200 protein-coding genes (2 of these 200 cut by a window edge) are annotated in these 229,411 nt (G+C 71.8%); 54 read left to right on the top strand and 146 right to left on the bottom strand.

Going from position 1 to position 229,411, the window contains the following annotated elements; translation table 11 throughout:
- Positions 1 to 158: the 3' portion of an LLM class F420-dependent oxidoreductase gene (locus ACFS27_RS20660; RefSeq protein ID WP_377186779.1), read on the top strand. The gene continues 622 nt to the left of window position 1, outside the view; 158 of the gene's 780 nt are visible here — the last part of the coding sequence; its start codon lies beyond the left edge, outside the window; the stop codon is at positions 156 to 158.
- Positions 159 to 161: 3 nt separating this feature from the next.
- Here ACFS27_RS20660 and ACFS27_RS20665 read toward each other — a convergent pair whose 3' ends face one another.
- From ACFS27_RS20665 to ACFS27_RS20675, 3 genes are all read right to left on the bottom strand, one after another.
- A complete protein-coding gene (locus ACFS27_RS20665) occupies positions 162 to 1,208 on the bottom strand; it encodes a glucose 1-dehydrogenase (RefSeq protein ID WP_377186782.1) in 1,047 nt (348 codons plus the stop codon).
- On the bottom strand, positions 1,208 to 3,091 hold the full coding sequence (locus tag ACFS27_RS20670) for a glycoside hydrolase family 15 protein (protein ID WP_377186785.1): 1,884 nt from the start codon (positions 3,089 to 3,091) through the stop codon (positions 1,208 to 1,210). The genes ACFS27_RS20665 and ACFS27_RS20670 overlap by 1 nt, the downstream gene beginning before the upstream one ends.
- Before the next feature lie 62 nt (positions 3,092 to 3,153).
- Positions 3,154 to 4,401, bottom strand: coding sequence for a hypothetical protein (locus ACFS27_RS20675; protein ID WP_377186788.1), 1,248 nt, complete (start codon positions 4,399 to 4,401; stop codon positions 3,154 to 3,156).
- Between the two features lie 196 nt (positions 4,402 to 4,597).
- Between ACFS27_RS20675 and ACFS27_RS20680 the strand changes: the two genes are divergently transcribed.
- Positions 4,598 to 5,839 carry a GDSL-type esterase/lipase family protein gene (locus tag ACFS27_RS20680; RefSeq protein ID WP_377186791.1) on the top strand — a complete coding sequence of 414 codons (1,242 nt, stop codon included), beginning with the start codon at positions 4,598 to 4,600 and terminating at the stop codon, positions 5,837 to 5,839.
- Between the two features lie 107 nt (positions 5,840 to 5,946).
- On the opposite strand, the gene ACFS27_RS20685 is transcribed toward ACFS27_RS20680, so the two are convergent.
- The 4 genes from ACFS27_RS20685 to thpR form a co-directional block, all read right to left on the bottom strand.
- Positions 5,947 to 6,837 carry an SDR family NAD(P)-dependent oxidoreductase gene (locus tag ACFS27_RS20685; RefSeq protein WP_377186794.1) on the bottom strand — a complete coding sequence of 297 codons (891 nt, stop codon included), beginning with the start codon at positions 6,835 to 6,837 and terminating at the stop codon, positions 5,947 to 5,949.
- Positions 6,830 to 9,400, bottom strand: a complete 2,571-nt coding sequence (pheT, locus tag ACFS27_RS20690) for a phenylalanine--tRNA ligase subunit beta (protein WP_377186797.1) — start codon at positions 9,398 to 9,400, stop codon at positions 6,830 to 6,832. Before pheT ends, ACFS27_RS20685 begins: the two co-directional genes overlap by 8 nt.
- Before the next feature lies 1 nt (position 9,401).
- The gene (gene pheS / locus ACFS27_RS20695) at positions 9,402 to 10,469 is read right to left on the bottom strand and encodes a phenylalanine--tRNA ligase subunit alpha (protein ID WP_377186800.1); all 1,068 of its coding nucleotides are present in this window, start codon (positions 10,467 to 10,469) and stop codon (positions 9,402 to 9,404) included.
- 357 nt (positions 10,470 to 10,826) lie between these two features.
- Positions 10,827 to 11,423 (bottom strand): RNA 2',3'-cyclic phosphodiesterase, encoded by a 597-nt coding sequence (thpR, locus tag ACFS27_RS20700; RefSeq protein ID WP_377186803.1) that lies wholly within the window; start codon positions 11,421 to 11,423, stop codon positions 10,827 to 10,829.
- A 170-nt stretch (positions 11,424 to 11,593) separates the two neighbouring features.
- On the opposite strand from thpR, the gene ACFS27_RS20705 reads away from it, so the two are divergent.
- Positions 11,594 to 12,343 (top strand): MarR family winged helix-turn-helix transcriptional regulator, encoded by a 750-nt coding sequence (locus ACFS27_RS20705; RefSeq protein ID WP_377186806.1) that lies wholly within the window; start codon positions 11,594 to 11,596, stop codon positions 12,341 to 12,343.
- Between the two features lie 36 nt (positions 12,344 to 12,379).
- On the opposite strand, the gene ACFS27_RS20710 is transcribed toward ACFS27_RS20705, so the two are convergent.
- The 4 genes from ACFS27_RS20710 to infC all read right to left on the bottom strand — a co-directional run bounded on the left by ACFS27_RS20710 (position 12,380) and on the right by infC (position 15,141).
- Entirely contained in the window at positions 12,380 to 13,225 is an 846-nt protein-coding gene (locus tag ACFS27_RS20710; protein WP_377186809.1) for a TrmH family RNA methyltransferase, read from the bottom strand.
- 53 nt (positions 13,226 to 13,278) lie between these two features.
- Positions 13,279 to 13,662 (bottom strand): 50S ribosomal protein L20, encoded by a 384-nt coding sequence (gene rplT / locus ACFS27_RS20715; protein WP_108490904.1) that lies wholly within the window; start codon positions 13,660 to 13,662, stop codon positions 13,279 to 13,281.
- 67 nt (positions 13,663 to 13,729) lie between these two features.
- Complete coding sequence (gene rpmI / locus ACFS27_RS20720) at positions 13,730 to 13,924, bottom strand: 50S ribosomal protein L35 (protein ID WP_377186812.1); 195 nt, start codon at positions 13,922 to 13,924, stop codon at positions 13,730 to 13,732.
- A gap of 104 nt (positions 13,925 to 14,028) precedes the next feature.
- Positions 14,029 to 15,141 (bottom strand): translation initiation factor IF-3, encoded by a 1,113-nt coding sequence (infC, locus tag ACFS27_RS20725; RefSeq protein WP_377186815.1) that lies wholly within the window; start codon positions 15,139 to 15,141, stop codon positions 14,029 to 14,031.
- A 287-nt stretch (positions 15,142 to 15,428) separates the two neighbouring features.
- Here infC and ACFS27_RS20730 point away from each other — a divergent pair, with 287 nt between their 5' ends.
- From ACFS27_RS20730 to ACFS27_RS20740, 3 genes are all read left to right on the top strand, one after another.
- Positions 15,429 to 15,860 (top strand): Fur family transcriptional regulator, encoded by a 432-nt coding sequence (locus ACFS27_RS20730; protein ID WP_377186818.1) that lies wholly within the window; start codon positions 15,429 to 15,431, stop codon positions 15,858 to 15,860.
- Between the two features lie 92 nt (positions 15,861 to 15,952).
- A complete protein-coding gene (locus tag ACFS27_RS20735; RefSeq protein WP_377186821.1) occupies positions 15,953 to 17,410 on the top strand; it encodes a catalase in 1,458 nt (485 codons plus the stop codon).
- A 210-nt stretch (positions 17,411 to 17,620) separates the two neighbouring features.
- On the top strand, positions 17,621 to 18,568 hold the full coding sequence (locus ACFS27_RS20740; protein ID WP_377186824.1) for a glycosyl hydrolase family 18 protein: 948 nt from the start codon (positions 17,621 to 17,623) through the stop codon (positions 18,566 to 18,568).
- Between the two features lie 2 nt (positions 18,569 to 18,570).
- On the opposite strand, the gene ACFS27_RS20745 is transcribed toward ACFS27_RS20740, so the two are convergent.
- From ACFS27_RS20745 to ACFS27_RS20765, 5 genes are all read right to left on the bottom strand, one after another.
- On the bottom strand, positions 18,571 to 19,077 hold the full coding sequence (locus ACFS27_RS20745; protein WP_377186826.1) for an RDD family protein: 507 nt from the start codon (positions 19,075 to 19,077) through the stop codon (positions 18,571 to 18,573).
- A gap of 56 nt (positions 19,078 to 19,133) precedes the next feature.
- A complete protein-coding gene (locus ACFS27_RS20750; protein WP_377186829.1) occupies positions 19,134 to 22,334 on the bottom strand; it encodes a GH92 family glycosyl hydrolase in 3,201 nt (1,066 codons plus the stop codon).
- Positions 22,331 to 23,404 (bottom strand): LacI family DNA-binding transcriptional regulator, encoded by a 1,074-nt coding sequence (locus ACFS27_RS20755; protein WP_377186832.1) that lies wholly within the window; start codon positions 23,402 to 23,404, stop codon positions 22,331 to 22,333. The genes ACFS27_RS20750 and ACFS27_RS20755 overlap by 4 nt, the downstream gene beginning before the upstream one ends.
- Entirely contained in the window at positions 23,377 to 24,663 is a 1,287-nt protein-coding gene (locus tag ACFS27_RS20760; protein ID WP_377186835.1) for an ABC transporter substrate-binding protein, read from the bottom strand. The genes ACFS27_RS20755 and ACFS27_RS20760 overlap by 28 nt, the downstream gene beginning before the upstream one ends.
- A gap of 196 nt (positions 24,664 to 24,859) precedes the next feature.
- A complete protein-coding gene (locus ACFS27_RS20765; protein ID WP_377186838.1) occupies positions 24,860 to 27,916 on the bottom strand; it encodes an alpha-mannosidase in 3,057 nt (1,018 codons plus the stop codon).
- Positions 27,917 to 28,011: 95 nt separating this feature from the next.
- Between ACFS27_RS20765 and ACFS27_RS20770 the strand changes: the two genes are divergently transcribed.
- The 3 genes from ACFS27_RS20770 to ACFS27_RS20780 are packed head-to-tail and all read left to right on the top strand — an operon-like array spanning position 28,012 to position 29,689.
- Complete coding sequence (locus ACFS27_RS20770) at positions 28,012 to 28,389, top strand: DUF1844 domain-containing protein (protein WP_377186841.1); 378 nt, start codon at positions 28,012 to 28,014, stop codon at positions 28,387 to 28,389.
- Positions 28,389 to 28,943, top strand: coding sequence for a hypothetical protein (locus tag ACFS27_RS20775; protein ID WP_377186844.1), 555 nt, complete (start codon positions 28,389 to 28,391; stop codon positions 28,941 to 28,943). The genes ACFS27_RS20770 and ACFS27_RS20775 overlap by 1 nt, the downstream gene beginning before the upstream one ends.
- Positions 28,940 to 29,689, top strand: coding sequence for a S1C family serine protease (locus tag ACFS27_RS20780; RefSeq protein ID WP_377186847.1), 750 nt, complete (start codon positions 28,940 to 28,942; stop codon positions 29,687 to 29,689). The genes ACFS27_RS20775 and ACFS27_RS20780 overlap by 4 nt, the downstream gene beginning before the upstream one ends.
- Positions 29,690 to 29,701: 12 nt before the next feature.
- Here ACFS27_RS20780 and ACFS27_RS20785 read toward each other — a convergent pair whose 3' ends face one another.
- The 7 genes from ACFS27_RS20785 to ACFS27_RS20815 all read right to left on the bottom strand — a co-directional run bounded on the left by ACFS27_RS20785 (position 29,702) and on the right by ACFS27_RS20815 (position 36,929).
- The gene (locus ACFS27_RS20785; protein WP_377186850.1) at positions 29,702 to 30,430 is read right to left on the bottom strand and encodes an SseB family protein; all 729 of its coding nucleotides are present in this window, start codon (positions 30,428 to 30,430) and stop codon (positions 29,702 to 29,704) included.
- Positions 30,427 to 31,194, bottom strand: coding sequence for a bifunctional 1-(5-phosphoribosyl)-5-((5-phosphoribosylamino)methylideneamino)imidazole-4-carboxamide isomerase/phosphoribosylanthranilate isomerase PriA (gene priA, locus ACFS27_RS20790; protein ID WP_377186853.1), 768 nt, complete (start codon positions 31,192 to 31,194; stop codon positions 30,427 to 30,429). The genes ACFS27_RS20785 and priA overlap by 4 nt, the downstream gene beginning before the upstream one ends.
- Before the next feature lie 107 nt (positions 31,195 to 31,301).
- Entirely contained in the window at positions 31,302 to 31,946 is a 645-nt protein-coding gene (gene hisH, locus ACFS27_RS20795; protein ID WP_377186856.1) for an imidazole glycerol phosphate synthase subunit HisH, read from the bottom strand.
- A gap of 1 nt (position 31,947) precedes the next feature.
- Positions 31,948 to 32,550, bottom strand: coding sequence for a hypothetical protein (locus ACFS27_RS20800; protein WP_377186859.1), 603 nt, complete (start codon positions 32,548 to 32,550; stop codon positions 31,948 to 31,950).
- Between the two features lie 5 nt (positions 32,551 to 32,555).
- Positions 32,556 to 33,155, bottom strand: a complete 600-nt coding sequence (gene hisB / locus ACFS27_RS20805) for an imidazoleglycerol-phosphate dehydratase HisB (RefSeq protein WP_377186862.1) — start codon at positions 33,153 to 33,155, stop codon at positions 32,556 to 32,558.
- Complete coding sequence (locus ACFS27_RS20810) at positions 33,152 to 34,345, bottom strand: histidinol-phosphate transaminase (protein WP_377191108.1); 1,194 nt, start codon at positions 34,343 to 34,345, stop codon at positions 33,152 to 33,154. Before ACFS27_RS20810 ends, hisB begins: the two co-directional genes overlap by 4 nt.
- Positions 34,346 to 34,415: 70 nt before the next feature.
- Positions 34,416 to 36,929 carry a RecQ family ATP-dependent DNA helicase gene (locus ACFS27_RS20815; protein ID WP_377186865.1) on the bottom strand — a complete coding sequence of 838 codons (2,514 nt, stop codon included), beginning with the start codon at positions 36,927 to 36,929 and terminating at the stop codon, positions 34,416 to 34,418.
- Positions 36,930 to 37,011: 82 nt separating this feature from the next.
- Between ACFS27_RS20815 and ACFS27_RS20820 the strand changes: the two genes are divergently transcribed.
- A complete protein-coding gene (locus tag ACFS27_RS20820) occupies positions 37,012 to 37,686 on the top strand; it encodes a class I SAM-dependent methyltransferase (protein ID WP_377186868.1) in 675 nt (224 codons plus the stop codon).
- 37 nt (positions 37,687 to 37,723) lie between these two features.
- On the opposite strand, the gene ACFS27_RS20825 is transcribed toward ACFS27_RS20820, so the two are convergent.
- The 3 genes from ACFS27_RS20825 to ACFS27_RS20835 all read right to left on the bottom strand — a co-directional run bounded on the left by ACFS27_RS20825 (position 37,724) and on the right by ACFS27_RS20835 (position 41,071).
- Positions 37,724 to 38,989, bottom strand: a complete 1,266-nt coding sequence (locus ACFS27_RS20825) for a glycosyltransferase (protein ID WP_377186871.1) — start codon at positions 38,987 to 38,989, stop codon at positions 37,724 to 37,726.
- A gap of 28 nt (positions 38,990 to 39,017) precedes the next feature.
- The gene (locus ACFS27_RS20830) at positions 39,018 to 39,644 is read right to left on the bottom strand and encodes a TetR/AcrR family transcriptional regulator (RefSeq protein WP_377186874.1); all 627 of its coding nucleotides are present in this window, start codon (positions 39,642 to 39,644) and stop codon (positions 39,018 to 39,020) included.
- A gap of 107 nt (positions 39,645 to 39,751) precedes the next feature.
- Positions 39,752 to 41,071: a carbohydrate-binding protein gene (locus ACFS27_RS20835; protein ID WP_377186877.1), complete on the bottom strand. Its 1,320-nt coding sequence runs from the start codon at positions 41,069 to 41,071 to the stop codon at positions 39,752 to 39,754.
- A gap of 144 nt (positions 41,072 to 41,215) precedes the next feature.
- On the opposite strand from ACFS27_RS20835, the gene ACFS27_RS20840 reads away from it, so the two are divergent.
- Complete coding sequence (locus ACFS27_RS20840; protein ID WP_377186880.1) at positions 41,216 to 41,620, top strand: pyridoxamine 5'-phosphate oxidase family protein; 405 nt, start codon at positions 41,216 to 41,218, stop codon at positions 41,618 to 41,620.
- Between the two features lie 41 nt (positions 41,621 to 41,661).
- Here ACFS27_RS20840 and ACFS27_RS20845 read toward each other — a convergent pair whose 3' ends face one another.
- Positions 41,662 to 41,910, bottom strand: a complete 249-nt coding sequence (locus ACFS27_RS20845; protein WP_377186883.1) for an RNA-binding S4 domain-containing protein — start codon at positions 41,908 to 41,910, stop codon at positions 41,662 to 41,664.
- Positions 41,911 to 41,949: 39 nt separating this feature from the next.
- Here ACFS27_RS20845 and hisD point away from each other — a divergent pair, with 39 nt between their 5' ends.
- A complete protein-coding gene (gene hisD, locus ACFS27_RS20850; protein WP_377186886.1) occupies positions 41,950 to 43,275 on the top strand; it encodes a histidinol dehydrogenase in 1,326 nt (441 codons plus the stop codon).
- Between the two features lie 4 nt (positions 43,276 to 43,279).
- On the opposite strand, the gene ACFS27_RS20855 is transcribed toward hisD, so the two are convergent.
- Positions 43,280 to 43,735, bottom strand: a complete 456-nt coding sequence (locus ACFS27_RS20855; RefSeq protein WP_377186889.1) for a cupin domain-containing protein — start codon at positions 43,733 to 43,735, stop codon at positions 43,280 to 43,282.
- Positions 43,736 to 43,943: 208 nt separating this feature from the next.
- Here ACFS27_RS20855 and ACFS27_RS20860 point away from each other — a divergent pair, with 208 nt between their 5' ends.
- A complete protein-coding gene (locus ACFS27_RS20860) occupies positions 43,944 to 48,335 on the top strand; it encodes a S8 family serine peptidase (protein WP_377186892.1) in 4,392 nt (1,463 codons plus the stop codon).
- A gap of 126 nt (positions 48,336 to 48,461) precedes the next feature.
- Here the strand turns inward: ACFS27_RS20860 and ACFS27_RS20865 are convergent, their stop codons facing one another.
- The 25 genes from ACFS27_RS20865 to ACFS27_RS20985 all read right to left on the bottom strand — a co-directional run bounded on the left by ACFS27_RS20865 (position 48,462) and on the right by ACFS27_RS20985 (position 79,859).
- Positions 48,462 to 49,007, bottom strand: coding sequence for an NUDIX hydrolase (locus tag ACFS27_RS20865; protein WP_377186895.1), 546 nt, complete (start codon positions 49,005 to 49,007; stop codon positions 48,462 to 48,464).
- Positions 49,004 to 52,555, bottom strand: a complete 3,552-nt coding sequence (gene dnaE, locus ACFS27_RS20870; protein ID WP_377186898.1) for a DNA polymerase III subunit alpha — start codon at positions 52,553 to 52,555, stop codon at positions 49,004 to 49,006. The genes ACFS27_RS20865 and dnaE overlap by 4 nt, the downstream gene beginning before the upstream one ends.
- 61 nt (positions 52,556 to 52,616) lie before the next feature.
- Positions 52,617 to 53,546, bottom strand: a complete 930-nt coding sequence (locus ACFS27_RS20875) for an RluA family pseudouridine synthase (RefSeq protein WP_377186901.1) — start codon at positions 53,544 to 53,546, stop codon at positions 52,617 to 52,619.
- Entirely contained in the window at positions 53,546 to 54,166 is a 621-nt protein-coding gene (locus ACFS27_RS20880; protein WP_377186903.1) for a signal peptidase II, read from the bottom strand. Before ACFS27_RS20880 ends, ACFS27_RS20875 begins: the two co-directional genes overlap by 1 nt.
- Positions 54,167 to 54,396: 230 nt before the next feature.
- Positions 54,397 to 54,930 (bottom strand): hypothetical protein, encoded by a 534-nt coding sequence (locus ACFS27_RS20885; RefSeq protein WP_377186906.1) that lies wholly within the window; start codon positions 54,928 to 54,930, stop codon positions 54,397 to 54,399.
- Between the two features lie 294 nt (positions 54,931 to 55,224).
- Positions 55,225 to 55,692 carry a TraR/DksA family transcriptional regulator gene (locus ACFS27_RS20890; protein WP_377186909.1) on the bottom strand — a complete coding sequence of 156 codons (468 nt, stop codon included), beginning with the start codon at positions 55,690 to 55,692 and terminating at the stop codon, positions 55,225 to 55,227.
- A gap of 181 nt (positions 55,693 to 55,873) precedes the next feature.
- Positions 55,874 to 56,518 (bottom strand): DivIVA domain-containing protein, encoded by a 645-nt coding sequence (locus tag ACFS27_RS20895; protein WP_377186912.1) that lies wholly within the window; start codon positions 56,516 to 56,518, stop codon positions 55,874 to 55,876.
- Positions 56,519 to 56,783: 265 nt separating this feature from the next.
- A complete protein-coding gene (locus tag ACFS27_RS20900) occupies positions 56,784 to 57,062 on the bottom strand; it encodes a YggT family protein (RefSeq protein WP_377186914.1) in 279 nt (92 codons plus the stop codon).
- Between the two features lie 161 nt (positions 57,063 to 57,223).
- Entirely contained in the window at positions 57,224 to 57,694 is a 471-nt protein-coding gene (locus ACFS27_RS20905; RefSeq protein WP_357463421.1) for a cell division protein SepF, read from the bottom strand.
- 269 nt (positions 57,695 to 57,963) lie between these two features.
- Positions 57,964 to 58,755, bottom strand: a complete 792-nt coding sequence (locus ACFS27_RS20910) for a polyphenol oxidase family protein (protein ID WP_377186916.1) — start codon at positions 58,753 to 58,755, stop codon at positions 57,964 to 57,966.
- Positions 58,756 to 58,777: 22 nt separating this feature from the next.
- Positions 58,778 to 60,130, bottom strand: a complete 1,353-nt coding sequence (ftsZ, locus tag ACFS27_RS20915; protein WP_377186919.1) for a cell division protein FtsZ — start codon at positions 60,128 to 60,130, stop codon at positions 58,778 to 58,780.
- Positions 60,131 to 60,351: 221 nt separating this feature from the next.
- Positions 60,352 to 61,227: a cell division protein FtsQ/DivIB gene (locus ACFS27_RS20920; protein WP_377186922.1), complete on the bottom strand. Its 876-nt coding sequence runs from the start codon at positions 61,225 to 61,227 to the stop codon at positions 60,352 to 60,354.
- 173 nt (positions 61,228 to 61,400) lie between these two features.
- Positions 61,401 to 62,930, bottom strand: a complete 1,530-nt coding sequence (murC, locus tag ACFS27_RS20925; RefSeq protein ID WP_377186925.1) for a UDP-N-acetylmuramate--L-alanine ligase — start codon at positions 62,928 to 62,930, stop codon at positions 61,401 to 61,403.
- A complete protein-coding gene (gene murG, locus ACFS27_RS20930; protein WP_377186928.1) occupies positions 62,927 to 64,090 on the bottom strand; it encodes an undecaprenyldiphospho-muramoylpentapeptide beta-N-acetylglucosaminyltransferase in 1,164 nt (387 codons plus the stop codon). The genes murC and murG overlap by 4 nt, the downstream gene beginning before the upstream one ends.
- A 115-nt stretch (positions 64,091 to 64,205) precedes the next feature.
- Positions 64,206 to 65,438 (bottom strand): putative lipid II flippase FtsW, encoded by a 1,233-nt coding sequence (gene ftsW, locus ACFS27_RS20935; RefSeq protein ID WP_377186930.1) that lies wholly within the window; start codon positions 65,436 to 65,438, stop codon positions 64,206 to 64,208.
- A 19-nt stretch (positions 65,439 to 65,457) separates the two neighbouring features.
- A complete protein-coding gene (gene murD / locus ACFS27_RS20940; RefSeq protein ID WP_377186933.1) occupies positions 65,458 to 66,960 on the bottom strand; it encodes a UDP-N-acetylmuramoyl-L-alanine--D-glutamate ligase in 1,503 nt (500 codons plus the stop codon).
- Positions 66,957 to 68,039: a phospho-N-acetylmuramoyl-pentapeptide-transferase gene (gene mraY / locus ACFS27_RS20945; RefSeq protein ID WP_377186935.1), complete on the bottom strand. Its 1,083-nt coding sequence runs from the start codon at positions 68,037 to 68,039 to the stop codon at positions 66,957 to 66,959. Before mraY ends, murD begins: the two co-directional genes overlap by 4 nt.
- On the bottom strand, positions 68,036 to 69,511 hold the full coding sequence (locus ACFS27_RS20950; RefSeq protein ID WP_377186938.1) for a UDP-N-acetylmuramoyl-tripeptide--D-alanyl-D-alanine ligase: 1,476 nt from the start codon (positions 69,509 to 69,511) through the stop codon (positions 68,036 to 68,038). The genes mraY and ACFS27_RS20950 overlap by 4 nt, the downstream gene beginning before the upstream one ends.
- A gap of 59 nt (positions 69,512 to 69,570) precedes the next feature.
- Complete coding sequence (locus tag ACFS27_RS20955) at positions 69,571 to 71,166, bottom strand: UDP-N-acetylmuramoyl-L-alanyl-D-glutamate--2,6-diaminopimelate ligase (protein WP_377186941.1); 1,596 nt, start codon at positions 71,164 to 71,166, stop codon at positions 69,571 to 69,573.
- Positions 71,167 to 71,455: 289 nt separating this feature from the next.
- Entirely contained in the window at positions 71,456 to 72,538 is a 1,083-nt protein-coding gene (locus ACFS27_RS20960; RefSeq protein WP_377186944.1) for an ABC transporter ATP-binding protein, read from the bottom strand.
- The gene (locus ACFS27_RS20965) at positions 72,535 to 73,452 is read right to left on the bottom strand and encodes an ABC transporter permease (RefSeq protein ID WP_377186947.1); all 918 of its coding nucleotides are present in this window, start codon (positions 73,450 to 73,452) and stop codon (positions 72,535 to 72,537) included. The genes ACFS27_RS20960 and ACFS27_RS20965 overlap by 4 nt, the downstream gene beginning before the upstream one ends.
- Positions 73,449 to 74,432 carry an ABC transporter permease gene (locus ACFS27_RS20970; protein ID WP_377186950.1) on the bottom strand — a complete coding sequence of 328 codons (984 nt, stop codon included), beginning with the start codon at positions 74,430 to 74,432 and terminating at the stop codon, positions 73,449 to 73,451. Before ACFS27_RS20970 ends, ACFS27_RS20965 begins: the two co-directional genes overlap by 4 nt.
- The gene (locus tag ACFS27_RS20975; RefSeq protein ID WP_377186953.1) at positions 74,429 to 75,532 is read right to left on the bottom strand and encodes an ABC transporter ATP-binding protein; all 1,104 of its coding nucleotides are present in this window, start codon (positions 75,530 to 75,532) and stop codon (positions 74,429 to 74,431) included. Before ACFS27_RS20975 ends, ACFS27_RS20970 begins: the two co-directional genes overlap by 4 nt.
- The gene (locus ACFS27_RS20980; RefSeq protein ID WP_377186956.1) at positions 75,532 to 77,202 is read right to left on the bottom strand and encodes an ABC transporter substrate-binding protein; all 1,671 of its coding nucleotides are present in this window, start codon (positions 77,200 to 77,202) and stop codon (positions 75,532 to 75,534) included. Before ACFS27_RS20980 ends, ACFS27_RS20975 begins: the two co-directional genes overlap by 1 nt.
- 50 nt (positions 77,203 to 77,252) lie before the next feature.
- A complete protein-coding gene (locus ACFS27_RS20985) occupies positions 77,253 to 79,859 on the bottom strand; it encodes a beta-d-glucosidase (protein WP_377186959.1) in 2,607 nt (868 codons plus the stop codon).
- A gap of 91 nt (positions 79,860 to 79,950) precedes the next feature.
- Between ACFS27_RS20985 and ACFS27_RS20990 the strand changes: the two genes are divergently transcribed.
- Positions 79,951 to 80,598, top strand: a complete 648-nt coding sequence (locus ACFS27_RS20990) for a TetR/AcrR family transcriptional regulator (protein WP_377186961.1) — start codon at positions 79,951 to 79,953, stop codon at positions 80,596 to 80,598.
- A gap of 12 nt (positions 80,599 to 80,610) precedes the next feature.
- On the opposite strand, the gene ACFS27_RS20995 is transcribed toward ACFS27_RS20990, so the two are convergent.
- The 4 genes from ACFS27_RS20995 to mraZ all read right to left on the bottom strand — a co-directional run bounded on the left by ACFS27_RS20995 (position 80,611) and on the right by mraZ (position 84,883).
- On the bottom strand, positions 80,611 to 82,758 hold the full coding sequence (locus ACFS27_RS20995) for a peptidoglycan D,D-transpeptidase FtsI family protein (RefSeq protein ID WP_377186964.1): 2,148 nt from the start codon (positions 82,756 to 82,758) through the stop codon (positions 80,611 to 80,613).
- Positions 82,755 to 83,183, bottom strand: coding sequence for a hypothetical protein (locus ACFS27_RS21000; RefSeq protein WP_377186967.1), 429 nt, complete (start codon positions 83,181 to 83,183; stop codon positions 82,755 to 82,757). Before ACFS27_RS21000 ends, ACFS27_RS20995 begins: the two co-directional genes overlap by 4 nt.
- Positions 83,180 to 84,223 carry a 16S rRNA (cytosine(1402)-N(4))-methyltransferase RsmH gene (gene rsmH, locus ACFS27_RS21005; protein ID WP_377186970.1) on the bottom strand — a complete coding sequence of 348 codons (1,044 nt, stop codon included), beginning with the start codon at positions 84,221 to 84,223 and terminating at the stop codon, positions 83,180 to 83,182. The genes ACFS27_RS21000 and rsmH overlap by 4 nt, the downstream gene beginning before the upstream one ends.
- A gap of 189 nt (positions 84,224 to 84,412) precedes the next feature.
- Complete coding sequence (mraZ, locus tag ACFS27_RS21010) at positions 84,413 to 84,883, bottom strand: division/cell wall cluster transcriptional repressor MraZ (RefSeq protein ID WP_357463347.1); 471 nt, start codon at positions 84,881 to 84,883, stop codon at positions 84,413 to 84,415.
- Between the two features lie 402 nt (positions 84,884 to 85,285).
- Between mraZ and ACFS27_RS21015 the strand changes: the two genes are divergently transcribed.
- The 3 genes from ACFS27_RS21015 to ACFS27_RS21025 are packed head-to-tail and all read left to right on the top strand — an operon-like array spanning position 85,286 to position 89,960.
- A complete protein-coding gene (locus ACFS27_RS21015; RefSeq protein ID WP_377186973.1) occupies positions 85,286 to 86,335 on the top strand; it encodes an AAA family ATPase in 1,050 nt (349 codons plus the stop codon).
- A 20-nt stretch (positions 86,336 to 86,355) separates the two neighbouring features.
- Positions 86,356 to 87,669 (top strand): DUF58 domain-containing protein, encoded by a 1,314-nt coding sequence (locus tag ACFS27_RS21020; RefSeq protein ID WP_377186976.1) that lies wholly within the window; start codon positions 86,356 to 86,358, stop codon positions 87,667 to 87,669.
- Entirely contained in the window at positions 87,666 to 89,960 is a 2,295-nt protein-coding gene (locus tag ACFS27_RS21025; protein WP_377186979.1) for a transglutaminase domain-containing protein, read from the top strand. Before ACFS27_RS21020 ends, ACFS27_RS21025 begins: the two co-directional genes overlap by 4 nt.
- A 153-nt stretch (positions 89,961 to 90,113) precedes the next feature.
- Here the strand turns inward: ACFS27_RS21025 and ACFS27_RS21030 are convergent, their stop codons facing one another.
- The 3 genes from ACFS27_RS21030 to ACFS27_RS21040 all read right to left on the bottom strand — a co-directional run bounded on the left by ACFS27_RS21030 (position 90,114) and on the right by ACFS27_RS21040 (position 92,433).
- On the bottom strand, positions 90,114 to 90,539 hold the full coding sequence (locus ACFS27_RS21030; protein WP_377186982.1) for a DUF3040 domain-containing protein: 426 nt from the start codon (positions 90,537 to 90,539) through the stop codon (positions 90,114 to 90,116).
- A 106-nt stretch (positions 90,540 to 90,645) separates the two neighbouring features.
- Entirely contained in the window at positions 90,646 to 91,887 is a 1,242-nt protein-coding gene (gene dinB / locus ACFS27_RS21035; RefSeq protein ID WP_377186985.1) for a DNA polymerase IV, read from the bottom strand.
- 78 nt (positions 91,888 to 91,965) lie between these two features.
- Positions 91,966 to 92,433 carry an SAV_6107 family HEPN domain-containing protein gene (locus tag ACFS27_RS21040; protein WP_377186988.1) on the bottom strand — a complete coding sequence of 156 codons (468 nt, stop codon included), beginning with the start codon at positions 92,431 to 92,433 and terminating at the stop codon, positions 91,966 to 91,968.
- 100 nt (positions 92,434 to 92,533) lie between these two features.
- Here ACFS27_RS21040 and ACFS27_RS21045 point away from each other — a divergent pair, with 100 nt between their 5' ends.
- Complete coding sequence (locus ACFS27_RS21045; protein ID WP_377186991.1) at positions 92,534 to 93,511, top strand: spermidine synthase; 978 nt, start codon at positions 92,534 to 92,536, stop codon at positions 93,509 to 93,511.
- A gap of 55 nt (positions 93,512 to 93,566) precedes the next feature.
- Here the strand turns inward: ACFS27_RS21045 and ACFS27_RS21050 are convergent, their stop codons facing one another.
- The 5 genes from ACFS27_RS21050 to ACFS27_RS21070 form a co-directional block, all read right to left on the bottom strand.
- A complete protein-coding gene (locus ACFS27_RS21050) occupies positions 93,567 to 93,770 on the bottom strand; it encodes a cold-shock protein (RefSeq protein WP_020016705.1) in 204 nt (67 codons plus the stop codon).
- Positions 93,771 to 94,060: 290 nt separating this feature from the next.
- Entirely contained in the window at positions 94,061 to 94,990 is a 930-nt protein-coding gene (locus ACFS27_RS21055) for a proteasome assembly chaperone family protein (RefSeq protein WP_377186993.1), read from the bottom strand.
- 151 nt (positions 94,991 to 95,141) lie between these two features.
- Positions 95,142 to 95,561 (bottom strand): response regulator, encoded by a 420-nt coding sequence (locus ACFS27_RS21060; protein WP_377191110.1) that lies wholly within the window; start codon positions 95,559 to 95,561, stop codon positions 95,142 to 95,144.
- 94 nt (positions 95,562 to 95,655) lie between these two features.
- Positions 95,656 to 97,305 carry a sensor histidine kinase gene (locus tag ACFS27_RS21065; protein WP_377186996.1) on the bottom strand — a complete coding sequence of 550 codons (1,650 nt, stop codon included), beginning with the start codon at positions 97,303 to 97,305 and terminating at the stop codon, positions 95,656 to 95,658.
- Positions 97,302 to 98,684, bottom strand: a complete 1,383-nt coding sequence (locus tag ACFS27_RS21070; protein WP_377186998.1) for a PP2C family protein-serine/threonine phosphatase — start codon at positions 98,682 to 98,684, stop codon at positions 97,302 to 97,304. Before ACFS27_RS21070 ends, ACFS27_RS21065 begins: the two co-directional genes overlap by 4 nt.
- A gap of 121 nt (positions 98,685 to 98,805) precedes the next feature.
- Between ACFS27_RS21070 and ACFS27_RS21075 the strand changes: the two genes are divergently transcribed.
- Positions 98,806 to 101,076, top strand: coding sequence for a HelD family protein (locus tag ACFS27_RS21075; RefSeq protein WP_377187001.1), 2,271 nt, complete (start codon positions 98,806 to 98,808; stop codon positions 101,074 to 101,076).
- A 139-nt stretch (positions 101,077 to 101,215) separates the two neighbouring features.
- A complete protein-coding gene (gene serA, locus ACFS27_RS21080) occupies positions 101,216 to 102,454 on the top strand; it encodes a phosphoglycerate dehydrogenase (RefSeq protein WP_377187004.1) in 1,239 nt (412 codons plus the stop codon).
- Between the two features lie 67 nt (positions 102,455 to 102,521).
- Here the strand turns inward: serA and ACFS27_RS21085 are convergent, their stop codons facing one another.
- Positions 102,522 to 103,736: a sulfotransferase family protein gene (locus ACFS27_RS21085; protein ID WP_377187007.1), complete on the bottom strand. Its 1,215-nt coding sequence runs from the start codon at positions 103,734 to 103,736 to the stop codon at positions 102,522 to 102,524.
- A gap of 135 nt (positions 103,737 to 103,871) precedes the next feature.
- Here ACFS27_RS21085 and ACFS27_RS21090 point away from each other — a divergent pair, with 135 nt between their 5' ends.
- Positions 103,872 to 105,203, top strand: coding sequence for a cytochrome P450 (locus ACFS27_RS21090; RefSeq protein WP_377187009.1), 1,332 nt, complete (start codon positions 103,872 to 103,874; stop codon positions 105,201 to 105,203).
- A gap of 21 nt (positions 105,204 to 105,224) precedes the next feature.
- Here the strand turns inward: ACFS27_RS21090 and ACFS27_RS21095 are convergent, their stop codons facing one another.
- The 7 genes from ACFS27_RS21095 to ACFS27_RS21125 all read right to left on the bottom strand — a co-directional run bounded on the left by ACFS27_RS21095 (position 105,225) and on the right by ACFS27_RS21125 (position 118,130).
- Positions 105,225 to 105,731 (bottom strand): gluconokinase, encoded by a 507-nt coding sequence (locus ACFS27_RS21095; RefSeq protein ID WP_377187012.1) that lies wholly within the window; start codon positions 105,729 to 105,731, stop codon positions 105,225 to 105,227.
- Positions 105,728 to 107,158 carry a GntP family permease gene (locus ACFS27_RS21100; RefSeq protein WP_377187015.1) on the bottom strand — a complete coding sequence of 477 codons (1,431 nt, stop codon included), beginning with the start codon at positions 107,156 to 107,158 and terminating at the stop codon, positions 105,728 to 105,730. The genes ACFS27_RS21095 and ACFS27_RS21100 overlap by 4 nt, the downstream gene beginning before the upstream one ends.
- Positions 107,159 to 107,316: 158 nt before the next feature.
- Positions 107,317 to 108,366 carry a hypothetical protein gene (locus tag ACFS27_RS21105; protein ID WP_377187017.1) on the bottom strand — a complete coding sequence of 350 codons (1,050 nt, stop codon included), beginning with the start codon at positions 108,364 to 108,366 and terminating at the stop codon, positions 107,317 to 107,319.
- 158 nt (positions 108,367 to 108,524) lie between these two features.
- Complete coding sequence (locus tag ACFS27_RS21110; protein WP_377187020.1) at positions 108,525 to 109,151, bottom strand: hypothetical protein; 627 nt, start codon at positions 109,149 to 109,151, stop codon at positions 108,525 to 108,527.
- Positions 109,152 to 109,201: 50 nt separating this feature from the next.
- Positions 109,202 to 111,142 (bottom strand): Ig-like domain-containing protein, encoded by a 1,941-nt coding sequence (locus ACFS27_RS21115; protein WP_377187023.1) that lies wholly within the window; start codon positions 111,140 to 111,142, stop codon positions 109,202 to 109,204.
- Positions 111,139 to 113,388, bottom strand: a complete 2,250-nt coding sequence (locus ACFS27_RS21120; RefSeq protein WP_377187026.1) for a glycoside hydrolase family 127 protein — start codon at positions 113,386 to 113,388, stop codon at positions 111,139 to 111,141. Before ACFS27_RS21120 ends, ACFS27_RS21115 begins: the two co-directional genes overlap by 4 nt.
- A 14-nt stretch (positions 113,389 to 113,402) precedes the next feature.
- A complete protein-coding gene (locus ACFS27_RS21125; protein WP_377187029.1) occupies positions 113,403 to 118,130 on the bottom strand; it encodes a galactose-binding domain-containing protein in 4,728 nt (1,575 codons plus the stop codon).
- 338 nt (positions 118,131 to 118,468) lie between these two features.
- Here ACFS27_RS21125 and ACFS27_RS21130 point away from each other — a divergent pair, with 338 nt between their 5' ends.
- Positions 118,469 to 121,582 (top strand): family 43 glycosylhydrolase, encoded by a 3,114-nt coding sequence (locus tag ACFS27_RS21130; protein ID WP_377187032.1) that lies wholly within the window; start codon positions 118,469 to 118,471, stop codon positions 121,580 to 121,582.
- Positions 121,583 to 121,667: 85 nt separating this feature from the next.
- Here ACFS27_RS21130 and ACFS27_RS21135 read toward each other — a convergent pair whose 3' ends face one another.
- From ACFS27_RS21135 to ACFS27_RS21150, 4 genes are all read right to left on the bottom strand, one after another.
- A complete protein-coding gene (locus ACFS27_RS21135; protein WP_377187034.1) occupies positions 121,668 to 123,602 on the bottom strand; it encodes a glycoside hydrolase family 127 protein in 1,935 nt (644 codons plus the stop codon).
- 47 nt (positions 123,603 to 123,649) lie between these two features.
- The gene (locus ACFS27_RS21140; protein ID WP_377191112.1) at positions 123,650 to 124,537 is read right to left on the bottom strand and encodes a carbohydrate ABC transporter permease; all 888 of its coding nucleotides are present in this window, start codon (positions 124,535 to 124,537) and stop codon (positions 123,650 to 123,652) included.
- 7 nt (positions 124,538 to 124,544) lie between these two features.
- Positions 124,545 to 125,453, bottom strand: a complete 909-nt coding sequence (locus ACFS27_RS21145) for a carbohydrate ABC transporter permease (RefSeq protein WP_377187037.1) — start codon at positions 125,451 to 125,453, stop codon at positions 124,545 to 124,547.
- 122 nt (positions 125,454 to 125,575) lie between these two features.
- Complete coding sequence (locus ACFS27_RS21150; protein WP_377187040.1) at positions 125,576 to 126,880, bottom strand: ABC transporter substrate-binding protein; 1,305 nt, start codon at positions 126,878 to 126,880, stop codon at positions 125,576 to 125,578.
- A 187-nt stretch (positions 126,881 to 127,067) separates the two neighbouring features.
- Here ACFS27_RS21150 and ACFS27_RS21155 point away from each other — a divergent pair, with 187 nt between their 5' ends.
- Positions 127,068 to 128,090 (top strand): LacI family DNA-binding transcriptional regulator, encoded by a 1,023-nt coding sequence (locus tag ACFS27_RS21155; RefSeq protein ID WP_377187043.1) that lies wholly within the window; start codon positions 127,068 to 127,070, stop codon positions 128,088 to 128,090.
- 22 nt (positions 128,091 to 128,112) lie between these two features.
- On the opposite strand, the gene ACFS27_RS21160 is transcribed toward ACFS27_RS21155, so the two are convergent.
- Positions 128,113 to 128,691 carry a TetR/AcrR family transcriptional regulator gene (locus tag ACFS27_RS21160; RefSeq protein WP_377187046.1) on the bottom strand — a complete coding sequence of 193 codons (579 nt, stop codon included), beginning with the start codon at positions 128,689 to 128,691 and terminating at the stop codon, positions 128,113 to 128,115.
- A 72-nt stretch (positions 128,692 to 128,763) separates the two neighbouring features.
- Between ACFS27_RS21160 and ACFS27_RS21165 the strand changes: the two genes are divergently transcribed.
- On the top strand, positions 128,764 to 129,171 hold the full coding sequence (locus ACFS27_RS21165) for a VOC family protein (RefSeq protein WP_377187049.1): 408 nt from the start codon (positions 128,764 to 128,766) through the stop codon (positions 129,169 to 129,171).
- Between the two features lie 81 nt (positions 129,172 to 129,252).
- Here ACFS27_RS21165 and ACFS27_RS21170 read toward each other — a convergent pair whose 3' ends face one another.
- The 7 genes from ACFS27_RS21170 to ACFS27_RS21200 are packed head-to-tail and all read right to left on the bottom strand — an operon-like array spanning position 129,253 to position 134,718.
- The gene (locus tag ACFS27_RS21170) at positions 129,253 to 130,266 is read right to left on the bottom strand and encodes an MsnO8 family LLM class oxidoreductase (protein WP_377187052.1); all 1,014 of its coding nucleotides are present in this window, start codon (positions 130,264 to 130,266) and stop codon (positions 129,253 to 129,255) included.
- Between the two features lie 39 nt (positions 130,267 to 130,305).
- Positions 130,306 to 130,620, bottom strand: coding sequence for a CHY zinc finger protein (locus tag ACFS27_RS21175; protein WP_377187055.1), 315 nt, complete (start codon positions 130,618 to 130,620; stop codon positions 130,306 to 130,308).
- The gene (locus ACFS27_RS21180; protein ID WP_377187058.1) at positions 130,617 to 131,213 is read right to left on the bottom strand and encodes an energy-coupling factor transporter transmembrane component T family protein; all 597 of its coding nucleotides are present in this window, start codon (positions 131,211 to 131,213) and stop codon (positions 130,617 to 130,619) included. The genes ACFS27_RS21175 and ACFS27_RS21180 overlap by 4 nt, the downstream gene beginning before the upstream one ends.
- The gene (locus ACFS27_RS21185) at positions 131,207 to 131,893 is read right to left on the bottom strand and encodes an energy-coupling factor ABC transporter ATP-binding protein (RefSeq protein WP_377187061.1); all 687 of its coding nucleotides are present in this window, start codon (positions 131,891 to 131,893) and stop codon (positions 131,207 to 131,209) included. Before ACFS27_RS21185 ends, ACFS27_RS21180 begins: the two co-directional genes overlap by 7 nt.
- A complete protein-coding gene (locus tag ACFS27_RS21190; protein ID WP_377187064.1) occupies positions 131,890 to 133,017 on the bottom strand; it encodes a thiolase family protein in 1,128 nt (375 codons plus the stop codon). Before ACFS27_RS21190 ends, ACFS27_RS21185 begins: the two co-directional genes overlap by 4 nt.
- On the bottom strand, positions 133,010 to 134,143 hold the full coding sequence (locus ACFS27_RS21195) for a class I adenylate-forming enzyme family protein (protein ID WP_377187067.1): 1,134 nt from the start codon (positions 134,141 to 134,143) through the stop codon (positions 133,010 to 133,012). Before ACFS27_RS21195 ends, ACFS27_RS21190 begins: the two co-directional genes overlap by 8 nt.
- Entirely contained in the window at positions 134,140 to 134,718 is a 579-nt protein-coding gene (locus ACFS27_RS21200; RefSeq protein ID WP_377191114.1) for a biotin transporter BioY, read from the bottom strand. Before ACFS27_RS21200 ends, ACFS27_RS21195 begins: the two co-directional genes overlap by 4 nt.
- 110 nt (positions 134,719 to 134,828) lie before the next feature.
- Between ACFS27_RS21200 and ACFS27_RS21205 the strand changes: the two genes are divergently transcribed.
- Positions 134,829 to 135,458, top strand: coding sequence for a TetR family transcriptional regulator (locus ACFS27_RS21205; protein WP_377187070.1), 630 nt, complete (start codon positions 134,829 to 134,831; stop codon positions 135,456 to 135,458).
- On the opposite strand, the gene ACFS27_RS21210 is transcribed toward ACFS27_RS21205, so the two are convergent.
- Positions 135,455 to 136,204, bottom strand: a complete 750-nt coding sequence (locus ACFS27_RS21210) for a TetR/AcrR family transcriptional regulator (RefSeq protein ID WP_377187073.1) — start codon at positions 136,202 to 136,204, stop codon at positions 135,455 to 135,457. The genes ACFS27_RS21205 and ACFS27_RS21210 overlap by 4 nt on opposite strands.
- 85 nt (positions 136,205 to 136,289) lie before the next feature.
- Between ACFS27_RS21210 and ACFS27_RS21215 the strand changes: the two genes are divergently transcribed.
- Positions 136,290 to 136,853: a DUF4386 domain-containing protein gene (locus ACFS27_RS21215; protein ID WP_377187076.1), complete on the top strand. Its 564-nt coding sequence runs from the start codon at positions 136,290 to 136,292 to the stop codon at positions 136,851 to 136,853.
- Between the two features lie 123 nt (positions 136,854 to 136,976).
- Here ACFS27_RS21215 and ACFS27_RS21220 read toward each other — a convergent pair whose 3' ends face one another.
- The 3 genes from ACFS27_RS21220 to ACFS27_RS21230 all read right to left on the bottom strand — a co-directional run bounded on the left by ACFS27_RS21220 (position 136,977) and on the right by ACFS27_RS21230 (position 138,397).
- Entirely contained in the window at positions 136,977 to 137,210 is a 234-nt protein-coding gene (locus tag ACFS27_RS21220; protein ID WP_377187079.1) for a DUF5302 domain-containing protein, read from the bottom strand.
- A gap of 150 nt (positions 137,211 to 137,360) precedes the next feature.
- The gene (gene nrdR / locus ACFS27_RS21225; RefSeq protein WP_357463254.1) at positions 137,361 to 137,831 is read right to left on the bottom strand and encodes a transcriptional regulator NrdR; all 471 of its coding nucleotides are present in this window, start codon (positions 137,829 to 137,831) and stop codon (positions 137,361 to 137,363) included.
- A gap of 119 nt (positions 137,832 to 137,950) precedes the next feature.
- The gene (locus ACFS27_RS21230; RefSeq protein ID WP_377187083.1) at positions 137,951 to 138,397 is read right to left on the bottom strand and encodes a LysM peptidoglycan-binding domain-containing protein; all 447 of its coding nucleotides are present in this window, start codon (positions 138,395 to 138,397) and stop codon (positions 137,951 to 137,953) included.
- Between the two features lie 191 nt (positions 138,398 to 138,588).
- Here ACFS27_RS21230 and lexA point away from each other — a divergent pair, with 191 nt between their 5' ends.
- Complete coding sequence (gene lexA / locus ACFS27_RS21235; RefSeq protein ID WP_377187086.1) at positions 138,589 to 139,404, top strand: transcriptional repressor LexA; 816 nt, start codon at positions 138,589 to 138,591, stop codon at positions 139,402 to 139,404.
- A 90-nt stretch (positions 139,405 to 139,494) separates the two neighbouring features.
- Here lexA and ACFS27_RS21240 read toward each other — a convergent pair whose 3' ends face one another.
- The 8 genes from ACFS27_RS21240 to hflX all read right to left on the bottom strand — a co-directional run bounded on the left by ACFS27_RS21240 (position 139,495) and on the right by hflX (position 150,367).
- Positions 139,495 to 140,484, bottom strand: coding sequence for an L-lactate dehydrogenase (locus ACFS27_RS21240; protein WP_377187089.1), 990 nt, complete (start codon positions 140,482 to 140,484; stop codon positions 139,495 to 139,497).
- A gap of 9 nt (positions 140,485 to 140,493) precedes the next feature.
- Complete coding sequence (locus ACFS27_RS21245; RefSeq protein ID WP_377187095.1) at positions 140,494 to 142,599, bottom strand: ATP-dependent DNA helicase; 2,106 nt, start codon at positions 142,597 to 142,599, stop codon at positions 140,494 to 140,496.
- A gap of 42 nt (positions 142,600 to 142,641) precedes the next feature.
- The gene (locus ACFS27_RS21250) at positions 142,642 to 143,571 is read right to left on the bottom strand and encodes a carbohydrate ABC transporter permease (protein WP_377187097.1); all 930 of its coding nucleotides are present in this window, start codon (positions 143,569 to 143,571) and stop codon (positions 142,642 to 142,644) included.
- Between the two features lies 1 nt (position 143,572).
- Positions 143,573 to 144,544, bottom strand: coding sequence for a carbohydrate ABC transporter permease (locus ACFS27_RS21255; RefSeq protein WP_377187100.1), 972 nt, complete (start codon positions 144,542 to 144,544; stop codon positions 143,573 to 143,575).
- A gap of 2 nt (positions 144,545 to 144,546) precedes the next feature.
- Positions 144,547 to 145,920 carry an ABC transporter substrate-binding protein gene (locus tag ACFS27_RS21260; protein ID WP_377187103.1) on the bottom strand — a complete coding sequence of 458 codons (1,374 nt, stop codon included), beginning with the start codon at positions 145,918 to 145,920 and terminating at the stop codon, positions 144,547 to 144,549.
- Between the two features lie 89 nt (positions 145,921 to 146,009).
- Complete coding sequence (locus ACFS27_RS21265) at positions 146,010 to 147,671, bottom strand: glycoside hydrolase family 13 protein (protein ID WP_377187106.1); 1,662 nt, start codon at positions 147,669 to 147,671, stop codon at positions 146,010 to 146,012.
- Between the two features lie 53 nt (positions 147,672 to 147,724).
- Complete coding sequence (locus ACFS27_RS21270) at positions 147,725 to 148,744, bottom strand: LacI family DNA-binding transcriptional regulator (protein ID WP_377187109.1); 1,020 nt, start codon at positions 148,742 to 148,744, stop codon at positions 147,725 to 147,727.
- A gap of 81 nt (positions 148,745 to 148,825) precedes the next feature.
- Positions 148,826 to 150,367 (bottom strand): GTPase HflX, encoded by a 1,542-nt coding sequence (gene hflX / locus ACFS27_RS21275; RefSeq protein ID WP_377187112.1) that lies wholly within the window; start codon positions 150,365 to 150,367, stop codon positions 148,826 to 148,828.
- 177 nt (positions 150,368 to 150,544) lie between these two features.
- On the opposite strand from hflX, the gene ACFS27_RS21280 reads away from it, so the two are divergent.
- Genes ACFS27_RS21280 through ACFS27_RS21295 form a run of 4 tightly spaced genes read left to right on the top strand, consistent with a single transcriptional unit; the run spans position 150,545 to position 153,173 of the window.
- The gene (locus ACFS27_RS21280) at positions 150,545 to 150,910 is read left to right on the top strand and encodes a GntR family transcriptional regulator (RefSeq protein WP_377187115.1); all 366 of its coding nucleotides are present in this window, start codon (positions 150,545 to 150,547) and stop codon (positions 150,908 to 150,910) included.
- Positions 150,907 to 151,806 (top strand): ABC transporter ATP-binding protein, encoded by a 900-nt coding sequence (locus ACFS27_RS21285; protein WP_377187118.1) that lies wholly within the window; start codon positions 150,907 to 150,909, stop codon positions 151,804 to 151,806. The genes ACFS27_RS21280 and ACFS27_RS21285 overlap by 4 nt, the downstream gene beginning before the upstream one ends.
- Positions 151,803 to 152,513, top strand: a complete 711-nt coding sequence (locus ACFS27_RS21290; RefSeq protein WP_377187121.1) for a hypothetical protein — start codon at positions 151,803 to 151,805, stop codon at positions 152,511 to 152,513. The genes ACFS27_RS21285 and ACFS27_RS21290 overlap by 4 nt, the downstream gene beginning before the upstream one ends.
- 60 nt (positions 152,514 to 152,573) lie before the next feature.
- Positions 152,574 to 153,173 carry a class I SAM-dependent methyltransferase gene (locus ACFS27_RS21295; RefSeq protein WP_377187124.1) on the top strand — a complete coding sequence of 200 codons (600 nt, stop codon included), beginning with the start codon at positions 152,574 to 152,576 and terminating at the stop codon, positions 153,171 to 153,173.
- Between the two features lie 17 nt (positions 153,174 to 153,190).
- Here ACFS27_RS21295 and dapF read toward each other — a convergent pair whose 3' ends face one another.
- The 3 genes from dapF to ACFS27_RS21310 are packed head-to-tail and all read right to left on the bottom strand — an operon-like array spanning position 153,191 to position 155,774.
- Positions 153,191 to 154,156: a diaminopimelate epimerase gene (gene dapF / locus ACFS27_RS21300; RefSeq protein ID WP_377187127.1), complete on the bottom strand. Its 966-nt coding sequence runs from the start codon at positions 154,154 to 154,156 to the stop codon at positions 153,191 to 153,193.
- Positions 154,153 to 155,127 carry a tRNA (adenosine(37)-N6)-dimethylallyltransferase MiaA gene (gene miaA / locus ACFS27_RS21305; protein ID WP_377187130.1) on the bottom strand — a complete coding sequence of 325 codons (975 nt, stop codon included), beginning with the start codon at positions 155,125 to 155,127 and terminating at the stop codon, positions 154,153 to 154,155. Before miaA ends, dapF begins: the two co-directional genes overlap by 4 nt.
- Entirely contained in the window at positions 155,121 to 155,774 is a 654-nt protein-coding gene (locus tag ACFS27_RS21310; RefSeq protein ID WP_377187133.1) for a hypothetical protein, read from the bottom strand. Before ACFS27_RS21310 ends, miaA begins: the two co-directional genes overlap by 7 nt.
- Positions 155,775 to 155,894: 120 nt before the next feature.
- On the opposite strand from ACFS27_RS21310, the gene ACFS27_RS21315 reads away from it, so the two are divergent.
- Positions 155,895 to 156,494 (top strand): type III secretion system chaperone family protein, encoded by a 600-nt coding sequence (locus ACFS27_RS21315; protein ID WP_357463199.1) that lies wholly within the window; start codon positions 155,895 to 155,897, stop codon positions 156,492 to 156,494.
- Positions 156,491 to 157,054: a type III secretion system chaperone family protein gene (locus tag ACFS27_RS21320; RefSeq protein WP_377187136.1), complete on the top strand. Its 564-nt coding sequence runs from the start codon at positions 156,491 to 156,493 to the stop codon at positions 157,052 to 157,054. The genes ACFS27_RS21315 and ACFS27_RS21320 overlap by 4 nt, the downstream gene beginning before the upstream one ends.
- A gap of 29 nt (positions 157,055 to 157,083) precedes the next feature.
- Here ACFS27_RS21320 and miaB read toward each other — a convergent pair whose 3' ends face one another.
- Complete coding sequence (miaB, locus tag ACFS27_RS21325) at positions 157,084 to 158,769, bottom strand: tRNA (N6-isopentenyl adenosine(37)-C2)-methylthiotransferase MiaB (protein WP_377187139.1); 1,686 nt, start codon at positions 158,767 to 158,769, stop codon at positions 157,084 to 157,086.
- A gap of 139 nt (positions 158,770 to 158,908) precedes the next feature.
- Between miaB and ACFS27_RS21330 the strand changes: the two genes are divergently transcribed.
- From ACFS27_RS21330 to ACFS27_RS21345, 4 genes are all read left to right on the top strand, one after another.
- Positions 158,909 to 159,724: an amino acid ABC transporter ATP-binding protein gene (locus tag ACFS27_RS21330; protein ID WP_377187142.1), complete on the top strand. Its 816-nt coding sequence runs from the start codon at positions 158,909 to 158,911 to the stop codon at positions 159,722 to 159,724.
- A 63-nt stretch (positions 159,725 to 159,787) separates the two neighbouring features.
- Entirely contained in the window at positions 159,788 to 160,642 is an 855-nt protein-coding gene (locus ACFS27_RS21335) for a glutamate ABC transporter substrate-binding protein (RefSeq protein WP_377187145.1), read from the top strand.
- A gap of 139 nt (positions 160,643 to 160,781) precedes the next feature.
- Entirely contained in the window at positions 160,782 to 161,471 is a 690-nt protein-coding gene (locus ACFS27_RS21340; protein WP_377187148.1) for an amino acid ABC transporter permease, read from the top strand.
- Complete coding sequence (locus ACFS27_RS21345; RefSeq protein WP_377187151.1) at positions 161,468 to 162,361, top strand: amino acid ABC transporter permease; 894 nt, start codon at positions 161,468 to 161,470, stop codon at positions 162,359 to 162,361. The genes ACFS27_RS21340 and ACFS27_RS21345 overlap by 4 nt, the downstream gene beginning before the upstream one ends.
- Positions 162,362 to 162,500: 139 nt before the next feature.
- Here the strand turns inward: ACFS27_RS21345 and ACFS27_RS21350 are convergent, their stop codons facing one another.
- From ACFS27_RS21350 to ACFS27_RS21360, 3 genes are all read right to left on the bottom strand, one after another.
- Positions 162,501 to 163,133 (bottom strand): regulatory protein RecX, encoded by a 633-nt coding sequence (locus tag ACFS27_RS21350; RefSeq protein WP_377187154.1) that lies wholly within the window; start codon positions 163,131 to 163,133, stop codon positions 162,501 to 162,503.
- A gap of 34 nt (positions 163,134 to 163,167) precedes the next feature.
- Positions 163,168 to 164,385 carry a recombinase RecA gene (gene recA / locus ACFS27_RS21355; protein WP_377187157.1) on the bottom strand — a complete coding sequence of 406 codons (1,218 nt, stop codon included), beginning with the start codon at positions 164,383 to 164,385 and terminating at the stop codon, positions 163,168 to 163,170.
- A gap of 214 nt (positions 164,386 to 164,599) precedes the next feature.
- Positions 164,600 to 164,836: a DUF3046 domain-containing protein gene (locus tag ACFS27_RS21360; protein ID WP_377187160.1), complete on the bottom strand. Its 237-nt coding sequence runs from the start codon at positions 164,834 to 164,836 to the stop codon at positions 164,600 to 164,602.
- A gap of 73 nt (positions 164,837 to 164,909) precedes the next feature.
- Between ACFS27_RS21360 and ACFS27_RS21365 the strand changes: the two genes are divergently transcribed.
- On the top strand, positions 164,910 to 170,045 hold the full coding sequence (locus ACFS27_RS21365; RefSeq protein WP_377187162.1) for a DEAD/DEAH box helicase: 5,136 nt from the start codon (positions 164,910 to 164,912) through the stop codon (positions 170,043 to 170,045).
- Here the strand turns inward: ACFS27_RS21365 and ACFS27_RS21370 are convergent.
- Positions 170,011 to 170,826: a DUF998 domain-containing protein gene (locus ACFS27_RS21370; protein ID WP_377187165.1), complete on the bottom strand. Its 816-nt coding sequence runs from the start codon at positions 170,824 to 170,826 to the stop codon at positions 170,011 to 170,013. The two genes, ACFS27_RS21365 and ACFS27_RS21370, sit on opposite strands and share 35 nt — an antisense overlap.
- Positions 170,827 to 170,992: 166 nt before the next feature.
- On the opposite strand from ACFS27_RS21370, the gene ACFS27_RS21375 reads away from it, so the two are divergent.
- Positions 170,993 to 171,790 carry a DNA-formamidopyrimidine glycosylase family protein gene (locus ACFS27_RS21375; protein ID WP_377187167.1) on the top strand — a complete coding sequence of 266 codons (798 nt, stop codon included), beginning with the start codon at positions 170,993 to 170,995 and terminating at the stop codon, positions 171,788 to 171,790.
- 99 nt (positions 171,791 to 171,889) lie between these two features.
- Here ACFS27_RS21375 and ACFS27_RS21380 read toward each other — a convergent pair whose 3' ends face one another.
- The 5 genes from ACFS27_RS21380 to ACFS27_RS21400 all read right to left on the bottom strand — a co-directional run bounded on the left by ACFS27_RS21380 (position 171,890) and on the right by ACFS27_RS21400 (position 177,001).
- Positions 171,890 to 172,243 (bottom strand): helix-turn-helix domain-containing protein, encoded by a 354-nt coding sequence (locus tag ACFS27_RS21380; protein WP_116674556.1) that lies wholly within the window; start codon positions 172,241 to 172,243, stop codon positions 171,890 to 171,892.
- 247 nt (positions 172,244 to 172,490) lie between these two features.
- The gene (locus ACFS27_RS21385) at positions 172,491 to 173,027 is read right to left on the bottom strand and encodes a CinA family protein (RefSeq protein WP_377187170.1); all 537 of its coding nucleotides are present in this window, start codon (positions 173,025 to 173,027) and stop codon (positions 172,491 to 172,493) included.
- Positions 173,024 to 173,614, bottom strand: coding sequence for a CDP-diacylglycerol--glycerol-3-phosphate 3-phosphatidyltransferase (pgsA, locus tag ACFS27_RS21390; RefSeq protein WP_377187173.1), 591 nt, complete (start codon positions 173,612 to 173,614; stop codon positions 173,024 to 173,026). The genes ACFS27_RS21385 and pgsA overlap by 4 nt, the downstream gene beginning before the upstream one ends.
- 30 nt (positions 173,615 to 173,644) lie before the next feature.
- Positions 173,645 to 176,446: an FtsK/SpoIIIE family DNA translocase gene (locus ACFS27_RS21395; protein ID WP_377187176.1), complete on the bottom strand. Its 2,802-nt coding sequence runs from the start codon at positions 176,444 to 176,446 to the stop codon at positions 173,645 to 173,647.
- A 144-nt stretch (positions 176,447 to 176,590) separates the two neighbouring features.
- Positions 176,591 to 177,001: a hypothetical protein gene (locus ACFS27_RS21400; protein ID WP_377187179.1), complete on the bottom strand. Its 411-nt coding sequence runs from the start codon at positions 176,999 to 177,001 to the stop codon at positions 176,591 to 176,593.
- 98 nt (positions 177,002 to 177,099) lie between these two features.
- Here ACFS27_RS21400 and ACFS27_RS21405 point away from each other — a divergent pair, with 98 nt between their 5' ends.
- Complete coding sequence (locus ACFS27_RS21405; protein WP_377187182.1) at positions 177,100 to 177,687, top strand: TetR/AcrR family transcriptional regulator; 588 nt, start codon at positions 177,100 to 177,102, stop codon at positions 177,685 to 177,687.
- 39 nt (positions 177,688 to 177,726) lie between these two features.
- Here the strand turns inward: ACFS27_RS21405 and add are convergent, their stop codons facing one another.
- Complete coding sequence (add, locus tag ACFS27_RS21410) at positions 177,727 to 178,740, bottom strand: adenosine deaminase (protein WP_377187185.1); 1,014 nt, start codon at positions 178,738 to 178,740, stop codon at positions 177,727 to 177,729.
- 31 nt (positions 178,741 to 178,771) lie between these two features.
- On the bottom strand, positions 178,772 to 179,608 hold the full coding sequence (locus ACFS27_RS21415) for a DUF4328 domain-containing protein (protein ID WP_377187188.1): 837 nt from the start codon (positions 179,606 to 179,608) through the stop codon (positions 178,772 to 178,774).
- A gap of 154 nt (positions 179,609 to 179,762) precedes the next feature.
- On the opposite strand from ACFS27_RS21415, the gene ACFS27_RS21420 reads away from it, so the two are divergent.
- Together ACFS27_RS21420 and ACFS27_RS21425 are read left to right on the top strand one after the other, a co-directional pair.
- On the top strand, positions 179,763 to 181,604 hold the full coding sequence (locus tag ACFS27_RS21420; protein WP_377187191.1) for an HSP90 family protein: 1,842 nt from the start codon (positions 179,763 to 179,765) through the stop codon (positions 181,602 to 181,604).
- Positions 181,601 to 183,889 (top strand): hypothetical protein, encoded by a 2,289-nt coding sequence (locus ACFS27_RS21425; protein ID WP_377187194.1) that lies wholly within the window; start codon positions 181,601 to 181,603, stop codon positions 183,887 to 183,889. Before ACFS27_RS21420 ends, ACFS27_RS21425 begins: the two co-directional genes overlap by 4 nt.
- 69 nt (positions 183,890 to 183,958) lie before the next feature.
- Here the strand turns inward: ACFS27_RS21425 and ACFS27_RS21430 are convergent, their stop codons facing one another.
- Both ACFS27_RS21430 and ACFS27_RS21435 read right to left on the bottom strand, forming a co-directional pair.
- Positions 183,959 to 184,615, bottom strand: a complete 657-nt coding sequence (locus ACFS27_RS21430; protein WP_377187197.1) for a DUF998 domain-containing protein — start codon at positions 184,613 to 184,615, stop codon at positions 183,959 to 183,961.
- Positions 184,616 to 184,659: 44 nt separating this feature from the next.
- Complete coding sequence (locus tag ACFS27_RS21435; protein WP_377187200.1) at positions 184,660 to 185,127, bottom strand: MarR family winged helix-turn-helix transcriptional regulator; 468 nt, start codon at positions 185,125 to 185,127, stop codon at positions 184,660 to 184,662.
- An 89-nt stretch (positions 185,128 to 185,216) separates the two neighbouring features.
- Between ACFS27_RS21435 and ACFS27_RS21440 the strand changes: the two genes are divergently transcribed.
- The gene (locus ACFS27_RS21440) at positions 185,217 to 186,035 is read left to right on the top strand and encodes an SDR family NAD(P)-dependent oxidoreductase (protein ID WP_377187203.1); all 819 of its coding nucleotides are present in this window, start codon (positions 185,217 to 185,219) and stop codon (positions 186,033 to 186,035) included.
- Here ACFS27_RS21440 and ACFS27_RS21445 read toward each other — a convergent pair.
- The 6 genes from ACFS27_RS21445 to rraA form a co-directional block, all read right to left on the bottom strand.
- Positions 186,030 to 186,782 (bottom strand): DUF4328 domain-containing protein, encoded by a 753-nt coding sequence (locus ACFS27_RS21445; RefSeq protein ID WP_377187206.1) that lies wholly within the window; start codon positions 186,780 to 186,782, stop codon positions 186,030 to 186,032. The two genes, ACFS27_RS21440 and ACFS27_RS21445, sit on opposite strands and share 6 nt — an antisense overlap.
- Positions 186,782 to 187,390 (bottom strand): DUF4328 domain-containing protein, encoded by a 609-nt coding sequence (locus ACFS27_RS21450; protein ID WP_377187208.1) that lies wholly within the window; start codon positions 187,388 to 187,390, stop codon positions 186,782 to 186,784. Before ACFS27_RS21450 ends, ACFS27_RS21445 begins: the two co-directional genes overlap by 1 nt.
- Before the next feature lie 285 nt (positions 187,391 to 187,675).
- Positions 187,676 to 189,361, bottom strand: coding sequence for a ribonuclease J (locus ACFS27_RS21455; protein ID WP_377187211.1), 1,686 nt, complete (start codon positions 189,359 to 189,361; stop codon positions 187,676 to 187,678).
- 38 nt (positions 189,362 to 189,399) lie between these two features.
- Positions 189,400 to 190,389 (bottom strand): 4-hydroxy-tetrahydrodipicolinate synthase, encoded by a 990-nt coding sequence (gene dapA, locus ACFS27_RS21460; RefSeq protein WP_377187214.1) that lies wholly within the window; start codon positions 190,387 to 190,389, stop codon positions 189,400 to 189,402.
- Between the two features lie 74 nt (positions 190,390 to 190,463).
- A complete protein-coding gene (locus ACFS27_RS21465) occupies positions 190,464 to 191,021 on the bottom strand; it encodes an AAA family ATPase (protein WP_377187217.1) in 558 nt (185 codons plus the stop codon).
- On the bottom strand, positions 191,018 to 191,482 hold the full coding sequence (rraA, locus tag ACFS27_RS21470; RefSeq protein WP_377187220.1) for a ribonuclease E activity regulator RraA: 465 nt from the start codon (positions 191,480 to 191,482) through the stop codon (positions 191,018 to 191,020). The genes ACFS27_RS21465 and rraA overlap by 4 nt, the downstream gene beginning before the upstream one ends.
- A gap of 89 nt (positions 191,483 to 191,571) precedes the next feature.
- Here rraA and ACFS27_RS21475 point away from each other — a divergent pair, with 89 nt between their 5' ends.
- The 6 genes from ACFS27_RS21475 (at position 191,572) to ACFS27_RS21500 (ending at position 196,583) form a co-directional block, all read left to right on the top strand.
- The gene (locus ACFS27_RS21475; protein ID WP_377187223.1) at positions 191,572 to 193,044 is read left to right on the top strand and encodes an NAD-dependent succinate-semialdehyde dehydrogenase; all 1,473 of its coding nucleotides are present in this window, start codon (positions 191,572 to 191,574) and stop codon (positions 193,042 to 193,044) included.
- A 56-nt stretch (positions 193,045 to 193,100) separates the two neighbouring features.
- Complete coding sequence (locus ACFS27_RS21480) at positions 193,101 to 193,823, top strand: AzlC family ABC transporter permease (protein WP_377187226.1); 723 nt, start codon at positions 193,101 to 193,103, stop codon at positions 193,821 to 193,823.
- On the top strand, positions 193,820 to 194,140 hold the full coding sequence (locus tag ACFS27_RS21485) for an AzlD domain-containing protein (protein ID WP_377187229.1): 321 nt from the start codon (positions 193,820 to 193,822) through the stop codon (positions 194,138 to 194,140). Before ACFS27_RS21480 ends, ACFS27_RS21485 begins: the two co-directional genes overlap by 4 nt.
- Positions 194,141 to 194,174: 34 nt before the next feature.
- Entirely contained in the window at positions 194,175 to 194,678 is a 504-nt protein-coding gene (locus ACFS27_RS21490; RefSeq protein ID WP_377187232.1) for a GNAT family N-acetyltransferase, read from the top strand.
- Between the two features lie 100 nt (positions 194,679 to 194,778).
- Positions 194,779 to 195,243: a hypothetical protein gene (locus tag ACFS27_RS21495; protein WP_377187235.1), complete on the top strand. Its 465-nt coding sequence runs from the start codon at positions 194,779 to 194,781 to the stop codon at positions 195,241 to 195,243.
- Between the two features lie 41 nt (positions 195,244 to 195,284).
- Positions 195,285 to 196,583 (top strand): MFS transporter, encoded by a 1,299-nt coding sequence (locus ACFS27_RS21500; RefSeq protein WP_377187238.1) that lies wholly within the window; start codon positions 195,285 to 195,287, stop codon positions 196,581 to 196,583.
- Here ACFS27_RS21500 and ACFS27_RS21505 read toward each other — a convergent pair.
- From ACFS27_RS21505 to ACFS27_RS21530, 6 genes are all read right to left on the bottom strand, one after another.
- A complete protein-coding gene (locus ACFS27_RS21505) occupies positions 196,483 to 198,045 on the bottom strand; it encodes an MFS transporter (protein ID WP_377187241.1) in 1,563 nt (520 codons plus the stop codon). The genes ACFS27_RS21500 and ACFS27_RS21505 overlap by 101 nt on opposite strands.
- 167 nt (positions 198,046 to 198,212) lie before the next feature.
- Positions 198,213 to 199,559, bottom strand: coding sequence for an APC family permease (locus ACFS27_RS21510; protein WP_377187244.1), 1,347 nt, complete (start codon positions 199,557 to 199,559; stop codon positions 198,213 to 198,215).
- A 78-nt stretch (positions 199,560 to 199,637) separates the two neighbouring features.
- On the bottom strand, positions 199,638 to 199,997 hold the full coding sequence (locus tag ACFS27_RS21515; RefSeq protein ID WP_377187247.1) for a PRC-barrel domain containing protein: 360 nt from the start codon (positions 199,995 to 199,997) through the stop codon (positions 199,638 to 199,640).
- 10 nt (positions 199,998 to 200,007) lie between these two features.
- Positions 200,008 to 200,448, bottom strand: a complete 441-nt coding sequence (locus tag ACFS27_RS21520) for a hypothetical protein (RefSeq protein ID WP_377187249.1) — start codon at positions 200,446 to 200,448, stop codon at positions 200,008 to 200,010.
- Positions 200,445 to 201,674, bottom strand: coding sequence for an Nramp family divalent metal transporter (locus ACFS27_RS21525; RefSeq protein ID WP_377187252.1), 1,230 nt, complete (start codon positions 201,672 to 201,674; stop codon positions 200,445 to 200,447). The genes ACFS27_RS21520 and ACFS27_RS21525 overlap by 4 nt, the downstream gene beginning before the upstream one ends.
- Positions 201,671 to 202,174, bottom strand: coding sequence for a hypothetical protein (locus tag ACFS27_RS21530; RefSeq protein WP_377187255.1), 504 nt, complete (start codon positions 202,172 to 202,174; stop codon positions 201,671 to 201,673). Before ACFS27_RS21530 ends, ACFS27_RS21525 begins: the two co-directional genes overlap by 4 nt.
- A 129-nt stretch (positions 202,175 to 202,303) precedes the next feature.
- On the opposite strand from ACFS27_RS21530, the gene ACFS27_RS21535 reads away from it, so the two are divergent.
- Positions 202,304 to 203,266: a TIGR03557 family F420-dependent LLM class oxidoreductase gene (locus ACFS27_RS21535; RefSeq protein WP_377187258.1), complete on the top strand. Its 963-nt coding sequence runs from the start codon at positions 202,304 to 202,306 to the stop codon at positions 203,264 to 203,266.
- 72 nt (positions 203,267 to 203,338) lie between these two features.
- Here ACFS27_RS21535 and ACFS27_RS21540 read toward each other — a convergent pair whose 3' ends face one another.
- Complete coding sequence (locus tag ACFS27_RS21540; protein ID WP_377191116.1) at positions 203,339 to 203,752, bottom strand: nitroreductase/quinone reductase family protein; 414 nt, start codon at positions 203,750 to 203,752, stop codon at positions 203,339 to 203,341.
- Positions 203,752 to 204,555 carry an SDR family NAD(P)-dependent oxidoreductase gene (locus ACFS27_RS21545; RefSeq protein ID WP_377187261.1) on the bottom strand — a complete coding sequence of 268 codons (804 nt, stop codon included), beginning with the start codon at positions 204,553 to 204,555 and terminating at the stop codon, positions 203,752 to 203,754. Before ACFS27_RS21545 ends, ACFS27_RS21540 begins: the two co-directional genes overlap by 1 nt.
- A gap of 111 nt (positions 204,556 to 204,666) precedes the next feature.
- Here ACFS27_RS21545 and ACFS27_RS21550 point away from each other — a divergent pair, with 111 nt between their 5' ends.
- Entirely contained in the window at positions 204,667 to 205,287 is a 621-nt protein-coding gene (locus ACFS27_RS21550; protein WP_377187264.1) for a TetR/AcrR family transcriptional regulator, read from the top strand.
- Here the strand turns inward: ACFS27_RS21550 and ACFS27_RS21555 are convergent.
- The 5 genes from ACFS27_RS21555 to rpsO form a co-directional block, all read right to left on the bottom strand.
- A complete protein-coding gene (locus ACFS27_RS21555; RefSeq protein WP_377191118.1) occupies positions 205,284 to 205,718 on the bottom strand; it encodes a hypothetical protein in 435 nt (144 codons plus the stop codon). The two genes, ACFS27_RS21550 and ACFS27_RS21555, sit on opposite strands and share 4 nt — an antisense overlap.
- Before the next feature lie 104 nt (positions 205,719 to 205,822).
- Positions 205,823 to 206,596: a 4-hydroxy-tetrahydrodipicolinate reductase gene (gene dapB / locus ACFS27_RS21560; RefSeq protein ID WP_377187267.1), complete on the bottom strand. Its 774-nt coding sequence runs from the start codon at positions 206,594 to 206,596 to the stop codon at positions 205,823 to 205,825.
- A gap of 58 nt (positions 206,597 to 206,654) precedes the next feature.
- Positions 206,655 to 207,983 carry a M16 family metallopeptidase gene (locus ACFS27_RS21565; protein ID WP_377187270.1) on the bottom strand — a complete coding sequence of 443 codons (1,329 nt, stop codon included), beginning with the start codon at positions 207,981 to 207,983 and terminating at the stop codon, positions 206,655 to 206,657.
- Position 207,984: 1 nt separating this feature from the next.
- Complete coding sequence (locus ACFS27_RS21570; protein ID WP_377187273.1) at positions 207,985 to 210,246, bottom strand: polyribonucleotide nucleotidyltransferase; 2,262 nt, start codon at positions 210,244 to 210,246, stop codon at positions 207,985 to 207,987.
- A gap of 216 nt (positions 210,247 to 210,462) precedes the next feature.
- Positions 210,463 to 210,732, bottom strand: a complete 270-nt coding sequence (gene rpsO, locus ACFS27_RS21575; RefSeq protein WP_020016810.1) for a 30S ribosomal protein S15 — start codon at positions 210,730 to 210,732, stop codon at positions 210,463 to 210,465.
- A gap of 252 nt (positions 210,733 to 210,984) precedes the next feature.
- On the opposite strand from rpsO, the gene ACFS27_RS21580 reads away from it, so the two are divergent.
- Positions 210,985 to 211,785, top strand: a complete 801-nt coding sequence (locus tag ACFS27_RS21580; protein ID WP_377187277.1) for a class I SAM-dependent methyltransferase — start codon at positions 210,985 to 210,987, stop codon at positions 211,783 to 211,785.
- Between the two features lie 13 nt (positions 211,786 to 211,798).
- Here the strand turns inward: ACFS27_RS21580 and ACFS27_RS21585 are convergent, their stop codons facing one another.
- From ACFS27_RS21585 to ACFS27_RS21635, 11 genes are all read right to left on the bottom strand, one after another.
- A complete protein-coding gene (locus ACFS27_RS21585; protein WP_377187280.1) occupies positions 211,799 to 213,685 on the bottom strand; it encodes a peroxidase family protein in 1,887 nt (628 codons plus the stop codon).
- Between the two features lie 143 nt (positions 213,686 to 213,828).
- The gene (locus ACFS27_RS21590; RefSeq protein WP_377187283.1) at positions 213,829 to 215,373 is read right to left on the bottom strand and encodes a DUF6297 family protein; all 1,545 of its coding nucleotides are present in this window, start codon (positions 215,371 to 215,373) and stop codon (positions 213,829 to 213,831) included.
- Positions 215,370 to 216,050 (bottom strand): ABC transporter ATP-binding protein, encoded by a 681-nt coding sequence (locus ACFS27_RS21595; RefSeq protein ID WP_377187286.1) that lies wholly within the window; start codon positions 216,048 to 216,050, stop codon positions 215,370 to 215,372. Before ACFS27_RS21595 ends, ACFS27_RS21590 begins: the two co-directional genes overlap by 4 nt.
- A 46-nt stretch (positions 216,051 to 216,096) precedes the next feature.
- Complete coding sequence (locus ACFS27_RS21600) at positions 216,097 to 217,119, bottom strand: bifunctional riboflavin kinase/FAD synthetase (RefSeq protein ID WP_377187289.1); 1,023 nt, start codon at positions 217,117 to 217,119, stop codon at positions 216,097 to 216,099.
- A 156-nt stretch (positions 217,120 to 217,275) separates the two neighbouring features.
- Positions 217,276 to 218,355 (bottom strand): tRNA pseudouridine(55) synthase TruB, encoded by a 1,080-nt coding sequence (gene truB / locus ACFS27_RS21605; protein ID WP_377187292.1) that lies wholly within the window; start codon positions 218,353 to 218,355, stop codon positions 217,276 to 217,278.
- A 20-nt stretch (positions 218,356 to 218,375) separates the two neighbouring features.
- Positions 218,376 to 218,909, bottom strand: coding sequence for an orotate phosphoribosyltransferase (gene pyrE / locus ACFS27_RS21610; protein WP_377187295.1), 534 nt, complete (start codon positions 218,907 to 218,909; stop codon positions 218,376 to 218,378).
- On the bottom strand, positions 218,906 to 219,343 hold the full coding sequence (gene rbfA, locus ACFS27_RS21615) for a 30S ribosome-binding factor RbfA (RefSeq protein WP_377187298.1): 438 nt from the start codon (positions 219,341 to 219,343) through the stop codon (positions 218,906 to 218,908). The genes pyrE and rbfA overlap by 4 nt, the downstream gene beginning before the upstream one ends.
- A gap of 88 nt (positions 219,344 to 219,431) precedes the next feature.
- Complete coding sequence (gene infB, locus ACFS27_RS21620; RefSeq protein ID WP_377187301.1) at positions 219,432 to 222,443, bottom strand: translation initiation factor IF-2; 3,012 nt, start codon at positions 222,441 to 222,443, stop codon at positions 219,432 to 219,434.
- A gap of 177 nt (positions 222,444 to 222,620) precedes the next feature.
- Entirely contained in the window at positions 222,621 to 222,968 is a 348-nt protein-coding gene (locus ACFS27_RS21625) for a YlxR family protein (protein WP_377187304.1), read from the bottom strand.
- Positions 222,969 to 222,974: 6 nt separating this feature from the next.
- On the bottom strand, positions 222,975 to 224,024 hold the full coding sequence (nusA, locus tag ACFS27_RS21630; RefSeq protein ID WP_377187307.1) for a transcription termination factor NusA: 1,050 nt from the start codon (positions 224,022 to 224,024) through the stop codon (positions 222,975 to 222,977).
- Position 224,025: 1 nt separating this feature from the next.
- Positions 224,026 to 224,619, bottom strand: a complete 594-nt coding sequence (locus ACFS27_RS21635) for a ribosome maturation factor RimP (RefSeq protein ID WP_377187310.1) — start codon at positions 224,617 to 224,619, stop codon at positions 224,026 to 224,028.
- A 291-nt stretch (positions 224,620 to 224,910) separates the two neighbouring features.
- Here ACFS27_RS21635 and ACFS27_RS21640 point away from each other — a divergent pair, with 291 nt between their 5' ends.
- Positions 224,911 to 225,867 carry a DUF4439 domain-containing protein gene (locus ACFS27_RS21640; RefSeq protein WP_377187313.1) on the top strand — a complete coding sequence of 319 codons (957 nt, stop codon included), beginning with the start codon at positions 224,911 to 224,913 and terminating at the stop codon, positions 225,865 to 225,867.
- Positions 225,868 to 225,948: 81 nt separating this feature from the next.
- Here the strand turns inward: ACFS27_RS21640 and ACFS27_RS21645 are convergent, their stop codons facing one another.
- Positions 225,949 to 227,775 (bottom strand): proline--tRNA ligase, encoded by a 1,827-nt coding sequence (locus ACFS27_RS21645; RefSeq protein WP_377187316.1) that lies wholly within the window; start codon positions 227,773 to 227,775, stop codon positions 225,949 to 225,951.
- Between the two features lie 170 nt (positions 227,776 to 227,945).
- Here ACFS27_RS21645 and ACFS27_RS21650 point away from each other — a divergent pair, with 170 nt between their 5' ends.
- Entirely contained in the window at positions 227,946 to 228,872 is a 927-nt protein-coding gene (locus ACFS27_RS21650; RefSeq protein ID WP_377187318.1) for a DNA-formamidopyrimidine glycosylase family protein, read from the top strand.
- Positions 228,873 to 228,916: 44 nt separating this feature from the next.
- On the opposite strand, the gene ACFS27_RS21655 is transcribed toward ACFS27_RS21650, so the two are convergent.
- Positions 228,917 to 229,411, bottom strand: the 3' portion of a protein-coding gene (locus tag ACFS27_RS21655) for a GNAT family N-acetyltransferase (protein WP_377187321.1). The gene runs 465 nt beyond the window's last position; the window shows 495 of its 960 coding nt (coding positions 466–960); its start codon lies off the right edge, out of view; it ends in the stop codon at positions 228,917 to 228,919.

A 229,411-nucleotide genomic window follows, 5' to 3' on the forward strand; every position in this document is an offset into this window, starting at 1 on the left:
TCGTGGAGCGGTCCGTCGAGGTCAGCGGTGCACCGGGCGTGGCAGGCGACGCGCTCGTGGCCGCCGGAGCGACACTCCTCACGATGAGCAGCGCCGGGCCGGACTACGACCTGAGCAAGGTCAAGGCCTGGGTCGACTGGCGCGACGAGCGCCGCTGAGCGCTAGAGCTCCAGCACCGTCTTGATCCCGCCGGGGTCGCTCGCGAACGCCTCGACGGCGTCCTCGAGCGGCACCCGGTGGGTCACGATGCGACCGAGCCAGCTGGCGTCGGCCCTGGTCAGGGCTTCCGCCCCGGCTCGGTAGTGCGTCAGGTTGGCGTTCACGGAGCCGATCACGGCGTCGTTCTCCAGCACGATCCGCCGGTTGAGCGCGCCGGCGTCGAACGCGATCGTGCGCCCCGCCGACGTGACGCCCGTGAGGCAGGTGACGCCGTAGCTGCCGCTCGCGGAGAGGACGTCGACGACGACCTGGGTCGCGCCGGTCGCCTCGATCACGATGTCGGGACGGATCGCGGTCGCGACGTCGCCAACGGGCTCGGTGTGATACTCGGCACCGAGCTGGGCGACCAGCTCGGGCTTCGGCCCGTCGGTGACGCGGTCGAGCACGTGCACCTCGAGGCCGCGCTGGACACCGAGCAGCGCTGCCAGCAGACCGATGGGGCCCGCGCCGGTCACGAGCGCCACCTTCGGCTCGAACCATGCGCGCTGCCCGACCAGCTCGATCTGCTCCCACGCCTTGGCGACGACGGTGGTCGGCTCGAGCAGCATGCCGACGTCGGCGAGCGACGGGTCGAGGCTGACCGCGTAGTCGGCCTCGACGGTCCACCGCTCGGAGGCGAACCCGTCGATCGCCTTGATCCCTCGTTCGGTGTACTTGCCGTTGCGGCACATGTCGAACTGCCCGCGAGCGCACGCGCCGCACGGTTCCGGGTCCGGACGGCGCACGACGCCGACCACGAGGTCGCCCGGCGCGAAGCCGGAGCCGTCGGGCGCCGTCAGCACCCGGCCGAGCGACTCGTGCCCGAGCACCAGCCGCTCGTGCCCCGGCGGAGCCCAGCCGTACTCTCCGGCGGCGATCTCCCGGTCCGTCGCGCACACGCCGACGGCCAGGCCGTCGACCAGGAGCTCGCCGGGGCCGGCGACCGGCTCGTCGACGTCGGTGACGGCCAGGGAGCCAGGGGTCTGCGGGACCACGGTCAGCGCGCGCATCAGGCGATCTCCTCCGGTGACGGGACCGCCGGAGGCGCGGACGCAGGGGCGGCGGCCGGAACGGCGACGCGTTCGGTCACGCCGGACTCCACGTCGCGAGCCGTGACTCCTCGACCGATCCGCAGCGCACTGTTGACCAGGCCGAGGTGGCTGAACGCCTGGGGCGTGTTGCCGAGGTGACGTCCGGTGCGCACGTCGTACTCCTCGCTGAGCAGCCCGAGATCGTTGCGCAGGGAGAGCAGGCGCTCGAACAGCGCGACGGCCTCGTCGATCCGGCCGATCCCGTGCAGGGCGTCGACCAGCCAGAAGCTGCACACCAAGAAGGTGGCCTCCTCGCCCGGCAGGCCGTCCACCCGGTCGTCGGCATGGGTGTGGTAACGCAGCAGCAGCCCGTCCTGGCTGAGCTCGCGCTGGACGGCGTCCACCGTGCCCACGACACGCGGGTCGTCCCAGGGCAGGAACCCGACCTGCCCGATCAGCAGCAGGGCGGCGTCCAGGCCCTCCGACCCGTAGAACTGCGTGAACGTGTTCCGCTCGGTGTCGAACCCGTGCATGCACACGTCGGCGTGGATACGGTCGCGCACGGCCCGCCACCGCTCGACCGGCCCGTCCAGCCCTCCTTCCTCGACGGCACGCACCGCCCGGTCGAACCCGGCCCACGCCATGACCCGGGAGTGCACGAACGCACGTCGCGGACCGCGCACCTCCCAGAGCCCGTTGTCGAGGTCGTCCCAGTGTTCTTCGAGATACTCCAGGAGCGCCTTTTGCAGGTTCCACGCCTCCTGGTCGGTCTCGAGTCCCGCCTCCCGCGCCAGGTGCAGGGCGTCGAGAGTCTCGCCCCAGACGTCGATCTGGAGCTGACCGGCCGCGCCGTTGCCGATCCGCACCGGACCCGAGTCCTCGTAGCCCGGCAGCCAGTCGATCGTGTACTCGGGCAGCCGGCGCCGTCCGTCGAGGCCGTACATGATCTGCAGGTCCGCCGGGTCGCCGGCCACCGCACGCAGGAGCCACGCCCGCCACGCACGCGCCTCGTCGATGAACCCCGTCCCGACGAGGGCCTGCAGCGTGAACGCCGCGTCCCGCAGCCAGCAGAACCGGTAGTCCCAGTTTCTCGAGCCGCCGATCTCCTCGGGGAGCGAGGTCGTTGCCGCTGCGGCGATGGCGCCCGTCGGGGCGTAGGTCAGAGCCTTGAGCGTGATCAGGGACCGGTGCACGGCGTCGGCCCACGGGCCGTCGTAGGTCGACTTCGCGATCCACGACCGCCAGAACTCCTCGGTCTCCCGCAGCGCCGCCACCGCTCCGACGGGCGGCTTGATCGGTAGATGAGACGCGTGGTAGGTCAGGACGAACGGCACCCGGTCACCCGGTCCGACGGTGAAGTGGGCACGGTGGACAGCGTCGTCGGCGACTCCCTCGGAGGTGAGGGTGACGCCCGCGTCGATGTGAACCGAGTCGGGTCCGGCCACCGCACGCAGGCCGCCACGCTCCTGGGTGACCCAGGGCACGACGTTCCCGTAGTCGAACCGGAGCCGCAGCTCGGTGGTCATCGGGACGCTCCCGCTGATCCCCTCGACGATCCGGACGAGGTCGGCCTGGTCACCGCGCGGCGGCATGAGGTCGATCACCCGGACGCGACCTTCCGGCAGGTCCCACTCCGTCTCGAGGACCAGGGTGCCGTCCCGATAGCCGCGGCTGGTGCACTCGCCGCCCGACTCCGGCCCGAGCCGCCACGACCCGTGCTCCTCGCTGCCGAGGAGCGCGGCGAAGCAGGCCGGGGAGTCGAACTGCGGCAGGCACATCCAGTCGACCGTTCCGTCGCGACCGATCAGCGCGGCAGTCTGGAGGTCTCCGACAATTCCGTAATCTTCAATTCGGCTGGTCATCGCCTTCAGACTAGGTGCGCGGCGCGGAGTCCGCAGGCCTGTGCTGTCCCTGAACGGGAGGGTCAGAACGACGAGGCGTCGGCCGCGTACACCCACCGGTAGCCCGGATACTCACCGAGGGACCACAGGTAGTCGCGCGTGGGGTCGTAGGACAGGTCCTCCGCACCGACGGTCAGGGCGTTGCCGTGCCGCACCAGCGCTCCCGACGGCGCGGCGAACGTGTGCAGGTCGCCGTCCGAGTTCGGGTCGGAGTGGTCGGAACCGTCGCTCTGCGAGAAGAAGAACTCGCCGTTGATGGCGGTCGATCCCTGCACGCTCTCGAGGTCGGTCCGATACGCCTCCGTCGCCTTGATGACGCCGTCCGACGCCGGCTCGAGATACCGGTCCGTGTAGTCGATCGGGACCCGGATGGTCCGGACCTGGGCACCCGCGTCGACGTCCGACGGGCTCCGGTACTCGCTGACGATCACCGAGTCGGGAGAGCTCGTACGGTCGAGCGCGACCGAGGAGTGCTGCAGCTGCGCGTACCCACCGGCCGTCGAGTCCGTGAACTTCGCTGTCTGCGGCAGCACGTACTTGTAGTCGAACGCGTGGTACGAGCCGTCGGCCTGCCGCCCGACCGCCGAGGAGTCGCCGGTCGAGACCCGCCACAGGTGGTCCAGGTCGAACACGCGGAACCCGCCGCTCGTGTCCGCCACGTACAGCAGGTTGCCGTACCACATGATGCCGCCCGCATGGATGTCGATCGGCCTGTACGACGGCGCGCTCGTGGTGCCGCTCGGCTCGACCAGCAAGATGTGCCGGTACGGCGGGGCCGACGCGCTCGCCGACAGGTTCGACACGCTGATCCGGACCCCCTTGTCGATACCGTCGTCGGCGTGGTCGTACCAGCTCACCAGGTTGATGCGCCTGCCTTCGTACGTCCCCGACCCGTACGCGTCGGAGCTCGTCGTGATGCCCTGCGGGTACCAGGCGCTCGTGCCCTGGTCACCCGAGTTCCAGCAGTAGTACGCGGTGCGGTGCGTGACCGACGGTGCGCTGCCGCAGCTCGGGGTGCGGTTGCCGTCGTCGGCGACCGTGCCCATCGTGACGTTCGGCAGCGCCGCGTCGAGCGCGCCGACCAGCGCCGACGACGTCTCGGACAGCGTGTAGCGGAAGTTGCTCGCGGTGAGCGGTGACACGGCGGCCGCGGTCGACGGCCCTGCCTGCTCGCTCGGGGGCTCCGTGGCGACCGCCGGTCCGGCGGAGGCGAGCAGGGCACACAGCCCAAGGCTCGCGACGGCGAGCGCGGGGCGACGACGATGACGCATGGTGGTCTCCTTGGCGTGAGGGGACGGCTGCTCGTACACCGTAGGGAGGATTCACCCCCTCTGCCAGCAAAAGGTCCGGACCACCTCACCTGCGTTGACAGCCCGGTACGCGAACCATAGGTTCCATCTGGCGCGGCACTGACGTCACGCCACGTACTCGATCGACGAAGACTCGAGCAACGAAACGGGTGGACCGATGACGTTCCGTAAACTCGCACGTGCCCTGATCACACTTGTCGTGGCGCTGGGCGCTACCGCCGGAGGGACCGCCACGGCCACAGTGAGCTCGCCGGACGACGGCTGGTCGACGTCGTGGACGCAGTCCCAGCAGCGTAGTTCCGGGCTGAGCCCCGAGACGTTCGAGAACCGGTCGGTTCGCACCATCACCCGCCTGACGCAGGGCGGATCGTCGCTGCGCGTCCGGCTGCAGAACCAGTTCGGCACCGAGCCTCTGGTGGTGGACGCCACCACCGCTGGGCTGAGCGCCGGGGGTGCCGCCATCCGGCCGGAGAGCCTGCGCACCGTGACCTTCAACGGTTCGGACTCCGTGTCGATCCCGGCCGGCGGCGACGTCTGGAGCGACCCGGTGGGCCTTGCCACCAGTGCCATGGACGACCTGGTGGTGAGCTTCTACCTCGCGAACCCGACGCGAATGATGCTCCACGACCTGGCCGGCCGCACCAACTACTTCTCAGCGGTGGGCGCAGGGAACACCACCGCGGACACCTCGGGCGGTGACTTCCCCGAGGCACACGGGTGGACCTACCTGGTCAGCGCGGTGGACGTCTACGACCCTGACCTCTCCGGCACGGTGGTCGCCTACGGCAGCTCGGTGGTCGACGGCGTCGGCGCGAACAACTGCGGCGCCGGCTGCCCGCCGCCTGCCGTGTTCCAGCGCTGGACCGACACTCTCGCGCAGCGCATCGTCGACAAGCGGCCGGACAAGCGCCAGGTCGCCGTCGTCAACGAGGGCATCTCGGGGACCACGGCATCGCCGGCGTGCGGGGGCGGCGGCCTCGACGGCGTCTCGCGCCTCGATCGCGACGTCCTCGCCCTGCACAACGTGAAGTCGGTCATCTACTACTACGGCACCAACGACATCGGCAACAACTGCAGCGCCGAGGCGATCGTGGCGGCCTACAGGGACACGTTCGCCCGCCTGCGCGCGGCCGGGATCAAGGTGTTCGTCACCCCGATCACCTCGCGGCCCGGCTACACGGCCGCACAGAACGCGCAGCGCGCTGCGGTGAACGAGTTCGTCCGAGCGGGCGACAACTGCTCCGGGACCTGTGACGGCGTCTTCGACTTCGACCAGGTGCTCAGGGACCCCGAGAACCCGAACTCCATCTGGCCGGCCTACGACACCGGCGACGGGGTGCACGCCAACATCGCGGGCCAGACGGCGATCGCCTGGTCCATCCCGCTGGGGCGCCTCTGACGGGGTGCACCGGCCACCCGGCGGCCCGCCCTCGACGCGTGAGCGCGAGAAACGGCGGGCCTCCGGGCGGGCGGGGCCGGGCCGCCAGCCGGGCCGGGCCGGGCCGGTCAGCGCTGGGTGAGAACGTCCGCCAGCGGGTCGTCGGTCCCGGCGGGGAGGACCCGCAACCGCCGAGCGATCCGTTCCGTCCCTTCGGCCGATACCTGAGCAGCGCGCTCCTTGAGGGACGCGGGGGTGTCGTGCGTGACCCGCAGGAACCAGCCGGAGCACCCGTCCAGCTCGCCGGCCGCTATCGCGTTCACGACGTCGGTGACCCGCTCGACGGGAGTCCACTCGGTGCGACCCTCGTGCAAGGTCATGCCTGTCGACATGTCCGTCTTGACGACTCCAGGCGCGAGCTCGAAGACGCGGATCCCGTGCTCGAAGCCGTCGTTGTGCAGGTTGGCGCCCATCCGGACGAGGGCGGTCTTGCTCGCGTTGTACGCCGAGCTGCCGCCCGCCATCTCGTGCGAGCTCGCGCCGGAGGCCAGGTCGACGACCCGTCCCCCGCCGCGCTCGATCATGCCGGGCACCGCGTACCGGTTGAACAGGAACGGCGCCCGCACGTTGGTCTCGAACACCGACCACCACTCGTCAGGGTCGGCCTCCCAGAGCGGATGCTCCGACTCGAGCGCACCCGCGTTGTTGACCAGCAGATCGATCGAGCCGAGCGCCTCCTCGGCCTGCCCGACCGCGGCGCGCACCGCAGCCGGGTCCGACACGTCCGCGGTGAGCACGACGGCGGTCGAGCCGGCAGCGCGGACCTCCTGCGCCACGGCCTCGAGCCGAGCCGGGTTCCTCGCCAGGAGGGCCACGTCCAGCCCTGCCCGCGCCAGGCCCAGCGCGATCTCCCTGCCGATACCACGTGAGGCGCCCGTCACGAGCGCCGTGCGGGCCGGCGGCACGGCGGGCTGCACCTGCGCGTCGCGAGGTGCGCCCGCCACAGGCGCGTCAGCCACGCAGCACCGCCCCCACCCTGTCCGCCGCGGAATCCACCACGGCGTCGCGCACCGCACGGACCTCCTTGGCCGACAGTGTCCGGTCCGCTGCCCGTAGGCGGAGCGAGTACGCGAGCGACTTCTTGCCCTCGCCCACCTGCTCGCCCGTGAAGACGTCGAACAGGGCCAGCTCCTCGAGCAGCTCACCGGCTCCCGCGACGATCGCCGAGCGCACCGCCTCGGCCGGCACGTCGCCGTCGACCACGAAGGCGAAGTCCTCCTTGGCCGCGGGGAACGCCGACACGGAGGCCGCAACGACCGGCTCGCCCGACGCCGCGGCGACCAGGGCGCTCAGGTCCATCTCGAACGCCGCGGCACGAGCGGGCAGAGCGAGGCTCTCGACGACCTTGGGGTGCAGCTCGCCCGCATGGCCGACCAGCGTGCCGTCCGTGAGCTCGAGGCGCGCGCAGCGCCCCGGATGCCATGGCATGTGGTCGGGATCCGCGGAGACGACGAGGTGCACCCCCGCACGGTCGGCGACCAGGCGGGCGGCCGCGAGAGCGTCCGCCCAGCCTGCGGCACGTCCGCTGCCCCACCAGCCCGCGAGCTCGCGCTTTCCGGTCAGGACCCCGGCAACCCGACGGGGCTGGTCCGGGACCGCAGCGGCCAGCGCCGCGAGCTGCTCTGCGGTGGGTCGCACGCCACCGGGCAGCACGGGAGCAGCGGGGGCTCCGGCGGTCGGGCGGGTGACCAGGCCGATCTCGTACACCGCGAGGTCGGTGATCCCGCGCGACACGTTGCGTCGCACGGTGTCGAGCAGCGTGACCAGCAGGTTGGACCGCATCAGCGGCTTGTCGTCCGCCATCGGGTTGACCAGGCGGAGCGAGACGCGCCGCGGGTCGTCATCGGGCAGCCCGAGGGCGTCGTACTCCGGTGCGCCGACGAACGGGTAGCTGAGCGTCTCCACGAACCCGGCCTCGGCCAGGGCGCGAGCGACGGAGCGGCGGGTCCGCTGCTCGGTCGTGAGACCGCGGCCACCCGGCGCCGACGGGAGCACCGACGGAATCTGGTCGTACCCCTGGATGCGCACGACCTCCTCGACCAGGTCGGCCGGATCCGTGAGGTCGGGGCGCCAGGTCGGCGGGGTGACGGTGAGGACCGCGACCGGCTCGACCACCGAGGTGGCCTCGACCGTCGCGCCGATCTCCTCGAGCGTGCTGCGCACCTGCTCGGGGGTGTACTCGACGCCCGAGAGCCGGGTGGGCTCCGTGACCTTGAGCTGGATCGGCTTCTGCAGGGTCGCCTCAGCGGTCGTGTCGAGGTCGCTCACCGCCGCGTCGGCGGTGCCGCCGCCCAGCTCGACCAGCAGGTCGACGACGCGCTGTGCCGCGACGGCGGGCAGGAGCGGGTCGACCCCACGCTCGAACCGCTTGGCGGCCTCGCTCGACAGCTTGTGCCGCCGCGCCGTCCGGGCGACGGTGATCTGGTCGAAGTGCGCCGCCTCGACGAGCACGTCGGTCGTGGCGTCGCTGACCTCAGAGGAAGCGCCACCCATCACGCCGGCGAGACCGAGCACGCGGCTGCCCGCGCCGTCGGGCGAGTCGGTGATCAGCAGGTCCTCGGTGTCGAGCGTGCGATCGGCGTCGTCCAGGGTGGTGAGGCGCTCCCCTGCCGCCGCGCGGCGAACCACGATCGGGGCCGAGACCTTGGCGAGGTCGTAGGCGTGCAGCGGCTGCCCCAGGTCGAGCATCACGTAGTTGGTGATGTCGACGGCCAGGGAGATGGACCGCATGCCCGAGCCCTCGAGGCGGTGCTTCATCCACGCGGGCGTCGGGGCGGACGGGTCGATACCACGCACGATGCGCGTCACGAACCGGTCGCAGCCCACGACGCCGTTGATCGGCGCGTCGTCCTGCACCCGCACCTCGAACCCGTCGGCCGTCGGAGCCGGCTCAGCGCCCGTGGCCAGGCCGCGGTCCGTGAACTTCGCGCCCGTGGAGTGGGCGTACTCACGCGCCACGCCGCGGTAGCTGAACGCGTACCCGCGGTCCGGGGTCACGTTGATCTCCAGCACCTCCTCGCCGAGGCCGAGGAGCGCTACCGCGTCCTGGCCGGGGGTGAGGTCCTGCTCCGCGAACCCGTGCCGCGTCAGCACGAGGATGCCGTCCTGGTCCTCCCCGATCCCGAGCTCGCGGACCGAGCAGATCATGCCGTCCGACACGTGCCCGTAGGTCTTGCGGGCGGCGATGGGGAACGGCCCTGGCAGCACGGTGCCGGGCAGCGCGACGGCCACGAGGTCACCGGGCGCGAAGTTGTGCGCGCCGCAGACGATGCCACGGGACCCGTCGACGTTGTGCTCCGGGCCCACGTCGACCTGGCACCAGTTGATCGTCTTGCCGTTCTTCTGCGGCTCGGGGTGCATCTCGAGCACGCGACCGACGACGAGCGGACCGGTGACGGCCGCCCCGTGGATCGCCTCTTCTTCCAGGCCGACCTTGACCAGGTCGGCGGCGAGCTGCTCTGCGGTGAGGTCCGCAGGCACCTCGACGTGGTCCGCGAGCCAGTCCTTCACGATGAGGGGCACTTCAGATCTCCGTCCCGAACTGGGTGGAGAAGCGCACGTCGCCCTCCACTATGTCGTGCATGTCCGCGATCGAGTGGCGCAGCATGAGCGTGCGCTCGATGCCCATGCCGAACGCGAAGCCCGTGTACTCCTCCGGGTCGACTCCGGCGGCGCGCAGGACGTTCGGGTTGACCATCCCGCAGCCACCCCACTCGATCCAGCCCGCGCCACCCTTCTTCTGCGGGAACCACAGGTCCATCTCGGCGGACGGCTCCGTGAACGGGAAGAACGCAGGGCGCAGGCGGGTCTTGGCCTCGGGCCCGAACATCGCCCTGGCGAACGCGTCCAGCGTGCCCACCAGGTTCGCCATGGTGAGGCCCTTGTCGACCGCGAGGCCCTCGACCTGGTGGAACACCGGGGTGTGGGTCTGGTCGAGCGCGTCCGTACGGAACGTCCGGCCCGGGCAGGCGATGTACAGGGGCACACCACGCTCAAGCAGGGAACGCGCCTGGACGGGCGAGGTGTGGGTGCGCAGCACGAGGTTGGAGTCGTTGTCACCGTCGCCGGCGACGTAGAACGTGTCCTGCATCTGGCGAGCCGGGTGGTCCGGGCCGAAGTTCAGCGCGTCGAAGTTGAACCACTCTGCCTCGACCTCCGGGCCGTCGGCGATCTCCCAGCCGAGGCCGACGAAGAAGTCGGCGATGCGCTCCTGGACCAGCTCGATCGGGTGCCGCGCGCCGGGCGCCGTGCGCTGGACCGGGAGGGTGACGTCTACCGTCTCCTCCGCCAGCACGCGTGCGTCGCGCTCGGCCTCGAGCTCCGTCTGGCGGGTGGTGATCGCCTGGTTGATCTGCCCGCGACGCGGGCCGACGAGCTTGCCGGCCTTCGCCTTGTCCGGGCCGGGCAGCGCCCCGATCCCCCGGTTGGCGAGAGCCAGCGAGCTGCGGTCCCCCGTGTGCTGGGTGCGGACGGCCTTCAGCGCGTCGAGGTCGCCGGCCTTGGCGATGTCGTCGAGGGCGGCCTTGACCGCGGCGTCGAGCGCCGCCTCGTCGAGCGGATCGATGGGTGCCTTCTCATCGGGCGTGGACATGCTTGCCTTCCTGGCGGATTCGGGAGCCGGCCCGGTCCCCTGCCTGGGGACCTGCGCCGGCATGTGAAGTCTAGGTGCCCGCCAGGGCTCAGGACGCGTTGTCCACAGGGCAGCTCAGTGCCCGCGTACAGCACTCGCCGCACGGCCCGTAGCGGGCCGCATAAATCGGCGGGTCAATGGCTGCATGGCGCCATCATTCCATGCTCCGGCAAGGACCGGCAACGTGGATTCGTCGGGTTCGCCCACGCGCGCTTGGCACACTTTTTCGAGTGTCAGCGGCTCGGCGTAGCGTCTGCGTTGTCTCCACGACCGGGGCGGCCCTGGTCCCGGTCGTGGGGACGACGACCAGAGCCAGGCTCAGCCCTCGAGGTCCCAGGTCTCCAGGACCTCGTAGCGCGGACCGCCCTGTGCCCCTTCACCGGGAAATGACGCCACCAGTGCGAACGAGTCCGCCGTCCAGTCGGGTCCCGCGTACACGGACAGCGCCTGCGCGGCAGGCTCCAGCGCCGATCGCGGCTCGGCTCCCGCGCGCTTGCCCCAGCGGTCCCGCCCGCTCGGCGGCCTGACCTGGCCGGCACGCGCGTGGGCGACGGTGACGTGCGCGCGGTGCGGCTTGACGTCCTCCGGCACCTCGCGGGGCGAGGCGGCCAGGCAGTCGGTCGCCAGGTCGTGCAGGGCACGCGTTCCCCCGTCGACGCCGATCCAGAGGACGCGAGCGCCGTAGGAGCCTGCACCACGCAGGCGCAGCTCGACGGGCCCGTGCTTGCGGGCGACGTCGGACAGCTCCTCGCACAGCTCGGGCACCGTCCCCTCAGGGAGGTCCGCGTAGAACGCGAGCGTGATGTGCAGGTTCTCCCGGGGGACCCAGCGGGGCGATGCGGGTACGCCGTCGATGGCGAGCCCGAGATGGTCCTTGACACTCGTGGGCGGGATGACCGCCGTGAACAACCGCACGCCACGATCCTATGTGCGCGCCCCGGCCGAGCGGGAGACGGTTTCGACCCGGCAGCGGGCGAGCGGTTTATCAGGTACAAGACAGTCAAGCCCTTGACAAACATCCCGTGGGCACCGCATCGTTGTTGTCAGGCACTTGACAGACAAGCGCCTGACAACCGAGGAGGACCGTGAACCACCCGAACGAGAGCGAACCGAACGAGAACACGATCGAGAGCGAGGCCGACATGAACGAGACCATCGCGGACGAGACCGAGACCGCCGACCCGCGCCAGGAGGCGACGCACCGGCTGTCGACCGTCGGCATGCTGCAGCTGCACCAGCTCAGGCGCGCCAGGCGGCCCGGGCGCGGAGCCCCGTGGCTGGACCCCAGCCAGGGTCAGGGCCGGGTGCTCGCGCTGTTGCAGCTCAAGCCCGAGACCACCCAGAAGGACCTCACGTTCCTCCTGGGCATGTCCCGGCAGGCGACCGCAGAGCTGCTGTCCAAGCTGGAGAAGCAAGGGCTGATCGAGCGCGAGCCGTCGCCCGACGACAGGCGCGTGGTCGTCGTCCGCCTCACCGAGGCGGGCAAGGCCGCCGAGCAGGCCACCGAGCGCCCACCGCACGGGACGCCAGAGCTGCTGGACGCGCTCGACGACGACGAGGTGGCCCAGCTGTCCGGCTATCTTGGCCGGATCATCGAGCACGCGGAGCAGGAGTGGGCCGGCCAGCTCGGCGATCGCCGGGAGGCGTTCGAGGAGTTCTGGCGCTCCCGCGGCGGGTTCGACCCGCGCATGCGGCCCGGGTTCGGTCGCGGCGGGTTCCCCGGCGACTTCGGCGGCCCCGGCGGCCCTTGGGGGCCCGGGGGTCCCGGCGGGCACCCCGGCCATCACGGCCGTCGCGGCCGACGCGGCCGACGGGACGACCAGGCCGAGGAGTGACGGCGAGTGGCCGGCCTCAGCCGGGCTCGGTGCGACTCAGCGCTGGGCCCGGCTGCTCGCGTACAGGCAGACGGTCGCGGCGGTCGCCAGGTTGAGCGACTCGGCCTTGCCACGGATCGGCACCCGGACGACGGCGTCGGCCAGGGCGCGGTCCTCTTCCGGCAGCCCCCAGGCCTCGTTGCCGAACACCCAGGCGGTCGGCCCCGCGAGGTCGGGGGTGGCGCCGCTCCCGGCGTCGTCAAGGAGCTCGTCCAGGTCGAGCGGACCTGTGCCGTCGGCAGCCAGGACGTGACAGCCGACCGACCGCAGCTCCGTCAGCGCGGCGTCGAGGGAGAGCCCGGTGACGACCGGCAGGTGGAACAACGATCCGGCGGTGGAGCGCACCACCTTGGGATTGTGCACGTCCACGCTCTCCCCCGCGAGCACCACCAGGTCGGCCCCCGCCGCGTCAGCGGCGCGAATGACGGTGCCGGCGTTTCCGGGGTCGCGAACGGCAGCGAGCACCGCCACCAGGAGCGGCCGGCCCGCTCGCTCGGGATCCCGTGCGTCCAGTGCCTCGCGGAGCGTCGGCACGGCGGACCGGACGACGGCGAGCACGCCCTGGGCGTCGGCGCTCATCGCCTCGAGCACCTCGGGTGTGCCGAAGTGCAGGAACAGCCCGGCCGCGCGGGCGTCGTCGACGATCTCCGCGTAGCGCGCAGCGGCAGCGGGCGTCAGGTAGACGTCACGAACCGACGGCGCAGCATGCCGCACGGCCTCTCGCACGCCCTGGGGGCCTTCGACCAGGTACAGCCCGTGCCGGGAGCGCGCCGAACGCCCGGCCAGTGCCCGTACCTGCTTGACGCGGTCGGCTCGCGGGTTCGCGAGCGTCACATCGAGCATCGACGGGGCCTCCGAAGAGGAAACTGTCCGGGCGTCCGGTGAACTGCTCAACCTCAGGCAGCGGCCGGGGCGTTGACATCCGCCGGCAGCGCGTCCTTGGCGACCTGGACGAGGGCGTTGAACGCCGCGACGTCGTTGACCGCAAGCTCCGCGAGCATGCGACGGTCGACCTCGACACCAGCGGCCTTGAGGCCCTGGATGAGGCGGTTGTAGGTCAGACCCTGCGCGCGGGAGGCAGCGTTGATGCGCTGGATCCACAGCTTGCGGAAGTCACCCTTGCGGGCCTTCCGGTCGCGGTACGCGTAGACGAGAGAGTGAGTAACCTGCTCCTTCGCCTTGCGGTAGAGGCGCGAGCGCTGGCCGCGGTAACCGGCGGCGCGCTCGAGGGTTGTACGGCGCTTCTTCTGGGCATTTACTGCCCGCTTCACGCGTGCCACGTGAGACTCCTTGTACTTCGGGGCTGAAAGGGTTCTTGGCAACGCCTGTCAGGCGCAGCCATCAAGGTCACTTACCGAGCAGCTTCTTGACCTTCTTGACGTCGGCCGGTGCAACGGCCTGGTCCATGGCCAGACGACGCGTGCGACGGCTGGACTTGTGCTCGAGGTAGTGGCGCGCGTTGGTCTGCTCGCGCATGATCTTGCCGCTACCCGTGATCCTGAACCGCTTCTTCGAGCCGGAGTGCGTCTTGTTCTTCGGCATGACTGCCGTCTCTCCTCATGTCGGTCGACCGCTGCTGGAGCGGCGACGTTGTACCTGGGCCAGTAGGCCGGCCCGGTGTCGTAGTGGTCTTGGGGACCGTGGCCTCAGGCCTTGCGCGGCGCACGCGGCTTGGGGGCCACGGGCTTCGGCGTCGGCTTGGGGGCCGGTACGGGCTTGGGAGCTGCCTTGGTGGCCGGCTTCGCTGCCGGCTTCGAGGCAGTCTTGGCCGCGGGCTTGGTGGCCGGCTTCGGCTCCGCAGGAGCAGGCGTCTCGACGACGGGCTCCGGCTCGGCTTCCGCAACGGGCTCGGGCTCGACGACGGGCTCGGGCTCGACGACCGGCTCCGGCTCAGGCTCGACGACCGGCTCGGGCTCGACGACGGACTCGGGCTCAGCCTCTTCGACAACGGGCTCGGCCTCCGCGACGGGCTCTTCGACGACGGGCTCGGGGGCCGGCGCTGCGGCAGGCTCCTCGACCGAGGTCTCGACCGTCTCGTCCACCTGGTCCTCGTCCGGCTCAAAGCCCTCGGGCTCGTCCGCCGCACGCGCCCGCGCCTTGGCCTCCGACTTGGTCATCCGACCAGCGTTGACCTCGTCCGCACGCTTGCGCTGCTCGACCTTGGCGTCTGCCTTCCGCTTGACCGGCCCGAGGACCATGGTCATGTTGCGGCCGTCCTGCTTCGGCATCGACTCGACGAAGCCGAGGTCCGAGACATCCTCCGCCAGGCGCTCCAGCAGGCGACGACCCATCTCCGGGCGCGACTGCTCGCGGCCACGGAACATGATCATGACCTTGACCTTGTCGCCGGCCGACAGGAAGCGAACGACGTGGCCCTTCTTGGTGCCGTAGTCGTGCGGGTCGATCTTGAGACGGAACCGGATCTCCTTGAGGACCGTGTTCGCCTGGTTGCGCCGTGCCTCTCGTGCCTTCATGTCGGACTCATACTTGAACTTGCCGAAGTCCATGAGCTTGGCGACGGGCGGGCGGGCGTCCGGTGCAACCTCGACGAGGTCAAGGTCAGCGTCCTGGGCGAGCTTCAGGGCGACCGCCGTGGCAACCACGCCGACCTGCTCCCCGCCAGGACCGATGAGTCGGACCTCGGGAACACGGATCCGGTCGTTGATGCGAGGCTCGGTGATGGTGATGCTCCTTGGAAGTCGTTGATTGACCACCAGGAACGAGAAATGGCTCCCGCCCTGAACACAGGTGGAAGCCATCGCAAGGAAAGGGTGCGGCGGCTCGGCGAGAACAACACCAAACCTCTGCACCCGACCTAGGACCCGGACTCTGTCGGCACCTTTCGGCGCTCGGTCGTGACTCGGGTGGGATGGGAATCCACTTTGTGCACCCGGCTCGCACCGGGTCGGTCGTGGGACAACGATAGCAGCCTGGCGGCGACCCTCGCCATACCGGCCGGTGTGAGGTCGACCGCCCCGGTCCGGCGCATGACACGGGGCACCCCCACAACTGGAACCATTCCAGTTTAGGGTCTAGGCTCAAGGACATGATGTCGACCGCCCCCGCTGCCGCGACGCCCGAGGATCTCCTCCGCGGCGCCGGCCTGCGCGTGACCGCGGCCCGCATCGCGGCGCTGCGCGCGGTGGGCCACCAGCAGCACGCCACGGCGGACGACGTCCTGCGCTCGGTCCGTGCCGAGCTCGGCACGGTGTCCGTGCAGGCGGTCTACGACGTCCTGCACGCGCTGACCGACGCGCACCTCCTGCGCCGGATCGAGCCGGCAGGCCATCCAGCGCGCTACGAGCGACGCACCGGCGACAACCACCACCACGTCGTCTGCCGCGTGTGCGGCACCATCGGCGACGTGGACTGCACGGTCGGCCACGCCCCGTGCCTGACCCCGAACGACGACCATGGGTTCGTGATCGAGACCGCAGAGGTCACCTACTGGGGGCTGTGCCCGGACTGCAGCGCGTGAGCCGCAGCGAGCCGGGCAACCGAGACGTCGTCGACCCATGCCGAACCCCGCAAGAACCCCCGCAAGCAGCAGCAAAGGAAGGCACGTCTGAGATGACTACCCCTTACACCACCACGCAGACCGGCACCCCGGTCGCCAGCGACTCGCGCTCGCTGAGCGTCGGTGCGGACGGCGCGACCGTCCTCCACGACCGCTACCTGGTCGAGAAGCTCGCCTCGTTCAACCGCGAGCGCGTGCCGGAGCGTAACCCGCACGCCAAGGGCGGCGGCGCGTTCGGCGAGTTCGTCGTGACCGAGGACGTCTCGCAGTACACCCGCGCGGCGGTGTTCCAGCAGGGCGCGACGAGCGAGACGCTGCTGCGCTTCTCCTCCGTCGCCGGTGAGCAGGGCTCGCCGGACACCTGGCGCGACGTGCGCGGCTTCTCGCTGCGCTTCTACACGGAAGAGGGCAACCTCGACATCGTCGGCAACAACACGCCGGTCTTCTTCCTCCGCGACGCGATGAAGTTCCCGGACTTCATCCACTCCCAGAAGCGCCTCGGCGCCTCCGGCCTGCGCGACGCCGACATGCAGTGGGACTTCTGGACGCTGTCGCCCGAGACGGCGCACCAGGTCACCTACGTCATGGGCGACCGTGGCCTGTCGAAGTCGTGGCGCCACCTCAACGGCTACGGCTCGCACACGTACCAGTGGATCAACGCCGAGGGCGAGCGGTTCTGGGTGCAGTACCACTTCATCTCGCAGCAGGGCGTCGAGAACATGACGAGCGCCGAGGCGGAGCGGATCGCGGGCGAGGACGCCGACTACTACCGGCGCGACCTGTACGAGGCGATCGACCGCGGCGAGCACCCCTCGTGGGACGTCAAGGTCCAGGTCATGCCGTACGAGGACGCCAAGAGCTACCGGTTCAACCCCTTCGACATGACGAAGGTCTGGCCGCACGCCGACTACCCGCTGATCAAGGTCGGTACGTTCACGCTGAACCGCAACCCGCGCAACTTCTTCGCGGAGATCGAGCAGGCGGCGTTCTCCCCGGGCAACCAGGTGCCGGGCACCGGCATCTCCCCCGACAAGATGCTCATGGCGCGCGTCTTCGCGTACAACGACGCGCACCGGCACCGCATCGGCGCGAACTTCAACCAGCTGCCGGTCAACCAGCCGCACGCTGCCCCCGTCGCCAACTACATGCACGAGGGCGCGATGCAGTACCAGTTCAACGGCCCCGAGCACCGGGTGTACACGCCGAACTCCTTCGGCGAGCAGGGCGGCCCTGTGGCCGACCCGGCGCGCGGCGTCGAGTCGGCGTGGGAGTCGGACGGCGAGCTCGTGCGCTCTGCGCAGACGCTCCACTCCGAGGACAGCGACTTCGGCCAGGCCGGCACGCTGTACCGCGAGGTCTTCGACGACGGCGCCAAGGCGCGCTTCCTGGAGACCCTGACCGGGCAGGGCCGGTCCATCACGATCGACGAGATCAGGGAGCGGTTCTTCCAGTACTGGACGAACGTCGACGAGGAGCTGGGCGCCAAGCTGCGCGCGGCCGTCGCTGCCTGATCCAGCACAGCAGCACGAAGGCCGGGTCCCCGTCGGGGCCCGGCCTTCGTGCTGTCCGCATCAGCATCAGGGCATCAGGGATATCCGCAGGATCTGGTCGGGCTTCTTGCCCGCCGACGCTCGGCCCCGCTACCGTCACGGAGAGCTCTAAAGCGCTTTAGCGCACTGCACGACACCCACGACACCGCACCACGGCCAAGGGAGTCAACGATGTCTCGCTCGTTCGTACGGATCGGCGCCGCTGTCGCGGCCGGCCTGCTGGCCCTGACCGCGGCGGCAGGCCCGGCGGCCTCGGCGCCCGAGCACGACCAGGAGCCGGAGTCGGCCTCCCACCGGGTGCTCGCCTTCTATCAGACGATCTACGAGACCGGCTCCGACGGCGTCCGCCGCTACGTCGATCCCAAGCCGCTGCTCGGCTCGGTCACGGACGTGAACGTCGGCGCCATCCACCTGAACGCCGACGCCTCCCTCACGGTCAACGACATCCCGGCCGACCACGGCGAGCTCGGCGTGATGTGGGACGACCTGGCCACGATGCAGGACCAGGGCGTCACGGTCAGCGCGTTCGTCGGTGGAGCAGCGCCGGGTACCTACCGGTACCTGCGCGAGGACTTCGACCGGTACTACCCGGTCCTGCGGGACTTCCTGCGCACCTACGGCCTCGACGGCGTGGACCTCGACATCGAGGAGACGTTCTCCCTCGCCGACACGGTCCACCTGGTCGACACGCTGCGCGCCGACTTCGGCCCCGACTTCGTCATCACGTTGACGCCGGTCGCCACCGACATGGCCGGACGGACGAGCTTCTCGGGCGGGTTCTCCTACGCCGAGCTGGAGCGCCGGGCCGGCGACCGGATCGACTGGTACAACACCCAGTTCTACTGCGGCTGGGGCGACCTGTCGTCCACCAGGGTCTACGACCAGATCCTCGCCAACGGCTTCACCCCGGACCGCGTCGTGGCAGGCACGGTCACCAACCCTGCCAACTGCAGCGGATACGTGGACTGGCCGACCTTCGACGCCACGGTCGGCACCCTGGCGGCGCGGCACCCGGACTTCGGCGGCGTCTTCGGCTGGGAGTACTTCAACTCGGTCGGGTACGACGGCGGCGGACGCGCCAGCTGGTTCGCGCACGCGTCCGACGTCGTCGGTTCCTGAGCTCAGGCTCGGACGACCGTGGCTCCGGCCACCCGGTCGTACGGTGTGCGCCCCGCGCCGACGAACAGCATGACGACGTAGGCGATCGGCAGGGCGTAGGCGGCCGCCGTGAGGGCGGCGAGGCCCGGTCCGACCGTCGGGGACCAGACCAGGCCGATCGCCGCCGCGTGCCCGATCGTCCACGGCAGGGCGATCTTGAGCGCGTTCCGGAGCAGCGCGGCGGCGAACGAGAGCCGCTCACCGTCCCGCGCTCCCGTCACCCGCAGCCCCATCACCCGTTTGCCGATCGACGCCTGCCGCCCACCCGACTCCAGGACGGCGAGAGAGACCGTCAGCGGCACAGCGGTGAGGACCCCGGCGACGACGTTCGCCGTCACGACGGACCACTGTCCCGTCACCCCGGAGAGGTACAGCGGGATCCCGACCGCCGCGAGCAGCGCGAGCCACACGACGAAGCAGAGCCAGTCCACGAGCCATGCCACGATGCGCCGCCAGGCCTCGGGTTTCACAGGCCTGACGCTACCGCGCAGCCAGTGGGCCAGGACCGGGCACCCCCACCGACGGTCTAGGACACGAGCAGCTCCACCTGGGCAAGGGTGTGCCCGTCGTGGAGCTCCAGCCTGAGCCCTGACACCGGCGGCGCTCCCGCACCCGCGAGCGGCACGGGCCGGTCCAGCACGAACGGCCGCAGCTGGCCCGGCCAGCGCCACTCCTCGCCGGACCGCTCGTCCAGCACCCGCCCGTCGTCCGCGACCAGACGCCACGCCGAGGGCGGGCCGCCGTCGCCGCCGACCGGCGAGGTGCAGCACGTGAGCGTGTAACCCCGCAGGACGGCTGCCCGCGGCAGCTCACCGGAGGGGCGCCACTCGAGCGTCCCGTCCACCCCCGTCGACGTCGTCAGGTCGCCGTCCGTCAGCAGGGGAAGGGGCCCGGCCGCGCCGTGCCAGGCGCCGTCGAGCCGCTGCCACGGCCCGGCAGGTGCCGCGTCACCCGCACCGGTCCCGGCGTCCGACGACGGGACGCCCCAGCCGGTCGGCGTCGGGGACAGCGCGTACCGCAGGGTCGCTCCCCCGGCCAGGTCACCGTGCTCGACCGAGGGCGAGGTGACCTGGCGTGCCGCGCCGGCGCTGTCGAACAGCTCGAGACCCGCGATGTACCAGCGGTCGGCGGCGTCCGGCGCCTCGACCACCAGGTCGCCGTCGGGCCGGTGCACCACCGCCCGCTCGAAGAGCGGCGAGGTGACCGCCCAGCGCGACGAACCGATCTCCAGCGGGTACAGGCCCAGCGCCGACAGCACGTACCAGGCGGACATCTCGCCGTTGTCCTCGTCGCCGTGGTACCCCTGCCCGATCTCGTTGCCGGTCCACAGCCGCGTGAGGATCTCGCGCACCGACTCCTGCGTGCGGTCCGGGCGCCCGGCGAACAGCCACGTGTACGGGATGTGGTGCGACACCTGGTTGGACTGCCCGAGCTGGCCCATGCGCACGTCGCGCGCCTCGACCATCTCGTGGATCACGAACCCGTAGGTGCCGGGCCGGTCCGCCCGCTCCGGGGTGGCGGAGAACAGCTCCAGCAGCCGCTCGAGCCCGGCGCGCCCGCCGTGCAGGCCGGCCAGGCCCGCGCCGTCGTGCACGGGGTGGAAGAGGAAGTTCCAGGCGTCGGACTCTGTGTAGTCCCCGCCCCACTCCCCCGGGTCGAACGGCCCCGCACCGAACGAGCCGTCCCGGTCGCGCCCCCGGAAGAACGCCGTCCCCGGGTCGAAGAGGTGCACGTACCCGAGCGAGCTCTGCCGGAGGTAGACGGCATCGGAGCGCAGCGCGCGACGGCGGCCCTCCGGAGTGCCGGGCGCGTCCGCCAGCGCCTCGGCCATGCGGGCCAGCCCCGCGTCGTTGATGTAGCCCTCGAGGCTCCAGGACACCGACTCGTCGACCGAGCGCGGCACCCAGCCGTGGGTGAGCGCGAAGTCCTGCCCCTTGCGGCCCACGCCGGACCGGGTGGGCAGGGCGGTCGCGTTGCGCAGGCCCGCGTCGTAGGTGGCGAGCGGGTCGGGCAGGTCCACGCCACGCAGGTACAGGTCGGCGAAGGCCACGTCGGAGGACGTGCCGGTCATCAGGTCGGCGTAGCCGGGCGAGGACCACCGGGCGACCCAGCCGCCCTCGCGGTACTGCTGCACGAACCCGTCGGCGAGGCGCGCCGCCACCTCGGGGTAGAGCAGCGCGTACGCGGGCCAGCAGGTGCGGTAGGTGTCCCAGAACCCGTGGTTGACGAACATCTCGCCCGGTCGGGCCGGTGCACCGTCGAGCACGGGCGAGGCGTGCACGGGCGTGCCGTCGGTCCCTACCTCCGTGTACGACGACGGGTACAGGTTCAGCCGGTAGAGGTTCGAGTAGAGCGTGACCTGCTGCTCCGGGGTGGCGCCCTCGACGTCGAGCACGCCGAGGCGCTCCTCCCACTGTGCCCTGGCGCGCTCGGCCACGTCCGAGAAGGACCCGCTGACCTCACGTTCCAGGGCACGCCAGGCGAGGTCCTCGCTGATGTACGACGTCGCCACGCGCACCTCGACCGTGCGGCTCGCCCGGTCGCCGGCGCCGGCCGGGTCCAGCGCGACGGTCGCGAACGTGGCGTGGTCCCTGCCGCGGGCCCTGCCCGTGCGCAGCACCGGCCGGGACACCTGGCCCACGACGTACATGCGGCTGCGGCCGACCGAGAGCACGCTGCCGTGGTCGCTCCAGCCGGTGAGCGTGCCGTCGTCGTGCACCGTCACGGCGACCGGCGGGCCGTCGGCGCCCTCGTCGCTCACTGCGTCGATGATCAGGTGTCCGGTCGTGGCTCCGGACGGGAAGGTGAACCGGAGCACGCCGCCGTGGTCGGACGCCGCGACGGCCACGCGGGCGCCGTCGTCCAGGTCGACCGCGTAGCGGTGCGGACGGGCGGTCTCGTCGTCGTGCGAGAACCCGATCGCACGGGACTCCAGGCCCGCGTCGGGGACCCCTGCGTCACCGGGCCGCACCGGGACCAGGTGGAACGCGAGCTGGTCGCGGTCTCCCATCCACGGGCTCGGCTCGTGCGAGATGCCGACGCCCTGCAGCCGCGGGCGGTTGTCCGGCCCGTTGTGCGCGGCCCAGGAGTACATCCAGCTCGCCGACGACGCGTCGGTCAGCGGCACCCACATCGTGAACCCGTTCGGCACCGCCGCCGCCGGCACGGTGTTCCCGCGCGAGTACGCGCCCGACGAGTGGGTCCCGCGCCGGGTGTCGACGAGGTCGGTGCGACCGGTCACCGTGCGGGCGGGGCGGGGCGCCACGGTCACCGCGTCGAGCCATACCTCCGTGTCGCCGCCGTCCGGCGGCGCCGTGACGACCGCGGCAGCGCGTACGCGCCGGCCGGGCAGCCGTCCGGCCACCTGGTCCAGGTCCACGCGGACCAGGTTCCAGTGGTCGGGCACCAGGATCCGCGCGTCCCCCTGCCCGACGGCGGTAGCGAGCATCCCGTGCTGGTCGGTGAGCGCCGGCACCGGTTCGGTCAGCGAGAGCCACGTGCCGTCGTCGAGCAGCAGGTCGATCGCGACGTAGGTCGAGCGGTAGGTGAGGTCGGCGTCGAGCACCGGCAGGAGCGTGTAGGTCAGGGTGACGCCGGCCGCCAGCGGCACGTCGAGCCCGTCGAGCACCACCGTGCGACCGTCGCCTGCGTGGCTGATCCGCTGCGCGTGCTCGCCGGTCAGGCCGACCCCGGGCCGGCCCGCCGGGACGTGTGCGGGCCCGGTCATGCCGCCCCCTCCCCGACGCGGCCGGTACTGCCGCGTACCGTCAGCACCGGGACGGCCGCGCCCACGACGTCGGGCACCTCCCGGCCGCGGACCACCGAGAGCAGCGTCGTCGCCACGAGCTCGCCGAGCTCGAAGGTGTCCCGCGTCATGGCGGTGAGCGGCGGGTGCGCGAGACGCACGAGCTCGGAGTCGTCGAAGGACGCCACGGAGACGTCCCCCGGCACGCCGAGCCCGGCTTCGGTCAGTACGGTGACGCCCGCGAGCGCGGCGACGTCGGAGTCGTAGACGATTGCAGTAGGCCTTTCGTCGCGAGCGAGGATCGCCCGGGTGGCTGCCGCGGCCTCGACCTGCGAGAAGTCCGTCGGCACTGTCGTGATGTGGAGGCCGAGGCGGGCCTCTGCGTCGTGCAGGGCGGAGACTCGCCGCGCGGAGTGCACGTAGGCGGGGACTCCGCCGACGTGGCCGATGTGCACGTGCCCCAGCGCGGCCAGGTGCTCGGCGAGGGTGGTCATGGCGAGGTGGTCGTCGGCGAACACCGCCGGTACCGGCCCAGGGACGCCGTCGCCGCCCACCAGCACGGCGGGCAGGCCCATCCGTGCCAGCTCGGCGGGGCGCGGGTCGTCCTGCTCGAGATCGAGCACGACCACCCCGTCCGTGCGCCGCTCGGCCGCCCAGCTCCGGTAGACGTCGAGCTCGGCCGCCATGTCCTCCACCACGAGGAGCTGGAGGGCGACGAGGTCGGCCGAGAGCCGCGCCTGCAGCCCGGAGACGAGCTGGGCGAAGAACGGTTCGACGCCGAGCGTCCGCGCCGGGCGTGCGACGACCAGGCCCACCGTGTCGGCCCGCCGCCCGCCCAGGGCTCTGGCGGCGACGTTCGGTCGCCAGCCGAGCTCGGCGACGGCGGCAAGGATGCGGCTCCTGGTCTGCTCGCTGATCCCGGGGCGGTCGTTCAGCGCGAAAGACACGGCCGTCGGGGAGACACCGGCATGGGCTGCGATGTCGGCGATCGTGGGCCGCCGGGCCGCGCCTCTGCGCGCCGCCCTCACAGGTCGGCAAGCAGCTTGTTGCACTCTTCCACCGCCGCGTCGAGGGCTTCCCGCGAGGTCTTGTCCCCCGCGATCGCCGCCACGAACTGCTGGTTGATGACGGTGGTCATCGCCTCGTCCACCTCGACCGGCTGGAGCACCTCGGCAGTCGGGAGGCTCTTGAACGCGATCTCCTTGGCGGCGCCCTGCGGTGTGCCGTCGCTCCGGGCGAGGTCAGGGTTCTCCTGCGAGGCGGTGGTCGACGGGAACACGCCTGGCACCTCTGCGGCGAACGCCTCCTGGTTGGCGGCGTTCGTCAGGAACTGCGCCAGCGCGACCGCTGCCGGCCGGTTCGCCGACTCGTCCGAGACCGACAGCCCCTGCACGTACAGCGGGGTGGCGCCGAGGTAGGGCGACGAGGCGATCTTGCCCTCCAGCGCCGGGTTGGTCTCGAGCACCCTGTTGATGAAGTTGCCGCCACCGGTCGACCACGCCACCCTGCCCTCGATGAAGAGCCTGCTGTTGCCGAGGTAGGCGTCGGTGAGCACGTCGTCGGGCAGCAGCCCGTCGGCGTACGCGCCGCGGTAGACGTCGAGCAGCTCGGCCGCCTCTGGCGTGTTGAACGTGAACTCGGTGCCGTCCTCTGACAGCACCGGAAGGCCAGCGGCCGCGAAGTCGCCCAGGCCGGGCGTGCGGCTCATGAGGTAGTCGCCGGTGGTGTCCATCATGGTGCGCGCCTGCTCGACGAGCTCGTCGAGGGTGGTGGGCGGCGCCGCCGGGTCGAGGCCTGCGTTCTCGAACATCTCGGTGTTCCAGTAGTTCAGGTCCGTGGTCAGGTACCACGGATAGCCGAACGTGCCTTCGAGCCCCGCGTACCGGTACGCCTCCAGCGCACCGGGCACGTAGGTGTCCGCGAGGGTCTCGTCGTCCTCGGCGATGTCCGTGAGGAGGCCTTCGCGCGCGAGCTGGAACGCGAAGTCGGGGGGCAGGTTCGTGACGTCGGGCAGCTCGCCCGCCGCGGCCTGCGAGAGCACCTGCTCCGCGTAGCCGTCACCCGGCTGGTCGATCCAGGTCACCGTCGTACCAGGGTGCTCCCGCTCGAAGTCGTCGATGACGCCCTCGACGTACCGGGTGAAGCTTGGCTCGAGCGCCCAGGTCTGCAGGGTGACCGCACCGGTCACCCCGCTCACGGGCCGCACCCCGGTAGCCGCTTGCGTGCCGCCGGTGCCGCCGAAGGAACAGCTGCCGAGGACGGCCAGCACGGTCAGGGCGGCTCCGGCCGCCCCGATCCTCCTGATCTTCATGACAGTTCCTTCCAGCAGATGCCTCGTCGCGTCCTTGGTACGTCCCTGGTGCTGCCTCGGCCGACGCCACTAAAGCGTTTTAGCCTCGACAGCGTCGCGCGTGCCCCCGATGGTGTCAAGAGGAGCCCGTCCTGGCGTGCCGGACCGACGGGTCACGAGGGTGAACTGTCGGTCCGGCACGCCAGGATGCCGGGTCTCAGGCCCGCGTGAACCGCAGGGTACGGACCTCGAACGGGCTCAGCTCGACCGCGACGCCGTGCTCCGTCAGGTCCACCGTGCCGCCCTCCACGTCGTCCTCGATCAGGCTCACGGTGCGCGCACCCGCTACCGGCGTCGCGACCGTGACGGTGCCCGACGCACGGCGCCCCAACGCCTCGTAGACCCGCACCACGAGATCGCCCGACCGGTCGTCGGCGAGCTTGACCGCCGACAGCGTCACGCCGCCCGACACGCTGACCAGCGGCTCCACGCCGGACGCGCCGCGCAGCTCACGCGGACGCGCGCCGAACGTCGCCCCCGCCGCGGTCGCAGCGGCGGTGTCGACGCCGACCACCAGACCGTAGCGGTGGGTCTGGATCCCCTGGTCGGTCTCCGGGTCGGGGAACCGCGGGGCCCGCAGCAGGGACAGGCGCACGGTGGTCGTCACCTCTGGTGCTCCCGACGCCGGCGCGACACCGTCGTCGGACACCTCGCGGGTCACGTCGTACCCGTAGACCGAGTCGTTGACGAGCCCGACGCCGAACCCCGGCTCCTCCGCGAGCACCCACCTGTGCATGGAGGTCTCGAACTTGGCCGCCTCCCAGCTCGTGTTGGTGTGGGTGACCCGCTTGGTGAAGCCGAACTGGGTCTCCGCCGCGATCTGCTCTGCGCGCACGTCGAGCGGGAAGGCGACCTTGAGGAACTTCTCGGCCTCGTGCCAGTCGGTCTCCATGCTGACCTCGAGCGTGCGGCTGCCCGGCGCGAGCGTGATCACCTGGTCCAGGCTCGACGCGGAGAACGCGCGGTGCACGGTCACGACGGCCACGCCGTCGTCCACGACGGCGGTCACCTTCTCGGCCGCACGCAGGTCGGTCACCGAGTTGCGGTAGAACCGGTCCACGTCCCAGGCGTCCCACTTGTTGGGGAAGTCCTGGTGCAGCTGCAGCACGTTGGCCTGCCTGCCGGGCGCCACGGCATCGCGTCCCGTCGCCAGGTCGACCGCGGACGTCACGTGGCCCGCCGCGTCCAGCGTGATCTGGACGAGGTCGTTCGCCAGGACGTAGCCGCCGTCCGGCAGCTCGGTCAGGGTGCTCGGCGCCGACGTCGGGCCGGCGGCCGGCCCTACGCCCAGCGCGGGGACCCCCGCCTGGGCGAACACCGCCGGGTTGGCCCGCAGGACGGCGTCGCCGTCGCCCACCAGGGTCCGCAGGGAGCGCTCGATGATCTCCTGGGCACCCGCCGTGATCGCCGCGTGCTGCGCGACGGTCTCGCGGTGCACCCAGGCGATCGACGTGCCGGGCAGGATGTCGTGGAACTGCAGCAGGAGGACCTGCTGCCACAGTGCGTCCAGCTCGTCGTACGGGTAGTCCGCCCCCGTACGGGCCGACGCCGTCGCTGCCCACGCCTCGGCCTCGACGAGGAGCTGCTCGTTGCGCCGGTTGCCCTGCTTGGTCCGGTGCTGCGAGGTCAGCGTGGCCCGGTGCAGCTCCAGGTAGAGCTCGCCCACCCAGACAGCGCTGTCACCGTGTCCGGACGCGACCAGCTCCGCGCGAGCACGCTCGAAGAACCCGTCCGGGTGCTCCCAGCGGACCTTCGGGCTGCCCTCCAGATCGGCCAGGCGACTGGCCTTGCCGGTCATCTCGCGGGTGGTGCCGCCGCCGCCGTCGCCCCAGCCGACCGGGGCGATCGAACCGGTGGCGTACCGCGACTCGCGGAACTGGTGCGCCGCCTTGGCGACCTCCTCGCCGGAGAGCTGCGAGTTGTACGTGTCCATCGGCGGGAAGTGCGTCAGGACCCGGGAGCCGTCGATGCCCTCCCACCAGAAGGTGTGGTGCGGGAACTTGTTGACCTGGTTCCAGGAGATCTTCTGCGTGAAGAACCAGTCGAACCCAGCGCGCCGCACGAGCTGCGGCAGCGCGGGCGAGTAGCCGAACGAGTCGGGCAGCCAGACGCCGTGGGTGCGCAGGCCGAACTCCCGCTCGAAGAACCGCTGCCCCTGCGCGAACTGGCGCGCGAGCGCCTCCCCCGACGGCATCACGGTGTCGGACTCGACCCACATGCCGCCCAGCGGCAGGAACCGGCCCTTGGCGACCGCCTCCTTGATCCGGGTCCAGACCTCGGGCCGGTGCTCCTTGACCCAGGCGTACTGCTGAGCGGACGACATGCCGTAGACGAAGTCGTCGGTGCGGTCGATGAGGTCCGCCATGGACGACGTCGTGCGCGCGACTTTGCGGATCGTCTCCCGGACCGGCCACAGCCAGGCAGAGTCGATGTGCGCGTGCCCGACGGCGGAGATCTCGTGCGCGCTCGGCTCCGCCGGGCTGGCGAGCACGTCCGCGAGCGCCGCGCGAGCGGCGGCGGCCGTCTCCGGGATGCGCTGCAGGTCGAGCACGTCGAGGGCGTCGTCGAGGGCCTGCAGGACCCGCATCCGGCGCGAGCCGGTGGGCAGCTCGGCCTGCAGCTCGAGCAGCACCTCGACGTCGAGCGCGAGGTCGTGCACCTCGGCCTCGAAGATCGCGAGGTCCATGCGCCGCGTCGTGTACAGCGGGCGCGGCGAGGACGTCCTGGTGTCGCCCTCCTGGGTCTGCTGGAACAGGTCGTGGCCGAGCAGCACCGGGTTCGACGCGCCCTCGAGGAACAGCTCGACCCGCTCGCCGCCTGCCGCGGCGTCGGACACCGGGACGTGCTGGTTGCGGGGGTTGATCGACTTCACCGGGCTGCCGTCGGGGCGGTACACCAGCGCCTCGGACTGGAAGCCGGGCATGCTGGTGTCGAAGCCGAGGTCGATCACCACCTCGACGGCGCGCCCTGCCCAGCCGGCGGGGACCGTGCCCGTCAGCCGGAACCAGGTGGTGCCCCAGGCCCTGCCCCACGGGGTACCCACCTCGTAGGGTTCCATCGCGAGGGCCAGACCCTCCTGCGGGGAGACCGGCTCCCCCGGCAGCACGTGCCACTCGACGTCGAGCGGGACGGACGTCCCGTGGACCGCCGGCCAGATGCGCTCCGTCAGCACGCGTCGCGCGCGTCCGGTGGTCAGTGTGATGTCGTCATGCATCGAAAGGCCTCCCCTGTGTCACCGTTGAACGCACGCAGGCTACCTGCCGGACGAGATGTTCACCCGCACCCTGCCGGGATGGAAAGATAGTCTCCATGAGCTCCACCGATGAGACCCCTGCCGGCTTCGACGCTCCGGTAGGCAACGATCAGGCCACCCGTGACATCGCAGAGGTCGCAGCCGTCCAGGTCATCACGACAGCCGCCGTGCACCTCATGAGCGCCGCCGCCGTGAAGTGCGGGCTCGCGGAGGGCGACGACGCCGAGGAGCTCAAGGACCTCGACGAGGCCCGCAAGCTGATCACCGCGCTGGCCGCGCTGGTGGTCGCGAGCGCGCCGGACATCGGCAACCAGCACGCGCGTTCGCTGCGCGACGGCCTGCGCAGCCTCCAGCTCGCGTTCCGGGAGGCGTCGGTGATCCCCGACGCGCCGGGCGAGGGGCCGGGCGAGAAGTACACGGGCTCCGTCGTCTGATGACCGAAGCTCCCGCCGTAGCGGCGCCCGGTCCCGCTCCGGCACGTGGACCCCGTCGTGGCCGTGGTTCTCGTGTGCTCGCCGTCCTGCTGGTCGCCACGATCGCCGTCGGCGCCTACCTGTGGGTGACCACGGTGCGCTGGCAGCTCAACTCCGCCGAGTGGGAGGAGAAGGCGCACGGGTACGCCGAGGAGGTGGCGTCGCTGCAGATGCAGCTCGACGGCGCGAACTCCGAGCTGAAGGCCGCCCGCGACCAGCTGTCCACCGCCACTTCGCGCATCACGGACCTGGCGAACGAGAAGGCTCAGCTCGGTGACGAGAACGTAGCCTCGCAGCAGTACCTCGACTACCAGACGCAGGTCAGCGGGGCCGCTGCCACCGTGGCCTCGGCGCTCGGGCAGTGCGTGTCGGGCCAGGAGCAGCTCGTCGGCTACCTCAAGGACGCCGACCAGTACGAGGCCTCGGACCTGCGCCGCTACGAACGGCAGGTCAACGCGCTGTGCGAGGACGCGGAGCGGGCCAACGAGTCGCTGCAGCAGGAGCTGCGGCCGTGACGTCGCCCGCCCGCTCGCTCGCGGGCCGCGCCGTCCTCGTCGGAGCGCTCTTCCTGACCGGGTCCCTGGGTGGCTGCGGCGTGCTGCCTCCTCTGCCGGAGCCGGTGCCGAGCGACATCGTGCCGTCCACGCCGGTGGACCTGTCCCCCGCGGCGGGCGGGGACGCCCTGAGCCCTGACGGCTTCGACGCGGTGGAGCGGATGGCGGTCCGTATCCGTAACGTCGGCTGCGAGGAGCTGTCGACGGGTTCCGGGTTCGCCGTCGACGACCACACCCTGATCACCAACAAGCACGTCGTCGCGGACTCGAAGGAGCTCGAGGTCAGCACGTACGACGGGCACGACATCACCGTCGGCGCGACGGCGACCGCGGGGCTCGCGGACCTCGCCGTCGTCCGGACGACGGACCCGCTGCCGTCGTTCCCGGAGCTGGCGAAGACCGACCCGAAGCCGGGCGATCCCGTCACAGTGGTGGGCTACCCGGCGGGTGGGGAGCTCACCGTGACGGAGGGCGAGGTCATGGGCACGACACGGGACCCGCTGAACGCGAACCTCGGCGAGGTGCTGCTCACGGACGCCCCGGTCGAGCCCGGCTCGTCCGGGTCGGCCGCGCTGGACGACAAGGGTCGGGTGATCGGCGTCGTCTACGCGAAGACCGCGGACGACAACAGCCTGCTCGTGCCGCTGTCGACGCTCCAGGACATGCTGGCCGACGACACGGCGTTCACGCCGGCGAAGGGTTGTTGAGAGCGGCCCTGGTCAGCGTGCCGCGCCGATCCGCAGCTCCAGCGAGTCCACCCGGGCCGAGATGACCTGTGACGCCGCGAGCCGGGCGTTGACCTGGCCAAGAACGGTGTCGAGCCCGGCACGGTCCAGTCCAGGGTCGAGGGCGAGCACCACAGCGACCTCCGCCGTGCGGCCGGGCTCTGCGTGCGCCCGTACCACGTGCTGCACGGGCGCTGCCGCGACCGCGATCTCCGACGCTACCTCGGGGTCTACGGCGAGCCCGTCCTCGTGCGGTACCAGGGCCGGCCGCCACTCCTCGCCCTGCGCCAGCGCCCAGACGGCGGGGCGTGGCACGAGCGCCGTCGACGGCCCGGCGGGGTCCACGACGATGAGCGCCCAGTTCTCGTTCACCGCGGAGAGGGCGGCGCGCGTCGCCTCGACCGGCACCGGTCGGGCGTCGGTCCGCCAGGACTGCATGGCTGCGACCGACGTGAAGACGGGCAGCGCCCGGCGCCCGTCCGGTGCTTCGAGCGCCACGACCCCCGAGGACGCCTCCTTGTCGACGGTGAGCCCGTCCGGGTTCTGCTCGGCGACACCGAGCTCGGCCAGCACCGGGACCAGCACCCTGGTCTCGGCCAGCCGGGCGACGACGTCGCGCAGCGTGGTCGCGCCGGTCGTGTAGCCGGCCAGCAGCCGGGCCAGCTCGGCGTCGGCCGAGCCGTCGTCGTCCGCGAACTGGCTGGACGGCTGGATCGACTTCACTTGGTGACCTCGTCGCCCACAGGCCCTGCGACCTCGTCGGCCGGGCGACCCGCGACGTCGAGCGCCTCGGGCAGGGTGAACGCACCCGCGTACAGCGCCTTGCCGACCACTGCGCCCTCGATGGTGCCCAGCGCGCGCAGCGCGGTCAGGTCGTCGAGCGACGAGATGCCGCCAGAGGCGACGACGTGCGCGGGAGTGCGCGCGGCGACGTCGGACAGGAGGTCCAGGTTGGGGCCGCGCAGCGTGCCGTCCTTGGTCACGTCGGTGACCACGTAGCGGGCGCAGCCCGCCTCGTCGAGGCGCGCGAGGACCTCCCAGAGGTCCCCGCCCTCCTTGGTCCACCCGCGTGCGGCGAGCGTGGTGCCGCGCACGTCGAGGCCGACGGCGACGCGGTCGCCGTGCTCGGAGATGACCTTGGCCGTCCAGGCCGGGTCCTCGAGCGCGGCGGTGCCGAGGTTGACGCGCCGCGCGCCGGTCGCGAGCGCGCGCTCCAGCGACTCGTCGTCGCGGATGCCGCCCGACAGCTCCACCTGCACGTCCAGCTCGCCGACCACGCGCGCCAGCAGCTCGGCGTTGGAACCGCGCCCGAAAGCGGCGTCCAGGTCCACGAGGTGGACCCACTCGGCGCCGCCGGACTGCCAGTCGAGGGCGGCCGTCAGCGGGTCGCCGTACGAGGTCTCGGAGCCGGCCTCCCCCTGGACGAGGCGGACGGCCTGGCCGTCGGCGACGTCGACGGCGGGCAGGAGCACGAGGCGGTCGGTCATGTCTCTCCAAAGTCAGTCTGAGTCTGAGCTGAGTGCTGGGTAGGTGTCGTCTCGACCCGTGCCGGACGACAGATACCCAGCGCTCAACGGGTGGTGCGTGGGAGGTGCTACGCGAGCGAGCTGACCCAGTTCTCCAGGAGGCGCGCGCCCGCGTCGCCCGACTTCTCCGGGTGGAACTGGGTGGCCGCCAAGGGTCCGTCCTCGACGGCCGCGACGAAGCGCCCGCCGTGGTCGGCCCAAGTGACCTTCGGCGGCGAGAAGACCCCCACCGCGTTCTCGTCGTACCCCTTGGTGAAGGTCTGCGCGGCGTACGAGTGCACGAAGTAGAACCGCTCGTCGGCGATCCCGTCGAAGAGGACCGAGCCTTCGGGCGCCTCGACCGGCGACCAGCCCATGTGCGGCACCACCTCGGCCTGCAGCCGCTCGACGACGCCGGGCCACTCGCCGATGCCGTCGGCTCGCTCACCGTGCTCCACGCCGGCGTCGAACATGACCTGCATGCCCACGCAGATGCCGAGCACCGGACGGTTGCCGGCCAGCCTGCGGCCGACCACCTCGTGCCCCCGGACGGCCTTGAGCCCCGCCATGCACGCGGCGAACGCGCCGACACCCGGCACCACGAGGCCGTCGGCCTCCTGCGCGGTGGCCCGGTCGGCGGTCAGCGTGACGTCGGCGCCCACCCGTTCCAGCGAGCGCACGGCGGACCGGACGTTGCCGAAGCCGTAGTCGAGGACGACGACCCTCGCGACCATCTCAGGCCCCGTCCGTGCTGTCCGGACCCGGCTCGCCCTTGCCCATGCCCTTGCGTGCCTTGCGCGCGGCGGACGTCAGCATCCGCACCGCCTTGAACTTGCTGATCGAGGTCGAGCCGACCACGCCGTCGAGGTCGGCCACGCTCGTGGCACCCGTCAGCAGGTCGACCACGTCCTCGGGAGCACCGCCCAGCACGAGGCCAGGGGCGAGCTCGTCGCCGCGGACGCCGTCGGCGAACCGGACCGCCGTCAGCTGCTCGCCCGTGCGGGTCACCAGGACGAGCGGGACACCCCGCACCAGCTGGGAGACAGCCGCAGCTGCCTCCTCGGGCGCGTCGCCCGAGAGGTCCTTGAGCACGCCGACCGCGCCGACGGCGGTGGGTACCGCGTCGAGGTCGAGCTGCGCGAGGGAGCTGGCGGCGGCGAGCGGTTCGGCGCCGGCGATCTGGGTGATGAGCGCGGCGAAGTCCGGCTCGCCGCTACCGGTCAGGGACGACAGGTCGTCCGGGATCTCGAGGTTGTCGAGATCGAAGTCGGGCAGGTCGTCGCCGGGCGGCGTGCTGCTGCTGGACCCGTCGTTCTCGGGCCTGGTGCTGTCGGACATGGCGGCTAGAGCGCACCCTTCGTGGACGGGATGCCGTCGACCCGGGGGTCTACGGCGACGGCGGCGCGCAGCGCACGCGCCAGCGCCTTGAACTGAGCTTCGACGATGTGGTGCGGGTCCCTGCCTGCGAGCACCCGCACGTGCAGGCAGATGCCCGCGTGGTGGGCGATCGACTCCAGGACGTGCCGCGTCAGCGAACCGGTGAAGTGGCCTCCGATGAGGTGGTACTCCTGGCCCGCCGGCTCGCCCTCGTGCACCAGGTACGGCCTGCCGGACACGTCGACGACCGCCTGGGCCAGCGCCTCGTCGAGCGGCACGAGCGCGTCGCCGAACCGGGAGATGCCCGCCTTGTCGCCGAGCGCCTGACGCAGTGCCTCGCCGATGCTGATGGCGACGTCCTCGACCGTGTGGTGGGCGTCGATGTGGGTGTCGCCGGTCGCCTGCACCCGCAGGTCGATCAGCGAGTGCTTGCCGAGCGCGGTGAGCATGTGGTCGTAGAACGGCACGCCCGTGCTGATCTCGGTCCGCCCCGTGCCGTCGAGATCCAGCTCGACCAGCACCTTCGACTCGGAGGTGGCGCGCTCGACGCGTGCTGTCCTGCTCATGCCTGTTCCTCTCCCTGCACCTGCAGGACCTCGGTGAGCGCCGCGCGGAACGCGGCCATCTCTGCGGACGTGCCGATCGACACCCGCAGCCAGCCGTCGGGGCCGGTCTCGCGGATCAGGACACCGCGGTCCAGGAGACCCTGCCATACCGCGTGCCGGTCGCCGAACGTGCCGAACAGCACGAAGTTGGCGTCCGTGTCGGCCACGTCGAACGGGAGACCGCCCGGGAGCCGCTGCTCGCGCAGCCAGGCGACGGTCGCGTCGCGCTCGGCCCGCAGCGTGGCGACCTGCGCCATGAGGGACTCGCGGTGGCGCAGCGCGGCGCCCGCCGCGGCCTGTGTGATGGCGCTCAGGTGGTAGGGGAGGCGCACGATCCGGAGCGCGTCCACGAAGTCGACGGACGCGGCCAGGTAGCCGACCCGGGCCCCGGCCGCTGCGAACGCCTTGGACATGGTGCGGGACACAGCGAGGTTCGGGTAGCGCGCCAGGAGCGCCACGGCCGACGGCGTACCAGGACGCCGGAACTCCGCGTACGCCTCGTCGACCACGACGACGGGGTGCGCCCCGTCGATGTCGACGCCGAGCGCTGCCTCGCAGACCGCCTCGACCGTCGCGGCAGGCAGCGCCGTCCCCGTCGGGTTGTTGGGGCTGGCCAGCAGGATCACCGACGGCCGCACCTCACGGATCGTCGCGGCGGCGTGGACGGGGTCGAGCGTGAAGTCGTCCTCGCGTCGACCGACCACCCAGGCCGTGTGCGTGTCGCGCGCGTACTCCGGGTACATCGAGTACGTGGGCGCGAACGACAGAGCCGTGCGGCCCGGGCCACCGAAGGCCTGCAGCACGTGCAGCATCACCTCGTTGGACCCGTTCGCCGCCCACACGTCGAGGTGCTCGAGGCGGACACCGGTCTCGACCTCGAGATAGTCGGCCAGGTCCCTGCGCAGGTCCGTCGCGTCCCGGTCCGGGTAGCGGTTCATCCCACGGGCGGCACGCGCCACCGCCTCTGCGATGGTCGCGACCACGTCGTCGCTGGGCGGGTACGGGTTCTCGTTGACGTTCAGCAGCACCGGTACGTCGAGCTGGGGCGCGCCATAGGGCTTCTCGTCCGCCAGCTCGGGGCGCAACGGCAGCAGCACCGAAGGCGCGGGTACCCGGTCCTTGGCGCTGTGCTGGTCGACGGCGTGGGTCATCACCGGACCAGTCTACGAACCGTGCGGCACCGACCCGGTGTGAGTCCGCCCACCGGGCGAGTGGGCATGATCACCGCACACCCAGCACGAACGGGTACACCGCGGCTGCACCGGCCTGGCGGAGCAGCCGGGCGGCGACCGTGAGCGTCCAGCCGGAGTCCGTGTAGTCGTCCACCAGCAGGACGGTGCGGCCCGGCAGCCCCCGGAGCGCGCCCTCCCCGAGCTGCAGCTGCAACCGACGCGTCACCCCGGCAAGTCGCATGGCGGAGTTCAGGTCGTGCCGGCCCGGCTCCTCCTGCCCCGCCGCCGGACCGATCGCGCCGATCATCGGTACGCCGAGGTACTTCGCCAGCCCGGTGGCCAGGTGGTACGACAGCTGCGGTCGCTTGATGGACCGCACCGCCACGACGGCCTCGATCACGAGCGGGCCGGGCTCCGCCGCACCGGTGGCGAGCTCACCGTCGTCGGGCTCGGGCGGCACGACGGGCGAGCGGAGCGCGCTCCACTCGTCCAGCACCCGCGCGGCGGCCCGGCGCAGCGGCACCGGAAGCTCACCGTCGCCCGCCGTCGGGGCGAGCAGGTCGCGCAGCGGTCCGGACCAGCCGAGTCCGTCGAGCCGGGCGACGGCCCGTCCCGGCTCGGCCAGCTCGGCCGGCGGGATCTTCCCCTTGAGGTCCAGACCGATGGATGCCAGGCCGGTCGGCCACATCTTGCGGGTCTCGACCTCGACACCCGGGCGGTCCATCTCGGCACGTGCCGCGGCGACCGCCTCGGCGTCGGGCGCCTCCGGGAGGTCCACCGCACCGCACCGGTCGCAGCGACCGCACTGCCAGCCCCGCGCGAGCTCCGGGTCGTCGAGCTGGGCACGCAGGTACGCCATGCGGCAGCCCTGGGTGCCGACGTAGTCCACCATCGCCTGCTGCTCCGCTGCACGGTTGGCGGCGACCCGGGCGTACCGCTCGGCGTCGTACGACCACGCCTGGCCCGTGGACTCCCAGCCACCGCGCACCCGCCGGACCGCCCCGTCGACGTCGAGCACCTTGAGCATGGTCTCCAGGCGGGACCTGCGCAGGTCCACCTGGGTCTCCAGCACCGCCGTCGACATGGTGCCGCCGTCGCGCAGCGCGTCGAGCGTTGCCCGCACCTGTCCCTCTGCCGGGAACGCCTGCTCGCCGAACCAGTCCCAGATCGCCTTGTCCTCGACACCCGGTAGCAGCACCACCAGCGCCTGGTCGACGCCACGGCCGGCACGGCCCACCTGCTGGTAGTACGCGATCGGCGAGGAGGGCGCGCCGAGGTGCACGACGAACGCCAGGTCCGGCTTGTCGAACCCCATGCCGAGCGCGGACGTCGCGACCAGCGCCTTGACCTCGTTGTTCTTGAGGTCGGCCTCCAGCTGCTCGCGCTGCGCGGGCTCGGTGCGGCCGGTGTAGGCGGCGACCCCCAGGCCGTAGCCGCGCAGCTGCTCGGCGACCTGCTCCGCGGCCGACACGGTCAGGCAGTAGACGATGCCTGAGCCCTCGATGTCCTGCAGGGCCTCCGCCAGCCACGCCACGCGCGTGGGCTGGTCGCCCAGCTCGAGCACGGCCAGGTGCAGCGACTCGCGGTCGAGCCCGCCGCGGAGCACCAGCACCTCCTCGTGGCTCGCGCCGTCGGCGTGCACGGCGAGCTGCTCTGCGACGTCCTGCGTGACGCGCTCGTTGGCGGTGGCCGTCGTGGCGAGCACGGGGATGCCGGTGGGCAGGTCGGCGAGGAGCGTGCGGATGCGCCGGTAGTCGGGCCGGAAGTCGTGGCCCCAGTCGGAGATGCAGTGCGCCTCGTCGATGACGACGAGCCCGGCGTCCGCGGCCAGGCGCGGGAGCACCTCGTCCCGGAAGCCCGGGTTGTTCAGGCGCTCCGGCGAGCACAGCAGCACGTCGACCTCACCGCGCGCTATCGACGCGTGCACCTCGTCCCACTCGGTCATGTTGGCCGAGTTGATGGTCACCGCGCGGATGCCCGCCCGCGAGGCCGCCGAGATCTGGTCGCGCATGAGTGCCAGCAGCGGCGACACGATCACGGTCGGCCCGGCGCCACGGGCACGCAAGAGCTTGGTCGCGACGAAGTAGACGGCGGACTTGCCCCACCCGGTGCGCTGCACCACGAGGGCCCGACGGCGGAACGCGGCCAGCGCCTCGATCGCCGTCCACTGGTCGTCGCGCAGCCGGGCGTCGTCGCGGCCGACCAGCTCGCGCAGCGCGGTCTCGGCCTCCTCGCGCAACGACGCGCCCGGCGAGGCGACGGTGACCGGCCGCGCGGCAGGCTCGGGCGCTGCCACCGGCGCGGCCGGCTCGGCGGGTGCGTCGGATGCCGGGTCCTGCGCGGGCGCGGGCTCAGGGGCCGGCGCTGCGGCGGCCGTCGCGGCCGCGGCGGCTGCCCCCTCGTCCAGCAGGCCACGCAGCATCTGGAGCTTGGCGGCCTGCGCCTCGGGCGTGTTCCGGGCGGAGGGCGGAGGCGCCGGATCGCCGACCTCGGTCAGGAACGCTGCGTCGTCCGGCGGCTCCTCCACGTTGAAGGGCAGATCTGCGAAGGGGTCCTTGGTCACGCCATCTACCCTAAGAGCCGCCACCGACACCGCGAGCGGGTTATCCACAGATTCGCGCCCGGGATCCATAGAATCACCGCCCGTGACCTCCACCACGAACGCGCCCGACCCGCAGGCGGACCAGGACGCGCGTCGCGCGGACTTCCTGGCCTATTACGACGCCGAGGCCGCTGACCGGGCCCGCCGGCCGATCCCGCCGTGGCGCACGGCCGCGCAGGAGGAGTTCCTCGCACTGCTCGCCGACGAGCGACGGCGCACCGTGCTGGAGATCGGCTGCGGACCGGGCCTCGACGGCGAGGCGATCGTCGCGGCGGGCTTCGAGTACACCGGGACCGACCTCTCCCCCGGGATGGTCGAGATGGCTCGGGCTGCGGGCCTGGACGCGCGGGTCGCGTCGGCGACCGCCCTCCCGTTCGACGACCACGCCTTCGACGCCGCGTGGTCCATGAGCACGCTCATGCACCTCGACGACGCGGAGCTGGATGCGGCGCTGACCGAGATCACGCGCGTGCTCGTGCCCGGAGGGCTGTTCGCCGTAGGGATGTGGGGAGCGCAGGAGCTGACCGTCGGCACTCTGTCCGAGCCCGACCAGGACTACGGGCCGCCGCGCTACTTCCACCGCCGCACCGACCCGATGGTCCACGAGCGCCTCGGTGAGCGCGGTGAGGTCGAGTCCTGGTGGACGCGGCCGAGCAGCCCTGGCAGCAGCCACCGCTACCAGTACGCCGTCGTGCGCACTCCCGGCGCGAGCGGCTGACCCGGCCGGCGTCGTCGTCCCAGCGAGCGGCGGCCGGTCAGACGCGCTGTCGGCCGATCAGCTCCAGCGCGCGCACCGCCGTGCCGACGCCGTCCTCTGCCCGCACCTGCTCGCCGATACGGCGCGCCGCGCCCGCCAGGTCAGGGTTGCCGACCAGCTGCGTGAGAGCGGCCGCGAGCGCCGCCGGTTCGAGCTTCTTCTGGGGCTGCGGCGCGGGCCCCACGCCGAGCCGGCGCACGAGCCGGCCCCAGAACGGCTGGTCGGCGACGAACGGGCAGACGAGCTGCGGCCGGCCTGCGGCGAACGCGACACCGGTGGTGCCTGCGCCACCGTGGTGCACCACAGCGGCCAAGTGCGGGAACAGGGAGCGGTAGTCGACGTCGGTCACCGCGAGCACGTCCTCCGGAAGGTCGCTGACATCCAGGCCGCCCCAGCCCGCGCCGACGACGAGCCGGCACCCGGCCCGCCGGACTGCCTCCAGCACCGTGCGGGTGGTCCGGGCGGGGTCCGCGCCGGCCATCGAGCCGAACCCGACGAAGACGGGCGGAGTCCCGTCCGCGATGAAGCGGCGCAGATCGTCGGGCAGGGGCGCCGGGTCGCCCGCCAGCTCCCAGTACCCGGTGGTGAGGGCCTCCGGTGGCCAGTCGGCGGGCCGTGGCAGCACCGCCGGGCTGTAGGCGTGCAGAACGGGGGCGTGCCCGCCGCCCGGCCGGCGCGTCGGGTCGTGCCGCCCGCCCCGGCGCGGCAGGTCAAGGGTGTCTCGGCGCCAGCGGTCGACACTGCCCCCGAACATCGCCGCTGTGCTCTTCATACCGGCGAACGTCGAGCGGTTCAGCGCGCGAGGCAACCGGGCCGGCAGCTCCATGCCCGGCCACGGGAACTCCCGCGTGGGGACGTACATCGGGATGGGGAGAGCGAGCACGGCAGGGACTCCCAGCGCCTCGGCGACGTGCTGCCCTGCGACGATCTGGCCGTTGTGGACCACGACGTCGGCCCCGGAGTCGCGCGCGACGGCCCAGGAGTCCTCCAGGACGCGCGTGAACATCGCCGGCATGGCGCGCATCAGCTTCAGCCGCGTACCGATCCCACCCTCGAGCAGCGCGCCGGAGTCCTCGCCGTCCAGCAGTGCCATGGGTCCGTCGTCGACCCCAGCGAAGGTGACGCCGTGCTCGGCGGCGAAGTCCGCGAACCGGTGGGGCGCGACCACGACGGCGTCGTGCCCTGCCGCCTGCAGGCCCTGGGCCAGCGCCAGGAAGGGCTGCACGTCGCCGCGCGTCCCCAGCGTCATGAGCAGTGCCTTCATCGCACGACCTCGGTGCGGGGGCGTGCGGTCATGTCGGGTCTCCTCGTCGGGTGGTCAGCCCGGTCGCGACGATGTCGGCGACCAGGTCGAACGTCGTGCGGTAGGTGGCGGGGTCGGCCAGGTACCGGGTGTTCAGCGGGATCAGCAGCACCGCCTGCAACGCCCCGACCGCGACGGCGGGGTCGGCGCCGACGACGTCGCCGCGTTCCTGGCGCTGCCGGACGTACTCGAGGAGCGCCGTGGACGGGTTGGTGTCCCCCATCGCCGCCAGGCGCTCCGGGTCGAGACGTGCCGCCACCGCAGCCATCTCCTCGGGGTGGGTCACCAGGCGCCGCCACAGCGGGTTGTTCTCCAGGACGTCCAGCGTCGTGTGCAGGAACCGGAGCAGCGCTTCGCGCACGTCGTCGGTCGACAGCAGCGCACGGTCGATGACCTGGGCCTTGACCTCGCCGGCCTCGTCCAGCATGAGCCGGAGATACAGGGCTTCCTTCGAGTCGAAGAACTGGTAGAACGTGCTCTTCACGATCCCGGCCGGAGCGACCAGCTCCTCCAGCGCCGTCTTGCGCAGGCCCTGCCTGGTGAACAGCTCCCGGCCCGCTGCGAGCAGCGTCCGGGTGATCCGGTCCCGCTCCGTGGTGGTGAACCCTCGTGGCACGGTGGGCCCCTCTCGACCAGAACATGAAAACACGGTGGATCTCTGTTTTCAAGCCTGCCGGGGTGCCCGACGGCGGGACGCCCGCGCGCTCCGCCGTCGGGCCGTGGCTACCGGCCCTGGAGCGCCCGCACGTTGTCGCCGAACGTCCAGCCGCGCGACCCGTCCCAGTTGATGGACCAGGTCATGAGGCCCTTGAGCGCCCCGCCGTACGACCCGTACGCCTGCGACACGAGCGACGGCACCATGTACCCGCCACCCGCGCCCTGCTGGGCAGGCAGCCCGGGCACCTGCTTCTCGTAGGGCACCCGGATCGTGGTGCCCTGGATGACGAGCCCTTCGTCGAGGCAGTCCGTCTGCGCCCGGAACCCCTCGACGGTGCCCGCCGCGTAGGAGTTGCCGGAGCAGTCGTACATGCTCCCGTTGTAGTACTGCATGTTGAGCCACCAGAGCCGGCCGTTGTCGGCGTACTTCTTGATGATGGGCAGGTAGGAGCCCCAGATCGAGCCGTAGACGACGCTGCCGCCGGTCACGTAGGCCGTCTCCGGTGCCATCGTCAGCCCGAACCCGTCCGGCATCCCGGCGAGCACCCCGTCGATGATCCGCACCAGGTTGGCCTGCGACGTCGACAGCTGCGTGATCGAGCCGCTGCCCGTCAGGCCCGTCTCGATGTCGATGTCGATCCCGTCGAAGTTGTACTCCCGCAGGATCGGCACGATCGTCTCCACGAACCGGTCCGCCACCGTCTGCGACGACAGGTCGATCCCCGCGGTGGCGCCGCCGATCGACATCAGGATCGTCAGGCCGCTCTCCTTCGCCGCGCACATCTCCTCCGGCGACGGCACCCGCACGCCGGAGTCCATGCCGTCCTCCCACAACACGGTGCCGTCCGACCGGATCACGGGGAACGCCAGCGTCGCCACGTTGTACCCGTGCTCGGTGATGCGCGAGTCCGTCACCGGGATCCAGCCCATCCCTGGATGCACGCCGTTGCTCGCGCCGTCCCAGTTCTCCCAGTAGCCCTGCAGCACCTTGCCCGACGGGCGCGGCCGCTGGCTGCAGTCGGTCGGCGTGGGCTCCGGATCAGGCGTGGGGTCAGTGGGGTCCGGGTCCGGCGTCGGGTCGGTGGGGTCCGGGTCAGGGTCGGTGGCGCACGCGCCGTCGTCGGTCCACAGGCTCGGCGTGGAGCCCGGCGCCCACCCAGCACCGACGTGCGCGGTGTGCCCCACGAGCGCGGTGTAGCCACGGCCGAGATGGGTCACGTGGTCGCCGGTGGCATAGGTGCTGCCCTCTGCCCACGTCGGTGCGGCGCAGTCGGCGGCAGCGGCCCGGGCCATCGGCCCGGTGTGCGCGACCACGGCGGGGACCGTCAGGCCGGTGACGAGCAGGGCGGCGACGCCTGCCGCAAGGATCGAGGTACGCCGTCTCATGGCCACTCCTTCGGGGACACGGGCATTTGTCAGGAAACCTAGCCAAATAGTGTGCGGCAGGGAATACGGGGAACCCACACCGGAGCCGGGCTGCAACGCGGGCGACGGCGCCGGGCGAGGCCCGCCCCGACCTAGACTCGCGACGTGATCCGACTCAACCCCGAGCAGCTCGTCTTCGTCACCGAGCGCCACCTCGCGACCCTCACCACCCTGCGTCCCGACGGATCCCCCCACGTGGTCCCCGTCGCGTTCACCTGGGACGCCGAGGCGGGCGTCGCGCGGATCACGACGAACCGCACGTCGTTCAAGGCCCGCAACGTCAACCCCCTGGCCGACGGCGGGGCTCCGCGCGCCGCGCTCTGCCAGGTAGCGGGCGGCCGCTGGATCACGCTCGAGGGCACCATCGCCGTCAGCACGGACGAGGCCGAGATCGCCGACGCCGTCGAGCGCTACGCGCGCCGCTACCGCCAGCTGGAGCCGAACCCGGAGCGCGTGGTCCTGCGCGTGACGGTCGACAAGGTGATGGCCTCGACCTACATGGCGTCCTGATCACGCCCCGGCCCGGCCCGGCTGGGGTGGGGTGGGGTGGGTCAGCCGACCTGGGCCGATTCCTCGCCCGCCGGGACCGCGACGCTCACCACGTCGCCGCGCACGAGCTGGCGGCCACGGCGATGCTCGACCTCGCCGTTGACGCGCACCTCGCCGTCTGCGATGAGGTCGCGCGCCTGCGCGCCGTCCTCTGCGAGATCGGCGAGCTTGAGGAACTGGCCAAGGCGGATCACGTCGTCACGGATCGGGACCTCGGGAACGGAGTCGGATTCGAAGGCAGAGTTGGACACCACACCATTGTCTCCCGCCTGCCGCCATAGACTGGCAAGGTGATCCAACGCATCGACCTGCGCGGCCAGTCCCTCGGGCGCCGCGCCCTCCTCGACGTCCTGCCCCGTGCCGAGGTCGGAGTGGACGAGGCCGTCCATGTGGTCGAGCCGCTCCTCCGCCAGGTCCGTGAGGGCGGTGCGGCCGCGCTGCGCGAGATCGCGCTGCGGTTCGACGGGGTGGCGCCCGAGCACCTGCGGGTGCCCGCCGATGCGCTGGCCGACGCCCTCGGCAGCCTCACGCCTCTGGTGCGCCGGGGCCTCGAGGAGTCCATCCGCCGGGTCCGCCGGGTGCACGCGGAGCAGCTTCCGGCCGACCACGTGACCGACCTCGCGCCCGGCGCCGTCGTGCGGCAGCGCTGGATCCCCGTCCAGCGCGTCGGCCTGTACGCGCCTGGCGGGCTGGCGGTGTACCCGTCGTCGGTCGTGATGAACGTCGTCGCCGCGCAGGAGGCCGGTGTGCCGGGCCTCGCCGTGGCGTCCCCGCCGCAGAAGGACAACGGCGGCCTGCCGCACCCGACCATCCTCGCGGCGTGCGCGCTGCTCGGCGTGGACGAGGTCTACGCGGTGGGCGGCGCGCAGGCCGTGGCGATGTTCGCCTACGGGGCAGCGGGCACCGAGCCGCAGGACGGCGAAACGCTGTGCGAGCCCGTCGACGTCATCACCGGTCCAGGCAACGTGTACGTCGCCGCGGCGAAGCGGCTGGTGCGGGGCATCGTCGGGATCGACGCGGAGGCCGGGCCCACCGAGATCGCCGTCCTCGCCGACGCCACCGCCGACCCCGGACACGTGGCTCTCGACCTGATCAGCCAGGCCGAGCACGACCCGATGGCGGCGTCCGTGCTGGTCACCGACTCGGCAGAGCTGGCGGCAGCGGTCGAGGCCCGGGTCAAGGACCTGGCGTCCGCCACCAAGCACTCCACCCGCGTGGCGCGCGCCCTGGACGGGCCGCAGTCCGCGATCGTCCTGGTGGACGACGTCGACGCAGGCGTGGCGGTCGTCAACGCCTACGGAGCTGAGCACCTCGAGGTCCAGACGGCCGACGCCGCCAGGGTCGCCTCACGCGTGCACAGCGCGGGCGCGATCTTCGTCGGGCCGTGGTCGCCGGTGTCGCTGGGCGACTACATGGCCGGGTCCAACCACGTGCTGCCGACAGGTGGCACCGCCCACTTCGCCAGCGGCCTCGGCGTACACAGCTTCCTGAAGTCGGTGCAGCAGGTCGAGTACACGCGGGACGCCCTCGAGGAGCTCGCCGACCGCATCGTCGCCGTCGCCAACGACGAGGACCTGCCCGCGCACGGCGAGGCCGTGCGGGGCAGGTTCCACTAGCCACTCAGGGGGTGGGGCGCGGGGCGCGCAGGTGAGCCCGCTGGGCCAGCTCCTGCGCGTCCACCAGCTCGAGCATGGGCTTGCCCGGCGCACACATCATGGTCACGACGAACTCGGTCCTCGCGTCGGTCAGCGCGTTGCCGTCCTGGTAGTGGATCAGGTCGCCGCCCGGCTCCCAGAACGTCCCGCCCGCCTCGACGACACGCTCGGGCTCACCCTCCAGCTCGAACCGGACCGCGCCCTCGATGACGTACCCGAAGGCCGGCCCGGAGTGGCGGTGCGGTGGAGTCCCGGGGTCGCCGGGCTCCCACTCGACGTGGACCGTCATCGCCGACGCGCCGTCAGGGACGGTGATCGGCGAGGCGTCCTGCAGCATCGTGGCCGCCGTCTTCCAGCCCTCCGGCCCCGTGTGCTCGCCGGCCCCGTGCGGGTGTGCGGCCTGGCTCTCTGAGACTGTCATGTGCTGCGCCTTCCGTAGATGCCTGTTGCCAGTGATGACCAGGGACTCCACGGATCTGTGACAAGCATGACCGTCGACCGGGTGAATCCTGTGCGGAATCATTGACACAGCCTCGTGACCTGCGAAGGAATAGCGAGCACCTGCTCGAGCTCGTTCCATCGCTGCCGTATCGAGGGAGCCGTAGATGTCTCACCGGTCCAGAACGTCCATGCTCGTCATAGCGGCCGTCACGGCATTAGCGGCAGTAGCCGCGCCGGCGGCCGTCGCGGTGCCTGCCGCCCCACCTGCGGCGGACAAGGTCGATCCGCGGGACGCCCTCGCCGAGAACCTCGTGCCGGCCGAGACCACGCCACAGGCCGGCGTCGAGCGCACGCCGGCCATGCAGAAGCTGGCCCTCGGACGCGGGAAGGCGGAACGGACCTACCTGATCCGGCTGTCCGACGCAGCCGTGCCCACCTACGACGGCGGCGTCAACGGCCTGGACGCGACGGCGCCCCGGTCCGGCCGGACGCTGAACCCGTCGGCGCCGCGCGTCCGTGAGTACACCGAGTTCCTCGAGGCGGAGCAGGGCGACTTCGTCACCCGCATGGAGCGCACGGTCGGGCACGACGTCGAGGTGCCGTTCACGTACCAGTACGCCGTCAACGGCGTCTCCGCCGTCCTCACCCCCCAGGAGGCCGCGGAGATCGCCAAGGACCCGGCCGTCGAGCACATCGCCCTGGACCGCGAGCACGAGCTGCACACCGACGCAGGCCCGGCCTGGAGCAACGCGGACGCGCTGTGGAACGCCGTCGAGGAGCTGGGCCTGCCGGAGGACTACCAGGGCGAGGGTGTCGTCATCGGCACCATCGACACCGGTATCCACCCGAGCAGCCCGTCGTTCGCCGAGACCGGCGACGACGGCTACACGCACACCAACCCGCTCGGCGCCGGCAACTACCTCGGCGCGTGCGACCCGGCGAACACCGACCAGTTCGACCCGGACTTCCCGTGCAACGGCAAGCTCATCGGGGCCTACGGGTTCCTGACCGCCGACGACCGCAGTGCCCTGGACGAGGACGGGCACGGCTCGCACACCGCGTCCACGTCCGGCGGCAACGTCGTCGACGACGTGACGCCCACCGCCCCGGAGGGTACGAACCCGCCGACGTTCGACATCTCGGGTGTGGCCCCGCACGCCAACGTGATCAGCTACCGCGGCTGCTGCACCACCGCTGGCCTGACCGCCTCGATCGACCAGGCCATCGCCGACGGCGTCGACGTCATCAACTACTCGATCGGCTCGTCGTCGCCGTCGGACCTGTGGAACGACTTCGACGCGCTCGGGTTCCTCAACGCGCGCGCGGCCGGCATCTTCGTGGCGACCTCGAACGGCAACGACGGCCCGGGCTTCGCCACCACCGGCTCCCCCGCTGACGCGCCGTGGATCACGTCGGTCGGCGCCTCGACGCACAACCGGCACGCCGTGAACTCCCTCACGAACCTGACCAGCGACGCCGCCGACCTCGGCGACCTCACCGGGAAGTCCCTGACCGGACCCCTGCCGGCCACCGGGATCGTCGACGCGGGCGCCGTGGGCGACCCGCAGTGCACCACGACGACGGGCCACGAGGCGGACTACGCCGACAAGATCGTGGTCTGCGCCCGTGGCGGCAACGGCCGCGTGGAGAAGTCGGCCAACGTGGCGGCGCAGGGCGCCGTCGGCTTCGTGCTGACGAACGACGAGACCAACGGCGGCTCCCTGCTCGGTGACGCGTTCGCCGTCCCCGGCGTCGCCATCAGCTACGCCGACGGCGAGACGCTGCGGGCCTGGCTGGCCGAGAGCTCCGGGCACACCGCAGCGATCTCCGGCACCACGTTCACGCAGGACGACGCCCTCGGCGACACGATGTCCAGCTTCTCGTCGCGCGGCCCCAACCGGGCCGTCGACACGATCGTGCCGTCCATCACCGCCCCCGGCGTCGACATCCTCGCCGCGCACGGCGTGGCCGACGGCGCGTACGACCACGTCGAGTACGGCATCATCTCGGGCACCTCGATGTCGAGCCCGCACGTGGCCGGCGCCGGCGCCCTGCTCACGCAGGCCCGTCCCGACTGGTCCCCGGCGCAGCAGCAGTCGGCACTCATGACCACGGCGCGCACCAGCGTGGTGGACTTCGACGGCTCCCCCGCCACCCCGTACGAGCAGGGCAGCGGCCACATGGACATCGGGCTCGCCGCGCAGGCAGGTCTGCTGTTCGACGAGACCCACGCGAACTACCTGGCCGCCGACCCGGAGGCGGGCGGCGACCCCAAGACGCTCAACCTGCCGTCCTTCGCGGACAGCCAGTGCCTGGCGACGTGCTCGTGGGAGCGCACCGCACAGGTCCCGCCGTCCGCACCCGCCGACGTCACCTGGACCGCGTCGGTGGACTCCGACGAGGGCCTGACGGTGTCGGTGGACCTGGCCGAGGGCGCCGTGTCGCCGGGCGACTCGCTCGACCTCGCCGTCTCCGCCGACGTCGTGGGTGCTCCTGAGGGCGAGACGCTGTACGGGCGCATCACGCTCACCCCGAGCAACCCGGACGTTCCCGTCGTGACCCTGCCGGTCGCCGTCGTCCCGGCCGTCGCGATCCTGCCCGCCGAGGTGGACATCACCACCCGTCGCGACGCCGGCTCGCAGGCCGTGACCGACATCAGCTCCATCGAGGTCACCGACTTCACCGGATCGGTCCGCGGCCTGGTCGAGGCGGACCTCCACGAGGGCTCGCTCCGCCAGGACCCGACCAACGACACGCCGTACGACGACCTGAGCCAGGTCGACGTCACCACGCTGGAGGTGCCCGACGGCGCCGCGCGGCTCGTGGCGGAGGTCACCGAGGCGGAGGCGCCGGACCTCGACATGTTCGTGGGTACCGGGGACACGCCGAGCGAGGCGACCCTGGTGTGCGCCTCCACCACGTCGTCGTCGGCCGAGGCCTGCGACGTCCCCGACCCGGACGCCGGGACCTGGTGGGTGCTGATCCAGAACTGGGGCGGCAGCGAGGACCAGCCGGACGAGCACGTGGTGGCGACCGCCGTCGTCCCGGGCGAGGACCTCGGCAACGCGGGCGTCGCCGGGCCTGAGGGCCCTGTACCCGCCGGCGAGCCGTACGACGTGCGCGTGCACTGGGACCTGCCCGACGCCGCAGAGGGTGACCTGTACTTCGGCACCGCGGTGCTCGGCACCTCGCCGGACAGCCCTGGCGACATCGGGGAGATCCCGGTCCGCCTGTCCCGCGTGGCCGACGACGTGACCAAGACCGCGTCGACGGACTCCGCGGGCGTCGGCGACACCATCGGGTACGACATCACCGTCGCGCCCAACGTGACGCCGGAGGACCTCACCTACACCGTCACCGACTCGGTGCCCGACGGGCTGAGCATCGACCCGGAGTCGGTGACCGGCGGCGGCGTGGTCGACGGCCAGACCATCACGTGGGAGGTCGACCTGCCCACCTCGGTGGGCGTGGCGGGGGCCTACGAGGCGTCCACGCCGGAGACGGACCCGCAGTGCGCGGCGTGGTCCGGGTTCGACGACCTGGCCACGGCCGGCGAGAACGGCAGCCCCATCCCGTTCAGCCCGCTCGACGGCGACAGCGCGGCGGTCAACACCTTCGCGAACATCGGCCCGTTCCCGCACTACGACGAGCAGTCGCCGCACCTCACGGTCTCCGAGGACGGCCTGATCACCGTCGCCGGTGGCTACACCGGCAGCCCCTGGGAGCCCCAGGAGATCCCGGCCACCGCCGGGCCGAACGGCGTCATCGCGCCGCTGTGGTCCGACCTGGAGCTCTCGCTGGCCAACGACCGGGGCGTGCGGCTGGCCTCTTCCGGTGGCCAGGTCGTCGTGGCCCAGTGGGACGACCCGTTCCCGTACGGCGGTGACCCGGCCGACCTGTCCAACTCCGTGGGCACGTTCCAGACCTGGATCTACAACTCGGTGTCGGACGACCGGCCGGAGATCACGTTCGAGTACGGCTCCGTCGGTACCCTGCCTGCGTCTGCCACCATCGGGATCGAGAACCTCGCGGGCACGCTCGGCACGGCCGTGGTGAACGCAGGCGACCCGACCGAGGCTCTGGCCGACGGCGGCAGCATCTGCCTCGACTACGTGGGGGCCGACGTCGACCCGGTCGAGCTCTCGTACGAGGTCACGGTGGATCAGGACGCCACCACCGGCACGTACACCAACTCGGCCGAGCACATCACGTCCGACCCGTACGCGGCGCCCGTCGTCGTGTCGGCCGACGTCACCGTGACCGGAGTGGCAGCGCCCGCCTGGGAGGCGCGCGCCACCTACCGCGCCGGTGACTCGGTCTCGTACGACGGCGCGGTCTTCGTTGCCCAGTGGTGGAGCAAGGGCGATCGCCCGGGCGCCTCGCCGTGGGGCCCGTGGGCCGAGGTCGGCGCCGAGGTCGTCTGCGAGTCGGACACCTACCAGGCCTGGACCAGCTCGTGGATCTACACGGGTGGCGAGACGGTAGCGCACGACGGCCGGCTCTGGGAGGCGCAGTGGTGGACCCGCAACCAGGAGCCGGGAGCCCCGTGGGGCCCGTGGCAGGACGCGGGCGCCTGCTGACCTGACGGCCCACGCAGGAGGGCGCCTGCCCGGAACTCGGGCAGGCGCCCTCCTTCCTGTCGCTCCTGGGGGACCCATGGTCCACGGGCCGCAGGGCCGACAGCTGTGGGCGACTTCGCGGACGGGTCAGAACCCGTAGGGCAGGATGCGGGGGACCTCGGTGCCGTGACGCCCGGCGTCGTGCACCGCGCGCAGCACGACCGCCTCGTGCGGCACCAGCGGTTCCGGGAGCGCGACGAACGGGAACCACGCCAGGTCGGCAGCCTTCTCCGGTTCCTGGATCGTCGGCGTGCCGGTCCAGCGGGTCACCTCGAACATGAAGTCCACGCGCTGCTCGATCGCGGGCCCGCCCGGTTCGCCCCGGTGCAGCACCGTCAGCGGACGGACGTCCTCCGGAGCGACGACCACGCCGAGCTCCTCACGGGCCTCGCGCACGGCGGCGTCGATCACCGACTCGCCCTCCTCGACGTGCCCGGCGGCCGCGCACGCCCAGAACCCGTCGCGGTAGCCGGTGCCCTGCCGCAGCTGGAGCAGCACCTGCCCTTCCCGCCGGAGAAAGAGGTACGCGGCGGGTACGAGAGCGAAGCGTTCGTGGTCACCCTCGCGGTAGCGGCCCGTCGCAACGGGAGGCTCCGGCGCGTGCCCGGAGGCCGTCCCGGGGGCGCTCGTCACGAGAGGCAGCCCTGCCCGAGCAGCGCCTTGAGGTCACCGAACAGCGCGGGCGACTTCTCCACCCGGAGGCTGTCCGAGGCCCGCACCATGGTCTTCTTGCCCGGCTCGGCCACGACGACGTGCACCTCCGCCGATCCGGGGTGGGTGGCGAGCACCTCCCGCAGCTTCGCGATGACGGGCTCGACGGCCCGGCTGTGCGGCACGGTGACGGCCAACGGCGAGTCGGACCCGACCGTGATGTCCGGCAGGGCTACCTCCATGGCCTGCAGCTGCATCGACTCGTCACGGCGGCGCACCTTGCCGCGCAGCACCACCACCTGGTCCTCCGCGAGCATCGTCGAGTAGGCGAGGTAGGTCTCACCGAAGAACATGACCTCGACGGCGCCCTCGAGGTCCTCGACGGTCACGGCAGCCCACGGGTTGCCGTTCTTGCTCATCTTGCGCTGCACCGAGGTGAGCAGGCCGGCCACGGTCACGACCGAGTTGTCCGGCCGGTGCTCGTCCGTGATCAGCGAGGCGATCGAGGTGTCGGCGGCCCGCTGCAGGACGTGCTCCAGCCCGGACAGCGGGTGGTCGCTCACGTACAGGCCGAGCATCTCGCGCTCGAACTGCAGCTTCTGCTTCTTCTCCCAGTCCGGCAGGTCCGGGACCTCGACCGAGAAGCCCATGCCCGCGTCGTCATCGCCCGAACCGCCGAAGTCCGCGAAGAGGTCGAACTGCCCCTCTGCCTCCTTGCGCTTGACGCTGATCACGGAGTCGACGGCCTGCTCGTGCACCACGAGCAGCGAACGTCGCGTGTGGCCGAGCGAGTCGAACGCGCCCGCCTTGATGAGCGACTCGATGGTGCGCTTGTTGCAGACCGGCGCGGGGACCTTGTCGAGGAAGTCCTGGAACGATGTGTAGACGCCCTTCTCCTCACGGGCCGCCACGATCGCGTCCACGACGTTGCGGCCGACGTTGCGCACGCCGGTGAGGCCGAAACGGATGTCTCCCCCGACAGCAGTGAACTTCGCCGACGAGTCGTTGACGTCCGGAGGCAGCACCGTGATGCCCATGCGACGGCACTCGTTGAGGTAGAGCGCCATCTTGTCCTTGTTGTCGCCCACCGACTGGAGCAGGCCGGCCATGTACTCGGCCGGGTAGTTCGCCTTGAGGTAGGCAGTCCAGTACGCGACGAGGCCGTAGCCGGCGGAGTGCGCCTTGTTGAAGGCATACCCGGCGAACGGGACGAGCGTGTCCCAGACCGCCTTGATCGCGGCGGGCTTGTACCCCTTCTCCTGGGCGCCCTTCTCGAAGTTGACGTACTCCTTGGCCAGCACCTCGGGCTTCTTCTTGCCCATGGCGCGGCGCAGCAGGTCGGCCTGGCCGAGCGAGTAGCCGGCCATGATCTGCGCGGCGCGCTGGACCTGCTCCTGGTAGACGATCAGACCGTAGGTCTCGTCGAGGATCTCGGCGAACGGCTCCGCGACATCCGGATGGATGGCCTCGATCTGCTGCTGCCCGTTCTTGCGCAGGGCGTAGTTGATGTGCGAGTTCATGCCCATCGGCCCCGGCCGGTACAGGGCGATGACTGCGGAGACGTCCTCGAAGTTGTCGGGCCGCATCTGCCGCAGCAGGGAGCGCATGGCCCCGCCGTCGAGCTGGAACACGCCGAGCGTGTTGCCGCTGGCGAGCAGCTCGTAGGTGGCCTTGTCGTCGAGCTCCACGTGCTCGATGTCGACCGGGTCCTTGCCGTTCATCACGATGTTCTCGAGCGCGTCGTCGAGGATCGTGAGGTTCCGCAGCCCCAGGAAGTCCATCTTGATCAGGCCGAGGCCCTCGGACGTCGGGTAGTCGAACTGCGTGATCACCGCGCCGTCCTGCGGGCGCTTCATGATCGGGATGATGTCGATCAGCGGGTCGCTCGACATGATGACACCGGCCGCGTGCACGCCCCACTGCCGCTTCAGGCCCTCGATACCGCGCGCGAGCTCGACGACCCGCTGCGCCTCGGGGTCGGTGTCGTGCACCTGGCGGAACTCCGACGCCTCCGAGTACCGCTCGTGCTTCGGGTCGAAGATCCCCGACAGCGGGATGTCCTTGCCCATGACGGCAGGCGGCATGGCCTTGGTGAGCTTCTCCCCCATCGCGAAGGGGAAGCCGAGGAGTCGCGCCGAGTCCTTGACGGCCTGCTTGGCCTTGATGGTGCCGTAGGTGACGATCATCGCCACCCGGTCGTCGCCGTACTTCTCCGTGACGTACCGGATGGCCTCACCGCGCCGACGCTCGTCGAAGTCCACGTCGACGTCGGGCATGGAGACGCGCTCGGGGTTGAGGAACCGCTCGAAGATGAGGCCGTGCACCAGCGGGTCGAGCTCGGTGATGCCCATCAGGTACGACACCATCGACCCGGCGGCGGACCCGCGCCCCGGTCCCACGCGGATGCCCTGATTCTTGGACCAGTTGATGAAGTCGGCGACCACGAGGAAGTACCCGGGGAAGCCCATCTGGATGATGACCTCGACCTCGTAGTCGGCCTGCTTGCGCACGGCGTCCGAGTACCCGTTCGGATACCGGCGGAGCAGCCCGGCCTCGACCTCCTTGATGAACCACGAGATCTCGTCCTCCCCTTCCGGCACGGGGAAGCGCGGCATGTAGTTGGCCTTGTCGTTGAACGAGACCTCGCACTGCTCGGCGATGAGCAGCGTGTTGTCGCACGCCTCGGGCAGCTCCTTGAAGATCTGCCGCATCTCGGCGGCCGACTTCACGTAGTAGCCGGTGCCGCCGAACCGGAACCGGTTCGGGTCGTCCAGGGTGGACCCGGAGTTGATCGCGAGCAGCGCCTCCTGGCTGGTCGCGTCCTCCTCGCGCACGTAGTGCAGGTCGTTGGTGGCCACGAGCGGCGCGCCGATCGTCTTGCTCAGCTCGATGAGCTGCTTGGTCACGCGGGTCTCGATGTCGAGCCCGTGGTCCATCAGCTCGACGAAGTAGTTCTCCTTGCCGAAGATCTCCTGCAGCTCGCCCGCCTGCCGGACCGCCTCGTCCCACTGGCCCAGCCGCAGCCGCACCTGGATCTCGCTCGACGGGCAGCCGGTCGTCGCGATGAGTCCGTCGGAGTACTTCTCCAGCAGGTCTCTGTCCATGCGCGGCCACTTGCCCATCTGGCCTTCCAGGGAGGCCAGCGACGATGCCCGGAACAGGTTGTGCATGCCGGTGTTGTTCTTGCTCAGCAACGTCATGTGGGTGTACGCACCACGCGCCGAGACGTCGTCGGACTCCTGTCCCGCCTCGCCGTACCGCACACGCGTCTGGTCGAACCGGCTGGTACCCGGCGTCACATACGCCTCGACGCCGATGATCGGCTTGATACCGGCCTTCGTCGCCTGCGCCCAGAACTCGTGCGCGCCGAACAGGTACCCGTGGTCCGTCGTCGCGATGGCGCTCTGCCCCTGCCGCGCGACCTCCTCCATGAGGTCGCCGATCCTCGCCGCGCCGTCCAGCATCGAGAACTCGGTGTGGACGTGGAGGTGGACGAAGTCGTCGCTCTTCGAAGCGGTGGCGGTGGGCATGCCGCGAGTCTAAAACGAGCCACCGACACTCTCGCCCAGCAACGCCGAGCGGAACGTCACATCACTTGTACGCGCCCCGCACGACCTCGAGGGCGGCCTCGAGGTCGGCCGGGTAGGCGGACTCGACCTCGACCCGGCGCCCCGTCGTTGGATGCTCGAACCCCAGCCGGTGGGCGTGCAGCCACTGCCGCATGAGCCCTACCTTGGTGGCCAGCACCGGGTCCGCGCCGTAGGTCAGGTCACCGACGAGCGGATGACGCAGCGCGGCGAGGTGCACCCTGATCTGGTGGGTCCGGCCGGTCTCCAGGCGCACCTCCAGCAGCGAGGCCGCCGACAGCATCTCCAGCGTCTCGTAGTGCGTCACCGACGGCTTGCCGTCGGCAGTCACCGCGAACTTCCAGTCGGAGCTCGGATGCCTGCCGATGGGACCGTCGATGGTGCCCGACGTCGGGTCGGGGTGACCCTGCGCGAGCGCGTGGTAGATCTTGTCGACGGTGCGCTCCTTGAAGGCGCGCTTGAGGCCGGTGTACGCGAGCTCCGACTTGGCGACGACCATCAGCCCCGACGTCCCGACGTCGAGCCGGTGCACGATGCCCTGGCGCTCGGCAGCGCCGGACGTCGACACGCGATAGCCCGCAGCGACGAGCGCGCCCACCACGGTGGGGCCGGTCCAGCCCGGCGAGGGATGCGCCGCCACGCCGACCGGCTTGTCGATCACGACCAGGTCGTCGTCGTCGTACACGATGCCCATGCCGGGCACGGGTTCGGGCACCACCTCGACGGCGGGCCGCTCCTCCGGCATGTCCACCTCGAACCAGCCACCGGGGAGCACCCGGTCCGACTTGCCCACCTGGCGACCGTCGAGGCGGACGGCACCGGCTTCGGCGAGCTCTGCCGCCCGGGTCCTGGAGAAGCCCAGCATGCGGGCCAGCGCGGCATCGACGCGGTCGCCCGCGAGCCCGTCGGGGACGGGCAGCGTCCGTAGCGCCATCAGGCGGGGTCGCCCTGATCGTCGCGCGCCGAGTCGTCCGCCTTGTCGGCCGGCTCCTCGTCCGTGTGCCGCTTGCCGTCCAGGCCGATCCCCCGCAACGACAGCAGCGCGATCAGCACGGCGGCCGAGACCACGGCGATGTCGGCGACGTTGCCGACGAAGAAGCCCGCGTAGTCGATGAAGTCCACGACGTGGCCGCGCGCGAACCCGGGCTCCCGCGCCAGGCGGTCCACGAGGTTGCCGACGGCGCCGCCGAGCAGCAGGCCGAGCGCGACCGCCCAGCCCCGCGACCCGATCCGCCCGATGGCCCGGACGATGAACACCACGACGACCACCACGACGATGGTCAGGATCCACGTATAGCCGGAGGCGATCGACAGCGCAGCGCCCGGGTTGTAGATCAGCCGGACCCCGAGCAGGTCGCCCACGACCGGGATGGTGGGCGCATTCGCGACCAGCGCGGACTCGGCCCACCACTTGGTGAGCTGGTCGGCGGCCAGCACGAGGGCAGCGAGCACGCCGGTCCAGACGATGAGCACACGGCTGCTCGACGACGGGGGCGTGGTGGCCGGAGCCGTCTCGTCGTCGGCCACGGCGGGAGGTTCAGCGGAAGTAGACATCAGGCAAAGTCTCCCATGCCGTGGGCGGTACGGGGCCCGCACACCCGACTCCCGGCGTCGGGAGTTGAGGCGACGTGCGGTCACCGCCTCTTCTCCGGGCGGCTCACGACCAAATAACTGACCCGCCGGACAAAACAGTGAGGCCCTTTCCCGAATATCCGGGAAAGGGCCCCACCTGATGCAGCACTACCCTCGCGTCACCGCACGACGGCAGTCAACTGACAAATGCGTCAGTTGCAGGCCGAGTACTTCGTGAAGTTACCCGTGTTGAACAGGTTCAGCGGGCCGTCCCAGTGCCACGGAGCGACACACACGTTGTTCAGGATGTTGACCGAACCGTCGCCGGCGAGCTCGTAGTCGCCGTCGTTGCACGCCTGGTAGTCGGTCACGTTGGCGGTGCTGCCGACGTTGCCCGGGCCCTCCCAGTACCAGGGGGCGACGCACACGTTGTTCAGCGCGTTGAAGCCACCGTCGCTCTCGATCTCGACGACCTCACCGGTGGTCGCGATCTCCTCGGGGACCATCGCACCGTCGATGCCCGCGGGGACCTCCGAGGTGCCGTAGCCCTCGAGGACGTCCAGCGCACCGTCGGCGCCAACGACGCCCAGCGGGGCCGTGGTGCCGAGCACGTCGGCCGCGGCGGCAGCGCCGTCGGCCATCTCCGTCGCACTGCCGGCGCTGGGTGCGCTGATCAGCTCGGGCGCGTCGCCCGCAACCATCGCGCTCGCACCCGATGCCGCTGCGACGACCAGACCGGCCGACATCACAACGGCTGCCCCTGCACGGCAGGTTGCACGGAATCCTCGGATCATTGTGTCTCCCCCTCGAATAGCTCTGTCGGAATTCGGTGAACCACACGTGTGTGATTCACCTGGACGAGCATCCGGGGAGAAATTCACCCTGTCAATTGGAACGTGACGGGCGGCACAGAGGAGGTATTCCGACATTCCAGGAGCGAACCCCGCGGCATTGCGCCAGGAACACCCGTAACCCGGACATCACAGGGTTGATATTGGGAATTCAGGGCGACATGCCGCGGGGTCCTGGGCTCCGAGCGGTCAGGCTCCGCGCCGCTCCTCGCGCGCCTTGGCCTCCACCGACAGCGTGGCCCGCGGGAACGCCTGGAGCCGCGCCTTGCCGATCGGCAGATCCGTGACCTCACAGGTGGCGTACGTACCCTTCCGGATACGGTCGAGCGCGTGGTTCGTCTGGTCCAGCAGGTCGCGCATGTTGTTGACGAGCGTGAGCTCCTGCTCACGCTCGAGGGCGCTCGACCCGTAGTCGGCCTGGTCGTCACCGGCGCCGTCGCCCGAGTTCCGCAACAGCTCCGACAGCTCGCGGTCGGCGGTCTCCAGCTCGCGTTCCAGCCGCTCCTTGTCTTCGAGAAGGAGCGCGGCCAGCTCTTCGGCCTCACGCGCGGTCCAGGGTTCTTCGCCTTCACGGACGGGGAACTTCTTCACGTCACGTGTCAGGTTCGGGAACTCTTGCTTGATCGCGGCTCGTGTCGCAGTCGAGATCTTGGTCATGGGTTCCCCTTCGCGGTCGCCCCCGGTGGTCAAGTCCACGAAGCGTAAGCACAAGCGGCCGGACGCACAACGGGGCACGCCGATGTGGCGTGCCCCAATCATGGGTGCGACCGGCCCGTCGCGCGCGGCGGCCGGGCGTGAGGTGGGGACGCCCGGCCGCCGTGCTCGACGAGTACTGCTGTCAGATCCCCTGTGCCATCTCGGCCGGACGGCCGGACCGCTGGGTGTTCTGCGGCGGCAGAGCCGAGCCGCGGGCGTCGAGGTCACCGAGCAGGTTCTGCAGGAAGCTCTTCAGACGCGTGCGGTAGTCACGCTCGAAGACGCGCAGCTCGTCGATCTTGCGCTCGAGGAGCGAACGCTCCTGCTCGAGCTGGGAGAGCGTGCGGTGCGAGGTCTCCTCGGCGTCGCGCACGATGCGCGCACCTTCGGTCTTGGCCTCCGTGATGAGGCGGTCGCCCTCCTCCTGGCCCGAGCGCACGTAGTCGTCGTGCAGCTTCTGGGCCAGCTGGAGCATCCCCGTGGCGGACTCCGGCTCCGGGCCGTTGCCCTTGAGACCAGCGGCCGGGCCCGTCGGCATGACCGGCGCGGCGACCGGCGCAGCCTGGGCGCGAGCGGGGCTGGCCGCGTCGTTGCGCGAGAGCTCGGCGATCCGCCGCTCTGCGGCTGCGACCTTCTGCCGGAGGCCCTCGTTCTCCTCCTGGACGTTGGTCAGGGTCCGCACGACCTCGTCGAGGAAGTCGTCGACCTCCTCGACGTCGTAGCCCTCGCGGAACTTCGTCGCGGAGAACTTCTTGTTGAGGATGTCCTCTGCAGTAAGCAGTGCCATCGTGTCACCTCGAAAGTTAGAACGTAGGAACGCAGAACACGGACGTCGGCGCTGCCAAGCCGCGCGCCCTCCGTCGAAGCCCACGGTAGCGGACGACATCGGCGTGGGACACCGGGAGCACCCCCGGGCACGATTTCCTCACAGAGTGTGCCGTGTCACCCCAGGCCGCATCCATGCACCGGTCAATGTTTTCGCGGTCTCCGCGACCTGGCGCCGAACAGGCCCGCATCGAACCAGCACAGATTCAACACGTGCCCGGTCCGCACTAGAACTGACCGACCAGCGACGAGAGCAGCGAGACGCCGAAGAACAGGACGATGAATGCCAGGTCCAGCTGCACCTGCCCCAGCCGCAACGGCGGGATCAGGCGACGCAGGAACCGGAGCGGCGGGTCGGTGACCGTGTAGATCGCCTCGGCGATCACGAGCAGCACACCACGAGGCCGCCAGTCGCGGGCAAAGAACTGCACCCAGTCGAAGATAAGCCGTCCGATGAGGAACAGCAGGAAGAGCCACAGCAGGAAGCCGATGAAGTCCCAGATCACAAGGGACAACCTAACCTGTCCCGGCCCGGAGTAGCGCGAACTGCCCGGCTGAGCGCCGCGCGAGTCCGGCGGCCGGCACCCGGACGCAACCCGGCGGGCGGACATGAGTGAGGGGCGTCCGCCGCAGCGACCGCCCCTCACTCATCGTCCCGATGTCGGGCTCAGCTCTGGTTGTAGAAGCCGCCGCGTCCGTTCGGCTTCTCGGCGGGGACCTGCTCCTCTGCTGCGATCTCCACGTGCTCGGGCGAGAGCAGGAAGACCTTGTTGGTCACCCGCTCGATCGAGCCGTGCAGTCCGAAGATCAGGCCGGCGGAGAAGTCGACCAGGCGCTTGGCGTCGGCGTCGTCCATGTCGGAGAGATTCATGATGACGGGGGTCCCGGCGCGGAAGGCCTCGCCGATGCTCCGCGCGTCGTTGTAGGACCGCGGGTGCACCGTCGTGATGCGGCGCAGGTCCGAGGAAGACAGCGCCTCGCGCGGCACACCGTCGCGGTGCAGCGGCGTGACCTGCGCGTGCCGGTGATCCTCCACGTTTTCCTCCAGGCCCTCGTCGTACTCGTCGAGGTACTCCTGCTCGCCCTGATCGTCGGCGAGGCCCAGATACAGCATGGTCTTGCGAAGTGCTCCGGCCATCGCTCTTTCTCCGTTCGTCGCCTGCTGCGCGTCCTTCTGTCTCGGTGTCCAGCGGGCCCGTACAACAGGTCCGGCCTTGACCCCTGGTCGAGGTCGCCTTGACAAAAGTAGCCCGGCGCAATCCGACCCGGAAGCGCGACACGCCGTGCCACGAACAACTTTGCCAAAGTTGTTCAGCGATTGCTCGCTAAAAACGACATCCGTGTGATTTTGCAGGTCAGAGCGTTGTTATCGGCGTGTCGCAGATCCCGGATCCGGGCAGATACCGGTCAAATGAGCGCGATGATGCCTGCTTGCCGTCCGGTTGTGGTACCCGCCGCACTGGCCCGGCGGTGCGAGAACAGGTCCGGGTCCTCGAGCGTGCAGCGCTCGACGCGCGTCGCCACGACACCGCGGGCGGCGAGCTGCGCGACCACCCCCGCCGGCAGGTCGAGCCCCGGCGTTCCCTCGCTCGTGGTCGCGAAGGTAGCCGGCACAGCCGCCGCCACCTCTTCGCGCATCGCGGCAGGCACCTCGTAGCACTTTCCGCAGACCGCCGGCCCCACGGCGGCGCGCACCCGGGCCGGGTCGGCGCCCCGGGCGACGAGCGTGTCCAGAGCGCGGTGCACCACACCGGACAGCACACCGTTCCGGCCGGCGTGCGCCACCCCGACCACTCGCGCCACCGGATCGGCGAGGAGGACCGGCACGCAGTCGGCCACCAGGACGCCGAGACCGAGCCCGCGCTCCGCGGTGACGAGCGCGTCGGCCTCCCCCGCCGACTCCGGCGGCCGGTGGGCTGCCCACCGGGTGCGCTCGGCCGGACCGAGCTCGAGCACCCCGTCGCCATGCACCTGGGTGGCGAAGGCCACGGGCGCGCCGAGCAGCTCGGCGGCCAGGGAGCGGTTGACCGCCACCCGGGCAGCGGAGTCGGACACGTTCAGCCCGAGGTTCAGGCCGCCGCCGCCCGGCGTCGCCCACGGGGCCGGCGAGACGCCGCCCCCGCCGGTCGTGAAAAAGGCGTGCACCCCGTCGCCAAGATCGACGGGGTGCACGCCTGCGGAAGTCCGGGTGTCGCTCACGGAGGTGAGGGTACCCGCCCGATCACTTCAGGAAGTCGGGGACGTCCAGGTCCTCCGACGTCCGACGGGGGTTCTCGTCGTACAGCGGCGGGACCTCGACGCGCTCGCCCTGCTCGCGCGAGACCTCCTGCCGGTTGAACGAGCCCTGCACCACGACGGCCGGCTCGTCCAGCGTGCGCGGCACGTCGTCAGACCCCTCGTCGTCGATCACACGGGGCAGCGTCGACACGGGGGACGGCTGCTGCGCCGGCGGGACCGACGGCGGCATACCGTTCCCGCCGTGGTGCTCGGGTGCGCGGCGCGCCGCGTCCGACACGTCGGGCAGCGGAACCGGCGCAGTGGCCGGGCTCCGGGTCGCTGCGGGAGCCGGAGCGGCGACCGCCCCCGCCACCTGACCGAGCGCGCGGTTGTCCTTGCGCTCCTTGGGCAGGCCGCCGTCGAAGCCCGCTGCGATGACCGTCACCCGCACCTCGTCGCCCAGGGCGTCGTCGATGACCGTACCGAAGATGATGTTCGCCTCCGGGTGGGCGGCCTCCTGCACCAGGCGCGCGGCCTCGTGCACCTCGAAGAGGCCGAGGTCGCTGCCACCCTGGATCGACAGCAGCACACCGTGCGCGCCGTCGATCGAGGCCTCGAGCAGCGGCGAGGAGATCGCCAGCTCCGCTGCCTGCACCGCGCGGTCCTCGCCCCGTGCCGAGCCGATGCCCATGAGAGCGGAACCCGCACCCTGCATGACCGACTTCACGTCCGCGAAGTCCAGGTTGATCAGGCCGGGCGTGGTGATGAGGTCCGTGATGCCCTGGACACCGGAGTGCAGGACCTGGTCGGCCGAGTGGAACGCCGCGATCGCCGACACGTTCCGGTCCGACATCGACAGGAGCCGGTCGTTCGGGATCACGATCAGCGTGTCGACCTCGTCACGGAGGTTCTCGATGCCGCTCTCTGCCTGCACCGCGCGGCGACGGCCCTCGAACGTGAAGGGCCGGGTCACGACCCCGACGGTCAGCGCGCCGAGCGAACGCGCGATGCGCGCCACGACGGGAGCACCGCCCGTGCCGGTGCCGCCGCCCTCGCCCGCCGTGACGAAGACCATGTCGGCGCCACGGAGGACGTCCTCGATCTCCTCGGCGTGGTCCTCTGCTGCCTTCTTGCCGACCTCCGGGTCCGCGCCGGCGCCGAGGCCGCGCGTGAGCTCCCGTCCGACGTCGAGCTTGACGTCGGCGTCCGACATCAGGAGTGCCTGTGCGTCAGTGTTGATCGCGATGAACTCGACGCCCTTGAGGCCGACCTCGATCATGCGGTTGACGGCGTTCACACCACCGCCGCCGATACCGACCACCTTGATTACTGCCAGGTAGTTCTGCGGAGTTGCCACGTCGTCGCCTTTCGATTCGGGTCCCGAGTCCCGACTCTCATCCCAAAACTCTCAGGTTGAGGTAGAGGGTTAGAGTTATGTCAGGTTGCTGCTGTGTTCGACGGTAGGTGTGCCGCCGTGGTGTGTCGAAGACATCGTTGCGCGTGTCGCGCAACGATGCACGCGAGAAATCACATGGATGTCATTTTCGGTCCGACCAGCGGCAGACCCGCCGACGACGATCAGTTCGTGACCGGCAGGGCTGGCGACGACACGTCGATGGTCTTGGCCGACGGCTCGGCGCGCAGCAGCGTCTGCGCGACCTTGGTCTTGAGCTCGACCTGCGCTCCGCTCCCCCACCGGATCACCCGCCCGTCCGCCAGGGTGGTGCGCACGTCGTCCTGCGTCGCCGCGCTCACCGTCTGGATGTCGGCCGTCAGGCGCGGGGGCAGGGCGCCCAGCACCTCGAGGGCGGCATCCATGGCGCGGCGGCCTGCCGCGCCGTCGGCGAGCGAGACCACGATCGAGGGGAGGTCGTCGGGAGCGTCCTCCGCCGTGCCCACCCGCACGCCCTCTGCGTCCATCAGGGCGTACACGTCGCCCGACTGAGGCACGGCAGCGACCGGCTCGCGGGACGTGAGGGCCACCGTCAGACCGTCCGGCCAGGACCGCGTGATCTCCACGTTCTTGACGGCGTTCATCGCGAGGATCTCCTCGCGCAGGCGCACCGTGTCGATCCGGGGCAGCGGCACGCCCGCCTCGTCCGTCACGGCGTCGCGCACCTCACCGACGTCGACCGTCGTGCCCTGCCCGGACACCCGCACCTGCTCCGGATCGAGCGCGAGCAGCGGCGAGAAGAACGCCACCCACACCAGCCCGGCTGCCGCCGCAACCGTCGCGACGGTCCAGCCGATACGGCGCCACACCCGGTAACGGGCCATCGCCGTACGCTCGGCGAGGCGGTCCGCCAGCTGGTCCGAGACCACGTCGTCGCGGGTGCGCGACGGTCCAGGGCGGCCGGTGCCCGGACGGCTCGCCTCACGCCTCTGCCCGGCCGGCGGAAGCTGCACCGGCTCGTCGGCCGGAGGGGGCTGGGCGGGCGCTCTCGTGCCGGGCACCGTGCGACCGGACCGGGCCGGCGCAGGGGTCCGCTGGGCGGGCTCCTGCGCCGTGCTGCCTCGGGCCGTCGTGCCCTTGGCCTCCCGGCCCGTCGTTCCTTGCTGTGCCGGACCCTGACCTGCGGGGCGCGGCCGTGCCGTGCCCGCGGCGCGAGGACGCGCGGGCGGGCGCATCAGTCCTCGCCCGGCCCCGAGGCAGGGGCGGTCGCGGAGCCGCCGGACACCAGGCCGGCCACGCGGCCGGTCAGACGCGCCAGGACGGCCGGGCCGAGCTGCGTCACGTCACCGGCACCGACCGTCAGCACCACGTCACCCGGTCGGGCGAGATCCGCGATCGCGTGCGCGGCGTCCAGGCGGTCCGGCACCGCGTAGACGGCGCCGTGGTCCGTCATCAGGTCGACGATCGTGTTGGGCGTGATCGACGGGTCCCGCTCCTCGCGCGCCCCGTAGATGTCCGTGACCACCACCTCGTCGGCGGCGGACAGCTCCTTGGCGAAGTTCTCGGCGAACGTCTTGGTGCGCGAGTAGAGGTGCGGCTGGAACAGGACGAGCACGCGGCCGCCGTCGGCGATCTCGCGGGCCGCCGTCAGGACCGCCCGGACCTCCGTCGGGTGGTGGGCGTAGTCGTCGACGACGCGCACGCCGTCGGCCGTGCCCTTCTCCTCGAAGCGGCGTCCCGTGCCGATGAACGCCTCGACGCCCGCGACGGCCTGCTCTGGCGCCACACCCAGCTTCACTGCGGCGATGACGGCGGCGGTCGCGTTGAGCACGTTGTGCTTGCCGGGGACCGAGAGCCGCATCGGGATGCCCGGCACCGTGCCGGACACGCCCGCGCCGTCGGCCACCTGCTCGTTGGTGCCGAGGATGTCGCCGCGCAGCACGGCCGTGGTGCCCTCCGGCGTGGTCGAGATGTCCGTGACCCGCACGCGTGCGGTGTCGTTGGTGCCGTAGGTGATGACGTGGCCGCCCGTTGCGCAGATCGTGGCGCCCACGGAGAGCGAGCCCTCGTCGTCGGCGCACGCGATGAGCCAGCCGTCGGACACCAGGCGACGCGCGAACCGGATGAACGCACCGTTGAACGCCTCAGGGGTTCCGTAGTGGTCCAGGTGGTCCGCCTCGACGTTCGTCACCACCGCGATGGTGGGCGTGTAGTTGAGGAACGAGCCGTCCGACTCGTCGGCCTCTGCCACGAGCACGTCGGACGCGCCCAGGTGACCGCCAGGCGTCGAGCCGGTCGCGGTGCGCACGGTGCTGCCGATCGCGTACGACGGGTCGAGGCCGGCCTCGCGCAGGATCGTCGCGATCATCGCCGACGTCGTCGTCTTGCCGTGCGCGCCGGCGACCGCGACGCCGCGCGACCCCTCCATCAGGGCGGCCAGCGCCTGGGAGCGGTGCAGCACGTTCAGACGGCGGGCCCGTGCGGCGGCGAGCTCCGGGTTGTCCTCGTGGACGGCGCTGGAGATCACCACGGAGTCCACCCCCGTGAGGTGGGCCGGATCATGGCCGACCCACACCTTGACGCCCGCGGCCCGCAGGGCCTCCAGCGTCTCCGACTCGGCGGCGTCCGAGCCCTGCACGGACACACCGCGCCCGGCGAGCAGCCGGGCGACGACGGACATGCCCGCCCCGCCTATGCCGATCATGTGAACGCGTCCGAGCTGTGCGACCTGACCCGTCATCTGATCCGTGACCGTGGTGCTCATGACCTGACCTCCGTGGTGTCGGTACCTGCTGACCGTACGGCTTGCTCGACGAGATCGACGACGCGTGCCGCGCCGTCGCTGGTGCCGGCCGACCGCGCGGCCTTCGCCATGACACCGAGCCGCTCGCGGTCCGCGAGCAGCGTAGGAACGTTGCTGGACACCCAGTCGGGTGTGAGGTCTGCGTCGTCCACCAGCAGACCACCGCCCGCCTCCACCAGCGGGGCCGCGTTGAGCCGCTGCTCGCCGTTCCCGATGGGCAGCGGTACGTAGACGGCGGGGATGCCGAGCGCTGCGTGCTCGGCCACCGAGCCCGCGCCGGCGCGGCAGACCACCAGGTCCGCCAGCGCGTAGGCGAGCTCCATCTGCTCCAGGTACTCGCGAGCCTGGTAGCGCCGGTCATCGAGCGCAGGGACCCCCGCAAGCGTCTCGCGCACCTCGTCCAGCTTGCCCTTGCCGGTCAGGTGCAGCACCTGCGCGCCAGCGGCGAGGATCTGAGCGGCGGCGCCCGACACCGCGCGGTTCAGGTTCAGCGCGCCGAGGGAGCCACCCGTGACGACGAGGGTCGGCAGCGCAGGGTCCAGGCCGAGCTCCGCCGCGGCCCGGGCCCGCGCGCCCGCCGCGTCGGCCTCCCGCTCCTGCACGAGGGCCGCGATGGCCTGCCGCAGCGGCAGGCCCGTGAGAACGCCACCGCGCAGGGGCGTGCCCGCGAAGGTGAGGCCGACGCGGGCCGCCCACCGCGCACCGAGCCGGTTGGCCAGACCCGGCCGGGCGTTCTGCTCGTGGATCACGATCGGCACGCCCCTGCGCTTGGCCGCGAGGTAGGCCGGGGTGGCCACGTACCCGCCGAAGCCGATCACGGCCTGGGCGTCGATCTCGTCGATCGCCTCCTCCGCCACCTTCACCGCAGCGGCCAGCCTGCCCGGGAGCCGCAACAGGTCGGGGCTGGGCCGGCGCGGCATCGGCACGCGCGGGACGGGCCGCAGCTCGTAGCCGCGAGCAGGCACGAGCTCGGCCTCCAGGCCGGTCGTGGTGCCGAGCGCGAGCACGCGCGCACCGGGCTCCCGGCGCCGCACCTCGTCGGCCACCGCGAGCAATGGGTTCACGTGTCCCGCGCTACCGCCACCGGCGAGCACCACCGACACAACTGCTGAGCTCATCATCACCTTCTCGTCGTCGCCCGGACGTACGTTCCGGGCGGATCGGTGCGCTGCGGCCGCCATGAAACGGGATCTGACGTGCCGGATCTCGTCATGGACTGAGCCACCGTGCACATTTCTACCGTCTACGGACCGCGCCGCCCAGCACAGCCAGTGACTTGCGGACGACGCTACCGCGTGCAGCCAGTGCCTTGGCAGCCCCTGGCTCCGTTCGGGCGAAAGAGATCACCATCCCGAGGGCGGCCATCGTGGTGATCAGGGCAGAACCACCGGCGGATACCAGCGGGAGCGGCACGCCGATCACCGGCAGGACGCCGATCACCACGCCGATGTTCACGAAGGCCTGCCCCACGATCCAGCAGGCGACGGCGGCAGTGGCCACCTTGACGAACGGGTCGGTGTGCCGCTGGATCACCCGGCTCATCGCCAGCCCGAGCACGGCGAACAGCGTCAGGACCAGCACCGTGCCGAACAGGCCGAGCTCCTCGCCGATCACCGCGAAGATGAAGTCGTTGTGCGCCTCGGGCAGATAGCTCCACTTCTCGCGGCTCCCACCGAGGCCGACGCCGAACAGTCCACCGGTGCCCAGCCCGAACAGGCCGTGCAGGGACTGGTAGCACTCCGACGCCGCGTCGCACTCGGCGCCGTACGTGGCGATGATGCGCTGCAGCCGGTCTCCGCCGTCCTGCTGCACGATGAACACGTACCCGATGACGACCGCGGCGATCGTGGTGCCGAGCCCCAGGAGGGACAACGGCACGCCGGCCACGAAGAACGCGCCCGCCACCAGCAGGCCGATGACGAGCGCCGTGCCGAGGTCTCCCCCGCCGAGCACGAGGCCGATCACCACGACCGCGCCCGGCGCCGCAGGCATGATCGCGTGCGACCACCTGCCCAGCAGCGGCTGCTTGCGGCCCAGCACCGTGCCGAGCCAGATCGCGAGGGCGAGCTTGGCCAGCTCCGACGGCTGGAACCGCACCGGCCCGAACGACAGCCAGTTCTGCTGCCCGTTGGTGATCTCACCCATGAAGATCACCGCGACGAGCAGCACCACCGCGGCGGCGAGCCCCGGCAGCGCGAGGCGCTTGTACCAGCGGACGGGCAGGTGCGCGGCGACCAGCAGGACGGGCAGGCCGATCAGGGCGTACTGCGCCTGGACCAGGAACGCCGTGTACGGCGACCCGCCATCGGCGATCGACGTCACCGTCGAGCTGGACAGCACCATGATCAGGCCGATCACGGTCAGCAGGCCGGTGGTGCCCACCAGGAGGTAGTAGCTGGAGACGTTGGAGTTCCACTGACCCAGCCACGAACGCTCAGGCGCGCTCCGGCTCGTTCCCGTCGTGGCCATCCGCCGTCCTCCCCGCGCGTCAGTGCGTGGTGGTGAGGTCACGCACCACGCGTGCGAACTCCTCGCCACGCCGGGCGTACGAGGCGAACTGGTCCTGCGACGCACCTGCCGGGGCCAGCAGCACGGTGTCCCCCGGCTGTGCCAGGTCCCGCGCTGCGGCTACCGCCCTGCGCATCACGGTCCCAGTGTCACCGGGATCGATCACCACCACCGGGACCTGCGGCGCGTGTCGGGCCAGCGTGTCGGCCAGCGGGCGCGGGTCCGCCCCGATGACCACCGCCGCGCGCATGCGGTCGGCACGGGACGACACGAGCTCGTCGAACGTGGCTCCCTTGGCCAGGCCGCCGGCGATCCAGACCACCGTCCCGTGGGCGAACCCCGCCAGCGAGGCGGCCGCCGAGTGCGCGTTCGTCGCCTTCGAGTCGTTCACGTACGTGACGTCGTCCGCCGTGGTCACCCGCTGGATGCGGTGCTCGCTCGGCCCGAACGACCGCAGGCCGTCGCGGACGGCGCCGGCGGGCACACCGTGCGCGCGGGCCAGCGCCGCGGCGGCCAGGGCGTCCGCCACGATGTGGGTCGGCACGACGCCGGCCAGGTCGCCCAGCTGCTTCAGGTCGGCGAGGGTGCCCAGCTCCGCGGCACTCTTGCGGCGGTCGGGGTCGTCGTCAGCGGCGTGGAAGGCGCGGTCGACGAGCACGTCGTCGACGAGTCCGAGGTCACCGGGGCGGGGCGCGCCGGCCACGAAGCCGACGGCACGCGCACCCTCGACGACGTCGGCCTCGCGCACCAGGCCCTCGGTCGTGGGATCCGCGACGTTGTAGACGCAGGCCACCTGGACGCGCTCGTAGATGCGGCCCTTGTCGCGCGTGTACGCGTCGACGGAACCGTGCCAGTCGAGGTGGTCGGGCGAGACGTTCAGGACCGCACCGGCCTGGAGGGACATCGTGTGGGTGAAGTGGAGCTGGAAGCTCGACAGCTCCACCGCCAGGACGTCGAGGGTGGGGTCGAGAGCTGCCTCGACGAGGGAGCGGCCGACGTTCCCCACCGCGGCGGTGCGCAGGCCCGCCGCACGCAGGATCGCGGCCAGCATCTCGACGGTGGTCGTCTTGCCGTTGGACCCGGTGATCCCGAGCCACTGGGCGGGCTCGCCCGAACCCGGACGGTCGACCCGCAGGCGCCACGCGAGCTCGACCTCGCTCCACACGGGCACGCCGGCTGCCAGCGCCGCTGCGATGACCGGATGGTGCGGCGCGAAGCCCGGCGAGGCGACCAGCAGGTCGGCCTGCGCCAGGACGGCGGCCGCCGCGGGGGCGTCGAGCCCGGAGTGGTCGGCGTCCGCGGCCTTGTCGTCGACGGTGACCAGCGACGCGACACGCGAGGTCAGAACCCGCCGCAGCGACCGCCCCGTGACGCCGAGCCCCGCCAGGACGACCCGTGCCTCCGCGAGCGGGACGCGCGGCTCGACCGTGCCGGAGGCCTCGGACGCGCCGGACGCCTCGGGCGTGCCGGGAACCTCGGTCACGAGGCGACCCACTCGGCGTAGAAGATGCCCATGCCAAGACCCGCGAGCAGGCCCGCGATGAGCCAGAACCGGATGACGATGGTGACCTCGCCCCACCCCGACAGCTCGAAGTGGTGCTGCAGCGGGGCCATCTTGAACACTCGCTTGCCGGTCATCTTGAAGAACCCGACCTGGATGACCACCGACGAGACGATGAGCACGAACATGCCGCCGATGATCACGGCGAGCAGCTCCGTGCGGCTCAGGATCGACAGACCGGCCAGTGCGCCACCGAGGGCGAGCGAGCCGGTGTCGCCCATGAAGATCTTCGCCGGGTTGGCGTTCCACCACAGGAAGCCGACGCAGGCGCCCGTGACGGCCGCGGCGACGATCGCGAGGTCCTGCGGGTCACGCACCTCGTAGCAGCGCGGGCCAGCGGTGGCCAGGAACTGGCACGACTGGTTGAGCTGCCAGATGCCGACCAGCACGTACGCGCCGAACGTGATGATCGAGACGCCGGTGGCCAGGCCGTCGAGGCCGTCGGTCAGGTTCACCGCGTTGGACCACGCCGACACCAGCAGGTTGGCCCAGATCACGAAGAGGATGAGGCCGACGGTGGCGCCGGCGAACGCCAGGTCGAGCTCGGTGTCGCGCAGGAACGAGATCTTGGTCGACGCGGGGGTGCGCGAGTTCTCGTTGGGGAACTGCAGCGCGAGCACGGCGAACGTGATGCCGACGATGCCCTGGCCGATCAGCTTGGCGCGCGCGGTCAGGCCGAGCGACCGCTGCTTGCGGATCTTGGTGAAGTCGTCGAGGAACCCGACCAGGCCGAGCCCCGCCATGAGGTAGAGCGCGAGCAGCGCCGACACGCTCGGCAGCCGCCCCGACACCAGCATCGAGGCCGCGACCCCGATCAGGGTCGCCGCGATGATGATGACGCCGCCCATCGTCGGGGTGCCGCGCTTGGTGAAGTGGCCCGTAGGGCCGTCCTCCCGGACGAACTGGCCGTAGTTCTTGTGGACCAGGAACCGGATGAAGACCGGTGTGCCCAGCAGGGCGATGAGCAGCGCCACCGCGGCGCTGACCAGGATCGCGATCACTTGTTGTTGTCCTTAGTGGTCAGAGCCATCGACAGGTGGTCCCCGAGCTCAGCCAGCCCGGCACCGAGGGACGACTTCACGAGCACGACGTCGCCGGGCTCCAGCGACTCGTCAAGCATCGAGCGGGCGGCAGCCAGGTCGGGTACGAAGATCGACTCCGAACCCCACGACCCTTCCTGCATGGCGCCCTCGTGGATGTGATAGGCGCCGTCGCCGACCACGATCAGCTGCTTGATGTTCAGCCGTACCACGAGGCGGCCTATCTCGTCGTGCGCGGCGCGCGCACCGTCACCGAGCTCGAGCATCTCGCCGAGCACCGCGACGGAGCGACGGGTCCGGCCCGACATCACGGCGAGCGTGCGCAGTGCGGCCTTCATCGAGTCGGGGTTCGCGTTGTACGCGTCGTCGATCACGGTGACGCCGTCGGGCCGCTCGGTGACGGCCATCCGGTGCGGGCTCAGCGCGGTGGCCCCGGAGAGCCGCTGCGCGACGTCGGACACGGTCACGCCGAGGCGCAGCGCCACCGTCGCCGCCGCGAGCGCGTTGCTCACGTGGTGCGCGCCCACGAGCCCCAGCACGACGTCGGCGCGCTGCTCGTCGGCGTCGCCTGGCCGGGCGACGCGCAGCGTGAAGCTCGCGCGGCCCGCGGTGTCCACGGTGATGTTCTCTGCGCGGACGTCCGCCGACGGGATGGTGCCGAAGGTCTGCACGGTGGTCCCGGGGGCGGCCTGGCTCGCCATGGCGACGACGCGCTGGTCGTCTGCGTTGAGCACCACGGAGCCGCCGTCCACGACCCCGGGGACCATCTCACCCTTGGTCCTCGCGATGGCCTCGACGCTGCCGAAGTGGCCGACGTGCGCCACCCCGACGGCCAGCACGACGCCGACGTCGGGCGGCGCGATGCCCGTGAGGTAGGCGATGTTGCCCACCCGGTCCGCGCCCATCTCGAGCACCAGGTAGCGCGTGGCGTCGGTGACCCGCAGGACCGTCAGCGGCAGGCCGATCTCGTTGTTGAACGAGCCTTTGGGGACGATGATCGCGTCGGCGTCGGCGTCGGCGCCCGCACCGGCCTCCGGGCCGAGGAGCTGGCCGAGCAAATCCTTGGTGGTGGTCTTGCCGACCGAGCCGGTCACGGCTACGACCTTCGGCGCGGCCGAGCCGTCGGCCCGGCCGCGTACCGTCGCCAGGACGTGCCGGGCGAGGTCGCCGAGGGCCGCCTGGGGGTCGTCCACCACGACGGTCGGCAGGCCGTCCAGCTCACGGGCGGCCAGCACCAGCGCGGCGCCCGCCTTCACCGCGGTGGCCGCGAAGTTGTGTCCGTCCACCCGCTCGCCCGGCAGGGCCACGAACAGTGCACCGGGTCCGGCGTCGCGCGAGTCGGTGATCACCGCCCCCGTGACCATCACGTCCGGGTCGGCCTGCAGCCGCCCGCCGGTGGCTGCAGCGACCTGCGCCGCAGTCAGCTCGATCATGCCTGTGGTGTCCTCTCCTGCATGGGTACTGCTCGGGTCACGCGTCTCCGCTGCTGTGGCTACACGTCCTGCTGAGGTCGCACCTTCCAGGCCGCCAGCGCGGCGCGCGCCTCGACGCGATCGTCGAGCAGGTGATCCACGCCCGCGATCTCCTGGACGGTCTCGTGCCCGCGGCCCGCGACCAGCACGGTGTCCTCCGGGTCGGCGGCGGCGATCGCGGCACGGATGGCATCCGCTCGCGGGGCTACCTCGTGGACCTCAACGGTACGCGAGCCGCTCCCGTCCACGGCATCGACGGTCCGCTCCGGCGTGCCGTGGCGGCCTGTGCCCGCCAGCACCTCTGCGCGCACCTTGGCGGGGTCCTCGTCGTGCGGGTCGTCGTCGGTCACATAGACGACGTCCGCACCGCGGACGGCAGCGGCACCCATGAACGGACGCTTGCCGGGGTCGCGGTCGCCGGTGGCGCCGAACACCACGGTGAGCCGGCCGGTGGTGGTCGGGCGGAGGGCGGCGAGGCTGAGCTCGAGCGCCTCCGTGTTGTGCGCGAAGTCCACCACCACGCGCGGCGCGGTGGCGAGCACCTCCATGCGACCGGGGACCGTGGCGCTCAGGCCGTTGCCGGCCGCCAGCGCGTCGGTCACGTCCCGGATGTCCGAGCCGCCCTCGAGCACCATCGTCACCGCGAGCGCCGCGTTGGCCACGTTGTAGCCGCCGGGCAGCGAGGTCGAGGTGCGCAGGGAGCGTCCGTCGCGGTGGGTGAGGGTGAACGCGGACCCGGTGCCCGACGGCGCGACGTCGGTCACCGTCCAGTCGGCGTCCCGGTCCGGCAGCGTGGTGAGCGTCGCGACGGGGATCTGCGCTGCCTCGGCCATGCGCTCGCCCCAGGTGTCGTCGACGGTGACGACGGCGCGGCGGGCGCGGGCGGGCGTGAACAGGTCGGCCTTGGTGGCGAAGTACGACTCGAAGTCGCCGTGGAAGTCGAGGTGGTCCTGGGTCAGGTTGGTGAACCCGGCCACGCCGAACACGAGCCCGTCCACCCGGTGCTGCGCGAGCGCGTGGGAGGAGACCTCCATGGCGAGGGTGCGCACCTGGTCCTCGCGCATCGCGGCGAGCAGCGCTTGGAGGTCGGCGGCTTCCGGCGTGGTCAGGACGCTCGGGATCACCCGGTCCCCCGAGCGGGTCTCGACGGTGCCGATCAGGCCGCCCTTCCAGCCAAGGGCCCGCAGCAGGTGGTCGAGCTGGTAGGTGGTGGTGGTCTTGCCGTTGGTCCCGGTGACGCCGAACGTCATGAGGTCGGCGGCGGGGTTGCCGAGCACCCAGGCGGCGACCTGGCCGAGGATCGCGCGGGGGTCGTCGGACACGAGCACCGGCACGTCCAGCTCTCCGACGAGCTCAGCGCCGCGTGCGTCCGTGAGGACGGCAACCGCGCCACGCCCGACGGCGTCGGCCGCGAACTGCGCGCCGTGCGCGCGGGCGCCGGGGAGGGCTACGAACAGGTCGCCCTCCCGCGCCACGCGGTTGTCCGATGCCGCGCAGGTGACCGCAGCGTCGGCGGGATGACCTGGGGCGATGGTGAGGCCGAACGCGATGGCGAGGTCGGAGACCTTGCGCGCAGTCATGGCCGCCGGACGGATCCGGTCGAACGGGGATGTCACGGAGTAGAACCTACCGCTTCCGAGGGGAGGGTCCTGTCCCGTCTGTGCGGCTCGCGTGGCGGTTGTGGGGCGGTCCGAGCACAAGTGGGTCGCACGTGGGTCACGAAATCTTGCGAGAGTCGCACGGCGTGATCCACCACGTAGTGGACGAGCCCGTCAGGCCACATGCCGGGGCACTGATGCGAGCGGGGTGTGTTGCTGTGAGTAGATGTCGTCCACTCACAGCAACACACCCCGTCGACGTAGCGTCACCCCCCGGCCCCGAGCCCCGAGGGCGGCCAGCACGCTCCTAGCGCGCCACCAGGTCGGGCAGCTCGCCGCCCACCAGCTCCTGGCTGTGCAGGTGGCACGCCACCTGCCGCCCCGGCTCGTCCTGTGCCGTCGGCCCCAGGAGCGGCAGCTCCGTACGGCACACGTCCATGACGTGCGCGCAGCGAGGCGCGAACGGGCAGCCCGGCGGGCGCTTCGACAGGTCGGGTGGCGCGCCCGGGATGCCGGTGAGCTCCCGCCGCGGCCCGTGCAGCGGAGGGAAGGATCCGAGCAGCCCCGCCGAATACGGATGCCGGGGTTTCGCGTAGACGTCCCGCGCGACCGCCGTCTCCACGATCTCGCCCGCGTACATGACGGCGATGCGGTCAGCAACCTCGACCAGCAGGGACACGTCGTGCGTGATGAGCACCACGGAGAAGCCCAGCCGCTCGCGCAGCTCCATGACCTGCTCCAGGATCTGGCGCTGCATCACGACGTCGAGCGCCGTGGTGGGCTCGTCCATGATGAGCACCTGCGGCTCCAGCGCGAGCGCCATCGCGATCATGACGCGCTGCCGCATGCCGCCGGACAGCTGGTGCGGGTAGGACCGCAGCCGGTCCGCCGAGATGCCGACGAGCCGCAGCAGCTCGGCCGCCCTCTCCGTGGCCTCCGCCCGGCGCATGCGCGGCCGGTGGGCCAGGATGCCGTCGATGAGCTGCTTCTCCACCCGGTACACCGGGTTGAGCGAGCTCATCGCACCCTGGAACACGATGGCGATGTCGCGCCAGCGGGCGGCGCGCAGCTCGGCGTCGGACAGGGAGAGCAGGTCCGCCCGCTTGCCGTCGCGGCCGGTGAGCCACACCTCGCCGCCCGTGATGAGACCGGGCGGTGGCAGGAGCCGCGTGGCCGCGTACGCGAGGGTCGACTTGCCACAGCCCGACTCCCCTGCCAGCCCCAGCACCTCGCCGCGGTTCAGGGTGAGCGAGACCTCCCGCAGCACGTGCGTGGGGTCGTCGCCGAACCCGTAGTCGACGCTGAGGTTCCGGATCTCCAGGACGGGGTCCGGCTGCGCTGCCGCCGACGAGGGGGTGCTGGTCTGCGTGCTCGTCTCCGTCGGGTTCATGTCCGTACCTCTCGCACCACCGGGGTGAACCCCACACGCGGCCGGATGCCCCGGCGGCGCAGCGAGCGAGCGTGCAGGCCGGTGGACCGCAGGCGGGGGTTGACGATCTCGTCGATACCGAAGTTGACCAGCGTCAGCGCCATCCCCAGCAGGGCGATGCACGCACCCGCCGGCACGAACCACCACCACGCGCCACGCTGCAGCGCGAGGTTGTTCTGCGCCCAGAACAGGATGGTGCCCCAGTTCCACTCGCTGACCGGCGTTATACCGATGAACGACAGCGTGACCTGGGACAGCACGGCGAACAGCACCGTGCCGACGAACCCGGACGCGATCACCGCCGTCAGGTTGGGCAGCACCTCCGCGAGCACGAGGCGCCACGTGCGCTCGCCGTTGGCCCGGGCCGCCTCGACGAAGTCGCGCTTGCGCAGCGACAGCGTCTGGGCCCGCAGCACGCGCGCCCCCCACGCCCAGCCGGTGGCGCCGATGACCAAGGCGACCGTGAGCCCGCCGGCCGAGGGCAGCTGCGCGGCGATCAGGATGATCAGGGGCAGCTGCGGGATGACGAGGAACATGTTCGACAGCGCGGACAGCGACTCGTCACCGACGCCGCCGACGAAGCCGGCGGTCACGCCGACGAGCACGCCCACCACGGTGGCACTCACCCCGGCGACCAGCCCGACCACCAGCACGCCGCGCGTGCCGACGACGATCTGCGACAGGATGTCGCGGCCGGTGTGGTCGGTACCCAGCCAGTGCGCGGCGGAGGGCGGGCTGAGCAGGGCGTCGCTGACCTGGTTCGGGTCGTACGGAGCGATCCACGGGCCCAGCAGGGCGAGCACCGTGAAGAACGCGAGGATGACCAGGCCGGTGATCACCTTGCCGTTGCGCAGGAACATCAGCCGGTTGTTCATCGGTCCTCCGTCCGGGTGCGGGGGTCGAGCAGGGCGTAGGCGAGGTCGGCCACCATGTTCGCCACGAGGACGGCCAGCGTGATGACCAGGAAGCAGCCCTGCATCAGCGGGTAGTCGTGGGTGGAGACCGCCTGGTAGAGCGTGTAGCCGATGCCCTGGTAGGAGAAGACCATCTCCATGATCAGCGTGCCGCCGACCACGAAGCCGAGGGACAGCGCGAAGCTGGAGACCTGCGGCAGCACCGCGTTGCGGGCCGCGTACCCGAGCATGACCTGGCGTTCAGGGAGGCCCTTGGCGTGCGCGACGGTGACGTAGTCCTCCGAGGAGACCGTCACCATCATGTTGCGCATCCCGAGCACCCAGCCGGCCACCGACGACACCACCACGGTGAGGGCGGGCAGGAAGCCGTAGTAGATCACCGAGCCGATGAACTCGCCGGTGAACGCGGGCACGAGGCCGCGGTCGTAGCTGCCGCTGGACGGGAACCAGCCGAGGTTCACCGAGAGCACGGCGATCGTGATCAGCCCCAGCCAGAAGTACGGCACGGCCTGGAAGAACGTCGCGAGGGGCAGCAGGCCGTCGGCCCAGGTCCCGCGTCGCCAGCCGAGGATCGAGCCGGCCAGCGTGCCGATCACGAACGCGATGACCGTAGCGACGCCGACCAGCCCGACCGTCCAGGGCAGCGACTGGTTCACGATGTCGGCAACGGGCGTGGGGAAGTGCGTGAAGGACAGACCCAGGTCGCCCCGCAGGAGCATGCGCCAGTACTCGACGTACTGCTCCCACAGGCCGAGGTCCTGGTCCAGGCCGAACAGGACGCGCAGCGACTGCTCCGCCTGGGAGTCGATGCGGCCCTGCATGCGGCCCATGAGGGCCGTCACCGGGTCGCCGGGCAGCATCCGCGGGATGAAGAAGTTGATGGTGATCGCTGCCCACGCCGTCAGCGCGTAGAACACGACCCTGCGCAGCACGAACCTCATGCGGCCGCCTCCCCTGCGCTGGTCGCCGAGCCGGTCGGGACGCCGACGTCGGGCCGGTCGTCCCGGTCGCTGTAGCCCCAGCAGGCCGCCGACCGCCCCGGCGCGACCTCGATGAGCGCCGGCGTCTCGCTCCGGCACAGGTCCCTCGCGTAGGGGCAGCGCGGCGCGAAGCGGCAGCCGGGCGGCGGGTCCACGAGGCTCGGGGGCTCGCCGCCGGTCCCCTGGTCCCGCACGGCCGCCGCACCGGCGCCCGCCAGGTCGTCCGGGTCGGGCGCTGACGCGACGAGCAGCCGGGTGTAGGGGTGCAGCGGCTCCTGGGTGACCGACTCGCTGTCGCCGGTCTCCATGACCTGCCCCGCGTACAGCACGGTGGTCCGGTCGGCGAAGTACCGGGCCGACGCGATGTCGTGCGTGATGTACAGGATGGCGATCCCGAGCCGGTCGCGCAGGTCCGCCAGGAGGTTGAGGATGCCGAGCCGGATCGAGACGTCCAGCATCGAGACGGGCTCGTCCGCCAGCAGCACCTCCGGGTCCGCGGCGAGCGCCCGCGCGATGGCGATGCGCTGCCGCTGCCCGCCGGACAGCTCGTGCGGGTAGGAGTCGACGTACCGCTCGGCGGGCGTGAGGTGCACCCGCTCCAGCAGCTCGGTCAGTGCCGCCTCCAGCTCCGCGCCGCGCAGCGTTCCACCGGTCGGATGGCGGCGGTGCAGACGTAGCGCGCGGGTCAGCGTGTAGCGCACGGGGTGCACCGGGTTCAGGGAGGCGAACGGGTCCTGGAAGATCATCTGCACGCGTTGCGCGTACGCGCGGAACGCCCGCCGTCCCCGTACCCGCGCGTCGACACCGTCCAGGAGCACCTGCCCGCCCGTGAACGGGATCAGCTGGGCCAGGAGGCGGGCGACGGTGGACTTCCCGGAACCCGACTCCCCCACCACGGCCAGCACCTGGCCGCGGTGGAGCTCGAGGTCCACGCCGTCCACCGCGTGGATCGCCCGGGCGGGCGGACGCCCGTTGACGCGGCGTCCCCCCGCCCGGAAGTGCCCCGCACGAAAGTGCTTGGTGAGGCCGCGTGCGGCCAGCACCGGTGAGCTCGTACTCATCAGCCGTCCGCAGGCTCGAGGTTCATCAGGATCTGGGCGGCCTGCACCCCGGTGGGCTGGGGCTGGTTGTACGGGTCCTCCTCGGACGGCCAGCCCACGTAGTTCTGCGTCGAGTACTGCGCGGTGGCCGGGCGGGTCCAGATGGCGATGCCCGGCACCTCCTCGACGAACACGTCCTGGATGGTGGCGAGCGCCTCGGTGCGCGCCGCCTCGTCCGATGCGGCGGCGTAGTCGGCGAGCGCCGCGGTGGCGTCGTCGTGTCGGAACCGGCCGAAGTTCCAGGTGGCCGGCTCGCCCGCCTTCACGTAGTGCGCGCCGTCCATGATGTCCGAGTACATGTCCCAGGGTGTCGCGCCGCCGTCGGTCCAGTGCAGGGTGGCCTGGAAGTCGCCGCCGGGGATGATGTCGGCGAACCAGCCGTCCTGGTTGACCGGGTTGACGGTGGCGGTGGCGCCGAGCTCGGCGGCCGAGTTCTTGATGAGGTCGAGCGCGGTCAGGTAGTCGTTCCAGCCGGCCGGGTTCACCAGCTCGAACGTCACCTCCTCGCCGTCCGGGTCCACGAGCTTCTCGCCCTCCCAGGTGTAGCCGGCGTCCTCGAGCAGGGCGCGGGCGCCCTCGACGTCGACCTCGTACTCGTGGCCGGCGTGCTCGGCGGTGACGAACTCCTCACCGGCGGGCAGCGGCAGGCCGGTGACGCTGGTGAGCGCAGGGTTCACGCCGGACGTCGCGACGTCGACGAGCTCCTGGCGGTCGATCACCATGTTGAGCGCCTGCCGGAACGCCTTGTCGTCGAACGGCTTGGTCTCGTTGTTCAGGTACAGGACGTCGATCCCGAGGCCGCCGGCGGCGTACTGGTTGTAGTGCTCCGGGTCCTGGGCGATGTAGACGTTCTCGAAGTCGGCGATGAACGTCCAGCCCCACTGTGCCTCGCCGGTGGTGAGTGCGGTGGTCAGCGCGTTGTTGTCGTTGTACGACGAGTAGCGGATCTCGGGGACGGCCGGCTCGCCGCCCCAGTAGTCGGTACGGGCCACGACGGTGGCGGCCTGCGGCGTCCACGACTCCAGCGTGTACGGGCCCGTGCCGACGGGGTCGGGGTTGGTGTCCGTGGTGGGGTCCTCGACGTCGGCCCAGATGTGCTCCGGAACCATGACCAGGTCGTAGAGCTTGGACTGGTTGACGAACTGCCCGGCCGTGAACGTCACGGTCACGGCCGTGCCGTCGGTCTCGACCGTGTCGTAGGGCAGGGCGCCGGTGTTGAGCGCCTCGAAGTCCTTGCGCAGCTGGATCGAGAACGCGACGTCGTCGGCGGTGAACTCTTCACCGTCCGACCAGGTGACGCCTTCGCGAGGCGTGATGACCGCCTCGGTGTAGTCCTCGTTCCACTCGACGCTGTCGGCGAGCCAGGGTGCAGGCTCCTCGGAGGGGCGCGCCTGGTTACGCATCATGAGCGGCTCGTAGATCGTGAAGGCGTAGCCGAGCGAGAGCGCCGACGAGCCCGTGGCGAACGGGCTGTGGTTCTCGGTCTGGACGCCGTTCGGCATGCCGACCGTCAGGGTCTCGCCGCCGCCCGCCTCGGTGGTGCCTCCGCCGCCTCCGCCGCTGCAGGCCGTGGCCAGCAGTGCGATGGCTGCCGCCGCTGCGGTCGCGGCGACGTGCTTGTGAATCCTCACGGTGTGCCTCCTTGCACTCCTCCCGCGTGTGCGGGACGGATGGTGGGTGATCACTTGGTTCCGGCGCCGGGCTCTTCCCCTGGCCGGACTGTCAGCTCGTTGGTCAGTCGCAGGTCCGCGACGGACCTTCCGGTGCGCAGCCGGTAGGTGCCCGGCGGCGTGGTCCAGCCCTTGGCCTGCGGGTCCCAGACCTGCAGCGCCCGAGCCGGGACGGGTACGCGGACGGTGGCGCTGCCCATGGCGGGTACGTCCGCCGTGGCGAAGCCGCCGAGCCACCGCACCGGGCGGCTCGGTCCGCCGTCCGGCGCCTCGACGTACACCTGGACCACTTCGCGGCCCGCGCGGCGGCCGGTGTTCCGGACGGTCGCGTACACGGTGAGGGTCGCAGGGGCGTCGTGCGCCTCGCCCCTGGCGAGGACGGCGTCCTCGTACTCCCACGTGGTCCAGCCGAGCCCGTGCCCGAACGGCGCGGCCGGCGCCGGACCTGCCGGCTCGGCCGCCAGCCGGCGTTCCCAGGCCCGGTAGCCGATGTCGGTCCCCTCGGCGTAGTCGACGACCCCGTCCACCGGGCGCGCGTGCGGCACCGGGACGTCCTCGAACCGCGCGGGGAGCGTCCAGGGCAGTCGCCCGGACGGTTCGGTGGCGCCGGTCAGGACGTCGGCGAGCGCCGTGCCGGCCTCCTGGCCGGGCAGCCAGCCCCACAGGACGGTCGGGACGTCGTGGAGCCAGGGCAGCAGCACGGGCGCACCCGCGTTGACGACGACGACGGTGCGCGGGTTGACCGCGACGACGCGGCGCACGAGCTCGTCCTGGTTGCCCGGCAGGTCCAGGTCCGGCCGGTCGTAGCCCTCCGACTCGACCTCGGCCGTCGTGCCGACCAGCACCACCGCGACGTCGGCGGCCGCTGCGGCCTCGACCGCTGCGGCCAGCTCGTCCTCTGCCGACGGGCCCGGCAGGCGGTGCACGAGCGCGGCGCGGACGAAGTGCCCGTAGCCGACGGCGTGCACCACCTGCAGGGTCGCGTCGACGACGGCGGTGCCGCGCACCGTGGCGAGCTCTGCGATCGGGTGGTTGTGCCCGGAGGACAGTACGATGTCCTCGTCGACCCGGGTGCTGCCCGCGGCGACCTCTGCGCCGTCGATGCGGACCTGGTGCACGCCGACGGTGCCGACGCCCAGCTCGTGCTCGCCCGGCTCGTCGAGGCGGACCTCGGCGCGCAGCCGGACGGCGTCGGCGTCGGGCCGCACGTCGTGGAGCCAGCCGGTCCACTCACCGGCCGTGTACTCCTCGAGCGTGCTGCCGTCGGTGGCGAGCAGGGCAACGTGCAGCCCCGGCTCGCCCGACACGGGGTCGGTGCACCGGTCCACGTCCAGCTCCGGCGGGTTGTGCAGGGCACGGGCGCCGGCCAGCAGCGTCACCTCCGAGCCGTGGGGCAGCGCGGCGCGCAGCTCCTCGGCGGGGTACGTGAGGCGGTCGGGGTGCACGAACGAGGACCCGCCGCCCTGGAAGAACGGCTCGACGGCCGCTGGACCGAGCAGCGCCACGCGCACCGGGCGGGCACGGTCGTGCACGAACGGCACCAGTCCAGCGTCGTCCTTGAGCACGACGACGGAGCGTGCGACGAGCTCGCGCAGGAACTCGTCCGATGTTGTGGGCGTGATCGTTGCTGATTCCTGCCCCGTTTTAGGCTCAATGTTCCCGCCCACAACAAGGGGGTTGTCGTCGGGGGAGCGCAGGCGGCCGGTGCGGCTGGCCAGACGGAGCAGGCGGAGCACCTTGTCGTCGAGCTCCGACTCCGCGACCTCGCCGGAGCGGACGGCGTCGAGCAGGCCGTCGCCCCACGCGCCGTCGGGCCCGGGCATCTGCAGGTCGAGTCCACCGCGGACGGCGGGCACCACCGACTGGGTGGCCACCCAGTCGCTGACGAACAGGCCGTCGTAGCCCCACTCCTCCTTGAGGAGGTCGACCACGAGCGGCCGGTGCTCCAGGAGCCGGGCCGAGACGCCACCGGTGTCGGCGCCGTTGTAGGCGCCCATCACCGACCACGGGACGACGTCCTGCACGAGCCGCTCGAACGGGGCGAGGTAGGCCTCCCGCAGCGTCCGCTCGTCGAGGCGTGCGAGGTAGCGCGTGCGCTCGGTCTCGGAGTCGTTGGCGACGTAGTGCTTGACGCACATCCCGACGCCCTGCTCCTGCGCGGCGCCCACGAGCGCCACCGCGATCTCCGCCGTGAGGTGGGGGTCCTCGGAGTAGCACTCGAAGTGCCGTCCGCCCACGGGGGTGCGCTGGAGGTTGACCTGCGGGGCGAGCACGACGTCGACACCGTGCCTCCTGGCCTCGGCGGCGAACAGCGCGCCGGACCGGCGGGCCAGGTCCAGGTCCCAGGTGGCGGCGAGCGCGGACGGGGCGGGGAACATCGCCGACGTCCCGCCGTCCGGCCCGCGCACGCCGACCGGCCCGTCGGACATCACGACGGGCTCCAGCCCGAGCCGCGGCACGGCCGTGGTCGCCCACATGGAGGCGCCCACGACGAGCGACACCTTCTCTTCGGCGGACAGCTCGTCGAGGAGGCGGAGCAGCTCTGGCTCCGGGGTGGCGGCCTGGGGAATGGTGGCCTGCGGGGCTGTGGCCTGGGGTGTGATGGCCTGCGATGACAACGTGTTCTCCGTTCAGCGTCGGACGGCTGCCACGCATTCAACCACACTTACTTACAGGTTAGTAAGCCCGTTCACCCCGTATCGTTGTGGCATGTCCGAAGCGACCGAGCAGGCTGCCCCGAAGGCCAAGCGACCCACCCGCGCCCACCGGCGGGAGGAGATCCTCGCCGCGGCCACGCGGGTGTTCGGGTCGAAGGGCTACCACCAGGGTTCGCTGGTCGACGTCGCCGCACAGGTCGGGATCACGCACGCCGGGGTGCTGCACCACTTCGGCAGCAAGGACAAGCTGCTGTGGGAGGTGCTGGAGTACCGCGACCGCGTGGACGTGCAGCACCTCGAGGGCAAGCACATCCCGGGCGGCCTGGACCTGTTCCGCCACCTGGTCACCACCGCACGCCTGAACGCCGACCGCCGCGGCATCGTGCAGGCGTACGCGGTGCTCACCGGGGAGTCGGTCACCGACGGCCACCCGGCCTCCGGCTGGGTGGCACAGCGGTTCTCGGTGCTGCGCGGCGAGATCTCCGAGGCCGTACGGGACGTGGCCACCGAGCGCGCCGTGCAGCTGCCCGACGGCGAGGCCGAGCGCGCCGCCAACGCCGTCATCGCGGTCATGGACGGGCTTCAGCTGCAGTGGCTGCTCGACCCGGACGCCGTCGACCTCGCGGAGGCCACCCGGTTCGCTATCGAGTCGATCCTGACCGCCACGCTGGGCAGCACCGTGCAGATCGCAGGCACCTGACCGGCGCGGGACTCACCACTCGGTCCTGAGCCGGCGGTCGCGGTCCTCGCTGGGCGGCACGTCCATCTTCTGCAACGTGAACCCCATGATGTCGCTGAACACCGGGGCCGCTACATCACCGCCGTAGATCGAGCTGCTCGGGCTCTTGAGGAACACGGAGACGGTGTACCGGGGATCGTCCGCCGGGGCGACCCCGATGAACGAGGCCATGTACGTCCAGCCGTTGCCTGCTGGCATCTGCGCGGTACCGGTCTTGCCCGCCACCCGGTAACCGGGCACGACGGCGTTGGTACCGGTACCGCCGTCCCCTGTCACCGTCTCCATCATCTCCACGACGGTGTCGGCCGTCTCCTCCGAGACCACGCGCTCACCCGGTTCGCGTTCGGCCGGCGCCACCGTGCCGTCCGGGCTCTTGGTGCCCTTGAACAGGGTCGGCGTCATCCGCACACCGCCGTTCGCCACCGTCGAGAAGACGCTGGTGGCCTGCATGGCGTTCACGGACAGGCCCTGCCCGAACAGCACCGCGTACTGCGTCCGGCCGTCCCAGTCCGAGACGTCGGCCGGCGGCATGAGGCCCACCGACTCGCCCGGCAGGCCCAGCCCCGTCGGCTGGCCGAAGCCGAACCGCTGCAGGTACTCCTGCCGCTCCACGAGCGGGATCTTCTCCCCCACCTGGACGGTCCCGGTGTTCGACGACTGCGCGAGGACGCCCGTCAGGGTCAGCCGCTGCACCGGGTGGTCGTGCGAGTCGTGGAACGTCTGGCCGTTCGGCGTCGTGTACGTGTCCGGCACGGTGAACCGGCTGTTCGGGTTCCAGTAGCCGCCCTCGAGGGCGGCGGCCATGGTGACCACCTTGCCCGTCGATCCCGGGTCGAACACGTCCTTGACCGCACGGGACCCGCCCGCCACCGCCGACGTCGACCGGTCGTTCGGGTCCACCGCACCGGAGTCCGCGAGCGCGACGATCTCGCCCGTGCGCACGTCCTCGACGATCGCGATGCCGTACTCGGCACCGGAGGAGCGCTTGGCCTCGTCGATGGCGTCCTGCGCCTTCCACTGGATGTCGTGCACCAGCGTGAGCTGGACGTCGTTGCCAGGCACCGCGGGGACCGACTCCTGCCCCGCCGCAGGGATGCGCAGGCCGTCGAGGCTGCGCTCGTAGGTGTCCGAGCCGGCGGTGCCGGACAGCAGGTCGTCGTACGCCGCCTCGATCCCGCCCTGGCCGGTCTGCTCGTGGTCCACGAAACCCACCAGCGAACCCGCCACCGTGCCCGACGGATAGGTACGCCGCGAGGTGAGGTCGGTCCGGATGTACGCGCGGATCTCGAGGTTGGAGATGGCGCGCTGCGCCTCTGGCACCACGTTCTTGGCGAGCACCTCGTAGCGGGAGTCGCCGACGAGCTGCGCCGCGAGCTCGTTCTTCGGCAGGTCGAGGATCGGCGCGAGCAGCTGGGCGATGCCGAGGGCGCCGTCCTCCACCTTCTTCCCGTCGACGTGCGGGCGGCCGGTGCCCCTGAAGTCCTTGATCGCCTTGGGGTCCGCGACAACCGTGTAGCGGTCCACGGAGGTCGCGAGCGTCACGCCGTTCGCGTCGGTGATGTCGCCACGGTGCGCGGGGGTCAGCGCGGTGGCCGTTCGCTCCGCCTCCGCCTTCGCGGCGAGGGTCGGCCCCTCGATGAGCTGCACCTGGACGAGCCGCACCAGGAACACGAGCACCACCACCACGGCGAGGCCGACCAGCCAGCGCTGCCGCACCTCCGGGCGGCCCGGCCGAGGCGGCAGCGGGCGGGCCACCCGGGACCGCGCTGGGCGGGCCTGGGCGGGGACCTTCCGGCCACCCTCAGGTGCCTGAAGACCCAGCCGCGCGCTGGTCGCACGGGGCTGGGTCCTCGTGGGGGACGACCGCTTGGGCTGCGGCTTCTCCGCCCGGGCTTGTCGCGGCTGAGGCTTTCCCGCCTGGGCGCCGCCCTGCTTGCGCTGTGGGGCGGGGGCCTGCTTGCGCTGTGGAGCAGGGGCCTGCTTGCGCTGCGGGGCGGGTGCCTGCCTCGGCCTGCCCTCGTCCCGGGCCGGCCGGCCCGTGCGCGGCTGGGCGGCACGGGGCCCGGCAGCGCGCCCCGACGGGTTGCGCTGCCGGCCCGAGCCCGACGTCGGCCGGGTCATCGGTCTGTCCCCTTCACCACCTTGCCGGTACGGAGACTGACCATGGTCGGGTTCTCCGCCGGCACCATCCCGAGACTGCGCGCCTTCGCGGGCAGGCTCGTCTCGGCGGCGCTCAGGTCCTCCTGGAGGCCCTGCACGTCCTGGGCGGTCTGCGCGACCTCGCCCTGCAGCTCCGACATCTCGTAGGAGCCGCGGGCCAGCGTGGTGTTCAGCACGAGCACCGCGACGAGCGAGACGACCATCAGGGTGGCGCACAGCACCAGGAACGGCACGCGGCTCTTCGAGTGCAGCGGCGCGCGGACGACGTCCAGGCGGCTGCCGCGCTGGGCGGCGCCCCCGGAGATAGCGGTCAGCGGAGCCCTGCGGGTACGGGGCAGCTCGGCCGGACGGGCAGCGCGGGCCGTCGCAGCAGTGGAAGCGCTCATCGGCGGTCCTCCTTCGCGGTGTGGTGCTTGGTGGTGCGGTGACGCAGGTGGTCGGGTGTGGGCCGCAGCCGGCGTGCGGCACGTAGCCGGACCGACGCCGAGCGCGGGTTGCGCTCCCGCTCTTCGGCGTCGGCCTCCTCGGCGCCCCGGGTGAGCGCCTCGAGGTAGGGCCTGTGGGTCTCCGGCTCGACGGGCAGCCCAGCCGGCGCGGACGACGTCGTGCCCTGCGCGATGGCGCGCTTGACGATCCGGTCCTCCAGCGACTGGTACGACTCCACGACGATCCGGCCACCGACGGCGAGCGACTCGATCGCGGCCGGTACGGCGCGCTCGAGCACCTCGAGCTCCCCGTTCACCTCGATCCGCAGCGCCTGGAAGGTGCGCTTGGCCGGGTGACCGCCGGTCTTGCGGGTGGCGGCGGGGATGCTGGCCCGCAGCAGGTCGACGAGCTCGCCGCTGCGGTCCCACTCACGCTCCGACCGGCGACGGACGATGTTCTTCGCGATCCTGCTCGCGAAGCGCTCCTCGCCGTACTCCCGCAGGATCCGTGCGAGGTCGCGCTCGTCGTAGGTGTTGAGCACGTCGGCCGCCGTCAGGTCCTGGGTGGAGTCCATCCGCATGTCGAGCGGCGCGTCCTGGGCATAGGCGAAGCCGCGCTCGGCCTCGTCGAGCTGGAGCGAGGACACCCCGAGGTCCATGAGCACGCCCTGCGCTGCGCCGCCTGCGTGCTCGTCGACGACGGACACGATCTCGTCGTAGACCGCATGCACCGGCGTGAAGCGGTCGCCGAACCGGGCCAGCCGCTCGCCCGCAAGGGCCAGCGCCTGCGGGTCCCTGTCGATGCCGATCACACGGGCCGTCGGGATCTGCTCGAGGACGGCCTGGGTGTGCCCACCCATGCCGAGCGTGCAGTCCACCAGGACCGAGCCGGGCTCGGTGAGCGCCGGAGCGAGCAGGTCGACGCAGCGCTGGAGCAGCACCGGGAGGTGACGGTCGGCAGCGTCGCTGCTGTGGCCGGGACGGTTGTCGGTCGCGTTCATCGGTGCCTCCTCTCGTGCGTCGTGCCCTGCCGTACTGCTGAAACTGCACCTGCCGAAACTGCACCTGCCGAACCGGCCGTGCGGGGCCGGCCGTCCGGTCAGGTCTCCCTCCGCACGGTTCCGGCGGCGGGGAAGTGCGCCGGATCCTGCGGGAGGAGGCCTGGCCGTACGGCCGCCTGCCTCGCCTGCCTAGAAGCTCAGCCCGGGGAAGATCTCCTCGGCCTGATCGATGTAGTCGGGTTCGGTCTGTTCCTGATATGCGGACCAGGCTGCTGCGTCCCACACCTCCACGCGGGTACCGACCCCGATCACGACCACTTCGCGGTCCAGGCCGGCGTACTCGCGCAGGTGCGTCGGGATGGAGACCCGGCCCTGCTTGTCCGGTACTTCGTCGCTCGCTCCCGCCAGGAAGTTTCGCGTGTAGTCCCGCGCAGCCTTGCTCGTCACCGGCGCCTGCCGGATCTGGGTGTAGATCTGCTGAAACTCATCCATCGGGAGAAGAAAGAGGCACCGTTCCTGCCCCTTGGTCATGACCAGACCGCTGGACAGACGCCCCCGGAACTTGGCGGGAAGGATCAGTCGGCCCTTCTCGTCCAGCTTCGGGGTGTACGTACCGAGAAGCAGGCCCAGACCCGCGAAACCTTCTGCCATCGCAGTCATGGGCCAACACCTCCTCTCGCTCCCGCACACTCCACGCTACTCCACTTTCCACCACCACACTCGGAAAAACGATGGGGAGAACTACCCACCAGCCCTCAATGCGCAGGTCAAAGAGGTAAAGAGCAGGTGGAGGAAATTCATGTCCGGCGCGGCGTGGAATGTCGGACTAGCCAGCGCTCAGCCGCGGTCTGGTCAGCATCCACAGGCTGGGCAGGTGGCCGATTCGGCGGGGCAAATCAAGTTCCGGGATCTGTGAAGACCGCGTGATGCAGACAACAGAGTGCTTTACATCTCTACTACGCTGGACCAGCCGGGAGGCGCCAGCCGCCCCGGTTCCAAACCGGCGCGTCCACGCGCCAGTAAACCGGCCTGGCAACTCGGCCCTGATGGAGGTCTCCCCCTGTGCACACGGAACCCGCCCCGCCCGGCCTCGCGGACAACCACTACAGCGGCGGGGCCGCCCCACAGGGAGCGCCCGGGCCGGGCGCGCTCGACGAGCTGGTAGAAACCATGGCCCGCGTCCGCGGAGCGGTCGAGTCGGTGGTGACGGGCCGGCCAGGACTGGCCGACATCACGCTCGCCGTCCTGCTCGCCGAGGGCCACCTCCTGGTCGAGGACGTACCGGGAGTCGGCAAGACGACGCTCGCCAAGGCGATCGCCCGGAGCATCGACTGCCACGTCGGGCGCATCCAGTTCACGCCCGACCTGCTGCCGAGCGACCTCACCGGGGTCAACATCTTCCGCACGGGCAGCCACGAGTTCGAGTTCCGTCCCGGTCCGGTGTTCAGCAACATCGTGATCGGCGACGAGATCAACCGCGCCTCCCCCAAGACGCAGTCCGCGCTGCTGGAGTGCATGGAGGAGGGCCAGACCACCGTGGACGGCACCACCCACCAGCTCCCCCGGCCGTTCCTCGTGGTCGCCACGCAGAACCCGGTGGAGATGGAGGGCACCTACCCGCTGCCAGAGGCACAGCGGGACCGCTTCATGGCACGCATCACGGTGGGCTACCCGGACGCCGACGCAGAGATCCTCATGCTCGACCGGCAGGAGACCAGCGCCCCGCTGGCGCACCTGCAGGCCGTCACCGACGGACGCTCGATGCTGCGGTTCTCCCAGGTCGTGCGGTCCCTGTACGCGTCGCCGTCGGTCAAGCGGTACGTGGTGGCGCTGGTCGGGGCGACCCGTGAGCACACCGGGCTGCGACTGGGTGCGTCGCCGCGCGCGTCGCTCCAGCTCCTGCGCGCCGCCAAGGCCATAGCGGCCATGGCGGGCCGCGACCACGTGCTGCCCGACGACATCCAGCGGCTCGCTCGCCCCGTCCTGGCCCACCGGCTCATCCTCACCACAGAGGCCCGGCTGAGCGGCGTGACCCCCGAGACGCTCGTCGACGAGATCGTGCAGCGCACGCCCGTGCCGGCGCTCGAGCCCGCCGACCGGCGTCAGTTCTGAGCGGCCAGGACGTCAAGCACATGAGATGGCGTGACACGCTCACCCGGATCAGCAGGGTCCGCCTGACGCCGCGCGGTATCGGAGCAGCCTGCCTCGGCGGTGCGCTGGTCCCCCTCGGGCTCGTGCTCACCCTCCCCGACCTCGTCGGGCTGGGCGCTGCCGCGCTGCTCGCCGTGGCGGTGGCCTGGGTGGCCATCGGGACCCAGCGGCTCGAGTCGGGGCGCGGCGCCCTGCACGTGACGCGTGCCGTGGCGCCCAACCCTGTCGTACGCGACCGGACCGCTGAGGTCAGCCTCCTCGTCGCCGCGCACCAGGCCAGCGGCGCGGCGTACGAGCGGCTCTCGCGGCTGCGGCTCTCCGAGCAGGCGGCCCACGAGCTCGCAGGCCATCAGGGGATCCGTGCCCGGGTCTCGGCACGGGCCGACCGGATCGCCGTGCACTACTCGCTGACCCCCACACGGCGGGGACGCTGGTCGCTCGGACCGCTGCTGACCACCCGGACCGACGTGTTCGGCCTGGTCCGCGCGACCCAGCCGCTCGGCAGCGCGACGCACGTGCCCGTGTGGCCGCGCACCGTCGAGCTGGCCGTGCGCACCCGTTCGGTGGGCGACGTCGACCACTCGTCCACGGGAGCGCGACTGCAGTCGAGCGACGACTCCGTGCTGCGCGAGTACGTGGCGGGCGACGACCCGCGCCGTGTCCACTGGGCGAGCGCCGCTCGGCGGGGCCAGCTCATGGTCCGGGCGGACGAGAGCGCCGGGGTACGCCCGGTCACCGTCCTGCTCGACCGCTCGCTGCTCCCGCACTGGCAGGAGGCCGGCGGCCCGCGGCGTCCGGCCGCCGTGGACGACGGCGAGTGGGCGGTCGAGCTGGCGGCCTCCATCGCCACGTCGTTCCTCGACGCAGGGCACCCCACCCGCCTGCTGACCACCGCCGTCGCACCCCGGCTCGAGGGTCAGCGGTTCGCGACCACGCGAGCGAGCCGGTCGGCCCTGCTCGACGCCTGCGTGGACATCCGCGGGCACCGCGGCGCCGCCGAGGGACACCACGCGACGACCACCACGGCGCATGCGCTCCGGCTCGCCCGGACGGCCGGCGAGATCGTCATCGCCGTGCTCGGCCCGCACGACCCCGACGCCCGCCACGCCCTTGCCACCCTTGGCGTCGAGGGCACGTGCTGGGCGCTCCTGGTCTCTCCGAGGAGTCCAGGGTTCCAGCACGAGCTGGACGAGACCGCCGCCGAGCTCCGCGCGTCCGGCTGGCACGTCAGCACCTCGGAATCCAGAACCGACCCGGAACGTGCCTGGGCCCTGCTCGCGGAGCGTGCACTGTGATTCCCGCACACCGCGGACCGCTGGTCCGCACGGTCGCCTCTGGCATCCTCGTCGCCATCGCCGTGATCGCGTCCATGCACGCGCTCACGCTCGTCATCGACCCCGGCCCGTGGCTCACCGTCGGCACGACCGGCGTCATCCTCGTGTCCAGCACCAGCTGCGTGGTGCGGTACGTCCTGATCCGCGCGGCCGTCGACCGCGCAGCCGTCCGCCGGGCCGCCGGACAGGGCCCGAGCGCCGACCGCGCCGCCGACCGCGCGTCGGGCAGCGCGTCGTTCGTCGCGACGGCGGCCGGTGTGGTGGTCGCGTTCTGGTTCATCCTTGCCCGCTACGGCGGTCCCGGCCAGCGCTTCGAGCCGTTCGTGGGGCCGGACTCCCTCGACCAGGTCATCGAGCGGTTCCGTCAGGCCACCGAGACGATGAGCACCCAGGTCGCCCCGGTCGGTCCGGGCGAGGCCATCAGCATGGTCGCCGTCGGCGGCACGCTGCTGGTGCTGCTCGTGACGGACTCGCTCGCCGGCGCCCGGATGCCCGGCTTCGCCGGCGTGCCCCTGCTCCTCCTGTGGACCCCGCCCCTGACCCTGATCGGTGAGGTCCAGTGGCCGGTCTTCGTGATCAGCGTGACCGCGATGCTCCTGCTGCTCACGGTCGACCCGGTGGGTGTGACGCCCGGCAGGCACAGCGAGTCCGACTCGGCGGCGGTGCGACGCGCGCAGCGGTTCCGCTCCTGGATCACCGCGCTCACGTCCGTGGCGGTCGCCGCAACGTCGCTCGGCGTCGCGACCGGCATGGCGTCGCTGCCCGCGCTGGCCGGGACGTGGAACCAGCTCATCTCCACGCCGTCCGACACGGTCGAGCTGTCCTCGGAGCTCGACATGCGCCAGCCCCTGAGCGCGCGCTCCACCAGCACCGTGCTGACGTACACGATCGGCGAGGACGACACCCCGGGCCCGCTGCGCGTCATGACCCTCACGGCGTTCGACGGTGTCCAGACCCGCCGTGCGGTATCCGAGGGCGGCCTGGCGGACTTCGACTCGTCCACGGTCCTCGCGCCCGACGGCGAGAGCGCGGTCGGCGAGGCCCGGCAGATGGACATCGAGATCGACCAGCTCACCGGCACGGAGCTGCCGCTGCCGCTCGAGCCCCGCTCGATCGACGTCGCCGGCGACTGGGCCTACGACGCGATCCGTGACGAGGTGCGTGGCTCCGACGGCACGGAGCCGGGCGCCGAGTACAACGTCGCGGTCATCGATCGCGAGCTCACGCCGGAGCGGCTCCGCTCCACGCCGGCGTCCGGGGACCCCCGGTCGGCCGGCTACACCGAGGTGCCCGAGACCGAGCATCGGGACGAGATCGCCTCCTACGCGTCAGCGGTCGCCGGCGACGCACCCACCCGGTTCGACGCGGCGGTCGCGCTCCAGAACCATCTGCGGTCCGGCGAGGGGTTCGCGTACAACCCGGACGCCGACTACCGGGGCTCGTCCGACACCGTCTGGGACTTCCTGCAGAACAAGGAGGGGTACTGCACGCAGTACGCCCTCTCGATGATGGTCATGGCCCGCAGCCTCGACATCCCCGCGCGGATCGGGATCGGCTGGCTGCCCGGCCGGCCGGACGGCCAGGGCGGCTATCGGGTCACCGGCCAGGACTCCCATGCCTGGCCCGAGATCTACTTCCCGACGGTCGGCTGGGTGCGGTTCGAGCCGACGCCCCAGGTCCAGACGGGCCCGCTGCCCTCGTACGCGAACCCGGGCGCCGGCAGCGCACCGAGCGCCTCGCCCACGCCGACACGGGCCGCCGATGTACCCACGCAGCAGCCCACCCGGGCACCCGAGCAGTCGGATCCGGCCGCCTCGGCGGGCGGCTCGTCCGAGGGCAGCGACATGACCGACCGGACGCTGCCAGGGTGGGCCTGGGCGGTGGCGATCATCATCGGTCTCGGCGTGCTCGGTGGGGCAGCCTGGCTGCTGCTCCGGCGGCGCACGGAGGCGGAGGTGCTCGACCCCGAGCGGGCGTGGTCCCGCGTCCTGGCGCTGCTCGCGGAGCAGGATGTGCGCCTGGGCCCGTCGGTCACCCTGCGCAGGGCTCCGGCGTTCATCGCCGACGAGGTGCACACCCGCACGGGCACACCCCTGCCCGACGACGTCGCGGAGCGCCTCACCGCGCTCGCCGACGCCGCCGAGGAGGAGCGGTACGCCCGGCACGCGAGTCCGCCGACGGCCGAGGAGCTCGAGGAGCTCACCGAGGCCGTGACCACCGAGCTGACGGAAGCGCTGGCACGCAAGCCCTGACGTTGAGCGGGCGGTGGCGCACGACAGGAGCCGGGCCCCGCGGGGCCCGGCTCCTGTTCATGTGGCTGTGTCAGTCACATCACGTTGTGCCTGTCACGCACATGGGTCGGTGGTCCTTGTCGAACCACCGGCGTCGGTCAGTCGGCCTGTGACCTACTGACCACCCTGATTGCGCCGGTTCTCCCAGCGCTCCTCGAGACGGGCGAGGAAGCCGCCTGAACGGCCGCCGCTCTGCCGCTTTCGGGGCTTACGTGCTCGCCCCTCCGGCGGCTGGACCGTGCCGTCTTCGCCGACGACGCCGACCGGACCGTCCTGCTGCTTCTTGCGCGGTCCGAGGAACGCGAAGACCACACCCGCGAACATCAGCACGAAGCCGATGGCACCGAGCCAGGTCTGTGACGTTGCCGCACCGACGACAAGGAGAAGCAGGCCGACGACAACGCCGACCCCGGACAGCACATAGCGCAGCGCGTTACCCCGACCTGTGGACTGAAGCGTATTAGCAAGCCGCGGGTCGTCTGACGTCAGAGCACGCTCCATCTGCTCCAGCACCCGCTGCTCGTACTCGGACAGAGGCATCGAGACCCCCGGATCTCGCAAAGGAACAGTGTCCCTTCCAGGATAGGACGACCCGGCCGTCGGTGGTAGTCGACATCCCGGGCATACCAGCGACTATAGGGGCAGATCAGTAAAGATGCGTGCCGTTCTTGTGTTGTGCACCCAGGTCGATCGCCGTTTTTCCAAACTTCTCACGCACCGCGTCGAGCGCGAGCTCCGCCTCCCGCTGTGCTCCGGAACGCGGATCGACCGATTCTTCGAGCGTCGGCTGCTGCGCGGATCCGCCCCGTTGCTGGAGATTCTCACCGCGGACACCGACCAGCCGCACCGGTAGCCCACCCAGGTCCACGCCCGAGACGAGCTCGCGCGCGACGAGATAGATCTCTCGTGCGACGTCGGTGGCCCCGTCCAGTGTTCGCGATCGGGTGAATGTCGCAAAGTCGCTGGAGCGGACCTTCACCGACACCGTGCGCGCCATCACACCCTGGTGTCGCAGGCGCGCGGCAACCCGGTCGGACAGCTCCAGGACCCGCCGGCTCACCGCCACCGTGTCGTCCTGATCGATGTCGAAGGTGGTCTCGGCCCCGATGCTGTGCTCGCGGTGCTCCGGCACCACCGGACGCGGGTCGCGCCCCCACGACAGGTCGTGCAGGTGTGCGCCGCTGACCCGGCCGACGGCGGTCTGCAGGCTCCCCAGGTCGGTGTGCGCCAGCTCGGCGACCGTGGTGATCCCCCACGCGGCGAGGGACTTCTCCGTCTTCTCCCCGACACCCCACAGCGCGCCGACGGGCAGCGTGTGCAGAAAGTCCACGGTGGCCTGGGCGGGCACAAGCATCAGCCCGTCCGGCTTGGAATGGGTCGAGGCCAGCTTCGCCACGAACTTGTTCCGTGCGATACCGACAGAGGCCGTGACGCCGTGCTCGGCCTCGATGCGACGGCGCAGCGCGGCCCCGATCACCGTGGGCGGGCCGAGCCGCCGTCGGGCGCCGCTCACGTCGAGGAACGCCTCGTCCACGCTGACCTGCTCCACGAGCGGAGTCACCTCGTGGAGCATGCCCATGACCGAGCGCGACACGTCGCGGTACAGGCTGTGGTCAGGCCGGATCACGGTGGCCTGCGGGCACAGCAGGCGCGCACGGGTCATCGGCATCGCGGACCGCACGCCGAAGGCGCGCGCCTCATAGGTGGCTGCCAGCACCACACCCCGCTCCTGGCCGCCCACGATCACCGGCAGCCCGCGGAGCTCAGGCCGCCGAGCCAGCTCGCACGACGCGAAGAACGCGTCCATGTCCAGGTGCAGCACCGAGCAGCCGGACTCGTCCGACCCCCAGTCTCGTCTCGCCGCCGCTGACCGCGGCCCCTTGCTCACGAACGTGCTCCGTCCTCGCTGTTGCTCCGTGCCCGGGTCGCGCGGAGCGGGCACCTGGCCCGCTCACGCACACGTCCGCTAGGACGCCTCAGGCACCAGGGTGAGGCGCTGCGCCGAGAACCCCGCCTGCGGGTCCACGAGCATCGCCACCTCGTCCCGGAAGTCCTCGGCGCAGGCGAGCAGCTCGTCCGCCCGCGCGGGCTCGACCCGCTCCGGGCGACCGGCGTCGACCGCCGCGCGCAGGGGCGCCCCGGCGGCGAAGTACCCGGACCAGGCTGCCAGGTCCGGCTCGGCGTGCGCGAGCATGTCCCACACCGTCCGCGCGCCGGAACGCGCCGACGGACGCCCGCGGAGCGCCACGACCGCCGCCGCCGAGCGGATCGCCGCGAGGTGCGCATGGACGAACCGGTCCCCCGGGTCGGCCGAACGCGCCGCCTCGGCCAGCTCCGCGTCCGCCTTGCGCAGCAGCGCGCTGACGCCTGGCGGAACCGCGTGCGGCACGAGCATGCGCGCGGAGACAACGTCCCGTGCGCCCTGAGAGTGCATGCTGCCCATCTCGAACCTCCGATCGAACCCCTTGTGCGACACTATCGAACATACGTTCTATCCTGTCAAGCGCTCCGCGGACCCGGGAGACACTGTCCTCATGGCCCGCCGCTCCGCCCGACGCCGCCCATCCTCCTCCGCACCACTGACACTCCCCGCCGAGCTGCCCGTCGGCCCCGTGCCGATCAGTACCGGTACCGCCGAGGTGGTTCGCGACCCCGACTTCCCGCAGCGGGTGACGCTGCACGTCAACGGCGTGCCGAGCTCGAGCCTCGACCTCGCGGACCCGGGCTTCCTCGACTTCGAGTACATGCAGCAGATGGCCGCCTTCGTTGCCCTGCTCTCGCCCGGACCGCTCCGGGTGCTGCATCTCGGCGCCGCGGGCAGCGCCTTCGCCCGGCACGTCGAGCACGAGCGTCCCGGCTCCCGCCAGCTCGGCGTCGACCTCGATGCCCGGCTCCTCGAGCTGGTCCGCGAATGGTTCGCCCTGCCGCGCTCGCCCCTGCTCCGCCTGCGGGCGGACGACGCAGGGAGCGCCATCGCGTCCGCCCGGGACGAGTCCTACGACGTCGTGGTCCGTGACGTCTTCGCGGGCGACCGCACCCCCGCACACCTCGTCGGCACCGGGTTCGCCGCGCAGGCCCACCGGGTGCTCCGCCCCGGCGGCGTCCTGCTGGTGAACTGCGCCGACAAGCCGCCCCTTGCGACGGCCCGCCGCGAGGTCGCCAGCCTCGCGCTGGCCTTCGGGCCCGATGCCGCTGCCACCGGCAGGCTGGCCGCCGTCGCCGAGCCAGGGATCCTCAAGGGGCGACGGTACGGAAACCTCGTCCTCGCAGCCGTCCGAGAGCTGCCGGAGGACCCCCCGGAGAGCAGCAAGGAGGACGAGCCGCCCGGCGCCCCTCAGGGCGGCACACAGGGCCCTCTGTGGCCCGCCGACGACCGGGTGCGGCTCGACCTGCGCGACCCTCGGCTGGGACGCGCCCTGCGCACGCTCGCCGTACCGGCCACGCTCCTCGCGGGCGACGACGCGGTGGCGTTCGCCGGCACGGCGGCGCCGCTCGAGACGCCGGCATCCTGACCGGACGCGAAAAAGGCCGCCCTCCCGGAGGAGGGCGGCCTTTCTCACAAGTACCTCAGAGCGGAACGACTGCTTCCGCCTGCGGCCCCTTGGGTCCCTGCGTGATCTCGAACTCGACCCGCTGGGCCTCCTCGAGAGACCGGTACCCGTTGGACTGGATCGCGGAGTAGTGCACGAAGACGTCGGCGCCGCCGCCGTCCTGGGCGATGAACCCGTACCCCTTCTCCGCGTTGAACCACTTCACAGAACCCTGCGCCATGCTGTCCTTCGACCTTCCGTCCGGAATCCGGCGGCGGGCCCGTTGCCCACCCCCGTGCCGCAATGCTTTCCCCGCTTGCACACGACACGGCGGACGTGGCCTTGGTAACTCACTGCAACGTGCGCCAGTGTGGCATGGACCACTCAGATGTGCCACGGAACACGCACATTTCTGCCGCAGATATGACACTTCGGTCCTCAGATGCCCGTTTCGAGCGGGTGCCGGTGTGCGTCTCAGCCTCCGGCTCAGGCCGGTACTGTGCGGCCCGGCCCGTCGTTCCGGCCTGGAGACTAGTCGCCGTTCTGCTGAGCGAGGAACCGCTCGAACTCGGCGCCGAGCTCCTCCGCACTGGGGATCGGAGTGCTCTCGGCGAGCAGGCTCGGGCGTCCGACGGAGCGCGCGAAGGCGTCGTACTGCTCCTCCAGCGCCTGCACGACGGCCGCGACCTCCGCCGATTCAGCGACTTGCTTCTCGACCTCGATCTTGGCGTCGGTGGCCGCCTCCTCGAGAGCCGGCACCGCCAGGTCGAGCCCGGTGGCCCGCTCCGTGTGGTGCAGCGCAACCACGGTGGCCGGTGGGTACCGCGACTGCGAGAGGTAGTGCGGCACGTGGACGGTGAAGCCCATCGCGTCGTGTCCCGCCTCGCCAAGCCGGTACTCGAGCAGCGCCGCCAGCGAGCCCGGTACCTTCACGCTGCCGAACCACGACGTGTAGTCGTCGACCAGGCCGGGCCGCGTCGCGTGCGCCGTCAGGGACAGCGGACGGGTGTGGGGCAGGCCCATCGGGATGCCCTGGATACCGACCACGAGGCTCACGCCGAACCGCTCGACCAGCTGGATCACCCCGGCCACCACGCGTTCCCACTGCAGGTCCGGCTCGGCGCCGTGCATCAAGAGGAACCCGGTGCCCTCCGCGTCGGTCACGTGGTCGACCGCGAGGTAGGGCGCCTGGTAGTCCGCCCAGCGGTCGGAGTCGAAGGTCATGGTCGCCCGCTTGGAGCGGTAGTCGAGCAGCTGGTCGACGTCGAACGTCACGAGCCGCTCGACACGAAACTCGTCGACGAGGTGCTCGACGGCCAGATCGCCTGCGCTGCCTGCGTCCACGAACCCGCGGACGGCGTGCAGCAGGACAGGCCCGTCGGCGCTTCCGGGCACGCTGCGACCCAGCGTGCGCTCGACCGCTGCTTCGTCGACGTCGTAGATGCCCTTGGGGTCAAGCACGTGCGCTCCCTCGCTCGTCGGAGTGGTTCTGCGATCCACCGGACACACCGTCCGGGTTATCTGCTCAGGTCCAACATCGCGACGGCCGGGTGTCTTCCCGTTACGCCCTCAGCGTCGTCACCGAGTCGTCCCGGGTGGGGCTGCCACCAGGTCATCGACCGGGCAGGCGCACCACGGACACGAAGAAGTCGTCGATCTGGCGGACCACGTCGATGAAGCGGTCGAAGTCCACCGGCTTCGTCACGTACGCGTTCGCGTGCAGCGAGTACGAGCCGACCACGTCCTCCTGCGCGTCCGACGTGGTCAGCACCACCACCGGGATGTGCCGGAGCATGGGGTCGCCCTTTGCCACGGCGAGCACCTCCATGCCGTCCATCTTCGGCAGGTTGAGGTCCAGGAGCACGAGGTCCGGTGTGGGGACCTTCGCGAACCGGCCCTGCTTGCGCAGGAACTCGAGCGCGCTGACACCGTCACCGACGACAGACACGTTGGTGGGGACGCGGTGATCCTCGAACGCCTCCCGGGTCATCAGGACGTCGCCCGGGTCATCCTCTACCAGGAGGATCTCCATCACCTTGTGACCACTCACGCCCGTACCTGTCCCCTGGAGTCCGCAGCGACGGGACTCTTCGTCGCGTCCCGCCGTCGGCCCTGGTCAGGCCGCCTCATCCGAGCGTAGTCGACTGCGCGCGTTCGGTCGAAAGCCGCCCGCCCGTCGGCTGGCCCTGCCGCCTGGCGAGGGTGAACCGCACGATGGTGCCCCCGCCCGCCGCCGGCTCGATCCAGATGCGCCCCTTGTGGTACTCCACGATGCGTTTCACCAGCGAGAGGCCGATGCCGGTGCCCGCGTACTGCTCGCGCGGGTGCAGCCGCTGGAAGATGACGAAGACCCGCTCCGCGTACTGGGCGTCGATGCCGATGCCGTTGTCCACCACCGAGATCTCCCAGTGCGCGCGCATGCTCCGCACCTCGATCCGGATCATCGGCGTCCGCTCGGGGTCGCGGAACTTCAGCGAGTTGCCGACCAGGTTCACGAACAGCTGCTGCAGCAGCGCGCGCTCGCCGTGCACCACGGGCATCGGGTCGTGGACGATCTCCGCGCCCGTCTCCTTCGTCCGCTCGGACAGCTCGGACAGCGCGGCCGTGAGCACCCCCTCGAGGTCCACGTCCTCGCGCGGCACGCCCGTTCGACCCACCCGGGAGAAGCTGAGCAGGTCCTGGATGAGCCGCTGCATGCGCTTGGCGCCGTCCACGGCGAACTCGATGTACTGGTCGGCGCGGTCGTCGAGCGATCCGCCGTACCGCTTCTGCAGGAGCTGGGTGAAGCTGGCGACCTTGCGCAGCGGCTCCTGGAGGTCGTGCGACGCCACGTAGGCGAACTGCTCCAGGTCGCGGTTGGACCGTTCGAGCTCGCGCGTCTTGTCGCTGAGCAGGGCGTGCGCGTTCTCGACCTCCTGGTGGGACAGCCGGATCTCCTCCACCTGGTGCACCAGGTCCCTGCGCATCGTCTCGACGTGCATGGCGAGCAGCGCCACCTCACCGGCGCCCACCGGCGTGATCTCGCGCCTGAGCTCACCGCTGCTCACGACCCGCACCCCCGCCGTCAGCTCGGTCAGCGGGCGGATCACCCAGGACTCCAGCGCGAGCCACATCATCGTTCCCATGAGCACGACGACGAAGACCAGCGTGATCACAGCGCCCAGCAGGAGCTGCTCCCAGACCGCCCGGGTCGCCACGATCTCGTCCCGCTGCGCGCTCAGCTCCGCCAGGTACTGCACGACGGCGGTGCGCGCGCTCTCGTACAGGGCGTCCCCCTCCGCGGAGGTCGGCGCGGTGCCGAGGAGCTCCATCCGGCACGCCATCTGCCCGGCGGGCGCCGCCTCGACGGCCGCCACCACGGGCTCGGCGTACTCGTCGAACCAGGCGTCGGTGCGACGCTGCGCCTCCCGGTAGGCCAGCGCGACCTCCGCGTCGGGCTCGAGCGCGCGGCGCTCGACGTCGGCGAGGAGCATGACGCGCCCCCTCGACCCGACCGCGCGCGTCCAGGGCTCCAGCGCGGCGTCGTCGCACGTCGCACGGTAGGCGCGCAGCGACGCCTCGGCGTCCCCCAGCGCCAGCGACGCGCGTTCGCCGTCGACCAGCGCCCGGTAGTACGGACCGTCGGCCCGGGCGTCCAGGCTGCGCGACTGGACCAGCGCGAGCACCGCGACGGCGAGCGCGATCACGAGCATGGCCGCCACCGCGCCGAGGAGCCGCGCGAGCCGGCTGCGCATGGACACACCGGTGAACCGGTGCTCTGCGGGCACGAGCGTCATGCCCGCGACCACTCCACGGAGTCGGCGAGCGTCGAGGTGCGTTCTGCCGGGCCCGTCGCCCCTGCCCCTGCCCAGCCGACGAAGAGCAGCGCCGCGTCGTCGACCAGTGGACCGCCGTGCAGCTCGCGCACGCGGCGCAGCACGCGGGTCACCACCTCGTCGGTGCCCTGGTCCATCTCGCGCTCCACGACGCTGCGCAGCCCGTGCGCGCCGAGCCGCGGCATGCGGCCGTGCGCGCTGGGCGGCAGGATGGGCGTGCCCTTCGGGTCGGCGCCGACGGCCGCCTCCACGAGCCCGTCCGTGTAGAGCACGGCGGTCCACACCTCGGGCAGCTCGACGGTGTGCGCCGACCAGCCGCCGTCCACGGGGATGCCGAGGGCACGGCCGCGGCGCGCCGAGGACAGCTCCTCGCAGTGGTGGGTGACCAGCACGGCGGCCTCGGGCGACGTCCTCGGCACCACGAGCAGCGGCGGCAGGTGCCCGGCCAGATAGACGTCCATGCGCCGCCGGTCGGGTGCGATCACCACCTGGCAGATCGTGACGAACACCTCTGGCCTGCCGCGCTCGGCCAGGAGCACCCGTTCGAGCAGCGGCAGGACGTCGTCGGCGGGGGTGTCCGCGAGGACGAGGGTGCGCCACGCCGTCCGCATGGCGGCGCCGAGCGCCGCCTCGTCCGGCCCGTGCCCCGCCACGTCGCCGATGACCGTGACGAGCGTGCCGTCCGGGCGCTCCACCGTGTCGAAGAAGTCGCCGCCGAGCAGGCCGTTCCCGCCGGGCAGGTAGCCCACCATGACCGAGACCTTCTCGTCCGTGACCAGCTCCTTCGGCAGCAGCGCACGCTCGAGGCGGGTGGTCTCCGCCGCGCGCACCTCGCTGCGGTACAGCGCGATCTGCTGGGCGGCGGACCGGCGGCGCAGCGTCGCGTACCGGAGGCAGCGGGCGAGTCCGTCGCCGTCCACGTCGCCCTTGACCAGGTAGTCGTCGGCCCCGTTGGCGACGGCCGACGCGCCGAGGTCGTGCGCCGTGTTCCCCGTCAGGACGACGACGGCGGGCTGGACGGGCAGGACCTCGATGCCCTCGATGATGCGGCGCAGTGCGCCGAGGCCTTCGGCGTCGGGCAGACCGAGGTCGAGCAGCAGGCAGTCCACCGCCACCATCGACAGCACGCCGAGGGCCTCGTCGACGGACCGGGCCCTGTGCAGGTCGGCTCGGAGGTCGGCCTCCACGTCGGCGTCGGCGAGGAGCTCGCTCACGAGGAACGCGTCGGCGTCGTCGTCCTCGACGAGGAGGACCGAGATGGGCCCGTCGATCCACGACGGGCGCGCTTCGGGTCCGGGCCCTCTTCCGGGCCCCGCAGTACCTGCCCCGCCCAGTGCCATGGCGGCGATCCTATCCAGCGAGATGACGCTGTGTCAGCGGACAGGCCGACAGGTGCGCGATAATGGTCGGCCGGTTGATTGCGACCGAAGCATTTTCGCTGGTGAACCACGGAGGTATGGCGTGACGGGAATCGCGGGCGAGCTCGCCCACGAGCAGGCAGTCGTCGACACGATGTACGTCCGGCTGGACACCCTCCGGGGTACGACCGCGGACCGTCTGCGGGACGTCCGCCTGGCGGGTGCCACCGGCACGCACCAGAACCGCAGCGAGCGGGACGCGTTCGCGACGCTCTACGAGGACAGGGCCGCGCAGCTCGACGCCGTCGAGGACCGGCTGGTCTTCGGTCGCCTCGACCTCTCGGACGAGGCTGCCGACGGCACGGTCACCCGGTACGTCGGGCGCATCGGCCTGACCGACGCCGAGCACCGTTCGATGCTGACCGACTGGCGCGCCCCGGCCGCCGAGGCGTTCTACCGGGCCACGGCGCTGCACCCGGCCGGCGTGCGACGGCGGCGGCACCTGGTGACGAAGGGTCGCTCGGTGACCGGGCTCGAGGACGAGGTCCTCGACCTCGACAGCGAGATCGACCCCGACGCGCTCTCCGGCGAGGGCGCGCTGCTCGCGGCGATGGCCCAGGGCCGCACCGGCCGGATGTCGGACATCGTCGCGACCATCCAGGCCGAGCAGGACCGCATCATCCGCTCCGACCTGTCCGGCGCGCTCGTGGTCCAGGGCGGCCCGGGCACCGGAAAGACGGCGGTGGCGCTGCACCGCGCCGCCTACCTCCTGTACGCGCACCGGCGCCTGCTGGAGCGCTCCGGCGTGCTCGTCGTCGGCCCGTCCAGCGCGTTCCTGCGCTACATCGACCAGGTGCTGCCCTCGCTCGGCGAGACCGGTGTCGTGTCCACGACGGTCGGCGACCTCATCCCGGGGATCCGCGCGACCGCCGTCGACGAGGGGCAGGTGGCCCGGCTCAAGGGCCTGCTCCTGTGGCGCAAGATCATCCGCCGGGCGGTGCGGGCAAGGGAGCGGGTGCCGGAGCGAGAGGTGGCGGTGCGGGTCGAGGGGCACGACTTCGTGATCCGGCCGAGGGACATCAGCGATGCGATCGCCCGCGCACGCCGCACGCACAAGCCGCACAACCTGGCGCGGGGCGCTTTCGTGCGCGACATGCTCGACCGCCTCACCGACCAGTACCGTGACTTCACGGACGCGCCGCTGTCTGGCGAGGACCGCAGGTCGGTGTTCGAGGACCTCCGCTCGGACCGCGACGTCCGCGTGGCGCTGAACATCGCGTGGCTGCCGATCACGCCGGAGAAGCTCGTCACGGACCTGTACACCAAGCCGCACCGGCTGGCCGAGGCCGCGCCGGAGCTCACCGCCCGCGAGCGCCGCCTCCTGCAGCGGGACGCCACCGCTCCGTGGACGGAGTCCGACGTGCCGATCCTCGACGAGGCGTACGAGCTGCTCGGCGAGGACGACTCCGTGGCGCTGGCCGAGGCCCGCCACCGCGAGGCCGAGCAGGCGCGCGAGGTCGAGTACGCGCGCAGCGTGCTCGCCGCGACCGGCGCGGGCGACGGCCTGGTCGACGCCGAGACGCTGGCGTCCCGCTTCACGGCGAGCGGACCGACCCTGACGACTGCCGAACGCGCCTCGAGCGACCGTGCGTGGACCTACGGCCACGTGGTGGTCGACGAGGCGCAGGAGCTGTCCCCCATGGCCTGGCGGTCGCTGGTGCGGCGGGTGCCGACCCGGTCGATGACCATCGTCGGTGACGTCGCCCAGACGTCGTCGGCGGCGGGCGCGCGCAACTGGGACCGCATGCTCACCCCGCTGCTGCGCGACGGGTGGCGGCTGTCAGAGCTCACCGTCTCCTACCGGACTCCGTCCACCGTCGCCGACACCGCCCAGCGGGTGGCGCGGGCCGCCGGGCTGCCCGTCTCGGAGCTGCGCGCGGCGCGCGACGTCGAGGACTCCCTCGTCGCCGTGCGTACCGCCCCGGGCCCGGACGGCCTGCCGGACGTCGACGCTGTGGTCGCCGAGGCGCTCGGTCTCATCAAGGAGCTCGTGGGGCCCGACGCCGGCCGGGTCGCCGTCGTGGCGCCGGGGGCCGGTGTGGGGCGGCTGGCCGATGCCGTCACCGCGGCCCTGCCAGGTGCCGTCGGCGCGGCGGAGGCGGCCCGGCTCTCGGCGCAGCGTCCGGAGGACGCCCAGGTGACCGTGCTCGCACCGCGTCAGACCAAGGGGCTGGAGTTCGACGCCGTCGTGCTGGTGGAGCCGGCCGCGATCGCCGAGGGTGCCGGCGGGACCAGCGACCTCTACGTGGCGATGACGCGCCCCACCCAGCGCCTGGTGGTCGTGCACGCCCGCCCCCTCCCGGAGGGCTTCTGAGTGTTGTGGGCGTGATCGTTGCTCCTACGCGTCCGTTTTAGGCACAACGGTCACGCCCACAACAAGCGGGTGTCCCAGTGGGCGGGATGCGGGGGTCGTTCGTTTGTTGGTTCCGCCTCGCCTGGCGCACCATGGGTCCGTGCAGCGAGCCCTTCTCCTCGAGAACGTCCACCCGACCTCCGTGCCGATCCTGGAATCGGCCGGGTACGAGGTCGACTACCGCAAGGGCGCCCTTGACGAGGACGAGCTGATCGCCGCCCTCGACGGCGTCCAGCTGCTGGGTATCCGGTCCAAGTCCGAGGTGACGGCGCGCGTGCTCTCCGAGGCGACGAGCCTCGTCGGCGTCGGCGCCTTCAGCATCGGCACCAACCAGATCAACCTGACTGCAGCGGCCAACCGCGGCGTCGCCGTGTTCAACGCGCCGTTCTCCAACACCCGGTCCGTGGTGGAGCTGGCCATCGCCGAGATCATCTCGCTCACGCGCCGCATGACGGAGCGTGACCGCGCCCTGCACTCGGGCGTGTGGGACAAGTCAGCGGAGGGCTCGCACGAGGTGCGCGGCCGCACGCTCGGCATCGTCGGCTACGGGAACATCGGCTCGCAGCTCTCCGTGCTCGCCGAGAACCTCGGCCTGTCCGTCATCTTCTACGACACCGCGGAGAAGCTGGCGCTCGGCAACGCGCGCCGTGCCGAGACCCTCGACGAGCTGCTCGAGACCGCCGACATCGTGACGCTGCACGTCGACGGGCGCTCCGGGAACGCCGGCCTGTTCGGCGCCAAGCAGTTCGCCCGCATGAAGCAGGACGCGATCTTCCTGAACCTGTGCCGCGGGTTCGTGGTCGACGTCGACTCGCTGGCCGAGCACATCACGTCGGGACACCTGTCGGGTGCCGCCGTGGACGTCTTCCCTGAAGAGCCAAAGAAGCGCGGCGACACCTTCGAGTCGGTGCTGCGCGGCCTGCCCAACGTGATCCTGACGCCGCACGTGGGCGGCTCCACCGAGGAGGCGCAGGAGTCGATCGGCCAGTTCGTGGCCAAGAAGCTCAGCGACTACGTGACCACCGGCTCGACGATGCTCAGCGTCAACCTGCCGAACCTCCAGCTCGAGCACACGGGCGTCGGCCGCATCAAGCTGCTGCACCGCAACGTGCCCGGCGTCCTGGCCACCGTGAACCAGATCTTCGCGGACCACGGCGCCAACATCGAGGGCCAGATGCTCGCCACGCGCGGCGACATCGGCTACGTGGTCACGGACATCTCGGACGTGACCGAGCGGGGTGCCTCCAAGAAGCTCCAGGCCCTGGACACGACGATCAGGCTGCGCATCCGCGACGCCTTCGACCGGCCGGAGTTCCCGCCGGGGCCGGCCGCCCGCTGACGCGCTCCCTCCCTCGTTCCAGAAGCCCAGGTCACCCGCGTGACCTGGGCTTCTGGCATGCCGGAGGTCACATGTCGGCAGATCGGCCGAGCACGGACGCCGGGATCGTGTAGGCCGAGAAGGCTGCCGCGACCTGGGCCTCGTCCAGGCCGTAGCGCTCCAGCGTGTACACGTGGGGCCGGTGGCCGGTCCGGTCGAGCGACGCGGCGAGGTTGGCGTCGTCGGCCTCGCCCCAGGCGAGGTCCAGGCGCTCGAACACCCCGCGCAGCACCGACCTCGGGTCCGCGAGCAGGTCGTCGTAGACGACGTCGATCACCGCGTCGGCGGGCAGCTCCTCGCGCAGCCGGATCGCGCGCTCGACGCCCCCGGCGGAGATCTCCAGCCACTCCCGGCCGATCCGGTCGAGATCGATCCGGCCGGGCTTGGTGTACAGCACGTGCGTCGCCTCGGCCATCGAGCTGCCGGAGGCGACGGCGGCCGCCGGTGCGCGGTGCGTCCAGACGAACCGCGCGTCCGGGAACGCCCGCAGGATCTCCGGCATCCGCCACAGGTTCATCGGGTGCTTGATCACCCAGCGCTCCGGTGCCTCGCCGGCCGCCATGACCTGCAGCGCGTCGCGCAGGAAGAGGTAGTCGTCGGTGAGGTCCGCCTTCGCCACGTGGTCGAGGTAGCGCGGGAGAGGGCCCCACGTCGCGTACATCTCGGTGTGGGCGCGCAGCATGAAGTCCTCCTCCTCGCTGTCGGCGATCAGCGGGTGCAGGTGCGCCCACGCGGGGCTGAGCTTCGCCACGGTCGCGAACCGCTTGCGGGCCTGCGCGATCAGCCGTTCCCGCTCGGCCTCCGGCCGGGGAAGACCCAGGTTGGTCATCTCCCACAGCTTCGGACCGCGGTGACCAGGGTGGCGTGCGATCAGGTTGTAGGTCAGCGTGGTCCCGGTCCGCGGCAGACCGACGACGAACACCGGCCCGGTCACCGGCTCGTCCCGGACCTCTGGCCGGCTCGCCTGGGCCTCGCGCACGACGACGCGGTTGCGCAGCCGGTCCCTGACCTGGTCCTGCGTGCTCGACCAGCCCATGGCGCTCAGCTCCGGGTACGCGGCGAGGTCGCCAAGGAGCAGCCGGAGTCCGTCCACCGCCGCGAGGTCGTCGGCGCCGAGCGTGGCCCGCCCGCTCTGCACCTCCTGCAGCAGGCGCTCGTAGACGGCGTCGGGGTCCTTGCGGGTGCGCATACCGGGGGCGAGCAGCACGTTGAGGAGTCGGAGCAGCGGTGTGGCCTGGGGCATGACGCACATCCTGCCGAGACCGCCGCCCGGCGACAAGCGCCCGGACGCGACCGACCCGGATCGTGACCCAACTGGTGGCGCCACCCGCGCGTTCGTCGGTTAGCATCCCGAACGAGGGCTTGTACCCGGCGTCACATGACCTGGCCCAGGGGCGCCGACGAGAGGGGAACCGTGACCGCACGACCGCCGTCGGACCCGCTGATACGACTACGCGACGTCACCCACCGCACGCTTCTCGTGGAGACCACAGCGGCCTCCGACGCGAACGAGGTGTACGAGCGGCTGCGGCTCCAGTGGGGGTCGGTCGCTCCGGTGGACCTCGAACCAGGCGTCCCCGCGTGGCTGGTGCTCGGCCACGACGAGGCGGTGGGTGTGCTCCGGGACGACCGCACCTTCATCAAGGACCCGTCGATCTGGCACGGGCACGCCGAGAACCTGCTCGGCCCGCAATCGGCGCTCCACCTCGTGCTCCCCCGCGCCCCGAAGCCCACGCTCGCGGACGCCGACGGCGCCAAGCACGCACGCATGCGGCCGCCCGTCGACGACGCGCTGTCGCAGGTCGACGAGGCCCGCGCGGCCGCGATCACCCGCCGCCTGTGCGGGATGCTCATCGACCGGTTCGAGGACCGCGGCCGAGCGGATCTGGTCGCCGAGTACGCGGCGGTCGTCCCGTTCCTCGCGCTGTCCGAGCTGGACGGGCTCGAACCAGGGCAGGCGCAGCGCCTGCAGGAGATCACGCGGGCGATCTTCGAGTCGGGCGCAGCGGCCCGTGAGCGGACCGTCGAGCTGCTGGAGATCGTGACCGAGCACATCGCGCACAGCAGGAGGCTCGGCACCAGGGACATCGCAGGGGTCCTCGCGGTGCACGACAACTTCGAGAGCGACCTGGAGCGGGCGCAGACCCTCACCGCCATCACGCTCGCGGCCAACGAGGCGCTGCTGGCCTGGATCGCGCAGACCCTCGCGCTGGTCCTGAGCGACCCGCGCTTCTCGAACCGGGTCTCCGGGGGGCGGCTGCACATCGACGACGCGCTCGACGAGGTGCTGTGGCGCTCGACGACCAACCCCAACCTCATGCCTCGGTTCGCCACGCGCGAGGTCGTGATCGGCGACAAGCTGATCGAGCGCGGGGCTGCGGTGGTCGTCGGGGTGCACGCGGCCAACCACGACCCGCTGGTCCAGTCCGCCGACCCGTGGGACACGGTGGGCAACCGCGCCTACCTGTCGTTCGGCGCGGGCCCGCACCGCTGCCCCGCGCCGCGTCTCGGGCGGGTCATCGCGCGGATCGCGGTCGCGGAGCTGCTGCAGCGCCTGCAGGTGACGCTCGTCGGCGACCCCGACAAGGTCGAGTGGGCGACCAGCCCGTGGATGCGTTTCCCCGCCCGGCTCCCCGTGACGTTCCCGCCTCCGGTCAGCCCGCCCGCACCCGGCGCCTGGCCGCCGGGGCCGGCGGAGTTCGCACACTAGGCCTTGGGGCGAACCGGGCGCTCAGGCCGCCCGGACCGCTGCGAGCGCGTCCGCGAACACGGCATCCACGGCCTGGTTGTCGTCGATGACGGCCCCCGCCTCGTCCGGCTCCAGCGGTTCAAGGGTGTCGAGCTGGGACTGCAGGAGCGACGGCGGCATGAAGTGGGTCCTGCGCTTCATGCGGTCGAGCAGGACGTCGAACGTCGAGTCGAGATGCACGAAGAACAGACCCGCATAGCCCTCGCGCAGCCAGTCGCGGTACGGCCGGCGCAACGCCGAGCAGGCGGTGACCGAGAGCTCTCCGGCCGCGTCGAGCCGGGCGATCTCGTCGGCCAGCGCCCGCAGCCATGGCCGCCGGTCGTCGTCGTCGAGGGGGATCCCCGCCGACATCTTCTCGATGTTCGCCTGCGGGTGGAACGTGTCGCCCTCGACGAACACACCCCCGAGCGCTTCCGCGAGCGCGCGGCCGACGGTCGTCTTGCCCGTCGCGGTCACGCCCATGACCACAAGGTGACGTGGCGCGCTCATCCGGTCACGAGCCAGAGCAGCGCGGCGATCAGGAAGATGGCGACGCCGAGGGTCGTCTCGAGCACGGTCCAGGTCTTGAGCGTCGTCTTGACGTCCATACCGAAGAACCTGCTCACGAGCCAGAACCCGGAGTCGTTGACGTGGGACAGGACGGTCGCGCCTGCGGCGACCGCGAACACCAGCAGCGTGATCTTCACGTCGCTGAGGTTCTCGGCGGCCACCTGCGCCGAGATCAGCCCCGCCGTCGTCGTCAGGGCGACCGTCGCAGAGCCCTGCGCCACCCGCAGCACCGTCGCGATGAAGAACGCCTGCAGGAGGATCGGCATGCCGAGTCCGGACAGCGCGTCGGTGAGCGCCGAGCCGATGCCGCTGGCGCGCAGCACCCCGCCGAACATCCCCCCGGCGCCGGTGATGAGGATGATCGAGCAGATCGGCCCGAGCGCGTCGTCGAGGATGCTGGTCGCCTGGGCCATCGAGAACCTGCCGCGCGACAGCGCGGCGAGCGCCACCAGCACGGTGATGAGCAGCGCGATGGGCGTCTGGCCGATCAGCGTCAGGGTGTTGGCCCACACCGCGTCCTCGGCGATCGCGCCGGCCGTGATCAGGGTGCTGACGACGGTGTTGAGCGAGATCAGCACCAGCGGCAGGAGCAGGATGAGCAGGACGGTGCCGAAGCGCGGCGGTGCCTGCGTGGCGGTGGCCGTCGTTCCGGCACCGCCGTCACCATCCTCCGCACCGTCGGAGCGGCCACCGTTCATCCGGCCGAACACGGCGTCGGGGACGTCGACGCGGTACCGGGCACTCAGGTAACGGGCCACGTAGTGGACGCCGAGGAACCAGGCACCGACCGCGACGGGCACACCGAGGAGCAGCGTGAGGCCGATGTTCCCGCCCAGCAGGTCGGCGGCGGCCACGGGGCCGGGGTGCGGAGGCACCACGGCGTGCATGACCGCGAACGCCCCGGCCGTCGGCAGGCCGTAGCGCAGGATGCCACCGCCGAACCGGCGTGCGACGGTGAAGATGATCGGCAGGAACACCACGAGGCCGGCATCGAAGAAGATCGGGAAGCCGAAGATGAGGGCGGCGACGCCGAGGGCGAGCGGTGCGTGCTTCTCGCCGAACCGGGCGATGAGCGTGTCGGCAAGGACCTGCGCGCCGCCGGTCGTCTCCAGCAGCCTGCCGACCATGACGCCGAATCCCACCAGCAGCGCCACCGAGCCCAGCGTCCCGCTGAACCCGCCCAGCAGCGCGTCGGGGATGTCCGCGACAGGGATCCCTGCCGCGACCGCGGTGAGGAGGCTGACCAGCACGAGCGCGACGAACGCGTGCAGCTTGAGCCGGATGATCAGGAACAGCAGCACAGCGACGGCCGCCGCTGCGATCAGGAGCAGTGTGCCCGCCCCGTAGACCGGCTCTATCTCGGTCATCGCCGCCTCCTCGCGGTCATTCCTCGGTCCTGCATGATCGTCCCGACAGTAGCAGGGCAGATCAGGTCAGGACGGCAGCGCCACCGAGTGTTCTGGCAGGTCCCTGCCCTGCGCTGCCGGGCAGGCGACGCGCGTCGGCCGACGCCGGCCGGCGACCGTCAGTCCGCCGACGCCATGGCCTCGGCGCGCCCCTCCGCGCGAGCCCGCTCGAGCAGGCGGTCGAGCCGTGCCCTGCGCGCACGGAGCGCCCGGCGCACCGCCCAGGCGGCGAGCGTCAGGGCGAGCAGCACCAGGAGGTGGAGGAGCGGCAGCGCCCACGCGGTGTCGGCGAGCGTCACGTCGGCGGGCACGGGCACGTCCGGGCCGCCCTCCGCCACGGCGGCGCTGACGACGGCCTCGACGCCGAACGGCCCCACCGGCCAGACGCCCGGCACCGTGACGGTCACCTCGCGACGCCCGCCGGGCAGCACCTCGAGCGCCTCGCCGGCCGGTGCGGCCGCGGCCGCACCTCCGAACGTGCTCTCCGCGCGGACCTGCGACGTGGTGCGCAGCGCGACCGTGCCGTCGTTGACCACGGCGTACCGCACCACGAGCTCGCCGGGTTCGAGCAGGCCGGGCCCCTGCGTGTAGGACGCGTCGAGCAGCTCGGCCTCCATCGAGGCGACCACCTCCCCGGGGGTACGCAGGTTCACGCGGACCCCGACCCGCGACTCGACCTGCATCTCGCCGCCCGACAGCACGGAGGCAGCGACGCCCGCCGGGTGGTCGCCGGGTACGGCGTCGGCCGGCGACGTGACCTCGAAGGGCACCACCTCGGTCGCGCCAGGTCCGACGACCACCTGGGAGGGCACGGTGATCCACGCGCCGCCGTCGGTGGGCGGGACCGCCGACGGCCGCATGTCGAAGCTGCCCCGCTCGGTCAGGTACCCGTCGTTGGCCGACAGCGCGAACGTCACCTCGTCCGCCGAGTGGTTGGTCACGGCCACACGCTCCGTTGCTCGCTCGCCGGGCTCGAGCTCCAGGTCGACGACGCGACGCCCGTCCGGGCCCGACGCGTCCGCCGGCACGACCGACCAGGTGACCCGGTCGTCGCCGGCCGCGCTCAGGCGCGTGTGTGCCTGGGCGAGGGCCGTCGTGGGAACCGACGTCGCCACGAGCGCCATGGCCGCCAACGCGACGACCGTCCTTGTCAGCGGGTGGAGGTGCATGTCCGAACCTTTCTGGGGACTTGCATCGGTCGAGCGCCGCACCGCGTCGGTCGAGCTTGTCGAGACCGACCCCAACACACTGCACGGGACACGCCGGGGTTCGCGTGCAGTGTGTTGGGGTCGGTCTCGACAAGCTCGACCAACGGACGGCAGCTCGGTCAGCCCTCGAAGAGGGAGAGGGTCAGGACCGAGGAGTACTCGCCGGCGGGCACGTCGGCGGGCGTGCGCAGCGTGAGGTCGGCGTTCACGTCCCAGGGGCCCGCCTCGGAGCCTGCCGCCCAGGTGGACAGGAGGAGCTCCTGGCCCTCGAGGCCGACGGCGGCGCCGCCCGAGCCGTCGGGGAGCACGCTGGACACCGGCTCGCCGGCTGCCACGTCGCCCGACGGCGACGGCGTCAGCAGGCGCGGCGCCCAGCCGAGGTACTCGGGGCCGATCGGGGCCTGCCCCTCCGCGGTGAACTCGCTCGCCTGGCCGACCACCGCCCAGTACGAGCCCTCGGGCACCTCACCGGCGTCCCGGGTGTCGGCGACGGTGACCGTGGGCAGGGTGCCCACGAACTGGCGCGCCTCGGCGTCGGAGCCCTCCTCGGCGAGGACGACACCGTCGTTCGGCGCGACCGACATGCTCAGTGCGCCCGGCGTGTTGTCCTCGATGGTCACGGACAGGTCGACGCCTGCTGGATCGTCGGCGGCCACGGCGGTGGTGGCGAGGCCACCGACCGTCGCCGCGACGGCCAGCCCCGCGGCTGCCGCTGCGATCCGCTGGGTGGTGTGGCGGTTCATCATCTCGTCTCTTCTCTACGTGCTCTCGTGGCTACGTGTCGTCGTGGGTGGGTTCAGGGGCAGGACAGGGCGGCGTGCGTGAGGTCGTGCCGGACGGTGACCTCCTCGCCGTCGACCGTGCCGGTAGCGACCACCGAAGCGGTGCCCTCCGCTACCGCTGCGGCACGGGTCGCGAACGACTGGTACGCGCTCTCGCCCGGTTCGACGCCGGTCACGTCGCGCGAGCCGTACTCGGTGGTCAGGGCGACGTCGACGGGGACGTCCGCCGCGTTGACCGCCCGGACGGCGACGTGCACGCTGCCCGCCACGCAGCGGGCGGACGCCTCTGCGGTGACCGGCAGGTCCGCCTGCGCCGCCGGCAGCGTCAGGGACCTGCGCTCCTCCGGGTTGCCCGCCGCGTCGGTGGCGGCGAACTCGATGACCTGTTCCGTGTCCGTCAGCGTCCGGGTGAACGGCCCCGTGTAGGTGCCCCAGAACGTCCCGGGGCCCTCCCACTGGATGCGGTCGACGCCGGACCCGTCGCCGTCGGTGGCCGCCAGCGTGATCTCCACGCTCTGGCCGAGGTTCTCGACGCTCGCCGTGGTGACGGGCGCCGTCGTGTCCACCCGCAGCTCCCGCTGCGCCTCGCCGACGTTGCCTGCCGCGTCCGTCGCCAGCACCCGCACGGTGTGCGTGCCGTCGCCGTCCAGGGTGAACGGCCCCGTGTACGGGACGGGCTCGGCGTCGTCGACCGCGACCTCGACCCGTGGGTCCGGGTCCCGGTTGTCGCTCGCACGCACGGTGACGGTGACGGGCCGCACGTACCAGCCCGACGGTGCCGCCGCCGGATCGGCGGTCAGGGTGACCTGCGGCGCGGTCGTGTCCTTGGCCGTGTCCGGCTCGAGCACGAACACCACTGCCTCCGCCGGCTCGTCCGTGCCCTCGACGTCGCCGGCGACGAAGAACATGCCGCCCGCCTCCGCGTAGTCGGCCGCTTCGACGTCGTCCCAGACGACCGGGACCCGGCTGTCGCGCGAGTCGTCCGCGTACCGGGCCGTCACGGTCGGCGGGAGCACCGGCTCGGTCCCGGCGAGGGTGACCACCGCGACGTTGTCGACGGCGGCAACGGGGCCGGGGTCGCCGTCCCGGACGTAGACCGTGCCCTCGACCGGCTCCACCAGGTCGGGCGACGTGCCAGTGACCGCGAACGAGCCGGGCTCGGCGACGTCGTCCGCCGTGACGTCCGCCCAGGTCACCGCGACCCGCACGACCCGGCCGTCCTCATAGACGGCGTCGAGCCGTACCGGTAGCTCCGGCAGCACGCCCACCTGCGTCGGGACGTGCACCGGTGTGTGGTCGATCGGGCCGAACGGGTCCTCCGGATCCGGCTCGACGACGCCGCCGGTGCCCCAGACCTCCCACTCGGACACCCCGATCGCCGAGTAGGTCTCGTCCGGGCCGCCCGCGAGCGCCTGGAACGTGGCCCGCAGCCGGGTGGTCGTGACGGGCTCGAAGCTGGTCTCGTTCAGGCCGAGGCGGTCGGTGGGGAAGCCGCTCGGCGCGGGCAGGTCGGCGAACGCCTCGGCGTCCTGGTCCCAGTACTGGACCGTCCAGGACGTGGGCACGCGTACGTTGTCGCCGTTCGCCTCCGTCCCGTCGGACCAGAACCGCACGGCCGACCGGTCGATCCGGACGGGTGCCTCCCACGTGTACTCGAGCCACTGGCTCGCCGGGCGCGGGTCCTCACCCCAGGTCGCCCAGGTGTCCTCGTGCGAGCCGCCCGTGCTGGCGCCCGCGCCGTCGTTCACGGCGGCGACGCGGTTCCAGGAGGCGGTGTAGCTGGCGCTCGGCGTGGCGAGGAGAGCGACGTTGGCCGGCTCCGCCGCTGCGGCTCCGGCGGCCGTGATCCCGGCGGACGGCGCCGCCGCCGCGGAGCTCAGGCTGGTCAGGGCGAGGACGAGCGCGCCGAGGACGGCGGTGGCGCGACGTCCGACGACTGTGCGTGGTGTGGTCATGCCATCCTCGCCTTGCCCGCGGTGAGCAGGACGCGCTGGGCGTCGCGCCGGCTGATCAGGCCCTGGTCGGTGAACTGTTCGGTGGTGCTCTGCACGCGGGCGAGGAAGTCCCCCCGGGTGGCGAACCCGCCGTCGGCCCAGACGGCGTCGAGCAGGGTGGTGCCGTCGGGGCGGGCGGCGTTCGCCACCCCGCTGTCCAGGCCCGCGAACACGACGCGTGGCTCCGTGCGGCGCACGTACATGTGGTAGCTGGTGTGGTCGCCGGACCACGCGGGCTCGAGGACGCGGTCCCCGAGCCGGAAGTAGCCGTCGCCGGTCGCCTCGAACGCGCTGTCGAGGGTGCCGTCGAGGCCCATGTGGCTGTAGAGGGAGATGTCGAGGTAGCTCGTGGCGGGGTCCCGCACGAGCAGGACCGTCGGGCCCCACTCGATGCTCTGGACCGCCGGGTCGTCGACGGTCGGCACGGCACGGACGCTGAACGGCATCTCGACGTCGACCACGTCGCCGGACGCCCAGGTGCGGGCGATGCTCACGTAGGTGCCGGGAACCGCGTCCAGGTCCTGTACCGCGCCGTTGACCTGGACGGTGAACCCCTTGCGCACCCAGCCGGGCACGCGCAGCCGCAGGTCGAGCTCGCCGGAGCCCTCGAACGTGAGGCGGGTCGAGCCTGCCTTCGGGTACTCGGTCTGCTGCACCACCCGCAGCCCGCGCTCCGGCCAGTCCAGCGTCGAGGCGAGATAGAGGTTGACGTGCAGCGCGGTGCCGTCGGCGGACCGGAGGTACACCGTGTCGGCGTACTTGACGTGGTTCTCCAGCCCGGTGCCGCCGCAGCAGGTGCCGGTGTTGCCGTACTCGCGGCGGGTGCCCGGGTTCACGCCGTACATGTAGGTGACGTCGGGGCTGGTGTCGGACTGCGTGTTCCGCTTGGAGCCGACGATGTGGTTGAGCAGGCCGCGCTCGTAGTACTCCAGGTACTTCGGTTCGAGCGTGTGCAGGTACAGCAGGCGGGACAGCTTGAGCATGTTGTAGGTGCCGCACGTCTCGGCGTTGCGGGCCCCGATGTCGCCGGCGACGGTACCGGGCGGCCCGAACAGCTCGCCCTCCCCGTGCCCGCCGTGCGCATAGGTACGGCCGGGCACGACCATGCCCCAGAACCCGGTGACGGCGTCGAGGTAGCGCTGCTCGCCCGTCTGCTCGTAGGCCTTGAGGTAGCCGGGGAACTGCGGGATGTGCTGGTTGGCGTGCTTGCCGTTCAGCGTGTCGGTGCCCTCGGCGCAGGCGTCGACGAGCGGCGTCAGGTCGAACTTCCGGGCGGTGGCGAGGTACCGGCCCTCCCCCGTGATCGCCGCGAGGTCGCAGAGGATCTCGTTCATCCCTCCGTACTCGCCGGCGATGTAGATGCCCCACATCCGCGTCAGCTGGTCGGCGGGCAGCGGGTCGAGCCGGCCGGAGACCCAGTCCGCCATCGGCGTCAGGACCTCCAGCGCCTGGTCGCTGTCCGCGAGCTGGTAGGCGTCGCGCAGGCCCGCCATGATCTTGTGGCACGTGTAGTAAGGAGCCCAGATCTCGCCGTACGGCGCGTACTTCTCGAGCTGGCTGAACTGCCACTCCCCGTACGCGGCGAGGAAGCCGGGGTGGCTGAACCGGGCCATCGCCGCGAGCGCCGCCTGGACCTCGCCCAGCCCGGCGACGACCTCGTCGACCTTGTCCTTGAACACCTGCTCGCCGGTGGAGGCCCACGCGAGCGCCAGCGCGGACAGGAAGTGCCCGCCGTAGTGGCCGCGCAGGAGGTTGGCGGTCTGGACGTTGGCCCGGCCCGGGTAGTCGTCCGGCCCCCAGGGCTGCTCGTTCGCGTGGCCGAACCCCTCCCAGCCGCCGGGCGGGTTGGCGCCCCGCGTGTCGAGACCGGCGTTGCGGCGGAAGACCGCGAGGACCCGGTCCACGGGGTAGACCCGGAGCAGGTGCAGGAGCTGGTCCTGGGACCGGGTGGCGACGCTCGGCGCGAGGGTGACGTCAGCGAGCGGGAACGGTGTCGCGAGCCACCGGTCGGAGACGGCGGACCGGTCCAGGAGGCGCAGGTACCGGCGTGGCAGTCGTGCGGCGGCCTGCTGCGCCGCCACGGTCGGGGCGGCCGAGGCCACCCCGCCGGCGAGGCCGAGGGCGGCCGCGCCCCCGGCGAGGCCGGCTGCTCCGATCCGGAGCAGCGACCGGCGGGAGACGCCGGGGGTCTCTGGTGCGCTGTGCATGGTGATCCCTTCCGTCAGCCGCACGTGAGCGCGGGGTAGTCGATGCTGGTCTCCGAGGTGCGGCCGGCGCCGTCGTCCGCCGTCACGGTCGCGGTCCCCGCCTCGACCGAACCGGTGCGGGTGGCGAACGACTGGTAGGCCGCAGCGCCGGGCTGGACACCGGAGACCTCCTTGGTGCCGAACGCCGTGGCGAGCGTGACGTCGAGCGGGCCGTCCTCGTCGTTGACCGCCCGGACCGCGAGCGTGACCCGGCCCGCCAGGCACCGCGGTTCCGCGGTAGCGGTGACCACCGGCCCTGCGTCGGGGTCGCCGAGCACGGTGAGCGTGAGGGTGGTCTGCGTGGTCCCGGCCTCGCTCACGTAGTCGGGCAGGACGAGCTGCCCGGTGATGACATGCACGCCCGGCTCCTGGACCACCGACTCGTCGAAGTCCCACACGACGCCGATCGCCTGGTTGTCGCGCGACCCGTCGTTGTACGACACGGCCACACGGGTGGGCAGGTGCGGCTGCTCCCCGACCTGGACCTCCCGCTCGAACGTCTCAGCGCCCTGGATGGCGATGCCGTCCTGCGCGGTCTCCGGCCGCACGTACACCCGCGCCTCGGCGAGCAGCCCGTACTCGGCGTTCGTGCCGTGGACCACGAAGGGTTCGACGTTCGGCTCGGCGACCATCGCCGGGGTGATCTCCTGCCAGGTGAACGGCAGGGTCCCGCGGCTGCCGCCCGAGTAGACGACGTCGAGCTGTGCGGGCAGCTCCGGCACGACGCCGCTGGTGGTACGCATGACGACGGGGCTGGCGACGGTGTCCACCGTGTCGCCGTTCACCCGCCAGCGCAGGACGCCGGTCCCTGCCCCGCCAGGCTGCACGCCCCAGATCCTGACCCGCAGCGCGCTCGCCTCCACGGGCTCGAAGGCGATGCGGTTGTAGTCGTTCCGGGCGAGCGCGTCACCGTACGACTCCCCGTCCGCGAGCGTGACCGGGCTCCACGTCTCACCGTCGGTCGTGTACTCGACGGCGTAGGTGTCGGCGCGCGGGGTCCTGGTGCCGCCCGTGTCGTCGTACCAGAAGATGTCCGTCGAGCTGACCTGGACCGGCGCGCTCCACGCGTACTGGATCCAGGCGGCCTGCGCCTGGCTGGTGCCGTTCTGTGCCTGGCCCCAGGTACCCCAGCCGTTGCCCGCGCCGGGGCTCGAGCTCGCCGGCGTCGACTCGGCGTTGACCCGCTGCGGGTTCTCCCACGGCGAGGCGCCGCTGGTCGTGATCGTGGCGAGCCGCCCGAACTCGGCGGTCGTCTCGCGTTCCTCGAGCGTCACGGTGACGTCCCTCGTGGTGGTGAGCTCTCCGTCCGTCGCGCGGAAGCGGAACACGTACTCGCCGGGGGCGGTGCCGGTCACCCGGGTGGTGAGCGCGGCGTCGTCGGCGAAGATCACGCCGGCGCCGTCGGGGGCCGAGACGGTCTCCCAGCCGTAGGTGAGCTCGCCGTCGTCCGGGAGCCCGTCGTCGGTGGCGGTGGCGACGAGCTGCGTGGACAGGTTGCCGTCCGCGCTGTCGTCGAACGTCGCGCTGACCGCCGGCGGATCGTTCACCACCGGAGGCACCGGCCGCCCGGAGTCGAACGCCTGGATCTCCGAGATCGCCGTCCAGTGGCCGGGCGCGTTCGTGAAGGCGACCCGGACACGGTCGGTCGTGGTGGTCGGGAACAGCGCCTCGTTCAGCTTGGGCCCTGGGACCTTCGGCGCCTTGGCCTGCTCGGGGACGGCCGTCCAGCCGCCCTGGCCGTCCGGCACCTGGATCGAGTAGCGCTGCGGCTGCGCGTACCCGCCCTCCTGGCGGTCGCTGACGAACCAGACCTTCACGTTGTCCAGCGCGACCGGCTCGCCGAGGTCGAGCTCCACGTAGCCGGTGTCGCCGTCGGTCCCGTGGTTGCCCCAGTAGGGCTCGTTCACCGTCACGCCGTCCGTCACGGCGTCCAGCGACACGGGCCGCTCGGTGGTCGTGATGGCGCCCGGCGTGTAGTTCATCGAGCTGCTGGAGAACCCGGGGGTGTGGAAGGTGCGCCACGGGGTCGGGCGGGCGCCGTCCTGGGTCGCCGACGAGCTGAGTGCCGCGCCCGCTGCGAGGTTCGCCGACTCCTCGGTGAGATCGATGCCCGCCGTCTTCAGGTACGACACGACGCGCTCGTCCTCGATCGGGGTGTCGACCGCCGCGGGCAGGTCGGTGCCCTGGTCGGCGACGACGACGGCGCCGATGCCGTCGTCGGCCTCGACCACCTCGTTGGCCGCCGGGTCGTACACGAAGCCGCCGATCGTGTCGGCGGACGCCTTGCGCTCGCCGTCGACGAACAGCGAGTAGCCGGCGCCGAGACCGTAGTGCGTGCCGTCCGGGTCCCAGACGATCGACACGTCGTGACCGTGGTACCGCAGGTTGTTCACCATGAAGTGGTCGTAGCCGAGGTCGATCGGCGAGAGCTCGATCAGGTCGTCCGAGCGCGGCTGGATGCCGCCCATGTCCTCCACGAAGATGTAGCTCATGTTGCCGAGCATCACGTGGTTGGGGTTGTTGCGGTTGTAGGTCTTCGTCTCCGCGTTCCAGCCCGAGTAGTACTCGGCCTGGTTGGCCACCCGCGCGTCACCGTTCGGGTAGATGCTCCACGCCATCCAGTCGAGCAGCGTGGCCGCGTACTCCGGCGTGATGTACCGCTGCTCGGGGTCGTAGTCGCGCAGCGCGGCACGCACGCCGCGGTACTGGACGGTGAAGTTGATGTTCGAGAAGTTGTTGGAGCCGCCGATGTCGAACTTCGACCGGTCGTACTGGTTGGCCGTGTAGAACGGGAAGATCGGGAAGTTGTCGCCGTAGCGCAGGAACCGGAACCCGTCGACGTACTTCTCCCACTCCGCCGCGGGGACGAGGTTCTGGGCGTAGACGTCGTACAGGTTGGACTCCTTGGCCGGGATCAGGTCCCGCTCCGCCTCGGGCAGCGGGTTCGCGCTGCCGCCCGACGCCGCCGCCGATGTCGCCCCGTGCGAGGTCCCGGCGAGGAACATCTGCGTCTCCTCGCTCCAGAGCCGGTCCAGCACCGCCTGCTGGATGCGGTCCGCCTCTGCGGCCGTACCGGAGACCTTCGCGGGGTCCGCGCCGGCGATCTCGTACAGCTTGCTGGCCGCGTCGAAAGCTCCCCACACGTACGCCGACTCCGGCCGCTCGATCGTGCGCGCCCCGGGAGCGCCCGCGTTCGCCTTCGGGTAGCCGAAGGTGATCGCGTCGGAGTCGTTGCCCGGCATGTAGTTGGTGTCGTACGCGATCAGGCCGTCGTCGTTCCCGTCGTAGTGCTCGAGCTGGCCCACGCCGTCCTGCTCGAAGTAGTGGGCGAACCGCTCGGCGACGTCGGGGCCACCGCCGTGGACGTTGTACGCCTCCAGCCCGGCCGTGCCGAGGTACTGGGAGTAGTGGTTGTTCCAGCTGGTGTGGCCAGGGCTGTCGAGCAGCGCCGACGACCCGGACAGCTCACCGACGTTCAGGACCTGGCCGTACGCGAGGTAGGGGTTCCGGATCCACTTGGTGTCCTGCAGATGCATCGGCTGCGTGAGCACCACCGAGTTCTGGTACAGGTGCACGCCCTCGATGGTGGTCGGGTACTGGTACACGTAGCCGGGCTCGTTCGCGTCGAGGCTGTTGTACCGCTCGCCCCACCAGCGGTACACGATCGCCTTCTCGATGGCCGGGTCGGGCACGTCGATGTACGGGATGTCGGCCGCCCACCGCTCGTTGAACGCGGTCACCCCGGTCCGGAACGCCGCTCCGGGCTCCATCGACGCGAGGTCGCGCAGCTGCGCCTCGCCGTCGGGCAGGGCGTCGGAGTAGAGTCCGCCGACCACCGACAGGTCGACCGACCCACCGGCCGGCACCGTGACCTCGCGGTCGAGGGCGCTGCCGCTGCGGGTGAAGCCGTCTGCCTTGAGGCCGACGGTCACGGACGACCACGGCGTGTCGACCAGCCCGTTGTTCGCGCCACTGGTCAGGGTGCGCGTGCCGGTCAGCTCGTCGTCGGCGTCGGCAGCCGAGCGGGCGACCGGCGACTGGGCGCGCACGGTGAACGTGACGTCGCTGCTGCCGGGGTTGGTGAAGGTGAGCGCCGACAGCGCGGTGTTGTCGTGGGTGATGAGCTTGCGCAGGTCGGCGGTCACCCCGGTCGATCCGATCGAGTACCGGGCCTTGGCGTGGCTGGGCGCGTTGAACCTGGCGCTGCCCTCCTCGCTGACCGTCTGCCCTGGCACCGTGATCGTGTAGAGGTCCCCGAGGTTGTTCGGCCCGCCGGCAAAGGCGTTCCCCGCGAAGCCCATGGTGTTCCAGCTCGACGCGCCGCGCAGGTAGAGCGTGCGACCGCGCGTCTGCAGCACCGAGTTGCCCGCCGTGCCGCTCACGCCCAGCACGCGGTCGAGGTAGAAGTCGGTCCCGCCTGCGTCGACGTCGGCGTCGAAGATCGACTGGTACATGCTGTCGGCCGTGTACGGGACGCCGGGGTCGAGCGCGGCCTCGACGGTATCGAGGTTGCGGTACACCGGGTCCCCGATGTCCAGGGAGTCCGTGAGCCCGTCGGTGTAGACGCCGACGTCGCCCTCGTTCCCCGGCAGTATCGGCGACGCCGCATGAGCGGCGGGCGGCAGCAGTGCCACGCTCCCGCAGGCGACCAGCGCCGCCACCGCGGTAGCTGCGACCGCGCCCCTTCGTGTTCGTGCCGACATCACATGTCCTCTCCGTCGACGGCCAGGCAGTCGGACGGACGGCGCGCCGCTCGGGCGGAGGCTGCGCATCGCTGCGCTCCCCACCCCGGCTCGCGTTGGTGTCCGCCAGGTGGTTCCCGCCGGGCTCGCTCGTCATCGAGGAGCCCCGGCGCGGACCAGTGAAGCATCACCCAGCGGCTCCGGCAATGGTTTTCGGTGTTTTCGGCCCACGATCACCCGTTTGGCCCCTGCGCACGCCGAAAACTACCGAAACCCATTGTTGGCAGCAGCAGGCTGTGGCAGGGTCGGCGCGTCACTGCGGCAGTGCCACGACGAAGTGCCACGACAGGAGAACACGCATGAGACACATCCGAGCAGGAAGGCAGGCCACGGCGGGCGCCCTCGCGGCGCTCCTCGCCACCGGGCTCGCCGGGACGGCCGTACCGGCGACGGCGCAGGCGGCCGATCCGGTCGGCATCACCAGCACGCAGAATCCGATCCTGGCCGACGGGAGCTACTACTCCGCGGACCCCGCACCCGTGGTGGTCCCCGCCGGAGCGCCCGGCAACAGTACGGGGGCGGACCAGCTCTACGTCTACACGGGCCACGACGAGGCGGGACCCACGCGCAACGACTTCGTCATGAACGAGTGGGGCGCCCTGGTGACCTCCGACGTCGATGCCGGTGAGTGGACGCACCACCCGTCGCTGATGCGGCCGGAGGACGTCTTCTCGTGGGCGACACCTGGCCGTGCCTACGCGGGCGAGGTCCAGCAGGGCGTCGACGACCGGTACTACTGGTACGTCCCGGTGCACGAGGCGGCCAGCGGTGCGAGCGACAAGTTCGGCATCGGCGTGGCGGTGTCGGACTCCCCCACCGGGCCCTGGACCGACCACGCGGGCGGGCCGATCGTCTCCCAGCGGCTACCCACGCCCAACACGATCCACAACATCGACCCGACGGTCCTGGTGGACGGCGTGGGCGAGGACCGAAGGGTGTTCATGTACTGGGGCAGCTTCGGCAACCTGCGCCAGGTCGAGCTGGGGCAGGACATGAAGACACCCGTCGGCGACGTCCGGTCCGTCACGGGCCTCACCGGGTTCTTCGAGGCGCCCTGGCTCTTCGAGCGCGACGGCACCTACTACCTCGCGTACGCGGGCAACAACGCGGGTCCGTCCAGCCGGTGCACGCCCGCCAACTATCACGCGTGCATCGCGTACGCGACGGCACCGTCGGCCGAGGGCCCGTGGACCTACCGGGGCACGATCCTCCCGCCCGTCTCGTCGACCACGAGCCACCCCGGCATCGTCGAGCTGAACGGCCAGTGGTGGATCGCCTACCACACGGCCGACGCGGAGGGCGGCAACCACTTCCGGCGCTCGGTGGCGATCGACCGCGTCGAGTGGGACGACACGCAGGACCCGCCGCGCATGCTCCCGGTGACGATCACGCCGTCGGTGCAGCCGGACCGGACGCCCCGCTCGAACATCGCGCAGGAGGCACGCGTCACCGTGTCCAACGACCCGGTCCCGACGCAGTACTGGACCAAGGCCCTCAACGACGAGATCGTGCGCCCCAACCCGCTGCCGCCGGACATGTGGGGTACGTGGACGGGCAACAACCCGCCGCAGCAGTGGGTCCAGTACACCTGGGACCAGCCGGTCCGGGTGTCCGGGTCGCAGATCGAGTTCTGGAACGACCAGCCGAAGGGCTCCGGCGTCGGGGTGGCGGCCCCGGACACCTGGCGCATCCAGTACTGGGACGCCGACGTGGACGCCTGGACGGCCGTGCCGGGGGCCGACGGGCACCCGACCGGCACCTCCGGCTTCCAGCCGACGTCGTTCGACGCCGTGACCACCACCCAGCTCCGGGCGGTCTTCGACGCGTCCACCAACGGTTCCACCTACTCCGGCGTGGCCGTCGAGGAGTGGAAGGTCCTCGCCGAGCAGGCCGACACCGTCACACCGGAGCTGATGACCGTCGAGGTGGGCGAGACGGAGCTGCCCGGCACGGTCGTCGCGACCTACCCGGGTGGGCACACGCTCCGGGTGCCCGCCTACTGGGACGCGCTCACCGCGCAGGACGTGGCCCACCCGGGCGAGCTCACCGTGGAGGGGTCGGTGCTCGGCCACGCCGCGGGGCGCCTCACGGCCACCGTGACCGTCGTCGACCCAGCGGACACCGAGGGTGACGAGACCGCGCCGGAGGTCACCATCACCCCGGTCGGTAGCGCCGGTACCGGCGGCTGGTTCCGCTCGGCGGTACGGGCCCGCGTCGCGGGTACGGACGACGGCGGGGGCCGGGTGGTCCTCACGACCTCGGTCGACGGCGCGGAACCGGTGGTCACGGACCTCGTCCGGTACACCGACGTCGACGTAGCGGGCGACGGCGAGCACACCGTCACGGCGACGGCCGCCGACCGCGCAGGCAACGTGTCACAGCCGGCCGCGCTGGACGTCCGGATCGACGGGACGGCTCCACGGAGCACCGCGACCGTCGACGAGCGGGCCCGCACCGTCTCGGTGACCGCGACGGACGGCACCTCCGGTGTCGCGCTCGTCGAGGTGGCGGTGGACGGCGGGGCGTTCGAACCGTACGACGGGCCGGTGCCCGCAGGGGACGCCGACCGCCACGACGTGCGCTACCGGGCGGTGGACCGGGCGGGCAACGCGGAGCCCGCCCGGACGATCACGATCCCCGCCGACCTCAGCGGGCCACTGACCGGCAACGTCGCGCCGCTGGCCACACCGACGGCGTCGTACACGGCGGGCTGGAACTCGGTGCTCGCGCTCAACGACGAGCTGGACCCGGCGAGCCCGCCGCAGGCGCAGCTCTGGGGCACGTGGTCGGGCAGCAATCCGGCGACCCAGTGGGCCCAGTACTCCTGGCCCCGGCCGATCAGGGTGACCGCCGCGGAGATCAGGTTCTGGGCCGACCAGCCGCAGGGCACCGGCGCCGGCGTGGCCGCGCCCGACTCCTGGGAGCTGTCGTACTGGGACGAGACCGCACAGGACTGGGCGCCGGTGGCCGACCCCTCGCCGGCCGGCACGAGCACGGACGAGCTCAACCGCATGACGTTCGAGCCGGTCACGACCTCGCGCCTGCGGGCGACGATCCGCGCGAACGGCGACGGAGCCGGCTTCTCCGCCGTCGCCGCGACCGAGTGGCGGGTGATCGCCGACGACCCGGGTACGGGCGGGCCTGGCGAGCCGGCGGTGACGGTCACCGCCGCGGCACGCTGCCTGGCAGGCAGGGCCACCCTGGCCGTGCGCGCCGTGAACGACCACGACGGCCCGGTGGACGTCCGGATCGTCACGCCGTACGGCACCAGCGAGGTCACGGACGTCGCGCCCGGCCAGGCCGCCTACCAGTCCTTCGCGACCCGGTCGACGCAGGTCGACGCCGGGACCGTGACGGTAGAGGTCAGCGGATCCGCCGAGGTGACGGCTCCCTACGAGGAGCTGAGCTGCTAGCCGAACGTGGTCGGTAGAACGTCAGGAGATCGGCAGCCCGGGGTTGCCGATCTCCTGACGTTCTACCGATCACGCGCTGCCGGGGTCAGAGCAGCGGGAGCCAGACACGCATCGTGGCCGGGCCGCGGTTGGCCCAGTCGTGGTACGGGACGAGCGGCACGTCACGCAGCTCGGGCCGGGGTCGCGGTGCGACGTCGTCCGTCGCGGCGTACGGCCACGCGACGTCGGCGACGTCGCTCCCGCGCAGCGTCCCGGCCCGGACGTACACCGTGCCGTCCACCTCCCACGGCGGGACCGAGGCGTCCACCACGACGTCGTCCACCCCGTGCCCCGCGTCCAGGTCGACGGACTCGAGGCACAGCACCTCCGGACCGCGCTGGACCGCCACACAGCCGCGGACGGCGTCGATGTGCGGGTCGGGCGCGACGAACCGCGGGGCGGCGTCGAGATCCAGCGTCACGACGGCACCAGACCGTGGGCCGGGCACCTCGACGGAGCCGGGTCCCACCACGCGGTCGGGCCCGTCGCCCACCCGCACCCGGGCAGACGGCGACCAGGACGGCACGCGCAGCGTGAGCGTCCAGTCGCTCGGCGGCGCGTCCACCACGTGCACCTCGACGCGGCCGTCGTCCGGGTAGCTGGTCACGACGTCGAGCGCGACCGCCTCACCGGAGGGCAGCGCGGCCCGGATCTCGGCCGGCGCGTACTGGTGGAGCTGGACGCCGCCGTCGTCGACCGTCGCGACGTAGGCGGCGACGCTCGCGAACGTGCGCGCCACGTTGGGCGGGCAGCAGGAGACCTCGAACCACGGCGCCCGCAGGGACGCCTCGGCGCGCTTGCTGACCTCGTCCGTCGCGACGTGCTCGGCCGGCACCCGCTGGTGCAGCGTGTTGGCGTAGAAGAAGGACTGCCCGTCGTGGGCCGGGGAGGTCGCCACCACGTTGGTGAGCGCCCGCTCGATCGCGTCGCCGTACTGGGCGCCGCCGCGCGCGAGCAGCAGCCGCCACGACACCATGACCGAGCCGACGCTCGCGCACGTCTCGGAGTACGCGCGGTCCGGCGGCAGCACCCAGTCGTCGCCGAACGCCTCGTCCTGGTGGTGCGACCCCTGCCCGCCCGTCAGATAGGTCCGCCGCGCCTGGGTACGAGCCCACTGGCCAGCAACGGCGTCGAGCAGCTTCTCGTCCCCCGACTCGACCGCGACGTCCACGGCGCCGGCGGCCAGGTAGTTGGCCCGCACGGCGTGCCCGTGGAACACCTCGGCGTCGCGCACCGGGACGTCGTCCTGGTAGTACGACCGGCCGAACTCGATGTCGGCGAGGACCCCGTGCCCGCGCCGGTCGACGAACAGCGCGGCCTGCGCGAGGTAGCGCGGCTCCCCGAGCGCGCGCCCGAGCTCCGCCAGGCCGACCTCGACCTCGGCGTGCCCGCAGACGCCCTGGTTGCCGTCCGGGCCGAACGCCTCGCACACATGGTCGGCGCTGCGCCGGGCGACCTCGACCAGGAGGTCGCCGGGACGGCCGGTACGGGCGCGCGCGGCGGCGGCCTGGTAGAGGTGACCCTGGCAGTAGAGCTCGTGGCCCCACTCCAGGTCCGTGTAGCGCAGCTGCTGCCCAGGCCGGCCGAACCTCGTGCCGAGGTACCCGTCCGGCTCCTGGGCGGCGGCCACCCGGCGGACGATCGCGCCGAACCGGTGCTCCAGGTCCTCGTCGGGCCGCCGACCGAGCTCCCAGGCCATGGCTTCAAGGAGCTTGTACACCTCCGAGTCGCTGAACTCCCGGCCGCGGCGGCCTGCCGCCAGGCCGCCGGCCGCCGCCAGGTCGAAGTTGCCGAGCCAGCCCTCCCGCTCGAGCCAGTGCTCGATGTGCGCGAGGGTGGCGGAGGCGTTCACCTCCTGGCGGCGCGCCCATGGGCCACCCGTGATGCGTACCTGGTCGAGGCCGAGCGGCTGGAACCGCCCGGTCGAGGGCACGACGGGCGCTGGTGTTGCCGCGCCATGGTGCCCGGTCGGAAAGAGCATGCGGAGACCTCCGAGAAGGGTGGACGAACGAGGGGGGTACTGGCCGGTCAGCCCTTGAGCGCCCCGGACATGAAGCCGCGGACGTAGTGCCGCTGGAGCAGGAGGAACAGCACGACGCACGGCAGGGCCATCACCACGACGCCCGCTTCGGTGGCTCCGTAGTCCACGATGCCCATGACCTGCGCACGGAGGTTTGCCACGGCCAGCGGGAGCGGGATCTTGTCGGAGTCGGAGATGAGGATCAGCGGCGCGACGAAGTCGTTCCAGGCCGCGAGGAACGCGAACAGGCCGACCGTGATGACCCCTGGCTTGACCGCGGGCAGCAGCACGGTGCGCAGGGCGCGGAACGACGAGCAGCCGTCCACGAGCGCCGCCTCGTCGAGCTCGCGTGGGACGGCGTCGAAGGAGATCCGCATCATGAACGTCGCGAACGGGAGCTGGAACACCGTGAGCACGAGCGACAGGCCGACCAGGGTGTTCTGCAGCCCGACCGCGTTGAGCATCACGTACAGCGGGATGAGCAGGGTCGCGTACGGCACCATGAGGATGGCGAGCGTGAGCAGGAACAGCACGTCCCGGCCCGGGAACCGGAAGCGGGAGAACGCGTAGCCGCCCAGGACCGAAGCGGTCAGGGTGAAGAGCACCGTCATGCCGGACACGAGCGTGGAGTTGAGCAGGTACTGGGGCAGCCCCGCCTGGTACTCCATGAGGGTCGCGTAGTTGCCGAAGCCCCAGCCGTCGACCTGGCTGCTGCCCGGCTGCGGCGCAACGGACGCGACCCCGGCCCAGATCAGCGGGAAGACGAAGACGAGGGCGAGCGCGCCGGTGAGGACCCAGTACGGGGTCCGTAGAGCGATCCCGACGAGGCGGGCCCGCGGGGCGTTCGGACGCCGGCGGGGCTGCGGGCGGACGGGGGTCGGTGCGGGTGCGGTCATGGTCATGTCAGTCCTCCCGGCCGGTGCGCATGGCGCGCAGCTGGGCCACGTTCACGACGACGAGCACGACCAGGACGACGATCGACAGCGCGGCAGCGACGCCGAGGTCGTTCTGGCCCTGGAAGGCCACGTTGTAGATGAGTTGGACGACCGTGAGCGTGCTGTTGTCCGGCCCGCCCTTGGTCAGGATGTAGAACTGGTCGAAGGCCAGGAGCGAACCCGTGACGCACAGCACCGTGCACAGCGCCAGCGACGGGCGCAGCAGGGGCAGCGTGATGCTGACGAAGGTCTGCCAGCGGTTCGCGCCGTCCATCCGGGCGGCCTCGAGCACCTCGTGCGGGATGCCCTGGAGCCCCACCATGAGCAGCAGCATGTAGAAGCCGGCGAACCGCCAGACCACGAGGAACACCGTCGACCACAGCGCGCTGTCCGGCGTCCCGAGGAACGTCACCGGGCCGTCGGCGAGGCCGAGCGTCTGCAGGAGCGGCGAGAGCGGGCCGACCTGTGGCGAGTACAGCGCGTAGAAGAGCAGCGAGGCGGACGCCAGCCCGAGCGCGCTGGGCACCAGGATCGACGTGCGCAGCACGGCGGTCCAGCGGCTCGACTCCTGCACGAGGAGCGCGAAGCCCAGACCGAGGCCGAGGAGCAGCACGGTGGCGATCACCGTGTACTTCACGGTGAAGACCACCGAGTCCCAGAAGTACCGGTGCCCGACGGCGTCCACGTAGTTCTGTGGTGCGTTGACCCCCTGGTTCCCGGACAGCAGCGGCCAGTCGGAGAGCGACATCTGGCCGACGAGCAGGACGGGGATGACAAAGAGGCCGATCACGAGCACCGCGGTCGGCGCGGCGTAGGCCCAGCCGTGCAGGGCCCGGCGCCGCGCGACGGCGGCGAGGGCGGGTCTGGTGGTTCTCACGGGTCTGGCGGACGGGCGGACGGAAAGGTTCGCGGGCACGGGGTGGCTCCTCGTTCACTTCGGTACGTGGTCCCGCCGCCCTCTCCGGCGGCGGGACCACGCAGACGGACGTCTGCGGGCGGCTACTGCGCCAGCACCGCGGTGATCTCCTCGTTGTCCGTCTCCACGGCGCCGCCCTCACCGAACACCTCGTTGCGGACCATGGTCACCCACGGGCTGCCGGGCGCGTTGAACGCCTGCTGGAAGTTGATCGCGAGGGGCGTGCGGCCCTGCGACGCGATCTCGTTGACCGCCAGGACCCTCGGGTCCTTGGTGGAGTACTCGTTCTCGGCAAGGTCGCCCCGCGAGACGACGTCGCCGTTCTTCGCGAGCACCTCGACCTGAGCCTCCTCCGACATGAGCCAGGACATGAAGTTCCACGCCTGGTCGGCCTGCTCGGAGTCCTTGGAGATGCCGATGCCGTCGCCGCCCACGAAGGTGGACGCACCGCCGTCGGGCCCCGGGATGGGGGCGACGCCCACCTCACCGAGCGCCTCGTCCGCCGTGGCGAGCATGGTGGCGGGGAACGGCATCACGCCGACCTCACCCTCGAGGAACGGACCGGTCCACGTCGCGCCGGTCTCCTCCTTCGACCCCTCGCCCACCGCGCCGGACTGCACGAGGTCCTGCCAGACGCCGTACACCTCCTGCGCGGCGTCGCCGGCGAGCAGCGACTCGGTGCCCTCGGCGTTCATCACGTCCTCTCCCCCGGCCCAGACCTGGGGGAACCACGTGAAGACGAGGCAGCCACCGCAGTTTCCGCCGAAGTAGGTGCCGTTGACGTTGCCGCCCAGCTCGTCGACCGCCTTGGCGTGGTCGCTGAACTCCGCCAGCGACGTCGGGCCCTGCTCGGGGTCGAGGCCCGCCTGCTCGTACAGGTCCTTGTTGTAGAACATGACCGACACGTCGAGGACGAACGGCAGCACGTGCTGCCGGCCCTCGAGCGTGCCTCCCTCGAGGTGGCCCTGGTTGATCTGGTCGGCGTGGTCCAGCTCGCTGACGGCGTCGGTCACGTCGGCGAAGAGGCCCTGCTGCACCCAGTTGGGCACGTACACGATGTCGGCGGCGAAGAGGTCCGGCAGGCTGTCGCTGCCCGCTGCTGCGCCCACCTTCGCCACGTAGTCGTCGTTCGGCACGACGGTGAGCTCGACCTGGTTCTCGTGCGAGGCGTTGTACGCCTCGACGAGCAGGTTCGCCTGCTGCTCCAGCGGAGCCCGGGTCCAGAGCGTGAGCTCCGTGCCGTCGTCCACGCCCTCGGCCGTGACCTCCGCCTCCTGCGTACCGCCGTTCGCGTCCGACGCGCTGCAGGCGGCGAGCGCCGTGCTCGCCAGCCCTGCTGCGAGGAAGGAGGCAACGAGCCTCGCGCTCGCCCTGCGGTGGGTAGCCATCATCCGTCTCCTTGACTTCGTCGTCAGTCGGTCGGTTGGTGAGCGGTGGCGCTCCATTGCCGAAACCGTCCGAAAAGGCTTTCTGTGACAGTAGACTGGGCGCCACACCACGTCAAGGACGAACCGTCGTCACGATTGTGTTACACCTTTTCGGTAAGGTTCGGCATCGACTTTCCAGGAGGAAGCCATGGCTTCGGCCGAGACCCCGCGCACCGCAACCCTGACCGACGTCGCCCGCCTCGCGGGGGTCTCGATCGCCACCGCCTCCAAGGCCATCAACGGTCGCGCCCAGGTCCGCGCCGAGACCCGAACCCGGGTGCTGGAGGCCGCGGAGCAGCTCTCGTTCGCTCCGAACGCGGTGGCGCGCGGACTGCTCCAGGGCCGGACCGGCACGGTCGGCCTGCTCACGTCCGACCTGGAAGGCCGCTTCTCGATCCCCGTGCTGATGGGTGCAGAGGACGCTTTCGGCGCCGGCCAGGTGTCCGTGTTCCTGTGCGACGCCCGTGGCGACGCGATCCGGGAGCAGCACCACATCCGCGCCCTGCTGTCCCGCCGGGTCGAAGGGCTGATCGTCGTCGGTTCCCGGACAGACCCTCGGCCACCCCTGATCGGTGACCTCCCCGTGCCCGTCGTCTACGCGTACGCACCCTCCGAGAACCCGGCGGACATCTCCATCACCGCCAACAACGTCGAGGCGGGCGGCCTCGCGATCGACCACCTGGTGGCCTGCGGGCGACGGCGGATCGCGCACGTGACGGGCGACGCCTCCTACCAGGCTGCCCAGGACCGTTCCAGCGGGGCGCAGCAGGCCATGCGGGACGCCGGGCTGGAGCTCGTGGGAGGGCGCACGTTCTTCGGGTCGTGGAGCGAGGGCTGGGGCCGCGGGGTGGCCAGCATGATCCTCGACCAGTACCCGGACGTCGACGGCTTCTTCTGCGGCAGCGACCAGATCGCCAGGGGCGTCCTGGACTCCCTGCGCGAGTCGGGGCGGGACGTCCCGCGCGACATCTCGGTCATCGGGTTCGACAACTGGGCGGTGCTCACGACGAACACCCGGCCGCAGCTCACCAGCGTCGACATGAACCTGGAGCAGGTGGGCCGGATCGCCGCCCGACGGCTGTTCGAGGCGATCGAGGGGCGCGCGGCGTCCGGCATCGAGGAGCTGCCCTGCCGGATCGTGACGCGGGAGTCGTCGGTCCCGGTGCCGTGACCTCGTCTCGCCCGTCGGCGGGTCAGGCCACGGCGGCCGTCAGGACGCGGTCGAGGACGCGGTGCGCGGCTTCCCGCGCCTCGGCACCCTGCGGCTGCTGGGCGATCCAGAGGGCCGCCTCGTTCATGGCCCCGGACAGCTGAGCGGCCGTCGCGTCGAGCAGCTCGGCGGGGACGCCGACGTCGGCCAGTGCGGTGCGCAGGTGCACCGCCGAGTTCTCCGCGTCGAGCTGACGCCACTGCTCCCAGCCGAAGACGGCAGGAGCATCGATGAGCAGGACGCGCACCGCGGGCGCCGCGGTGATGGCGTCAAGGAACGCATGACTGCCCGCCCGCAGCTGCGCACGCGGGTCGGCACCGGCGCGCTGAGCCGCCACGACGACGGCCTCGGCGACGTCGGACTGGAGCCTCGACGCAACGGCGCGGAAGAGCCCAGCCTTGCTGCCGTAGTGGTGGTACACCGCGCCACGCGTCACGCCCGCCACCCGGGCGACGTCGTCGAGCGAGACCTGGGCGAAGCCGCGTGCGGCAAGCAGGTCGGTGGCCGAGGCGAGGATCTTGCGGGCGGTCCGGGCGGCGTCGGCCGCTGAAGCACGGGGCACGAGCACTTCCTTTACGTACGGACTGTATGTAATCTGGCAACTTACATACGCACTGTACTTAAGGGGTTCCTCATGACCGTCACCAGCTTCTACCCGGTCCTGATGTCGCAGGACGTCGCCGCTGCGGCCGCCTTCTATCGCGAGGGCCTCGGCTTCGCGACCACCTACGACTCCGACTGGTACGTGAGCCTGCGGCTGGGTGCGTTCGAGCTCGCCCTGCTCGCCCACGACCACGCCACCATTCCGGAGGGCTACCGCGAGCTGCCGCGAGGTGTCGTCGTGAACCTGGAGGTCGACGACGTCGACGAGGTCCATGCCCGCCTGACCTGCCCCACCGGTCTCGAGCCGCTCCTGACGCTCCGGGACGAGGACTTCGGACAACGGCACTTCATCGTCGCCGCGCCCGACGGTGTCCTGCTCGACGTCATCCAGCCGATCCCGCCCACGGCCGAGTTCGCGGGTGCCTACGCCGAGGCGTGAACGTCACCGCGATCTCTGGCTCGACCGCGGCGGTTCGGCCAGCTCCCCCCAGCACGAGGTCATCCCGTCATGAGCCTGGTGTCACCGGTGCGGGGGCTGGTCGTGCACCAGCTCGCGGAGAGCGGCGTCTGAGGCTGCCTGGGCAGCACGGTCATAGGTGGAGCTGAACGCCATGATCTCCTCGGCCCCCGTGGCCTTCGCCAGCCGGTCGAGGTGGCTCCGCACCGTGGCAGGGGACCCGACGACACCCTGCGCGAGATGCGCCTCGACGCGCTCGCGCAGCTGGCTGGTCCAGCGCTGGGCACGGATCGTCGTGACCGGCTCGAGCGGGCCGAACTCGCCCGTCTGCCGGGATCGGGCCATCGCCCATGCCTCCGGCAGGGCCAGGTCGCGTGCCTCGACGTCCGTGTCCGCCACGAGGACGTCGAGCGATACGGTCACCGCCGGTTCCGGTGCCCGCAGCGAGGGCCGGAACTCGTCCCGGTACGCCGCGAGCGCGTCCGGCAGCGAAGGGCTGCGGAGCACTGGCCCGCCGATGACCACCGGCAGCCCCAGCCTGGCGGCGACCGCGAGGCCGCGCCCGGTCGCGAGCACGTACATCGGGATGGTGCGTGCGGCGACAGGCCTTGCGGTGATCTCCGCGGCACCATCGAGGTGGTCGCGTAGCTCCTCGATGTCCTCGGGGAACGTGTCCGGCGCGTCCGATCCGTGCCGCAGCGCCCGGCGTACGGGTGCCGTGAAGCCGAGGGTGCGCCCGAGCCCGAGATCCACCCGATCCGGATAGAGGGCGTCGAGCATCAGGAACTGCTCGGCGACGACCAGCGGCTGGTGATGAGGCAGCATGACACCACCCGACCCGATCCTGATGGTGGTGGTACGGGCACCGAGAGCACCGAGCAGGACCGGTGGCGATGCCGAGGCGATCCCCGGCACGGCGTGATGCTCGGCGACCCAGAAGCGGTCGTAGCCGAGTCGCTCCGCCGACACCGCCCGCTCGATCGTGTGGGTCAGCGCCGCACTCTCGGGGTACCCCACCCGAGTGCGGGAACGGTCTAGCAGGGAGAGCCTCACACGAGCCTGCAACCGCGAAGGCACCCGGGCGCTTCCCGATCTGCCGTGCCGGCCTGGTTGCTGCTACTCGAAGTAGGTCGGGTAGTGGAGCACGCAGCGCGGATTGAACCCGGCGCCGCACCGCGGGCAGCAGCGGGCGCCGCGATACCCGGAGATGGTGAGCTCCGTCCAGCACACCCCGCAGAGCACGGCGCGCTCGTGGCCCGATCCCGCCGGCCAGGGGCGCGAGTCATGATCGGCCGTGGCGTCGTGACAGAGGTGACACGGGTAGTAGGTGTCACAGCAGGCGAACCGGATCGCGATGACGTCGAGCTCGGTCCGGTAGTGGACGCACCGCGTCTGGTCGTCCACGGTCGGGCCGTGCACCACCGGGGTCATCGCACCCCTCGTGCCGTCAGCGCGTCACCGAGCGCATCGGCATGTTTGAGCGCGACGACCAGGAACGGGATCGCGAAGAGCCGCAGGCTCCGCCCGCCGCCCCTGGCACGCTGCGCCTCGCGGACCTCGCGCTCGAGCCGCGCGAGCACGGGCAGGGTGCTCAGGGTGACCGCGACCGTGAGGGCCGCACGCTGCGGATCGATGCGCAGCCACGCCAGCGGCCGCATCGCCCGCTCCAGCACGTCGAGCAGCTCGCTGACCGGGGTGGTCAGCGTGAGCAGCCCGCTGATCACCACTGCGGCACCCACCCGGGCGGTGTTCGCCACCGCGGTCTCCGGGCCGGTGAACACGAGCTGCCCCGCGAGGGTCACCAGAAGGATCCAGCGAACGGTGACGACCTGTCGGAGCAGGTCGCGCATCCCGGCCCCCCGGACCGCGTAGCAGCCCACACAGGCGCCGACGGCGACCGCAGCGCACCACCAGGTGGCCGGGAGGAGGCTGACCCCGAGCACGATCACCAGGAGCACCAGCGACTTCGGCCCCGCCGGCAGACGATGCCAGGGGCCGTCGCCGGGCCGGTAGAGGGTCAGCATCCGAGCCCGACCTCGTACTCCGCGATGATCTCGTCCGGCGCGCCGACGGCGGCGATCGCACCGTCCTGCACCAGGACCGCCTTCTCGCAGCGTCGCGCAAGGGCAAGATCGTGCGTCACCAGGAGCAGCCTGTGCCGCCCCTCCTCGAAGAGGTGGTCGGCGACCCGACGCGCGTTGCGCGCGTCCAGGTAGGCGGTCGGCTCGTCGGCGATCACCAGGTCGGGACGACGGACGAAGGCGCCGCAGAGCGCGAGCAGCTGCTTCTGCCCGCCGGACAGGTCGTGCGACGCACGGCCGGCCACCTCGGTGAGGCCGAACCGGTGCATGGCCTCGTCGACCCGCCGGGTCTTCTCGTCGCGCGACAGCTTGTCGGAGCGCAACGAGAACGCGACGTCCTCCGCCACGGTCGGCATCACGATCTGGGTGTCCGGATTGCTGAACACGACGGCGACCCGACGTCGCAGCCGGGTGGCGTCACGGGCCGGGTCGAGACCGAGCACGCGGATGGTGCCGCCCGTTGCGTGGGTGAGCCCCCCGACCAGCCGCGCGAGCGTGGACTTGCCCGACCCGTTCTCACCGATCACGGCGATGGTGCGTTCGTCCAGCGAGCACGAGACACGGCGCAGCACCTCCGTGTCCCCGAGCCGCACGTCGACGTCCTCCAGCTCGAGGTAGCTCACCGCAGCACCTCGACGACGGCCGCGATACCCATCCCGCCGCCGACGGAGGCCCCTGCGACCCCCAGGGTTCCCGCGGGCGCACCCGCGCGGACGAGGCGGCTGAACAGCCGCACGATGCCGACCGCGCCGCTGGCTCCCCAGGGATGGCCGAGCGCGAGCGCCCCGCCGTCGGCACAGACCCGCGGATCGTCGTCCTCGAGACCGATCCGACCGAGCACCCCGAGCGACTGCGACGCGAACGCCTCGACGATCTCGACCGCGGCGACCTCGCCGAGCTCGACCCCTGCGGAGGCGAGCGCCGCGAGTACCGCCGGGGCCGCGCCGGTTCCCGGCAGGGCCGGGTCGCAGCCGACGACGGCGTGCCCGCGGACCACGAGGCCTGCGGCCCGGCCTCTCAGCCGGTGCGGGACGACGGCGACCGCGGCAGCGCCGTCGCTGATTCGCGTCGCTGTCCCTGCGGTGACGGTGCCGCCAGGGAACAGCGGACGCAGACGTGCCAGCAGAGGTTCGGCGACCCCGATGGAGTCGTCGGCGACGGCGCCCCGGAGGGGAACGAGCTCGGCGTCGAACCGCCCGGCGTCGCGGGCCGCACCTGCGCGCCGGTGGCTGCGTGCCGCGTGCGCGTCCTGCCGTTCTCGGGTGATCGCGTCGGCCCTGGCCAGGTCCTCGGCCGCCTGGGCCATGTCCGGGTCGGGCCAGCCCGCCGGCGTGAACGGCGCCCGGTCGTAGGGCACGCCGTCGGCGGACCTGGTGGGGGCCGTCGACGCGCTCTCGACGCCGCCCGCGATGCGCGGGCGGTCGTCTCCGGCGCGGATCGCCGACACCGCGTCGAGGACGGCGGCCAGGCCGCTGCCGCACTGCCGGTCCACGGTGGCGCCAGGCACGGTGACGCCGAGCCCCGCTGCGAGCGCGGCGACGCGGGCGAGGTTGCCTCCGGGCCCCATGCAGTTCCCGAGCACGACGTCGGCGACGGCGAGCGTCGACCCGGTGGCGGACCCCGCGTCGGCGAGGGCGGCCCGGATGACCGGGCCGGCGAGCTCTTCGGCCCTGAGCTCGGCGAAGACGCGGCTGCGGGTGCCGATCGGGGTACGGCGGGCGGCGACGATGACCGGCTCGTCAGGCAAGGCGGGCCACCTCACCGGCGACGACCCGGCGCCGGACCTCGGCCCGGGCCGGCTTTCCGGACGCGGTTCGTGGCAGTCGGCCCGCGAACCACACGCGGGGCCGGTGGGCGGGAGCGAACCGGGTCGCGGCCAGCGCGCGAAGGCGGTGCGCGCTGGGTACCGGTGCGTCCGCGTCCACCTCGACCATCGCGGCGACGAGCGCGCCGACCCCGCCGGTGGGGATGCCGAAGACCACTGCGTCGGCGACTCCAGGGAGCGTCCGGAGGCCCGTCTCGACCTCGCCGGGGATCACGGTCGCCGAGGCGGTGAGGATGGCGTCGTCCCCACGCCCCCGCAGGGTCAGCACCCCGTCGTCGACGGTCGCGAGGTCACCGACCGAGCTCCAGGCGGCGTCGGTGCGCAACGGACCCGGCCCGCCGAGGTAGCCGAGAGCGGTGAACGGGGAGCGGACCCACAGCTCGCCGTCCCGCACGTCGATCTCCACCCCGGGGAACGCTCGCAGACCACGCCCCTCGTCGAGCGCGACGAACGAGAGCTCCGCCGCCCCGTAGTACGAGACGACCCGGACGCCGCGGGACTCCGCGTCCGCGCGCAGCCGCGCGTCGAGGTGGGAGCCACCGACGAGGGCGGTCCGCAGCCGCGGGAGAGCCCGGGTATCGAGCATCGACCGCAGCGCCTGTGGCGTGCCGTGGAACACGGTCGCCTCTGCGGCTCCCCGCCCGCCGGGGAAGACCGGCCGTGGGCCGTCGGCGAGCGCGTGGGCGAGGGAGAACAGCGTCAGCGACGACGCCGGCGGGGCCGGCAGCATGATCAGCTGCTCCGTCGCCGTCCGGTCCGTCGCCGTCCGGTCCGTGAGCAGCTCGGAGACCGTGGCGAAGGACCGCTCCCACGAAGCGGCGGTGCGCAGCACGACACGCGGTGCGCCGCTCGTCCCCGAGGTCAGCGCGGCCCAGGCAGCACCGTCCGGGACCGGGGCGACGTCGGCGAGCTCGCGCACCGCGGACCACTGCGCAGCGGGCCACCGGTCGTCGCCGACGAGCGGGACGTCCCCGTGGGCACGCACCGCTCGGATGCTGTCGACGAGCTCGTCGGTCGAACCTCGCAGCACCACGATCCGCGCGGTCATCGCGTCACGTCCGCGCCCGAGGCGTCCTGCTCCCTTGGCGAGAGCCACGTACGCCGGAACGCGCGGGGGTAAGCACGCAGGAGGGTGGTGACGGTCAGGGTCGCGAGCGTCGCCTTCACCAGGTCACCGGGGAGGAACACGAGGCTGGTGAGGACGGTCTGCTCGAGGGACAGGCGGGTGATCACGCTCTGCACGGGGATGCCGAACGCGTACACGACGACGATGCCGCCGACGACCGTCGCGAGCGCCGTCCGCCAGATGGCCGGCTTCCGGGCGGCGGAGTGCACGATCAGGCCCGTCACGAACGCCCCGGCAACCCATCCGGCGAGGTAGCCGGCGGACGGCCCGACGAACACGCTGACGCCGCCACGCCCTCCGGCGAGCAGCGGCAGACCGACCGCGACGAGGGCGAGCAGCACGACCATGGCCAGAGCACTCAGACGCGGTCCGAGGACCGCGCCGGCGAGCATGACGCCGAACGTCTGCGCCGTGATCGGGACGGCACCGAGGACGCTGAAGCTACCCGGCAGACCGAGGGCGGCGACGATCGCGACAAAGACTGCCACGCGCGCCATGTCCGTCGCGTCGAGCGCCCGACGCCGCGCACCATGTTCGATGGGCACCTGTTGACCTCCTACCTGAACACTGTTCACCTGAACGGTGTTCGGGTCACTATAGTGGCAGCATGCCAGCTCCGGGAACCTCGCTACGACGAAGTCGCGACGACGTTGCCGACATGGCCCTGCGCCTGTTGGACGAGCAGGGCCTGCCCGCTCTGACGATGCGGCACCTGGCGACCGCCCTCGGTGTCCAGCCAAGCGCCCTGTACTGGCACTTCCCGAACAAGCAGGCGCTTCTCGCCTCGGTCAGCGAGCGGATCCTCGCGCCGATGGGCGAGGAGCCGCTCGGCGGCATGCCCATGCACGAAGCCGTGCGCACGGTGGGCGCGCGGATGCGCGAGTGCCTGCTCGCCCACCGGGATGCGTCCGAGCTGGTGTCGAGCTCGCTCGCCCTCGGGCTCGTGAGCTCCCCCGTGCGGGCAAAGCTCCTGGACGTCGCCCGCCTGCGCGGCGTGCCCGCCTCGCTGGCCGAGGTGGCCGCTGAGGCGGTCATGCACTTCGTCGTGGGCTTCACCTTCCACGAGCAGCAACGCCTGGCCGCGGGTCAGCTCGGGCTGCTGGAAGAGCCGGTCAGCTCGAGCGTGGAAGGTGCGCGTGCGGACTCCCCCGGCGGCGACGACTTCACCGAGGCGCTGACGATGATCGCGCACGGCCTCGAGGTGTCGATCGCCCAGTACAGGAACCACCACCGCTAGCCTTCACCACCGAGGATCAGCCGCTCTTGCGGCGGAACATCTTCGCGCTTCGCCCGCTCTGACCGTGACCTGGGCTCAGTGAGCGTCTCGACCATGTCGAGGATGAGGTCGAGGCCTGGTTCGAACTCGTCGCCGAACGAGTATCCCGGCCGTAGGACGTGGACCTCGGCGAACACCGCCAGGTGGGGGTACCGGCCGGCGTCCGGGACGGCTGGCTGGCCCCCTGGCTGCTCGCCGTTCCCCCCGCCGTCGCGGCCGCCCGAGGGCACCGCTGCCTCCTGGAGCACGAACCCGTACACGTATGCGTCGACGAGCGTGTAGGCGCGCGCGGTCATCGGCAGCGACAAGCCGGCGCCGAGCAGCACGCCCAGCACGGCGTCGTGATGACGGAGCGTCGCCGGCCCCGGCGCCGACCGGGAGTCCAGAATCGTGAGCGCCCAGGGGTGCCGGGCCAGGACGGCGCGCGCGGAGATCGCTCGCGCGCGGATCGCAGCCCGCCACGGTGACCGCGCCTCGGGCAAGTCGATCTCGGCGAAGACCCGGTCCACCATGCCGTCGAGGACGTCTTCCTTGCCGCGGACGTAGTGGTACAGCGACATCGGCTTGAGACCCAGCGCGTTCGCCAGCGACCGGATGGTCACCGCGGCGAGCCCGTCCGCGTCGGCGAGCGCGACGGCGGCGTCGAGCACCCGCTCGCGACTCAGCGGTGCGCGGCGGGCGACTCCCCCGGTGTCGGTCTCTGGCACGGCATCCCCCTCTGATTCATTGACGGCACGCTCTCGCACCTCTACCGTACAAAGTACCCTTACTTAGTACGGTTGGAGCAACCTCATGTCTCACCGTCAGGCCGGCAGACTCGCCGGCACCCTCTTCCTGGCAGTCTTCCTCCTCTACGGGGTCGGCAGCACGCTGGCACCCCAGCCGGCCGGGCTGACGCTCATGGTCCTCAACTCGGCCGGCGTCGCGACGATCGGGGCAATCGCGTTCCGACTGTTGCGGACCGCCGCCCCCCGGACCGCCCTCGTCTACGTGCTCGCGCGGATCACCGAGGCCGTCGCGCTCGCGATCGGCGTCCTGTTCCTGGCGGGCGGGAACGCCGAGGCGAACCAGGCCGCATATGTGGCGGCGATGGTCGTGCTGGGCGTCGGCAGCGTGCCGTTCTGCCTGGCCCTCGCGAGGCACCGCGTCGCCCCACGCTGGCTCAGCATGTGGGGCGTGGTTGGGTACGTCCTGCTCGCAGTCGGTGTGGGGCTGGATTCCGCCGTCCCCGGCGCCGGTGTCGCGCTGGCCGTCCCGGGGGGCCTCTTCGAGCTCACCCTGGGGGTGCTGCTGCTCGTTCGCGGCTGGCCTACCCGCGCACCCACGGTCACGCCATCGGTGGCGGCCACGCAATGACCGCTACCACGGTCCAAAGAACCTGGGCTTCGCTCGTTCAACGAACGAACCCGCAGCTCGGTGAGCAACACAAAGGCCGCTGACCAGGTCAAACACCTGGTCAGCGGCCTCCACCACCGAGGATCAGCCGGACTTGCGGCGGAACATCTTCTGCACGGGGCCGGTCGTCTCCGAACCGTGCACCGCGCCGGTGTTCACGTCGCCGGCTGCGGTCCGGTGCTGCGCCGAGTTCTTGCGGTCCAGCGCCTCCTTGAACCGTGCCTTCGCGTCCTTGCTCGGCGCGGTCGGCACCTTGGGCTCCTCTACGCCCTCGGCTTCGACCTCTGCCGCCTCGGCATTGGGCTTCTCGTCCGTCACACCGATCACCTCCTCTTGTTTCGGGGGTCCCTCGATCGGGTCCGTCGCCGCCCAGCCTGCACTACCGCACAACCAGGTGCCAACATTTTTGGGCACGGTCGAGCCGCCCGGCCAGCGGCGCCCGGCCGCGCGGCAGCTCCACGCGGGCCCTCAGGCCTGCGCGGCCGCCCGTTCGGCGCGCTCCGCGCGCAGCGAGGTGATGGCGCTCTCGAAGTCCTCGAGCGAGTCGAACGACTGGTAGACGCTCGCGAACCGCAGATAGGCCACCTCGTCGAGCTCCCGCAGGGGGCCAAGGATCGCGAGGCCCACCTCGTACGCGTCGATCTCCGCGCTACCGTTGCTCCGCAGCGTCTCCTCGACACGCTGGGCCAGGATGGCGAGGTCGTCGTCGCTCACCGGACGCCCCTGGCACGCCTTGCGCACACCAGCCGCGACCTTGTCGCGGCTGAAGGGCTCGGTGGCGCCGGACCGCTTGACCACGGACAGGCTGGCCGTCTCCACGGTGGTGAACCGGCGGTTGCAGTTCGGGCACTGGCGCCGGCGCCGGATCGACAGGCCGTCGTCGGCGGTCCGCGAGTCCACCACGCGCGAGTCAGCATGGCGACAGAACGGGCAGTGCATGCTCACTCCTGCGTGGTCGACCACCGACCGGAGGCCTCCGGTCGCGCCCCGACCGTAAGCGGGCAAACCACCCCCATGCAACATCGCCGCGCCATTTGACGGCGAATTGTGGTCTCTCGTCACTCCTTGGGTAGGAGCAACAGCTCTCCGACCCGCACCGTGCCCGACGACATCTCGTTCAGGTCCTGGAGCCGGGCGACCGCGTGCCGGACGTCCTCGCCCGGCCTCGCGATCTCCGTGGCGTAGCCCCAGAGCGTCTCACCCGGCTGCACCGCGTGCACCCGGACCTCCGTCGGTTCGCCGGGGGAGCTGGCGACGGCGGTCGCACCCCAGGTGATCATCGGCGCGAGCAGGAGCATCGCCAGCAGCACGAGCGCCGCGCGGCCGCGCCTGGTGAGCCGCAGGCCGGCCAGGCCCAGCCGGTCGGCGATCGTGCGCTCCCGGGCCGGCCGGTACGCCGGGGCCGCGGCCGGCCCGGACGCCTGTGCATACGCCCGGCCGTACGGCGGCACGAACGCCTGTCCATACGTCGGGGTGTACTGCCGCAGCGGGATCACGTCCCCCATGGCCCCTCCTCGAAGAGTGACTGAGCTCTTGTCGTTCATACAAGCGTTCGTCGAACGCCCGTACCATTGTGTAGCACGGGACACCGTCCGATGTCGAGACACGCTCGAACATTCGTTTGAGCCGAGCGAGTTTGTGATCTAGAGTGGGTCGCGCATGGGAGAACATTTGTCGGAACGGGAGGGGCACGGGCATGACGGGACGGGACGGGACCAGCGACACGAGAGCCGTCGACACGGCGCTCTCGGGTGTCGCCACGCTGGACGCGCCGGGCGACAAGGCGGTCGCTGACGTACACACGATCTCGCCGACAGACCGCCTCACCGAACGGCAGCGCCTCGTGCTGGACACGATTCGGCAGTCGTTCGAGACGCGGGGCTACCCGCCGTCGATGCGTGAGATCGGCGAGGCCGTCGGGCTGGCCAGCCCGTCGAGCGTCAAGCACCAGCTCCAGATGCTCGAGAAGAAGGGCTTCCTGCGTCGCGACCCGAACCGGCCGCGCGCGATGGAGCTCGTCGAGCCCATGGCCGAGCAGGTCGACAAGCCGACACGCGGCGAGATCCACTGGCCCGAGCCGCGCCGTAGCGGCCAGGTCCACTGGGGTGGCTCGGTGCCCGACGACGCCAGCACCCCGCCGCCGTCGTACGTGCCGCTCGTCGGCCGGATCGCGGCCGGCGGGCCCATCCTTGCCGAGCAGGTCGTCGAGGACGTCTTCCCGCTCCCCCGCCAGCTCGTCGGGGACGGCGAGCTGTTCCTCCTCAAGGTCGCCGGTGACTCGATGGTCGACGCCGCGATCTGCGACGGGGACTGGGTGGTGGTGCGGCGGCAGAACGTTGCCGAGCAGGGCGAGATCGTCGCGGCCATGATCGACGGCGAAGCCACGGTCAAGACGTTCAAGCAGGCGGACGGGCACGTCCTGCTGCTGCCCCAGAACCCGGCCTACGAGCCCATCCCGGGCGACGAGGCGCAGATTCTGGGCCGCGTGGTAGCGGTGCTCCGCAGCCTGTAGGGGCCGGACACGCGCGACGAGAACGGGGTTGTGTTCCTGCTGGGTCTCCAGCGGAGCACAACCCCGTCGTCGTCTCCCCCTGGCCCGTCCTCAGAAGCCGAAGCGCTTCTGGACCGCCCGCACGCTGTCCGCCGAGGTACGCAGGCCGGCCAGCTCCTCGTCGGACATCGGCACCCGCACGTTGTCCGTGACGCCGCGCCGGTCCACGAGTGACGGCACGGACAGGCAGACGTCGCTGATGCCGTGATAGTCGTCCAGCAGCGAGGACACCGGCATGATCCGCCCCTCGTCCTTGAGGACAGCCTCGATGATGCGGGTCCCGGCCAGACCGACGGCGTAGTTGGTCGCCCCCTTGCCCGCGATGATCCGGTACGCCGAGTCGACCACCTCGTGGTGCACCTCCGCGCGCACCGCGCCGTCGATCGGCGGCCTGCCGCCCAGCGGCGCCCAGTCCAGCAGCGGGACACCACCGATAGTCGCGGAGCTCCAGAGCGCGATCTCCGAGTCCCCGTGCTCCCCTGCGATGTACGCGTGCACGTTCCCGACGGCCACACCGCAGCGCTGGGCGAGCACACCACGCAGCCGCGACGAGTCCAGGACGGTGCCGCTGCCGAACAGCTGCTCACGCGACAGACCGGAGATCTTGAGCGCCGCGTAGGTCACGACGTCCACGGGGTTGGTCACCATCAGGTAGGTCGCGTCCGGCGCGACGTCCACCAGCCCGGGCAGGATCTGGTGCATCAGCCCGATGGTCGCCTCGGCGAGGTCGATCCGGGTCTGCCCGGGCTTCTGCTTCGCCCCGGCCGTCACAACGACGACGTCCGCCCCCGCGCACACCGCAACGTCGTCCGAGCCGACCACCTGCGCCTGGGGGGTGAACATCAGACCGTGCTGCAGATCGAGCACCTCCGCCTCGACCTTTGCCCGGTTCACGTCGTGGAGGGCGATCGTCCGGGCCGAGCCCCGGGTGAGCGCGGCGAAGGCGAGGGTCGAGCCGACCGCCCCTGCACCCACTACCGCCAGCTTGGTGGTGCGTGAGCCGGACGGCTGCGCGCCCTGGACGTCCGAGAGGGCTGACATGTGTCCAGGCTATGTGTCGAGCCGCGCCAGCGCGGCGCGGACAAGCGCCGAATCCGTGGTGGGCCAGAACCCGGGCATCGAGCGGGTGAGGAACGAGGCGTACCGCGCGGTCGCGAGGCGTGGGTCCAGGACCGCCACGACACCACGGTCGTCCATGCTCCGCACGAGGCGCCCGGCGCCCTGCGCGAGCAGCAGCGCGGCGTGCTGCGCTGACACCGCCATGAACCCGTTGCCGCCCGCTTGCTCGACGGCCCGTGCGCGGGCCGCCTTGACCGGGTCGTCCGGGCGGGGGAACGGGATGCGGTCGATGAGGACGAGCTGACACGACGGGCCAGGCACGTCGACGCCCTGCCACAGGGACAGCGTGCCGAACAGGCACGCGGCCGGGTCCTCGGCGAACTGGCGCACCAGCGTGGGTAGCTGGTCGTCGCCCTGCGCCAGGATCGGGAAGTCCAGCCGCTCGCGTATGGCCTCGGCGGCCGCGTTCGCCGCACGCCGGGACGAGAACAGGCCGAGCGTACGGCCGCCGGCGGCCGTGATGAGCTCGGCGATCTCGTCGAGCTGCGCCTCCGTCGTCGGCTCGCGGCCGGGCGCCGGCAGGTGCCGCGCCACGTACAGGATGCCCTGGCGGGGGTAGTCGAACGGGCTGCCTGCGTCCAGGCCGCGCCATGGCGGGGCGTCCTCGCCCTTGAGGCCAAGCGTGCCCGCCACCGGCTCGAACGTGCCCCCCAGCGCCAGGGTGGCCGACGTGAACACGCCGGTCGCCTCCCCCAGCAGGTGCATGCGGATCAGGCCGGCGACGTGCAGCGGCGCCGCGTGCAGGCGCGTCACGTTGTCGCCGAACCCGCCCCACCCGTTGTCGGGGCGCGAGCACCACAGCACGTCGGCGGTCGTGTCCTTGAACGCCATGCGTTCGGCCGTCTCGAAGAGCTGCAGCATCGCGCCCTGCGCCATCTTCAGCCCCGGCTCCGGCTGGCCGGCGGCCTGCCCCTTGCCGCCGCCCGTGTCTGGCTTCAGCGTGCTCAGCACCTCCCGCGCCGCGTCCCGTACCGCGCCGACCGCAGCGCGCAGCTCGTCCGGCAGACCGTCGGGGAACCGCTCGGCCGGCGCCGTCACCAGCAGGGTCCCGAGGGCTTGCGCCGCCTGGTCGAGGGCGTCGGTGTTCGTTCCGGTGTGCCGCCGGGCCAGCCGTGCGGCGTTCTCCACCGAGGCCATCGACAGGTCCACCGTGGCGGACGACGTCACCCGGTCCGTGAGCTCGTGCGCCTCGTCGACCACCACGACGTCATGCTCCGGGAGGATGCCCGGGCTGCCGGTCGCCGCGATGCCGAGCATCGCGTGGTTGGTGACCACGACGTCCGCGTCGCGGGAGATGGTGCGTGCCTTGTCCGGGAAGCACTCGGCGAGCATGGGGCACTTGCCGCCCAGGCACTCCATGGCGGTCACGGACACCTGGCGCCAGGCCCGGTCCGGTACGCCCGGCACCAGGTCGTCGCGGTCGCCCGACTCCGTCTCCCCCGCCCACTCGTGCAGCCGGCGGACGTGGTCGGCGAGCGTGGCGCCGTCGTCCTTGCGACGGCCGCGCGCCCCGCCGGACCCCGCCGTGTCCTCGGTCCGCGGGTGGTCCTCGCCGCCGGGCAGGTCGAAGAGCGTCGGCTCGTCGGCGGGGTAGCCGCCGCCGACCTTGTGCACGCACAGGTAGTTGTGCCAGCCCTTGAGCAGCGCGATACGTGGCTCGCGCGGGAGCTGCGGCGCCACCGCCTTGGCCACCAGCGGGAGATCACGTGTGATGACCTGCCGCTGCAGCGCGAGGGTGGCGGTCGAGATGATCACCTTGCTCCCTGCGGCCACCGCGTGCCGGACGGCGGGCACCAGGTAGCCGAGCGACTTACCGGTGCCTGTGCCCGCCTGGACGAGCAGGTGCTCGCCCTTCTCGATGGCCTCGCCGACGGCCACCGCCATCCGGTGCTGGCCGTCCCTGCGCCCACCGCCCAGCTCTCCGACAGCGAGGTCGAGGAGCTCGTCGACGTCGGGGATCCGCTCGTCGGCGGTGGGGGCGGCAGGTGCGTCGGGAAGGCTGGTCACACGTTCGATCCTAGGCCGGGCCACCGACATGCACCCCACGTCGTCCACAGGTGCAGGCCGTCACCCGTCGCGCTACCCCTTGACCGCCCCGCCCAGTCCGGCCCCGCTCAGGAACAGGCGCTGGAAGGCGAGGAACAGGGCGATCGGCAGGACCGTCGAGATCGCGAGCGCCGCGAGGAACACGTCGAGCTCCAGGTAGGGGGCGATGGCGGGCAGCCTGACGGACAGCGGCTGGTTGGCCGGGTCCGGCAGCACCAGCATGGGCCAGAGGTAGTCCTTCCAGGCGGCGATGACGGCGAACACGGAGACGACGCCGAGGATGGGCTTGGACATGGGCAGCACGATGCTCCACAGCAGCCGGAAGGGTCCGGCGCCGTCGACGCGGGCGGCCTCGAAGATCTCGCGGGGCAGGCCGTCGAAGAACCGCTTCACCAGGAGCACGTTGAACGCGCTGGCGCCCATGGGGAGCCAGACCGCCCAGAACGTGTTGAGCAGGCTGACGTGCACGATCGGCACGTCGAGGATGGTCAGGTAGAGCGGCACGAGGAGCACGACGGACGGCACGAACAGCGTCGCCAGCACGAGGGCGAAGATCGCGTTGCCGTACCGCGGCCGCAGCACCGACAGCACGTAGCCGCCGGTGGTGGCGACCAGGATCTGGAAGAACCAGGCGCCCGCCGCGACGATCAGCGTGTTGACGAAGTAGTGGTCGATCTCCGCGCGGTTCCATGCGGTGGCGAGGTTGGCCCAGTCGACGCCGGTGGGGAACAGCCCCAGCGGATCGCGCAGGGTCTCCTGGGTGGGGGTGACGGCGGCCTTCGCGAGCCAGAGGATCGGCCCCAGCCCGACGACGACCAGAGCGGTCAGCAGGCCGCCCTGCAGCACCCAGAGGGAGCCCCGCACGCTCGGCCGACGCCGGTCGTGGGACGACACGATGCCCCGTTCGACGGTCTCCGGGGTGCGCCGGCGGGCGGGGGCCGGGATCCGGACGTTCGCTGCCATGTCAGCTGCTCCAGGGTCGGGTCACGCGGAAGTACACCGCGGAGAGGACGGCAAGGACGCCCGCGAGCATGAGGCTCAGGGCTGTCGCTGCCCCGTAGTTGCCGCCGAGGCTGCTCCCGAAGGCGTAGTCGTAGATCAGCATCAGGATGGTGAGGGTCGCGTTGTTGGGGCCGCCGCCGGTGAAGAGGAACGGTTCGAGGAACACCTGCGAGGTGCCGATGATCTGCAGGATCAGGGTGATGAAGAGGACTCCGCGCAGCTGGGGCAGCGTGACGTGCCAGATCTTGCGCCACACGCCGGCACCGTCCACCTCGGCCGCCTCGTAGAGCTCGGTCCGCACCCCGACGAGTGCGGCGAGGTAGATGATCACGGTCCCGCCGGCCGCCGCCCAGGTCGCTTCGAGGACCAGGGACGGCATGGCGCTGGTGGCGTCCTGCAGCCAGGGGTACGGGCCGAGGCCCACCCATCCGGCGATGGTGTTGAACACGCCGGTGTCGGAGGCGTCGTAGAAGAACTTCCACAGCAGCACGGCCACGACCGGCGGCACGACCACGGGCAGGTAGGCCAGCGCGGAGAACAGGCCCCGCATCCGCCGCACCTCGCTCATCAGCACCGCAGCGGCCAGCGGCAGGGGGTACCCGAAGACGAGCGCGAGCACGGCGAACCACAGGGTGTTCCCGACGGCCTTGCCGAGCAGCGGGTCCTGCAGCACGTACGCGAAGTTGTCGAGACCCACGAACACGGGAGCGGTGACCAGGTTGGTCTCCTGGACGCTCATGACGAGCGCCCGGCCGATCGGGAACCACGAGAACACACCGAACACGAGGATCATCGGCAGGGCGATGACGAGGGTGCTAAGGCCGCCGTCGCGCAGCCATTCCCGGGGCGCGCGGCGGCCGCGCCTGCGGGGCCCGGACGACGACGGCGGTGCGGCCGCCGTCGTCGTCCGGAGCGGGCTGGACAGAGTGGTCATCGTCAGCCGCGGTCGAGCAGGCCCTGGACCTGGGTCTGTGCGTCGGCGAGAAGGGCGTCGATGTCCGCGTTCTCGTCGGTCAGCACCGCCTGGACCACGGGGTCGAGCGCCGCGTACACGTCCTGGGTGGCGACGGCCGGCTCCGGGACGACCGGCTGGTCGAACATCTGCTCGGTCATGGGCGCGAAGTTCTCCAGCGGGACGTTGACGAGGTCCTTGATCCAGCTCTGCTGCTCCTCGTACGTGGCCCGGTCGAAGATCGGCAGGGCCGGCGCGCCGACGGGCTGGTCGGTCTCTGCGGCGACCTCTGCCTCGGCCGTCGCGGCCTCCTGGTCGGTCAACTTGGAGATGTAGTAGAAGTCGATCCACTTCACCGCGGCCGCTTGCTCCGCGTCGGACGCCGCAGAGCTCACCGCGGCGAGCGTGCCGCCACCGAGCGTCCCGGCGTCGTCACCCTCCAGCGGCAGCACCGTCACCCCGTACTCGTCCGGGTTCATCTGGTTCTGGGTGAACAGGTTGGGGTAGTTGGCACCACCTGAGACGTACATGCCGATCTTCCCGGCCGCGAAGTCCTGGTTGATGGTGCCCCAGTCGTACAGGAAGCTGGCGCCCATGGAGTCGTCCTCCCAGCGCATCTCCTGCAGCATCTCGAGGACCGCGACCGTGGCGTCGTTGTCGACGGTGGCGGTCGCCTCCTCACCCTCACCCTCGACGATGCGGCCGCCCAGCGCGTAGGTCTCGGTGGTGAGGATCCAGCCGCCCGTGTTGCTCTGGGTCATGTGGGCGTAGCCGGCCTGGCCGGTCTCGTCCGCGATGGTCTTGGCGGCCTCGCGCACCTCGTCCCACGTCGCGGGCGGGTTGTCCGGGTCGAGCCCGGCCTCCTCGAACAGCGCGCGGTTGTAGTGCAGGCCTTGGTTGTAGGCGGCGATCGGGACCGCCCACATGCCGCCGTCGGCGTCCTGGCCCGCTGCGGCGATCGTGGGGTTGAACTGGTCGGCGTAGGGCAGCTCCGCCACCAGGTCGCTGACGTCGGCGATCTGCTGGCGCTCGATGAGGGCCCGGCCGTCGGTGAACGGGATCGGGAAGACGTCGGGCAGGGTGCCTCCCGCCAGCTCGGCAGCGAACGTCGTGCCGGACCAGGTGAACTCCTTGGTCTCGACCTGGACGTCCGGGTTGGCTTCCTCGAACTGTGCGATGCGCTCGTCGAACGCATCGATCGCCTCCTGTTCGAGGCCTGCGTCGATGGCGACCTCGATCGTCACCGGGCCGGTGGGCTCGGCGGCCGGGTCGTCGGACGAGCCGCAGGCCGTCAGGGTTCCCACGACGGACAGGACGCCCACCAGGGCGAACGCCGATCGCTTCTGTGCTGACTTCATTGTCACTCCTTGGGTCTTGTGCCACCGGGGCGGCACGTCTGGGGATGCACTTCTGGGGTTGGCAGAGCCGGACTTGGCCGAGCCGGGGTTCAGGACGGCAGGTCGAGCCAGACGGCGGTGTCCGGCCCGACGGCGCCGTCGACCGGACCGCTCGCAAGGAGCACCGTGGCCCCTGCGGGCAGCGGGACGGGAGCCGTCCCGAGATTGACGACGCAGGCGAAGCCCGCGCCGCGGGTGAACGCGAGGACGCTGTCGCCCTCGACGCCGAGGTCGAGCCACGCGAGCTCCTCGGTATGCAGGGCCGGGAGGTCGCGCCGCAGGTGCAGCACCTGGCGGTAGAGGCTCAGGGTCGAGCCGGGGTCGCCGTCCTGCGCCTGCACCGAGTAGTCGCGCCAGCCGGTGGGCTGGGGCAGCCAGGGCGCCGCACCACCGTCGGGCCCGAAACCGAGGCTCGTACCCGTGCGGGTCCACGGGAGCGGGACCCGGCAGCCGTCCCGGCCGGGGTCGACGCCCTCCGAGCGGAAGTGCATGGGGTCCTGGATCAGCGACCTCGGCACCTCCGCCTCGGGCAGGCCGAGCTCGTCGCCCTGGTAGACGTACAGGGCGCCGGGCAGCGCGGCGACCAGCAGGGCGGCGGCACGGGCACGGCGCGTGCCCAGCGCGAGGTCGGACGGTGTGCCGAACCGCTTGGCGGCGAAGTCGAAGGACGAGTCCTCGCGGCCGTACCGGGTCACGGGCCGGGTCACGTCGTGGTTCGACAGGACCCAGGTGGCGGGCGCGCCGACCGGGGCGTGCGCCTCGAGGGTCATCCGGATCGACTCGCGCAGCTCCTTCGCGTCCCACGGGCGCGCCATGAAGTCGAAGTTGAACGCCGTGTGCATCTCGTCGGGGCGGAGGTACTGGGCAAAGCGCTCGTGGTCGGCGAGCCACACCTCGCCGACGAGCACGCGCGGCTCGTCGTACGTGTCGGCGACGCGCCGCCAGCCGCGGTAGATGTCGTGGATCTCGTCGCGGTCGAGGTGGGGATGCTCCCCCGGGCCCGCCGCCTCCGGCACCTCCGGGAGAGTGGGGTCCTTGACGATGAGGGCCGCCGAGTCGATCCGGATACCCGCCGCGCCCCGGTCGAACCAGAACCGCAGGACGTCCTCGTGCTCCTGCCGGACGTCGGGGTGGTTCCAGTTCAGGTCCGGCTGCTCCGGGGTGAACAGGTGCAGGTACCACTGGCCCGGCGTGCCGTCGGGGTTCGTGGTCCGCGTCCAGGTCTGCCCCTGGAAGCTCGACACCCAGCCGGTCGGGATCTGCGCCCCGTCGGGACCGTTGCCGTCATGGAACCAGAACCGCTCGCGCTCCGGCGAGCCCGGGCCCGCCGCCAGCGCCGCGCGGAACCACTCGTGCTCCGCGGAGATGTGGTTGGGCACGACGTCGACGACGGTCCGGATGCCCAGCTCGCGGGCCTCGGCGATCAGCGCCTCCGCGTCCTGGAGCGTGCCGAACGCCGGGTCGATCCGGCGGTAGTCGCGCACGTCGTAGCCGCCGTCGGCCAGGGGCGACGCGTACCAGGGCGTGTACCAGATGGCGTCGACGCCCAGGTCGCGGAGGTAGCCGAGCCGGGAGCGGACACCGGCGAGGTCACCGGTGCCGTCGCCGTTCCCGTCCGCGAAGCTGCGGGGGTAGATCTGGTAGATCACGGCGCTGCGCCACCACTCGGGCGCGGCGGGCGGCTCCACTGCAGGCTGGGACGTCGTCGTCATGCAGTGAACCGTAAGTCACATGACAACGAGCGCGCAAGAAGTTGACAGGAAGGTTATCGATTCGCGACAACCTTCACGGCAGCGGTCGACGCCCGCACCACGAGCTCCGGCTCGAAGAGCAGCTCGTCGCGCGGCACGTCGCTGCCGTCGATGAGCGCGGCGAGCAGGTCGACGGCAGCCCGCCCCATCGGCTCGATCGGCTGGCGCACGGTCGTCAGGGCGGGATCGGTGGAGTTCATCAGCGCGGAGTCGTCGAAGCCGACCACCGAGACGTCGGCCGGGCAGGCCAGCCCGGCCCGGCGCACCGCCCGGATCGCGCCGAGGGCCAGCGGGTCGCTGGCGCAGACGATCGCGGTCGCGCCCCGCTCGATCAGCCGGTTGGCCGCCGCCTGGCCGCTCTCCAGGGAGTACTGCGAGTGCACCACCAGGTCGGCGTCGACCGTCAGGGCGTGCCGCTTCGCGAACCGGCGGGCGGCGGCGAGCTTGCGCTCCGACGGGACATGGTCGGCCGGGCCCAGCAGCAGGCCGATCCGCTGGTGCCCGAGCGATGCGACGTGACCCATCGCCTGCTCGATCGCCACCAGATCGTCGGTCGCGACCCGCGGGAAACCGAGGTCCTCTATCGACGCGTTCATGAGCACCACGGGCAGCCCGAGGTCCTCCAGCCGCCGGTAGTGGGAATGGTCGGCCTCCCGCTCGGCGTAGAAGCCGCCGGCGAAGATCACGCCGGACACCTGCTGCTGCAGCAGCAGGTCGATGTACTCGGCCTCTGTGACACCGCCGGCCGTGCGCGTGCAGAGCACGGGGGTGTACCCCTGCTGGGCCAGCGCTCCGCCGATCACCTCGGCGAACGCCGGAAAGATCGGGTTGACGAGCTCGGGCAGGACCAGCCCGACGAGCTTGCCGCGACTGCCCCGCAGCTTGGTGGGCCGCTCGTAGCCCAGCACGTCCAGGGCCGTCAGCACGGCATCCCTGGTGCCCTGCGAGACCCCAGGCTTCCCGTTGAGGACACGGCTGACCGTCGCCTCGCTGACCCCTACCTTCTTCGCCACATCCGCTAACCGTCTCGACATGACGCCGATCCTAGTCGCGGATAACGCAAACCGCTTGCAGGACTTGCGTGCTCCTGCAAGCGGTTTGCGTCTCGGGACGGGTCAGGACGCCGTGGCGACCCGCTGCAGCTCCGTCGCCAGCTGCTCGTCGACGCGCCCACGCAGGTGCGTGCCCGCTGCGACGTGCTCGGTGAGCTCGATGTCGCCGTGCTCGTGCACCCGGTGCACCAGGTCGCCACGCTCGTACGGGACGACGAGGTCGATCTGGATGCCCGGCCGCGGGAGCTCGGCCGCGATCCGGGCACGCAGCTCGGCGATGCCCTCACCGGAGTGCGCCGAGACGACGGCGGTGTGCCGCTCCCTCCGCTGGATCCGGCCCACCACCGTCGGGTCGGCGATGTCGGCCTTGTTCAGCACCACGATCTCGTGAACGTCCCCGAAGGCCGGCACCTCGGCCAGCACCTCGCGGACAGCGGCGATCTGGCCCTCAGGATCCGGGTGGGACGCGTCGACCACGTGGAGCAGGATGTCGGCGTCGCCGACCTCCTCCAGCGTGGACCGGAACGCCTCGACGAGCTGGTGCGGCAGGTGCCGCACGAAGCCGACCGTGTCCGTCAGCGTGTACACGCGGCCGTCCTCGGTCTTGGTGCGTCGCACCGTCGGGTCCAGCGTCGCGAACAGCGCATTCTCGACGAGCACTCCCGCGCCGGTCAGCGCGTTCAGCAGCGAGGACTTGCCCGCGTTCGTGTAGCCGGCGATGGCCACCGCCGGGATCGCGTTGCGCTTACGGCTCAGCCGCTTGGTCTCGCGCGCCGGCTTCATCGCGACGATCTCGCGCCGCAGCTTGGCCATCCGGTTACGGATCCGCCGCCGGTCCAGCTCGATCTTGGTCTCACCGGGGCCACGCGAGCCCATGCCGGCACCCGCGCCACCCACCTGGCCACCGGCCTGGCGGGACATCGAGTCACCCCAGCCGCGCAGGCGCGGCAGGAGGTACTCGAGCTGCGCGAGCTCGACCTGGGCCTTGCCCTCACGGGACTTCGCGTGCTGCGCGAAGATGTCCAGGATCAGGGCCGTACGGTCGACGACCTTGACCTTCACGACGTCCTCCAGCGAGCGGCGCTGGGAGGGAGCGAGCTCGCCGTCGACGATCACCGTGTCGGCGCCGGTCGCCATGACGACCTGTGCCAGCTCGAGGGCCTTGCCGGAGCCCAGGTACGTGCCGGGATCGGGCTTCTGCCGGCGCTGGAGCAGGCCGTCCAGCACCTGGGAGCCAGCCGTCTCGGCGAGCGCCGAGAGCTCGCGCAGCGAGATCTCCGCGTCGCGGGCAGCGTGCTCGCCGCCGCTGAACAGGCCGACGAGCACCACCTTCTCCAGGCGCAGCTGCCGGTACTCGACCTCGGTGACGTCCTCGAGCTCTGTCGACAGCCCGGCCACGCGGCGCAGCGCTGTGCGCTCCTCGAGGTCGAGCTGGTCGCCGTCGGCCTCGGTGTGCACCGTGGCGCCGTCGGCACGTGCGGTCCCCGCCCGAGCGAGAACCCGTGCCACGACATCGTTCGCGATTGCCTGGGCATCTGCCTGGACTGCGCGGAGTTCGGGCGTCTCCTCAGCGGGGAGCTCGGGCTCTGTCGGGGTGTGGGTCATGTACTACCTAACTCTCGGTTGTTCTTGCGTCTGTACAACAAGGATCCCACGGCCGAAAGTCCCGCGGCTATGTCTTTCCCGCACCAATGGCCGCGCCTCCCCCACCGGCGGAACATCTGTGAGCTCATCCGCCCTGCCCACTAGTTCATTAGTCGGGTAATGGACTAGGGTGGCAACGTGTTCGTAGACGAGGGTCCGGCCTTTCAGCGGCTCGCCGCCAGGATCGCGGACGAGATCGTTGCCGGGACGTACCCCGAGGGGACGGCGGTACCGTCGGCCACCGATTTCGCCGTGTTCCACCAGATGAACCCTGCGACGGCGAGCAAGGGCGTCAACCTGCTCGTCGAGATGGGGGCGCTCTACAAGAAGCGAGGGATCGGGATGTTCGTCGCCGACGGCGCGCGCGACCTGCTCCGCTCCCGACGACGCGAAGAGTTCAGGAAGCGGTACATGGAGCCACTCCTGCGGGAGGCGCAGGTGCTCGGTATCGACGTCGCGGAGCTCCATCACATGATCGACGAGAAGCAGGAGGACGAATCATGACGAACGCCATCGACATGCACTCGGCGACCCGGGTGTTCGGGCGCACGACAGCACTCGACGGAGTGAGCTTCTCCGTTCCGGAGGGTTCGATCTGCGGGCTCCTGGGGCGCAACGGAGCGGGGAAGACGACGATCATGTCGATCATCGCCGGGCAGGACCGGCCGACCTCCGGTCGGGTCGAGGTGCTCGGGCACCGGCCCTTCGAGAACGAGTCGGTGCTCTCCCGGGTCAGCTTCGTCCGCGACAACCAGCGGTACCCCGACAACTACCAGCTCCGGCACGTGCTCCGGATCGCCCCGGAGTTCGCCCCGAACTGGAACGAGGACGTCGCGGCCGAGCTCGCGGAGGGGTTCCGCATCCCGACCAGGACGGATATCAAGAAGTTCTCCCGGGGCCAGCTGTCGTCGGTCGCGATCATCCTCGGCCTGGCGTCCCGAGCCGCTGTGACCCTCCTCGACGAGCCGTACCTGGGTCTTGACGTCACCGCACGTGCGTTGTTCCACGACATGCTGCTGCGCGACTACACGGCGCACCCGCGCACCGTGCTCCTGTCCACCCACCTCATCGAGGAGTCGGAGAGGCTCTTCGACCGGGTCGTGGTCATCGATCGTGGCCGGGTGCGCATCGACAGCGACGTCGACGACGCCCGGGAGCTCGCCTTCACCCTGAGCGGGACGACGGCAGCGGTCGACCAGCTGGCCCAGCGACACACGGTCCTGCGCTCGCACACCGTCTCGGGCCTGAAGTCGGTCACGGTGCTGGGGACGGCGGACGAGGCCGTCCGGGCGGACGCCGACGGCCTCGGGGCCCGGCTCGCCCCTGCGTCGCTGCAAGACCTCGTCGCCGCGTTCGGCGAAGAGGGATCCGGATCCATCGAGGAAGGGGCGCGAGCATGAGCGCCGTCGTCTCCACCGTCAGGCTGCATCTCAACCAGCGGGTCGGCACGTTCGCGGTCCCGCTGTACATCGCGGCGACCGTCGCCGCGTTCTCCGTCCTGGTCTCCCTGCTGTTCTGGCGCTCGGGGAGCCTGCCAGGCACCGCCGACTGGATCCAGGGATCGCAGAGCAACCCCGGGATCGCGTACGGGCTCGTCGGCTTCCTGGTCTATTTCGGGGTCGCCTCGGTCGCCACGACGTTCCCCTTCGCGCTGACCCTCGGAGCGACGCGACGGTCCTTCGTCGCGGGCACGCTGCTCTGGTACGGCATCACCGCCGCCTACATCACCGTGGTGCTGGCGGTGCTCACCGCGATCGAGCTGGCGACCGACCACTGGTTCGCCGGCTTCTACATCTTCGACGTCTACATCCTCGGCGCCGGAGACCTGCTCCGGCTGGTTCCGATCGTGTTCCTCGGCGTGCTCACCGCGCTCACCGTCGGCGGCGTCTTCGCCGCTGCCTGGGTACGCTTCGCGGCCCGCGGGCCGCAGCTCATCGCGGCGGGCGTGGTGATCGTGATCGTGACCGGCCTGATCATCGTGATCCCTGCCATGGACACCATCGTCGCCGCGTTCCAGCCCTGGTGGCTCGCGGTCGCCGCCGGTGTGGTGATCCTGGCGTCCTCTGTGGGCAGCTGGCTGCTCCTCCGTCCGGCGATCGTGCGCTGACTCTCCGTCCCCCGCAGATTGGCACCCGCCGTGCAGGCCGGCACGCAATACGATTGCGCGGTGTCCACCGACCACTACTTCACCGCCCAGCCTGCCTCGGACGACGAGCGCCGCACCCGCACCGTCCACCTCGCCGGTCGTGAGGTGGAGGTCGAGGTGGCGCCGGGCGTGTTCTCGCCCGGCGGCGTCGACAAGGGCACGGCGGTGCTGCTGAGCGGGGTGCCCGCAGCTCCGCCGTCGGGCAACCTGCTCGACCTGGGCTGCGGCTGGGGACCCATCACGATCTCCCTGGCGCTGGAAGCGCCGCACGCCACCGTGTGGGCGGTCGACGTCAACGAGCGGGCGCTCGATCTCGTACGCCGCAACGCCGAGCGGCTGGGGCTGGCCAACGTCCGCGCGGTCCTGCCGGACGACGTGCCCGACGGCCTGGAGTTCGACCTGTGCTGGTCCAACCCGCCGATCCGCGTCGGCAAGCAGGCGCTGCACGATCTGCTGACACGCTGGCTGCCCCGCCTGGCGGACGGTGCCGAGGCCTGGCTGGTGGTGCAGAAGAACCTGGGGTCGGACTCGCTCGCGCGCTGGATCACCGACACGCTCGGCCTCCAGGTCGCCCGGGAGGCGTCGTCCAAGGGGTTCCGGATCCTGCGGGTCGCGGGCTGACCCGGTAGCGCGCCTACCTAGCGGGCGACCCGCCCGGAGTAGACGAGCTCCGCGGGGCCCGCCAGCTCGACCGTGCCGCCGGGGAGCACCCGCACGCGCACCTCACCGCCCGGCACCTCCACGATCCACGTGTCGGGGGCGCCCGCGCCGGACGCGCCGCCCTGCCAGGTCCGTACCGCGAGCGCCGCGGCGCAGGCGCCTGTGCCGCACGACGGCGTCTCGCCCACGCCGCGCTCGTGCACGCGCATGCGGAGGCGTCCGACGAGGCCGTCCGGCCCGTCCTCCTCGCCGAGCGGCACCACGAGCTCGACGTTGGTCCCGTGCGGTGGCAGCGGCGCGACCTCGGGGGCGCGGTGGAGCTCCAGGGATTCGAGCTCGTCGAGGCTCGCGAGCGCGACCACGGTGTGCGGGTTGCCGAGGTCCACGCTCAGGGCGGGACGGGGCGCGGTCCAGCCGTGGACCGCGACCGCCGCGTCGTACCCGTCGGAGACGGCGGCCTCGCCGCCGGGCAGGGACCATGGCCCCATGTCGACGGCGTACCAGCCGCTCGGCTCCTTCGTCACGTGCTTGACACCGGCGCGGGTGCCGAGGCTGAGCGGCCCGGCGGACAGGTCGGCGAGCCCTTCCTGCTCGGCGAAGGCGGCGAAGACGCGGACGCCGTTGCCGCACATCTCGGCGATCGAGCCGTCGGCGTTGCGGTAGTCCATGAACCACTCCGCGGTCGGGTCCTCGGCGAGGGCGTCCTGAGCGGCCTGCTCGCCGGCGCGGGCGAGGGCCGCCGTGGGGGCGAGCCGGATCACGCCGTCGCCGCCGATGCCGCCACGACGGTCGGCCAGCCTGCGCACGTCGTCCGCTCCGAGCTCGAGGACGCCTTCGGGGTCCGCGATCAGCACGAAGTCGTTCCGCGTCCCGTGCCCCTTCGTGAAGGCGAGGGTGCCGGGCGTCGGGGCGGAGGGCACAGGGCTCGTCGCGGGCTGCGTCATGACCCCAGGCTACGGCGCACGGGTTCGGTCCCCGCAACCGGCAGCGTCCCGGCGTCGGCGGCGGCCACGACCGCTCGCGCCTCGGCGAGCAGGTCGGGCGAGGCCGCGTCCAGCCAGTGCACGCGCGGGTCGCGGCCGAACCAGCCCATCTGCTTGCGTGCGAGGCGCCGCGTGTTCGCTGTGATGGCTTCCCGGGCCTCCGCCTCGGTGGACTCCCCGCGCCACCAGGCGAGCACCTCTGCGTAGCCGACGGCGCGGGCCGCCGTGACGCCGAGGCCGGACCCGGTGCCGCCCTGCTCCGGGCTTGCGAGGGCGCGCACCTCGTCCACCAGGCCCGTCTCCCACATCCGGTCGACGCGCGCGGCCACCCGCGTGTCCAGGATCTCTCTCGAGCAGTTCAGCCCGATCTGCACGGCGGGCCGCACGTACTCCTGCCGGGGCAGGTTGGCCGTGTAGGGGCGGCCGGTGAGCTCGATGACCTCCAGCGCGCGCACGATGCGGCGGGTGTTGTGCGGCCCGATGCTTGTCGCGGCCTGGGGGTCCAGCTGCGCCAGCTCGGCGTGCAGGGCGCGGCGCCCCTCGGTCTCGGCGCGAGCCTCGAACCGCGCCCGGATCTGCGGGTCGGTGCCAGGGAAGTCCATGGCGTCGAGCAGGGCCCGCACGTACAGCCCCGACCCGCCGACGACGACGGCGCGTGCTCCCCGCCCGCTGATCGCGTCCAGGTCGGCGCGTCCTGACTCCTGGTACCGGGCCACGGAGGCGTCCTGGGCGGGGTCCAGCACGTCGAGCTGGTGGTGCGGGATCCCGCGCCGCTCGGCCGGCGGCACCTTGGCCGTGCCGACGTCCATGCCGCGGTAGAGCTGGAAGGCGTCGGCGTTGACGATCTCGGCGGGGCCGAGCGCCTGCGCCAGGTCGAGCGCGAGGTCGGACTTCCCGGTGGCGGTGGGACCGACGATCGCGATGACTAGCACGCGGCGATCTTACGGTCCGACAGCGTGGTGACCCGGTATTCCGGCGGCAGGTGGTCGTGCGCCTGCTCGAAGACCTGGACCTCCGCCGTCCACGCGTCGGCGCCGGCAGCCCGCAGCGCCGCCCGGATACCGTCGGTGAGCGCGTCGGGGCCGCTCTCCAGCCCTCCGGGCGCTCCCCCACCCGCGACGACCAGGCCGCCGCCGCTGCGCAGGAGGTCCAGCGGGACGCCGTCCAGCGCGACGGCGCTCGGCGGCACCTCCAGCGTCTCGACGTCGGCGGCACGTAGGCCCAGCACGTCCGCGAGCGCCAGCAGCGCCACCGAGGCGCCGGTGCCGGCGGCCGCACGGGCACCGTCGGCCCAGGGGTCCGCCGTTCCGGCGCGCTGTCCGGAGTCCGTCGGGGAGCGCTGTCCTGAGCCGGCGGAAGGGCCGGGCAGCCAGCGGTCGCCGATGCCGGAACCGGCGAGCGTCGGGCGCAGGCGTCCGTGCCGGAGCCTCGGCCCGTGGGCAAGGACGAGGGGCAGCAGGCCGCCTCCGGTGAGGTCGGCCACGGCACGCGCCACCGCCTCGCGGACGTCCGCGAGCGGGTCGGCCCGCAGGCCAGGGGTGACCCCGGGGACGAGCAAGGGGGTCGCAGGCAGGATCACGGCGCGCACGATCCCTGAAAGTAGCACCAGGCCCGGCCTCTAGCCGGTCCGGGCAGATTCCACCCCTTTCTCACGTGAACGACGCAGCGGAGCGAGGTGTCTGGCGGGTACTGTGGGCAGGTGAGGTTCTTCGGGTCACGACGCCGGAACACGGCGGGCGACGGCGACCGTGCGGCCACCGGCCCGCAACAGCCCGAGCCCAAGGAACTCGACGACGACGAGCTGCGGGCACAGGTCGAAGGCGTTCTGCTTCGAGAGCTGACCGGCGGCCTCGACGATCCCTCGTCCCTTCCTGAGCCGCTGACGCGCGACCGCGTGGTCGAGTGGCTGGGCGAGAACGGGTTCAGCTACTTCGTCGACTCCGAGGGCGACGTCGGCGGGCTGTGGCACGGCTGGCTGTTCTACTTCCTGATGGTCGGCGAGAGCTCCGAGGTGCTCCAGGTCCGCGGGCAGTGGCACCGCGACCTCACCATCGAGCGGCTCGAGGAGATCCTCGAGCTCTGCAACGAGTGGAACGCCGAGCGCATCTGGCCGAAGACGTACGTCCGGGTCCGCGACAACGGGGCCGTGCTCGTCTACACCGAGGTCACCGTCGACCTGGAGCACGGGGTCACGGAGGACCAGCTGGACCAGCTCCTGCAGTGCGGGCTGACCACCGGCTCCATGTTCTTCGAGCACCTCGACGAGACGTTCCCCGATCCTCTGAGGTCGGCGCCATGAGCGGGGCACGTAGCGGCGGCGCCGGCCGTTGGCTCGCACGGCTGCTGAACCCGCGCCCGCCGGCCGCGCGGAGGTCGTCCGGCGTGCAGACCCGCACGATCGCGAACGTCCAGATCGAGAAGCCCCGGCCCCTGAGCACGCAGCGCGTCGGCGACGACCTCTCGCGCCGCGGCTACCGGTTCCGCATCGACGACGACGGCGACGTCACCGGCACCTGGGACGGCAACCGGTTCTGGTTCCTGCTGCTCGGCGAGCACGACGAGATCCTGCAGGTGCGCGGCCGCTGGGCGGGCACGCTGCCTGCCGGCGCCCGGCTTGCCGTGCTGCAGGCCGCCAACGACTGGAACCGCGAGCGCATCTGGCCCAAGGTCTACACGCGCGAGGAGGCGGCAGGGCTCGCCCTGTACGCGGAGGTGTCGGTGGACTTCGAGCACGGCGCCACCGAGGACCAGCTGGCGCAGACCGTCTCGTGCGGCCTGGTCACGGCCAGCCAGTTCTTCTCGACGGTCGCCTCGCTGGCGCCGCCGTCGGACGCGGAACCGGACGACCCGGAGAAGTAGCGCACCCACCGTGGTCGTGGGCGCGACCGCTACCCGTGGCGGAGGGTGGGCAAGCCCAGCGGCACGGGGCCGGACGGCGCGGGCGTGCCGTGCGAGTGCGTGTCCTCCCCGCCCCCGAGGCGTGCCTTCTCGCGCTCCGCCCAGGCGTCCCCCGAGCGGGTGCGCCGCACCACGAGCGGCCCGGCGGAGACGGGGTCGGCGATCAGGTGGTGCGGGGCGGCCTTCGTCACGGTGGCGGTCACGACGTCGCCGGGGCGCGGCAGCCCGTCGGGCACGACGGCGGACAGGCGCGGGTCGTCCAGGCTGACCGGGGCACCCGTGAGGTCGAGCGCCTCGTCGTCCGGGCCCGAGCCGGCGGCAGGTCGGGGCAGGCCGACGTGCACCAGCCGGTTGTCCTCTGCGCGGCCCGACAGGCGATGCATCGCGCCGTCCTTCTTGCCGGACCCCTCGCCGACGAGGACCTCGAGCGTGCGCCCCACCTGCTTGTCGGCCTCCTCGCCGCCGATGCGCTCCTGCAGCGCCAGGAGGCGTTCGAAGCGCTCCTGCACCACGGCCTTCGGCAGCTGGTCGGGCATCGTCGCGGCCGGCGTGCCCGGGCGCGGCGAGTACTGGAAGCTGAACGCCGAGCTGAACCGGGAGGCCTCGACGACGCGCAGCGTCTCGGCGAAGTCCTCCTCGGTCTCCCCGGGGAAGCCGACGATGATGTCGGTGGTGATCGAGGCGTCCGGCATCACCGCGCGCACGCGGTCGAGGATGCCGAGGAACTTCTCGGAGCGGTACGAGCGGCGCATCGCGCGCAGGATCCGGTCCGAACCGGACTGCAGCGGCATGTGCAGCTGCGGCATCACGTTGGGGGTCTCGGCCATCGCGGCGATGACGTCGTCGGTGAACGCGGCGGGGTGCGGGGACGTGAACCGCACCCGCTCCAGGCCCTCGATACGGCCGCACGCACGCAGGAGCTTGGCGAACGCGCCGCGGTCGCCGAACTCGACGCCGTAGCTGTTCACGTTCTGGCCCAGGAGCGTCACCTCGATCGCACCGGCGGCGACGAGCGCCTCCACCTCGGCGAGGATCTCGCCCGGACGGCGGTCGCGCTCCTTGCCGCGCAGGTGCGGCACGATGCAGAAGGTGCAGGTGTTGTTGCAGCCGACGGAGATGCTGACCCAGCCGGCGTAGACCGACTCGCGCTTCGTGGGCAGCGTAGACGGGAAGACCTGCAGGGACTCCGCGATCTCGACCTGCGCCGCCTCGTTGTGCCGGGCGCGCTCCAGGAGCACGGGCAGGGCGTCGAGGTTGTGCGTGCCGAACACGACGTCGACCCACGGCGCCTTCGCCACGATGTCGCCGCGGTCCTTCTGGGCCAGGCAGCCGCCGACGGCGATCTGCATACCCGGCCGCGCCGCCTTGATGCTGGCGAGCTGGCCCAGGTTTCCGTAGAGCTTGTTGGCGGCGTTCTCACGGACGGCGCACGTGTTGATGACCACGACGTCGGCCTCGCTGGCCGCCTCGTCCTGTCCGGACGCCCGCTGGTACCCGGCCTCCTCGAGCATGCCCGCCATGTGCTCGGAGTCGTGCACGTTCATCTGGCAGCCCAGGGTGCGCACCAGGTAGGTGCGCGGCGGCTGCTCCGGCGCCTCGTCGCGGCCTGCTGGACCGGTCGAGAGATCGGTCGCGGCGGCGGAGGGCATGGCTGGGGTGAGGGCGGTCGTGGACATCGAGTCGATTTTACGTCCCCTGTCGAGCGGGCCCGTACGGTGAGAGATCCGGCCCATAGCAGGCATCTGTTACCGAACCGTTGTGTCGCGATGACCCGTCGACTTGGTCCTTGAAACATCGGATCGTTAGGTTCAAGGGATGGACCAGAGCACCCCGACCACCGGCCAACCGGCGGCCGACGAGACCGTGGACGCTCCGACGTCGGACCGCGTCCTCGGGGCGCCCCTCGTGGAGCTGAAGCACGTAAACAAGCACTTTGGCGCGCTGCATGTGTTGCAGGACATCGACCTCACCGTTCACAAGGGTGAGGTGCTGGTCGTGATCGGCCCGTCCGGCTCCGGCAAGTCCACGCTGTGCCGGGCGATCAACCGTCTGGAGACGATCGACGACGGCAGCATCGCCGTCGACGGCAAGACCCTGCCCGAGGAGGGCAAGGCCCTCGCCCAGCTGCGGGCCGAGGTCGGCATGGTCTTCCAGTCGTTCAACCTGTTCGCGCACAAGACCGTGCTCGACAACGTGACGCTCGGGCCGCGCAAGGTCCGCGGCATGAGCAAGAAGGACGCCGAGGAGCTGGCCCGCACCCTCCTCGACCGCGTGGGCGTCGGCAACCAAGCGGGCAAGATGCCCGCGCAGCTCTCCGGTGGCCAGCAGCAGCGCGTGGCGATTGCCCGCGCGCTTGCGATGCGGCCCAAGGTGATGCTCTTCGACGAGCCGACCTCCGCGCTCGACCCCGAGATGGTCAACGAGGTGCTCGACGCCATGGTCGCCCTCGCCGAAGAAGGCATGACGATGATCGTGGTCACGCACGAGATGGGCTTCGCCCGCAAGGCCGCGCACCGCGTCGTTTTCATGGCGGACGGCCAGATCGTCGAAGAGGCTCCCCCCGAGGAGTTCTTCACGGCGCCCAAGAGCGAGCGGGCGCGCGACTTCCTCTCGAAGATCCTGACCCACTGAACTTTCACTGACTGATCCCAGCCAAGGGTTCCGCAACGGATCCCGAACTACCGAAGGGGAATCATGCGTAAGCACACCATGGGGCTGCTGGCAATGGCGGCAGCGTCTACTCTCGCGCTCTCGGCCTGCGGAAGCGCCGAGGTCGGCGAGCCGACCGGCGAAGAAACCGCCGCAGGCGGCGGCGAGTCCATTCGCATCGGCATCAAGTACGACCAGCCGGGCCTGGGCCTTCAGGAGGGCGAGGAGTTCACGGGCTTCGACACCGACGTCGCCCGTTACGTCGCCGACAAGCTCGGCTACTCCGAGGACCAGATCGAGTGGGTCGAGACCATCTCGGCCAACCGCGAGACGGCGCTGCAGAACGACGAGGTGGACATGATCTTCGCCACCTACTCGATCAACGACGAGCGCAAGGAGCTCATCGACTTCGCCGGCCCGTACTTCGTCGCCGGCCAGGACCTGCTTGTGGCCACCGACAACACGGACATCACGGGCCCCGAGGACCTTGAGGGCAAGAACCTCTGCTCGGTCACCGGATCGACGTCGGCGGAGAACATCAAGAACGACCACGCCGAGGGCGTGCAGCTCGTGGAGCGCCCCGGCTACGCCGACTGTGCCACGGCCCTCGCCTCGGGCGCCGTCGACGCCGTGACCACCGACGACATCATCCTCGCCGGCCTGGCCGCCACCGAGCAGAACGCCGGCAAGTTCAAGGTCGTCGGCGCGCCCTTCTCGGAGGAGCGCTACGGCGTGGGCCTGCCCGACGGCAGCACGGACCGCTGCGAGGAGGTCAACACCGCGATCGGCGAGATGATCGAGGACGGCACCTGGGAGGAGCTCGTCGCCAAGAACACCGAGGGCGCCGACTACACCCCGAACGCGGACCTCAACCCGCCGGACCAGGACGCCTGTGAGTGACCTCCTGACCACCCTGTGACCTTCGTGCCCGACGCCGGACCGCCCGCCTCCAGGGGCGGTTCCCGGTCCGGCGTCGTGGCACGTCGGGCGTCGTCGGCCGTGCCGCGACGCCCCTGACCATCCATCCTGAAAGGTGACCGTGGACGACCTCTTCGCCGGGTTCGCCGAGCTCTTCGCGCAGTACGACGTACTGGGCGCGTTCTGGGTGAACATCCAGCTCACGTTCTGGGCAGCGATCCTGTCCCTGGTCCTCGGCACAGTGCTCGCGCTGATGCGCATCTCCCCGATCGCGTCGCTGCAGTGGGCCGGTACCGCCTACGTGACGATCTTCAGGAACACGCCGCTGACGATCATCCTCACGTTCACGTACCTGGTGCTGTTCGCCCAGCTCGGGTTTGCACTCTCGGCCGACCTCAACACCACGTTCTTCTGGTTCGCGGTGATCGGCCTGGCCGTCTACCACGCGGCGTTCGTCTGCGAGGCCATCCGCTCCGGCGTCAACACCGTGCCGGTGGGCCAGGCGGAAGCCGCGCGCGCGATCGGGCTCTCGTTCCTGCCCGCAGCGACCCTGATCATCCTGCCGCAGGCGTTCCGCGGGGCCATCGCGCCGCTCGGCAACACGCTCATCGCACTGCTGAAGAACTCGACCGTCGCCATCGCCGCCTCGGTCGCGACCGAGACGTCATCACTGATGAGGACCATGATCGAGTTCCGACCAGACCTGATGGTCGCGATCTTCCTGCTGTTCGCGATCGGCTACGTCATCCTGGTGATCCCGATCGGTGTGACCACCACCTGGCTGTCCAGCCGACTGGCGGTGAAGCGATGACCGCCTCCGTCCTCTTCGACGCTCAGGGGCCTCGCGCCCGCGCCCTGTCCGCGGTCGGCAACGTCGTCTCAGCCCTCGTGGTGCTCGCCGTGCTCGGCTGGATGGCGTCGGTGCTGTACGCCAAGGGCCAGTTCGAAGCCTCGCTCTGGCAGAACGCCGTGTCCGCCGAGGCCTGGCAGTCCTACTACCTGCCGGGCCTGCAGAACACGCTGCGTTCGGCACTGTTCGCCACGGTGGGCTCGGTCGTCTTCGGCATCGTCTTCGGTGTCGGACGGCTGTCGCAGGTTCGTCTGGTGCGCTGGTTCTCGGGCGTGGTCGTGGAGTTCTTCCGCGCGGTGCCCGTGCTGCTGATGATGATCTTCTTCTACATGTACTTCTCGGCGCAGGCCCAGTGGATCACCGACAGGCCGTTCGCGGCAGTCGTGCTGGCCCTCGTCCTGTACAACGGCTCCGTCATCGCGGAGCTGGTCCGCTCCGGCGTCGGGAACCTGCCGAAGGGGCAGGGCGAGGCAGGACTGGCCGTCGGCCTGACTCCCGCGCAGACGCTCCGCTCGGTCCAGCTTCCGCAGGCGCTCGTCGCCATGCTGCCTGCGATGGTCTCGCAGCTCGTGGTGGTGCTCAAGGACTCGGCGCTCGGCCAGCTCATCCTCTACCCCGAGCTGCTGCGGTCCGCCCAGGTCCTCTCCTCCAACGAGCAGAACCCGCTGCAGGCGCTGGTCATCGTGGCGGCCGTGTTCATCGTGATCAACTACCTGCTCACCGTCGTGGCGCACCGGCTGGCGAGGCTGCTGTCCAGCCGGACGGCGGGTGCCACGATCGAGGGCACCGGGATCGGCAACCCGACTGCTGTGGCCGGCGGACCCGGTGGCGGCGGCCCAGGCGCGGTCTGACGGTCCACACCGCACCGACGCCGGAGCCGCCCTCAGCACACGTGCTGAGGGCGGCTCCGGCGTTCGGTCACCCGGCCGACCCGTCGGGGTCCGCGCCCGACGGCATCAGTGCGGGTCGAGGGCGTCGGGGCAGAGGACGTCAGTCCTCCGAGTAGTCGAGGTCGTCCGTCTCCTCGCCCTCCGCGGCGAGCGCTTCGCGGACCAGCTCGAAGGCCAGGCCGGGCGCGTAGCCCTTGCGCGCCAGAGAACCGACGGCGCGACGGACCCGCACCTGGCGGTCGAGGGTGCGCGTGCGGGTGATGAGCTTGGTGGCCAGCCTGGCACCCGCGACCCGTTCGTCGTCCGGGTCGAGCTGGTCCAGGGCCTCGGTGGCCGTGTCCTCGTCGATGCCCCGCCGTCGTAGCTCCGCCGCGATACCTCGCCGGGCAAGGCCCCGCTCGGCGTGCCGGGTGCGGACGATGGTCTCGGCGTAGGTCGCGTCGTCCACCAGGCCCACCTCGTCGAACCGGTCGAGCACCTGCACGACGACGTCCTCCGGGTAGCCCTTGCGGGCCAGCGACTGCTCCAGCTCGCGCCGGGACCGCTGCGCCGCCGTCAGGGTCTTCAGGACTACCTCGCGGGCCTTCTCGACGGCCTCGTCACGGCTGATCTCGCCGGCCTCGAGTCGCTCGGCGACGGTCTTGCGTGGTGCTCGGTCGGCGCTGCTGCGCCCTCCGCGGCTGCTCGTCCAGCCACCCTCCCGAGCAGCCGGACGGCCCCGACGCTTCCCCACGCCGGGACCATCCGCTGGATCACCGTACTGCACGTCAGAACGGCGCCTTCTCGGCGGCCGCTTCCGCCTTCTCGGCAGTCTTCGACACCGCCGGCTTCGCGGCCTTCGAGCGCGCGCTGGGTGCCTTGGTGGCCTTCGCCGTTGCCGTCGTCCGGGAGGCCGAGCTCGCTGCCGCGACGGTGCCGGCAGCCGGTGCGGTATCCGTGGCAGCAGGGGCCGCCGCAGCCGCACCCTCGTCCGCCGGTGCGTCGACCTTCGGGCCGACGCCCAGCTTCTCCTTGACGCGCTTCTCGATGTCGTTGGCGAGGTCGGGGTTGTCCCGCAGGAACGCTCGCGCGTTCTCCTTGCCCTGGCCGAGCTGATCGCCCTCGTAGGTGAACCAGGAACCCGACTTGCGCACGAAGCCGTGCTCCACGCCCATGTCGATCAGGCCGCCCTCACGGGAGATGCCGTGGCCGTACAGGATGTCGAACTCCGCCTGCTTGAACGGCGGGGCCATCTTGTTCTTGACGACCTTCACCCGGGTGCGGTTACCGACCGCGTCGGTGCCCTCCTTGAGGGTCTCGATGCGGCGGATGTCGAGCCGGATCGACGCGTAGAACTTCAGCGCCTTGCCACCGGTGGTGGTCTCGGGCGAGCCGAAGAACACGCCGATCTTCTCGCGCAGCTGGTTGATGAAGATCGCCGTGGTGCCGGACGAGCTCAGCGCGCCGGTGATCTTGCGCAGGGCCTGCGACATGAGGCGGGCCTGCAGGCCGACGTGGCTGTCACCCATCTCGCCCTCGATCTCGGCCTTGGGCGTCAGCGCGGCGACGGAGTCGATCACGATGATGTCGAGCGCGCCGGAGCGGATCAGCATGTCCGTGATCTCCAGCGCCTGCTCGCCGGTGTCCGGCTGCGAGACCAGGAGGGCGTCGGTGTCGACGCCGAGCTTCTTGGCGTAGTCCGGGTCCAGCGCGTGCTCTGCGTCGATGAACGCAGCGATGCCACCCTGGCGCTGAGCGCTGGCCACCGCGTGGAGCGCGATGGTCGTCTTGCCCGAGGACTCAGGCCCGTACACCTCGACGACGCGTCCTCGGGGCAGACCGCCGATACCGAGCGCCACGTCGAGCGCGATCGAGCCGGTCGGAATCACCTCGATAGGCGCACGGATCTCGTCGCCGAGGCGCATGACCGAGCCCTTGCCAAAGCTGCGGTCGATCTGAGCGAGGGCCGCTTCGAGGGCCTTGTCGCGATCTGCTGGTGCGGGCATGTGCAACACCTTCGGTTTCGGGGCGCTCTGTGCGCCGGCATGGATGACTCTGTACGTCGTTGCCGACCGTACGCGGAGCCACTGACACGAACGCCTTCTCCGGCCGCCGCCTGTGGACGACGTTCCGAAATCCGTGCCTGTGGTCAAAGTCTAGCCGAACGCGTGTTCGAGGCAACGCACGACACACCGGGGTGTCGTGGACATCTCACCGGGCTCAGCGACGAGGCGGCGGGGCCTGCCGGTGCTTGTCCTTGCCCCACCGTTCGGCGTCGGGCACGTCCAGCGCGTCGCACAGCGCGTGCCACACGTCGCGCGGCTCGTCGCCGTCGTCAAGGGCGACCGCCGGGGTCCGGCCGTCCAGCGCGGGCAGCACCTGCTCCCGTGCGAGGGCGCGCCCGTAGGCGGGACCGAAGACCTCGTCGATCAGCTGCCAGAAATCCCGTTCGCGCACCCGGCAACCCTACGTCTCCTCGCGCTGGCCCTGACAACCGGCCTCTGTCAGTGGTCGGGGACAGAATGGGTCCATGCCGACGCCCGACGACCCGCTCTCCCGGTTCGGACCCGCCACCCGTACGTGGTTCACCGGGGCGTTCGCGCAGCCCACCGCCGCCCAGGCCGGCGCGTGGGACGCCGTCGCGCGCGACCAGCACGCGCTCGTGGTCGCGCCGACCGGGTCCGGCAAGACGCTCGCGGCGTTCCTCTGGTCGATCGACCGGATCATGTCCGCTCCACCGCCCGAGGAGCGCGCCCGCCGCTGCCGGGTGCTGTACGTGTCACCGCTGAAGGCACTCGCGGCGGACGTGCAGCGCAACCTGCGCTCCCCGCTCACCGGCATCCGGCAGGCCGCCGCCCGGGAGGGCGTAGAGGTCCCGGACGTCACCGTCGGGATGCGCACGGGCGACACGCCGGCGAGCGAGCGGCGCTCGTTCGCCACCCGCCCCCCGGACATCCTCGTCACGACGCCGGAGTCGCTGTTCCTCATCCTCACCTCGTCGGCGCGGGCCGGCCTGGCCGGCGTCGAGACCGTGGTGCTCGACGAGATCCATGCGGTCGCGGGCAGCAAGCGCGGCGCTCATCTGGCCCTGAGCCTGGAACGGCTCGACGCGCTGCTCGACCGACCGGCGCAACGCATCGGCCTGTCGGCGACCGTGCGCCCCGTGGACACCGTCGCCCGGTTCCTCGGCGGTGGCCGCGACGACAGCTCGGCCAGGGAGGTCGCCGTCGTGCAGCCGCCGTCGCACAAGGAGTGGGCGATCGACGTCGTGGTGCCGGTCCCGGACCTCGCGGATCTCGACAGCGCGCCGGCGACCGGCCCGTCCGACGGTGCAGCGCAGGCGGACGGCGCGGCCGACGGTCCGGGCGGCGCAGGGACGAGCGGTCCTGGCACCGGCGACGACGAGATCGATCTCTCGGGCGAGGCCACCCGGCCCCTGCGCAGGGCCTCGGTCTGGCCGCACGTCGAAGAGCGTGTGGTCGACCTCGTGGCCGACCACACCTCCACCATCGTCTTCACCAACAACCGGCGGGGCGCGGAGCGGCTGACGGCCCGGATGAACGAGGTGTGGGCGCAGCGCCAGGGTCTTGACGTCGCCGACCCTGCCAGCACCTGGGCCGCGCTCGTGCCGGGCCAGTCGGGAACGAGCGCCGGCATCCCCCGGCCCACGCCCGAACGACGCGGTATGCCGGAGGCGGTACCGGCCCAGGGCGAGATGCTCCTGGCGCGGGCCCACCACGGGTCGATGAGCCGCGCCGAGCGCACCCGCACCGAGACCGAGCTCAAGGAGGGCCGGCTGCCGGCAGTGGTCGCCACGTCGTCCCTGGAGCTCGGCATCGACATGGGAGCGGTGGACCTCGTGGTGCAGGTCGGGGCGCCGCCGTCCGTGGCGAGCGGGCTGCAGCGCATCGGCCGTGCCGGTCACCAGGTGGGTGCGGTGTCCAAGGGCGTGGTCTTCCCGATGTTCCGCGGCGACCTCGTGCCTGCCACCGTCATCGCGCAGCGGATGCGCGCGGGCGAGATCGAGCACATGCACGTCCCTGCCAACCCGCTCGACGTCCTGGCGCAGCAGGTGGTGGCGGCCCTCGCCGTCGACGACTGGGCCGAGGACGAGCTGCTCGCCCTCGTCCGCCGCGCCGCGCCGTTCGCCCGGCTCGGTGACGCGACGTGGCGCGCTGTGCTCGACATGCTCGCCGGGCGGTATCCCAGCGAGGACTTCGCCGAGCTGCGCGCCCGCATCACCTGGGACCGCGCGACGGGCATGCTGCGCGGCAGGCCCGGCGCACTGCGCCTGGCCGCCACGAGCGGTGGCACCATCCCCGACAAGGGCGCCTACGGCGTCTTCCTCGCCACCGACGGGCCCGACGGCGGCGCGCCCGGCGACGCCCTCACCGACGCCGTGACCGGCGGCGCCGCCCGCACGCGCGGTGGCAAGCGCGTCGGTGAGCTGGACGAGGAGATGGTCTACGAGTCTCGGGTCGGCGACACGTTCACGCTCGGGTCGAGCACGTGGCGCATCCAGGAGATCACCACGGACCGGGTGCTGGTCACCCCGGCCCCCGGCCTGCCCGGACGCCTGCCGTTCTGGAAGGGTGACGCCCAGGGGCGCCCCGCCGAGCTCGGGCGCGCGGTCGGTGCGTTCGTCCGCGAGGCCGACGCGGCCCTTGCCGCCGACCCCGACGCCGGGCGCAAGCACCTGCGTGACGCGGGGCTCGACGCCTGGGCGGCCGACAACCTCGCCGCCTACCTCACCGAGCAGCGGCTGGGCACCGGGCGCGTGCCCGACGACCGGACGGTGGTCGTGGAGCGGTTCCGTGACGAGCTCGGCGACTGGCGCGTGGTGATCCACTCGCCGCTCGGCGCACGCGTGCACGCGCCGTGGGCGCTGGTGATCTCCGCCCGGTTGCGCGCCCGCTTCGGCCTCGACGTGGCTGCCATGCACTCGGACGACGGCATCGTGCTGCGTCTGCCCGACGCCGGCGGCGGCTGGGAGGGCGACCCGTGGGACGTCGGCACGGCAGCCGGCCAGAGCGATGACGCCGACCAGCAGACCCAGCACACGCCAGGGCAGGTCGCGCTCGACGACCTCCTCCTTGACCCCGACGAGGTGCTCGGCGCGGTCCGTGACGAGCTGGGCTCGTCGGTGATGTTCGCCGCGCGGTTCCGTGAGGCGGCGGCGCGGGCGCTCCTGCTCCCCCGCCGTCGCCCGGACAAGCGACAGCCCCTGTGGCAGCAGCGGCAGCGGTCCGCCCAGCTGCTGGAGGTGGCCAGCCAGTTCCCGGACTTCCCCATCGTGCTGGAGGCCGCGAGGGAGTGCCTCCAGGACGACTTCGACGTCACGGCCCTGGCCGACCTCATGCGTGAGATCGCCGGCGGCGGGGTCCGGGTCGTCGAGGTCACGACCGCGACGCCGTCGCCGTTCGCGCAGTCGCTCCTGTTCGGCTACACCGCCCAGTTCCTGTACGACGGTGACGCACCGCTGGCCGAGCGTCGCGCGGCCGCCCTGTCGCTCGACCCGGAGCTCCTGGCCGAGCTGCTCGGTGACCAGGGGACCGCCGACCTGGCGGACCTCCTGGACCCGGGTGCGGTCGAGCGCACAGAGGCGGAGCTGGCCGGCCTGGCGCCGGACCGTCAGGCCCGGGACGCCGAGGGCCTGTGGGACCTGCTTCGCCGCACCGGACCGCACCCGCTGGACGCCCTGGAGGCCCGCACCCGGGAAGAGGCGCGCCACGCCGTGGCCCACTGGCTCGACGAGCTGGAGGCCACCCGCCGCGTCATCCGCGTCCGGTTCGCCGGCGTGGAGCAGTGGGCGGTCGCAGAGGACGCCGGCCGCCTGCGCGACGCGCTGGGCGTGGCACTTCCGGTGGGAGTCCCGGAGACGTTCACCGAGCCGGTGCCCGACCCGCTCGGTGACCTGCTGCGCCGACACGCTCGCACGCACGGGCCGTTCGGTGCCGGCACGGCGGCCCAGCGGTTCGGGCTGGGCGTCGCGATCGTCGCGCACGGCCTGGCCCGCCTCGAGGCCGCCGGCGTGCTCGCACGCGGCAGCCTGCGACCCGGCTCGCTCGGCGGCACGGGCGACGAGTGGTGCGACCCCGGAGTGCTGAGGCTGCTGCGGCGGCGTTCGCTGGCCGTCCTGCGGGCAGAGGTCGAGCCGGTGGAGCAGGAGGCGCTCGGTGCCTTCCTGCCCCGCTGGCAGAACGTCTCCACCGGGCTGTTGCGGGCCGCGGACGGGCTCGTGCAGGCGATCGAACAGCTCGCCGGCGCCGCGGTCCCCGCGTCGGCCCTGGAGACCCTGGTGCTGCCCGCACGCGTGACCGACTACTCCCCCGCCCTGCTCGACGAGCTGACGGTCGCCGGAGAGGTCCTGTGGGCAGGGCACTCGCGGCTTCCCGGCTCCGGCGGCGGCGACGGCCTGGTCTCGCTCCACCTGGCCGACGGCGCCCCGCTCACGCTTCCCACGCTGGAGCCGATCCAGGAGGAGAGCCCGCTCGACTCCGAGCTGCACCGCGCGGTGCTGGACCTGCTGACCGGTTCCGGGGGATTCTTCCTGCCCCGGGTCGCCGAGCTCACCGGGGCCGAGCCGGACGCCGTGCTGGAGGTGCTGTGGGACCTCGTCTGGGCCGGGAGGGTCACCAACGACGGGCTCGGTGCCCTGCGGGAACGAGTGAGCGGCGCCGGTGCCCATCGTGCGCCCCGGACGGCCGCGCGCGCCCGGCCGGTGCGACGCTCACGGTTCGCCGTGTCGCCGGGACGCCCGGCGTCGGCGCTGCGGGCCAGTGCGTCGGTCCCCGGAGGCGGGGGACGCTGGGCCGCGCTGCCGACGCGCGAGCCCGACCCCACGCTGCGGGCACACGCCCTGACCCAGGTGCTGCTGGAACGGCACGGTGTGCTCACCCGGTCGGGCGCGGCGGCCGAGGGCGTCGGGGCGAGCTACCGCGACGTGTACCGCGTGCTGTCCGGTCTGGAGGAACGCGGTGCGGTGCGCCGCGGATACTTCGTCGAGCACCTGGGCGGCTCGCAGTTCGCGCTGCCGGGTGCCGTCGACCGCCTCCGGGTCGACGCGCAGGACCGCGCGCGGATCGTCGAGGCCGAGCTGGAGGTCACCGAGCGCACGACAGCCGTGGCGACCGGCACGGGCGCGAGCAGCACGAGCGGCGCCGTCGTGCTCGCCGCGATGGATCCAGCCAACCCGTACGGCGCGGCGCTCGCCTGGCCGGCTGGGTCCGGCCCCGACCGCTCGGCCGCTGGCGGCAGTGCGCCGGGCCACGCCCCGGGCGACGACGGGAGCAGGTTCGGCGTCGTGGACGCGGCGCAGGGCCCGGAGCCTGCTTCGGGCAGAAGCCCCGGGAGCAGGCCCACCGCTGCGCACCGGCCCGGCCGCAAGGCCGGAGCCATCGTGGTGCTCACCCACGGCGACCTCGCACTGTTCGTGGAGCGTGGTGGGCGCACGGTGCTGTCGTTCACCCAGAGTCCCGCTCGGCTCGCGGTCGCGGCTGCGGCGCTGGCCCGGACCGTCCGGGAGGGACGGCTGGGGCGCCTCGTGGTCCAGCGGGTCGACGGTGTGTCCGCCCTGGAGGCCGCACGGCACCATCCGGTGGCTCGAGCGCTCGTGGAGGCGGGCTTCGCGGTCACCCCACGAGGTCTGCGGATCTCGATCCGCTGAGCGCGAGAGCCGGCGCTGCCACCTCGATCTCGAGGACCTCGTGCCCCGCGATCCCGGCCGCGGCCGGCCCGGAGCTGAGGTCCTCACGGTCGATCGTGGCCGCGAGCAGGAACAGGTAGCCGATCATGATCATGAAGCCCACGCGCTCGATGAGGCCGAAGGCCATGATCCCGGAGTCGGCGAAGAAGACCAGGGACAGGTGCACCACGAGGAACACCGTGACCACCACGCCCAGGGCGCTGGCGGCCGTCCGCAGGCCTCGTGGGAGCCCCGAGCGGGGCCGCTGGATCGACCGCTCCAGGCTCAGGCCGACCACGGGCAGCACGCAGAACGCCGCTGCCGCGCTGACCCGGTGAATCGTGGCGGACAGCGTCGCTGCCGTCCCCGGCGGGTCGGTCGGGAACGCGCCGACGAGAATCATCGCCACGGCGAAGAGGATCATCGCCACGGCAGGGACGGGGCCTACCGCCAGCCCGGCGCGGTACATCCGGACCGTGAGGATCAGCCCGAGCAGCGCCATGATCAGGCCGCCGGCCAGGATGAGCTCACCGCCGCCCGGCACGAAGGCGTACCAGCTGATCGGGTCGAGCACCGGGTCGACGACTGACGCGCCGACCACGTGTGCCGCAGCCATGGGGAGCAGTGCCGTCGCGCCGAGCCAAGCAACTGTGCGTGCGCTGCGGGGGTCTACGGGTACTGGCGGCAATTCGGGATGTCTCCCCAGGTCAGCGTCTGCGACGGTCATGAGATAAGGGTCCTGGAGCGGGCGCTCAGAATCCATCCGGTATTCCCCCGGTTACGCCAGGACATTTCTGGGGGCTGTCCCCCAGTGGCTCCCGTGCGGCCGAACCCGGATCACGTCCACACGCACGGGTGATATGCCGGATGTGCGGCGTCTCTCGGCCTGGCGCACACTACGCTGAAACCCCACGACGAGGGGAGCATACGTGCCAGAGGGCGATGTTCTGCGCCTCACCGCCGAACGCCTCACCGCGGCGCTGCGCGGCCTGCCGCTCGTCCGTGCGGAGCTGCGCTGGCCCAGTGCAGGGGCCGCGAACCTGACCGGCGCCACCGCGCTCGAGACCGGCGCGTACGGCAAGCACCTGCTGACCCGGCTCGACGACGGGCGCACCCTGCACACGCACCTGCGCATGGAAGGGCTCTGGAAGGTCCACCGCACCGGCTCACGCGATGCCTCTGCCCGGAACCCGGCGATCCGCGCCGTGCTCGCGACGGACGCCTGGACCGCAACCGGCTGGCACCTCGGGATGCTCGATCTCCTGCGCACCCACGACGAGCACAGGATCCTCAGTGGGCTGGGCCCCGACGTGCTGGGCGCCGACTTCCCCACCACCGGGCTGCCCGACGCCGTCGGGCGCCTCGTCCGCGAGCCGGACCGGCCGCTGTGCGTGGCCCTGCTGGATCAGCGCACCGTCGCAGGCATCGGGACCATCTGGATGGCCGAGTCGCTGTTCGCACGGCGCCTGTTCCCGTGGACGCCGGCCGGAGCGCTGACCGACGACGAGTGCCACGACCTGCTGCGCACGGCCCGCCGGCTGATGGAACGCAGCGTGGCCGTAGGACGGGCACGTGGCCTGGCCGCCGTCGAGATGCATGTGCACGGCAGGAGCGGCAGGCCGTGCCACCGGTGCGGCACACCGATCGGGGTCGGCTCCGCCAACGAGAAGCCCTACGAGCGCCCCGTGTTCTGGTGCTCGACCTGCCAGGCACCGACGCCGAGATAGGCCCGGGGACAGCAACAGGGCGGGACCAGGACCGAGATCTCGGTCCTTGCCCCGCCCTGAAGCGGTCTCGCAGCAGCTCTCGTGCCAGCCTGTCGGCTCTTAGCCGACCGGCGCCAGGTCCGACTGCGCGACCTCTCGCCGCGCTGCGGTCCGGTCGCCTCCCCTGGCCAGGAGGCCTGCGACGAAGTCCGCCGGGATCGTGTCCGGAATCTGGAATCCTTCGGCTACCGCCACGCGGTCGCTCACCTCACGCAGGACCAAGGACAGCGGCACGTCGAGCGCCTCGCAGATGGAGCCAAGAAGCTCGGACGACGCCTCCTTCTGCCCTCGCTCCACCTCACTGAGGTACCCCAGCGACACTCGTGCCGCCGACGAAACCTCGCGCAGGGTGCGCCCCTGACGCTGCCGCGTGTCACGCAGCACGTCTCCGATTTCTCGCCGTAGTACGACCATCTCGCGCCCCCTCTCAGTGCCTGTCCCTGAACTCACGCCCTGCCCTGCCTGGACCGGACGCGTCGTGCGTGTGGTGCGCCCCCCGCGTGCGGAGTTCGTTCTACCGTACCCCGCGCTCGAAGAGTTCTTGCGCCGGCTCCGGGTGGTCGGCCTGTTCATGATCACACCGGGACCAACGTCGTGGATCTGAGCCTTGTTCCCGGAGTGCATCCCCGTCAAGCCCTGTGCAAGATTAAGCCAAGAAGTTTCACTTGTCTGTAACTTCTGGAAAGACGGTCGTGGGTGTGTCGCGGTTTTCACCCGTTGCCTCGCTGGCCGGTGCCTCGCTGACGAGCGCCAGCGCCAGCTCGAGGACGCCACGCGCCGCGTCACCGATCACCTGGGACCGGTCACCGTCGAGGTCCAGCCGGTGAACCTCGGACGCCACCGGGGTGCTCACCGCGACGAAGACCACACCGGGAGCCTGGCCGTCCTGCGGGTCCGGCCCCGCGACACCGGTCGTGGCGAGGCCCACATCGGACCCAGTCGCCCTCCGGGCGCCCGCCGCCATCTGGGCGGCGACCGCCTCGTCCACGGCGCCCCGCTCGGCGAGCAGGTCGGCGTCCACGCCGAGCAGCTCCGCCTTCAGGTCGGTGGCATAGGCCACGACACCACCGCGCAGCACGCTCGACGCGCCAGGCACCGAGACGAGGGACGCCGTGACGAGCCCGCCCGTCAGCGACTCGGCCACCCCGATGGTCCACCCCCGCGCGGCCGCCTCGGCCAGGAGGCGGGACGCCGTCATCGGCTGGACGCCCCGGCCCGCGCGTCGCGGCGGATCTTCCAGCCCTGGTACGCGTACTCGAGGCCCGTCACCACCGTCAGCACGAACGCCGCCAGCAGCACGATCCAGGCGATCACCGTGAACCACTCGAAGCCGTCACGGGGCAGCAGGAACATCGAGATCGCGACGGACTGCAGCACCGTCTTGAGCTTCCCGCCACGCGACGCCGGCATCACCTCGTACTTGAGCATGCCCATGCGCATGAACGTGATGCCCAGCTCGCGCACCAGGATCACCACCGGGATCCACCAGGGCAGCTCGCCGAGCGGGATCCAGAGGAGGATCAGGGCAGCGCCGATGAGCAGCTTGTCGGCGATCGGGTCGAGCAGCTTGCCCAGATCGGTGATGAGCCCGCGCGACCGGGCGAGGTAGCCGTCCACCTTGTCCGATACCGCCGCGACCACGAAGATCGCCGTGGCCACGAGCCGCCAGGTGGTGTCGTCACCGCCTTCGACGAGGAGTGCCCAGGCGAAGAACGGGACCATGGCGATGCGAATCATCGTGACGAGGTTCGCAATATTCCAGGGCGACGGAGCGTCGTTGACCATTGCTCCAGCCTATCCGCCTGCCGGGACCCCTCAGCGCAGCGCCTCGGCGTCGTCGTGATAGTCCGTGGCAACGGGTGGCATGTGGCCGTCCGTCCCGTCGGCGTACTGGTCGCCGGTGGCACGGTTCGCGCCGTCGGCGCCACGCTCGGGCTCCGCCTGGTCGAAGACCTGAGGCGGCTGCTCGCCGCGGATGAGCGCCAGCGCCGACGGCAGCTCCTCCGCCAGGACGAGCACGTCGCGCGCCTTGGACCCCTCGGAGGGCCCCACGATCTCGCGCGACTCGAGCAGGTCCATGAGGCGCCCGGCCTTGGCGAAGCCCACACGGAGCTTGCGCTGCAGCATGGACGTGGAACCGAACTGGGTGGTGACGACCAGCTCCGTCGCCTGCAGCAGCAGGTCGAGGTCGTCGCCGATGTCCTCGTCGACCTGCTTCTTCGCGGCGGTCGGTGCGGCGACGTCCTCCCGGTACACGGGCTTGAGCTGGCTCTTGACGTGCTCGACGACCTGGTGCACCTCTGACTCGGTGACCCACGCACCCTGGACCCGCATCGGCTTGGCGGCGCCCATGGGCAGGAACAGCGCATCGCCCTGGCCGATGAGCTTCTCGGCGCCCGGCTGGTCGAGCACCACGCGGGAGTCGGTGACCGACGACGTCGCGAAGGCGAGTCGCGACGGCACGTTCGCCTTGATGAGCCCCGTGACGACGTCGACGGACGGGCGCTGTGTCGCCAGCACGAGGTGGATGCCTGCGGCGCGCGCGAGCTGCGTGATGCGCTGGATCGAGGCCTCGACGTCGCGCGGGGCGACCATCATGAGGTCCGCGAGCTCGTCGACGACCACGAGGAGGTACGGGTAGGGCGCGATCTTGCGCTCGGAGCCCGGCGGCGGCTTGACCTTGCCTGCCCGGACCGCGGTGTTGAAGTCGTCGATGTGCTTGTAGCCGAACATCGCCAGGTCGTCGTACCGCGAGTCCATCTCGCGCACCACCCAGTCGAGGGCCTCTGCGGCCTTCTTCGGGCTGGTGATGATCGGGGTGATCAGGTGCGGGATGCCCTCGTAGATCGTGAGCTCCACGCGCTTGGGGTCGACCAGGATGAGCCGCACCTGTTCCGGCGTGGCACGCATCAGGATCGAGGTGATCATCGAGTTGATGAAGCTCGACTTGCCCGCACCGGTCGCGCCGGCGACGAGGATGTGCGGCATCTTCGCGAGGTTCGCGACGACGTAGCCGCCCTCGACGTCCTTGCCGACGCCCATCACCATGGAGTGCTCGGTGCGGCGTGCCGCGCCCGAGCGGAGCACGTCACCCAGCACGACGGTCTCGCGGTCCGTGTTCGGGATCTCGATACCGATGGCGGACTTGCCAGGGATGGGCGAAAGGATGCGCACGTCCGCGCTCGCCACCGCGTACGCGATGTTGTTGGACAGCGACGTGATGCGCTCGACCTTGGTCTTGGCCCCCACCTCGACCTCGTACCGGGTGACCGTCGGGCCGCGGCTGAAGCCGGTGACCTTCGCGTCGACGCCGAACTGCTCGAACACGCCGGTGAGCGACTCGACCACCCGGTCGTTGGCCGCCGAACGCGCCTTGTGCGGCGGTCCCTGGACCAGCACGTCCTCGTCCGGCAGCAGGTACACCGTGTCGCCGTCGAGCATGGGCTGCACGCCGCGCGGCATGGGCTCGCTGCCCTGCGGCGGCTTGGGCCCGTCGGTCTTGCCACGCTCCCCGTCGGGCCCGAGGACGCCTGGGCCGATCGCGGGAGCGCCCGTCACCTTGACCGCCGACTCGCCGGTCGGGATGCGCTGCGTGGTGAGCCTGCCCGCCTTCGCTGCGCGCTCCGCCGCCTCCACCTCTGCGGCCTTCTCGAAGGCCTCGTCGCCCACGAACCCGGCCAGCCGCTCCTTCTCCGCTGCGATCTCCTGCTTGGTGCGGCGCTTGCGGCGCTTCGTGCCGGTGGCCGCGCCGTCGTGCGCCGAGACGCCCTCGGCCAGCGCGAGCCCGTCCTTGTCCGTGGCCACCGGCTCGCTGTGGTTGCCGGTGAGCCGGTCGTACAGGCCGCGCAGACGTGCCGGGATCCGGTGCACCGGCGTCGCCGTCACGATGAGGACGCCGAAGAATCCGGCCAGGACGTACAGCGGGATCGCGAACCACTGCGTCAGGCCGGTGACCACGGGGGTCGCGAACAGGAACCCGATCACGCCGCCGGCGTCCTGCACCGGGGTGAAGCCCTCTGCGGGCGACGGCAGGTCAGCACTGATGTGCACCAGCGAGCACGTCGCGACCACCAGGAAGCTGAGCCCGATCGCCACCCGTCCGTTCTGCTGGGCGCGCTCGGGATGGCGCATGACGCGGAAGGCGAGCCAGACGAGCAGCACGGGCAGCGCGACGCCCGCCACGCCGAACGTGCCGGCGACCACCGCGTGCACGCCGTCACCGAATGCGCCGTCGATGCCCCACCACTCGCGCGCGGCGACGATCACCGCCACTGCGAGCAGCGCGAAGCCGACGCCGTCGCGCCGGTGGTCCGGTTCCAGTTCCTGCCCTCCCTGCTGCTCTGCCTTCTGCGCGCCCCCGTCAGGCGCGTCCTGCGCCGTCCGCGGCCCGGCGGCGCGGGTGGCGCCGCCCACCGCGTGCGCCATGCCCATCCACAGCCCTCGTAGCGCCCGGACCGGCCACGGCGGGCGGGACGGCCCGGACGCAGCCTTGGCCGCCGGGCGGGCAGCCCCCCGGCGCTGGGTCGATTTCGACGCTGCGGCCTTGGGCCTGGGGCGCTTCGCGCCCTGCCCGGATCCCTTCCCGGAGCTTCGCCGGGCCGACGTGCGGGTCGCCATGATGTCGCCACCGTAACCGGGGACGACGGCCCCACCCAGGACCCCTCGCGGTGTGTCCCGAACCGGGCCGGCGCCCGGTTTGTCGCGCTCTGCGGGCCCGCGCGGGTCCTCCGGCACGGGCCTTGCCCGTGGTTCCACCTCGATTCAGGCCAGGAGGAGGCCTGCCGCCAGCGTCACCACACCTGCGGCCAGGAACACCGCCCCTGCCGGGAGCAGCACCACGGCCCGGTTGGGCGCCGTCCGCCCCTCCCCCATCGCGGAGAAGAAGAATCCCGCCGGCATCAGGATCGCCGCGCACAGCACCCCTGTGGCGGCCAGCCAGTGCGCGAAGCCCGTCAGGCTCGTCGCCTCGGCAAGGAGCACGCAGAGCAGACCGAGGATCACCAGCACGCCCGCGTGCGCATGCCCCGCCCGGTAGAAGCTCTTCTGCAGGTCGGTGGTGATCAGCCTGCCGCCGAAGACCTTGAGCAGGAAGAACCCGCCCGACTCGATACCTACGACGGTCAGCAGCACGACGCCCGCTGTGATGCGGGCAGGATCTGAGAGCTCGAGCACGACGTCCTCCTTGGGTATGGCTATGGGTCGACCGGGTTTCGTAACACTGTTATCAAACATCGTTCGCAAACTCCCGTCAAGACTTCTAGACTCACGCCATGGCTCGACCACGACTGCACGACGACGCGCTGCGCACGCGGCTCCTCGAAGTCACCTCGCAGGTGATCTCGTCCGACGGCGAGAGCGCCGTCACCGTGCGGAAGGTCGCCGCGGCGGCGGGGACCAGCGCCTCGGCCGTCTACGCGCTGTACGGCTCCCGCGAGGCGCTGGTCGAGGCCGTCAGCGACGAGGGGTTCCGGCGCTTCGCCGAGCACCTGGGCGCCGTCGGGCAGAGCGACGACCCCGCAGCAGATCTCCGGGCCCTCGGTGGCGCCTACCGGCGGTTCGCTCTGGCCGACCCGCACTTCTACCGCGTCATGTTCTACCGCGCCGTGTCGCCGGCACCCGGCGCGACGGCCTCCGCGCTCGACCGCCCGACGTTCCGGGTGCTGCACGACGCCGTCGCCCGGACGGTCGGCGACGCACCACCCGAGCACGTGCTGAGCGCCGCCGTCGGGCTCTGGGGCCTGGTGCACGGGCTGGTCTCGCTCGAGCTCGCGGGCCTGCTGCCAGGCGACGAGCACGAACGCGAGGCCGCGTTCGACCGTGGCGCCGGAACCGTTGCGTCGGCGCTGCTGAGCCGCTGACGGCCGGCGGACCGGGCCGCCACCGACCGCGCTATGAGGTCACTCGCCGGCTGTGCGCCACGCCTCCACCTCGGCCAGCCGGCCCGCCACCCGGTCCGGCGCGAGGAAGGACCCGCGGAACGACGCGGCGGCGAGCGCCGCCCGCTGGTCCCTGGTGAGCTCGTAGGCCGCTGTGACGGCGTCGTCGACGTCGTCGAGGTACGCGTTGAAGTACGGCGGGTCGTCGGAGTTGATGCTGACGAGCATGCCCGCCTCGATCATCGCGGGCAGCGGATGCTCGGCCAGGCTCGGGACGGCGCGCAGCCGCACGTTGGACACGGGACACACGGTGAACGGCACCTGCTGCGCCACGACGCGTGCGACCAGGTCCGGGTCCTGGACCACGGAGATACCGTGGTCGATCCGCTCGGCGTGCAGGACGTCGAGCGCGTCCCGGATGTTCGCGGCGGGCCCCTCCTCCCCCGCGTGCGCAGTACGCCGCAGGCCGGCCTGCGCCGCACGCGCGTACACGGCCTCGAACCGGCCCGGCGGGTACCCGGCCTCAGCGCTGTCCAGCCCGATGCCCACGATCGGCGCGGCCATGGCGAGGAGCCGCTCCAGGACGTCGAGCGCGTCCGCGCTGTCCCTGTCGCGGTGGAACGAGGCGATGAGCAGGGTCGAGATGCCGAGCTCGGTCTCGCTGCGCTCCAGGACGCCCGCGATGCCGCCCACGACCACGTCCAGCGGCACCCCTCGCACGAGGTGCGCCTGCGGGTCGAAGCTGATCTCGGCGTGCCGCACACCCGCCCGTGCCACCCGCGTCAGGTAGGCACGGGTCAGGTCGGCGAAGTCCGCCTCGGTGCGCAGCACCGACATGCCCGCCGTGTACAGGTCCAGGAACGACTGCAGGTCCTCGAACTCGTAGGCGGCACGCAGGCTCTCCGGGTCGGGATATGGCAGCACGACGCCGTTGCGGGCCGCCAGCTCGAACGCCAGGTCCGGTTCCAGGGTGCCCTCGAGGTGCACGTGCAGCTCTGCTCGGGGAGGGCGTGCTGCCGGCGGGAGAGGGGCCATCCCTGCATGCTAGGCCCCGTCTCGGACCGGCTCAGGCGAATCCGGCGGCCTTCTCCTGAGCCCTCGTGATCTCGCGGATGATCCGGACCCACCAGCCGAACGCGACGGTCAGCGCGGCCACCGCCACGGACCGGACGATGATCTCCGCATCGGCGGAGGACGAGGCCAGCACCCGCAGGCCCGACAGCAGCCAGAAGGACCACCACAGGCCCAGCGCGACGCGGTGCCCGCCGTTCGGGACCAGGGCACGGCGGACGTCGCGGACCACCCCGTAGGGGACCCAGAGGAAGACGACAGGAACCCACCAGCCGAACCAGGTCCAGACCCGGCCGTGCGTGAACCGCGCCACCGGGTTCGCGGCCTCGGCGAAGCTGCGGCTCGCCTGTAGCCAGACACCGGCCGCGGCGAAGGCGGCCAGCCCGAACAGGAGCGACACGGTGTCGCCGTTGGGGTCGAACCGGAAGCCCAGACCGATCTCGATACCCGCGACGGCCCCGCCCCTGCCACCGGTGACGAGCAGGATCGCCAGCTCGGCGAGCTCGACGAAGAGCAGGCAGCACGCGGCGACGATCGCCCCGACGGCCAGCCCGGCCGGGGGCTCGGGCAGGGGCTTGCGCGGCAGGCGCCGCCGTGCGGGCGGATAGGCCTCGCCTACCGGAACCTGATGCTGTTGCCCGGTGGCGACCGGGGGCCCGCCGGTGGCCACCGCGTACTGACCGGTGTGCTGGTCGGGGTACTGCGGTTCGGCGTACGGGGACTGCGGGTGCGCGGGGCTGCCCAGCTGCTCCGGGTAGGGCGGGCCCTGCTGGCCGGGCTCGGGCCAGGGCGTGGCGCCGTTCTTCTCGTGGGGACTACGCGGATCGGACATCAATGGCCTCCGGTGTGTTCCCGATACCGTACTCACACCGCTATGTCCGGTAGCCACCAATTGTGGGTGAATCCGCGACTCCCGGTCGAGATCCCGTGTCCGGGTGGCACTTTCCTGGGGCCTGTCAGTGTGCGCCACTAGCATTTCGCGCACCATGACGACGCAAGAGACCTCTGCGGAAGCACCGCACACCTTTCAAGTCGACCTCCGTGGGCTGGTCGACCTGCTCTCCCAGCACCTGTACGCCAGCCCGCGCGTCTACGTGCGCGAGCTGCTGCAGAACGGCGTCGACGCCATCACGGCGCGGAGGGCCCTCGACCCCGACGCACCAGGCACGGTACGTATCGACGCGACCGGGTCGACCCTTCGGGTCACCGACTCCGGCATCGGGCTCAGCGAGCCGGAGGTGCACCAGCTCCTCGCCACCATCGGGCGCAGCTCCAAGCGGGACAACCTCGACGAGGCGCGCAAGGAGTTCCTCGGCCAGTTCGGCATCGGCCTGCTGGCCTGCTTCGTGGTGGCCGAGACCATCCGGGTCGTGAGCCGCTCGGCGCGCACGCCCGACGCGCTGCCGGTGGAGTGGGTGGCCCGCGGCGACGGCTCGTACACGGTCCGTACCCTTGCGGCCGCCGAGCACCCCGAGCCGGGCACCACCGTGCACCTGGAGGCCCGTCACGGCAGCGAGCAGTGGTTCGAGGCGGACACGGTGGCCGACCTCGCCGCCGACTTCGGGGCGCTCCTGCCCTACGACGTCCGGGTGGGCGACGAGCCGGTCACCGGCCGGCGGCCGCCGTGGGAGACGGAGCACAGCAGCCCGACGGCCCGGGCCACCGCCCTGTCGGGCTACTGCCAGGACACCTTCGGCTTCGCACCGCTGGACTCGATAGAGCTCGACCTGCCGCTGGTCGGAATCCGGGGCGTCGCGTACGTCCTGCCCGGCGTGGTCAGCCCCGCGCAGCGCGGCGGGCACCGGGTGCACCTCAAGGGGATGCTGCTCACCGACCGCGCCGAGACCCTGCTGCCCGACTGGGCGTTCTTCGTGCGGTGCGTGCTCGACACCGACTCGCTCCGGCCGACGGCCAGCCGCGAGCAGCTCTACGAGGACGAGACGCTCGCCGCGGTGCGGGAGGCGCTCGGCGACCGGGTCCGCGGCTGGCTCGCGCAGCTCGCGACCACCTCGCCGGAGCGCCTGCGGCGCTTCCTCGCCGTGCACCACCTGGGCGTCAAGGCGCTCGCACTCCATGACGACGACGTGCTGCGCACCATGCTGCCGTGGCTGCCCTTCGAGACGTCGGAGGGCGAGCTGACGCTCGACGACCTCGCCCGCCGGCACCGGACGGTGCACTTCACGCGCACGGTCGACGAGTTCCGGCAGGTCTCCGCCATCGCGGCCGCGCAGGGCATGGCCGTCGTCAACGGCGGCTACACCTACGACGCGGCGCTCGTCGAGGCGCTCCCGCTCGCCCGCCCCGGCACGACCGTCGAGGAGCTGGACGCGTCGGTGGTGACGGCGCACCTGGACCACCTGGACCCGGCCTCCGAGCTCTCGCTCGCACCGTTCCTCGCCACCGCCAGGGCACGGCTCGATCCGCTGGACTGCGACGTGGTGGTGCGGGCGTTCCACCCGGCGGCCCTGGCCGCCGTCCATCTGGACGACCGGTCAGCGCGCCACGAGCGCGCCCGCGCCGACGCGGAGGGCGAGGCGGACGACCTCTGGGCAGGCATCCTCGGCGCCCTGCGCGACGAGGCCCCACGGGCCCGGCTCGTGCTCAACCACCTCAATCCGCTGGTGCGCCGGATCGCCGCACTGCCCGACGCCGACCTGGCCGGCGTCGCGACCGAGGCCCTGTACGGACAGTCGCTGCTCCAGGCGCGGCGTCCCCTGCGGCCCGTCGACCAGGCGCTCGTGAACCGTGCGTTCGGCGAGCTGCTGGAGTGGGCCACGCCGACGGCACGCGACGACCAGCCTGACGACTTCCGGGAGACGAACCGATGACCGAGATCACCGACCTGGCGACCCTGCAGGCGGCCGTCCGGGAGAACCGGCAGCGCCCCAACGGGACGTCCCAGGCGGCGGCAGCGGAGAAGATCCTCGACCAGGCGGCACAGCTCGGTCCGCTGGCCGAGGTGACGGCCCTGACCCATCTGGTCAACGCCTACGTGTTCAGCGCCGAGCGACCCAAGGCGCTCGTGCCCTTCGCCCGCGCCCTCCAGCTCTGGGACAAGGACCCGAGCGTGTTCGACCACGCCGGCACGCGTTCGCTGTTCTGGGCCTTCAAGTGGGTGTCCAACGGCATGCTCGACCTGCCGCAGGTGCCACTGAGCGCCATCGAGAGCTGGCTCGCAGAGATGGACCGCCGGTATCGGCTGGCCGGCCACACCGAGCGAGCCGTGCGGATGTCCGAGTTCCACATCGCCGACCACCTGGGCGACACCGTGCGCGCGCAGCGGGCCTTCGACCGCTGGCTCGGCGCCGAACGGGGCGAGATGGCCGACTGCCACGCCTGCGAGACCGCGCACCAGGGTGAGTTCTACGCGGCGTCCGGCGCGGACGGGACGGCGCTGCGGCACTGGGAGCCGGTCCTGTCCGGCCGGCAGACGTGCGCAGAGGAGCCGCACCGCACGCTGGCCCGGTCGCTGCTTCCCCTGGTGCGGCTGGGCCGGTTGGACGAGGCTCGGGTGAACCATCTGCGGGGGTATCCGATGGTCAAGGGCTCGGAGAGCATGATGCCGTCCGTGGCCCGCCACATCGAGTTCTGCGCGCTCACCGGGAACGAGGCGCGCGGGCTCGAGCTCCTGGCCGACACGCCCGCGTACTTCCAGACCGACCGCGAGCCCCTGCCTCGCATGGACCACCTCGCGGTGACCGCGCTGCTCCTGGACCGGCTGGTCGTGCTCGGCCGTGGTGACCTCGTGGTCCCCGGCCCGGCCGGCCGCACGTGGACCGCCGTCGAGCTGGCACACCACGCACGGACGGAGTCGCTCGCGCTGGCCGCCCGGTTCGACGAGCGCAACGGCACACCGGTGGTGAGCGAGCGGCTCCTGGCGCGCCTGGACGCCGAGCCGCTGCTGAACCGGCTGCCCCTCGGGCTGCGAGCGGTGCTGCCGTCGGCCGCAGAGCCCGGTGTCGGGGAGCCGGCCGGCACCGCAGCGGACGTCGTCGGACTCGACCCCTCGGGCGACGACGAGGCGTCCGTGCCGACCGGGGTTGACGCGGCCCTCGAACGGTACGGCCTGGCCCAGGAGGCCGGAGATCTTGCGGGGATGCGGTCGGCGATGGCGGATGCGATCGACCGCGCCGGCGACGCGCCGCCACCCGAGTGGCGCCTGACGGCGCACCTGCAGCTCTCGGAGGTGCTCGCCGCCGACCACGACCTGCCCGCCGCCGTGCACCACGGGCTGGAGGCCGTGGCCTGGGCCGACCTCGTCGACCGCAGCTCCGCAGTCGTGGCAAGGGCCCGGTTGGGCGGCCACCTCATGGCCGGTGGCCGGCTGGACGAGGCGGCGCCCGTGCTGGAGCAGGCGCTGTCCGACCTGGACCCGTCCCCGGATGTGCACGGTGACGGCATGCTGGTCCAGGTCCGCTGGTGGCTCGGTGACTGCGCCATGAGCAGGCGCGAGCCCGCTGAGGCAGCCGCGCAGTGGCTCGCGGCAGCGCAGGTCGCACAGCACTGGCCCGAGCAGGCCGACCACGCGGCGCTGGCCAACCTCGCCGCGGAAGCCCTGGACAAGGCCGGCGAGCTGATGTCGGCACAGCTGGCCTACGAGCGCGCGGCGGACCTGTGGGCCGAGATCGGCGACGCGATGCGCCAGATCCGCGCCACCCGGGCGTGGGCCTGGACGGTCCGGAACCGCGACGCCGCCGAGGCGGGCCGGATCATGACCGGTGCCACCCGGGTGTGCGAGGCCGCGTTGGCCGACGCGACAGATCCGGACGAGCTGGCGGTGCTGCGGATGGAGCTGCCCGAGACGCTCGAGCAGCACGCCCGCGTGATCGCAGAGGAAGACGCCGAGACCAGCCGCTTCGGCGGCCTCTACGACGGCGCCCTGGAAGAGGCCACCGCGCTGGCGAGCCGGGCCGAGTCGCTCCTGCGGGACTCCGACGACATCGCGCGCTGGTGCCGCAGCGCCCTCCTCACCGCCGAGCTGGCGGTCGAGTCGGGCAGCGTGACCCGTGGTCTTGAGCTGGTCGCGGCAGTGGAGACGAAGATCCAGGGCGCCGAGGAGCTCAGCAGCTTCGGGCACCACGCCGGCTGGATCCGCGAGCAGGTCACCGTCTGACCGGGGTTCCGGCCGGACGGTGACCGCGGGTTGGCGGGAGCCGGTGGCGGCGGCCGGCGGCTGCACGGGTCAGCGGCGCGCCACCACCGGGTGGGGCACCTCTCGGTACAGCCGGACGGAGGCGAGCAGCAGCCAGGTGAACCCGACCACCACGGCCACCCAGATCCCGGCCACCCCGGCGGGGCCCAGCGCGGCCCCGCCGACGAAGCCCACGAGGATCACCGCGCCGGCGATACGCGACCACAGCGCCCGGTCGCGCTCGCCGTGCCGGGTGAGCCACCCGCCGAGCAGGAACGCCGCCACCGCGAACGCGATGAACCCGATACCGCCGAACGCGAAGTGCAGCACGCCGGAGACGCTCAGCGTCGTGGCACCGTCCTGCCCCGGTGGGAACCCGGGCATCGGGTCCGGCGGGAAGATCGCGCTCGCCACCATCGCCAGGCCGTAGATGCCGACCGCGATCCCGGCACCGCGGGCGGTCGCCCGGGTCATCCCGACGCCGGCGACGCACACCATCACACCGCTCAAGGCCAGGTTGGTGGTCTGCATCCAGCCGCCGTCGCCCAGCATGAGCGCGCTGAGCGGGTGCCGGGCGAGGTCGAAGCCCTCTCGGGTTAGCGCCAGGACCAGCCCGACGACCAGGTAGAACGGCCCCGCGACCACCCCCCAGCCGAGCATCGACCGCGTCACTGCGGCCGCCGTGTCGAACTCGGTGTCCTGTTCCATCGTGTCCTCCGGACCTGTCACGTCAGCCCGGTGCCGACGTCCTGTCAGATAGACGACGGTCCGCCCGAGAACTGAGCGTTGGCCGCTGGCTGTCCGTCGGGTCCGGCGACGCGCTGCAGCAGGGCGCTGAGCTGCCGCAGCTCGACCGCCGACAGCACAGCCAACGGGGTCTTCTCCAGCGTCGCCCGGACCAGCTCGTCGCGGACCTGCCGGCCCCTGGCGGTCAGCACGAGCACACGGGAGCGGCGGTCGTCCGGGTCGACGGCGCGCTCCACCAGCCCCCGGTCGACGAGCTGGTTGCTGATGAAGGTGAGGTTCGGCGCGTTGCAGTACAGGCGCTCGGCCATCAGCTTCATGGAGGGCGGCGGCTCGTCCGGGTCGATGACCCACAACGCCTGGAACGTCGCCGGCGTCATCTGGTGCTCGGCCAGCGACTGCCCGATCAGGTCGTTCGTCCGCATCCAGATGTCGTGGGTCGCCGCGACCACCGCGGTGAGGTCTGGCGTGGTCATTCCCGCATCCTACCGATAGTTCGAGACTCGAAGTAGTCGTGCTACGTTCTGGGCTCAATACTTCGAGGCTCGAACCAATGGAGGATCTTGTGAGCGACGACTATCGCGGCGTCACCGTGCTCGTCACCGGCGCGTCCAAGGGGCTGGGGCGGGCCTACGCGCTGGAGCTCGCCCGCCGCGGAGCGCGGCTGATCCTGCTGGCCCGCTCGGAACAGGCCTTGCGGGACCTCGCCGCACGGATCCGGGAGCTGCACGGCGGACCGGACGCCGAGGTGATCGTCGGTGACCTCGCGGCGCCCGACGGCCCGGAGCGCATCCTGCGGGAGCTGCGCGACCGCGGCCTGACCGTCGACCTGCTGCTGAACAACGCGGGCGCCGGCAGCGTAGGCCCGTTCCTCGGCCGCCCTCTCGGGCCGCAGCTGAGCACCGTCGGACTCAACGTCAACGGGCTGCTCGCACTGACCCACGCGATCGGGGCCGAGATGGTCGCTCGCGGCTCGGGCGGCATCATCAACGTCTCGTCGACCGCGGCCTTCCAGCCCATGCCGTACCAGGCCAGCTATGCCGCGACCAAGGCGTTCGTGCTCTCGTTCACCGAGTCGTTGGCCGAGGAGCTGCGCGGAACCGGGGTGCACGTCATGGCCGCGCACCCCGGTGCGATCGCCACCGGCTTCTTCGACGGCACCACGGCCACCATCGATGCCCGGGCCGCCGACACGCCGGACAGCGTCGCGGCCCGCACGCTGGACGACTACGCCCGGCGGCGCGCCGTGTCCTACCCGGGCCGGGCGGCGACTCGGGCCATGACCTGGCCCGCACGACTCCTGCCGCGCACCGTCGTCGTGCGGATCGCCGGCGCGCTCAATCGCCGGCTGCGCCTGGACGAGGTGGTCGACGTGGCCTCATGACCCGCGCTCGTCGTGCGCGATCGCGATGCGCTCCGCCTGGTAGCGCGAGACGCCGCGGACGATCCGGATCCACAGCACGAGGGCGACGGCCATGGCGACCGTCGCGAGGAGCTCGACGAAGACCAGCGCTTCCGCAGCCGTCGCCGTCGCCTCCGCCGTCGTACGGCTGCTCATCCGACCGGCGGTGTTCGACAGGGTGACGAAGACGAGCCAGGCGGCCCACCATCCACCGATCCCCGAGACGGGACCGGTCGCCGTTGCCCGGCGGATGTCACGCACTACCTGGTACGGGAACCACAACGAGACGATCGGCACCCACCAGCCCAGCCAGGTCCAGACCTTGCTGCGCTCGTGCACCAGCCCCGGTGTGGCCGCCACGGCGGTGGAGCGGCTGGTGTACAGCCAGAGACAGGTGACGACGTAGGCCGCGACCTGCACCGCGAAGAACAGGACGCCGGCCAGGTCGTAGCCCGTCAGGGCGCTGTCGTACGCGCCGTTCCCGGCGGCGGCCGCATCGCGCAGCGCGTCGGCCGCCGCCGGGGCCAGCGCGAGCTTCAGCACCTGGACCGCTGCCCACACGCACGCCAGCACGACGGCGGCGGTCCCCAGTCCCGCCGCGCTGCGCAGGGGCGGTGGGGAGTACAGCGGCGCTCCGTAGGTATAGCGCACCGGGGCGGGGGCGGCGGGTACTGCCGGCCCCGTGGGCGAGCCGTACCCCGTGGGTGGGGCGAACGGTTCGTGCGTCATCAGGACACCTCTCCAGACGTGGTGAGTCGCGCCCGCTGTGCCGACGTGATCTCGTCGATGAGTCGTAGCCAGACGGCGCCGCAGGCGACGCCGAGCACCGTGCTCCCGGTCACGAACCACCGCACGGCGGTCACCAGCGTGGCGTCCGGTCCGATCGCGGGGGTGACGGCGTCGAGCACCAGGTACGCCGCCACGTCCACCGCGATCCATACGAGCCAGAGCAACCACCAGAGCTGGACCGGCGCCGTCGTCGCGGCAGGGCCGACGGTCGCCCTGCGTATGTCGCGCACCACCTGGTACGGGAACCAGAGGTTGATAACAGGGAACGCCCACGCGAGCCACACCCGCGACGGCCGGTGTGTGTGGCGGGACGACGGCGACAGCACGTCGGCCAGCCGCCTGCTCCGGTACAGCCACCGGCAGCCGACCAGGAAGGCGGCGACCTGGACGGGGAGGTAGAAATAGCCGATCGAGTCGTACGGCGTCACCTCGACCTGCCCCCAGGCGAGCCCGCTCGTGGCCGCGTCCCGCCAGACGTCGGACGCCTGGAAGGCCGCCACGCAGTCGACCAGCAGCAACAGGCACCACGCCACTGCGATGCCCTGCACGACGCGCACCAAGCGGTAGGGTCCGGCGGGTATCGGCGTGGCACCGTCAGGGCTCGGCGCGGAGTCACCCTGTGGCGGCCGAGGGGCAGCGGCTTGCTGCGACATGTGAACCTTCTGGAGGGAGCATCGGGCAGCCGCCAACGCTAGCGACCGATGCCCGATATGCACCCATCGCGGAAGGGTGAACTTCACCGGAGGACGGGGCTGCGTGTCCGACCGGGCCGGCCAGACACATAGCCCCGTTCTCGACGACTCCGGCCGGGCCACGCCGGCCGGACCTGCAGGTCAGGCCTCCACGACCACCGGGACGATCATCGGCTTGCGGCGCAGCCGCGTCGCCACGTAGCGACCGATGGTGCGGCGCATGATCTGCTGCAGCTGGTGCGTGTCGGTCGCCCCGCCGGCGATCGCGTTCTCGAGCGCCGCGGTGACCTCTGGCATGACCTTGTCGAACACCGAGGCGTCCTCTGCCATACCGCGGGCCAGCACCTGCGGCGGTGCGAGCACCTTGCCCGTCGCGGTGTCGATGACCGCGAAGACGGACACGAAGCCCTCCTGGCCGAGGACCACGCGGTCCTTGAGCTCCGCCTCGGTGATCTCGCCGACCGACGCTCCGTCGACGTACACGTACCCGCAGGGCACGGCGCCGACCACTGAGGCCTTGCCGTCGACGAGGTCCACGACCACGCCGTCCTCGGCGAGCACCACACGGTCGGCGGGCACACCGGTCTTGACCGCGAGCGCCGCGTTGGCCACGAGGTGGCGCACCTCGCCGTGCACCGGCATGACGTTCCTGGGCTTGAGGATGTTGTAGCAGTACATGAGCTCGCCGGCCGACGCGTGGCCGGACACGTGGACCTTCGCGTTACCACCGTGCACGACCCGCGCGCCGAGGCGGGTGAGGCCGTTGATGATCCGGAACACGGCGTTCTCGTTGCCCGGGATGAGCGACGAGGCGAGGATCACGGTGTCGCCGAACTCGACCTGCACCTTGTGGTCGCCGTTCGCCATGCGCGACAGTGCCGCCATCGGCTCGCCCTGGGACCCGGTCGACATGTAGACGATCTGGTCGTCGGGCAGCGAGTCGGCCTTCTTGAGGTCGATCAGCACGCCGGGCGGCACGTCGAGGTAGCCGAGGTCTGCGGCGATGCCCATGTTGCGCACCATGGAGCGGCCCACGAGGGCGACGCGGCGGCCGTGGGCGTGCGCGGCGCGCAGCACCTGCTGCACGCGGTGCACGTGCGACGAGAACGACGCGACGATGATCCTCTTGTCCGCGTGGGCGAACACGTCGTCCAGCACCGGGCCGATCTCGGCCTCGGGAGTCACGAAGCCGGGTACCTCCGCGTTGGTGGAGTCCACCATGAAGAGGTCCACGCCCTTCTCGCCGAGGCGGGCGAAGGCGCGCAGGTCGGTGATGCGGCCGTCGAGCGGCAGCTGGTCCATCTTGAAGTCACCGGTGTGCAGCACGGTGCCCGCTGCGGTGGTGACCGCCACGGCGAGCGCGTCCGGGATGGAGTGGTTGACCGCGACGAACTCGCAGTCGAAGACGCCGAGCTTCTCGCTCTGCCCCTCCTTCACCTCGAGGGTGTAGGGCTTGATGCGGTGCTCCTTGAGCTTCGCCTCGATGAACGCGAGCGTCAGGCGCGAGCCGACCAGCGGGATGTCCTTGCGGAGCCGCAGCAGGTACGGCACGGCGCCGATGTGGTCCTCGTGGCCGTGCGTCAGCACGATCGCCTCGATGTCGTCGAGACGGTCCTTGATGTAGTCGAAGTCCGGCAGGATCAGGTCCACGCCGGGCTGGTTGTCCTCGGGGAAGAGGACGCCGCAGTCGATGATGAGCAGCTTGCCGGCATGCTCGAGGACCGCCATGTTGCGTCCCACCTCGCCCAGGCCGCCGAGGGCGACCACGCGCAGGCCGCCCTCGGGCAGCGCAGGGGGCAGGGACAGTTCGGGGTGAGGGTGACTCACTTGGCCTCCAAGGCCTCGTTACTTACAGAGAAAGTTCTTTAACGGGGGGTGACGATCGCCGGGTGCCCGATGACGGCCGAGGCGTCCTCCGGGAGCTCCGGCGGCGACATCGGATGCGCGCTCGCGGGGATCACGCCGCCCGCGATGAGGACGGCGCGCAGGTGGGCCACCTCGTGGTCGGTGGCGGCGACGTTCGGCAGCCGCAGTGTCCGGTGCTCCAGGGCGCCCTGCGCCTGCAGCGCGGCCTTGGCCATCACGGCCTGCGCGCCGGCTCCGTTGAGCGCGTTGATGACCGGCACCGTCGTCCGGAACACCCGCAGCGCGGCGCCGTGGTCCCCGGCGTCCCACAGCCGCACGACCTCGGCGAACCGCTGCCCGACCACGTGCGCGGACACCGACACGATCCCGGCGCCGCCCACGCTCAGGAAGGGCAGGAGCAGTCCGTCGTCGCCGGAGTACCAGGCGAGACCGGTCGCCTCGATGAGCTGTTCCGCCGACCAGACGTCGCCGGTGGCGTCCTTGTTGGCCACGACCAGCGGGTGCTCGGCGATGCGCGCGAACGTCTCGGGCGCGATGCGTACCCCGGACCTGCCGGGGATGTCGTACAGCATGACGGGCAGCTCCGTGGAGTCCGCCACGGCGGCGAAGTGCTGGTACAGCCCTTCCTGCGTGGGCCGGGAGTAGTACGGCGACACGACGAGGAGGCCGTCGGCGCCCGCGTCCGCTGCCTGCGTGGCCATGCGGATCGCGTGCGCTGTGTCGTTGGAGCCGGCACCGGCCAGGATCGCGGCGCGGTCGCCCACCGCCTCGACGACGGCGGCGACGAGCTCCACCTTCTCGGGGGTATGGGTCACCGGGGACTCACCGGTCGTGCCGGACAGGACGAGGCCGTCGTTGCCGTCGTCGATCAGCTTCTTCGCCAGCTTGGCCGCCGCTTTCAGGTCGATGGCGCCGTCCGGCGTCATCGGGGTGACCATCGCGGTCAAGACCGCGCCGAACGGGCGCGCGGAGTCAGCGGGAAGAACCATAGGCATACCGTACCGTTTACCGCCGGTTCACAGGGCTTGTGCTCGCCGACCCGCCGGGCCACCAGACCCGCCTCTCACGCCGCTCCGAGAAGCTCCTCCAGCCGCCCGACGGCGACGCTGAGCCCTTCGTCGGCCAGCCGCAGCACGCCGGGCCGCAGGGCCACCTCGCGCAGGCCTGCCGCGTAGCCCGCGAGCGCCGCCGGGCCGAGGTAGCGGCGGCGGGTCGCCGCGTCCCGGGCGAGCCGGCCCGCCACCAGGTCGTCCGGCGCCTCCAGCAGGACGTGGACGAACCGCGCGCCCGCGGTGCCCGCTGCGTCGGCGAAGCGCGGCACCTGGTCGGTCCGCGCCACGAGCTGCGGCACGACGACGTCGTGCCCGCCCCGCAGGTGCTCGACCGCCATGGCGAGCCCGAGCGCCCGCGCCGGCTCCGCCGTGTCCGGGGCGGCACCGCTGATCAGCGACCGGACCACGTCGATATCGAGGTTCAGTGTGCCGGGGTGCCGTGCCGACCAGGCCGCCGCGAGCGTGGACTTGCCGACGCCCGGCAGCCCGTTGAGCAGGATCAGCCGGGGTCCGAGCGGCCGCTCGGGGCTCGGGGGCGTGGTGCTCGCGCGCTCCTGCCGCCCGGTCATCGTTCGACCAGCACGCCGTCCTCGTCCGCGTACACCGTGGCACCCGGCCGGAACACGACGCCGCCGATCTCCACCGCCTCGTCCACCACGCCTGCGCCCGCCTTCGACGACGTGCGCGGGTTGGTGCCGAGCGCCTTCACGCCGAGCCGCAGGCCGCCGATCGCCGCGGAGTCGCGGATCGCGCCGTGGATGATCGCGCCGGCCCAGCCGTTCTCGACCGCCGCGCCCGCGATGAGGTCGCCCATCAGCGCGCTGCGGAGCGAGCCGCCGCCGTCGACCACCAGGACCGCGCCCTCCCCCGGCGTCTGTGTCAGCGCCTTGACCAGGCCGTTGTCCTCGTGGCACCGCACCGTCCGCACGGGGCCGGAGAACGCACGGACCCCGCCGAAGTCGCGCAGCTGCAGGGTGAGCGAGGCGAGCGCCTCACCGTGCTCGTCGTACAGGTCGGCCGTCGCGGTCATCGTGATCCTCTCGTCCTGACGTGCGCCAGACGATACTCGGTCGCTCCCGGCAGCCCGGCGCAGGTTGCGCGGGCATGGATACTCGGAATATGACGGCGACGACGCTCTTCCCCGCACTCGTGGCGCACCTGCCCACCGGCCTCCTCGTCGGCGGGCACTGGGGCCCCGCCGCGGGTGGCGCCACGTTCGAGGTCACCGACCCTGCGACCGCCGAGCCCATCTTCGACGTCTCCGACGCCGCCCCCTCTGACGCCGTCCGGGCCCTCGACGCCGCGCACGCCGCAGCCCCCGCCTGGCGTGCGGTGCCGCCCCGCGAACGCTCCGACCTGCTGCGCGCGGTCTTCGAGCGGCTCATCGCGCGCGCCGACGACATCGCGGCGCTCATCACCGCAGAGGCAGGCAAGCCGCTCGCCGAGGCACGGGCAGAGGTCGTCTACGGCGCCGAGTTCCTGCGCTGGTTCGCCGAGCAGGCCGTGCGCGCCGACGGCCTGGTGCGCACGGCGCCGTCGGGCACCAACACGCAGTACGTAAGCCGGCGGCCGGTGGGACCAGCCCTGCTGATCACGCCATGGAACTTCCCCATCGCCATGGCGACCCGCAAGATCGCCCCGGCCCTCGCGGCCGGGTGCACCGTGGTGATCAAGCCGGCCGAGCTCACTCCCATGACCACCCTCCTGGTCGCGGAGATCATCCGCTCGGAGGCGGAGGCGCGCGGTCTGCCGACCGGCATCGTCAACGTGGTCCCGACCACGCAGGCCGGCCCCGTCACCGAGCCACTGTTCGAGGACCCCCGGCTGCGCAAGGTCTCGTTCACCGGCTCTACCCGGGTGGGTCAGCTCCTCCTGGCCCAGGCCTCGAAGAACGTGCTTCGCAGCTCGATGGAGCTGGGCGGCAACGCACCGTTCGTCGTGTTCGAGGATGCCGACGTCGACGCAGCCGTCCAGGGCGCGCTGATCGCCAAGCTGCGCAACTCCGGCCAGTCCTGCGTGGCCGCCAACCGCTTCCTCGTGCACGACGCCGTCGCGCACACCTTCGCGGAGAAGCTCGCAGCGGCCATGGGCGCCAAGGTGACCGGACCGGGCACCCAGCCGGGCGCGGAGGTGGGACCCCTCATCAACGAGTCGGCGGTGGAGAAGGTGACGGGGCTGGTGGACGACGCCGTCGCCCAGGGCGCCCAGGTCCTCACCGGTGGCGGCCGGCTCGACCGCCCTGGCCACTTCTTCGAGCCGACCGTGCTCACCGGGATCAGCGCCGACGCGCGGATCGTGACCGAGGAGATCTTCGGCCCGGTCGCCCCGATCGTCGCCTTCGGGTCCGACGACGAGGCCTACGAGCTCGCCAACGGCACCCCGTTCGGCCTGGCGGCCTACGCGTACACGACGTCGCTGGACCGTGCCCGCCGCGCCATGGACGAGATCGAGGCCGGGATGATCGGCATCAACCGCGGGCTGGTGTCCGACGCGAGCGCCCCGTTCGGCGGGGTCAAGGCGTCCGGTTTGGGCCGCGAGGGCGGCGAGGCGGGCATGGAGGAGTACCAGGAGACGGTGTACGTGGCGATGTAGCGTCCGGACCGCGGGCACCGCACCGGGCCGGCCCCCCGACGACGTAGCCTCACGACGTGAACGTCCTCCCCCGCAACCCGGCGGCGCGCGCCGCCGTCCGCCAGGGTGTGAGCGTCTCGGTGGCGACCGGCCTGTACGGCATCTCGTTCGGCGCGCTGTCGGTGGCCGCAGGTGTCGGCCTCGGCCCGACCATGGCCCTGAGCCTGCTCATGTTCTCCGGCGGGTCGCAGTTCGCGCTCGTCGGCGTGATCGGCGCGGCGGGCACCCCCGTCGCCGCCGTCGCCACCGCCGCCCTGCTCGGCCTGCGCAACACCCTGTACGGCGCGGTGGTCTCGCCGCTGCTCCAGGTGCGCGGCTGGCGCCGCCTCGCCGCCGCCCACCTCACCATCGACGAGTCGACGGCGGTCGCCGCCGCCCAGCCCGAGCCCGCCGCGTCCCGGATCGGGTTCTGGGTCACGGGCATCGGCGTCTTCGTGCTCTGGAACGCGTTCGTGCTCCTGGGCGCGCTCGCCGGCGACGCACTCGGCGACCCGCGGGCCTGGGGGCTCGACGCCGCAGCGGCCGCCGCGTTCCTCGCGCTCGTGTGGCCGCGGCTCGCCCCGCGCCGCGCCCAGCTCGTCGCAGGGCTCGCCGTCGTCGCCACGGCCGCCCTGATCCCCTTCGTGCCGCCCGGCATCCCGGTGCTCGCGGCGGCCGCTGTGGCAGTCGTCGTCGGGCTGGTCACGCCGACCGCGAACCCGGACACCGTTGTCGAGCCCGAGAAGGAGTCCGTCCCGTGACCACCACAGCGATCTGGATCACCGTGCTCGTCGCGTCGCTGGCCTGCTACGCCCTCAAGCTCGGCGGGCACCTGATCCCCCGCACCTGGCTCGCGTCCGAACGCGTCGCACGGATCACCACTCTCGTGACCGTGGCGCTCCTCGTCTCCCTCGTAGTCGTCCAGGGCTTCGCGGACGGCCGCACGCTCACCGTGGACGCCCGCGTCCCCGCGCTCGCGGTCGCCGCGCTGGCGCTCGCCCTGCGTGCGCCGTTCATCCTCGTGGTGGTGCTCGCCGCAGGCACGGCGGCCGGCCTGCGCGCGCTCGGCTGGGGCTGACGCCGGCCGGCCCCACGGGAGCTATGGTGACCGGGTGGCCCTGTTTCGTGAGACTGCCGACGTGTCCGTCCGTCCCGCCGTCGCCGGTGACGAGAACGCCGTGACCGAGGTGCAGGTGGCCGCCTGGCGCGCCACCGGAGTCCTGGGCGAGGGGGTGATCGCCGCACTCGACGTCCCGGCCATGCGTGCGCGGTGGTCGTCGGCGATCAGCTCGCCGCCCGGTCCGGGCTTCGCGGTCTTCGTGGCGCTCGACGGGCCGGACGTCGTCGGGTTCGCCGCCGTCTCCCCCGGCCAGGTGCTGTCGCTCGAGGTGCTGCCCGAGTCGCAGCGCGCCGGCCACGGATCCCGCCTGCTGGCGGCCGCCGTCGACCGCCTCCGCTCGGACGGTTCCGAGACCGTGACCACCTGGTCGCTCGTGGACGACAAGGCACGCGCCGCCTTCCTGGAGTCCAGCGGGCTGGGCGAGGACGGCCGTAGCCGCACGCTCGCGACGGGCGTCCGCGAGGTCGTCGAGCACCGCTGGTCCGCCGAGATCTGACGCCGGCCCGCCGTCACCCCGGCCCTGCGTGCGCAGAGCGAACCCCAGGTTTCACGCCCGCGTGACAGTCCCGTGACACGGCCTTGCGACCATCAGCAGCATGGGAATCCGCACGGAGTACTTCGCCGCACCTACCGATGAGGTGGCGGCGACGGCGCTCCACACGTCCGGCGGGCCGGCCGAACCCGACCAGAGCACCGGCCTGCCGCCCTTCGACGCGGTGGCGGTGCCGTCGATGGACCCGTTCGTCACGCTCGGCGGGCTGGCGGGCGTGCTGTCCGGGCGACCGTACGGTGAGGTCACGGCGCACCCACGGCACGGGGCGCTCGTCGGCAGCGGAGGCGACGAGGGCCCGTGGATCGTGACGGTCTCGCAGGCCCTCGCCGACGACCTCGCGTCCGCCGGTCCCGCCCGCCTGGCCGAAGCGGCCCGCGTGTGGTCCACCCGGGCGACGCCGCACGTCCCCCGGCAGCGCCTCGCCGCGCTGCTGCCGCTCGCGGCCCTCGCCGCACGCGCGGCCGACCTCGGCCACGGACTGTACTGCTGGACGAGTCTCACCGACTGACGTGTTCTCGACCGGAGTCACCGAGGTGCTTCACTTGCCCGGTGAACCGCACCCGCAACCCGCTCTGGCGGACCCTCGTCGAGCTCCGCGGCAATCCTCGGGCCTGCGTGTGGACCGAGCCTCTGTGGGGGCTCTCCATGGCCCTGGTGCTGCCGTACGCGTCGGTGTTCATGCTGGCGCTCGGCCTGCACGACGCGCAGATCGGCTTCCTCGCGACCGTCGCGATGCTCTCCCAGGTCGTCTTCGGGCTGGCCGGCGGGATCATCACCGACCGGTTCGGCCGGCGCGCCACGACCGCGTGGTTCGACGTGATCGCCTGGGTGATCCCGTGCCTGCTGTGGGCGTTCGCGGAGAACTTCTGGTTCTTCCTCGCCGCGTCGCTCGTGAACGGCGCCATGCAGGTCACGCAGAACTCGTGGGACTGCCTCATGGTCGAGGACGCCGAGCGGAGCCAGATCACGCGGATCTACTCGCTGGTCAAGGTCGCGGCCGACTGCTCGGCCCTGTTCGCGCCGCTGGCCGCCGTCCTGGTCGCCCAGCTCGGGCTCGAGCCGGCGGTCCGCATCCTCTACGTCAACGCGGCGGTCGTGATGACCGCCAAGATCGTCTGGCTCTACCTGTGGTCGAGGGAGACCCGCCAGGGCCGCGTCCGCATGGCCGCCACCCGCCGGCAGAGCGTGTGGCGCCAGCTGGCCGGGTACCGCGGCGTGCTCGGGCTGCTGCTGCGCTCCCGCGGTTCGCTGCTCGCACTTGCCGTGGCAGCGCTGACCGCAGCGGTCACCCTCGTCAACGGCACGTTCTGGCAGGTGGTGGTCAGCCAGCACCTGCACGTGCCGGACGCGCTGCTGCCCTTCTTCCCGATGGCCCGTTCGGTGCTGTCGGCGGTCTTCTTCTTCACGCTCATCCCGCTCCTGACCACCGCCGTCGACCTCAGGCGCGCCACGTTGTGGGGGTTCGGGGTCCACCTCGCCGGGCAGATCGTGCTCGTCGCGATCCCCGCGTCCGACGGCGGCGCGACGGGATCGACGTACGCGTTCCTCGGCCTGTGCCTGCTGCTGGACAGCTTCGGTGCCGGCATGCTGTTCATGCTCTCGGAGTCGCTCGTCGCACTGCACGTGGACCAGGCCGAGCGGTCGCGCGTGATGGCGCTCCAGCGCACGTGCATCATGCTCGCGGCGGCACCGTTCGGCTGGATCTCCGGCTGGTTGTCCGGGATCGACCGCACCTACCCGTTCGTGCTCACGTCAGTGCTGCTCGTCGTCGGGCTCGTGCTGGTGCTGGTGCGCTGGGTGCCGACGCACCCGGCCGCTGAGGCCGTCCTGACGCCCGACCCCGCCTGACCCGGAGCCGGCCGCTCCCAGCGGTGGCGGCGACGCACCGACGGGCTGCCTGGTCGTGACCGCGCTCGCGGGGCGGGCGGGCCGTGTGGACCCGCTCGCGGACCGCACCCGCCACGATGACGGCCAGGACAACGAGCCCACCCGTGACGAGAGCGCCCCGCACGCCGATCAGCTCCATCAGCAGGCCGAGGAGCGGCGGACCGGCCAGGCCCCATGCGGTGCTCGCGCTGCGCCAGACGCCCAGCACCCGGCCACGCATCGCGGCGGGCGGGTCGGTCTGCAGCACGGTCGCCCCAGCGGTGTCCGAGAGCGACTCCAGCACCGCCATGGGTGCGACGACCACCAGCAGCAGGGCGAAGGCGGGCGACAGCCCGGCGAGCACCTGGAGCAGCGCACCGCCCGCCGCGAGGACCGCCACGATCCGCACCGTCGGCCTGCGCAGGCGGCCCGCGAAGAATGCCCCCACGATGCCGCCGACAGCCAGCACCGCTGCGACGGTCGCGAAGTCCTGGGTGGTGCCGGCGAGCGCGCCGGTGACGAGCACGGCGAGCGTGAGCGAGTAGTTGCGCCCGAACACCGCGCTCACTGCCGTGACCGCCAGCAGGGCGACCAGGCGCGGGCGGCTCAGGAAGTACCTGATCCCGTCGAGCGAGCCCGACGGCGGTTGGGGTGCCGGGGCCGGCTCTTCGTGCGCCGCGGACTCGGCCGGCGCCGCAGCATCGGCCGGCACCGCGGACAGCGCAGGATCGGCCGGCTCCGCACGCGCGACGGGCAGCGCGTCCTCGAGGTTCCGCGAGTACAGCCGCAGGAACGGCACCAGCGCGGCGACCGCAAGGAACGAGACGCCGTTGATGAGGTACGCGGCGGCCGGTCCGGTGAACGCGAGCAGGCCGCCGGCCACACCCACACCGGCCAGCCTGCCCACGCTGTTCGTCACGGAGCCCAGCCCGATGGCGGACGGCACGTCGTCGGCCGCGACCAGGTCGTTGCCGAGGAGCGAGGTCGCGGGGCCGTCCACAGCGGCCACCAGACCGGTGACCGCCGAGAGGGCGAGGAGGAGCGGCAGGTTGAGCACGTCGAGGCCGACGAGCAGCGCCGTCGTCAGGGCGACCAGGCCGAGCGCGGCCTGGCTCACGGCGACCACCGCCTTGCGGGGCCACCGGTCCACGACCGCGCCACCGGCGACGCCGAAGAGCAGGCCGGGCGCCGCCTGGACGGCCAGGGAGAGACCCGTGGCGGCCGGCGAGCCGGTGATCTGCAGGACCAGAAGGTTCTGCACGGTCATCTGCATCCACGTGCCGGCGCTCGAGACGAGGTTGGCACCGGTCCAGAACCGCATCGCCGGATGGCGCAGCGCGCGCCACGGGGAACGGCGAGCGGCGGGGTCGGTAGGTACGGACTTCACACGCAGCGCGCGGAGTCGCGCGCTGAAAAAGGCAGGGAGGAGCACAAGAACTTTCACGTCAGGGGGACGCTGCAGGCGAGTACCGCCGATCGCAGCGGCGACAATTCAAACAACCGGCTCCGGGTGCGCTCTACCCTCAGGGGCCGATCGTGACCAAGGTCGCAGGTGACGGCTCTCTCCGGGCCCAGGGGCCGAGGGCTCCGGGCCCGCGGGCGCCGCCGACGTCAGCCGGCCGACGCCGGCGTGCTCGATTCCGCACGTCCCGTACGAGAGCGGCGTGTGAGTCCCATCGCGAGGTAGAGCAGCAGGCCGACCAGCAGGAGCACGCCGGCCCGCAGCCATGTCTGTCCTGACTGCTGGCTCAGCAGCAGCACGCAGCTGGCGACCCCGAGCCACGGCACCGCGGTCGCGACCCGGAAGTGCGCGTGCTCCACCTGGTCCCGCCGCAGCACCAGCACGGCCACGTTGGTGCTGATGAACACCAGCAGGAGCAACAGCACGACCGTCTCGGCGAGCGCCGCGAGGTCGCCGGTGAAGATGAGCACGACAGCGACGAGCGTGGTGGCCAGGATCGCCACCCAGGGGGTGCGGCGACGGGGCAGGACGCGTCCGAGCACCGTGGGCAGGAGCCGCTGCTCGGCCATGCCGTAGGCGAGGCGGCTGGACATGATCATGGTCAGGAGCGCTCCGTTCGCCACCGCCACCAGGGCGACGAGGGAGAACAGCCGCTCCGGCACGCCCCCCGCCGCACCGACCACCTCGAGCAGCGGGCCGCTGGAACCGGCCAGCGTCTCCGGGTCCACCACCGCGACGGCGGCGACGCCGACGGCTGTGTAGACGACACCGGCGGTCAGCAGGGCGGCGAACAGGGCACGGGGGTAGACACGCCGCACGTCTCGGACCTCCTCGGCCAGGTTCGCCGACGTCTCGAAGCCGACGAACGAGTAGTAGGCGAGGATCGCCGCGGACAGGACCGCGAGCGCCGGCGTGGTGTCGTCGGCGAACCGGGTCACGCGGCCGAGGTCGCCGCCACCGCGGCCCAGCACGACGGCGGCGAGCACCACGATGACGACCAGGCCGCTCACCTCGATGATCGTCATGGCGACGTTCGCGCCGAGCGACTCACGGATGCCCCGGGCGTTGAGCAGGGCGACCGCGACGAGGAACAGGACCGCGACGAGTCGCTCCGGTGCGTCGACGAACGCGGCGAAGTAGTCGCCGGCGAACGCGAGGGAGAGGCCTGCCGCGCTGGTCACACCTGCGGCGAGCATGGAGAACCCGACGAGGAACGAGACCAGGGGACGCCGGAACGCCCGCTCGGCGAAGACAGCGGCGCCACCCGCCCGCGGGTACTTGGTGACGAGCTCGGCGTAGGAGCCGGCAGTGAGCAGGGCGAGGCCCAGCGCCACGAGGAGCGGCAGCCAGACCGGGCCACCGACCTCTCCTGCCATCACCCCCACGAGGGCGTAGACCCCAGCCCCCAGCACGTCGCCGAGGATGAACAGGTACAGCAGCCGCCCGCTCACGGAGCGGGAGAGCCGGGTCTCCGCGTCGGCAGGGCTCGCTGTCATGGTTCGAGGCTGGCACCTCGTGCGCCGACTCGCAGCGGACGTCGTCCGGCGCCGGCGAGGGCTACCGGCCTGGACCGGTCACAGCGCCGGGTCGTAGCAGGCGTATCCGGCACGCAGCACGACGGCGGTGTCCCGCTCCGGCGTGACGCCGTCCCGCGGCCCAGGAACCTGCGCGACGTCCGGCCAGTGCACGAGGAACGTTCCGCGGTGCAGCCAGCGGAGGAGCGGAGCGACCGGCCACGGGTGCCGCACGCTCGAGCGCTCGAAGCCCATGAACGACGTCCGGGTGCGCGGGGAGACCACCAGCCCGTGCAGCCGCGCGCGGGCGAGGTGGGTGTCGGGGGTCCCGTCGAGCACGAACCGCAGGTCCACCACCCAGCCGAGGTGCGCCCCGGCGTCGTCGTGCACGGGGATGTCGAGCAGGTCCGAGGCGATCACAGTGGTCTCCTCATGCCGAGCCCTCCGGGTCGTGATCGCCGCCGGGGATACGGCCGACGATGTGGTTGCGCACCCAGCGATCGAGCCAGGTCGCGTCGAAGCGCGAGCCGCTCACGCCCAGGTGGACGGCCGAGCCGATGTCCGTCACGTGCGACCACGACAGCCGGTGCCACCGGGACGCGGGCGGGCGGCCACCGAACACCCTGGTTCCGAGGACGGGGCCGGTGAGCAGCGCGGTGATGACCAAGGGGACGCTGCCGTCGACGGGCCCGTCCTCCTCCGTGCCCGCTACGGCGTCCAGCTCGAGGTCGTCGAGCGTGCACACCGGCGTGTCGTCGACGTCGAGCACCTGGCGGTCCAGCAGGTGCAGCCGCACGTCCAGGACCCGCCCGGCCTGCGGCGGCTCGGGAAGGCGGGCCACGTCGCGCGGGCCGGTCCGGGCGCGCCTCATCCGCCCGCCTCCGTCACGATCATCAGGGGGATCGCCGAGACCGCTGCCACCACGAGGATGACGAGGTACACCGTGCCCAGCAGGTTCATCGCCCGCCCGTTGACGTGCTCGCCCATGTACTCGGGGTCGTTGGCGACGACGAGGATCGGCAGGTAGGTCAGTGGCAGCGCGACGGCGGAGAAGACCACCGAGTACTCGGTGACGGCGATCGGGTCCACGTTGGTCATCAGGACGCCGACGGCGACCACGAGCGCAAGGATCATCGCGAGGTGGAACCGGGGAGCCCGCGCCGGACGCCGGAACTTGCCCCACGACCAGCCGAGGTACTGCGAGATCGTGTACCCCGTCGACAACGCGGTCTCCAGCGCCGCGCCGAACGTCGCCGCCACCATGCCGACGATCACCACCGCGACGAGCAGCGTGCCGCCCGCCTCGGCGGCCGGCAGGGTGAGCTGGGACATCGAGTCGACCTGGATGCCCGCGGGGAGCAGGACGATGGCAGCGCAGGCCGCGATGGCGATCGACAGGAGCCCGCCGAGCGGGAACCCCACCAGCACGTTGAGGCGGGAGGTCGCGAGGTCCTTCACCGTCCACGAGTCCTCGACGCCACCGGACGAGAAGAAGAAGACCTCGTACGGCGTCATGGCCGCACCGAACAGCGCGACGGCGAAGTACCAGTACACGGCCGGGCTCTCCTGCGCGGGAACGTTCGGGACGAGCTGCGTGCCGAGCTCTCCCCAGTCGGGGCCCAGCAGGAACACCGCCACCGCGAACCCGACCAGCGCAAGACCCATCAGGCCCGTGACGTTCTCCATGACGTTGAACTTCACGCGCCAGAGGACGAGCCACACCGCCAGTGCGGCTACCGGGACCCAGAGCCGGTGGTCGACGCTGCTGGCGAGCTGCAGCGCGAGAGCGATGCCCCCCACCTCCGCGACGAGCGTCAGCACCGTGACAGCGAGGCTGGCCACCAGGTTCAGGCCAGCGGTCGTCGGCCCGAGCCGCTCCCGGATGATCTCGAACGTCGCCCGCCCGGACACCGCGGCGACCTTGCCGGACATGTGCGCGAAGACGCAGATGCCCACGACACCCACCATGACGACCCACGCCAGCGACAGCCCGAACCGCGAGCCGACGACCGCGTTGGTGACCAGGTCGCCCGCGTCGAGGAATCCGCCGATGGCGGTGAGCACACCGAGGGCTATCGTCAGCAGGCGGCTCTTCATGGCGCCGTCCGCGCCCACTCGACGTGCCGCACCGCGCCGCTCGCCTCGTCGAGCGCTCCGGCCGCGTCGTCGAGCGCGCGCAGCACGTCGTCGGCCGACGACGACGGCCCGCCCAGCCACGTACGGGCCGCGGCGACCGGTCCGACGGCGCCGGAGGCCGCCGCGAGCGCATCGTCCCGGACACGCTCGGCGTCGGCGGTCGACAGCACCAGCGTCCCGATCCCGTGCACCGCCCCGGTCGCGGTCTCCGCGGCGTCCCCTACGGCCACGTCCGCGGTCACGGCGGGGAGCCGTCCGGCCGCCCTGGCCCGCACGGCGAGCTCTGCCGTAGCCACGGCGGAGCTCGAGTCGTCGAGGTGGTCGGAGACGCTGCCCAGCGCGTTCGCGTCGTCGGACCGGGTGGCTGCCGGTCCGCACCCGGCCAGCGCGCCGACCAGCACGCCGATCAGCACCGCCACGCCCCACCGGCCAACCAGCTGGCGATCAGGGCGGTTGGTCACGCTCGAAATACTGGCGCGGATCGACGGCTCTCGCACGCCGGGTGCCTCGCCTGTCGGGATCGCGTCAGCCGACGGGCGAGCGGCAACCACCCTGCCTATCGTCGTGAGGAGACGCGGGAAGGAGCCCCCATGCGCATCGGGTACACCCTCATGACCGAGCAGAGCGGGCCGCGAGAGCTGCTGCGGTACGCCGTGGCCGCCGAGGAGGCCGGCTTCGACTTCGAGCTGTCGAGCGACCACTACTCCCCCTGGCTGACCGAGCAGGGGCACGCGCCCAACGCGTGGGTGCTCCTGGGTGCGGTGGCCCAGGCGACGGACCGGGTCGAGCTGATGACCTTCGTGACCTGTCCGACGATGCGGTACCACCCGGCGGTGGTGGCCCAGCAGGCCGCGACCCTCCAGCTCCTGGCGGGTGGCCGCTTCGTCCTCGGGCTCGGTGCCGGTGAGAACCTCAACGAGCACGTGATCGGCGACGGCTGGCCCAGCATCGCCGTGCGGCACGACCTCCTCGAGGAGGCGATCCACATCATCCGGGAGCTCCTCACGGGCGAGCTCGTCACGTGGGAGGGTGAGCACTTCCGCGTCGACTCGGCGCGGCTCTGGGACCTGCCGGACGCCGGGGTCCAGCTCGGCATCGCCGTCTCCGGTGCGCACGGGGTCAAGCGGTTCGCCCCGCTCGGGGACCACCTGGTCCAGGCGACGCCCGACGCAGAGGTGGTCAAGGGCTGGAACGACAAGCACCCGGGCGGCTCGCGCGCGTTCGGTCAGCTGCCGGTGTGCTGGGACCCGGACGAGCAGAAGGCGATCGAACGCGCCCACGCCGAGTTCCGCTGGTTCGGGGGTGGGTGGTCCGTGAACGCCGACCTCCCGACCCCGGCCGGGTTCACGGGGGCCACCCAGTTCGTGCGGCCGGAGGACGTGGCGTCGTCGATCGCCTGCGGACCGGACCTGGACAAGCTGGCCGAGAGCGCCCGGCCGTTCCTGGACGCGGGCTTCACCGACCTGGCGATCGTGCAGGTGGGGGACCACAACCAGGACCGGTTCCTCGCGGAGGCCGCCGGGCCGCTGCTGGAACGCCTGCGGGCGCTCTGAGGTACCGGCTGCCGATCGCGGGGTTGCTGCCGACCGCCCGCGAACGCGTGCGCCCCGGCCGTGGGGCGCCGGTCAGTCCAGGAACGTCACCTGGACCAGCCGGGTGCGGCGCACCCAGTCCTCCAGGTCGGCCGGCTGGGCCAGGTGGCCCGGGTTGGCGGGCTGGTTCAGGTCGGCAACGATCTCGGACAGCACCGCGCGCCGCTCCGGCTCATCGGTGACCGGCCGTGCCGTGGCACGCAGGTCCGCCCGCACGCCGTGCTTGAGGTGGACGGTGAGGGCCGGCTCGGCCACCAGGTTGACGTACCAGCTGGGCCTGTCGACCGTCCCGCTGCACAGGTAGGTGCGTCCGGCCACGTGGTAGAAGAAGATCTCGATCCGGCGGGGCAGGCTGGTACGCCGGCCCGTCGTGGTGATGTCGATGACCCGCTGCCGGGTCGAGGCGGCCGGGGTGATCTCGACGGCCCGTCGCACGGCGTCGTCCATCACGCGGCCTCGGTCTCGTTCGCGGTCTCGGTCTCGTAGCGCAGGGCCGGCCCGAGCAGCAGGCCGCCGTCGAGCACGAACTCCGAGCCCGTGGCGAACGCGGCGTCCGCCGAGGTCAGGAAGAGCACGAGCCGCGAGAGCTCGGCCGGCTCCCCCAGCCGCGGCACTGCGAACGGCTCGGGCGAGTAGAAGTCCGCGATGGGACGCTCGCCCTCGGCGACCGGGGAGCTGATCAGCGGCGTGGAGACGACGCCGGGGTGCACCGTGTTGACCCGGATCCCGTCGCGGCCGAGCTCCAGCGCGGCCGACCGGGTCAGGCCGCGCACCGCCCACTTGCTGGCCGTGTAGGCCGAGTAGTACGCCGTGCCGACGTACCCCATGGTCGAGCCGATGTTGACGACGGCGCCCCCGCCGCCGCTCCGCATGGACGGCGTCACCGCGCGGATGCCCAGGAACTGCCCGGTCACGTTGACCTCCAGGATGCGCCGGAACGCCTCGGCGTCCATGTGCTCGATCGGCGCCGCCGACTGCTGCATCCCCGCGTTGTTCACCAGTACGGAGACGGGGCCGAACCGTTCCTCGGCGGTCGCGACGGCAGCCGCCCACTGCGCCTCGCTGGTGATGTCCAGCGCCACGTGCACGGCCCGCTCCCCCAGCTCAGCGGAGAGCGCCGCGCCCCGCTCGGTGTCGCGGTCGGCGATCACCACGTTGGCGCCCTCCGCGTGGTAGGCGCGCACGTGGCTGACGCCCATGCCACCCCCTGCGCCGGTGACGATGACTGTCTTGTTCTCGAATCGCTGCACGGGTCGGCCCTTCGATAGTTGCGAGTCGCCTGACTCACCTCCCGCTCAGGGTAGGCCGCCGGTAGAGGTGAGTCAAGCGACTCACCTCACAGCCTGAGGCATGATGGGCCCATGGCGACCGGCACCGGGACGTACCACCAGCAGCTCGCGGAGCAGAAGCGCGCGGCGATCATCGCCGCCGCCACCAGCCTGTTCCTGGACAACGGCTACGCCGGCACGTCGCTGGCCCGGGTGGCCGAGGCCGCTGAGGTGTCCAAGGCCACGCTGTTCAAGCAGTTCCCCACCAAGGCTCGGCTGTTCGAGTCGATGGTCAAGGAGCACTGGAACCCGGACGTCGACGAGCGGCCCGAGCCGGCGACCGGCGACCTCGCCGGCGGGCTGGCCGAGTACGGGCGCCGGTACGCCGCCCTGATGTCCCGGCCCGAGATGGTGGGCCTGTACCGCATCATCATCGCCGAGATGCCGCGCTTCCCGGGGCTCGCCGAGACCCACTTCGACGTCGGCAAGATGCCGTTCTTCGACTCGGTGCGGCGGTATCTCGCCGCTGAGCACGACTCCGGGGCAGCACGCATCGAGGACCCGGTGGCCGCCACCACCCAGTTCATGGGGATGATCTCGAACTTCACGTTCTGGCCCCGCCTGATCGTGGTCGGCTGGAACCCCAGCGACGCCGAGACGGCTCGCGCCGTCGACGACGCGGTCGCCACGATGGTCGCGCGCTACGGGCCCTAGCCAGCCGGCGCGGGCTTGGCGCGGTAGAACCCGGCGGCCTTGCGCAGCGACTCCCGCGCCCGGCGCCGGTCGCCCGCGGCGTCGTAGGCGAAGGCCAGGTGGTACCAGGCGCGCCAGTCGTCGGGCGCCGCCTCGACCGCCGCCCGGCGCGGTTCGAACGCCTCGTCCGCCGCCGACCGGTCGATGCGGCCGCCGGGTGAGCGCGGCAGGTCGTCCACGGGCAGGTCGCCCTCGGCGAACAGCGTGTCGGCCATGGTCTGCACCGTCGCCGCCAGCCGGAACTCACGCACGATCAGCCCGATGACCAGCAGCGGGATGATGAGCACTGCCAGGCCGATGGCCACCAGCACCGGCTCGCCGCTGCGCACCATCGCGATGCCGCGACCGGCGATCTGCCACACGTACAGCGCGAGCAGCAGCGTCACGGCCAGCGTGCCCGGAAGCCCCTTGGGAAGCTTTCGGCCCGACGCAGCCGGCTTGCGCGGGCCCTGGCTCTGGCCCTGGCCCTTTTCCTGAGGTCCGGTCTCCGGCTCGCTCACGACAGGTCCAGCACGTGCTCGAGCCCGACGGTCAGCCCTGGTCGGGACACCACGGACCGGATCGCGAGCAGCACGCCGGGCATGAACGAGGCACGGTCGAACGAGTCCTGCCGGATGATGAGCTGCTCCCCCTCGTTGCCGAAGAGGATCTCCTCGTGCGCCACGAGCCCACGCAGCCGCACGGCATGCACCCGCACGCCGTCGACGTCGGCCCCGCGCGCCTCCCAGCCCGTCTCGGTCGCGTCGGGCGACGGCCCGAGGCCGGCCTCTGCGCGGGCCGTCGCGATCGCCGCGGCGGTGTGCCGCGCGGTGCCGGAGGGTGCGTCCACCTTGTTCGGGTGGTGCAGCTCGATGACCTCGGCCGACTCGAAGTAGCGCGCAGCCTTCGCGGCGAACGTCATCGCGAGCACCGCCGACAGCCCGAAGTTCGGGGCGATGAGCACACCGAGCGCCCCTCGGCCGCCCGTTCCCCGTGGCGACAGCTCGGCGAGGTGCGCGGCGACCCGGGCGCGCGAGTCGTCGTCCCAGCCGGTGGTGCCCACCACGACGTGCGCCCCGGCGTCGAGCACCGCGTGCACGTTGGCCTCGGTGACGCCCGGGACGGTGAAGTCCACGGCGACGTCGGCCCCGGCGAGCGTGTCCCGGGAGATGGTGTCTCCGTGGTCGAGCCTCGCGACCAGCTCGAGGCCGTCGGCGGCCTCGACCGCCGCACAGGCCTGCGTCCCCATGCGCCCTGCCGCACCGAGCACGGCAACCTTGATGTCACTCACGATCTACCACCCTTGTTCTTCGTTGGGTGCTGGATATATCCAGCACCCAACGGGAGGTTCAGTTGTCGAACGGGCCTACGCGGATGATCGACCTCGGACGGGACGCGAGGTCTTCGGCCAGGGACCGGACGTCGGCCGCCGTGACCGCCTGGATGCGCTCCAGCGACTCCTCCAGCGACAGCAGGTCGCCGTACACGAGCTCGGCCTTACCCAGGCGGCTCATCCGCGCACCGGAGTCCTCCAGCCCGAGCACCGTACCGCCGGAGAGCTGACCGATCGACCGCTTCAGCTCGGCCACCGTGATCCCGTCGTGCGCGAGCTTCTCGAGCTCCTCGACGAGCAGGTCGGTGACCTGGTCCACCTTGCCGGCCGCGCAGCCCGCGTACAGACCGAACGTGCCGAGCCCGCCGTGCGCGGAGGCGAAGGAGTACGTCGAGTACGCCAGCCCCCGCTTCTCGCGGATCTCCTGGAAGAGCCGGGACGACATGCCGCCGCCCAGCACCGCGTTCAGCACGGACAGCGCGAAGCGCCGGTCGTCCGTCGCCGCGATGCCGGTGGAACCCACGATGATGTTGGCCTGCTCGACCTGGCGGGTGACGGTCAGCTCGGCGCCCGCCTCCGGCACACCGGTCCGGTCCTCCGAGGAGACCCGGCGGTCGCACGGTGCGGTGGCGGGGTCGAGGTCCCATCCGCCGTCGGACAGCACCTGCGTGACCTGCTGCACGAGCTTGTCGTGGTCGATCCCGCCCGCAGCCGTGACCACGAGGGTCTCCGGCCGGTAGTTCCAGCGGTAGTGGTCCCAGACGGCGTCCCTCGGGACGGCGTTGATCGTCTCGGGCGTGCCGCCGATGGGGCGCCCCAGCGCGTGGTCGCCGAGGACGACCGCGGAGAACTGCTCGTGCACGACGTCGGTGGGGTCGTCGTCGTTCATCGCGAGCTCTTCCAGGATGACGCCACGCTCGGTCTCGAGCTCGTCGGAGTCCAGGCGCGCGGAGGTCACCATGTCGGAGATGACGTCGACCGCCATCGGCAGGTCGGAGTCCAGCACCCGCGCGTAGTAGCAGGTGTGCTCCTTGCCGGTGGCCGCGTTCGCCTCACCGCCGACGGCGTCGAACGCCTCGGCGATGTCCATCGCGGACCGCCGGGTGGTGCCCTTGAAGAGCAGGTGCTCCAGGAAGTGCGTCGAGCCGAAGTGGCCGTCGGTCTCGTCCCGTGAACCGACGCCGATCCACGCACCCACCGTGGCCGAGCGCTGGCCCGGCATGTGCTCGGTGAGTACACGGACACCGCCGGGCAGGACGGAGCGACGAATCGTCGCTCCGTCCTGCCCGGCGGTCAGCTCGGCACCGGGCTCGCCCGCGGGGACGAGCGGCAGGTGCCACGTCATGTCAGACGTCCGCTGATGCGGTGGCCTCGGTGGCCGGCTCGACGGAGTCGGCCGGAGCCGCCTCGTCCTCGTCGGTCACGGCGACCAGCGAGAGCTTGCCGCGCGGGTCGATCTCGCCGATCTCGACCTGGACCTTCTGGCCGATGGACAGCACGTCGTCGACGTTCTCGACGCGCTTGCCACCCACGAGCTTGCGGATCTGGCTGATGTGCAGCAGACCGTCCTTGCCCGGGGACAGCGAGATGAAGGCGCCGAACGACGTCGTCTTGACGACGGTTCCGACGAACCGCTCGCCCACCTCGGGGACGTGCGGGTTGGCGATCGCGTTGATCGCCGCGCGGGCGGCCTCGGCCGAGGGGCCGTCCGTGGCACCGATGTAGACGGTGCCGTCGTCCTCGATGGAGATGTCCGCGCCCGTCTCCTCCTGGATCTGGTTGATCATCTTGCCCTTCGGGCCGATGACCTCGCCGATCTTGTCGACGGGGACCTTCACCGTGATGACGCGCGGGGCGTTCGGGGACATCTCGTCGGGCGTGTCGATCGCCTCGTCGAGCACCTCGAGGATCGTCAGGCGAGCGTCGCGGGCCTGACCGAGCGCGGCACTCAGCACCGAGGCGGGGATGCCGTCGAGCTTGGTGTCGAGCTGGATGGCCGTGACGAACTCCTTGGTACCGGCGACCTTGAAGTCCATGTCACCGAACGCGTCCTCGGCCCCCAGGATGTCGGTCATCGCGGCGTAGCGGGTCTCGCCGTCCACGGTGTCGGACACGAGGCCCATCGCGATGCCTGCGACCGCCGCGCGCAGCGGCACACCGGCGTTGAGCAGCGACAGCGTGCTCGCGCACACGGAGCCCATGGACGTCGAACCGTTGGAGCCGAGAGCCTCGGACACCTGGCGGATCGCGTACGGGAACTCCTCGCGGCTCGGCAGGACCGGCACCAGGGCACGCTCGGCGAGCGCACCGTGGCCGATCTCGCGGCGCTTCGGGCTGCCCACGCGGCCCGTCTCACCGGTCGAGTACGGCGGGAAGTTGTAGTTGTGCATGTAGCGCTTGCGCGTCTCCGGACCGAGCGAGTCGATCTGCTGCTCCATCCGGAGCATGTTCAGCGTGGTGACACCCAGGATCTGGGTCTCGCCGCGCTCGAAGATCGCCGAGCCGTGCACGCGGGGCAGCACCTCGACCTCGGCCGACAGGGTGCGGATGTCCGCGAGCCCACGGCCGTCGATGCGCACACCGTCGGTCAGCACGCGCTGGCGGACGAGCTGCTTCTGCAGCGAGCGGAACGCTGCGGACAGCTCCTTCTCGCGGCCCTCGAACTGTCCGTCGAGCTGCGCGTGCACGTCGGCCTTGATCTGGTCGAGCGTGTTCTCGCGGTCCTGCTTGTCCGCGATGGTCAGCGCGTCGCGCGTCGGCGCCGAGACGGCTGCCTCGACGGCCGCGTAGGCGTCGTCCTGGTAGTCCGGGAAGAGCGGGAACTCCTGCGTCTCCTTGGCGGACTGCGCGGCGAGCTGGTCCTGCGCGTCGCACAGGGCCTTGATGAACGGCTTGGCCGCCTCGATGCCCTCTGCGACGACCGTCTCGTTCGGAGCCGCGACGCCCTCGTTCTTGATGAGGGTCCACGCGTTGTCGGTGGCCTCGGCCTCGATCATGGCGATGGCCACGTCGGTCGAGCCGTCGGCGGCCGTCACGTTCCGGCCCGCCACGACCATGTCGAAGACCGCGCGCTCCTTGTCGGAGTACTTGGGGAACGCGACCCACTGGCCGTCGACCAGCGCGATGCGGACCGCGCCGACCGGGCCGTCGAACGGCAGGCCGGAGATCTGGGTCGACGCCGACGCGGCGTTGATCGCCAGCGTGTCGTACGCGTCGTCGGGGTGCAGCGCCATGACCGTGATGACGATCTGGACCTCGTTGCGCAGACCCTTGACGAACAGGGGGCGCAGCGGGCGGTCGGTGAGGCGGCAGGTGAGGATCGCGTCGGTCGACGGGCGACCCTCGCGACGGAAGAACGAGCCGGGGATGCGCCCTGCGGCGTACATCCGCTCCTCGACGTCCACCGTCAGCGGGAAGAAGTCGAACTGGTCCTTGGGGTGCTTGCCGGCCGCGGTGGTCGACAGCAGCATGGTCTCGCCGTCGAGGTACGCGGCGACTGCGCCGGCGGCCTGCTTGGCGAGGCGTCCGGTCTCGAACCGGACGGTACGGGTGCCGAAGCGACCGTTGTCGATAACGGCCTCGGCGAACTGGATCTCGGGACCCTCCACGGGTGCCCTCCTTCTGTTGGGGTGTTCTCTTGGAACGCCCCCGTGCCCGACGGTCATCGATCGAGGCCTACCGAACCACCGCTCACCAGGGGCGAGGGGTTCGGGAAGCCACTACCGAGGACCGGACGAGGTCACGGGCGGCGTGTTGTTCGTACTACAGCATCTCACCAGATCAGCCCGGCCCCCGCAGCGGGGGCCGGGCTGGTGGGCGTCATGTCAGCGGCGCAGGCCGAGCTTGTCGACGAGGGCGCGGTAGCGCTCGATGTCGATCCCCTTGAGGTAGCCCTGGAGACGACGGCGCTGGCCCACGAGGAGCAGCAGACCACGACGGCTGTGGTGGTCGTGCTTGTGCTCCTTGAGGTGCTCGGTCAGGTCCTTGATGCGCTGCGTGAGGAGCGCGATCTGCACCTCCGGCGAGCCCGAGTCGCCCGGCTTGGTTCCGTACTCGGAAATGATCTGCTGCTTCGTGGCAGTGTCGAGCGGCATGGCTCTCCTTCAGTGTCGTTGCGCGGTGCTCCGGGACTTGTTCACCGGGGCGCTCTCGATCCGCGGCCGTTCAGACGGCAGTACAACATTACCAGTGCTGAGGTGCCCTGCCCGACCGCTGACGCCCTGCTACCTGTGAGATGCCACCTGCGGGATGCCACCTTGCGAGATGCCACCTGCGGGACCGGGCCCGGTTGTCCGCTCCTGGCGAACCAAGATTTCCCCTCGGCGCTCCCGGTCTAGCGTGAAGAGGTGGCCGAGCAGAACCCCTCCGTCAGCACCTCCCACGAGCTCCGCGCCGTCGCCGAGTCGTTCGGCGCCGACGTAGAACGCTATGACCGCTCCAGACCGGCGTATCCCGACGCTCTGATCAGGGCGATCGTCCAGCGCTCGCCCGGCGGCGCGGTGCTGGACGTCGGGACGCGTACCGGGATCGTCGCCCGCCAGCTCCGTGACGCCGGGTGCACGGTCACCGGCGTGGAGGCCGACGCGCGGATGGCCGACGTTGCGCGGGGACACGGTTTCGCCGTCGACGTCGGCCGGTTCGAGGAGTGGGAACCGGCCGACCGGCGGTTCGACTCCGTGGTCGCCGGCCAGACGTGGCACTGGGTCGACCCGGTCGTCGGCGCCGCCACGGCGGCCAGGGCGCTCCGGCCGGGTGGCCTGCTGCTGGCCTTCTGGAACGCCGCGAGCCCGGCCGCGGAGCTCGCCGCGGCGTTCGCCGCCGTCTACCGGCGCGTGGTCCCGGACCTTCCGTTCCGGCCCTGGGCACCGAACATGACCGACGCCTACGACGAGATGTGCCTCAAGGCGGCGTCCGGCATGCGGGAGTCCGACGAGCTCGACGAGCCGGAGCACTGGCTGTTCGGCTGGGCGCGGACCTACACGCGCGACGAGTGGCTGGACCTCGTGCCGACGGCCGGCGGGCACAGCCGCTTCCCGAAGCCAGTGCTGGCCGAGCTGCTGACCGGCCTCGGCGAGGTGGTCGACGAGGCCGGTGGCACGGTGACGATGCCCTACCGGTCAGTGGCGGTGGCGGCGCACCGACACTGACCCGGGCACCGGCTCAGGCCCCGTCGTGGCCCGCGTAGCTCCCGCCGGCGCGGCGGAAGACCGGGGCCCCCGCGTCGTCGTGCCCGACCGGGAGGACACCAGCGAACGCCAGCAGGTCGTTGAGCGTCGTGACGAGGCGCCGGTCCTCGAACCGGACGCCGTACGCAGGCGTCCAGCCGGGGCGGGGGCGGCGCAGGTACGACTCGTCGTCCAGCTCCAGCAGGTAGACGAACGTCTCCACGAGGATGCGGCTGCCCACCTCGCCCAGGAAGTTGCCGTTGCCCTGGACCTCGGCCTCCTTGAGCAGGTAGTACCACAGGGGCGTGCCGTCGAGGTCGTCGAGCGCTGCCACCAGCTCGGGCGACGCGTTCTGCCGCAGCTGCTCCGGGCTGAGCGGGCGCACCCCGAGCTCTGCGGCAGCCGCCTCCCCCGTCGGGATCGCCAGCATGTACCCGCGCAGCAGGTTGCGTTGCGCCAGCTGCCTCAGCAGCGCCTTCACCGGGCCGGAGGCGCCGGTGCCCTCGTTCAGCATGTCACCGAGTCCCTCGGCCAGGAACGGGTCGATCTTGCGGGCCATGCGGAACGCCGCCGGGTCGCCCTTGTCGGTCAGCCGCGTCCAGTCCACCGGCCAGTTCGACGGCAGCGCGGGCAGCGGGTTCGCGGGGTCCGGCGACAGACCACCGCTGCCCGTGAACCGGAAGAGCTGGTCGAGCGATGCGACTCCGCCCGGGCCGTTCCGCGTGAAGTTCACGTTGAAGTCGTATGCGCCCCGCACCATCGAGTGCCCGAACCGGAACGCCGCGACGGCGAACTCCAGCGGCATCGCCACGCGCCGGGTGGGCCGGAACAGGGTCGGCCCGGTGGCCAGCACCGCGTCCAGCACGCCGGGCTTGGTGAGGGTGCGCAGGTAGTCGTGCACCACCAGCCACTGGTAGTGGAACCGGACGAGCTGCTGCGCCCTGTCGAACAGGTCGCGCTGGGTGATCGCCGCCCACGGCTCGTGGCGCGCGACCCAGTCGACGGTCGCGTTGTGGAACCGGATCAGCGCCACGTGGAACTGCGCGAGGACCAGGTTCTCGTCGTTGCGACCGTCCGGGATCAGCGGCATCCGCTCGCTGCCCGGTTCGCTGCTGCGCGGCAGGTCGCGCTGCGGGTCGTCGCCGGGCGCCACGAGCTCGAAACCCGGTATCGCGTCGGTGGAGATCCTGCCGAGCCGCAGCTTGGCCGAGCCCGGCACGTACGCCGCCTCGCTCCGGGTGGTACCGCGGTCGGGCTCGCCCTCGAACCGCGGCCCGGAGCCGTACAGGCTGTCGAGGTCGAGCAGCGGGCTGCGCCCGTTGTGCAGGCTGCGCACGACGGCGCGCGGGCCGAACGTGCGGAACGGGTGCCTGACGATGTCGCCGAGCGCCTGGTCGCCGCCCGGCCCGGCCCCGTCGTCCGGGCCGTTCGTGTTGAGCGTGATGTCGTGGTCGATGAACTGGCCCCAGTAGGTGTAGACCGACGGGATGGTCGAGTCCCGTCCGGCGGGGGCGGCCGCCGGCTCGATCAGGGCGGCGCCGAGCCGGGTGAGGGCATCCCTGGTCTCGTCGACCCGATAGCCGTCGGGCAGGTGCGCGTGCGGGAAGCGCCCGGCCGAACCACTGAGCAGGTAGTCGAACGCCGTCGTGGCGTCGAACCGGTGCTCGCGCAGGTCGCGGCGGACCGCCGCCTCCGTGCGGGGCAGCAGCGTCGCCGTGCTGCGCTGCGGCGCTGCCGGGTCGGCCCCGATCGAGGGCACGAACACCCCGCCGTGCCCGATGCGCCACACCGTCCGGCCGGCCGGCGTCTGCGCCAGGTCGACCTCCTCGTGCGGCGTCCGGTTCGGGTCGCCCTGCGGCGGCGCCTGCGTGGTCTGGACCATGGTCTCTCCTTCGCTGGGGTGAAGGCCTTCCACCACTGAGAGAGCCGGGGATCCGGCGCCGGTACCCGATTCGGCCAGGCCCGAATCACCACGCCGACGTGTCGGAACCACAGGCCGCTCCGGCGACGTGTGGTCCTGACAGGTCAAGAGGTGCGCTTGGCGTGCGTCGCCCAGAGCACCGCACCCACAGCGCAGGCGACCTGCACGACGACGAGCGTCGGCGAGGCCACCCCGGAGACCGCCGCCCAGGCGAGCGGAACCGTGCCGAGCACCGCCAGGTCCGGACCCGTCAGCAGATGCAGGATCAGGCCCGTCGGTACCGCCCCGGCAGGCGTGGCAATCATGGGCACGTCCCACTGCACCGGTCCGCGGTAGGCGGCCCGGACCGCCGCGGCCCCGAGGACGACGGCGGCCGGGACCGCCACCATGAGCCACTGCCCGCCCTCGCTCGCCGCCGCGGCGGCGAGCAGCACGAGACCCGCGGTGCACGCGGGCCACACCACACGGATGGCGCGGGAGGAGCGAGCGGCCAGCGGCACCAGGGAGTCCAGGCGTGGATTCTCTCCCGCCGCCCTCGGTCCCCGGGCACCCGCGAGCGCCCCTGCGTACCCCACGCAGGCGAGGACCGCCCACAGCCCGATGCCGCTGGCCAGCACGGGCATCTGGACGACCACGGCCCCGGCCGCCGCGAGCCCGACGAGGGCTGCGAGGGCGGCCGGTGTGCGCAGCAGCAGGACAGCGTCGGCCGCGAGCAGCGCGCTGACGGGTCCGCGAGCGGCGCGGGGCACCCAGGGCAAGACGCGCGACGCCGTCGGACCCGTCCCCAGTGCTCGGCCGAGGCCGCCGGAGTCGAGCGACAGCAGGGCGGCCGAGGCCTGCATGGCCGCCGAGGCGCGGGCGCGCAGCTCGCCGACCCGGAGCTGGTCGAGACCGCGCGCCCAGAACACGAGGGCGGCACCTCCGACCAGGGCCAGCCCGGCGGGCACAGGCCACGGCACGGACCATGCACCCCACGCGGGCGCCCAGAGCGCGAGGCCGAGACCCGCCACGGGTACCGCGGCGAGGAGGACGTCGAGCACGCGGCCCAGCCTGTTGCCCGATGCCGCCCCGGTGACCTGCAGCACGCCGGTGCCTGCGACGACGACGAGGCCGAGCGCCGCGCCGAGCGCCGCATCCGCTCCGATTCCCGCGAGGCCGACACCCAGGAGTGCCGCGGGGAACCCACCCAGGAGCAGGCCCACGCCGATCCCGACGAGCACGCTCCGCACCACCGACGGCGAGGCGAGCCCCGCACGGTCAGCCGGGGTGGGTGCCCACCAGCGCACCCCGGCTACGGGCAGGCCGGCAGGCCCGAGCCGCCACGCGACCGACGTGCCGGCGAGCATGGCCAGGGCGAGCACCAGCGCCTGAACCAGGCCAGGGCCGAGCCCGAGCCCTACCGGGTCGGACACGAGTGCCTCTCGTACCGGCGCTCCGAAGCCCCACGCGTACAGCACGACGAACCCGAGCAGGATCGCCACCTCGCCGACGTCCGCCGCGACCCGACCAGCCTGGGCAGGCAGGTTGTGGGCCCGGACGCGTGCGGTCAGGCGGCGCAGCTCCGCACCCGTGAGCCGCTCGTCCTCGTCCCCGACGGGCCGCGGGAGCACCGGTCGGTCTGCGGCGGTGCCCGTCTGCTCGCCCGTCACCGGAAGCCCGCCAGCACACCCGGCGCCTCGTCCGGCGGCAGCATGACGGCGCGGTCGTCGGACAGGTGCAGGGCGCTGGCGCCGGTCCCGGCCAGGAGCCGGTCGTCGTGGGTCGCGAACAGGACTGCCGTGCCGGCGGAGGACTCGGCCCGCAGCAGGTCGGCCAGCCGGGCACGCATGGCGGTGTCGAGGCGCTGTTCCGGCTCGTCGAGGACGAGCAGGTCCCGCGGGCGCACGAGGGCGCTGGCCAGCAGGAACCGGCGGCGCTGGCCGGACGACAGGGTGTGCGGCATCGCGCCGCCGTGCCCGGTGATGCCCACGTGGTCGAGCACCTGGTCGGTGACCGCGCCGGCGTCGGGCACGCCATGGCCCCGCGCGGTGAGCACGAGATGCTCCCGGACGGTCACGCCGGGGAAGAACGCGTCGTCGTCCAGCACGCCCGCCACCCGGGCCCGGAAGTGCCGCTCGCGCTCGTCCACGGCGCGGCCGAAGGCGCTGACCGTCCCGGACAGCGGCTCCTGGAGCCCGAGCACCGTGCGCAGCAGGGTGGACTTGCCGGTGCCGTTGGTGCCGATCACGGCGACGACGTCGCCGGGGGCCAGGGTGAGCGAGACCGGCGGGCAGACGGCATGGCCGCCGTACCCGACGAGCAGGTCGGACAGTTCGAGGGACGTCATGCCCACCTCAACGCGCGAACCGGGTCCGAATCTCCCGATCTCGGCCTCACGCTCGCAGGATCGTGCGGGCCCGCACGACGTCGTCGTTCATCTGGGCGATGAGCGGTTCGATCCCGTCGAACCGCAGCGTGGGCCGCAGGTGGGCCACGAACTCGAGCGCGACCGTCTGGTCGTACAGGTCCAGGTCCGTGCGGTCGAGCACGTACGCCTCGACGCGGCGCTCGACGCCGTCGAACGTCGGGTTGGTGCCGACGGAGATCGCGGCGGGCAGGATCTCCTCCTGCCCCTGGCCCGTGCCGGCGAGCGCTCTCCGGTCCCCCTCCGGCCCGGAGAGGCTCGCGCAGGTGGCGGCAGTGCCGCGGCGCAGCCATCCCGCGTAGACGCCGTCGGCGGGGACGAGCCCGGTGATGTCGCCGAGGTTGGCGGTAGGGAAGCCCAGCTCGCGGCCCCTCGCGTCGCCGTGCACCACGGTGCCGCGCACGAGGTGCGGGCGGCCGAGCACGTCGGCGGCCTGGTCGACGTCGCCCTCCGCGAGCAGCGCGCGCACCGCCGTCGACGACCACCGGTGGTGCCCGTCGCCCTCTGGCCGCAGGAAGTCGCCGACGTCGTCGATGGCGACCACCTCGAACCCGTGCTGGCCGCCGAGCTCGACCATCGTGGCCAGCGTGCCGGCGTTCTGCTTGCCGAAGCGCACGTCGTGCCCCACGACCACCGTGCGGGCGCCCAGGCCGTCCACGAGGTACCGGGCGACGAACTCCTCCGGTGTCTGGGCGGCGAAGTCGAGGGTGTAGCCGACCAGCAACGTCGCGTCGAGACCCGTGCGCTCCATGAGCGCCAGCCGGTCCTCGAGCCCTGTGATCAGCTCGGGGGCCGACTCCGGCCGGTGCACCGCCGCCGGGTGCGGGTGGAACGTCACGGCGACGGCACTGGCCCCGTCGCCCCTGGCGAGCCGGAGGATACGGTCGAGCACCGCCTGGTGGCCACGGTGGACGCCGTCGAAGTTGCCGATCGTCACCACTGATGGCCCGAATCCCGGGGGAACCTGTTCCAGGTCCGTCCACAGCTGCACGCGGGTTGCTCCTCATGAATCGGGTGGCGCTGGTGCGGGGCCGCTCACGCGACGTCCCGCACCGATCCCCAAAAGCCTACGGCGTGTTTCAGAAGTCGTGTGCCCGGTGAAGCACCGCCCCGCTCCGGAGCGAACCGGCGCAGGGCCGCTCCGGGCTCAGTTCGCCGGCGCGAGCACGAGCACCGGTTTGGCGAGGTTCTCGCCCCGCCGGCGGGTGTCCTCCAGCAGCGCCACCAGGCCGCCCGACGGCGACAGCGCCGCCACGACCTCTGAGCGGCCCGACGGCTGCACCCACTGGCCGTAGCCGAGCGCGCGCACCTCGTCGTCGTCGAGCTCGCGCACCGGGAACGTGGCCCTGGCGGCCTCGGCCAGCGGGAGCGTGGCCAGCGTGCCGTCAGCGTCGGCCTGTGCCTCCAGCTGCTCCAGCGTGCGGGCCCCTGCCAGCTCGTAGCCGCCCACGCGGGTCCGGCGCAGCATCGTCAGGTGGCCGCCGGTGCCGAGCGCTGCGCCCAGGTCACGTGCCAGGGCTCGCACGTACGTCCCGGAGGAGACCGTCACCCGCACGTCGACGTCGACCACCGGCACGTCGCGCGTCGGGCCGTCCCCCGGTTCCGCGGCGGTCGGTGCCACGCCCGGCCGCGCGTCGGGATCTCCGCCGGCGGGAGGGTCCACGGAGGCGTCACCCGGGTCGCCGTCGGGCACGGCCGTCGTCGCCGTCCGGACGTCCAGGACGTCGAACCTGGACACGGTCACCGGCCGGGCCTGGAGTGCGACCTCCTCCCCCGCCCGGACCAGCGCGTACGCGCGCTTGCCGTCCACCTTGATCGCGGACACCGACGTCGGGACCTGCTGGATGTCGCCCGTGAGATCGGCGATCGCGGCGTCCAGCGCCGCGCGGTCCACCCGCTCGACGGCTCGGGGGTCGCCCAGCGCGACGACGGCGCCCTCCGCGTCGTCAGTGGTGGTCGCCACCCCCAGCCGGATCGTGGCGTCGTAGTCCTTGTCCGCGCCCACCACGTAGGTGAGCAGGCGGGTCGCCTTGCCGATGCCCAGCACGAGCACGCCCGTCGCCATGGGGTCCAGCGTCCCGGCGTGGCCTACCTTGCGGGTGCCTGCGAGCCGCCGCATCCGCCCGACGACGTCGTGGCTGGTCCAGCCCTGCGGCTTGTCGACGACGACGAACCCGTCGGCGGCCGTGGGGCGGCGCGCCGGCGCCTGCGGGGTGGGGGAAATCATGGGAACCAGTATCTCGTGACTCAGGGGTGCCGCTCGGCGTCGAGGTCTGCCTTGGTCAGGACGGCACGGACCTCGAGGCCGACGTCGGCCAGGGGTGCGGTGCCGACCGGGCTGCGGTCGATCGCGCACACGACGGTGTCCACCAGTGCGCCGGCGCTCCGGAGGGCCAGCGTCGCGTCCCGCACGGCGCCGCCAGTGGTGATCACGTCCTCGATCAGCACGACCCGCCGCCCGTCGACGGGCGGCCCTTCCGCCAGCTTCGCCGTGCCGTACTCCTTGGCCTGCTTGCGCACGAACAGCGCGCCCGTGCCGGTCAGGCCGCTGAGGACCGTCACGATCGGCACCCCGCCGAGCTCGAGGCCGCCCAGCAGGTCGGCGCCAGGGGGGATCAGCGGCACCATCTGACGGGCGACCCGCGCGAGCAGCGCGGGGTCCGTCTCGAACAGGTACTTGTCGAAGTACTCCGACGCCGCCTGCCCTGACCGGAGCGTGAACGTCCCGGTCAGTCGGCAGGCGGCGTCGACGTCGCGCGCGAGCGTGGAGTCGGAGATCACTCCGACTCGTCGTCCTCGCGCGGCTTCTTGTAGGGGTCCTCGTCACCCGCGTACCGGGCTCCGGCACGCAGCGCCTCGAGCTCCGCGTCGCGCTTGCGCGCCTCGATCAGAGCGGCGTCGAGGTTGGCGGCCGTGTCGGGCACGGAGTCGAGGTGGAACTCGAGGGTGGGCGTCAGGCGGATACCCGTCTGCTTGCCGACCTCCGAGCGGATCAGGCCGGTCGCGCTCTTGAGCGCAGCGGCCGTTCCCTCCCGCTCCTCGTCCGAGCCGTAGACCGTGTAGAACACCGAGGCGTTCTGCAGGTCACCGGTCACCCGGACGTCCGTGACCGTCATGAAGCCGAGCCGCGGGTCCTTGATCCGCGTATCGATCATCTGCGCGACGATCACCTTGATGCGGTCGGCGAGCTTGCGAGACCGTGGGTTATCGACCATCAACAATCCTTTCAGCGTGAGTGCGGGGCATTCGCCCCGCCGGACGAGCCGGCCGGGCGAATACCCCGCACTCAATGAGCCATCAGCGTCAGACGCGCGGCTTCTCGCGCATCTCGAACGTCTCGATGGTGTCGCCCTCGTTGACGTCGTTGAACGACCCGAGGCCGATACCGCACTCGAAGCCCTCGCGGACCTCCGTGACGTCGTCCTTCTCGCGGCGCAGCGACTCGATGGTGAGGTTGTCCCCCACGACGGTGCCGTTGCGGAGCACACGCGCCTTCGAGTTGCGGCGGATGCTGCCCGAACGAACCATCGAACCGGCGATGTTTCCGAACTTCGAGGAACGGAAGACCTGACGGATCTCCGCGGATCCGAGCTGGACCTCCTCGTACTCCGGCTTGAGCATGCCCTTGAGGGCTGCCTCGACGTCCTCGATCGCCTGGTAGATGACCGAGTAGAACTTGACGTCGACGCCTTCGCGCTCCGCCAGCTCCTCGACGCGCTCGCCGTACTTCACGTTGAAGCCGATGATCACGGCGCTGTCGACGGTCGCGAGGTTGACGTCGTTCTGCGTGATGGCACCCACACCGCGGTGGATGACACGCAGCTCGACCTCCTCGCCCACGTCGATCTTGAGCAGCGCGTCCTCCAGTGCCTCGACGGCACCGGACACGTCGCCCTTGAGGATGAGGTTGAGGCTCTCGACCTTGCCCTTCTTGAGCTCGACGTCGAAGTCCTCGAGGCTGATCCGCTTGCGGCGCTTGGCCAGCGTCGCTGCACGCTCCGCCGCCTGGCGCTTCTCGGCGATCTGTCGGGCGGTCCGGTCGTCCGGCGCCACGAGGAACGTGTCGCCGGCACCCGGGACGCTGGTCAGACCCAGCACCTGGACGGGGCGGGCCGGGGTGGCCGCCTCGACCGAGTTGCCGTGCTCGTCGAACATCGCACGGACGCGGCCGTAGGCCGTACCCGCGACGATCGCGTCGCCGACGTGCAGCGTGCCCGCCTGGACCAGCACGGTCGCGACCGGGCCGCGGCCCTTGTCGAGGTTGGCCTCGATGGCCACGCCACGCGCGTCCTTCGACGGGTTGGCACGCAGGTCCAGGGCAGCGTCCGCGGTCAGCAGGACTGCCTCGACCAGGCCGTCGATACCGATGCCCGGCTTCGCCGCGACGTCGACGAACATCGTGTCGCCGCCGTACTCCTCAGCCACCAGGTTGTACTCGGTGAGCTGCTGACGCACCTTCGCCGGGTTCGCACCCTCGACGTCGATCTTGTTCACGGCCACCACGATCGGCACACCTGCTGCCTGCGCGTGGTTCACCGCCTCGACCGTCTGCGGCATCACGCCGTCGTCGGCCGCGACCACGAGGATCGCGATGTCGGTGACCTGCGCACCACGGGCACGCATAGCGGTGAAGGCCTCGTGACCCGGGGTGTCGATGAACGTGATCGCACGCTCTGTGCCCTCGTGCTCGTGCGTGATCTGGTACGCACCGATGTGCTGCGTGATCCCGCCGTGCTCGCCTGCCACCACGTCCGACTTGCGGATCGCGTCCAGCAGCTTGGTCTTACCGTGGTCGACGTGACCCATGACGGTCACGACCGGCGGGCGTGCCGCCAGGTCCTCGTCGGACTCGTCGTCCGCCTCGGCCTGCAGGTCGATGTCGAAGGCCCCGAGCAGCTCGCGGTCCTCCTCCTCGGCCGAGACCATCTCGATCTGGTAGCCGAGCTCCGTGGCCAGCGTGCCGAACGTGTCCTCGTCGAGCGACTGCGTGGCCGTGGCCATCTCGCCCAGGTGGAACAGCACGGTCACGAGCGCCGCGGGGTTCGCGTCGATCTTGTCGGCGAAGTCGTTCAGCGAGGCGCCGTGACGCAGCCGAACGGTGGTGGTGCCGTTGCCGCGAGGGACCTGCACGCCACCGAGCGACGGGGCCTGCATCGCCTCGAACTCCTGGCGCTTCGCGCGCCTCGACTTGCGCCCGCGGACCGGCTTGCCGCCGGCGCGCCCGAAGGCACCCTGCGTCGCGCCACGACCGCCTGCACCGCGACGCGGGCCGCCGAAGCCGCCACCGCCGCCGGGACGACCCGGAGCACCTGCACCGGCGGCGCCACCACCGGCACCAGGCCGGCCGCCACCGCCGCCACCCGGACGGCCACGACCGCCACCCGGAGCCGGGCGGTCGCCCGGACGCGGCATGGAGGTCTTGCCCGGCATCATGCCGGGGTTCGGGCGCGGACCGCCGCCACCGGTACCACCGGGACGGGGTGCCGAAGGACGCGGACCACCCGGGCGGGGACCGCCCGAGCGCTCACCGCTGGGAGCCTCGGTGCGCTCGGGACGCTGCCCCGGGCGAGGCATGCCCTGGCTGGTCGCGAACGGGTTGTTGCCCGGGCGCGGGTTACCGCCGGCCGCGGGACGTTCGCTGGTGCCTGGGCCTGCGCCTGCACCCGGGCGGCCACGGCCACCGGGACGGGGCATGCCCTGGCTGGTCGCGAACGGGTTGTTGCCCGGACGCGGGTTACCGCCACCGGGACGGCCACCACGGCCGCCGTCGCGACCCGGACGCGCGCCGGAGGGCGCTGCGGGCGGCTTGGGCGCACCAGGCTTGGGTGCCGCGGCAGGCTTCGGCGCACCAGGCTTGGGGCCTGCGGCCGGCTTGGCGGACGCCGCAGGCGCCGCCGAGGACTCGTCAGCCGCCGGAGCCGGGGCCGGGGCGGGTGCCGCCGGCGCGGGGCTCGGGGCAGGAGCCGGGGTCGGGTTGGGGGCCGGGGCGGGCGCCGGAGCCGGCGCGGCCTCAGCCTTGTTCTGTGCCGGCGCGGGGGCCGGTGCCGGAGCCGGGGTCGGCTCAGCGGGCTTCTGGGCCGCGGGCTTCGCGGCCGGCTTGGGCGTGCTCGCCGCGGGCTTCGCCGTCTCGCCCTTGTCGGACGGACCGGCACTGCCACTGGCGGGGAACTTGTCGCGCATGCGCCGCACGACGGGCGGCTCGAGCGTCGACGACGCCGAGCGAACGTACTCGCCTGCCGACTTCAGCTCGCCAAGCAGGGTCTTGCTTTCCACTCCGAGCTCCTTAGCGAGCTCGTAGACGCGGACTTTAGCCACAACTCTCCTGTCTCGGTCCATCCCAAGACAGGGAGGACCACCGTTAGTACTGAGTACTCATCGCTGGGGACTCATCGGGTGCCCATCGGCTTCTGACCCGCTTCCTTGTCGACGAATCGCATGTTTCGGCCGGACGCACGGTTGCGCCCGGTCGGGACGGTCCTGCGGCCCTTGCACTCACTGGCCGAGATGTGCTCGTACCTCACCGAGGTCGAGGGGCCCGTCGACGCGCAGTGCGCGTGGTACGGCCCTGCGACGCTCGGCGAGCTCCAGGCACCGCGGCTCCGGGTGAACCCAGGCGCCGCGACCCGGCAGGCAGGCACGGACGTCGACGATGATGCGCCGTGCACCTGCCACGGAGTCACCATGCATCGAGGAGTCCAGCACCAGACGCAGGAGTGCAGACCGCTGGTCGCGCCCCCGGCATCCGACACATGTACGCACCGGACCCTTGACGGGCGGAACGGGGTATGTCGAAAGACGGGCGCGTGGCCCAGACTCGGACAGTCTACCGCGCCGACCCACCGGGCGTTACCGACCGCCCTGTGCGTCGGCGCCCGTGCCACCTGCGTCGGCGTCGGCAGCCTCGTCAGAACGGATGTCGATGCGCCAACCTGTCAGCTTCGCGGCAAGACGGGCGTTCTGCCCCTCTTTACCGATCGCGAGGGACAGCTGGTAGTCGGGCACGATGGCACGCGCGGCACGCATGTCGGCGTCGACCACTGTGACCGAAGACACACGGGCGGGCGACAGTGCGCTCGACACGAAAGCGGCAGGGTCGTCGCTGTGGTCGACGATGTCGATCTTCTCGCCGTGCAGCTCGGCCATCACGGCGCGCACACGTGCACCCATCGGGCCGATGCAGGCACCCTTGGCGTTGAGCCCCGCCACCCGCGTACGGACCGCCATCTTGGTGCGGTGACCCGCTTCGCGCGCGATGGCGGTGATCTCCACCGAGCCGTCGGCGATCTCCGGTACCTCGAGCTCGAAGAGCTTGCGGACCAGGTTCGGGTGCGTACGGCTCAACGTGATCTGGGGGCCCTTCATCCCGCGGCTGACCTCGACCACGTACGCACGCAGGCGCTCGCCGTGCACGTACTCCTCGGTCGGCACCTGCTCGTGCGGCGGAAGCACCGCCTCGGTGCCGCCCACGTCCACGAGCACCATGCGCGGGTCGCGGCCCTGCTGGACGACGCCGGCGAGCACCTCGCCCTCCTTGCCGCGGAACGTGCCGAGCACCTGGTCGTCCTCGGCGTCACGCAGGCGCTGCACGATCACCTGGCGGGCGGTGGCCGTGGCGATGCGGCCGAAGTCCTGCGGCGTGTCGTCGAACTCGGGCCCGAACTCCATCGCAGGGCGCGCCTCGGGGTCCTCCGGGTCCGCGGCGACCGGCAGCTCCTCGCGCGCCCACACCGTCACGTGGCCAGAGGAGCGGTCCACCTCGACTCGGGCCCTGTTGTAGGCGTCGGGCGTGCGGTGGTAGGCCGAGAGGAGCGCCTGCTCGATGGCCGCGATGAGGACGTCCAGGCTGAGATCCCTCTCGCGCTCCAGCATCCGCAGGGTGGTCATGTCGATGTCCATGTCAGCCTTCCTCGTTGCGGCCGGGGGAACCCTCGGTCGCGTTGTCCGAACCAGCACCGTCCGAGTCGTCGTCGGTGTCTTCATCTGCACTCTCGCCCAGTTCACCAGCCTCGGCATCCTGGGCGTCGTCGAGCCGTTTGAGCTCCACCTCGACCTTGCCCCGGCGGACGTCGCCCACCGGGATCCGCCGGTCGCCGTCGAGCACCAGGGCGTCACCGTCGCCGTCCGTGAGCACGTCGGTCAACCGGCCCTCGACGCGGCTGCCGTCCATCATCTTCAGCGTCACCAGCCGGGTCCGAGCGCGCTTGAAGTGCCGCAGCTCGGTCAGCGGCCGGGACGTGCCCGGCGTCGAGGTCTCCAGCGTGTAGGCGCCCGCGACGACGTCGTCCTCGTCCAGAGCCGCCGAGATGGCACGCGCCACCTCGCCGAGCGCGTCGGAGTCCAGGCTGCCCAGGGCATCGTCCGGCAGGTCGACGGTGATCCGCACCACCGACTTGCCGCCCGCCTGGATGACGGTCACCTCCTCGAGGTGCAGCCCGGCGGCCTCGACCACCGGTCCTACCACCTCGCGGACCGCATCGGCCTGCTGTGTCATCGATTGCCTCCCGTCGGCTCCCCCACGTGCGGGGGCACGGTTCGAGCCGGAACGGTTCGACCGATGTGCTGTTGTTGTCCACGGCTAGCGTAACGAAGCGCCGGGCCTCGGCACTTCGCGTAGAACGTGACGTCCGCGACCTGACCTATGTCGGTCGGGGCACGAATCGGCCTCTGGAACGTGGCATCATCGGCCCCGATGAACCCCAACGGCCCGAGGGCCCGCACCCGAAGCCGGTCAGCCCTGATCGCGCTGGCCTTGACCTGCGCGATCATTCTCTCAGGTTGCGGAGTGCGGCTCGAGACGCCACCACCCACCGAGCCGGTCCCCGACGCCGCGGAGGTCGTGCGGCGCACCGCCGTCGCCGACGCGCTGCTCGTCGCCGACCAGGCCGAAGGCGCAGCGGGAGCCGAGGGGATCCCGTCCGACGTCGCGGCCGAGCTCGAGCTCATCGCCGAGGCCACGACCCTGCAGGCGCAGCAGCTCGGTGGCGAGTACGACTCCGGCCTCGGCGACATCGTGGCAGAGGACGCCGGCGCGTCACCCTCTGCGACCACCCCCGAGCAGACGCCCCGGGCGGTCGTCAGGTCGCTGCGCGACGCCGCCACCCGCACCCGTGCCGCCGCCGACCAGGCGCAGGCCGGCCCGCTCGGCCGCCTGCTCGGCTCCGTCTCCGCCGCCCAGGCCCTGTACGCAAGGGACCTCGCACAGCTCACGGGCGCCCGCGGGCCGGCGCTCCCCCCGACCGAGATCCCCGAGCCCGACGCCGAACCGGGCGACGGTGAGGACGCCTCCGCCAGCCCCGCGGCCGCCGCGACGGGTCCCGCCGCCGTACCCACCGGCCTGTCGGCGGAGGAGCTGGACGCCCTGATCCTCGCCGAGGACTCGGCGGCGTACGCGCTCGAGGTGCGGGCGGCGCAGGCCGACGGCGAGGTCCGCACCCGGGCCTACGACCGTGCCAGGCTGCACCGCGCACGGGCCCAGGGCTGGGCCGTCGTGGCCGGTACCGACGGGAGCGACCAGGACCCGCGTCGGGTGGCCTATGCGGTGCCCGGCTCGGACACGGCGACGCCGGACCTGGCCCGCGGGCTCGAGGAAGACCTCGCGCAGAACTACGCGACGCTGATCGGCCTCGCGGAACCGGGCACGCGCGCCGTCCTGGTCGCGCTCCTGACCGACGCCACCATGGCCGGTGCCCAGTGGGGCGCACCGGCGGTTCCGTTCCCCGGCCTCCCGGAACGCGCCTGACCCCTGTGGTTGTGGGCGCGATCCTTGCGTCTACGCGTCCGTCTTAGGCGCAATGATCACGCCCACAGCAACAGGCCGTGGTCAGGACAGGAGGGTCGCCACGCGGTCAGCTACCGCTGCCGCTACGTCGGCCACCGGGAGCTGCTCCGCCTCGCCGACGCGCGGCCGCACCTCGACCACGCCGTCGGCCAGGCCCTTGCCCACCACGACCACCAGCGGGGCGCCGAGCAGCTCGGCGTCCTTGAACTTCACGCCGGGCGAGACCTTGGTCGGCCGGTCGTCGTAGAGCACCTCGACGCCGCGGGCCGCGAGGTCCGTGGCGATGGACTCGGCGGCCTCGTACACCTCGGTGCCCTTGCCGGTCGCGACCAGGTGCACGTGCACCGGGGCGACGTGCGCGGGCCAGGCCAGGCCCTTCTCGTCGTGGTTGGCCTCCGCGAGCGCGGCGAGCGCGCGCGTCACACCGACGCCGTACGAGCCCATGGTGACGACCGCCTGCTTGCCGTTCTCGTCGAGCACCACCAGGCCCAGCGCCTCGGCGTACTTGCGGCCGAGCTGGAAGATGTGACCCATCTCGATGCCGCGGGCGAGCTCCAGCGGGCCGGAGCCGTCCGGGGCGGGGTCGCCCGCACGCACCTCTGCCGCCTCGACGGTGCCGTCGGCGGTGAAGTCGCGGCCGGCCACGAGGTCGAACACGTGCTTACCGGGCTCGTTGGCGCCGGTGATCCAGCGGGTGCCAGGCACCACGCGGGGGTCGAGGAGGTAGCGGATCGCGGGGACCTTCTCGCCGTCCGGCCCTTCGACCTGCTCGCCCTGCGGGCCGAGCGCCTGCGGGCCGATGTAGCCCTTGACCAGCCCGGGGAACTTCTTGAAGTCCTCCTCGGTGGCGGGCTCCGGCTCGGCGGGCGTGAGTGCGGCCTCGATGCGCTTGAGGTCGACCTCGCGGTCGCCGGGCAGGCCGATCACGACCAGCTCGCGGGTGCCGTCGGGCTGGACCAGGGCGAGCACCACGTTCTTCAGGGTGTCCGCTGCGGTCCAGGGGCGGTCGGCGCGCGGGAACTTCTCGTTGGCGACCGCGACGAGGGTGGCGATGGTGGGCGTGTCGGGGGTGTCCTCGACGTGCGCGGCGGGGGCGTCGTCGTACGGGATCGCCTCGGGGACCGGGGTCACGACGGCCTCGACGTTGGCCGCGTAGCCGCCGGCGGAGCGCACGTACGTGTCCTCACCGATCGCGGAGGGCGAGAGGAACTCCTCGGACCGCGAGCCGCCCATCGCGCCGGACATCGCCGACACGATCACGTACTCGAGGCCGAGCCGCTGGAAGATCTTCTCGTACGCCTCGCGGTGCTTCTGGTAGCTGACCTCGAGACCCTCGTCCTTGACGTCGAACGAGTACGAGTCCTTCATGATGAACTCGCGCCCACGGATCAGGCCCGCGCGGGGGCGTGCTTCGTCGCGGTACTTGGTCTGGATCTGGAACAGGGTGACCGGCAGGTCCTTGTACGAGGAGTACAGGTCCTTGACCAGGAGCGCGAACATCTCCTCGTGCGTGGGGGCGAGGAGGTAGTCGCCGCCCTTGCGGTCCTTCAGGCGGAACAGCGCGGCGCCGTACTCCTCCCAGCGGCCGGTGGCCTCGTAGGGCTCCCGCGGCAGCAGCGCCGGGAAGTGCACCTCCTGGCCGCCGATCGCGACCATCTCCTCGCGGACGATCGCCTCGATCTTGGCCAGCACGCGCAGGCCGAGCGGCAGCCACGAGTAGATGCCCGGGGCGGCGCGGCGGATGTACCCGGCCCGCACGAGGAGCCTGTGGCTGGCGACCTCGGCCTCGGCCGGGTCCTCGCGCAGGGTACGGACGAAGAGGGACGACATGCGGAGCACGTCGCCCTGGATGAGGCGTGCGGAAGACATGGGGCACAGCCTATCCGCGAGGGCCGCTGCGGCTCGCCGGAATTACCGAGCGTACCCACCGTCGGTAGGCGCGGAACCGCAAGCTACGTGTCGCACCACGCTCGTAGGTTGCGGTTCGGCCCCGCTGCGCAGGCCTTGCCCCGCCGGCGGATGTCTCGGAGGATGAGCCCATGCCGGAGCTGCCAGAGGTCGCCGCGCTCTCCGACTTCCTGCGCGCACGGGCCTCCGGGCGCACGGTCGCCGCCGTCGAGGTCGGTTCGATCGCCGCGCTCAAGACGTTCGACCCGCCGACCGGCGCCCTCGTCGGGGGCGAGGTGACCGGCGTCGCCCGGCACGGCAAGTGGCTGGACGTGGTGATCGCCCCCGCACCCGACGGCACCGCACCCGACGCCGGCCCCCTCCACCTGGTCTTCCACCTCTCGCGGGGTGGGTGGGTGCGTTGGTCGGACGCGCTGTCCACCAAGCCGGTGCGGCCGTCCCTCGGCGGTTCCGGCCGGGGCGCGATCCTCGCGCTGCGCGTGCGGCTCGACGACGGCTCCGGGTTCGACCTGACCGAGGCGGGTACCCGCAAGCGGCTGGCGGTACACGTCGTCCGCGACCCCGCAGAGATCGAGATGATCGCGTCCCTCGGCGTGGACCCGTTGTCCCCCGAGTTCACCACGCAGACGCTGGCCGACCTGCTGTCCGCGAAGAACCAGCAGGTCAAGGGCCTGCTGCGGGAGCAGCGCTCGATCGCAGGCATCGGCAACGCGTACAGCGACGAGATCCTGCTCGTCGGCCGGTTCAGCCCGTACAAGCTGACGGGATCGTTCACGCCGGAGGAGACGGCCAGGCTGCACCGCGCGATCGGCGACGTGCTCGCGGAGGCGATCGCTGCGGCGTCGGGCAAACCGGCCAAGGAGCTCAAGGACGCCAAGCGCGGCGGGATGCGGGTGCACGGCCGCACGGGCCTGCCGTGCCCGGGATGGGACGGGACCCCGTGCGGCGACACGGTGCACGAGGTGTCCTTCGCCGACCGGTCCATGCAGTACTGCCCCACGTGCCAGACGGGTGGGAAGCCACTGGCGGACCGCAGGATGTCGAAGCTCCTGCGGTGACACGTGCCGGCAGGTGCCGCCCCGGACGAAGTGACAGAAGCAGGTCAGAACAGCACCGTCGCGAACGTGCCGACCTGCTCGAACCCCACCCGCCGGTAGGCGGCGACGGCCCGCTCGTTGTAGGCGTTCACGTACAGCGACACCACCGGCGCGATGGACGCGCGCGTCGCGGCGACCACGGCCGCCATGCCCGACTCCGACCACCCGCGTCCGCGGAACGCCGGCTCCACCCAGACGCCCTGGACCTGGGCGACGCCGCCGGCCACCGCGCCGAGCTCGGCCTTGAACGCCACGGCGGGCTGCCCGCCGACGTCGGGCACGACGCGGATGAACGAGCGGCCCTCGGTGATCAGGGACCGCACGCGTTCCGCATAGGCCGAACCGCCCGTGGCGACCGGCGAGTAGCCGACCTCCTCGGTGAACATGCGCACGCAGGCGGGCAGCACGAGACCCAGCTCTGCGGGCACCGAGCGGCGCACGGTGGGCTCTGGCGCCAGCGCGGGCGCCGTCCCGATGGCCATGGACGGCTGGTCGGCGCG

The sequence above is a fragment of the Promicromonospora vindobonensis genome (genome assembly GCF_042685865.1).
Taxonomy (GTDB): Bacteria; Actinomycetota; Actinomycetes; order Actinomycetales; family Cellulomonadaceae; genus Promicromonospora; species Promicromonospora vindobonensis.

Excerpts from the sequence above, each read along its gene's own strand:
- ACFS27_RS21105 (WP_377187017.1), bottom strand. The coding sequence starts at position 108,366 with ATGCACCTCCACCCGCTGACAAGGACGGTCGTCGCGTTGGCGGCCATG.
- ACFS27_RS20990 (WP_377186961.1), top strand. The coding sequence starts at position 79,951 with ATGTCCGAAGCGACCGAGCAGGCTGCCCCGAAGGCCAAGCGACCCACC.
- ACFS27_RS20860 (WP_377186892.1), top strand. The coding sequence starts at position 43,944 with ATGCTCGTCATAGCGGCCGTCACGGCATTAGCGGCAGTAGCCGCGCCG.
- ACFS27_RS20855 (WP_377186889.1), bottom strand. The coding sequence starts at position 43,735 with ATGACAGTCTCAGAGAGCCAGGCCGCACACCCGCACGGGGCCGGCGAG.
- ACFS27_RS21150 (WP_377187040.1), bottom strand. The coding sequence starts at position 126,880 with ATGGCTACCCACCGCAGGGCGAGCGCGAGGCTCGTTGCCTCCTTCCTC.
- ACFS27_RS21535 (WP_377187258.1), top strand. The coding sequence starts at position 202,304 with ATGCGCATCGGGTACACCCTCATGACCGAGCAGAGCGGGCCGCGAGAG.
- ACFS27_RS21110 (WP_377187020.1), bottom strand. The coding sequence starts at position 109,151 with ATGATGAACCGCCACACCACCCAGCGGATCGCAGCGGCAGCCGCGGGG.
- rsmH (WP_377186970.1), bottom strand. The coding sequence starts at position 84,223 with ATGAACGCGACCGACAACCGTCCCGGCCACAGCAGCGACGCTGCCGAC.
- ACFS27_RS20875 (WP_377186901.1), bottom strand. The coding sequence starts at position 53,546 with ATGGCGCTACGGACGCTGCCCGTCCCCGACGGGCTCGCGGGCGACCGC.
- ACFS27_RS21165 (WP_377187049.1), top strand. The coding sequence starts at position 128,764 with ATGACCGTCACCAGCTTCTACCCGGTCCTGATGTCGCAGGACGTCGCC.
- ACFS27_RS21065 (WP_377186996.1), bottom strand. The coding sequence starts at position 97,305 with ATGACGCTCGTGCCCGCAGAGCACCGGTTCACCGGTGTGTCCATGCGC.
- dapF (WP_377187127.1), bottom strand. The coding sequence starts at position 154,156 with ATGACGCAGCCCGCGACGAGCCCTGTGCCCTCCGCCCCGACGCCCGGC.
- ACFS27_RS21405 (WP_377187182.1), top strand. The coding sequence starts at position 177,100 with ATGGCTCGACCACGACTGCACGACGACGCGCTGCGCACGCGGCTCCTC.
- ACFS27_RS21125 (WP_377187029.1), bottom strand. The coding sequence starts at position 118,130 with ATGTCGGCACGAACACGAAGGGGCGCGGTCGCAGCTACCGCGGTGGCG.
- ACFS27_RS20765 (WP_377186838.1), bottom strand. The coding sequence starts at position 27,916 with ATGCATGACGACATCACACTGACCACCGGACGCGCGCGACGCGTGCTG.
- ACFS27_RS21260 (WP_377187103.1), bottom strand. The coding sequence starts at position 145,920 with ATGAAGTCAGCACAGAAGCGATCGGCGTTCGCCCTGGTGGGCGTCCTG.
- ACFS27_RS21230 (WP_377187083.1), bottom strand. The coding sequence starts at position 138,397 with ATGGGGGACGTGATCCCGCTGCGGCAGTACACCCCGACGTATGGACAG.
- miaB (WP_377187139.1), bottom strand. The coding sequence starts at position 158,769 with ATGTCCACGACCGCCCTCACCCCAGCCATGCCCTCCGCCGCCGCGACC.
- rpmI (WP_377186812.1), bottom strand. The coding sequence starts at position 13,924 with ATGCCGAAGAACAAGACGCACTCCGGCTCGAAGAAGCGGTTCAGGATC.
- ACFS27_RS20730 (WP_377186818.1), top strand. The coding sequence starts at position 15,429 with ATGATGTCGACCGCCCCCGCTGCCGCGACGCCCGAGGATCTCCTCCGC.
- nusA (WP_377187307.1), bottom strand. The coding sequence starts at position 224,024 with ATGGACATCGACATGACCACCCTGCGGATGCTGGAGCGCGAGAGGGAT.
- pgsA (WP_377187173.1), bottom strand. The coding sequence starts at position 173,614 with ATGGTCAACGACGCTCCGTCGCCCTGGAATATTGCGAACCTCGTCACG.
- ACFS27_RS20710 (WP_377186809.1), bottom strand. The coding sequence starts at position 13,225 with ATGCTCGATGTGACGCTCGCGAACCCGCGAGCCGACCGCGTCAAGCAG.
- ACFS27_RS20670 (WP_377186785.1), bottom strand. The coding sequence starts at position 3,091 with ATGACCAGCCGAATTGAAGATTACGGAATTGTCGGAGACCTCCAGACT.
- dapA (WP_377187214.1), bottom strand. The coding sequence starts at position 190,389 with ATGGTTCTTCCCGCTGACTCCGCGCGCCCGTTCGGCGCGGTCTTGACC.
- ACFS27_RS21245 (WP_377187095.1), bottom strand. The coding sequence starts at position 142,599 with ATGTCGGTGGCCCGGCCTAGGATCGAACGTGTGACCAGCCTTCCCGAC.
- ACFS27_RS21635 (WP_377187310.1), bottom strand. The coding sequence starts at position 224,619 with ATGACACAGCAGGCCGATGCGGTCCGCGAGGTGGTAGGACCGGTGGTC.
- mraZ (WP_357463347.1), bottom strand. The coding sequence starts at position 84,883 with ATGACTGCGATGGCAGAAGGTTTCGCGGGTCTGGGCCTGCTTCTCGGT.
- ACFS27_RS21595 (WP_377187286.1), bottom strand. The coding sequence starts at position 216,050 with ATGACGTCCCTCGAACTGTCCGACCTGCTCGTCGGGTACGGCGGCCAT.
- ACFS27_RS21445 (WP_377187206.1), bottom strand. The coding sequence starts at position 186,782 with ATGACGCACGAACCGTTCGCCCCACCCACGGGGTACGGCTCGCCCACG.
- ACFS27_RS21020 (WP_377186976.1), top strand. The coding sequence starts at position 86,356 with ATGAGATGGCGTGACACGCTCACCCGGATCAGCAGGGTCCGCCTGACG.
- ACFS27_RS21550 (WP_377187264.1), top strand. The coding sequence starts at position 204,667 with ATGGCGACCGGCACCGGGACGTACCACCAGCAGCTCGCGGAGCAGAAG.
- ACFS27_RS21265 (WP_377187106.1), bottom strand. The coding sequence starts at position 147,671 with ATGACGACGACGTCCCAGCCTGCAGTGGAGCCGCCCGCCGCGCCCGAG.
- ACFS27_RS20735 (WP_377186821.1), top strand. The coding sequence starts at position 15,953 with ATGACTACCCCTTACACCACCACGCAGACCGGCACCCCGGTCGCCAGC.
- ACFS27_RS21140 (WP_377191112.1), bottom strand. The coding sequence starts at position 124,537 with ATGACCGCACCCGCACCGACCCCCGTCCGCCCGCAGCCCCGCCGGCGT.
- ACFS27_RS21135 (WP_377187034.1), bottom strand. The coding sequence starts at position 123,602 with ATGCTCTTTCCGACCGGGCACCATGGCGCGGCAACACCAGCGCCCGTC.
- ACFS27_RS21430 (WP_377187197.1), bottom strand. The coding sequence starts at position 184,615 with ATGGAACAGGACACCGAGTTCGACACGGCGGCCGCAGTGACGCGGTCG.
- ACFS27_RS21120 (WP_377187026.1), bottom strand. The coding sequence starts at position 113,388 with ATGCACAGCGCACCAGAGACCCCCGGCGTCTCCCGCCGGTCGCTGCTC.
- ACFS27_RS21180 (WP_377187058.1), bottom strand. The coding sequence starts at position 131,213 with ATGCTGACCCTCTACCGGCCCGGCGACGGCCCCTGGCATCGTCTGCCG.
- ACFS27_RS20770 (WP_377186841.1), top strand. The coding sequence starts at position 28,012 with ATGAGCTCCACCGATGAGACCCCTGCCGGCTTCGACGCTCCGGTAGGC.
- ACFS27_RS21095 (WP_377187012.1), bottom strand. The coding sequence starts at position 105,731 with ATGAGCGCGCCACGTCACCTTGTGGTCATGGGCGTGACCGCGACGGGC.
- infC (WP_377186815.1), bottom strand. The coding sequence starts at position 15,141 with ATGGCTTCCACCTGTGTTCAGGGCGGGAGCCATTTCTCGTTCCTGGTG.
- ACFS27_RS20680 (WP_377186791.1), top strand. The coding sequence starts at position 4,598 with ATGACGTTCCGTAAACTCGCACGTGCCCTGATCACACTTGTCGTGGCG.
- ACFS27_RS20810 (WP_377191108.1), bottom strand. The coding sequence starts at position 34,345 with ATGACCCACGCCGTCGACCAGCACAGCGCCAAGGACCGGGTACCCGCG.
- ACFS27_RS20775 (WP_377186844.1), top strand. The coding sequence starts at position 28,389 with ATGACCGAAGCTCCCGCCGTAGCGGCGCCCGGTCCCGCTCCGGCACGT.
- ACFS27_RS21395 (WP_377187176.1), bottom strand. The coding sequence starts at position 176,446 with ATGGCGACCCGCACGTCGGCCCGGCGAAGCTCCGGGAAGGGATCCGGG.
- recA (WP_377187157.1), bottom strand. The coding sequence starts at position 164,385 with ATGCCCGCACCAGCAGATCGCGACAAGGCCCTCGAAGCGGCCCTCGCT.
- ACFS27_RS21645 (WP_377187316.1), bottom strand. The coding sequence starts at position 227,775 with ATGTCTTCCGCACGCCTCATCCAGGGCGACGTGCTCCGCATGTCGTCC.
- ACFS27_RS20905 (WP_357463421.1), bottom strand. The coding sequence starts at position 57,694 with ATGGCCGGAGCACTTCGCAAGACCATGCTGTATCTGGGCCTCGCCGAC.
- ACFS27_RS20890 (WP_377186909.1), bottom strand. The coding sequence starts at position 55,692 with ATGACCAAGATCTCGACTGCGACACGAGCCGCGATCAAGCAAGAGTTC.
- ACFS27_RS21650 (WP_377187318.1), top strand. The coding sequence starts at position 227,946 with ATGCCGGAGCTGCCAGAGGTCGCCGCGCTCTCCGACTTCCTGCGCGCA.
- ACFS27_RS21100 (WP_377187015.1), bottom strand. The coding sequence starts at position 107,158 with ATGACCGAGATAGAGCCGGTCTACGGGGCGGGCACACTGCTCCTGATC.
- ACFS27_RS21030 (WP_377186982.1), bottom strand. The coding sequence starts at position 90,539 with ATGCCTCTGTCCGAGTACGAGCAGCGGGTGCTGGAGCAGATGGAGCGT.
- ACFS27_RS21370 (WP_377187165.1), bottom strand. The coding sequence starts at position 170,826 with ATGGATTCTGAGCGCCCGCTCCAGGACCCTTATCTCATGACCGTCGCA.
- ACFS27_RS21495 (WP_377187235.1), top strand. The coding sequence starts at position 194,779 with ATGGGAATCCGCACGGAGTACTTCGCCGCACCTACCGATGAGGTGGCG.
- ACFS27_RS21320 (WP_377187136.1), top strand. The coding sequence starts at position 156,491 with ATGAGCGGGGCACGTAGCGGCGGCGCCGGCCGTTGGCTCGCACGGCTG.
- ACFS27_RS21525 (WP_377187252.1), bottom strand. The coding sequence starts at position 201,674 with ATGAAGAGCCGCCTGCTGACGATAGCCCTCGGTGTGCTCACCGCCATC.
- hisH (WP_377186856.1), bottom strand. The coding sequence starts at position 31,946 with ATGGTCGCGAGGGTCGTCGTCCTCGACTACGGCTTCGGCAACGTCCGG.
- lexA (WP_377187086.1), top strand. The coding sequence starts at position 138,589 with ATGACGGGACGGGACGGGACCAGCGACACGAGAGCCGTCGACACGGCG.
- ACFS27_RS21270 (WP_377187109.1), bottom strand. The coding sequence starts at position 148,744 with ATGTCGAGACGGTTAGCGGATGTGGCGAAGAAGGTAGGGGTCAGCGAG.
- ACFS27_RS21380 (WP_116674556.1), bottom strand. The coding sequence starts at position 172,243 with ATGGTCGTACTACGGCGAGAAATCGGAGACGTGCTGCGTGACACGCGG.
- hflX (WP_377187112.1), bottom strand. The coding sequence starts at position 150,367 with ATGACCCACACCCCGACAGAGCCCGAGCTCCCCGCTGAGGAGACGCCC.
- ACFS27_RS21090 (WP_377187009.1), top strand. The coding sequence starts at position 103,872 with ATGACCTGGCCCAGGGGCGCCGACGAGAGGGGAACCGTGACCGCACGA.
- ACFS27_RS20960 (WP_377186944.1), bottom strand. The coding sequence starts at position 72,538 with ATGAACCCGACGGAGACGAGCACGCAGACCAGCACCCCCTCGTCGGCG.
- ACFS27_RS20975 (WP_377186953.1), bottom strand. The coding sequence starts at position 75,532 with ATGAGTACGAGCTCACCGGTGCTGGCCGCACGCGGCCTCACCAAGCAC.
- ACFS27_RS21510 (WP_377187244.1), bottom strand. The coding sequence starts at position 199,559 with ATGACAGCGAGCCCTGCCGACGCGGAGACCCGGCTCTCCCGCTCCGTG.
- ftsW (WP_377186930.1), bottom strand. The coding sequence starts at position 65,438 with ATGGCCACGACGGGAACGAGCCGGAGCGCGCCTGAGCGTTCGTGGCTG.
- dnaE (WP_377186898.1), bottom strand. The coding sequence starts at position 52,555 with ATGCCCACCGCCACCGCTTCGAAGAGCGACGACTTCGTCCACCTCCAC.
- ACFS27_RS21045 (WP_377186991.1), top strand. The coding sequence starts at position 92,534 with ATGGCCCGCCGCTCCGCCCGACGCCGCCCATCCTCCTCCGCACCACTG.
- ACFS27_RS21365 (WP_377187162.1), top strand. The coding sequence starts at position 164,910 with ATGCCGACGCCCGACGACCCGCTCTCCCGGTTCGGACCCGCCACCCGT.
- ACFS27_RS21215 (WP_377187076.1), top strand. The coding sequence starts at position 136,290 with ATGTCTCACCGTCAGGCCGGCAGACTCGCCGGCACCCTCTTCCTGGCA.
- rraA (WP_377187220.1), bottom strand. The coding sequence starts at position 191,482 with ATGACCGCGACGGCCGACCTGTACGACGAGCACGGTGAGGCGCTCGCC.
- ACFS27_RS20970 (WP_377186950.1), bottom strand. The coding sequence starts at position 74,432 with ATGAGGTTCGTGCTGCGCAGGGTCGTGTTCTACGCGCTGACGGCGTGG.
- ACFS27_RS21540 (WP_377191116.1), bottom strand. The coding sequence starts at position 203,752 with ATGGACGACGCCGTGCGACGGGCCGTCGAGATCACCCCGGCCGCCTCG.
- ACFS27_RS21085 (WP_377187007.1), bottom strand. The coding sequence starts at position 103,736 with ATGCCCCAGGCCACACCGCTGCTCCGACTCCTCAACGTGCTGCTCGCC.
- ACFS27_RS21200 (WP_377191114.1), bottom strand. The coding sequence starts at position 134,718 with ATGGCGCGCGTGGCAGTCTTTGTCGCGATCGTCGCCGCCCTCGGTCTG.
- murG (WP_377186928.1), bottom strand. The coding sequence starts at position 64,090 with ATGATGAGCTCAGCAGTTGTGTCGGTGGTGCTCGCCGGTGGCGGTAGC.
- priA (WP_377186853.1), bottom strand. The coding sequence starts at position 31,194 with ATGACCGACCGCCTCGTGCTCCTGCCCGCCGTCGACGTCGCCGACGGC.
- truB (WP_377187292.1), bottom strand. The coding sequence starts at position 218,355 with ATGATTTCCCCCACCCCGCAGGCGCCGGCGCGCCGCCCCACGGCCGCC.
- ACFS27_RS21420 (WP_377187191.1), top strand. The coding sequence starts at position 179,763 with ATGACGACGCAAGAGACCTCTGCGGAAGCACCGCACACCTTTCAAGTC.
- ACFS27_RS21520 (WP_377187249.1), bottom strand. The coding sequence starts at position 200,448 with ATGAGGCGCGCCCGGACCGGCCCGCGCGACGTGGCCCGCCTTCCCGAG.
- ACFS27_RS21040 (WP_377186988.1), bottom strand. The coding sequence starts at position 92,433 with ATGCACTCTCAGGGCGCACGGGACGTTGTCTCCGCGCGCATGCTCGTG.
- ACFS27_RS20895 (WP_377186912.1), bottom strand. The coding sequence starts at position 56,518 with ATGGCACTGCTTACTGCAGAGGACATCCTCAACAAGAAGTTCTCCGCG.
- ACFS27_RS21425 (WP_377187194.1), top strand. The coding sequence starts at position 181,601 with ATGACCGAGATCACCGACCTGGCGACCCTGCAGGCGGCCGTCCGGGAG.
- hisB (WP_377186862.1), bottom strand. The coding sequence starts at position 33,155 with ATGAGCAGGACAGCACGCGTCGAGCGCGCCACCTCCGAGTCGAAGGTG.
- nrdR (WP_357463254.1), bottom strand. The coding sequence starts at position 137,831 with ATGCACTGCCCGTTCTGTCGCCATGCTGACTCGCGCGTGGTGGACTCG.
- ACFS27_RS20740 (WP_377186824.1), top strand. The coding sequence starts at position 17,621 with ATGTCTCGCTCGTTCGTACGGATCGGCGCCGCTGTCGCGGCCGGCCTG.
- ACFS27_RS21205 (WP_377187070.1), top strand. The coding sequence starts at position 134,829 with ATGCCAGCTCCGGGAACCTCGCTACGACGAAGTCGCGACGACGTTGCC.
- ACFS27_RS21415 (WP_377187188.1), bottom strand. The coding sequence starts at position 179,608 with ATGTCCGATCCGCGTAGTCCCCACGAGAAGAACGGCGCCACGCCCTGG.
- ACFS27_RS21585 (WP_377187280.1), bottom strand. The coding sequence starts at position 213,685 with ATGGTCCAGACCACGCAGGCGCCGCCGCAGGGCGACCCGAACCGGACG.
- ACFS27_RS21290 (WP_377187121.1), top strand. The coding sequence starts at position 151,803 with ATGAGCGCCGTCGTCTCCACCGTCAGGCTGCATCTCAACCAGCGGGTC.
- rpsO (WP_020016810.1), bottom strand. The coding sequence starts at position 210,732 with ATGCCGCTCGACACTGCCACGAAGCAGCAGATCATTTCCGAGTACGGA.
- pheS (WP_377186800.1), bottom strand. The coding sequence starts at position 10,469 with ATGTCCACGCCCGATGAGAAGGCACCCATCGATCCGCTCGACGAGGCG.
- ACFS27_RS21255 (WP_377187100.1), bottom strand. The coding sequence starts at position 144,544 with ATGACCACTCTGTCCAGCCCGCTCCGGACGACGACGGCGGCCGCACCG.
- ACFS27_RS20880 (WP_377186903.1), bottom strand. The coding sequence starts at position 54,166 with ATGTCTACTTCCGCTGAACCTCCCGCCGTGGCCGACGACGAGACGGCT.
- ACFS27_RS21155 (WP_377187043.1), top strand. The coding sequence starts at position 127,068 with ATGGCTTCGGCCGAGACCCCGCGCACCGCAACCCTGACCGACGTCGCC.
- ACFS27_RS21070 (WP_377186998.1), bottom strand. The coding sequence starts at position 98,684 with ATGGCACTGGGCGGGGCAGGTACTGCGGGGCCCGGAAGAGGGCCCGGA.
- ACFS27_RS20995 (WP_377186964.1), bottom strand. The coding sequence starts at position 82,758 with ATGACCCGGCCGACGTCGGGCTCGGGCCGGCAGCGCAACCCGTCGGGG.
- rbfA (WP_377187298.1), bottom strand. The coding sequence starts at position 219,343 with ATGGTCGATAACCCACGGTCTCGCAAGCTCGCCGACCGCATCAAGGTG.
- ACFS27_RS20825 (WP_377186871.1), bottom strand. The coding sequence starts at position 38,989 with ATGAAGGCACTGCTCATGACGCTGGGGACGCGCGGCGACGTGCAGCCC.
- ACFS27_RS21465 (WP_377187217.1), bottom strand. The coding sequence starts at position 191,021 with ATGACCGGGCGGCAGGAGCGCGCGAGCACCACGCCCCCGAGCCCCGAG.
- ACFS27_RS21330 (WP_377187142.1), top strand. The coding sequence starts at position 158,909 with ATGGACCAGAGCACCCCGACCACCGGCCAACCGGCGGCCGACGAGACC.
- ACFS27_RS20965 (WP_377186947.1), bottom strand. The coding sequence starts at position 73,452 with ATGAACAACCGGCTGATGTTCCTGCGCAACGGCAAGGTGATCACCGGC.
- ACFS27_RS21130 (WP_377187032.1), top strand. The coding sequence starts at position 118,469 with ATGAGACACATCCGAGCAGGAAGGCAGGCCACGGCGGGCGCCCTCGCG.
- ACFS27_RS20885 (WP_377186906.1), bottom strand. The coding sequence starts at position 54,930 with ATGTCGGCCGGTCTGGTCGTCGCAGCGGCATCGGGTGCGAGCGCGATG.
- ACFS27_RS21435 (WP_377187200.1), bottom strand. The coding sequence starts at position 185,127 with ATGACCACGCCAGACCTCACCGCGGTGGTCGCGGCGACCCACGACATC.
- ACFS27_RS20675 (WP_377186788.1), bottom strand. The coding sequence starts at position 4,401 with ATGCGTCATCGTCGTCGCCCCGCGCTCGCCGTCGCGAGCCTTGGGCTG.
- ACFS27_RS21240 (WP_377187089.1), bottom strand. The coding sequence starts at position 140,484 with ATGTCAGCCCTCTCGGACGTCCAGGGCGCGCAGCCGTCCGGCTCACGC.
- ACFS27_RS21285 (WP_377187118.1), top strand. The coding sequence starts at position 150,907 with ATGACGAACGCCATCGACATGCACTCGGCGACCCGGGTGTTCGGGCGC.
- ACFS27_RS21000 (WP_377186967.1), bottom strand. The coding sequence starts at position 83,183 with ATGAGCGCTTCCACTGCTGCGACGGCCCGCGCTGCCCGTCCGGCCGAG.
- murC (WP_377186925.1), bottom strand. The coding sequence starts at position 62,930 with ATGAGCACCACGGTCACGGATCAGATGACGGGTCAGGTCGCACAGCTC.
- ACFS27_RS20750 (WP_377186829.1), bottom strand. The coding sequence starts at position 22,334 with ATGACCGGGCCCGCACACGTCCCGGCGGGCCGGCCCGGGGTCGGCCTG.
- ACFS27_RS20760 (WP_377186835.1), bottom strand. The coding sequence starts at position 24,663 with ATGAAGATCAGGAGGATCGGGGCGGCCGGAGCCGCCCTGACCGTGCTG.
- ACFS27_RS21175 (WP_377187055.1), bottom strand. The coding sequence starts at position 130,620 with ATGACCCCGGTGGTGCACGGCCCGACCGTGGACGACCAGACGCGGTGC.
- ACFS27_RS21335 (WP_377187145.1), top strand. The coding sequence starts at position 159,788 with ATGCGTAAGCACACCATGGGGCTGCTGGCAATGGCGGCAGCGTCTACT.
- ACFS27_RS21195 (WP_377187067.1), bottom strand. The coding sequence starts at position 134,143 with ATGACCGCGCGGATCGTGGTGCTGCGAGGTTCGACCGACGAGCTCGTC.
- ACFS27_RS21060 (WP_377191110.1), bottom strand. The coding sequence starts at position 95,561 with ATGGAGATCCTCCTGGTAGAGGATGACCCGGGCGACGTCCTGATGACC.
- ACFS27_RS21475 (WP_377187223.1), top strand. The coding sequence starts at position 191,572 with ATGACGGCGACGACGCTCTTCCCCGCACTCGTGGCGCACCTGCCCACC.
- ACFS27_RS20665 (WP_377186782.1), bottom strand. The coding sequence starts at position 1,208 with ATGCGCGCGCTGACCGTGGTCCCGCAGACCCCTGGCTCCCTGGCCGTC.
- ACFS27_RS21115 (WP_377187023.1), bottom strand. The coding sequence starts at position 111,142 with ATGACCACACCACGCACAGTCGTCGGACGTCGCGCCACCGCCGTCCTC.
- ACFS27_RS21050 (WP_020016705.1), bottom strand. The coding sequence starts at position 93,770 with ATGGCGCAGGGTTCTGTGAAGTGGTTCAACGCGGAGAAGGGGTACGGG.
- ACFS27_RS21385 (WP_377187170.1), bottom strand. The coding sequence starts at position 173,027 with ATGACGGCGTCCCGCCTCCTGGCCGAGGCGGCCGCGCGGGGGTGGACC.
- add (WP_377187185.1), bottom strand. The coding sequence starts at position 178,740 with ATGGCCCCTCTCCCGCCGGCAGCACGCCCTCCCCGAGCAGAGCTGCAC.
- ACFS27_RS21345 (WP_377187151.1), top strand. The coding sequence starts at position 161,468 with ATGACCGCCTCCGTCCTCTTCGACGCTCAGGGGCCTCGCGCCCGCGCC.
- ACFS27_RS20835 (WP_377186877.1), bottom strand. The coding sequence starts at position 41,071 with ATGAGACGGCGTACCTCGATCCTTGCGGCAGGCGTCGCCGCCCTGCTC.
- ACFS27_RS20950 (WP_377186938.1), bottom strand. The coding sequence starts at position 69,511 with ATGATCGAGCTGACTGCGGCGCAGGTCGCTGCAGCCACCGGCGGGCGG.
- ACFS27_RS20800 (WP_377186859.1), bottom strand. The coding sequence starts at position 32,550 with ATGTCCGACAGCACCAGGCCCGAGAACGACGGGTCCAGCAGCAGCACG.
- ACFS27_RS21565 (WP_377187270.1), bottom strand. The coding sequence starts at position 207,983 with ATGACGTGGCACCTGCCGCTCGTCCCCGCGGGCGAGCCCGGTGCCGAG.
- ACFS27_RS21250 (WP_377187097.1), bottom strand. The coding sequence starts at position 143,571 with ATGGCAGCGAACGTCCGGATCCCGGCCCCCGCCCGCCGGCGCACCCCG.